Here is a 230,686-nt window from a genome sequence, read left to right on the forward strand (position 1 = left end):
ACCTTCGAAATCCAGTGGTTTTACTGAATCATCAACTGAGCCAAGTGACAGATAGCCAATGGCGTGTCTGTTTCTGGCAATCAGGCTTTTCACCATGCCATTGGTGTTAACCACCAGCGCTTTCGCATTGATATCTGAGACGCTTTTATCACCGATAGTACGTGTCAGACCCATAAAATCTTCGAAAGAAAATCGTGAACCAGAAGCGTTCTCTCTGCTGACAACTGCAATGGGGAGGTCATCGCCACCAACTTGTTTCCAGTTGGTGATAGTCCCCTGATAAATCCCCATAACCTGTTCTTTGGTCAGGGTGTCAATCGGGTTGTTTTTGTTGACGACCAGTGCGATACCATCATGAGCAATTAATGTGGTCGATACATCCGGACGTATTTCATCCTCCTTTAGAAATCGCGAACTCATTCCAAGCTCAGCGGCCTCTTGTTTGACGGCAGAAATACCCGCAGATGACCCAGTCCCTTGCACAGCAATGGAAGCATCGGAATGTTGCTGCTCATATTGTTCAGCTAATACTTCAAGTATATGACTGACAGAAGTCGAACCGGATACGGTAACGGTTTTGGCATTAGCCTGAATGGGGAATAGGGCGATAACGGCTAATAAAGAAGCCAGGCGAAGCAACATTGCGTCTCTCCAAATTTGAACTACAGGGGTAGCCGCTATGGTATGACGAGGATATGACAAAATTGTGAATCTGAATCGAAGTTACTCGACACGACTTTTTTGTTCTTTTTCCTGATACATGGCGGTATCTGCTTTAGCGAGCAGTAAGTCAGGATCGCTGAGGTTACCAGGATGAAACGGAACAAGGCCGACACTGATGCCTAATTTGAACGTATCTCTAAGATCTTGAGTTTGCTCATAGAGCTGGTCAAGCCATTCCTGGCTTTGACATTGGTCTTCGCTGGGCAATAGAACAATGAATTCATCACCCCCTATGCGATATACCTGACTACCGGTAGGCGAATGCCTGAAGATAATGTTGGCTATTTCAATCAGTACCAGATCTCCCTGGCGGTGACCAAGACGGTCATTAACCTGTTTGAAGTTGTCTATATCAATGTAAGCCATAATGCCGCGATTAAGGTTAATCGCCATATGATCAAATCGTCTGAAAAGTGAGCGCCTGTTCTGCAGTCTGGTCAGATCGTCTTGCAAGGCCTGTCGGCTGAGTTCCAGTTCCAGTTGACGGGATTTAGCAATTTGCTGCCTGAGTTTTTGTATTAACTCGCGGCGTTGATGTAAGAGTTTAATGAAACAGAAACACAGTAAAAAAACACCAATATTGCTGAATACATCATCGGTGCGTGTCAGCAACCAATGATTTGCAAGTTCCGGAATATCATCAAGAAGATCTGCAATTACACCAATCCCGTAGGTACAGGCAGACAGAAGTAATAAAAACTTCATTTCTTTACTGGCGACTTCGCGAACCAGCAGGATAATCAGCACCAATGTCAGGCTTGAAGTAACGGCATCCAGGTTACCTTGCATGGGGATAAAGGTGGTTATCAGCACCCCAAAACATACAAAAATTGTCAGCCTGACAGGCAATTGAGAGATCTTTTTCATAATTGACTAAAATATTATCACGATGATTTGTGTTGAGGTAGCGCTATGTAGTAACAAATCGAGACATAGTCCGCATCCCTCAACATGCATCGCAATCCATTACATTCTGTGATCTTGTGCTCATTCTGAGTGCATCAAAAGTGAAATCAATGATTGATCTATGTTGGTTGCCTACCCAGTTTGATATACCCTGTTTGTAACAAAGTATGTATGTTAACATACTTGTAACAATGTGTTTTTTACGGCTATTCTGTGGCTAGAATGAGATTTTTCAGCTCCACCCATTTCATTTCTACATCAGACCTTTTTGCCTCGAGGAAATGACCAATATGCTATCTATGGCGGCCAATAGTCTACCCAATAAAGCGCTGCTTGCTGAGCGGGTAGAAAAACTTATCCAGGCTCTGTCAAACGGGGTCTATGAAAGAGAGCATACCATTCGACTCTGTTTGTTGGCGGCACTGTCTGGTGAGAGTGTCTTCCTGCTTGGCCCTCCCGGAATAGCAAAGAGCCTGATTGCTAAGCGACTGATTGAAGCCTTTGATGGCAGCCGCTTCTTTGACTATCTGATGACACGTTTTTCGACCCCGGAAGAAGTGTTCGGACCTCTATCGATTCAGGAACTGAAAGACCACGGTAAATATGTTCGTTTGGTTGATGGCTACTTACCCACAGCGGAAGTCGTTTTCCTGGATGAAATCTGGAAAGCGGGCCCTGCCATTTTGAATACATTACTGACTGTTGTTAACGAACGGACATTTAAAAATGGTCAGGACACGCTGAACGTACCAATGCGTTTGCTGATTACGGCATCCAACGAATTACCGGATGAAGACAGCGGTCTGGAAGCTTTGTACGACCGTATGCTGGTTCGTGTTTTCGTCAATCGCATACAGGAAAAACAAAATTTCAAAGCCATGTTACTGGGTGAAGGCCCAGAGATGGCGAGTTTGCCTGCCGAGCTCAAAATCAAGGAAGAAGAATATCAGCAATGGCAGACATTGATCGATCATATCCAGCTTGATGAGGCGACATTCGAAACCATTTACCAGCTGAAATCCATGATCGAGGAGAAAGTCGAATCGGGCAGCAGCGAGCTTTACATCTCAGACCGGCGATGGAAGAAATCGGTCAGGCTGCTCAAAGCCAGTGCTTTCTTTAATGGCCGTGACAGTATTAATCCGCTTGATTTGCTGTTGCTGCAGGAGTGTTTGTGGCACAGCCCGGAATCCAGACAGGATATCCGGGAGCTTTTACGCGACTTTGCCGTCAACCAGGTTTTCGGACAGCAAGCAGCAACTCAGCAGGCTGATACGGCGCAGCACCAGATAGAGGAAGTCCACCAGGCTGTTGCCGGCAAGCTTTGTGTGATATTCGGACATGACACGCTGATGGGCAAGGAAAGATACAAGTACGATTTTTCCGGCGCCAAGCGGTACACGGTCAACAACAATCCGCGCATGATCAAGCTGGTGATGCTGCAGCATAATCCTTCCGTTTCTGAACAGGAAACCGGCGATAGCCGCTGGGTGTATGTGGATGGGGATGAGTTCGAGAAAAAGATCAAAGCAGGGCAGTGCGATATCTATGGTTTTGTTAATAAGAATACGCATTTATGCCGGCTGCATTTTGAGATTGATGCCACAGACCGCCTGGTGATCAAAGATATTGCGAACCGGAATGTGCTGGTCGGCATGGCCGGAGATTACGGCGTCAGCCAGGAACAGTTGGTTGGCTGGCAGCAGAAAGTCGAGCAAGCTACGGATGCGATCAGCGAGGCGGCGCATTTACTGAAACTGGCACGGAGCCGTTTTCACGGGGCATTGCCGCACAACTTCGTTGACCCTGAATTTCCGGTGCTGATCGAACAAAGTCTGGCTACTGCAAGTGATGAGATTGCGACAATTCAGCGGCATTTAGACAAAAGTGCCATGCGTTTAACCCGCCTGACTGAATACTTCGCATAACTGGGAGGAGACGATGCCAGTCACCGAAGGTATTAACCTGGCTCTGATGCTGACTGAGTCGGGTATCATTGAAAATGCAGTGAACGAGCTGATGACCCGGCCACAGCTGATGATGGCTGCGGACTCCAGTCCGGGAATTAAGTCGTCTATGAAGTTGCAGGTCGGTAAGTGGCGCAGCTATGTACAGCATCGCATCGCAAAAGTGGATGTGGCCGATCGGTTCAGTCAGGAACTGGCCTTATACCAAAAGGTTCGGCAATGGTCTGCGGACACTTTTATGGACAATGCTGAACAGGTAGTCAGTGAACTTGAAACGACGTCCGGCTTTTATTTTAAAGCGCGCCGATTGCTCGACCATGATCAGAAGAAACATAACCCTATGTTCCACAGCTACTTTTGTCATCAGTGGTATGAACATTTGCAGGTAGCACTCAAGAAAGCGCAGGAATCTGAGTTAGAGCATCATAAAGAAGCACTGTTGAAAGACCTGTATCAGCGCATTGAAACCATGCAGCAAATGGAAAAAGTCGATGAAGCAGGCGACGAAAAACGCGCTGGCCGGCTTTGGGATATGGCGAAAGCCAAACTGACCAAAACGGATGTGGAGCGGTTAAAATCTATCGCAAGATTTCTTCAAAAAAATAATGAAATTCAGGAGATTGCCGACAAGCTAGGCCGGATGGCTAACGAGGTCGATGATCCGAGTCAGGCCAGAGTTCAGACGGAAGAGCTGAAAATGGTCGAAGAGAAGAGTGACAACGTCACCGATGATATTGTCGGCGTGCATCCCAGTGATGATCTGGCGCGCTTACTGCCTAACGAGGCAATGTTTCTAGCCTATCCTGAGCTGGAGGTGGTGTTCTACAAACACCTTGTTGATAAGCGTTTAATGAATTACAGAATGCAGGGTGCCCAGCGCAAACTGCGTAAAGTGAAAGCCTACAGGAAGCAAAGTAAACAAGTCGAACAGGACAAAGGGCCGTTTATTGTTTGCATTGATGCTTCTGGCTCAATGTCCGGCTACCCTGAACAGTGCGCGAAAGCGTTGGCTTACGGATTGATGCAGATTGCACTTGCCGATGACAGAGACTGTTATGTCATGCTGTTTTCTACCCAGCACATCACGTATGAGCTGACCCGGCAGGATGGTTTGAGTGAAGTGTTAAATTTCCTTTCTTATTCTTTTCATGGCGGCACAGATTTAACGCCTGTGTTGGATCAGTCCTTGATGCTGATGAGTGGCGATAAGTATAAAAATGCGGATCTCATTGTGCTGTCCGATTTTATTGCGCCGTCGCAATCGCCGGAGATGCAGGAGCGGGTAGCTAAACTGAAAGAGCATAAGAATCGATTCCATGCCGTTTGTCTGTCACGGTATGGCAACCCGGCTTTGATGGACATGTTTGATACGCACTGGTCTCACCATCCCTCGGCGCTTGGCCGACTATTCTCTCGTCATATTCCCTGAGTCGCCCGCCGCTGTGCAGGGTGTCATGGCTCTGTACAGCGATCAATCCTGCACCGAATTCTGTGCGCTATGCTTAAGGTGGTGGATAACCAACGCCTAAGAGTTCAGGTTTTCCTATCTGGTTCAGTCTGGTACACCTACTGGGAGCATGCGTCATGAAGCTGTTTTCCATTCTGACATTATGGCTGGCTGCGCTTTGGCCAATGTGTTCTCAGGCATCCGATGTATGGTTAATTGATATCAACGGCGGGATCGGACCTGCAGTCAGTGATTTTGTCTCGCGTGAAATTAATCATGCTCAGGAAGAACAGGCTGCGCTTATCGTGCTAAAGATGGACACACCTGGCGGTTTAGATACCTCTATGCGGGAAATCATTCGCGCTATCACAACATCTCCGGTTGCAGTGGCAACCTGGGTTGGCCCATCGGGTGCCAGAGCGGCGAGCGCCGGAACCTATATTCTCTATGCCAGTCATATTGCTGCGATGGCACCGGGCACAAACCTTGGTGCAGCTACCCCAGTATCTCTGACCGGTGGGTCGCCAGGCGGGAAAAAAGACAATCCTTTTGATGACTCTGATGAACAGGAACCGGCTGGAAAAGCTGACGCGGCTAAACAGTCTGAAGAGGGTACACAGTCAGGTAAGGAAGTAAAAGCCGAAACAGCCATGGAGAAGAAAGTCATCAATGATGCGGCTGCGTATATCACCAGCCTGGCTAAATTGCATGGCAGAAATGAAGTCTGGGCAGAGAAAGCCGTTCGGGAAGCGGCAAGTTTAGATGCCGAAGGGGCATTGCAAGAAAATGTCATCGATTTTATGGCAACAGATCTTGATGATCTGGTTAGTCAGATTAATGGCCGTACCGTGCTTATAAACGGGGTACAACAGACTTTATCACTTGAGAATGTTGCATATGTAGAGCGTGAACAGGACTGGCGGTTTAAGTTTCTGGCGGTCATTACCAATCCGAACGTGGCCTACATACTCATGCTGATAGGCATCTATGGCTTATTGTTAGAATTTTACAACCCCGGGGTTGGGTTACCTGGCGTACTCGGCGGTATTTGTCTGATTCTGGCTATGTATTCGCTGCAACTCTTGCCTGTCAGTTATGCGGGGCTGGGATTGATTATCCTGGGGATCATTCTGATGGTGGCAGAAGGCTTTAGCCCCAGCTTTGGCATATTGGGTCTGGGCGGTATCGTTTCTTTTGTTATAGGGTCAGTCATGTTAATGGATACCGAAGAACCAGGGTATCAAATTGCCGTCCCTTTGATCGTGGGTCTGACAGCCACTTCCGCGCTGTTTACCTTTGTCATTCTTACCTTATTGCTAAAAACCCGCCGTAAACCTGTTTCAACCGGGGTAGAAATGCTCCTTGGCGATCACGGTAAAGTGGTCAGTGGCTTTCCCGGAGAGGGGCGGGTGCTGGTAGAAGGCGAAATCTGGCAAGCCCGCAGTGATACGCCGTTGCGGGTGGGTCAGGAAATTGTCGTTAAGCAAGTCGAAGGCTTGTGTTTGCATGTTGCGGCCAAAGAGAAGGAATAAACCATGATTACGTATTCCCTGGCAACCATCGTTGTGCTGGTACTCGTGCTGATTATCAGCATGTTCAGAGTGCTGCGTGAGTATGAGCGTGCCGTCGTCTTTCTGTTGGGGCGCTTTTATGAAGTAAAAGGGCCTGGGTTGATCATCATTATCCCAATCATTCAACAAATGGTTCGGGTTGACCTGAGAACAATTGTGCTTGATGTGCCAACTCAGGATCTGATCACCAAAGACAATGTATCGGTTAAGGTCAATGCTGTGGTTTACTTTCGGGTTATTGACCCCAAAATGGCGATCATCAATGTCGAAAATTATCTTGAAGCCACCAGCCAGCTGTCCCAGACAACATTACGATCAGTACTTGGTCAGCATGAGTTAGATGAATTACTGTCGGCAAGAGATGAACTGAATAAAGATTTGCAGGGCATTCTTGATATGCACACCGATAACTGGGGCATAAAGATAGCCAATGTTGAAATCAAGCATGTTGATCTGGATGACAGCATGGTGCGTGCATTAGCTCGTCAGGCAGAGGCCGAACGTTCACGTCGTGCAAAAGTTATTCATGCTACGGGTGAGCTGGAAGCCTCTAAAAAGTTGATGGAGGCCGCCGAAGTGCTGAATAAAGCCCCGAATGCGATTCAACTTCGTTACCTGCAGACATTGACTGAGATTGCCAATGACAGGACATCAACCATAGTATTCCCTTTACCTATCGACTTAGTCGATAAAGTTAAAAATATTGTTAATAGGAATAATGAGTGAGTTTCTGAACAATAATAACGATATTGCGTTAAGCGACTTCGCCCAGATTGGTTATTTTTAACTCAACTAAAATGGGCGGGTTTTTTAAAAAGTGGATTTTGAGCTAAGAAAATGTAAACAAATAACTTTTTGCCCTGTATAAATTGAAATATAGCTTTAAGTTGTTATGATTTTGGACGCATAAAAATGATGCAAGCAATTTGTGTTAATTAAGTCTAAGGAATAACAATGAAAAAAGTATTTGCAGTGGCAGTTTTCGCGGGCATGATGCCTTTCTCTCAAGCAATGGCTGACCAAGATATCGGTTGTGGTCTGGGCTCTATGGTATTTGCTGGTCAAGAAGGCAAAGTATTTAAAGTACTGGGTGCGACAACGAACGGTACTTCAGGTAACCAAACTTTCGGTATCACTTTCGGCACACTGGGTTGTGACGGCAACGGCGTGATTACTTCTCAAGAAAAACTGGCTATGTTTATCGACGGTAACATGGACAATCTGGCTCGTGATATCGCACGTGGCGAAGGTGAAACGCTGGCAACTCTGACTGACGTTTGGGGCATGAGCGATGAAGCAAAAGCGGAATTTAACGCAACTGCTCGTAACAACTATGCGTCTATCTTCGCTTCTGAAAATGTTACTTCTACAGATGTTCTGGCTAACCTGAACACTATGGTTGCTGATCAGAATACGCTGGCCGCTTACGCACTGTAATTTATTACAGGTGTGAACCGCTCAGATACAGCGCCAAAAGGCGCTGTATCTTTTTCTAATCTGGTGCTTTGTTTATTCAATGTGCTTGACTGAACCTATTTGATCCCATCGATGATTTCATGAAGTTCTGGCTATCTCTGCTTCCTCTCAGCGTTTTCAGCAGCACCGCTTTTGCGTATACCCAGCAAGATCTGGTGCATCTTTCCACCTCTGATTATTGGCATACCCTGGGGCATTATCAGCCCGGACTGACCGGCTCGTTCACAAGCCTGGTCGATTCGCCTTCTTTCTTTGTCAGTCCGCAGGGAAAAGATGATCCTCTGGCCGAGCTTAATGCCACCGTCGAAGGATTTGAACGCGAAGCGAAACAGTCCGATAGCTCACCCAATGACCAGAGTTTGAGCTGCCGGTATCCGGCCCGTTTCCATTGGTTAAAACAAAAATTACATACAGATTGGCCAGTAGCCGTCTGCCCTGAGCAGACTCTCTGGAAGCAGGCGCTGAATCCCAAGGGGCTGACACTGGTCTTCCCGACAGCATTTATGAACAGCCCATCGTCTATGTTCGGGCATACTTTGCTGCGTGTTGATGCTAAAGATCAGAATCGAAACCGCGAATTAGTGGCCTTTGCAATCAATTTTGCCGCCACGCCGGAGAGTAATGACAATGCGTTTCTGTACGCAGCAAAAGGGCTGTTCGGGAATTACCCCGGCACGTTCAGTGTCATGCCGTATTACAGAAAAGTACGTGAGTACAACGATTTAGAATCAAGAGATATTTGGGAGTATGCGTTAAATCTGGATGAGGAAGAAGTTCAGCAGGTGCTGCGCCATCTCTGGGAAATGAACGGTGTTGAATTTGACTACTATTTCATCGATGAGAATTGTTCCTATCAGCTGCTGGCACTGCTTGAAGCGGGCAGGGAAGGGCTGGATCTGACATCCGGTTTTGATTACCGGGCAATTCCATCAGACACAGTCAAAGTGCTCAGAGAGAACGGACTGATTGAGGTTCCCAAATACCGGGCTTCTTTTGGTACACGTTTAATGCACTATGCTGAGCAATTGGATGATCAACAACTGTTGGCCGCGCGGGCTGCCATGACGGGCCAGTATCCGACTGAAGGATCATTGAGCGAACGGGCTGCCATTCTGGAAATGGCCTATGAGTGGCTCAACTTTGAGTTTTATGATCAGGCGCTCGCCCGGGAAGACACTGCGCCTCATCTACAAAAATTGTTGATTGCCAGAAGCAAGCTGAATACCTCATCGCCATTTTCTGAACCCGCAAAACCTGCCATGTCGCCTGATGAAGGCCACAATTCAAGCCGGTTAGGATTGGGATATCGTTACAGCAATCATAACGCCGATCAGGCGTTGCTGGAATGGCGAGTGGCCTATCATGATTTACTGGATAACGCTGGCGGTTACATTCCGGGGGCACAGATCAGCTTTTTCGACCTGCAATTAGGGGTTGATCAAGATGGCGATGTGGATCTTAACCAGCTTTACCTGCTCGATGCCATGTCACTGGCGCCTGATTATCGGGTATTTGACTCCTTATCCTGGAATATCCGTGCCGGCTATGATCGACAGCCAGATACTCGCGGTTTGACTGGCCGATACTTCATGCAGGGCGGGTACGGTAAATCCTGGGGAGATGCTAACCGTTTACACGCTTATGCGTTACTCTCTTCTGAGCTGAATTATTTTGATGCTCAGGGTGAAAACCTGTCGTTGGGTTTGGGGATGGAGTCGGGCTTGGTCTGGCAGGCTAACGAAGAGCACAAACTGGCCTTGTCCGCACAGGGGCTGTACCAGTGGGATGCTATGCGCTGGCGTACGGAATCACAGGCAAGTTGGCACTGGGCGCTTAGCCAGCAGTTGGGATTACGCACCGAAGTTACCTATCAGCAGTGGCAACGTGATGAACTGTCCTCCACATTGCGGTTCTTTGTCTATCTGTGATTGCCTTTCGTGATGATGCCTTGCGGTTGTTTGCCGCAGGGTGTTTTACGGGCAGTCAGATCGTTCTTCTTTGATTGATTCACCGCATGTTTCTGCACTCGGTATGCGGTGAGCCGGACTGTGAGATTTATCAGTGTAATGTGATAATTTTGCTACCATAAAACACGTAAACCCATTATTCTTGGCGCCGCTTGATTCCCGTGTTACTGAATGCGTTCGTATAACCTGTTTTTTACTCATTTTTGAACGTTATTTTCTGTTAAACATTGGGATGTACATACACATGATCACCGCATCAATAGCCATATTGTTGGGCTTTGCTCTTTTAGTCTGGAGTGCAGATAAATTTGTCGACGGGGCTGCTGCCAGTGCCGGCTATCTGGGGATGCCACCACTGTTAATCGGTATGGTTATTGTGGGCTTCGGTACTTCCGCACCAGAAATGGTTGTATCGGCTATGGCATCCATCGACGGTAAACCTGAGCTGGCTTTGGGTAATGCTCTTGGATCCAATATTGTCAATATCGGGCTTATTCTGGGTATTACGGCAATCATTGCGCCTATCGCCGTCCAGTCGAACATCATCAGAAAAGAGCTTCCACTACTTATACTTATCGGTATCCTTGCAGGTATTTTGCTCTGGGATGGCGAGTTAACACGCGTTGAAGCGGTTGTCTTGCTGATTGGATTTTTTGGCTTGATTGGCTGGTCTATTTATTCTGCTCTGAAAGGTAAAGGCGATACGCTGGAGTCAGAGACGGCAAACGAGCTGAAAGCCAACAACATGCCTTTAAAGAAAGCCGTGATGTGGCTGCTTATTGGTCTGGTGCTTTTGGTGGTGAGTTCCCGAATTCTGGTTTGGGGCGCGGTGACCATTGCTCAGTCACTTGGTGTCAGTGATCTTATTATTGGTCTGACTATTGTTGCTCTTGGCACTTCACTGCCAGAACTGGCGGCTTCTGTGGCTGCTGCACGTAAAGGTGAACACGATATCGCTATTGGTAATGTTGTCGGTTCAAATATGTTCAATATACTGGCAGTTATTGGTATCGCTGGTGTTATTTCTCCGATCAGCGGCATTGGCGTTGAAGTGTTTGCTCGCGACTGGGCCGTCATGATGGGACTGACCGTAGCCCTGGTTGTGATGTGCATGGGCTTCCGGGGGCCGGGCCGCATCAACCGCTTTGAAGGTTTGTTGCTACTGATTGCCATCGTCGCCTATAACTTATTTTTATTCAGCACTGTAGCTGGCTGATTATTTTACAGGTAGCAAAAAGAGAGGGGGCGATTAAGCCCCCTTGGTTTTTCTTCTATCGACTTTCCCGTCAAAAGTGATCTTTCTTCGGTCTTTCTGCATTGATTTTGTATGCGCTACTCTGAAAATGAGAGTTCACAGAGGATTGTATTCAATACTCTTTTGTCTTATTTATCATTACTTAAAAAGTCGTCCATGATTGGTTTGGATAATTTTCTATCTGAACCAAGTAAGTATCTCTTTGGGAAAATCTTCATTTGAGAGAATAAGGACGCTAACAATGCGAAAAACCCTCATTCATACAGCAATTGCATTGGTATTGGTGAGCCCAGTATCGGCCTATGCGATTGACTGTACAGCTTTTCCAGTCTGGGCAAGTGGAACTCCGTATAATGGAGGGGCACAAGTACAGCATCTTAATAACGCCTATCAGGCAAATTGGTGGAACCAGAATAAGGATCCTGTTCAGTATTCTGATCCTTACGAAGAATGGTCTTTGCTGGGTGTGTGTGATGCTCCTGGCGGTAATCAGCCCCCGACAGTGACTTTGACGTCACCATTGAATAATGCTCAGTTTGGTGTCAATGAAGCCATTTCTTTGACCGCCAATGCGGCGGACAGTGATGGGCAGTTGGTTGACGTCACGTTTAAAGTGGACGGCAATACTGTGGGTATTGATGATACCGCCCCGTATTCAGTGCCGTGGATTACGGTTGAAGGTAGTCATTCTGTCACTGTAGTGGCGACTGATGATAAAGGGGCGAGCCGAACCGATTCCGTGACTATCACTGTGGTGGCAGAAGGTAACAACCAGCCCCCAAGTGTGGCATTGACGAATCCGACGACTGTATCACAAATCAAAGAAGGTGACGTTGTCACCCTTAGTGCTGATGCAACGGATCAGGACGGTACAGTGGCTTCCGTTGAGTTTTATGTTGATGACCAACTGGTGGGAACTGCAACTTCCTCACCTTTTGAGTCTGTCTGGTCTGCCACCGCGGGCAGCCACGAATTTAAGTCAAAAGCCACAGACGATAATGGTGCGGTAACCTGGAGCTCAGTCGTTACTGTCGCGGTTTCAGGTGCTACTGGTGGCGGATGTGCTGGCGTACCTGTTTATCAGGCTGGCACCAGTTACCAGGTAGGTGATCTGGTCCAAAGTGCAAATTACAAATATAGCTGTGATGTGGCTGGCTGGTGTTCGTCTGAATCGGCCTGGGCATACGAACCGGGAACCGGTCTTTATTGGACCGACGCCTGGACTGAGCAGGGGATATGTGCGGTTGTGCCGACAGTCACCTTTAGCTCTCCGGCCGACAATGCAACAGTGTTAAATAGTGACGTTGTCACGCTGGCGGTGGATGCAACAGATGCTGACGGCTCCGTGTCGCAAGTGGAATTTTTTGCGGCTGGACAAAGCTTAGGCATCGATACCTCAGCGCCCTACAGTGTTACTTGGACTGCGACGGGAACAGGGGCTGTCAGTTTGTCGGCTGTGGCAACAGATAATGAAGGCAATCAGGGCAGTGCGGGCGTTTTGGTCAATGTCAGTGACGAGCCATTGGTTGTCACCCTGACGTCACCGGCATCCGGCACTTCTGTTGGCTTAGGTAAGGCTGTTGTTGTGTCTGCAGATGCGGCATCACTGAACAGCACAGTGAACAGTGTTGATTTCCTGGTTAATGGTGCAGTGATCGCCACGGACTCTACCTCACCATACAGCACCCACTGGACGCCAGGCGCTGTGGGTAATTACACAGTCTCTGCGAGGGCAACAGATGCAACCGGACTGGCCGTTACATCTGCCGCCTCTACCGTCAAGGTGCTTCAGCAGTCTGTAAAAACCCATAAGCTGATTGGTTATTGGCATAACTTTGTCAATGGCGCGGGTTGTCCTATCAACCTTAGCGAGATGTCAGACGCATGGGATATCATCGATATTGCCTTTGCGGAGAACGATCGCAACAGTACGGGCACTGTCCATTTCAATTTGTACAGTGGTGATATTCACAGCAGCTGCCCGGCACTGGATCCCCAGAAATTCAAGCAGGATATGGCCGTACTTCAGGCCCAGGGTAAGAAATTCGTCTTGTCTCTTGGTGGCGCCGAAGGAACCATCACCCTCAATACGGATTCTGATGAACAGCATTTTGTCAGCAGTCTGACTGCGTTGATCAACGAATGGGGATTTGACGGGCTGGACATTGACCTTGAGAGCGGATCCAATCTGGTTCACGGCTCTCAGATTCAGGCCCGTCTGCCTCGCGCGCTGAAGCAGATTGAAGTGAATATGGGCGGTGATATGTACCTGACCATGGCTCCTGAACATCCGTATGTTCAGGGAGGTATGGTGGCGTATTCCGGTATCTGGGGCGCTTACATTCCACTGATTAATGCACTGCGAGATACCTTGGATCTTCTGCATGTGCAGTTATATAACAATGGTGGTTTGCCGAACCCATATCTGCCAGGTGCGGCACCAGAAGGCTCAGTGGACATGATGGTGGCACAGTCCAAAATGCTGATCGAGGGATTCACGTTAGCCAATGGCGAGCAGTTTGCGCCACTGCGTGATGATCAGGTCGCCATCGGTCTGCCGTCCGGTCCCAGCTCTGCTAACTCAGGCCAGGCACCGACTCAGAACATTCTGGATGCGTTAGACTGCCTGACCATCGGTACGCATTGCCAGACTGTGGTTCCGGCGTTTAATTACAGTAATTATGCCGGGGTCATGACCTGGTCAATTAACTGGGATAAACACGACGGTTATAACTTCTCCGGTCCGGTTGGTGCGAAACTGGATGCGATGAACGCGCAGTAAAAAGCTTTTTATAACCATTAAGACATACGGGTTGCCGCTGGCAGCCCGTATTTTTTTGTCATACCTGAATCGTTCTCCATACCGGCAATGCTTGCTTAGTAGGCTTTTACGTCTGTCACAAACCCCTTGGGCTTGAGGGCAAGAATGGAGCATTTAGTATTCTGGATGATGTCTTCGGCAGTATTTCCCATGATAAAACCGGGTATGCCAGATCTGGCAACTGTTCCCATAATCAATAACTCAATGCCTTCGCTTTCAATGATGCCGGGGATGCACTTCTGAGGAAGACCTTTGGGGTGGAATTCTTTCACTGGCCCGCCAATGCCAGATAGCGTGATCAGTGCTTTCAGTCCATTAATATGTTTTTGTTCCGCTTCTTTGATGGATTGCTGAAGTTCTTGCTCAGGGACATGAATAAACGGGTTACCGGCAATTTCTTCGTACGGGAAATCCCAGCAGGAAATGATATTCAGACTTCCGTCACAACTGTCTGCCAGTGATCGGGACAACTGAAGCAGCATCAGATCAAGATCTGTCTCTTCCCTGCTATCGTTTTCAGCATCAATCGCAACGGCAACATGGACCTTCTTCTGCGCATGCGTAATGGGACGGCATAGCCAGACCGGACAGGGGCATTGCCTGAGTAGTTCCATATCAATGGCTTTCAACCCAGTCTCGCTTTGATTGAAATTGGCGGATTTCAGCACCAGATCGTAACTGTCTCTGAGCACATGTTGAATGACGAGTGTGGAGGGCGTTTTGCTGCTTTCCGCCAGAATGACGGGCATAACAGATTGTTCAGACAGAGACAGCGCTGACGTCGTCTGCGCAATCTGCAGTTTGGTACTTTCAATGAGTGCTTGTTCCCAATTGGCCTGGTAACTCCCCAGCGTTTCAGGTAGCTCAGGGTAAATAATCAACACGGTGAGGTTACAGTGGTGATTATTTGACAGGCTCAATGCCTGTTTTAATCCATCTGATTCATCCTGCACACCATCACTGATAAAGAGCAAGTTTTCAAATCGACGCATAAGCATGATCTCCGGTGCTTACAGAGGTGTATTGTTAGCCTAGACCAAAGTGCCGGGGTTGAGTGCATCAGGTTGATAATAACCAGCGGTATAAAAATCGTGCTTTAACTACTTACGGTTATAACGAAACCTGCTTTCTTAGTGTGATTAGGTATTTTTATCTGCAGTGGTGCTTAAACAATAATGAGCATCAGGAAAGATAAAAGTAGTAATGACTTAGATGGATAAGACAAAGAAATGGGTAGCTCTGGTGTTGCTGCTGACATTAGGCGCAACAATGACGACAGGTGGTTGGAGCGCTTTGCTGAGTCTGATGGCTTTTTCGCTGCTTTTTTATCTGGTTGCCAGAAGAGCCTGGACTGTGAAAAGCCAAAGCAGCGAACAAGAGACGGCACCGCAATGGGATACCGACTAAGCCATTCAGGCCGCCCCGAGCAATATAGCAAGTAATGAACCCAGGCCAATAATTAACCACAGCAACATACCCAGTAACAGCGGTTTAAAGCCTGCCGCACGCAGTTTTTGTACCGTAATTCCCGCCCCAATCATAAATAAACACACCACCAACAGGCGTTTCGAGAGTGCGAAGATCCCCTGATACAGCTCAGAGAATTGGGGGAGCCAGTGTGCCGTCAGCATAGCGACACAATAGAAGATGATGAACATTGGCACGGTTAGCTTTTTCTCTTTCCCCCGAAATATCAGAGCACTGAGAAACGCGAGCGGGATAATCCACAAGGCTCTGGCTAACTTAAGCGTGGTGGCTGTTTTTAACGCTTCGTCGCCATAAGCCCCTGCCGCACCAACCACTGAAGAGGTGTCATGAATGGCAATGGCAGCCCAGACACCAAACTCATGTTGCGTCATATCCAGCAGATGGCCAACAGAGGGAAACAAGAAGAGAGCTGCTGAGTTCAGTATAAAAACCGTCGCCAGTGCCAGCGAGGTCTGATGGCTGTTAGCGCTGATTGCCGGAGAAACAGCCGCGATTGCGCTACCGCCGCAAATGGCTGTTCCGGATGCAATCAGATGACCGGTTTTGCTGTCTATCTTCAGCCATCGGGTGAGTAACCATCCCATGACTAAAGTCACGACAATGGAAGCCACAATGAGCCCTAAACCTGCTTTGCTCGCTGCAATGGCGACATCAAGCTGAATGCCAAATCCCAGACCGATGATCGCCAATGACAGCAATTTCTTTGTGATGGTGGCGACAGGAATATCTGCAGGGACAAACCCTAAGGTAGCGAGCGAGAAACCCAGAATCAGCGCCACAGGGGAGTTAATGAATGGCATCAGGCAAATCAGCGCACCCAGCCAGAATAGAGGATAGCGCGTTAACTGTTGTTTCAGTAAGGCATGTTGGAACAGCATCTTTCTACAGCACACAGAAAATGAGAGCTGAAGTATACCTCTTCTTGGTAGTGAATATGACTGAAAATTTCAGTCGTTAAGACGTGTTATCTCTGGATGGTGACTGAATGGCGAGCAGAAAATATGTTTACTTTTTGACCCACAGGCCACTTGGGCTCTGATAAAAATGGCCGCTTTCGGTTTTTTCTATCGCTTTTTTGTACGCGAGTCGGCTTACTTCGGGCAATGTCAGCCCGTGTGATACGGCGATACGCTGGTAACTTTCTTTTCGTTCACTGTTAACAATTTGAATCAGCTGGCGTACTTCTGCTGAAGGTGACGGTGCCAAAGCGGCTATGTAGCCATTGTTGGCTTCACCGACTAAGCCTTGTGCTTTTGCTTGTTGTAAATCGAGAGCAAAAGCATGTGCACAAAACAGCAACATAGCCAGGTAAGTCAGTATGCGTTTCATAACAGGCGCTCCGCCTTGTCAGAAGACATCATCGTCACTGAAAAGATCATCGATTTCCTTATCCACTTTAATCCTGATTTCATGTTCAATTTTCACGTTCAGATTGACTTCTATAGGCTTGTCAGATGCGGCAACCTGTACAGTAGGTGTACATCCGACCAAACCAGAAGTCATTAATAAGAATATCACTGCTAAACAGCCTGTCATACAGTAATACTTAAACTGAATATCCATGGGCGTCGACCTTTTCAAGTCATTTGCAATAAATTCAGCGCAAAAGTCTAATTTTCAAGACCAAGCTGCTTCACAAAAATCCGCTCAAACTGAGAAGTATTTATCGTGTTGAGCGTTTTGATCAGTGCTGGTATATCGTCTTCAATGTTCAGATTGATGTTGACCGGTCTTCCATTCTGAAAGTGAGGATTCCGGCCTTTGAACCTGGCACTAGCATTTAATTGACCCTCTTTGGAATAGTCTATATCAACCGCAAGAGAGTCGTATTGATAATTTCTGAGAATCCTGGTGATCACTTTGAGGCTGTTTTCGCCTCCGGCTCTGACATTTTCATCGATATTTGCCCCTTCTTTATATCTCAGAACGCCACCCGGACTTCTTGAAAATAAAGCACCTTTTTCAATGACGGGATTTCCATTCACAATGCGGATGGGGAGTAATCCATCCAGTGTTCCTGTTAACTCAACATCTTCAGGGTTAAATAAATCCATTAATTTCTTAAGATTGAGACTCTGGATGCGCAAGGGAATCACGTCAATATTGGTCAAAGAGTGGCTCACTACGTTGCGGGTGCTTAATTGACCACCAAGCACTTTGGCGGTTGCTCTGTGCAGCGTATAGAGAGGCTCATCTGTGTCGAAATGAAAGCTGGCCGTGACGTCCTGAAATAAGGTGCCGAAGTGTAGCCAACTGGCGTGAACCGTCAGCGGCTGACGGCTGCGTATCGTATTGTTAGTTACCAGGCTGGTCAATGACACATTGAGATCGGCAAAGTGGGTGTCTTTAATATTTCCGCTTAAATGGGTTGTGAAGATGTCCAGCGAGCCTGACCAGAGAGCATTCTTAAATTTCAGATCGGCTCGGAGACTCACACTGCCATTATGCAGATCAGCGCTAACAGGTAGTGGCGCGAGATAGTACTTTTGTAAGCTCTGTTTTGCGGAAAAAGAAATGGGTTTCTGTGCTATCTGAATGCGGCTGATCCGGCTTTTCCATTCCTGAGTGAATGAAAAATCTAACCATGGCTGACTTTGCGCGGTACTTAACAAACCCGTTATTGCCAGTGTGTCTGCATTGAGTGTCAGTTTTCCCTGATTGCGGATGACAGGCAGCACCTGATTATTCACACTGAGCGCCAGTTGTGTCGAATAATCGCTGCTAAGCTTCCATGCCTGAGTGTTTTTTACTGCCCTCAAGCTGTTTAACGTGATCGCGAGATTACCCTCAAATTGTTGTGCAGGGAGAGAGCTTTGATTCTTTCTCGATTCAGTGTCTGTAGTCATAGTGCGTAAACTGCTGAATGCCGCATTCAGTGTGGCCGGTGATTCCCCGACATTGACTAACCATACTTGTGGTGACGCTGGCGCTGATGAAAAGAGATTGTCCAGTTGAATGCCAGTGTCGGGTATATCTATGCGTACCTGACTTAAGTTGTTTTGCTTTTGATCAGCATAGTCAGGTAAGGCAACTGTTCGTGCGCTGATCCGGGTGCTGTCCAGATTCAGTTTGAGTACGTTGCCAGTGCTTTGTATGTCGATACGCTGTGACAGCTGCAGATTACTGATTGTCAGTGGGTCGATTTCAAGAACTGCTGCCTGCGCGGTAAGCGAATTAGTACTGCGGCATTGAGACCGGGCCAGTATTGTTAGCGGCACATGGCAAGAGAGAGTGTTTATAACAATTTTTCCCTGCGCAGCAGGGTTTTTAACGCCAATGTCTAACTGTTTCGGAGTGGTTAATCTGAACTGTGCCTGTTGCTGATCAAACGACAGTGCCCATCGCCAGATACCGTCATGGTTTAACGCTACGGCACTATAATCGTCTGGCCCGCTGTGTTGGTGTGAGTGGGGTAATCTGAATTGAATGCTGCCGGGCGCTCTTATCTCAATCGCATAGTGCCATACCGGCGAGAGCGAATCTGGCTCAGAGGCTGAATCAGACTGGTGGTCTTTATTCTTTGGTTGCTTTTTCTCAGATTGCTTTTTTTTGGGTTGATTAGTTTCTGTTAGTTTTGCCACAAAGGTAGCTTGTTGTTGATTCGGATCAGGGAGCGATATGGATTGGATGGCGAAGTAATCCAGCACTTTGGTGACATTGTCACTTTTACAGTTGAGAGATTGCGGCATGTCTGACGTAAATTGCCAGCTGGCATGACAGCTTACTAAATCAACGCCAGAAAGACTTGCCTGATCAGCATCAGTGAGCTGTACAGTAAAAACGGCCGGTTTGTTTTCAGAAGCCAGAAAGTGGCTGGTGACAGGTAATAACGTATTGTTGGCTGTTTGTACCTTTCCCTCTAATTCAAACCGTGTGTTTTCTGTCCCTCGCTGAAATAAAAATCTGGCCTGGGATAAGTAATCGACGATTGCCATCGATGCGATTTCAATGTGTTTAACCGGAGCCTGAAACAACAGGCGGGTGATTTGTCCGAGGTGGGGAAGGTCGGTTGATGTTGAGGTCTGTTCTTGAGACAGGAATGGCGCAGGATCCCAGCGTAACCTGCTGATGCTCAGTTCAAGTGAGCTCAGCGGCGATAATAAATCGACAGACAGAGATAACTGGCGAATCCCATCCTGTTCAGATTGATCTGAAGATGCTGTTACTGGCGCAATGTGATCAACAGAGACCGAAAGGGGCTGCGTGCCATCCTCTGGTGGTAACAATGCAAATGAAAGTGACCTGAACGTGACGGGGTAACTATTTTGGGGGTGATCAGCGTTGCGGAACTTGTCTCCATGCTTGTCATCTTTGATGAAAGCCGCCAACGGCGGCTGAAAATCGCCGCGCCCGACCGTACCACTGAGCTGTAGTTTTGGTGTTGTTGAAACGCCAATACTGATGTCATGTAATGCCTGCTGATAATCTGTTTTCGATGATGGCGTAGCCAGTATTGCTTCGGCAAAAGCAGCGGTAATAATGAACCGTCCTTCGGTCAGTGCTCCCTGCGTCATCAGTTTTACTTTGTTGAAAGTAACGATGTCAGCGCTGAGCCCATTTTCAAATAGAGCCCTGCGAACTACCGGTGGGATCACCACTGTCAGCTTGTCGGCCTTAACTAGCCAGCCGGCAGCAAGAGAGTTTTGAGGGGAGTCTGGCATGTTCGGCTGTTGATCCCCAGCGTAGCGGTGCAACAGCAAAACGTTATTCAGCACAAACTCATTGTCTTTGATCTTGATACTCAGTTTTTTAACTGAGATGCCTTGTTGCGACAGGCTGATGCCAGAGACAGATCCTAATTGAATACCTTCACCGGCTAACCAGAAAGTCACACCTACAGCTAAAGTGGCTAAGGCGCAGGTGACGAATATAAAACCCCATAGCAGTCCCCGCCGAATCCGGCGAAGGATACCTGATGAAGAGGAAGCTTGCGCGCTGTCATTGTGTTTAGCTGTTGGCATAAAGGCTCAAGCGAGTATGAAAAACCTATGGTGCTTTCTTTACAAGCATAAGCCTAAGCGAGTGGGAGTGTGGAATATTTGGGGTAAATCATGATTTTATAGGGAGTAGGCATATTCTCAGTGCCGTCAAGGAATGGTGTACAGGAGTTATGAAATAGGCATATTTTTTTATCGTTTTTTTAACATGATTCCTAATATTTACTGATGAAAATAATATCAGGAGTAGAGACATGTGCTTGGTATCGCCACTTTATAGTGTTTCACTCTGAATTCAGTCTGACCAGGGGATTGCACAACTGATTTAAACCTGAGACAAAGAAGCTCATTACTATAAAAAACTACATAGGACGTATTGAATGTCAGACACAGTATCTATCCCGCCGAAATCTAGACAGGGAAGTGGCATCAAGCAATTAATCAAATCGTTAGGTCCCGGGATCATGATGGCGTCGGCCGCGGTTGGCGGGTCACACTTGGTTGCATCAACCAAAGCCGGGGCCATATACGGCTGGCAACTGGCCGCGATCATTTTGCTGGTAAACCTTTTTAAATACCCATTTTTCAGGGCTGGTATTCAATACACTATGGGAACAGGCAAAAGCCTGGTCGAAGGCTACGACCAATTAGGACGTGGCTATCTTTGGGTATTTTCAGGGCTTAACCTGTTATCCGGTATTGTGAACACAGCAGCGCTGTTGCTGTTCAGTGCAAGCCTGCTGGGTTATTTTATGCCGGGCAATTTACCTCTGCCGGTTCTCTCTGCCATTGTGCTTGTAGCTTGTCTGGCTATACTGATGGCTGGTCACTATAAAGCGCTGGATGGATTGTCAAAAGTTATTATGTCAGTGTTGGTTATCGCGACCATTTCTGCGGTTGTGATAGCCGCAAGTAATGGCAGTGCCGCGCCCGCCGACTATCAGGGGCCTTCTGCCTGGACTCTGGCGTCTTTCGGGTTCATTGTCGTGATGATGGGTTGGATGCCAGCTCCGATTGAAATTTCTTGCCTGACATCACTCTGGCTGAAAAGTCAGCGTAAAGAGCAAACAGTGACAACACGTTCGGCACTGTTTGATTTCAATGTAGGCTATATTGGCACGGCAATTCTGGCGGTTGTGTTTCTTTCACTGGGTGCCTTGGTGCTGTATGGAACGGGTACCGAACTGAAAGCGTCAGGAATCGGGTTCTCTCATCAGTTAGTCAGCATGTATGCGTCTACCATAGGTGAGTGGTCTCGTTACCTGATCGCAGTGATCGCTTTCTTCTGTATTTTTGGCAGTACGATTACCGTTATTGATGGTTACTCGCGCGCGCTTGCTGAAGCACAACTGGTTATTCAGAAAAAACCACTGGAGCAAAACCGCTATATTAATGCGTGGATGATTGTTGTCAGTGTGTTTGCGATGGCGATCATTTTGTTCTTTACCTCAGCGCTAATGCCAATGATGGACTTTGCCATGATACTGGCCTTCATGACGACACCTGTTTTTGCCTATTTGAACTATCGCCTGGTGTCCACGGCATCATTGCCAGAAGATTTGAAACTGACCAAATCAATGAAACTTCTGTCATGGGCGGGTTTAACTTATCTTTACGGTTTTCTCGCCATCTTTATCTGGTGGAAATGGTTGATGTAAGCCACATTCTTAGAATCAAGTATCAAAGCCCTCAACCGAGGGCTTTTTCTTTTGTTATGCTTTTAAAACAATATCTTGTGATCTACATGTAAATAAATATTTCTTTGAAGCTTGTCAAATAGAGTATTTGCTCTAACATGGGCAATCATTCTTGAGGTCATTAAGGATATATGATGAATGTAAGGCCGACTCTGGCTAAACCCATCTCCCTGGCACTACTGATAAGTTCCGTGTGTTTTCCTGTGAAAGCGGCGACAGTCAGTTTTGACGATGCGTGGCGAATTGTCCGAAACAATAGCGATGAACTGGCGGCAGAAAAAAGCAACGTAGAAAAGGCCGCATACCTGCAAGAGGCGTCGAAAGCACTGTCGTTACCCAGAGTGACAGTATCAGCCAATTATACCTATCTGGACGGTCCTATTGAGATTGCGCCTTCGGATTTGATTGCGAGTACCCCAGCCGGGCGCAGTCAGGCAAACAGTTTAGGTGGTCTGGCCCAGCTCATGGGAATGACACCGGGGCAATTCGACAAAATGTTTACCTCGCAACTTACCGACAGAGATATTCTGACCAGTTCAGTTCGTGCTATCTGGCCGGTATTTCTCGGGGGAAGAGTGATGGCGGCTCAGGACATCGCGAAAGGAAAAACCCAGGAAGCCAGATATATGCTTGAGATGAAAGAGCATGCCAAGTTTGAAGATCTGTCGACCTATTATTTTGGTGTGGTGTTAGCGCAGCAAGTGCTGGACACACGTCAGGAGGCGGAACGTGGGTTGGAAAAGCATTATAAAAATGCCCTGAAGTTAGAATCGCAAGGGCAGATAGCCAAAGTCGAACGTTTGCAGGCACAGTCGTCTTTTGATAAAGCCCGTGTTGAGCGTCTTAAAGCCCAGCGCGATCTGGAAATTGCGCAAGTTGCCCTGACAAGGCTACTTAAATTACAAACCCCCGCATTGCCTTCAACGTCCTTGTTCGTTAATGAAGGGTTACCGGCAATGACCACCTTTATTGATAAAACCCTTAGTGATTACCCCGGTCTTCATATTCTTGATGCCAAGAAAACGCAGGCCAATGGCGTGTTAGATGCAGAAAAGGGCAAATATTACCCTGAGGTTTTTCTTTACGGTAATTACAACCTTTATGAAGAAGACACGCTCGCAGCGAAAACAACGCCAGACTGGGCTGTGGGTGTTGGTGTCAGTATACCGCTACTCGACTCTTCAGGCCGTTCAGACAAGGTAAAAGCGGCTCACAGTGCAATGACACAGGTGAATTACCTGCGCGCACAGGCTGAGCAGGATCTGAGCGTGTTGGTGGAGAAAACATACCGTGAAGCTTCTCAGGCACTGGAAGAATATGACGGGTTGGCTTCCAATATTGCACTGGCCGAGGAAAGTGTGGTGTTACGTGAGAAAGCCTTTAGTCAGGGCCTGTCGACCTCTCTGGATGTGGTCGATGCCGAATTGTATCTGGCGAGTGTAAAAACGCAGCGCCTGGCAGCGGCTTATCACTATGTCACAGCATTGTCGCGATTACTGGCTGTCAGCGGTGATATCAATACCTTCAACCAATATGAAAATTACAAAGGACTTAAGGTTAACTGAAATGAGTAAGCTAAAAACTCTTGCCGTCGCATTACCGGCTGTTGTGCTGGTCGCTTGGTTGGGATACCGGTTCTGGAACGCCTATCAGCCGAATGCTGAGCGATTACAGGGCCAGGTTGAAGCTCAGCAATATAATATCTCCTCAAAAGTCGCCGGTCGTATCGATCAGGTACTGGTGCGAAAAGGGGATAAAATCACCGAAGGGCAATTGATCTTTACCTTACTGAGCCCTGAAATTGATGCCAAGCTCGAGCAGGCAAAAGCCAGTCAACAGGCGGCCGGGGCACTGGCTGACGAAGCACAAAATGGCGCACGTGCTCAGGAAGTTGCGGCGGCCAGCGATCAGTGGCAAAAAGCCAAAGCGGCATCGGCGTTGGGTGAAAAAACCTATCGACGGATAAATAATCTCTATCGCGACGGCGTTGTAGCTGAGCAGAAAAGGGATGAAGCCTATACGCAATGGCAGGCGGCCCGTTATACAGAGCAAGCGGCTTATCAGATGTTTGAAATGGCCAAAGAAGGGGCGCGGGAAGAAACCAAACGCGCTGCGCAGGAAAAAGAGCGTATGGCTGCCGGGGCTGTCGCAGAAGTCGAAGCCTATGCGGCGGATACCAGAATCTCCAGCTGGCATGATGGCGAGGTCAGCCAGATCCTGCTTCATGGTGGCGAATTGGCACCACAGGGGTTTCCAGTTGTCAGCATCATAGATATGGACGATGCCTGGGCGGTGTTTCATGTCCGTGAAGACAGGCTGGCCGATTTTGCCAAAGGCACTCAATTTGAAGCTAAGGTGCCGGCATTGGGAGATCAAACGTTCCCGTTTACTGTGACGCATGTTTCCGTCATGGGAGATTTTGCGACATGGCGGGCAACGGATACCCAGCAAGGATTCGATATGCGCACTTTTGAAGTTGAAGCGCGTCCGTTGCAGCCCGTTGATGGATTGCGTGTCGGTATGAGTGTGTTGGTAGAGCGCTGATATGTGGTTAAACACAATGCAGCGAGAGTGGCGGCTCATACGTCAGGAACCCTGGCTGAAGGCGATGCTGTTCTTTTTGCCTTTAAGTCTGTTTCTCCTGTTGTGGTGGATATTCTCGCAAGGGATCGCCCGCGATCTGCCCGTCGGTGTAGTCGATCTGGATCACAGCCGCCTGTCCCGCGGATTGATCCGATACTACGATGCCAGCCCGACCCTGTCGGTTGCCCGACAATTGAGCGAGGTGGAAGAAGGCACAGCGTTAATGCGGAGCGGTGAGATTTATGCGCTGGTGGTGATTCCTGATTCTCTGGAAAAAGACACATTGCTCGGGCGATCTCCGTCTGTGACAGTGTTTTATAACGCCCAGTTTATTTTGATTGCCAAGCTGATAAACAGTGCTTTCGTGTCGGCGCAGACTACCTATGCCGCCAGTATAGATACGGTAAGTAATATGGTGTCTGGCACGCCAGTACCGCTACAGGCGCTGGGGCAGGCCTTGCCAGTCCGCAATCAGATAACCCCGTTATTTAACAGTAACTCGCACTATGGGCAGTTTCTGGTCTCGGCGGCTATTCCTGCCATGTGGCAGATATTTATCATTGCCACGACTGTCATGGCACTGGCGGCAGAGCAGCGGCGGCAAGGATTACTGGCCTGGCTGGGGCAACACCCGGTGAAGCAACTCGTCAGCAAGCTTATACCTTATGCGGCGGTTTTTATTCTGCAAGGTGTGTTGTTTCTGTGGGGCATGTATTCGCTGCTGGGCTGGCCTATGCACGGTAGCTGGAGCATTTTGCTGGTGGCACAATGTTTAATGGTGATTGCTTGCCAGAGTGTGGCTGTGCTGTTCTTTTTCCTTGCAATGGATGTTACCCGGGCAATGAGCTTCGTGGCCGGGTTTTCAGCGCCGGCGTTTGCTTTTATGGGGATAACCTTTCCTGCGACAGATATGCCAGCCATTGCGACAGGCTGGCGGGCGCTGTTGCCTGTCAGTCATTACATTGAAATTCAGGTTCAGCAGGTTAACTATGGGACGGGTTTACAGCAAGCTATGCCTCAGATGATGGCGCTTGCGGTGTTTCTGCTGGCAATGGCACTGGCTATGCTGAAAATGCTGGTCTGGCGCAAACGCCAGCTGGAGGGCGGTGTATGAGCTGGCGTCAATTGTTTCTGAGTGAATTGAAAGCGGTGTTCACCAACCCTGCGATTATCTTCACCGTGTTTGGCGGCGTTTTAATGTATTCGCTTATTTACCCGCTGCCTTATTCAAACCAGCTTCCTCGCGAACAGCAGATTGCAGTTGTTAATCTGGATAACAGTGCAGTTAGTAGGGCACTGATACGCATGGTTGATGCGACACCTCAGGTGGCCGTGACGAAAACAGCCGCAAGTATTGAAGAAGCAAAAAACTGGATTCAGGCACAAGAGGTGAAAGGGATACTAGTGATCCCTGAGCACTTTTACCGGGATCTCCTGCTTGGTACCAGCCCGACAGTCTCTTTCGCCGGTGATGCGGCGCTGTTTCTTGTTTACGGTACTGTTGTTGAAGGGCTGGCGACAGCCACAGGAACGCTCAGCGCTGAAGCAAAAGTGGCCCGTATGATTTTTGAAGGCGAGAACCTGGCGTTAGCTTCCGAACAGTACGCGTCGCTGAAACTGAATATGCGTCCGGTATTCAACCCGACAATGGGTTACATCAATTATGTTGTCCCTGCTGTGTTCGTACTGATACTCCATCAGACACTGTTGATTGGCTCTGCATTAGTAGGGGCGGCTCAGAATGAAATGCATCGTTCCGGCGTGTCGGGTTACTGGCACACCTGCTCACCCTGGCGAATGATTTTCACACGTATCTGCTTGTTTTCCGTGATCTATCTGCCTCTGTCTGCTTACTACTTTGGACTGAGTTTTGAGTATTACGGCATCGGTCGGCAGGCTTTAATCGGCGACATGCTGATGCTGACAGTGCCGTTTCTGATCTCAGTAACTGCGTTAGGTATAGTCATCGGTGAGCTGATCCCCCGTAAGGAACTGGCTACGGTCATCGTGCTGCTCAGTTCACTGCCTTTGGTGTTCTCGGCTGGTTTCGTATGGCCCGTATCCGCACTGCCAGCTCCGGTTTATTGGCTGGCACAATGGGTGCCTTCTACGCCAGCGATTAACGGATTCCTGCGGTTAAATCAGATGGGAGCGAGTTTTAGCCAGATTAGCGCCTGGTGGTTTCAGCTTTGGGGGCTGGCTGTTCTGTATTCACTGGTCGCTTTAGGCTTGGTATACAGAAATCGCCGTCGTCGAGGACAGCTTTCGCAGGCCTCGGCAACAGTTTGAACCTGATGCATTGAGCGTTATTGTACAGATAGGCATTTTAAGATGAATGTGTTAAAACAGCCTCATAATAAATGGCTGTATTGGCACAGGGATTGAAAGTGAACCGGTTATTATCCTTTGAAGCATTGATGGTTTTAGATGCTATTGAGCGTCGCGGCAGTTTTGCTGCAGCCTCAGAAGAACTCGGCCGAGCGCCATCTTCCCTGAGTTACCAGGTTCAGAAACTGGAACAAGATCTGGATCTGGTTATCTTCGACCGTTCCGGTCATAAAGCCGCGTTTACCAAAGCTGGCCGGCTGTTGCTGGACAGGGGGCGGTTATTATTATCCGCGGCGGATGAAATGGTCTCGGATGCAACAGCGCTGGCACACGGCTGGGAATTAGATCTCACGATTGCCTACGACGGTTTGATTAAGCTCGATCTGATGTTTCCGCTTGTTGATGCATTGGCAAAGAAAAGTAAGACCCGTCTGAAGTTTCGTGAAGAAATTCTGGCCGGATGCTGGGAAGCGCTCGCACAGGACAGAGCCGATATTCTGATTGCTCCTCCGCCCAGTGTCGCGCCACCGGAAGTGAAAATTCAGCCTCTCGGCAAAATGGATATCGTTTGGGTTGCTCACCCGGATCACCCGATTCATAAACATGATAACCCGCTCGATCCTGTCATTCGTCAGCAATACCGAGGCATAGCAGTTGCAGATACCGCACGAAATCTGCCGCCGATAACGCACAATATTCTTGAAGAGCAGCCGTTACTTACAGTTTCCAGCATGAATGACAAGTTGAATGCCTTACGTGCCGGCCTTGGTGTTGCGACAATCCCCAGTTTTTTCATTCAGGATGATTTAGCAACAGGCAAGCTGGCCATGGTGGGGGATAATCCTGTCAGAGAGTTTGAACTGGTCCTGGCCTGGAATCGCAGCCGCATGGGCAAGGCAAAAGCCTGGGCGATCAAACACCTTGAGCAGTTATGGAAAAAGCATCTGAACTGACGTATGTTTGTGTCGATATTTTTCGACCCGCTTGGTCACTCAGTATGCCATGAAAAAGCAGGCTGACCTTTGGCATATGGTCAGCCTTTTTATTGTCACTTCTAAACCACCGACTATGGCAGTGGTGATTATTTAACCGTGGTCAGACTGGCTGTCTTCTTGTAACGCCAACAGAAGCTCCGCCGTTTTGTCTTCAAAATGAATCTCTACCTGAAAGCCACTCTTTCTGGCAAGTGACAGCATTCCCTGGTTATTGGGCATGGTTATCCCGGTCAACCGCTGTAAACCCCGCTGCTTACAATATTGAATTATGGTATTGAGCAAGATGCTCCCCAGCCCTTGCCCTTTGAGATCAGAGCGAACCAACACCGCAAACTCCGCTTCTTCGTTGGTAGGATCGGAGACCGCACGACTGACACCAATAATGTCGGTTTCGGTGTGTGAATCAGGCGCAAGCCGCACCGCAATAAAGGCCATTTCACGGTCGTAATCAATCTGAGTGAGATTCGCCAATGCTTCATGATTGAATTCACCGACTTCAGAGAAAAAACGGCTGTACAGGTCATCATGTGAAACCTGCGCAATGAAAGCTTTGTGGCCGGGTTCATCTTCCGGGCGAATCGGGCGAAGTAATATCGGCGAACCGTCTTTCAGTGAAGTGTAAATTTCCAGCTCTTTTGGATAAGGCCGAATAGCCAGCCTTTGTTGTGTGTCACCATTAAAGGGGTGAATGGTCATGGAAGCATCGATCACTGTCATGTCTTCACCCGCCGCCAGTAAGGGGTGTATATCCAGTTCAATGATTTCCGGGCAATCAATGATCAGCTGTGAAAGCTTAACCAGTAGTTTGCAGAGTGCAGGGATGTCCAATCGATCCGGCAAACTGCGCTGTTTAATTTTTCCTGTTTTCAGGGCATTGATGACAAGGTATCGCGCCAGCGCCATATTAAGTGGTGGAATAGCAACGGCGGCATCACGATGGATATCCCACTCTGCAGCTTCATCACCAATAAGAATAACAGGCCCGAACACGGGATCGGTGTGAACAGCAATGCGTAATTCCTGTGCACCGGAACGGTTGGCCATGCGCTGCACCAGCAAGCCGTCAATACGGGCTTTCGGGAAGTTGTAGGAAACACGATCCAGAATCGCCTGAGAGGCATTGGCAACCTCTGCTGCCGTTCGCAGATGCAGCATGACACCATGTACTTCTGATTTATGGCGAATATCAGGAGAGCGCAATTTGACGGCAACCGGATAGCCAATCTGCTCGGCAATATGTGCGGCTTCAGCGGGCTCTGACGCAATCCAGGTCGGCAGAGTATGAAAACCATAACTTTCCAGCACAGGGCGTACTTCGTGCGTTTCCAGATGATAGATTTTCTGATCGAGTAACTGATCCAATAATTGATGAACCAACCCCGGGTTGCTCTGGGTCTCACCGAATGAGGACGGGGTTTCCATCAGCTGTTTCTGGTTGCGCCGGTACTCCACCAGGTGCATGAAGGCGGTGACAGCACTTTCCGGTGTTCGGTACGCTGGAAAGCCGGACTGTGTGAAAACCTGCCTGGCTTTCAACGCCTGATTTTCTCCGGCCCAGTTACTGAGGATGTTGAAATGCAGGGTACGGGGGTGCTGTTGCAATACTTTGACCATGTGCTCAGCGGTCTCTTTGCTCGGTGCAATGGCAGAAGGAGAGTGCATAATGAGCAGGGCATCGAAATCGTCGCTGTCTAACAGAATCTTGGTTGCCGCCTCATAACGAGCGATATCGGCATCCCCGACGATATCAATCGGGTTAGATTGAGACCAGCAGGCCGGCAATACAGCAGAAAGTTTAGCGATAGTCTCCTGGCTTAGTGTCGCGAGCTTTCCGCCACGTTCACTGAGGGCATCAACGGCCATAATCGCAGGCCCGCCACCATTGGTTAGTATTGCTAAACGTTCGCCTCGCAAAGGCACAGCGTGAGCCAGTGTTTCTACTGCCGCAAACAGATCGTGGGTATTATGCACCCGCAGCATCCCCGAGCGTTTGATGGCGGCATCATAGACAGCATCCAGACCGATTTCTCCTCCGGTGTGAAGATGGGCAGCAGCACTGCCAATTTTTGTCCGGCCACTTTTCAGCACCAGTATTCGCCGGGTCCGAGCCGCTGCTCGTGCAGCTGACATGAAGCGTCTGGCATCACGTATTGAGTCGATATACAGCAAGATAGCCTGTGTTTTGCTGTCACGGCACAAGGTATCTAACAGTTCATCAAAACCAATATCGCAGGTATCTCCCAACGATATAAAGGTCGAAAAGCCAATATTCTTGTTCTTGGCCCAGTCCAGAATCGTGGTACAGACTGCCGCAGACTGTGAAATGAAAGCAATATTGCCTTTGTTGGCGGAAACCGGTGAGAAAGACGCATTGAGATTATGCCAGGGTAAGATCATCCCCATGCTGTTTGGCCCGATAAGTCGCATTCCGTATTGTCTGGCGGTTTCATACATGCGCACATCTTCTGTGACACCGTCACTGTCGGGCTCTGCGTTCATTCCTGCCGCTAATACTACGGCCAGTTTGACGCCTTTGCGGCCTAATTGATCGATAATACTGACGTTTCTGACACTATTGGTACATAAAACAGCCAGATCTGGAACACGAGGCAGACTCTCGATGTCTGGATAGGCTAATACCCCTGCAACTGCGTCATATTTGGGGGTCACTGGCATGATGGGCCCATGAAAGTTAGCGGACAGCAGGTTTTTGATAACCACATAACCGGCACGCTTGGGGTTATCCGATGCGCCGATAATGGCGACAGAACGTGGCTTCAGTAGTGACTCGAGTCCTTTCATGGCATTTTCTCTCAGTATTTCGTAAAGAATTAACACTCAACGACAGACAATCATTTTTCTTAGCTTGGTTGTATGATTGAGCTGCTGATTATTCACTGCTGTGAGTGTAATGGAACCCATTCGACATTGTTTGAAAAAGAAGAAGGTGCTGCGCTTCATTCTTTGTATTTTTATATTGCACAATTTTATTTAAAACTGGAATTCACATAAAAAATCAATCTATTATTGATATAACGTTGAACCTGTGACATAACGCCAATTCTATCGCATACAGAGTGATGCAGGCTTGATTGGCATCAGGTCGGGGTGCAAAATCTTTTTAAAGACAAATTTGATCAGGCACGATGATAATGAAAAAAATTGCCTTAATGGTTGCAATTACATCAGCTTTAACAGGCTGTGCGCTAGATAATGAGCGTCAGACAATGAATGGCACTGTGGTTCCAACATTGGATGAACAGGAACAAGCGGCAATGGCCGTAGAACAGGGAGCAACGGCTGAACCGATGGCGGTTGAGCAGTTAAATGAACCGATTCCACCTCTGAACCCTGTTGATATAGCAATCACAGATGAAGTTGTCCCACTTGATCAGGAGATTGCCCCCGTAGACGCACCAGCAGCGGCTGAGGGAACATCCGTGGCTCTAATCGCAGAGCCTGAGCCAATGGCTGACTCTGTCGCGGCAGCTTCGAAGAACAATGAGTCACAAACGGCGAAAGCCAGCTATGAATATGTGACGGAACCTGTATCGGGATTCACTGTTCAGGTGCTGGGTGTAAGTAAAAATAGTGGTTTTGCCTCATACATTGCTAAGTTGCCAGGACAGCAACCGGTGTGGGTGAATCAGAAAACTTTCCACGAAAAGCCTTGGTACACTTTACTTTACGGACACTTTGATACTGTTCAGGAAGCCCAGGCTGCCATCAAAGATTTGCCTGCAGAGATCCGTTCGTTCGGCCCCTTTGTTCGTAGTCTGGCCAAGATTCATCAGTCACCTGAGCCTAAGCTGACCAAGATACATTAATCCTCCCGATAAGCTCTTCCCTGGAAGAGCTTATTTTTTGCATCGTTGACCGCTTTCACTGCAGGGAATCAGGCCAATAGCTTGATGCCTGGTAGATAAGATGCAATAGTTGATGCCCTGAAGGCTGCCGGGGGTACTTCGTAATATCATCCTTCAGAACAGATGAAACCCGGTGGTACAAACAAATTTTGGCCTGCCATGATCGGCAGGTTACGTTTTACAAGGGATCAAGATGAATCCAATTCACGTTTTACTTCTTTGTGGCGGTGGCAGCGCAGAACACGAAGTGTCTTTGGTTTCTGCCAATTTCATAGAACAAAACCTACAAGCGATTGATGGCATTCGCTATATCCGCATAGAAATGCAAAAAGACGGCTGGTTTGACAGAGAAGGTCAGCGCTGGCAGTTGAACCTGGATCGCAGTATCCAGTCTGAGTCTGGTGAGAAGCTCCCCGTTGATTACGTCATTCCGTGTGTCCACGGCTACCCCGGAGAAACAGGCGATTTGCAATCTTTACTTGAAATAGCCGCTGTGCCTTACTTCGGTTGTGGCCCTCAGGCCAGCACAAATTGTTTCAACAAGATCACGACCAAACTGTGGTTTGATGCGCTGGGTATTCCTAACACACCTTATGTGTTTCTCAGCGAGCAAGACGAAGAATCGTTACGTACTGCCCAAGATGCATTAGCCCGTTGGGGATGTGTTTTTGTTAAAGCGGCCTGCCAAGGGTCATCAGTGGGCTGTTATAAAGCGACAGATCAGGAAAGCCTGATCGAATCGCTGAACAAGGCGTTTACCTTTTCAGAACAGGTTTTGGTTGAAAAAGCCATCAAGCCCAGAGAGTTAGAAGTCGCTGCTTATCAGTATGGCGATGAGTTGATTGTCACCAAGCCAGGGGAAGTGACCTGTCCGGATGGTAAATTCTACACCTACGAAGAAAAATACAGCACAGAAAGCCATTCGACCACCTCTGTTGAAGCGTCTGGTATTACAGACGAACAGATTGAAGCCATTCGCAGTTATGCCAGAAAAGCGTTTGTCCATATGAAGTTAAAAGATCTGTCACGGATTGATTTCTTCCTGAGTGAAGAGGGTGACATTCTTCTTAATGAAATCAATACTTTCCCTGGCATGACACCGATATCTATGTTTCCTCAGATGCTGGCTCATCATGGACACACGTTTACGGCTTATCTTGAGAAAGCTATCAAAAGTGCTGTTCATCCATTCAACCAGTGATTTTACAGTTTTAAAAACGCCAGCCTGACTGGCGTTTTTTTCATTGGCTGCAATACTGACGATGAGACTGAAAAAGAACCCTATGCTGACGAACAAACAGAAAGCTGCGCGTTTTAAAGCTATGCAGAACAAGAACTACAGAGCCAGTTTAAAGCTGGAGGGCTTTGAATTAGATGGGGCGCCAGGTACAGAGTCGCCACATGAACCACCCGTGTCCGAATATGAACAAATCGCTCGGTTAAAGAAGCATTATGCGAGATAAATATGGTGTTCAGCAGGATCCTGATTGCTACCCCGGTTCGGCTGTTCTTATCAACTTACTGAATATCAACGATGAAGAAGAGCTCGCTCTGGCTGAGCGGGATTTCACACGGGTCCGGGCAGAGCACTTTGTACCTGAGTTTGACCGATTTGATTTAGCCTATCTGAGACAAATACATTTCACTCTGTTTCAGGATTTATATCCCTGGGCCGGTGACATACGAGGTGTTGACATCACCAAAGGCCAGAGTCGTTTTTGTCATGCCAGGAATATTGAAAGAGAGGCGACTCGTCTTTTTGCTTCACTGGCTGATGAGTCACATCTTTGTGGGCTGGACTTTGATCATTTTATTCGCCGCATTGCCCATTATTACTGTGAATTGAATGTCATACACCCGTTCAGGGAAGGGAATGGGCGCGTCCAACGTATTTTCTTTGAAATTCTGGCCCTCAATGCCGGATTCGAAATCTGTTGGGAAGGCATTAACCTTAAAGAGTGGGTCGAAGCGAATCAGGCGGGTTACTTTGGCATTATGGCTCCTTTGGAAGGCTTGTTCGAACGAATCACTCAACCTGTCCATGCTGTCGTTCAACCTCAGTGGGCATCCGGTCCGGGCGCTTAAATCGACACTACTTTTCCCAATCTTTTTTCTTCACGTATTTCGCAATTTCCGTATCGTGTTTATCTTTATGGCCTACATACTGTGCCGGCATTGCAGGGCTCTTCCAGCGGCCCTGGGATTGGATGTCCGGAATGGATACGCCAGCATCGGATAAATCTTTGGCGGCGCCTACTCTGGGCGACTGGCCTGAAAAAATATTGTCCTGACTGAGCCCGAGCTCTTCACCGGCACGGCGAAACACCCGGTAGATGGATGAGTGGTCAAGCGGTTGCTCGCCAATATTGCCATGTCGATCAATTCTTCGAAAGACAACACCTGATTCAATCATGCCTACCGTTAGCCAACGCTGCATACTACGAGATGCAATGGTACTCAATGCAATTGTGTGATCCTGGATATGCAGACTGATAAGTCCAGACGCGTCAATCGAGATATTTTCAATGGTCAGTGCTGCCAGTTCACTTCGCTTGAGCATTGCTTCAAACATGACAGCCCAAATCGCCAGATCGCGAATGTCTTTGGGTTTGGTAGAGAGTGAGAAAACATCAACCAGCTGTTGCAAGTGATCATCTCTGAAGGCGTTCGCGTTTTTATAGTCGTCTTTTTTTTCTACACAATATTTATTCAGTACCAGCCTGACTTCAGTATGACGGCAAGGATCGGGGAGGGCATGACAGCGGTGAACCAGCCCGATTGTGACAATGTAACGCTTAAGACTTGCCAGCTTGCGTTTCTTGGCCATCGTATCAATAAAGTTATGTACCGTTTTCACCGTTGCCGGCAAAGGAATGGCCTGTTTGTCCAGGCAGTATTGAAGGAAGTTATTCCAGTCATTTTTGAAAGCAAGCAATGTGTTTGGTGAATACTGCTTATGCGTTAAAACTTCCCAGATTTCAATATCTTCTATAGGGAGTGTGAAGACCTTGATACTGTCTTTTTTCTTATTTTCATCAGCAATGGGAGGAATTTTCTTCATTTAATGCACTATAACTTATTTATTGATAAAAAATACTATATACTAAGCCGCCTCATAAACAAGACGGCATGTAACAAACATTAAATAGCTAACTAATACAGAAGGTTAATCGTCTTCATCTGATTTTTCTACATCAACCAAATAGTCGCCCATCAGCCAGTTTCTGCCGAGCAACAGTTTGTATTCCAGCTTACTACGGTTTCGCAAGTTTACTGTGACTTGTTTATGCTCACCGTTCCAGCTTAAATCCATTTTTACTGCATAACGGCGTTCAACACCTTGAGCATTACGGATTTTACTGACTTTAACTATTTTGGCTTTGTGGGTGGTTGTTTCACCTTTTTCATTTTTTGTCTTGAATTCCACCATATTGCCTAGATTTTCACGCATATCCTCGCTTTTATCACCTAATATACGGATATCGTAAGCATTGATCGAAGACGTGTTCGCGCCAGTATCAATTCGGGCTTTATATTCAAGTTCTAAATCCTGGACGTTGATAGTTTCAACCTGACCAACAATGGATTTTTTTTCGAGAGGTCGACTGTCAGCCAAGGAAGAGGGGCTGTTAAATGCAAATACAACTAACATTAACGGAATCAATGCTTTTTTCACGGAACCTCCAAAAAAGTGCCAATCGTAAATATGATCACTATAAACATAAGTTACGTATGTTTGTTCAGCTTAAAGTTAAAGGTCTGATGAGGTAAGCTTAGGTTCAGCTAATCAACCTTTAGTCTCAATGCTGAGCGAATCTGTTGATAACAAGCAGGTGTGGGTGAAAAACGAATGGCTGTTATGCCCAACTTTCTGGCCGCAAGCACATTGTCTTCATTGTCATCGATAAAATACGTATCTTCTGGACTAAACGCGTATTTTAACATAAGTGATTGGAATATTTCAGGTTCTGGCTTCATCAATAGCTCTTTAGCAGAAACCAGACCACCATTGAACAATGAAATGAAATCATGCTTATCGTTGAGCGTGTCAAAAAAGGCGCTACTCATGTTCGTGAGATAGTACAGGTTAAAATCTTGTTCCAGTAAGTCTTCAAGTAAGTTTTTCGACGCATCGATCACAGTCAGACTGTTTTGAATGTGATCGATGAAATCTTCCATTCTTGCCTCTGGAAAACCGGTACGAGCAGCAAATTTAGGGATAACCTCGGCCATCAACATTGTACCGCGATCCAAAGCCAACCAGTCAGGGTGCTGAAGTACATGTGTCAGTAGTATGTCTTGTTCGTAAGTTGACTGAGTGAAAGTAGAGACGATTTTGTGCGGGTTCCAATCAAACAGCACAGCACCAAAGTCAAAAACTATATTATGAATCATATGCGTTTCCGTTAGAGGCCTATTTATTGATAATATTCGGGCTTAGCCTGGTCGCAAGCTTCTATATTCAACCTGATGGCCAGGTCACACTTTTAAAGCAGTTATTGGGGTCAATTTCATGAGTGATAACAGCCGATTAGTCTATTCAACAGATGCAGGCAGAATTAAAGAAGAGAAAACAGTCCCGGAACGTCTGAAAGGCGATGGCGTGGTACGAATTCAGCGCCAGACAAAAGGCCGTAAAGGAAAGGGAGTCTGTATTGTCACAGGGTTGGATATGAATGATGCTGAGCTCAAGCTTTTGGCCGCTGAGTTAAAAAAAGTCTGTGGCTGCGGCGGTTCTGTAAAAGATGGAACCATAGAAATTCAGGGTGATAAACGCGATCTCATCAAAACCACCCTTGAGAAAAAGGGACACACGGTAAAATTAGCCGGTGGCTGAGAGACTTACATCAGTCTGGCAATCCTGGTTTCAGCAGCCAACCAGGATCTAATCAGCGCAACCTGAATTCACAACGTATACACGCCGACAAGATTGCCTGCGCACTTTAAGAGATCCCGACGAACTCATTGGCGTTCGTTGGTCTTAGGTAATTCCGCCTGACATTGAAGAGCCAGGCAAACTGACAATTTGCAGCAGGACTTAAATACAAGTGTGAATTACCTATTTTATGGTAAATCACCGTTATGGTTAAATTGCGTGAACCTGTCTGGTGAGGCCGTCATATAGAAGGGAGCAGAGAGCCCAATGAGTTAGACTCTCACACCTTTAATTTAACATAATCTATGTTATGCGCACTAATGTTGGTGTCGCAAAGCTAAAGTGTCTATTTTCTGCAAAGTATAAATGTCGAGTTAACTTATCACTGCCCGTGATATTTCTATTGCCTCTGTCATGGCCTATGACGTTGATTAAGCAAGGTTATACCAGCACTACAAATGATGCTTAACACTTTGCCATTGGTATTTCGTCCAGCATAGTTGTCCATCGGTTGGATCGGAAGGCTTGCCGCATGTGCCAATTGCTGGTTGCGATAACGGATGCCGGTTTAAGGCCATTCTTATAGCGCGTATTGAGCCTGTCGGTGATGAGCATGAGATCGCGGCGTTTGCTTTCTTGCAGCGCATCTCCGCTAAACATGTCTAGCTGAAGTTTGTTCTGACTCACAGGGCTAAGCTCATTCAGCATGACGCCAATTTTTTGATATGAATAACCAGGACGATACATTTTAGCCAGCTGCGCTTGTGCAGAAATGATCAGTTTTTGTGTATCCTGAGTCGGACAAACCAAGGATTCCATACTGCTTTTATTGTGTTGAGGTAACTGTTTATAGCGATTTGTTCGTATATAAACCCCAACAGAGGACGCTTGACTCCCCTGTTTTCTCAGTTTTTCACCTGCACGATGGCAATGGAAAGCAAGAGCTGATTGTAATTCTTGTTGATCCGTAATGCCTACACCAAAGCTCCGGCTCGAGAGAATTTGTTTTTTCGTTACATCAATATCTCCTGGATCAATGCAACTGATTCCCTGGAGCTCTAATACTGTACGAGTTAGGCCTACATTCCAGAGTTGACGCATAAACGCAACATCCTGATTTGCTAATTGCCACGCTGTTGTTATACCACTGGTTTTCAGTCGGGTGGCCAATCGTGTTCCAATCCCCCACACTTCCTGAACATCCATTCTTTCCAGCAACCACTGTCTTTGCCGTTCTGTTTGAATATGAAGCACGCCATGCACTCTGTTTTCGTAGCGTTTGGCTGCATTGTTTGCAAGTTTCGCCAATGTCGGTGAAGTACCAATGCCAACACGAACAGCTAAACCAAGCCTGTTACTGATTACTTCTACAATACTTTTTCCATAACTTGTCAGTGTTTCAGTTGCTAAACCGTCTAAGCGTATAAACGCTTCATCAATGGAGTATTGCTCAACCTGAGGAGAAAACTGCCTCAACTCGTCGATAAAACGCTGGCTCATATCAGCATACAGACTGTAATTTGAACTGCGTACCTCAACACCTGCGTGTTTAGCTTCTCGCTCAATTTTGTACCATACTGCCCCACGTTTTATCCCTGCCGCTTTTGCTTGTGCATTAATAGCAACACAGCAGCCATCGTTATTTGAAAGCACCACAACAGGCTTGTTTGCTAGTTTGGGGTCAAATAATTGCTCGCAGGCTGTATAAAAACTCTGAACATCAACCAGCGCCCAAACCTGATCCTTGTTTCCTGATACTGTTTGAGTCATTAGCGCTCCAGCAAGTTATGAATATTACGTGTAACCACGCCAAAAATTTCAGAGTCCTCCGGCATAGGAAATGGCTTCATCGCCGGGTTTTCAGCTTTTAACCACCAGGTATTGTTATGTCGAATGAGACGCTTACATGTGAACTCATCGAAGATACGGGCAATGACAATCCGGCCCGGCAGCACAGCTTCAGCACGGTCCACAACTAATAAATCGCCATCGTAAATGCCGGCCCCCGTCATAGACTCACCAGACGCTTTCAGTACAAAAGTGGCATTGGGATGGCGAATGAGATAATCCATCAGTTCCAGTGATTCTTCATGCCCTTCAGCTGGTGAGGGAAAGCCGCACCGAACAGATTCAATAAACAAAGGTAATACAGCCATTGTTACCCTCTCAACTCATACTGTATATAAAAACAGTATAAAAGGTTATTGGCGTACTGAACAGAGAAAAAATGCGGCATGGCTCTGAAAAGTTCAGAGTGTTTCTAATGCACTGAAATACCGAAATAAAATGTATAAATCTTTGTCTTACACTGAAGCGATGTTGATGGTACTGTTTTTATATACAGTACCATGGTATTCTTGCACTCATAGCACTCATGCTGCTACATATTTGCAAAAAAACGGGCAAGTCTGCTTTAAAAAACAACAAACTCAACGCTAATTTAGGGATTTATCCGATCACCAGTTTATCTTATTGCTAAACTGGCCGCCTGTTGGTGACAGGGATTGGAATTGGAGAATGAAAATGCGAAAAATCATCATGATTTTAGCACTGGTCGTGCTCAGTGGCTGTGCTTTACAGCCTGACCAGCAGTATCACACTGGGCAGTGCGTCGGAAAAATGACAACAGAAGAAGCGTATGGGCATTTAGACCCTAATCGTTACACTATTCAGGTGCTGGCTCTGAGTGAAGAAAGAGATATTCGCGGTTATCTGCGGGAAATCCCAGGGCAGGATCCAATTTGGGTTAACTGGAAACATAGTTTAGGTAAGAGCTGGTACGCTGTTATTTATGGCGATTTTGCCACTAAACAAGAAGCGAAGCAGCGTATTCAAACATTGTCGCCTCGTATATTGGCACAAGGTCCGTTCGTCCGCAGTTTTGCGGAAGTGCAAAGTGATAAGCAAACTGACGTTTTTCGTATGCGTTAAAGAAATGCGCTCAGACTGTCTGGGCGCACTTCTGACCCTTCACATTAAAGCTTTTCGATGAGTTCAGGTAAGATCTCAAACAAGTCACCGACTAACCCATAGTCAGCTATATCAAAGATTGGAGCATCAGGATCTTTGTTGATGGCGACAATCACTTTCGCATCTTTCATCCCAGCCAAGTGCTGTATTGCTCCTGAAATACCAACAGCAATATACAGCTCTGGCGCAACAATTTTACCGGTCTGCCCAACTTGTAGATCGTTTGACACAAAGCCCGCATCGACAGCCGCTCGGGAAGCCCCCACAGCGCCGCCAAGTTTATCCGCCAGCGTTTCTATCATTGCGAAATGTGCTTTATCTCCAAGCCCCCGGCCACCGGAAACCACCACACGCGCAGCTGGCAATTCTGGGCGGCTACTTTGCGTAATTTCACTGGACACATATTCAGAGTTCGGTGATTCGATCACTTTTTCTAGTTCGACAATTGGGGCCGCTGCCCCGCTTGTTGCTGAAGAGGTAAATGCTGAAGCACGCACAGTAATCAGCTTTTTACTATCTAGCGACTTCACTTTGGCTAGTGCATTCCCTGCATATATCGGTCGGATTACGGTATCGGCAGACTCGATGCTGACGACATCGGCCAGTAATCCAACATCCAGAAGACCGGCAACACGCGGTAATATGTTTTTTCCGGTTGTCGTTGCTGCCATCAGTAAGTGAGAATAATCGGCTGATAGTTCGGCGATAACCGCTGACATATTTTCAGCCAGCCAATGCGTGTACACAGGATGATCGGCCAGAAGTACTTTACTCACACCCGCAATGCCAGCGGCTTGCTCTGCAACAGCCTGGCATTGATAACCCGCTACCAATACCTGACAGTCGCTCTCCAGTGACTGACTTGCAGTTATCACCTTGGATGTTTCAGGTGACAACGTATGATTGTCGTGTTCTGCAATGATAAGTACACTCATGAGATCACCTTGGCTTCATTTTTTAGTTTATCAACCAATTCAGAGACTGAACTTACTTTTGTGCCCCCCTGGCGAGCAGGTGGTGATGAAACTGCCAGTAATTCCTGGTTTTGTGACAGCGTCACACCAAGGCCATCCAAGCTGATAACATCTAACGGTTTTTGCTTCGCTTTCATGATATTGGGTAATGAGGCATATCTGGGCTCATTCAACCGGAGATCTGTACTGACTACCGCAGGCAGCCGTAACTTGACGGTTTCCAAGCCGCCATCAATTTCTCGTGTTACTTTGATGAAACCGTTATCTACTTCAATCTTTGAGGCAAAAGTCCCCTGAGGAAAGCCAGACATGGCTGCTAACATTTGAGCGACTTGATTATTATCTGAATCAATTGACTGCTTGCCCATAATCACCAGATCAGGCGATTCACTTTTTACAAGGGCGTGAAGAATGCGTGCAATATTCAGAGGCTCAGCTTGTGCGGCACTATCAATGTGAATTGCTCTGTCTGCGCCAAGTGCCAAAGCAGTACGGAGCTGTTCCTGGCAGCTCGTTTCACCCACGCTGACTACAACCACCTCACTGGCCGAGCCGGATTCTTTCATGCGAACCGCTTCTTCTATGGCAATTTCGCAAAAAGGATTAATGGCCATTTTAACATTATGCTGTTCAACGCCTGAGCCGTCGGATTTAACACGAATCTTCACATACGGGTCTATCACCCTTTTGATTGCGACTAACACTTTCACTGGCGGCTCCTTTGCAAATCAATATGTTAATGAAGAAGTACGGCAAGATACCTGATTGAAAAGTTCCCAATCGGGCATTCAAAAGCCGAGAGATGTCTTTTGCATTGAGTGTGGTTCGGGTTTACGTTTACGTCAACTGGACTACAGTTACTCATAGTCTTAATACAAAGGGACATGGGGCATGGAAAGAGAAAGCATGGCGTTTGATGTGATCATTGTCGGAGCCGGTCCAGCGGGGTTGTCAGCGGCATGTCGGCTGATGCAACTGGCTAAGGAGAGTGGAAAGGAGTTATCGGTTTGTGTGATCGAAAAAGGGGCGGAAGTTGGCTCGCACATCATATCCGGTGCCTTGTTTGAACCCAGACCATTAAATGAGTTGTTTCCTGATTGGCAAAGCCGCGAGGCACCACTTTATACCCGGGTTCAGGATGATAAGGTGTATTGGCTCTCCAATCAGTACAATCAGTTCTGTATCCCTTCAGTACTTGTTCCTTCCCCCCTTCAGAATGATGGGAACTTCATTATCAGTCTGGGCGAATTATGTCGCTGGCTGGCTCAACAGGCAGAAGCGCTGGGAGTATCCATTTTTCCGGGATTTGCTGCAGCTGAATTATTTTTTAACGACTCTGGTGCCGTGGCTGGGATCATGACGACTGATATGGGACGCGACAAGCAAGGTAATGAAAAACCAGGTTTTCAGCCAGGTATCTTACTTGAAGCAAAATATACGCTTATTGCTGAAGGTTCTCGCGGGCACTTAGGAAAAGCCGTCATAGATCGTTTCGAACTGGATAAAGATAAAGCGCCCCAGCATTACGCAATTGGCTTTAAAGAACTGTGGGAAATTCCGGCAGAACAACACCGGGCTGGGCTTGTCGTACATACTTCCGGTTGGCCACTCAGCCAGACCCAAACCTCAGGTGGGGGCTTTATGTACCATATTGGCGATAACCTTGTGTCTGTCGGATTAGTGATCGACCTGAATTATCAGCACCCTTATCTCAGCCCTTTTGATGAGTTTCAGCAAATGAAACACCATCCGGTTTTCGCCTCTGTGTTAAACGGCGGGGAGCGTATTTCTTACGGGGCACGTGCTATTACAAAGGGCGGACTGCATGCCCTGCCAGAGCAAAGCTTTCCTGGCGGATTACTGATTGGGTGTGATGCTGGGACGCTAAACAGTGCAAAAATCAAAGGCTCTCATACTGCAATGAAATCTGGCATGCTCGCTGCTGAGGCGGTTTTTTCGGAGCTAGCCGTTAACCACTCGCACACATCACCCGATTATTCTTCGCTGTTCGAGGACTCATGGCTGAAAGAGGAGCTCTTTGAAGCCAGAAACTTCACCTCTCAGGTGCATCGCTTAGGCACATTAGTTGGTGGAGCCATCGCAACGTTAGAATTTAATATTCTGAAAAAAAGCCTGTTTTCATTTCGGGATGATAAACAAGACTATCAAACCCTGAAAATGACCAATCAGACTGAACCGCTTTTATACCCTAAACCGGACGGAAAACTCAGTTTTGACCGAACTTCATCTGTTTTTCTATCAACTGTTAAACATGATGAAAACCAGCCATGCCACTTGATACTGCAAGATAAAGAGTTGCCGATAAAAATGCACCTGGACAAGTATGCCGAGCCTAGCCAGCGATACTGTCCGGCGGGCGTGTATGAAATTGTAGAAAATAACGGACAGAAACGATTTCAAATCAATGCCGGAAACTGCATTCATTGTAAAACATGCGATATAAAAGATCCGTCCCAGAACATTATCTGGACTCCACCAGAAGGCGGTAGCGGGCCCAATTATCGCTCGATGTGAATGTGATCAGCTCAAGGGTGCGTCTCTACGCGCACCCAATCGAGATAGGCCTGATAACCGGCTTCAATGGGTAGGCAAATGATTTCCGGCGTTTCATAGTTATGATTCGCCAGGATATCGGCTTCGACTTCTGAATACCTGTCTTGAGTTGTTTTAATGACAACCAGTTTTTCTTTGTCAGACTGGATTTTGCCTTTCCAGTGGTAATAACTGTCAATACTCTGCACCTGAACGCAGGCAGCCAGATGTTTGTTCAGCAGAGAATGGATAATTGCCTCACCCACCTTATCATCTGAAAAAGTGGTCAGAACGACACAGTATCCTTTCTTTAACATCTTCCCACCTTAATATTCAGGATTGATCAACGCTGCGTCAGTGCCACTTTGGCACTTAAGGCAACCAGTAAACCACCAGAAACACCCTCAATCGCTTTCGCATAACCTGACATTTTAGGGTTACCAAAAACAAAACTACCCAACATGGCGTAAAGTAAGTTAATACAAGTGGCTAAAACACTGAACAGTAAGCCAAGGGTCAAAAGTTGTATTGTGACCTGGCCAGCGCTGACATCAATAAATTGAGGCAGAAAAGACAGAAAAAACAAGGCAACTTTAGGATTCAGAACGCTAACAATCACGCCTTGCATAAACACATTCGATGTTGATTTTACTGGTGCGGAAGCTGTCAGTTGACTCTTACCACGGATACTGTTTCGAATCGACGAAATACCCAAATAGAGTAAATACGCTGCCCCTAAGTATTTTATTACGCTAAATAAGAAAGCTGAGCTGAGTATAATCGTTGAAAGCCCAAGCACAGCAGCCAGCGTATGTCCCAAGTACCCTATTCCTAGTCCCAGAGCCGCTTGAATGCCCAATTGCATCTTTCCACGCATAGCGTTCGACACAATATAGATAACATCTGGCCCCGGTACTAAGTTAAGGCTGATTGAGGCCAGAGCAAAAAGTAAAAGTGTTTGAAACTCCATTTTTATCTTCACCTTAAAGTTGTGAGCACTTGATTTTTTACAAGAAGACCATAACAAAACAAAGGTTAATCAGGGGTAATTTTATCTGATTAACGACTGAAATCACACCGAGCGTAAGAGAATATAAAGCATCAAATTTCATAAAAAATCAAGAATTTCGCATCTCGTGCTGAAATTAGCGACGGGAATGAATATTGACACTCAGGTTAATTATTCCTTTTAAGAACAAAAGCGATGAAATTCAAATCGCCTAATAACAAATAAGTATACCTTTATGGCAACTTTGTGTTTCCTGTGAATAGATTGTGTAACATCTGTGTGTTAGTGTTTTCTGGTACTGCAATAAAAACACGAAAAAATAGTTAGCTTGCTCAAACCTTGTAGAGGGGACCAGATATGGATGTCAATACACAGGAAGTAAGTAGCTTTGATACTGATGTTATTCATTTGTATTTGCAGGAAATCTCGCATAAATCACTACTCAGTAAAGAAGAAGAAGTTCAATACAGTCGTAAAAGTCTGGCTGGCGACCCACACGCAAAATCTGTCATGATTGAGAGTAATTTGCGTTTGGTGGTCAGTATCGCTAAGAAATATCGCGGCAGCACGATGCAGCTTAGCGACTTAATTGATGAAGGCAATATTGGTTTAATTACTGCTGTTGAAAAATTTGATCCTGAACGTGGGTTCCGTTTTTCGACGTACGCTACTTGGTGGATTAAGCAAACCATTGAACGTGCGATCCACAACCAGGGAAGAACCATCCGCTTGCCTGTTCACGTATCAAAGGAAATCAATACCATACTTCGTACGCACAAACAGCTGATGAAAAACAGTAATCAGGAACCTACTCACGAGCAGGTTGCTGAAAAAATGCAAAAATCTGTAGATGAAATTTCAGAAGTCCTGTCCTACGACACCCCTGTGGTTTCTATCGATCAATCTTTGTCGGACGACAGCAACTCAAATTCCATCGCTGCTTTCATCGCTGATACCAACATGACCGCTCCGGATGCCTCGATGGATCAATCAGACATCCATGCTCTCGCTCTGACTATGCTGAAGAGCCTGAATGAACGAGACAGAGAAATACTGTGTCGTCGCTTCGGGTTACTTGGCTATGAAGCGCAGACTCTTCAGGAGGTGGCAGAGGAAGTGGGTCTTACCCGTGAACGTATCCGACAGCTGCAGGTAAGCTCGTTGAATAAGTTGAAAAATGCCCTTCAGCGTGAGAATTACAGCCTGGAGATGTTATTTTCCGAAATAGCGTAATTGACTGTTTTTACACCAATAAAGCCTGGTAATACACCAGGCTTTTCTCATTTCACGGCATTTGACAAAACTCTGACACCTTATCCTAACCATAAAGCAAAAATCCTTACTGCCAAATTGCTTGGCAGACATTTGTATTTTACTCATAATTTGGGTTAACCCATTCAGTTAGCAGTGTAGAGATCATGATATTCAGAAAACTGTGTTTCCTCGCTTCTGTCGTTTTACTGACTTCTTGTGCCAGTTATAGTATTACGGAACAAGAAGTACAGAATTACCTTGATAAACAAGCACGTGTAGAGCAAAAGGTAGGGTTTGGCGGCTTCGTTCAGGCTCATGTTCTGTTTAACGACATCAAAGTAGGCATCGGTCGTTCGGCATCGGATCGTATTAATCTCGAAGCAAAATCTAAAGCAGATATCAGTATCAAGGGTCAACCGCAGCAAAAAGTGGCTATCAATGTCAACTTCAGTGCGATCCCCTATTACGACAAAAGTGAAGGGGCTGTTTACCTGAATAATTTGAAAGTAGAATCTCTGGATATTACCCCAAATACGCTAGGTCCCTTTGCCAGTAGCCAGGTACTTTCTCCTCTCATTGAGATCGTGGGACAATATCTATTGAAGATACCTGTCTACAAACTCCAGGAAGACGACTTTAAGCAATCGCTTCTGAAAACTGCCAGACCAGAACTCAAAATCAAGAATCATTCTCTGGTGATTCAAATTTGATAAGCCGGTCTTTAGGTAATAAAAGCACTGTGCAATGTGTGTTGTATCAGTGCTTTTATTTTAATGCACACAGATAAGTTATAGTGCACTAAAGGATCATAATGAAATCCACAGCGACTTCAGAAAAAATGTTAAATAACAAAACTATAGCCAATAAATATCATCGCCAGACACCATACTGGTAGCTGTCTTTTCAGTAAACCGAAACCGATAACAATCACCAATATGTCCCAGCCGCTCGTTATTGAAGATGTAATAACCGGGTCGACCCAAGCCGCCGCTAACAACCCGACGACAGAAGCTGTAATTGTTTTAACTGAAAGACGTAAACGGGGATGTTGCAATAATGATTGCCACGCCGGTAAAAAGGCAAAAAGAAGCAAACTGCCCGGTAAAAAAATCGCCAGCGTTGCCAGAACACTTCCCCAAACAGGAGTTTCAGGTAAAGTCGCTACGCCCAGATAACTCGCCATGGTAAACATTGGGCCTGGAACAAGCTGAGCAGATGCATAAGCGCTCAGAAATGTATTTGCATCAATCCATTGCTGGACTAAAGGCTCCAGTAAGGGAAGAACGACGTGCCCTCCTCCGAAGACAAAACTGCCCGCCTGATAGAAATTGTTAAACACTGCCCACTCTTTTGAGAGAACAGCCAGATATGGCAGCCCCAGCAAAAGTACCAGGAAAACAGCAAGAATGACGAAATTTGGCTTTCCCGGGGAAGATCGAGGCATCGTTTTGTCCGTCGGTTCTTTTTGCATGAGGGACAGGAGGAACCCCGTGGCTGCAGCCAGCAGTATCGGTAACAACTGGCCGCTTAATCCATTAGTAAAAAAGACACTGATTGCTGCTAATACTGCAATACAAACGGTCAGTTTATCTGTCAGGCTTTTCTTAATCATGCTGAACAAAGCATCAGCGACAACCACAACCGCAAGCAGTTTCGCCGCCTGAATAACCTGATATACCCATTCTGGTTGGTAGTCTCTGTTCTCCAGAACGGCGAGCACTGTTAACAAAGCTGCAGAGGGCAAAGTAAAACCGATAAATGCCGCCAGCGCGCCCACATAACCGGCCTTACGATACCCAATAAACATGCCTAGCTGGCTGCTTGCAGGTCCAGGTAAGAACTGGCATAGCGCCGTAGCCTGGGAAAATTCAGAATCTGATAGCCACTGTTTCTTCTGTACAAATGATCGCTGGAAATAGCCGATATGAGCAACTGGCCCACCAAAACTGCCTAACCCTAAAATAAGAAATGAACAGAACACCTGCAATACGGGTTCAAGTGAAGAAACTAATCTTCTTTTAAATGAATCTTGGATCATAACTACCGAATCAAATTGTGATTGTTTACACTAGCAAACAGTGAGACTAAATATGACAATTTTATCTCTTCTTTATGTATGAAATATTACAGGTAAACCCTTGATGTTAGAAAATTTGCAACAAATGGTGATCCTGGCCACTGTCAGTCACGAACAGAACTTCACACGTGCCGCTGAACGCCTTGGCATTTCTAAATCACAAGTCAGCAAGCAAATTCGATTCCTTGAGGAACGCCTGGGTTGTCAATTAGTTCAGCGCAGCACACGCACTGTTGCCCTTACGGATATTGGCTTGCAATATGCTGAATTTGGACAGCAACTGCTTGATACCGTAAAAGAAGCAGAGGCTTTGGTTGCCGGGTACAGAAATGAAATAAAAGGCGTACTCAGAATAGGTGTCGCCCAGTCATTTGGGAACACCAATATCACCCCCGCAATGGTCGCTTTTCAGCGAGCTCATCCTGAACTTGAGCTGGAAATCAGTCTTTTTGATCATCGTCCTAACCTGCTGGAAGAAGGCTTTGATTGCTGGCTGGCTATTCACGAGCACCCGCCTGAAGGCATGGTTGCGAAAAAACTTGTCGATTGCGAATTCATCGTTGTCGCTTCTCCGGACTATATCGCCCTGCACAGCGAACCCAAAACTCCTGCTGATTTACGCAAGCACAATTGCATCACCTATGAAAGCCGGGATCGAAAATATGTCCAGTGGGACTTTTCAAAAGAAGGCGTAAAAGAGTCAGTCAGGGTCACTGGCAGCTACCGAATCAATAATGCGCCCGCTGTTTTAGAAGCAACAAAAGCAGGAGCAGGTATCGCCTATCTGGCCACCTACCTGATCCACGATGAATTAGAAACTCAGCTGTTAACCCAGCTGTTAGCAGACTGGAAGCCAGAATTAGCGCTTCCCATGTACGCTGTCTATCCGCGTCACAAGTACCTGGCCCCAAAAGTAAGAGCCTTTATCGACTTTATGGCAGAATGGATGACCAGCCATCCTTTCCAACCTCGCCAGTAGTCTCTGTGCTGCCACGTCTTAGAACTGCAGTTGAGGAACCTGACTTACTGTTCTACACCTATAGGTAGTTCTTACAGGTGAGCAGCCATGTTAACTCTTTCAGCCTACATTCGAGAAAAACCTCTTCACATCATACTTTTATCAGGGGTACTGATCATGGCTGGCTGTGCCACTCAGGAAGAAACTGAACCGTCTCCGGCAGTAACCAGTACGCCGGCAACGGTTGAAGAGGTTGCAGAACCGCCGCCACCACCAAAAGCAATCCTTACAGAAATTCCTGAAGTCAGTGACACCGTCTTTTTTGACAAAGGCAGCTTTGAAATTCCGCAACGCGAACAGCTGAAAATCGATCCCATTGCAGTCAGACTCAGGCAGCATCCTGACAGTAACGTAATCATCATTGGTCACAGTTCAGAGAGTGAGAACGAAGAAGATAATATGGCGTTATCGTATGAACGGGCGTTCAGTGTAGCCATTTATATTGCATCTGTATTTGGGATTGAAGAAGAACGCATACAGGTTGTTGCCCAAGGCAACGGCGATCCGGCAACATCCGGGTCGAACAGCCGGGTTGAAGTCATTTCGCCAGAGACTGTGGTCAGAACATTAAATGCCTCTAATGAGGACGGCAAGTTCTGAACCACAGCTCCATACAGAAAAAAAGGTGAATTTATCCCTGTTTTTTCAACGCCGGGAATGCATACATTTTCTTGATGATGTCTGCCACGCCTTCCGGTTGAGAAACCAGCTTGCTGTTAAACTTCGCTTCTTCACTTTCGGTGACTGAGTCGTCTTTAATACCGGCAGCAATATAATTTGCAGGGAACAAGTGGTAAATACCCGTTATCTGACGGTCGATTTCATCAGCCAGTTGCTCTGGGGTTTCAAACGGTTGCTCTATCACATCGCCAAAGCTCACATGAACACGTCGTTTTTCTCCGACTATGCCCTGTACAATGCTTTCGATATCTTCAAACTCGCCTTTCTCATAGCTACCCGTTGTCTGCTTGGCATTCAGTTCGTTTGCCTTAGCTAAATCGCAGGGATCATTCTCATAAGAAATGGCCACAGGCACAATATTAAGCTGAGTCATGAATTCGGCAAAAGACAGTTTCCGTTTGCGTCCTTCCATGTAAAACATTTTCAGCAACGCTGGATCAGTCTTATCGTTTCCGTCTTTTGCTCGCCCTTCTTTCTGAGCAATCCAGATCGAGTGACCAGTTTCGATAGAATTGGCAATATAATCTGACAGCAGACCCAGTGCTTTCATCATTTCACGCGGCGCTTTCACTGAACGTTTCACAATAAAGCTTTTGTTTAAACGCATCAGTTCTGTCGCACAGGGCTTCTTCAGAAGATTGTCGCCAATAGCGATACGGACTGTGTTCAGGTTATTGTGGTAAAGACACCAGTTCACCATTGCCGGATCCATGGCGATATCTCTGTGATTGGAGATGAACAGATACGCTTTATTAGGATCCAGTTTGTCTAACCCAGAATGGGTGACGCCGTCACAAGAGTGTTCAATCGTCGCAGCCATGTACTTGGCCACTTGCAGCTGAACGTCTTCTACTGTCTTAACACTTGACCATTTACGGACAAGAAAGCGTTTAATCAATGGGCGCAACAGCCAGCCAAACACACCAGATAGCTGTGCAAACCGGTAGTTGAGGATAGCGTTGATGAATTCGTCATCATTGATTAAGCGTTGAATCGCCCCACTGACTTCATCGTCATTGTAGGGGCGTATATCTTTATAAATATCGTTATTTGTTTGCACTATGTTGCTTCATCTAATTTTAAAATCGCGCCATTCTACGCAGATTTGATTGATTACCCAATGATCGGCCCCAAACAGTTTAATGGTTGGAGGTCTGACCAACAAACTTTCTTCCTACTGAGCCCGACTCAGACCATCTTGACCCCGAAGGTAAAACCGAACACTATGTGCGGGCTTTGACTCAGAGGAACAACATGAACCAGGCAATTGAATATACAAAGGCTGAACAGTCCCTGCTGGCCGTGGGCGCTCGCAGAAAAAATGTTACCGCATACCTGATTACCGTCAATGCAGGCGTCGCTCTGTTACGGCTGGGCAAACATGAATTCGCATTAACCGCGGGTAGCGGATTTTGGGTACCCTTTGAGTGTCTTCATGCTTTAACCGTATTACCGGGCTGTCGCTATAGCATGATTCATTTCTCTGCCCGCCTCCAGCAACCGCTGTGTCAGCAAGCAGGCTTTGTGACTGTAACACCACTTCTGGACGCTTTACTGCAAGAGCTGAGCCAAACTAAAGAGCAGTCTCAAACCAATCATAGCCCTATAGGACGGATACTCGCAGTCATAGTTGATCAAACGGCGAAGTTTTCACCTGTTACGCAGCAACTTTGCCCTACTCTTACTGACAAACAGCAATCTGTACTGAGAAACTTGCTTCAAAGGCGCTCACCCGCTTCTGATGAAGACCTATCATCAATCGAAGCCATTCTGGGGATGAGCGTACGTGAACTTGAAGCCTGTCTTGTCGTCCGTGAAGCTATCAGACTCTCCCGTTCCGGAAGAAATGCAGAGCAAATAGCCAGCGAACTTGAGTGCCAATTAGACCATTTACAAGCACTTGGTCAAACTCTTGCTAACTACCCATTCTAAAGCTTCGGCTTAGCTTCACAAAAAACACCCAGCTACCTGGTACAGGTAGCTGGTTACAGATAACCGGGCGAGTATAAAAAGCGATTGTTACTTAAGCGGTATATCTACCTGCAGCATGACGCCATCCCGCTCATCTTCATGCCACATGTAATCGATTCGGTATTTAGTGGATTGGCCGTCTTCTGAACCCAGTCCAAAACTCATCATGACACCGTGTTTCATGACCCATTCTTTGGCATCTTGCAGCGTCATGATATCCAGACCTTCATATTTTTTGGGAAGCCACAAGCCCAGACCATAGAAAGCGGACGATGAGTTATCTTTCAGCATTGGACCACTGGAGCCAGATTGCCAGTCATCCCAAAAAGATGCGTCGTTCTCATGGTGATTTTCAGCTTCATCCCAGCGCATATTGTCCCCGGCTGAGGGCAGAGCCTGAGTGGAATAAGCTCCCCCTTTCCCTACCGTTAAGGGTTGAAAACAGGTCAGCAAGTAGGCCCCTCTGTCGTCTTCAGACAAACTTTTAAGCTGTTTCTGACTATAAAAGTGGCAAGGTAAAGCGAATGCAGAATACGAAAAAGACAACAGCCCGATCTGCAATAGAGCAACATGCAATTTTCGAATAACCCGATTCACGAAACACCCTTAATAAATTTTTCGGACTTTAAACGTATAGGCGACAGAAATACTGACTGGTTTATTTTTAACCATCACTGGCAACATAAAAATGCTCTGACGTTATTATTCTAACCACACCCGGAGTTGTTAAATGTGAAATTGGCCTGTTTTTGACAATATTATCACGAATGTCAGTACTCCGAATGGGAAGCGTTTCAGGACAGCTGAGAATCTGCCAATGACTTAAGATGTCTTTAGCCCGATAAAAGTTTGAAAAATTTAAAAAATTATCTGGTCCGACAATAAAAGTCAGCTCTGCGCTCTGATGTTCATTTTGCAGGGAACGCATAACATCATAGGTCGTCACTGGTTTATCATTTTGTGAGATTGCTTCCTCTATTCGACAAAGAGATAAATTGGCAAAATTTAAATCTGCGATAAAAGCGGCAACCATAGTGCAACGAGAGTCATAGTTAAGCATGACTTTTCCCCAGGCATGAGAATAACTGGGAACCAGTAAAACTTGATCAAAATGGGATAGCCGTTCCAGCACAGATTTATGCCCTAAGCTGGGGGGATTAAATGCGCTGCCAAATACTGCAATCTTTTTTGTCATACTTCTGTTGCCTCATTCCCCTCTGAACAAAATAAAAATACCAATTTCTTTCTCAATCAGCATTGATCCTACTTAAGAGTTATCGCATGATTTCGTAAAAGGTTTAATACATTTTACCGCTTTCACCAGTATTCGGCATCGAATGTCCAGAAATTGGTCTAAGCACAGAGGATCCATGTCATGGAACAGCTTATCCGTGCAGAAATGCAGGTACTCCCAGTGATAGACGCTGAGTTTGAAGTTCAGCGTCGCGTTGCTTTCATTCAACACAAGCTTAAACAAGCGCATTGCCGGTCTTTAGTGCTGGGCATCAGTGGTGGGGTTGATTCCACTACCTGCGGCCGGTTGGCTCAACTGGCGGTAGATGGTCTTAATGCTGAGTCCGCATCTCAAAACTATCAGTTCATCGCTGTTCGTTTACCTTATGGGCAGCAACAGGATGAAGATGAAGCCCAGCAGGCCTTACAATTCATCCGCCCTACTCATTCAGTGTCGGTCAATATTAAGCCTGGCGTCGATGGAACGCATGCCGCCACACTGGATGCGCTGAGCGGTACCGGCGTGATTCCACAAGATGATGCCAAAGTCGATTTTGTTAAAGGGAATGTTAAAGCGCGTACCCGTATGGTGGCACAGTATGAGATCGCCGGCCTGGTTGGCGGACTTGTCCTGGGGACCGACCACTCGGCTGAGAATATTACTGGCTTTTATACCAAATGGGGCGACGGCGCTTGCGATTTAGCACCACTGTTTGGTCTGAGCAAACGGCAGGTACGTCAAATTGCAGATTTCCTTGGTGCGCCGCAAGCACTTGTTCACAAAGTGCCAACTGCCGATCTTGAATGCCTGACACCCCAAAAGACGGACGAAGAGGCGCTACAGCTGACTTACGATGAAATCGATGATTTTCTTGAAGGAAAAACAGTCAGTAATTCAGTGAAGGAGAAGCTGATCAGCATTTATAACGCCACTCAGCATAAACGACAACCAATCCCGACTATCTACGACCAGGATTAAGCGAACCGTCGCTGAAAAGCAAAAGGGCTTTGCGTTATTGCAAAGCCCTTTTTGTGAGTCTGACTGTAATGGTTACTGACTCTTATCCGCACTTTTACTCTGGCGAATCTGTTCAGCAACAATTTGAATCGCCTCTCCACTGCTGATACCTTGCGCCATCAGCTCATGAATTCGCTCTGCCGCTTCTTGCTGTTCTTCGTGAGTTAAAGAAATTGACGAATCACCAAACATAACGAATCCTGTACACTTCTTGAAAGGGAAGCCATTCTAACGACTCTTCATCAGCCTGTCATTGATAATTCAAAAGCCCTAGCCCGGATGCCCGTCAGCACGAGCCTGAGTGAGTATCGGCCAGAACACAATACAAAATAGCCCAAAGGCCACCGCCCACAGTAATGCGGATAGTATGTAGGCGTGTTGCGTCAGCCCCGGAAACATCACTATCAGTAACGTTCTGACTAACACAGCCATCAGCAAAGTGACAAAAGCAGCAAAAATCAGCTTCCCTGTCTGCAGTGCCCTTCCGGTATGACCTAATGAGACCCTGACAACCATCGCCAGTATCATGCCCCCTATACCACCGACTGTTATGACATGCAGTGAGATACTGTAGGCTAATTGCTGAGGAAACACCTGACTGACACCTAACAAAAACACACCCACAACAGTAAAGTAATAGGCTAAATGAAGCATCCACAATAATGGAATTCTAAACGTGCTGCCTGTTCGCCAACGCGCCAGACGCGGAATTTGTGCCAATGCTGCAAACATACACAAGACACCAAACCACATTGAGGGGTGCTCTGGCGGGAGCAGTAATAATGACAGGAAAACAGCCCACATGGGCCACAAGGCTAAGTATTCACGCCAGGGTATACGTGTGATGGGTTCAGTTTGTGTGCCACGCGCCGTAAAAAATGGGATAACACGGCCCCCCATGACAGTCATCAGCACAGCAATTAACAAGGTAGTTTGCAATGCCACAGTGCTCAGCGGAACATGGCTCCAACCCAGTACGATTCCATGCATACGAGTATTCAGAAACAACAACAGAAACAACACTGGCAGAAAAAGGACATTTCGCCACTGGCGATTTCTGATTATAGGTATCGCCAGAAAAAGGAGTGCCATAGCCAGCCAAAGCAGATCAAGTATCATCCAGACTGCATGGGGAGCCATAACAAGCAGCGCAACTCTCGCAATCAACCATATTGCAAACACCAGCCCCAGCTTCCAGCCGCTGATACCAGGAACACCCGTCCAGTTTTGTACTGCAGTCAGCAGAAATCCAACAATCACAGCACCGGTAAATCCAAACAGCATTTCGTGGCTGTGCCACCACACTGGATTTCCGTACATAGGGAACAGCATGAAGCCGGACCAAAAGCCCGCCCAGATCAACATTGTGATCACGGAGAACAGACCAGCAGCCAGAAAAAAGGGCCGAAACGCCAAACGTAAAAACGGGGGGATCCTCAGCGCGGAAGCTTTATCAACAATTTGCATGTGCTTTTCACTATTTACAGTAAAAAAGACATAATAGACAATTATGGAAGAGACAGGTTGATGTAAAACAATAAACCAAGACACTGTGGTCTTGGTTGCAGGTGGTCAAACCTGCGCTACCGTTTCAGAATCATCCAGCGGGTTTTTACTCTGCTTTCGCTGTTAAAAATCAGGATAATCAACAGGCCGGGTTATTCGTTGAATATCCAAAATAGAGATGTCTCCCTGCCAGCGGCTTTCAACCAGTCCGACACTCAGCCAGTAGCGGCCATCAGGTACATCAATCGCCGGCAAACTTGTCGGTAGTTTTCCATCAACATCCTGAGTCCAGATCGGGCTCCAGTTTGTGTCGTTCAAGTCAAACAAATTCATCGACAATACAGGCGATGGACACGTTGAATTGGGTAAGACTTCACGCTCAATACGCCAGTTTTTACTGTCTTTCCAGCCAATTTTCTGTTTAGGATCCGGCTTGGTCAGTATTACCCAGGAATTCCAGCTACGCTCCTTGCCTGCCGTAATTTTCAACTGATAAAGGCCTGCAGCTAAGGGCTCATCTAAACGGCGAGATTCCGTGACAAACTGACCATTCTCAGAAATTAAGGCCGCAGGCATGCTGAATTGAGTGTCTGGCCAACGGGAAAATGTGACCTCAAGCTGCTTAGCCTGAGTAATTCCCGTAACAGACAACCTCAGTAATACCTGGTTCAGGTTCTGGATCACTTCACGTCGAACAGCCACTTTAGACAGCCACTCAGGCAGACTTCGCTGTTTCAAACTGAAACCGCAATCTTCTGTAATGGCAAGCTCAAGTAAATCATTCAGGTTAGCCTGCTGCTCCTCTGAAGGAAGCTGCTGCCAGGCCTGAACCATAGTCTCGAAACTGGCTGCTGTGTTCCCTTCCAGTAATCGCTGGTGCGCAACAGTGTAGAGATCCTTACCCACAAACCATTTAGCCGACGCCTGAGGGATCATGAACAGACATGTCATGATCCCAAAGGCAGGTGTTACCCACAGCGATTTCATTCTTGCGGTGCTTTCATCCGATAGCCAACACCGCGCAGAGTTTCGATCTCAATACCAGGCAGCTTTTGACGTAACTGCAGGATATGGGTATCGACAGTACGTGTTGTCGGATAATGGTTATAGCCCCACACCTGATCAAGCAGCTCATCCCGGGTGAAAACTCGGCCTGAATGTTTTGCAAGGAAAACAAGCAGCTCAAATTCCGTACGAGTGAGAGTGACAGAGTCCCCTTTTTGCTTCACTTCACGACTTTCCAGATTAATCAGTGTTTCACCGATAGCAATCAGGTTTGCATTTTGCGATTCAGACTCACCATTTCTCAAGTGAACACGAATACGCGCCAGCAGTTCTTCTTCAGCAAAAGGTTTAGTCAGGTAATCTTTGGCGCCTGAGTCAAGGCCAATCACCTTGTCATTCACAGACACCATTGCTGTAAGCAGAATCACGGGAACCGATTTAAGCTTTAACCAACCTTCAAGGTAAGTCAGCGAGTCTCCTTCGGGTAGCTGGCGGTCAAGAACAACCAGATCGGCTTGCGCCCACAGATTTTCAACATTGGTTGCACAGTCAGCATACAGGCACTCATAGCCTGCTTCTTTCAAACATTCGAGCAAACCATCAGCAAGGTTGCGGTCATCTTCAACCAGTAGCAGAGTTTGATTCACACGGTATCTCCAAAATAAAAGTGGTTGGCGGACCTATTAATTTCATCCGCCCACCCATTCGACGGATCATCGATTCAACGATTGTCAGTCCCAACCCTAAGCCCTTTTCACTCACAAAGGGTTTTCTCAGTCGGGTCCAATCCTTACTACCTAAATTTCCCTGGTCTTTTACTTTGACAATCAATTTTCCATCTTTGAACGATGATGTTAATTCAATCGGTGCCTGGCCATATTTGTGAGCATTGGACAGCAAGTTATCAATACAGGTTCCAAGCCAGTACATATTGACCTTGACGCTACGGTCCTCAGCAAGTGACAATGTCACATCATAGGGTTCTGCAATAAATTCAATCCATTCATTAAAGGACTCCAGATTCTGAACACTCAATTCTTGATGATTCGCCTGCAGGTAATCCTTGCTGGCCTCAGCCAACTGCCTTAATCGGCGTGAATCTTCGGTCAATCGTCTGAACTCATCATATAGGGTTTCAGGCAAAGCATCAAAGTGACGACGAAAACCTTCCACCGTCATGCTCAAACTTGCGATTGGTGTACGTAGCTCGTGAGTCAAGATTTGCAGGACTAACATTCTTTCCTGCATCGCGCGTCGGCGAATTCGCCAGCGATACATCACCCAACCCATGAGTAAGCCAATATTGACAACCAGCAATCCTGCAAGCAAATATGTCGTCAGGTACGACTTGTCTTCTTCTTGCCAGCAAATGTTGCCACTTTTGACTAAGCAGAAGTCAGTGGCAACCAAACGCGTGAAGTGCAGATCATGCTTTGCCAGTGCCTGCGCCCATGTAGGCTGATCATAGACATGGTATTCATTCCCATTCCGGATCCAAAGTTCGCCATTGGATATAAAAGCTTCCGCACCGGCAATAAACACTCGGATTTCTTCACTGCTCATCCGCTGTAATCGTCCCAGCACAGTGCCTGTCGCAGCTAAATCACGCTCCTGAATGTGTAAGTAGTTTTCCAGTTCTTTATTGCGATTTGGAAACTTTTCCAGATAACGTGCAGCATAGCTCCCACCGCCTGGATGAATATAGCCAGAACGTACAAACCAGCCTCTTGGTAACACAACGCTGTTACACATCGCGCGAGTAAAAACCACAGGATGTGTTACCAAAGGGCTGACTGGCCATGGGCCCTTACAAGTTTCCGCATTTTGATAAAGGTGCCGCAGCGCCGATAGCGGGTACTTGGCTGACTGCGGCAACAAACTGGATGGCAGCAGTAACGGTGTCGGGTAACGACTTTGTAACTGTCGAAAATCGTATGTAGCCAGAGGTTTACTGGAAAGCAATTCAGCACGAGCCGCTGACATACGATCAGGTAAACTTTCCGTCTCCGCTTTAAGGGAGCCTGTAAACAGAATAGAAATAATTAGCACATACTTTTTCATAGCGCGGAAGTTTAACATTCACCGGTTCAGTATTGTCAGAAAATTGTCATTAGATCAGATAACTATAAAGGGATTAGGCATTCTCGCCACCCTAACAGGTCAATCAGGCCCAGATAACAGACTACTCATTCATTTTTCTGTTGAAGCTTTGCATCAGGCATCAAAAATAGGAAAAGAAAAACGCCGCTCAATAAGCGGCGTTTAATTAGTGGTTTACTGTATTACTTACAAAAAACGGGCAATGTTCTCAACACTCTCTTTGGCATCGCCAAACAGCATCTGGGTGTTTTCTTTGAAGAACAATGGGTTTTGCACACCTGCATAACCGGTATTCATTGAGCGCTTAAATACGATAACGTGTTTCGCGTTCCACACTTCCAGAACTGGCATACCGGCAATCGGGCTACCTGGGTCTTCCATTGCCGCCGGGTTAACCGTATCGTTAGCACCGATCACCAGTACAACGTCTGTCTCTGAGAAGTCCTCATTAATCTCGTCCATTTCCAGGACAATATCGTAGGGCACTCTCGCTTCAGCCAGCAGTACATTCATGTGGCCAGGCAAACGACCGGCAACCGGGTGAATACCAAATCTGACATCCACCCCTTTTGCCCGTAGTTTCTCTGTTATTTCGTGTACCGGATACTGCGCTTGCGCAACCGCCATTCCGTATCCTGGTGTGATGATCACAGAGCGAGCATCTTTCAGCATCTCTGCCACTTCTTCCGCAGAGGATTCGTGGTACTCGCCCACTTCTTCATCACCGGTAGAAACTGAGCCATCTGTACCAAAACCACCTGCAATGACACTGACAAATGAACGATTCATTGCCTTACACATGATGTAAGACAGTATCGCACCTGAAGAGCCAACCAAAGCACCAGTCACAATCAGCAGATCATTGGCCAGCATAAAGCCAGCCGCTGCGGCGGCCCATCCTGAATATGAGTTCAGCATTGACACGACAACCGGCATATCCGCACCACCGATCGATGCGACCAAATGATAACCGAATGCTAAAGCGATAATTGTCACAACAATGAGTGGGAATATCGAAGGATCCGGATCCACAAACACTGTCAGTAAAACAAGAGAAACCAGCACAGCCAGCAAGTTCAGTTTATGGCGATGAGGCAGCATCAAAGGCTTGGATGACATTGAACCGCGAAGTTTACCAAAAGCCACCACGGAGCCTGTAAAGGTTACAGCACCGATGAAGACACCGATAAAAATTTCAACCAAATGAATGGTTAACATCGCACCAGTCAGTGCTTCACCATGGTCAAGGAAAGTATTGAAACCGACCAGCACGGCAGCCATACCCACAAAACTGTGAAGAATAGCAACCAGCTCTGGCATCTGAGTCATTTCAACTTTCTTGGCATAGTAAATACCAATCGCACCACCCACAATCATGGCCAGAATAATCCAGCCAGTTCCTGCTGATTCCGGGCCAAAAATAGTAGCAATCAGTGCTATGGCCATTCCTGCCATACCAAAGTAGTTACCTGACTTTGCGGATTCCTGTTTAGAGAGTCCTGCCAGCGACATTATAAAAAGGACAGCAGCAATAATGTAGGCCGCTTGAACAATTCCTGCAGACATTGATAACAACTCCCTTACTTATCTTTACGGAACATTTCAAGCATCCGCTTAGTGACGGTAAAGCCACCAAAAATATTGATACTTGCGATCAAAACAGCAATAAAGGCAAAGAAGGACACAACGCCAACCCCCTGACCAATCTGCAATAAGGCACCGACAATAATGATACCGGATATAGCATTGGTCACTGACATCAGAGGTGTGTGCAATGCATGCGTAACGTTCCATACGACGTAGTAGCCCACCACACAGGCCAGAACAAAAACCGTGAAGTGAGAAAGGAATTCAGCAGGAGCATAATTCGCGACCCAGCCAAACAATAACGCCCCTGCTGCCATCAGACCATACTTTCTCGCTGGCGGCATTGGCTCTTTGACTGCTTTAGTAACAGGTGCGGCAACTGCTTTTTCTTGCTGCGGAGCAGCGGATACTTTAATGGGTGGTGCTGGCCAGGTGAGTTCACCTTCTTTAACCACAGTTAAACCGCGCAGTACTTCATCATCAAAGTTGATATCTATGTTGCCGTCTTTTTCTTTACACAGCAGCTTCATCAAATTGACCAGGTTGGTGGCATAAAGCTGGGACGACTGATTCGGCAGACGGCTGACCATATCGGTGTAACCGATAATTTTCACACCGTTAGGTGTAGTGATAACTTTATCGGCTTCGGTATAGGCACAGTTTCCGCCATTGGCAGCAGCAAGGTCGACAATAACGCTGCCGGGCTTCATAGAATCAACCATTTCCTGGGTAATCAGGCGAGGAGCCGGGCGGCCGGGAATCAGCGCAGTAGTAATAATGATGTCAACGTCTTTCGCCTGCTCTGCGTACAAACGCTCAGCAGCCTTGTTAAATTCGTCTGACATTTCTTTCGCGTAGCCATCACCTGTGCTGGTATCTTCCTTGAAATCGACTTCAAGGAACTCAGCACCCATAGACTGCACTTGCTCTTTGACTTCAGGACGCACATCGAAGGCGCGAACAATGGCACCCAGGCTGCCCGCAGCACCGATAGCGGCCAATCCAGCAACCCCCGCACCTGCAACCAGCACTTTTGCTGGCGGTACTTTACCAGCAGCAGTAATCTGCCCGGTAAAGAAACGTCCAAATTCGTGGGCAGCTTCAACGACAGCACGATAACCGGCAATGTTTGCCATAGAACTCAATGCATCCAGGGCTTGTGCTCGTGAGATACGCGGCACCGAATCCATAGCCATTACGTTGATATTTTTACTGGACAGTTTCTTCAGCAATTCTGGATTCTGCGCCGGCCAGATAAAGCTGACCAAGCTTGCCCCCTCTTTCAGGAGAGCAATCTCATCATCACTGGGGGCATTCACTTTAAAAATCAGGTCTGACTGCCACACTTCTTCCGTAGACACGACACTAGCGCCTGCAGCTTCAAAAGCAGCGTCATCAAAACTTGCGTGAATACCAGCGTCATGTTCAACAGCAACACTGAACCCCATTTTTAATAACTGCTCGACCGTTTTCGGCGTCGCAGCCACTCGCGTTTCATTCGCGAGTATTTCTTTAGGCACACCTATCTGCATCGTTATTCCCTGAACAGTAGCAAAATGTACACATTTAGTATCCAGTTCCCAGTATCGCAACGGCTGAGAATGGAACCAATACAACACTCTTTACTTGAGATTAAACAACGGATGTTTTTGACTTACTTGAAGTTAATAACACCAACAATGTAGGGCAAACTCAGGCTCTGTAGTCCGTTTCACTGATCAGCCAAAAAACTGAAAGAGAATGAACTACACACCCACGATTTGCCGTTTTCTCCCAACAACATTCAGGGTTTCCCACCAGCTATGCAAAAAATAGAATGTGCAATAACCGGGGTCCGGTTCCCTGATAAAAAGCACCGGCCTCTAAGCATTCATGTCAGCGCAGCGTCTTTACTCCCTCAGACAATGCACTGAATTTACCGGAACATGGCTTCGCCGGTCTGATCGATGAACATCTTGGCTTTATTCACCATAAATGTTGTCGCATCCGCTTTGCTTGCCAGCAAATCTGACCGTATGAAAGTGTGTGTTTTCAACTCACCTTCACATTCTTTGCAAATCCTGCCAGCAATCCGAAACTGCCCGCCTTCGGAAATAGGTTCAGGGTAAATGAGATACCCTTTATATTCCTCAGGTGTCACTTCAAGCGTTTTCGAATCTGCCGTTTCTCTTCCAAAGAGCTTTGACCAGAAACCCACGAAAGCACTCCTTTCCGATATATTTAATGACACTATCATGCCATATGCTTATGTAAAATAAACCCAAACAGATTAAAAACTGATAATTATGATGAAAATGTTCTAACTCCGTTTTATCCACCATTGTCTTACACTATATTCACATAAGAAAAATTAACAAAAAAACGCCGGCTTCAGGGCCGGCGCTTATGTTGTCTTGCAAGTGATATGCTTACCGAATCAGACCAATGTCTTTCTGCAAGTGAACTGGCAGATGAGAAACCTGATAAGTCTTAACGGATACCTGCTGACGGGGTAACAAAATATCCAGTGCGTGTGCAATCAATCCTTTGATGTTCAGCGAATAGGCTTTCTTCTCCATGACGTCCTGATTTGTGATGGTGTCGAAGTGCATTGCCTGTGCCATGATTGCCTCATTTTTGGTGGGTTTAATGTTGTTCTACAGGACAAATACTAACCGGTTGATTTTTGAACTAAAAATGACATTTTTTTCCAATGACCCATAAAAAAATCTAATCTGTTACGTAAAGGTTTCAATTTGAGTGACAGCAAAAAATATATACGCTGAAGAGATGAATAATCTGTCACGAAATGGTATCAATTAATGCCTAAATAGCGTGTTATCAGATTAGGCTCAACCAAAGTTCACAACCAATTAACAATCACACAGGATTAAAGATGTTATCCCTGCTTGCGAGACACTCTTCAATACTTTTATTACTTGCAGCTGTCATTGGATTTTCCTTTCCAGCGATATCTACTGCAGTTTTCCCTTATTTGCCTTACATTCTGTTCTTTTTAATGTTGTTTACTTTGATTGGGATGAAACAAAACGCCTTAATCAGCCTTTTATTTCAGCCTAAAATCTGGGTATACGCCTTTTATCATGCCGCATTGCTGTCAATACTCTCAACCTTCATTGCCTCTGTGTTGGGGGCTTCCGCGTCACTGATCCTGGCTATTTCAGCGGTTGCGGCAACCGGATCATTATTTGCCACACCAGCCATAGCACGCTCAGTTGGGCTGGATGTGATGACCGCGATGGCGATGACTATTGCCACCACGCTGCTGATGCCCGTTGTGCTTTGTATCAATCTCTACCTTTTCCAGCATGACAGCTTCGGTCTTGATCTGATGACATATTTCCAGCGACTGGTTATTTTCATTTTTGGTCCTATGCTGCTATCAGACCTGTGTCACCGCTACGTTCCTTCCCACATTCTTCAGCGGACGCACAGTAAAATTGCACAAGTAACTATTTTGCTGGTTCCGGCATTTCCGCTGGGGCTGATGGCTGACTTTCGTACATTTGTCGATCAGTCATGGCAGCAAGGATTACTTTACTTTGGTTACGGTATCGCAATATGCCTGCTCTTCTTTATTACTGGCTTTCTGCTGTTTATGCGGAAAAATGTTCAGAATGGTCTTCTTGCAGGCATCACTTCCGCCAATCGGAATGTCTTGCTGACTTATACCGTCGCCGGAACCGCATTAGGCCCAGACTATCTCATTCTTGTTGGTGCACTTCAGCTTCCAATCTATGCCATGCCGTTAGTGGTAAAATGGATGAGCAACTTACTCAACAGCAAGAACCCAACGCAAACGCCCTCTGTGAACTGATTCCGTGAGCAGAAAACAAGCAGTTGTGCTGATTGAACAGATAAATATCCTTTAACGTGATGACAGTCTTGCTCTTCGCGCAGTGATTTCATTATTATCGACTGGAATTCTCAGGGCGGGGTGAAATTCCCCACCGGCGGTAACTGACAGAAACAGGCTGATAAAGTCATGCCTTTTTCGACAGAAGCCCGCGAGCGCTTCATCGTAATCACACTCAGTGTGGATGAAGGTCAGCAGATCTGGTGAAACTGTATTCTCTACTGAATGCAGCGAGTCCAGAGCCGACGGTTATAGTCCGGATGGAAGAGAATCAGCGGATTTGTTTCTTGCTTTTACATTATGTTCAGCGAGCCTGTGGCTTGCCTGCTAACACCTACCTGTAAAGCTATTTCAGCCTGGCTGAAACGCTGTTTTTTTGCGCCCTGATTCTGGTAACGTTAATGTTAATAATGGAGTACATACCATGAATCAGTCTCTGCTTTCCCCTTTTGGTACCGCTTTCGAGCGCGTTGAAACCGGCATCCGCGCTATTCGTGAAGGTCGTGGTGTTTTGGTGGTTGACGACGAAGATCGTGAAAACGAAGGTGATATCATTTATGCCGCCGATTCGCTCACGACTGAGCAAATGGCACTGATGATTCGCGAGTGCTCAGGCATTGTCTGCTTGTGCTTACCCCAAGATCGGGTAGAGCAACTCGCGTTACCCATGATGGTCGACAATAATACCAGCGTAAATCAAACCGGTTTTACGGTAACCATCGAGGCTGCAAAGGGAGTTACTACAGGCGTTTCTGCCGCTGATCGTGTCACCACCATCAAAGCAGCAACTGCCGATGACGCACAGCCCGGAGATTTGCACAGGCCTGGCCATGTTTTTCCGCTCAAAGCAAATTCTGAAGGTGTGCTGGGTCGTCGTGGTCATACAGAGGCAACCATAGATCTCATGCGCTTAGCTGGCAAAAAGCCGTTCGGCGTGCTTTGTGAACTGACCAACCCCGATGGCACCATGGCCCGTTTGCCTGAAGTAATATCATTCGGCAAGCGTCATGATATGCCGGTTTTAACCATTGAAGATCTTGCTGCCTACCGATTAGCGCACCTGTCATCGCAGACAGGTGAAGGCAACACGGCTTCCGAAGCCGCATTCGCTTAAACGCTTCTGACGCGTAAAGAGGTATTCTGCTGAATACCTCTTCCTTATTTCAGTTAATCAGATGCCTGACACTGGTACCCAGTATGTCAGTGCACTCCAGGCCACAATCCAAACACTGATTAAAATTGCATCCAGCCAATCCCGATTCATACCCGACTCTTGCTTAATCACCTTATCAGTAATCAGTCGACCGAAGGGCTAGCATCATTAAATGGAAAATACAGATAAAAAAGCCTGACGTATTGCCAGGCCTGACGGTGAGTTGCCAACAACTGATGCTGAGCTTTACGCCGCACCATGTTCGTGATCAACATGCTCGCACTCACAGGGAATGTAAGTGATCAGATCATCTTTCGGTGCAGAAAGCTGTTGCTGATAACGCGCATAATTTTCAAACGCTTCAGCCATTGTACAATCGAGTGATAAAGGCGCCATTTCACAGTCCAGCAGCGCCTGATAGCCTTCTTTGCCTGTCGCCGTATAACCGGACGACACTGAGGTATAAACAGCGTCGTCTTCCAGAGGCAACCAGTCCCCTTCTTTGAAATAAGCCAGTTTTTCTATCCGCTGACCTTTCGGCAGGCAACAGCGATAAGTAAAACGCAGATGGGCCGTATAAGGGAAACTGCCGGTACCCGTGCCTTCAACTCCGTTATCAACAGCATTATCTATCGCACCTTCCAGCGCTTCACGCACTTTGGCGCCTCTGACTTTATAGACCATCAGCCCAATGGCGAAAGGTAATAAGCGCCCGGCAATATCTGCAGAACTGATAGGCCCTGGGTTCAGCGAGGTTCTGACACCACCAGCATTGTGAATGCCAAAATCAACCTCAAAGCCCATCTGTCTGCCATGATGAACAAAACTTTCAACCACCAGAGGGGCAATAGCACTCGCACCATGGCTATCAGGCACTCTGACATGACGGAGTGATTCAGTAACCTCCGCCACTTTATTGGTCTGTCGCTCTCGAACCGCAGGACGATAATCCAGATTCAGAATATTCTCTACAACCGGATCCTTAGCGCACATAGTGATATTGGGTTGCTGCTGAAGATAGTGTTTTACCACTTCATGGCAATCCGGGTCTAAATGCTCATTGCGAGTGGCATCCAGAGTAAATTGACGGCCAAGCAGCAACTGATTACCGCCTGACACCTGTTCAACACTACCATCAGCCGCGAAATCGATCGAAACCTGTCCCAGCGCCAGTGCATTACAACCGGCCTGCACCACACAAGTACCGTTAATATTGACGGCATACTGGTCTTTTTTGCCGTATCCGACATTGGTGAAATCCCCTTGCATGGTATGGGTATGGCCGCCAATGATAACGGCGATCCCTTCCACTTTTTCAGCCAGTTCAAGATCACGTTCATAGCCAAGATGACTGAGAAGCACGATTTTGTTCACGCCGTGACGGTGTAACTCAGCAATGGTCTTTTCAGCAACGGAAACTACCGACCGGAAAGAGGTATCCGGGTCCGGGTTGGCAATTTTATCCATATTTTCAATGGTCAGGCCAAAGAGCGCGACAGGTTCTCCCTGCACGTCTTTCAGCATATAACGTGCGCAACCCGTCTCATTGTTATAGGCCAGCAGGTTTGACTTGGGTCTCAGCGGGTTACGCTTGGATTGATCTTCCTGACTCAGATCCCAGTTACCGGCCAGCATTGGAAAATCGACCTGATCCAGAAAATCGGCAACCAGGGTGTTACCCATATCCAGTTCATGATTGCCCAGCGCCATAGCTTCTACGCCAATCGCATTAAGCAGTCTGGCATTAGCCTCACCTTTGAACAGAGAAAAATACAATGTGCCCTGAAAGCAGTCGCCGGCATGCACAAACATAAACTCACGGCCATTTAAATACGCTTGCTTTCTTGCCTCTTTCACCGCCGTCAATACCCGTGCAAACCCGCCACAACTGGCATACACAGTCGTCTCATGCTCATTCCCGGTAACAGACTGGCCTGGTGTTTGAATTAACACATGTTCGGGCAAAGTCAGTTTGATTGCAGAGGGTTCAAAGTGAGAGTGCGTATCGTTGATATGGGCGATGGTGATTCGGGCTTGAGTGTGTCGGGTCATAAAGGCTTTCTGTTCTCCGTGAAATATTTCAATCAGATATGATTTTTATCACATTGTGCATATCATCATACAGGAAAGGCCCGTATCCAGGGATGAATATCTCATCTGTCACAAAAATATCACCATAAACAGGCAACTGAAAGTCAGAAAAGGCAGCGTTAATGCTGCCTTCTGATACATTCACAGGTTCATACGTAAAACGTATTACTGATAGTGTCCATGCCGCTGCAGGACTTCAATTTTATAGCCATCCGGGTCTAAAACAAAAAAGAAGCGTGCCAGTAACTGACCATCGCGAGAAAACTCTTTAATATCCAGTGGCGCATACCCCAGAGAGTGCAGCTTCTCGTGTTCAGCATCCAAGTCATCCACAGCCACGGCAATGTGACCGTAGCCGCTGCCGTGAGTATAGGGCTCAGCACCTTTATTCCAGGTCAGCTCCAGCTCCATATCATTCTCATCATTGCGCAGATAGACCAGGCTGAAGTCATCAAAATCCAAGCGGTGAGCAACATCTAATTCCAGCGCCTGTTTATAAAAGACGAGGGACTTCTCCAGATCATGCACTCGCACCATGGTATGAATAATTTTTGCCATCAGCCAACTCCTGAAAATTTGGGTTCGTTTTACCCAATAGGTGTTTGATCATCCTGAGCCATTGCCCGGATTGTTGTCTGGTCTGGACTATAACAACCCCATCCCTTCATCACAAGCAGCCGTCCGGGCTCAATTTCAATCACGATGAAAATCAACAGCTTCTGCCAATTTTGTGAGCATATACATGAACACACTGTCTGTTAATGCTATAGGCTTACAGTAAGCAAACACTGTGGGCAGGTGAAGAATGCATTTAAGCAGAATCGAAATTGCCGGTTTCAGAGGTATCAAGCGCTTGTCTCTGACACTGAATGAACTGACGGTACTCATAGGTGAAAACACCTGGGGTAAATCTTCCCTACTGGATGCACTCAGTATCGCACTCTCACCGGACGCCAAATTCCATAACTTTCATTTTTCTGACTTTCATGTTGACTACTCACTGGGCCATACTCAGGTCTCTCAGCTGCAAATCGTCCTGAACTGGGTTGAAGATTATCCGGGCGAGCACAAAGCGCGACGCTACCGCTCCTTCAAGCCCGTGTGGGTCAGGAACGGCAAAGATGGTAAGCAGTTTTACTATCAGATAAGCAGCGAACGTGAAGACGACAAAGTGATCACAGAACGCCATTTTCTTGATGCCGGTGGCAATATCATTGACTGCCCGGATAGCAACAAGCTGGCTAGGCAACTGATGGTTTTACATCCCATAGTGCGGATCCGCGATGCGAGGCAACTGCGGCTTGACGCAGAGCAGCAGGAAGAGCTCGATCAGGAACAACGCAATGCCCTCAACACCCGAATAGAGCGCCGGCTGGATAACACTTGCCGCCGCCTGCTGACCCGTCCCGGCCATGTCAGCAGCGATGAAATCAAAAGTAGTATCCGGGCATTGCGGACGCTGGTTGATCATTATTTTGCGTTTACACCGCACCATAAAACGCCCCACAGGGGCCACCGGCATTTCCCTGAACGCAGTCACTATTCCCCTAACCCTCTGGAAATGCTGGCCCGCCCGGAAATGACCAAGCAAAACAAACTGGTACTGATGGGGCTCATCAATGCCTACATCCGCGCACGGGGGCCGGTAGAACTGAAGCGTATATCACGCCCCATCATGATCCTTGAAGACCCGGAAGGCAGACTTCACCCCATCATTCTTCATCAGGCCTGGGCTTTTGTCGTTAATATGCCGATGCAGAAAATTCTTACCACCAACAGCCCGGAACTGGCCTCTGTTGTCCCGTTGAACAGTATAAAGAAACTCAACAGAGAACCCGATAAAACCCGAGTCTACAGCCTTGACAGCCACAGCCTGAGCCGGGATGAACTGCGCAGAGTCGGCTTTCATGTGCGGTTACATCGCCCCGGCGCACTGTATGCCCGGGCCTGGTTGCTCGTGGAAGGGGAAACAGAAGTCTGGCTGTTAAATGAATTTGGTTACCGGTGCGGCTACAACTTTGCTTCAGAAGGCGTGCAGGTGATTGAATTTGCACAAAGTGGCCTGAGGCCTATCATCAAAATTGCGAAATTGATGGGAATAGAATGGCATGTCGTGACAGATGGTGATGCCGCAGGTAAGAAGTACGCAGAAACGGTGCGGCACATGCTTGGCAGCGAATCAGACAAACACAGGTTAACTGTCTTACCCGATCTCGATATCGAACATTTCCTGTTTCACCACGGCTATGAACCCCTGTTTCGTAAGCTGGCACGAGTGTCGGATGACCACCCTGCGCCACCCAAAAAGATCATACAAAAAGCGCTCAAACATCATGCGAAACCGGATGTCGCTCTGGCCATGGTGGAGTTTACAGACAGTGAGGAAATTGACCACATACCGACCTTGCTGCGCTGGCTGCTCAAACGTATAGTCGCACTGGCTCGCGCTTCAACCACTTGAATCAGAACCTCACATAACATGTGACAACGTCACTTACCCGGTTTTTCAAAAAAGAGCATCACAGTGCCAGGGTGAACGCGCCATTTACTCATAACAAGTTCGCGACCTTGATCTTTCATGATGTGGCTTTTGCCTGTTTAAATGCCTCAATGGCATGTAACCTCGCCAACTTGTGATCCACCATAGGCGTGGGATACTCAAGGCTGGCTGCGCCTGACCATTCATGGGGGGTGTGAATATACTTGTCAGGCACGTTTTCGAGCTCTTTTACCCATATACGTATGAACTCACCATTTGGATCAAACTTTTTTCCCTGCGTAGTCGGATTGAATACCCGAAAATAGGGCTGAGCATCGGTGCCGGTAGATGCCGCCCATTGCCAGCCACCGTTATTCGATGCCAAATCCCCGTCGATCAGATGAGACATGAACCACTGCTCGCCCGCCTGCCAGTGGATCAGCAAATCTTTGGTTAAGAAGCTGGCGGTAATCATCCGCAGTCGGTTGTGCATCCAGCCGGTGGCTTTCAGCTGGCGCATGGCGGCATCGACGATGGGAAAACCGGTTTCTCCCTGTTGCCAACGTGCCAGTGCTGCTTTGTCGGAATGCCAGGTCACTTGTCTTGTCCAGCCGACAAATGGCTGGGCTCGGCTGACTTTCGGGTAAGCCTCAATGAGATGACGGTAAAACTCACGCCAGATAATTTCATTGAGCCAGACAAAAGGCCCTGCGTCCTGCTTCTCAATTGCGTGCGGGTACTCATGTAAAATCGCAGAGACGCATTGCCGGGCCGACAAGGCACCAATAGCCAGATACGGTGATAATTTGCTGGTGCCCTCTACGGCAGGAAAATCCCGCTGCTCGCCGTAGTCCGCAATATGCTCGATACAAAAGCGCATCAGCGCATCGCGGATAGAGTTTTCTTCCACTGGCCAGCGACTGCTGTCTGCCATCGGATAGTTCATCCATGACGGTTCGAAGTTGGTCTCAATCACGGAGCCAAAACGGTCGGCACAGTCATAGGGTGATACAGGTTGCGGCACAGGTTGCGCCAGCGCCGGGCTTTGCTGGAACAGACGTAACCATTCGCGGCGAAAAGGCGTATATACTCTGAAAGACTCGCCCTGACGAGTCAGAACACTGCCGGCAGGCAGCACACAGGTATCTTCCAGAGCGCTGAATTTGATCCCCGCCTCTGCCAGCGCATGACCCGCAGCCATGTCACGTTGGCGCTCATTCCATTCATACTGCTTGTTACAGAACACATGCTCTGCCTGCCAGTCGTGAGCCAATGTTGTCAGGCAGTCAGGGACAGCGTTAAAGTCAGCAACTGCCTCTATGCGCAGTGGAATATTAAGTTCAGCCAGCTGAGACTGGAGCACAGCTAACCGACGGCGCATAAAATCGATCTGGATGGGAGCCACATCGTGACTCGCCCACTGCTCAGGCGTGGCAATGAACACCGCCAGCACAGAATGGTACTTCTGGCATGCCTGAATCAGGGCCGTGTTATCGACCGTTCTCAAATCTGCCCGAAACCACATCAGGCATCGATTGCTGCTATTGGTCGCGGTCATGGCATCAGGCTCCTTTTAACTGCTGCACCCAGTCAGCATGGATAGCGGCGATACTGCCTTTCAGCGAGACCGGACACTGACACTCGCTGTCTACACGCGCAAGTTGCTTTAAAATCGCCGGAGGAAGCTTGCTTTCCCCAATCACAACCACAGATTCAAATGCCTGTTGTGAGACTGCCGCTTCCAGACCGTGTAATTTGCTGTTAAACGGCAGATTACCCAGCAGAGTGACACTGTAACCTTCATTGCTCAGTGACAGAGCGGTGAGCCAGATGTAATGCGTAATGCCATCCTGGGCCGGTTCAAAGCTCAGCAGCATGGCTTTGCGGCTGCTCCGTTTACGTGTTTTGGCTACCAGGCTGGCGCATTGCTCTATCAGAGTGGATTGCCACAGTGCTTGCTGAATCGCCCGCAGCGGATTAGCCGGATCGTTTACCTGGGTGTCTACAGGCACTACCACTTTTTCGACAAACATTGGCAGCGGGTATTCTTTCATCAGCTGGCTCAGTAACTGTTCGAGTTTTTCGCGCCGGCAATCTGATAAAGCGCCCAGTATCGGTGCTATCCCATCACTGCCTTTTTCCTGACCGCTGGCGTCACTCACCTGGCCTTCGAGTAACGGCCTTACCTTGCTGATAGCGACGCCTTTCTCAAGCCAGGACAGGATCAAACGGATCTTTTCAATATCCGCCTGTGTATATAAACGGTGCCCTTTTTCTGTGCGCTGTGGCTTGAGCAGCCCGTACCGGCGTTGCCATGCGCGTAAAGTGACGGAATTCACCCCCGTCATTTCAGACACTTCTCTAATAGCGAATAACATAACTTCAGAGGCCATAACGTAATTTCAACTCCTCCGGATACGGATTAAGAAAGGTCTGCAACTGCAGATACGGATCCGGGTATTCTTTCAGGTAATGTTTGATCAAGACCAGAGGGGCCAGAATAGGCTGATGACCCAGGCGGTAGCTTTCAATCAGGTCCAGCAATTCCTGCTTTTGTTCGCCGGTCAGGTTGCGTTTGAAATAACCCTGTAAATGCATTAGCACATTGGTGTTGTTGCTTCGGCGAGCATGTTTGCTCAGGGCATCCATGAACTGCTGACGGTATTCAACGAAAAATTCCGCCAGATCCCAGTCTTTGATGCCGGCCACTAGCCGCCCCAACTCTCTGTACGCTGTCGGGCTGTGTGCCATCAGGACGTATTTATAGCGTGAATGAAATTTAACGAACGCATCCATGCTCAAGCCACTGCCCATGTTTTGATAAAAATCATGTAAGGCATAAATACGAAACACAAAGTTTTCACGCAGCGCTGGGTCATGCAACCGCCCGTCCTCTTCGACGGGTAACCAGGGCATAGCTGCCATCAATTTTCGGGTAAACACCCCCACTGTGCCCCCCGGTACTGTGTTACCGTTCGGGATATACAGCTTCACCCTTTCCATGCCACAAGTGGGTGATTTGGCACATACTACAAAGCCACACAGAGATTGAATGCCGCTGATGTGCTTATCAGCAAACGCCTTCATTTTTTCGGTGACATCCAGCTCACCGCCTTTGCTATCGACCAGGCGCTCACCATTTTCCTGCTGTACCAGCCGTATTGTTGGGCGTGGAACAGGCAGGCCGATTGCCATTTCAGGGCAAACCGGGCGAAACTGTACAAATTTTGCCAGTTCGTCCGTCACAAAGCGGTTTCTTTTGTGTCCGCCATCAAAGCGCACTTTCTCGCCAAGTACACATGCACTAATACCTACCGGGATACTCATCTCACACCTGTACAAAAAATCATCTTGTACAATGATGCTAGTTAAGCTTAACGAGTTGTACAAGAAAATAAAATGTATAACTTTGTAACTACCACTGTCTCAGACACAAAAAAGCTGCCTGATATCCACTGGCAGCTTTTTTGACTTTGAAATAAAAGGAAATTATTCGTTTTTAACGTCTGGCTGTTCTGTACCTGTCGAGGCATTTCCTGCTCGCCAGGCTTCATAATCATCCAGATCCTGTTGTACAAGCTTGAGACAGACGGCCAGAATCAGCGCGTCATCCGTCAGCCCCAGGAAGGGAATCACATCCGGCAGAACATCCAATGGGTTAAACACATAAAGTAAGGCCGTAACGATGGCAGCAACAGTAAACCAGGGAATTTCCCGGTACTCGCCTTTCCAGTAAGCCTTAACCAGGCCATACATGGATTTCACTACGTTGAAATACTTACGCAGCGTGCCACTTTTCTGCACTTTGTCTTCAATGACTTGCTCTTTTTCTAACACACGCTGAATGTCTTTATCCGTGACTTTTCTAGACGAGCTTTCCAGCTTTTCTTTGGCTTCCTGTTCATTCATTGACTGACTCATCCTCTCGCCTTAGTGGGCCATTTCTTCTTAAGTTAACTATGGCTTTTCGCCTCTCATTTGTCATTAAGGGAAAAAGCCCGCATCTCCGTAGTGAGGTTTTCAAAGTACCCTCGCGATCCGACGCTGAATATCGTTGGCAGTTGTTCTAGCTCGATATTTATAACCATTACTTTGCTGTTTTTTAGCCCCGCAAACCGAGTGTAAAGCCTTCAAGGATTAATAAACTGAGAATATCGTTAAATCTTCAGTCTCAGATTTGCTCCGACTTCTTGGATCAGACTTTCAGGGACACCGTTATCTTGAGCTCTCGATCGCCAGGTAGAGACATGCTCTATGGTTGAGTCCAGAATGCTATCAACTTTCTCCCTGGTGAATAACGGGCTCAGTTTACGGAACTGATGGAAATCCTCACGGGTGAAATTGTCCCGCTTTCCGTTGAGACTCATCCAGTGGCTGTTTACCCACTTACTTCCTTTCTTGTAGGAGTAGGCAAGGTCATAGGCAGGCGCCAATGTCCACTCCCCCTTCTCTGACATCATAAAACTCCAGTTCTTGGAATGATCGTCGTGGTTTCTGGCCACAACGTTAAACACCATTCGGCGAAATAGTTGTTCAGCGTCAAAAGCCTTGAGTTTAAGCCTCCGGGCAATGGCAAAAAGCTCTTCATAGGAATACTCACCGACCCGCTTAAAGTTCACATGAGCAATACCGTTGAGTGTCTGCGTGTGGACACGCTTATTCTGGACCCGGTCAAACCGCTGTGTCACAAAATGACGGCGATCACCTTCTTGCAGTAAACGAGTGGGCATCATCTCAATACCACATAACTCACTGGCAATCTGGTAATAGGTGAATTCTCCAGCACCGTAACCAAGTGGATCACCAAACGTTTCTCTGTCTTTATTGTGCTCACTGACTCCGTCGAATTTCAGTAACCAATGAGTGAAACCTTCCGGGGCATCTGTCTGGCCGGAACGAGCCTCTGTGAATTCCTTGTTGAATGCCAGCACAGCTTTAGGCCGTGCCCCGCCCGCGCTCATGCCTACTGACATCAGGGCCAGCATGGCCTCTTTGTCCTCATCACCATGGCCGTTTAGATCAACGCCAAACTGAGTACGCTCATCAAGAATTTCCTGAGCAATGGACACCAATTCCTGAACTTCGACAGGATTGGAGCTGTTGAGTTTGTTCATTCTCTTTGCCGGTGAATAGGTCAATGCCCCCATTCCCCGCTCTCCAGTGTACTGGAGGCGTTGCAGAGGCGTGATATCACCCGGTTGTTTACCGTTACGGGCAACCCAACTGTTTAACACCGCATTCCCGAAGTCATCAGGGAGCGAGTCCGCCAACAGGCCGGACATACCGCGGAAGGTGTCCCAGTCAAGATTGGGAAACTGATATATCTGAGTGCCCAGAGGCATCATCAGGGGGGATAGCTCCAGACCTGAATCAATAAATGAGCGGTCGTATTCGAAGGAACTGCGCTTTGTCTGCGTGTCAAAGGTGGCAGCACCGACATCCCGGCCCTGATATTTCACCACAACATATTCTTTTACCATCCCAAGTCTTCCTTATTGCCATCATCTGCTTTGTCTTCCGGGGACTTTGTCTTGTTGCTTGGTTTCCGTCTGTTGGAGGCCCGAACCCGCTGGTAACCTTTCATCTTTGCCAGTTGGATTGGGGATAAATCTATAGGCGGGAGGAAGCTGTCGAGATGATCTACGATTCCCAGCGCCAACATCGTCGCCATGAGTGTTTCCACTTTGCAGCGTCCGCTTTCTACGTTTTTAATCGTGGTGCGATTGAGACCCGTGATCTCGGCGATCTCTTGCTGGGTCATGTTCGCGTTTAAACGATAGGTTTGAATGCGCTCGCCGATGAGCTCTGCGAGCGCCATTGGCGTCAAATCATGGTAATTCATGCAAAACCTCATAGCCAATAGTGATAGCTAAACTCATCATAAAATACATCTATACCTCATTATGGCGAGTTTAATCATCATTAACACATACTTCAAGTAATGATGTATATAGCGATCACTAAATCAATATAAGGCCTTTAATGATGGCTATAGGCATCATTAGCAATCATAGCCAAAAAGAGAGCCTTGGTGTGATGCGATTCGTGTCCGTTATTGGTGGTCTGCTAACGAAAACTCACCCGTTCGAAATGGGGGTTCGGACGGGCCGCTTCCATTGTGGTCAACTGGTCAAGCACAACAATCTGTAACCCGAAGGAAGTTTTCAGTGACATACACTCTTGTTTTTCTTCATTGCGAAGTGTGTCCTGGGCTATACCCTCAATCTCACTTCCGTCTGTCAGACACAGTTTTACCGGCAACTTATACAAGCAGGCAATTTCGATATAGTCATATTGCTGACATGAAATCATCTTCAAACCTCCTTCGCGGTACGTCATGTTCGCGATACGTCACGATTGTCGTTTACTACTTTTTCACCCAGTACATGCCTTCCGAGTTTGGCCGGGACAATTTAAAACCAAACTTTTCATACAATTCAGGAACGTCTGCCATCAGCGACACATAAGAGCGGGGAAAGGCAGCGTTGTCGAGATAAGCCATGATATATTCCATGATTTGACGCCCGAGGCCCTTTCCTTGATGGTCGGGATCAACAGCAACATCCACAATATCAAAATTAATGGCTCCGTCGCCCACCACTCTCCCCATGGCAACAGGTATACCGTCATAAAGAATATGTACGCCGTAAAGGCTGTTTGGCAAGCCTTTCACTGCCGCTTCATAAGAACGGGACGATAATCCAGAGATTTCGCGTAAACGTAAAAAATCTTCAGGGCCAACCACTTGCTCAATAACCTGGTACATCAATATTCCTTTCTATCATCAATACATTTGCAGTAAATCCGAATCGCGTAAGCCAGCAAAAACGCTATCTTAGTGATTCGCGTCGGATCTTACTTTGATATTCAATTTATTTGATATGTCATTAGAAGAATCGTGATCGTCTTCAATGGAAATAAAGGCTGGTGGTTTGGATGTAAGGATAGACGAATAAAAAACCCGCAATATATGCGGGTTGGGTGACGATCAGGCCTGTTCTTCCTGTAATGGCTGTGAAGAAGCTTGTTCACGGGTGATCCACCAGCACAGTACAGAAGCAACACTCACCATCACAACACCTTGCCAGAAGGTTGCCGTTAACGTCAGTCCCAGCAACTGCGCAGACAAAAAGGTTGAAAACACAGGTACGAAATAAGACAAGGTTGCCAGCAGTACCATGTTGCCGCGCAGGATCCCGATATTCCATAATGCATAGCCGCCACCCATGGCAAGACCAGCCAATAGCAAATCCCTGATCACCGGGAGATCAAACTGCATTGGCGGTTCATTGGTGAACATAAACTTCAGCCAAAGCGCGACTGCTGTTGCTGCAAAAAACCAGGTAATGGCGTTTTTACCACTGGCCATGATCCGGGTAACATTGCAATAAATTGCCCAGATGAACGCCCCACTCAGCGCGAGCGTGTAACTGAGCGGGTTACTTTGTACATTGTCGGTTAACCGGGACACAGACAGTCCGCTATCACCCGCTACTGTCCAGGCAACACCAAAGAAAGACAGTAATAAGCAAGGATACAACATCCAACTGACTGACCGTCGTGAGAAAATCACCGCAAACAGTACCGTCAGACACGGCCAGAGGTAGTTTATCAATCCCATTTCAACCGCTTGCAGTCGATCATTTGCCATCCCCAGAGACAACGCCAGACACATTTCATAGCTGACAAACAGCAGACCGCCGATCAAAAGGTATTTCCGGGAAAATGAAGACAGCTTAGGCAAGCCAACGGTCAGAATGAGAATGAAAGCGCTGACGCTGTAAATCATGGCAGCACCGCCTACAGGGCCAAGCTGCTCGGTCACATTCCGAATAAGCGCAACCACACTGCTGAAAAGACAGATTGCGCCGCACCCGGCCAGAGTAAATTGATGACTGCGTACCACGGTTAACCCTTGTATATAAACATCTGAGAATCCACAACACTGCCTGAGAATTACCGCGAAAACAACCTGAAACCCCCTTGTTTATGGCCCAGATGCATATCTCAACAGCATGACATCCCGATTCAGCCTTTTGGCATCCAGCAACATCAATCTTTGCCATACCTTGGCACCATCAAAAGCTTGCTTGCCACTGGTACTGACAAAAGGCTCCAGTAAGAACTGATACTCATTAATTAAACTTGCATCAGCCAGTGAGGCAGCCAAAGCAGGACTGCCAAACAGAACAACATTGCCGCTTATTTCAGACAAGAATTGCCGGGTATTCTCAATATCTGGTCCTTTCAGAGCCTCAGTATTTTGCCAGGGAAACTCAAGAGGCCGTGTTGTGACCACACGCTTGGGAATGGACTGCAACTCCATCGCCAGATACTGCATAAATTTAGGTAAATCCTTCCTCGTTGCTGCTTCAGGCCAGAAAGCCGCAAAAAGATCATACGTATGGCGTCCCAGAATTAATGCTTCTGAGCCATGAAGTAATTCAAGGGCGTATTCATGATGCTCCTGATCCACTACGGCATCTTCATGATGGCAGTGGCCATTCAATGTCATGTTTAACGAGTAAATCAGGTATGCCATAACAAATCCTCTTTTACGTAAAGCGCACGCAGAGCCCCTCTGCAATACTGGTTTCATGAGTATTTGCAGAGAGGCCGGGATTTGCCAGTTTTAGTATCAGAAAAGAGGTGTCAATGCGCTTGTTTATTGTTGATAAATCAATAACTACTGCTCAGCACATGCTATTAACCCCCCATTGAGATAAACAGAGAGCCAAAAACCCGATTTAACGCATCCATGGTCGACGGGCTGATCAGATAAAGCTTCGCGACACTAAATACAATACGGGCGACAAAAAAGTAAGCCCAAGAGAAAGTGCCATACTGAGTCCTTCAAACGACAAAATGAATACAGAATCATACGAATAACGCCTCTTCATCTTGCGGGCAAGGACTGTTATTAACATAAAACATTGCTGTAATCAGATTGGACAAGTTACCTATCTTCAGCGAGTGAGTTTGAGAGAAATATCGTTGCAAACTAAACTCAGTAGCGTAGCTGCAACCTTTGAGCACTGAAGGCAAGCAATTTTGCGTTCTGAGTGCTTGATTCTCAGTCTTGAAAAGTGCCTCAGCCACTCATCTTGTTGATCCGGATGAACGTTAGATTGGTCACATATGTTGAACCAGAGGCGCCTGTTAGTTGACTTGATAAGGTGCGAATTATGGCTAAAGACAAGAAAAATACACCTCAAGGTATCTTCGAGTTCTACGAGAAAAACCCGGATTCAGCGGACAAAAACGTCTTTGGCCGAGTCAGCTTTCCGGACAGACGTGGTTTCTTGAAAGGCGCAGGCTTAGCAACAATGGCTGCTGTGCTTGGCGGTGCGATTCCTTTTCACCGTAACATGCCCGCAGGCTTGATCCCCGCCGCTTTCGCGGAAGGCCTGGATGATGTGGTGATAGAAGGTAAAGATGGTCTGACGGTACTGAACGACAGGCCAATGAACGCAGAAACTCCGCCCCACCTTCTCAATGACGACATCACACCCACCTCGCGGCATTTTATTCGAAATAACGGTATCCCGCCGACTGATGTTAACCCGGACGCCTGGAAATTAACGATTGACGGCCTGGTCGACAACCCCATGACATTAACCATTGAAGAGCTGAAGAAAAACTTCGATGTCGTAGAACAGCAACTGGTGTTGGAGTGCGGTGGGAATGGCCGCGCATTCTTCGAACCCAAAGCCACCGGGAATCAGTGGACCTACGGCGCCGTGGGTTGTTCAGCCTGGACAGGCGTGCGACTCGCCGATGTGCTGAAAGCCGCCGGTGTGAAAGATAACGCCGTTTATACCGCGCATTACGGTGCGGATAAAGACCTGTCCGGCAAGGAAGGAAAAATACCCATTTCCCGCGGTGTACCCATAATCAAAGCCATGAGCAGCGAAAACCTGATTGCCTTTGCTCAGAACGGCGAAGCACTGCACCCAATGAATGGTGCCCCGATACGGCTGATCATTCCCGGCTGGCCCGGCTCCTGCTCGCAAAAATGGCTGACACGTATTCAAATCCGGGATCAAATTCATGACGGCCCCAAAATGACCGGTACGTCTTACCGCGTGCCCAACCGCCCTGTTGCACCAGGAGAGAAAGTGGATGAAAAAGATTTTGAGATCATCGAACGAATGCCGGTGAAATCTCTGATTACCTCACCACAAACCAACACCACAGTGTCTGGCAGTGAAACTTCGGTCCGGGGACATGCCTGGTCTGGCGATCGCAAGATAGAGAAAGTACAGGTTTCCATCGACTTTGGTGCAACCTGGATGGATGCTGATCTTTCCGCCCCAGCCAATGAAGGTGCCTGGCAAACCTTCACCACTAAGGTGAAATTCCCTCAGCCCGGATATTATGAAATCTGGGCCAAAGCCACAGACGACAAAGGCATCAGCCAGCCTTTTGCCATTGCGTGGAATCCCAAAGGCTATCTTAACAACACCTTCCACCGTGTCGCGCTGGTCGTTAACGGATAACCTCATGAGTAGGATAACTTTTATCGAGCGGGTATTCCCGCTCTCATTTTCTCTGCTTCTGTTTGTCAGCCTGCCGCTTTCGGCCAATGAAACCCTGATTGCCGCAGGCGAACAACAAGCTTTAGTGTGCAAAGCCTGTCATCAGATGGAACCAAATGGGGTGGCAGCCATCGGGCCGCCGCTCTGGGGCTTAGCCGAGCGTCACATCGCCAGTTTCAAAGGCTTCAATTACAGCGATGCCTTAAAGCAGCAGCAGGGACAATGGGATGCCGCAAAACTTGATGCGTTTTTAGCCTCCCCCTCAGACTTTGCCCCCGGCACCAAGATGGTTTTTCCCGGCGTGAAAGACCCGGGGACACGGGCAGCCATTATTGCCTGGCTGGCAACCAAAAACCCGACACCGCCGGATTGGATCACTGAATCGGCTGGCGAACCGGTAAAATCACCCGGTGAAGGTATCCTGGCACCGGGAAAAAACATGGCGCTGGTGGCTTCTGCTTGTTCCGCCTGCCATTCGCTTTATCTCGTTACACAGCAAGGACTCAGCAAAGAAAGATGGGATGAGTTATTAACATGGATGGTTGATGAGCAAGGGATGGATGAATTGGATCTGGATGATCGCGAAGCGATCCTTGTTTATCTTTCGACGTATTACGGAATGTAGTGGCATCAGAATAACCAACACAAAAAGAAATTCCGGAGTTATCTTTATATTATCCGCACCAATAATGTGAACCAACTCAATTGTAGGGCCCATTCCCAACCGCATAATCAGTTCGGCTTCAATCAAAATAGCCGTGTACCCTACAATTCAGATGGAACCGAATATGAAAAAAGTCATTCACAGACCAATCCTAGCGACACTGGTAGCAACGCTCCTGGGCACATCCTCCTATGCGATTGCCGAAGTGCACCATGTCACGCTGTTGCACACCAATGACATTGAAAGTGTCTATGAACCCGTTGATGCATTCTGGAACCCGGATATCACCCGTATCGGTGGCATCCCTTATCTTGCAACACTCATCAAAGAAACAAGAGCAAAAGAAGAGACCAGCTTCCTCCTTGATGCTGGCGACATTTTCACCGGCTCACTCGCAAAAAAATCCAAAGGTAAACTCTCTTTCGATTTATATAGCGCCATGGGTTATGACGTAATCACGCTAGGCAACCACGAGTTTGAATACGGTTGGGAAACGCTCAAGCAAACAATGCCCAGAGCCGCTTACCCGGTACTGAATGCGAACATCAAGTTTGAGCAAAATGACGCACCTTTCGCTCAGCCTTATACCATTCTTGAGCAAGATGGAGTTCGAGTGGGTGTCATTGGCGTGATGGGGATTGATGCCTTCTATAACACGATGTGGAAAGGCAACAGAAAAGGCTTAACCATTGATGACCCCATTGCAGTCACTCAATACTGGGTGGACAAAATTCGTGATGACGTTGATATGATTGTGGTTCTGACTCACCAAAATAAAACCGCCCCAATGCAAACCGATAAAGAAGCCGATCCGGAAGTCCAACGTGGATTCGATGAAGACTATGACATGGCAGGTAAACTGACAGGCGTTGATGTTATTTTTGGTGGCCACTCAGATCATGGTTTGTGGAAACCTGTTGTTCATCCTAAAACAGGCACAGTCATTGGTTTAACTTTCGGGCAAGGCAAATACCTGGGCTACACAAAATTTGCAGTCGATACCGATAAACACAGTGTAAAACTGCTTGAAGGTAAACTGATTCCGGTTGAGTCAGACAAACTGAAACGAGATGAGAAAACCAGTCAGTTAATTGAAACCGCGCGCAGCAAACATCCGGAACTGACTCAAACATTAGCCACGCTGGACAAAACCGCTTACCGCAGCTATTACCGAGAATCGAATGTGGGTAATTTGGTTGCCGACATAATGCGAACGGCGGCGAACGCAGACATCAGTATGATCAGCTCTGGCAGTATACGTGTCGACCTGAACAAAGGCCCGGTGACCATGGAAAATATCATGGATCTATTCCCTTTCACCGATAAGCTCTCTTTGGTTGAGCTGACAGGAAAACAAGTAAAAGAGCTACTTGAATACAGCTACACTCTCCCTTATGGATTAGCACAATTCTCGGGTATCGAGGCGCAATACGACAGTCAGAAACCAGAAGGAAACCGTTTACTGACGCTAAAAGTCAATGGCAGCGCGGTAGAAAACGACCAGGTTTACAAGGTCGCTACCTATTCTTATGCCGCAAGTGGTGGTGACGGATATAAAGTGTTTTCTGAGGGTGAAATACTGACAGAAACCGGTTCAATCACTCAGGTGCTCATTGAGCAGCTTAAAGCACAGAAAAACATTCAGGTACCAGCTTTAGGCCGTCAAATCGACGTATCCAAACAATAATACCCTGTGGAGGGTAAGCAGCAGTGCCTTTCAGAGAAAATTACAATGGCTGCAAGACTTATGGTTGCCCAAATTGCGGCAACCCCGAACAGTCACTCTACTCGCGCTCAGACAGGCTCGGTTACGATGCTTGGTATTGCTCTGAATGCGGTGCTTACCCACCCGTATTATTGAATCAGCCTATCCTTGCACTGGCGGAGCAAATTCGCACCCGCCAGTGTGATAACTCCCTCTTTCGTCACTGCGCGTGTCGGCAGCCAACATTTCAGCGTTATGGTTTTACCGCAAGCGGCAGTCAACGCGTACAATGCACGCAATGTCACCAAGTGGTGACCTTACTCAATGCCAGAAAGCTGGCGAACAGACTTCAGCCAATTATGGATGCCCTGACCCACCGGGTCCGTCCCGGAGCAATCCAAAAAGCATGCCATCTGAGCGGAAAAGAGTTCGCAACACGTCTGCCTCTCCTCGCCCAGCTACTCACACAAGTAAGCCGTGGCTGGGAAAAAGAAATCGACTTCGCTTTGATCCAAACCCGCACGACGCGACAAGTCTGTCGCTCTGGTTTACAGCACGGTAATAACAAACAATATGAAACCCGTCTTTGGACACTTTCGAGTGCAGATTCCCAATCCGGCTATCTGTTGTTATTCAATGACAACGCTTTATATGACGACGTTTCGCTCACCTCAGCAGTGCTGGCACAGAGTCTCTATCACCTTGATCACGTCGAGCCTGATTTAGATAGTAATATCGATGTGCTGAATAAAGCCGAGCACACTTACAGCAAGATTTTAGCCCGCAGCCAGTTCGATAAACTAGCGTACAGCCTCCAGCGTCATGCTAAATCAAAAGAAGCACAGTTATTGCGTCCTGTCTACGCCGCCCATGCTCACTTCCAAAACCTGTACAGGATGACACATTGCGTACCGCCATCCGCGATTATTCTTGAGCATGAAAGCTTCTTGCGCGGTGCTTCTATTACGGCTTTTAGCCACGAAATAGGCAAAGGCCACACCGATCTCTATTATTGCCATTTAACCCAGAAAATTGACACATTGATGCCACCAGTAATCAGCAAGAATATGAGCTGGTGGAATGAGAAATGGTATCGCCTGTCAATTGAAAACAAGCATGGTAACTGGCAGGCTGGTATCGGCGTACTAACCAATGAACACAGCAAAATTCGCCAAATATTGCCTTCACATCCTGACTGGAATCAGTATTTCTGGCATGGGTTTAACCACTGGCTCACCCCTGAATACGCCAGACGTATTAGCCTGAAGCGCCTCCACCAGTGGCAAGCCGTCTATCGGTATTTGTACAACCTTGTCTTTACCGACCGGTTAAACATTAAAGCAACGCATGGCATTGAACCAACACAGATAAGCGCAATCGCAGATTTCATAAACCAAGAAAAGCTCAACTCGCGCAAACTGTGAATGCAGCGATTGCTTAAGGCTTCTGAGTGAGAGTCCATGTCGCCTGCAATATGGAGTGCCCGCCTGTCTTCAGAACGAGTGAAATCGGGCATGAACGCCGTGCCCGATCGTCTGGAAGTTATGCTCTGCCACAGCAGGACGCTAGGAGATTACCCCGCGGCCAGCGCATCAATCATAATATCAAGCTTAACCGTCCCAAGGCGGCGCTCAATGCTCAATCTGTCATGAAAGGCGATATGACCAGAGTTAAGACCCTGAGTCATTTCAATAAACCCGGCGATGGCTGCTGATGAAAATCCTTGGCCAGCTATTGACTGTGCCCAGTCTGATTCCGGTATTGAGAAAGGCTGTATCGCTTCTCCAAGTTTAAGGGATACGAGCTCCGCGACATCATTCGGGGAATACCTATCGGGACCTTCCAGATCAATGATTCGTACGCCGCGCCAGTCTTCACAAAGAACTTCAGCCGCGATGCGGCCAATATCTGGTGTTGCGATCATCGGGAACTTTTGATTCAACGGCGAAAGAAAACTGGGTAATTGGCGCTGGAGTATAGCCATCTTAACAAGCGGCCTCCAGTTTTCCATAAAGTAAGCTGCGCGAAGGAATACTACAGGCAATCCTGTGTCGATGATACAAGCCTCAAGCATACGATTCATGGCTATCCAGCCGGTTCCCTCGGCTTGTTCAGCACCGATTGATGAGAGAGCAACAATCTTGGCTAACTTCGCCTCTTTTGCTGCCGCTGCAATGGTGTGAGCCATCTCTCTAGCCTGTGAAAATAGATCCTCGGACGAATACTGAGGAGGGCTGACGATGTACGCACCGTCCGCACCAGAAAAGGCCCTGCAAAGGGCAAAGCCATCTGAGAAATCAGCCACAGCGACTTCCGCCCCAAGTGTCGTCCACACATCCCCCGCTGGCTCATCTCGCACCACAACCCGCACACGTTTACCGGCATCGAGTAATGTTTTTGCGACAGCAGATCCTGTGCGGCCTGTAGCGCCTGTTACAACATACAATTCGTTAGTGCTCATCAATCATCTCCTCGTTCAGAACCATAATGGATTCGATGTGAGGAATGCTATACTGCCCACCAACATATGAAAAATGCATGAAGGCTATATCGAGAATGCAAAAAGTGGATATCGGTGGGGTCGATCTCAATCTTCTCAAGTTGTTTGACGCCTTACTGAAAGAAGGCAGTGTGACAGGTGCGGGCGCACGGTTAGGGCTGAGCCAGCCTGCGGCAAGTCGAGGTTTAGCACGCTTACGCCGATTATTGAACGACCGGATTCTGGTACGAACAACCAACGGATGGGAGTTTACACAAAGAGCACTCGCATTATCGGCACCGGTGACCAAATTATTGGATGATGCTCGCGCAATCGTCGCACCGTCGGAGTTTCATCCAAGCACCGCATCAGGGCAATTTACTGTTGCCACCGCAGATCATTTAGCCCTCTTATTAATGCCTGAGCTGGTCGCTAAATTTGCCTCGTTGGCACCCGGGATTGATCTCGTTATGCCAGCAACAGCCGGCGACAACGTTGATTTGATTGCTCAGGGTAGCGCCGATCTGGCAATTGGCTCTTTCGAAGGGCTTCCTGCAAGGTTTTACAGCAGGCGACTCTATGATGAAGATTTTGTCTGTGTGGTACGCCAAGATCATCCGATCATCGACGAAGAGTTGACGCTCGAAAAATTTGTCTCGTTATCGCATCTTTCGGTGATTATCACCGGCCAGGGAAGGAGTACCGTGGATGAAGCGCTAGCGCAACACGGGCTCACCAGAAGAATTGCGGTACGAACCCCTCACTTCTTGGTTGCTCCCATGATAGTGGCCGAAAGTGACTTGATTCTGTGCATTCCGCGAAGATTGGCCCATCGACTTGCCAAGTCGGTTGCTATAGAAGTACTTGAACTCCCGGTAGAAATACCGTCATTCACCCCATCAATTATCTGGCATGAAAGGCAACATGATGATCCTGCCCACATATGGCTTCGCAACCTGATTGTAGAAATCGCCCGGAAACTGTGAACAAAAGCTGTCGTTGTGTTTAGCTTGGTTGACTAGCATCAATCTTGTTGATTGTTCCAAGAGAAACCGCAACCAGTTTTTCTTCGTTATCTGTTTTGGCGTATACCTTGCACTCACAGGTAGCTTGACGCTTTCCAGAGTATAAAACTGTTGACCTGGCAATCAATCTGTCTCCGATCGCTGGCCTGACGTAGTTCACTTTATATTCTGAAGTGACACAGCTTCCCAGTACTGATGCTCCAGCAAAGGTAATACAGTTATCAGCCAAATAGCTAACGACACCACCATGTGCAAAACCATTGTTTTGCTTGAGATCATCTCTCATCTCAAGGCTCAATTCAGCAGTGCCGGCCTCAAAAACGTCCAGCTTTGTCCCCAAAAGCAAACTGAAAGACTGCTGTGCCAGGATCTCTTTCCCTTTCTCTAACATATTGCTCAATTTTCATCTCCTTACCGATATTCCGAAAATCTCATGCTCAACCCGCCGCGCATGCGTTTGTTAGGCGTCTACCTCTACTTTCCACCATTTAGGTCTTTTGGATATATAGGAATGCCCTTCTGGAGCAAAAGCATTAAGGTTAGGATATCGTCTGGTGACACACTCAATAGAAGCCTGTGGAACCTCTCATGATTAGGCCAGGAACTGGCTAAGCTTTTTCTATAATCATGCGCTTCGGGCTTGTCCCCCCCGGATAAAGTGTCGGCTGGGAGACATTTATCCTGACCTGTCATGTGTAATTTTTTATATATCTTTCAACTAACTGAGTCGGTTTGAACCTTGAGCTAACAGGAAGGACAAGATTAAGTTTTTCAACTTCTGTCGCCTCCGGACCATTGATGGACTCGAATTCATCCCAGCATATTTCGGTCACCTTTTGAACAATAGTATGACTCAATAAAAGTTGAGAAAATGCCTTTGGGCTAAATCCTTTGGGCTCAGCAATAAAGTGCTGTTTCTGGAAGAATCCCTCTTGCACCAATAACAAATAGTATCTCGCAATGTCAACAACATGAATATATTGGTTAAAACCTACAGAGGGTACTGCCACATTTATTGTGTGATCAGACAGAGACTCAACAATTCGTTTCAGCTGACAGTTTTCCCCGCCATAAACCAAGCTAGGGCAATAAACAATATTCCAGTTTTTCCTCAACGCTAGCTGTATTGTGTATACATCGGGCTTAACTGCTTCCAAGGGCTTTAGAATGAAGTTTTGCAAATCTTCAGGTGACGACTTACCAAAGAGCCAAACACCTGATGTATGGATTTTTATCGCACCCTCAGTAGCAAATTTATCGAGATGTTCTAGTAGTCCTTGTTCAATAACAGCGATTTCGTCAGGTGAATATTCAGACCAATGCGGGCGAGCACAATTAATAACCACATCAAAGGAACCTGTAAAATCAGAACTATCGGGGCCGATTATTCCTGTCTTGGGAACACCTGCCTTGTCTCTGCTATATACGAATACTTCAAAACGATGTTCACGAAATAGATTCGTTACGTGATGACCAATGTAACCATTAGCCCCAGCAATGAGTACCTTCATTCTTCCTCTGAATTCAATATTACACATAACACGTGACATGCATTCTGTAGCCACATTCAGGGGTGGATACCGCTGAAACCAAAATTCCGCAGACCACTTTCATCACAAAAGTCACCGCATACCAAAATACGACGAGGCATGAATCCCTCTTGACGCTTTAATATGCCTGTGCCAACGTTTTCAATGAACTCGGGACAATCAGCTTGTGAATTGGAGCAACAAAAAACATGTACACTTTGCCAAAAAAATTATGTACATGTACTACCGTTGTTGCGTGAACCCTGACTTTGTCACCTTCTACGTCCAATAGAAACGACACTCTTACATCAAGGTGTCTATCACTGTCCTCTAAGACTATTTCGGTATCACTGTTACTCTGTAATGTAAAAATGCCAATTCGCTCACCAACTTTGATGCTTGCCATGTTTTTCTCAGAACCCGCATCCTGAAGTCGGCCTAAATGTTTTAACCCAAACATTGATACAATGCGATTTCTCATTGCCATTAAGAAAGAAACCCACGCTGGCGTTTGTTTCGCTATTTCAAGATAAACATCAAGTGCGGTCTGATTATTGTTGGGAATTTCGCGTGAAAAGCTATCAGAGAAATAAGCCCCTTTCGCATAATCAAACAACTTAGAATGTTTTGGAATTGTCATGTATTTCTCCCAAAGGCATAACGAATGCCATGAAGTTCCGCTCATCAGGCCCAGCCACACTTGGAAAGACTAAACACAACATCACTAGACACCACCATTACACTATCTGTCTATGGCATTGATTATGCCAAACCAGTTGCAGTATCCACGCAGAAGATCACCGATGCAAGGTGTTGATCCACGAACCACTTTAAAAGAACATCAATTCTTGCTGATCATATGTCGCACTTGAGTTCGGTGTTTTTCTCAGCACCGCTGGATGCACGCCAGTTACTCTTTGCTGGCGCAAAGCGTAACCAGAAATGCCTTTAGGTTATCTATAACACGTCTCAATTTATGCGCCTAAAAATTAATTGGCATCTTTTGGGTGGTGGATACCATCGTAGATCTTTACTGGCTCTAACTCATACGGGTTAACACCCTCTAGGCACGCAACATTAATTGCATATTGGTGCGGGTTAGAACGCCTTTGGTGGTGAGTGTATATACCACAAGTTTTACAAAAAAAGTGTTTTGCTGTCATGGTGTTAAATTGATAGAGAGTTAAATTATCTTCACCTTTAACAATTTTTAGGTTTTCTAGTAGAACTGAAGCTGCAATTGCCCCACGCTTTCTGCACATAGAACATGAACAGCGACGGGGATCTTCTAAACCGTTTGGTAATGTAAGCTCAAGCTCAACTGTACCACAGTGACATTTTGCTTTATGTACCTTGTTAATTTTCATATTAGTGCTTCCTTGCTAGCTCAGGGGCTTATTCAACATCTGGATAAAGTGTCGACAGCGCAACACTTATCCTTATTTATTATGCGGTTTCCTAATACGGTAACTCATCAGCTTCAATACCAACATGATCGGGAGCTAAATATTGAGGGAATCTTACTGCTCGGATTGTATCGTGACCAAGTAACATAGCTTTACACACTCTGTGCATACCATCCATTACCCTACCTTTATTACACAGGATAATTGGGTATGATAAATCAGCTTTTTGGATGAGTTTCGTGTGCTCTATAATGTTTCTACACGTTGGTTTTGTACCACCTAGCTCGAACCAGAATTCTTCATCTAACTCTCTGATGTCAGCTAGCGAGATTTCGATAATTGGCAAACCTTTAGCTAGTTCAATTAGCCGGAAAACATCCCACGATAGCAGCCCTTCATCAGAGCTTCGAAAATGATACTGTTGTCTCATAATTCTCCTTGCTGCATAACGAATGACATGAACTCCCCCTCATTAGGCTCTGCCACAGTAGGTAAGTCTGATGACCTAATCAAAATAGACCACCATGTCAGATTCTATTTATGGCATTGATTTTGCCAAACATGGTTTAAGTATCCACGGTGAAGATCATCAAGGCAAGGTGTTGATTCAAAAATAATATCAAGTTCAAAAGCTCTCTCGACATTTGCCAATATCCCAACAGCCATTATCGTGACTATCAACGACTTCTGGCTAAAAGAAAACCGAAAAAAGTAGCCATCATTGCATGCGTCAGGAAGATGGTTTGTAGTGGTCAATGAAAATTGGCCACAGTTTTGGATTCTTGCCTGTTCAACGGCTTTGCAGAGCGTTAGCACAGCCACAGCTCACCCTGATTAAATTTAATGCCGATGGTCCCACATACTGGCTTTGTAACCCTACTCGTAATGTCATGATTTTCCGTATTCACATAACGCCCACTTAAGTAATGGGCAACGCTACCACTCTACCTAAACAATTGTGCCGTAAACACTAAATATTATTCCAACCGAAAATGCCAAGCGTTGCGAATCTGCTTAAATTGATTGTTGAACCAAGCCGCTGCGCGGCAGAGCTACAGCAGCCCACATACTGATCTCTGAACCCTGCCATCCGGGCAGCGGACTGGAGACCGTATCATGAATACTCAACAGCAGCGCCATTTCGACGCGCTATACCAGCAACACCTTGATAATCTTATCCTACAAGGCAAGCGACCGGCGACCGTTGATGCCTACAGCCGTGCGGTACGTCGTGTTTCTGCCTTTTTCGACTGCCCGCCTGACACCCTGACAACCGAGCAGCTACGTGCCTACTTCCGCCAACTCATCCACACCCACTCATGGAGCACCGTCAAACTCGACCGCAACAGCCTGCAGTTCTTCTACCGCTATACCCTCAACAAACAGTGGACATGGCTCAATATAGTCAACTGCCGTGCGGTCGGACGGGGGTTGCCGGCATTGTAATACCTGTCGCGCTACCTCTACCGGGGCGTCTTGCCCGACCAGGATATTCTCCGGATCAATGACCATCAGGTGACCTTCCGTTATACCGACAGCCAGACCCGGCAACCGGCAACACGTACCCTGCCGGTCGTGCAGTTCCTGTGGCTGATCTTGCAGCATGTGCTGCCAAAAGGGTTGCAACGGGTGCGGGACTACGGCTTGCTGCATGGCAGCGCACGAACACTGCGGCTCACCATCCAACAGATGTTGTTCAGCTTGCCAACATGGCAGCAGCCTGTGAAAACCGAGCCACTGAAAGCAACACGGGACTGCCCATGCTGCCAGCATGCAATGCACTGCGTCGGCATCACCCGACCGGGATAGCCGGAAGGCAAACACAATAAGGAGAATGGCGTAGCATCATCAACGAGGAGAAAGCCAACGCAAGACCGAATTCAGGTAACCCATTGAAGTGAAACACACCGTGGTCACTTCCCGGCTGCGCTCGTCTTGACGAAACCCGCGGGCGCCCCCCCACCAAATGCCAACCGAGCAATTTGCTTAATAAGGCTGTCCGGGCTTGTTCAACACCCGGATAGAAATATCGGCTGCGCGACACGTATCCTTATTTGTTAAGTGACTTTAATCTGCTTCAAGAGCTAAAGAATTACGATACTCACTCTCTAACTTATCGTAATGTGGCATAAAGTTTAACTCGAAGAAACCGACCATCTCAGAGAGCATTTTGTATGCCGACTCAGGGTACTCTGGTTTAACGCTACCGGTGATTGTTATAGGAAACAATTTCTCTGGTTGAAAGTTACTGATCAGATTAATATTTATGAGCCTTTCCATTGCTAATAGAAAATCGCTAGTAGATCCTGCCATATCTTTAGAAAGTAGTGCCGAATTCGACTTAATAACTCTCATTGTTTCTTGGTGCTTAACCATATAGTCTTTAAACATCAAAGGTGTCACGGAATTTGCCGCGAACCCTTCGAGAAGCCGTCCATCGTCTAGCTCATTATAAATACTTTTTTCCAGGTCATATTTAATGAAGTTATGTAGATTTGACAATGCAACCATGTTTTCTTTTGTTGCTTCAACGCGCGCTTGCCAAACAACACTAGCCTTGGAGTTTTGTAACTCTACTTTCTTCAAGTCCCTTTCAACATTCCAAGTAATTGAAACAACTAAAGCTGCAGCAACGATACCAGCCACTAAGTTTGATATTAAAGGTAACCAAAATGTGTTTTTTACACTCTGTTTATCCGATTCCTTCAAATACGCCAACAGTGCTAGATTCTCATCCGTAGCTTTGATTTTATATTTCATTACTTTCTTTCCAACATAGTCAGTCACTTAACATTTTATTCAACGACATGGTTTCACATAATTCTGTCGTGTAACCCTTTCAGACAAAACTAACCTAACCACTTGATTTCATTCAATTAAGTGCACATATCATATAAACCCATCAGTTAAACATACGACACCATGTCGTGTATCCTACTCAATCTACTTCTGCTAACCAACTGATATTCCATACTTTTCTTGTATTTTATGACTTACCCCAAAAATCAGCGACGCATACGCTTGTGAGAAAAGCGACATCGGTCACTTACCCAGTACAGAGAAGCCATAGAATTGCACTTGCCGCATGGATTCCCGCCTGCGCGGGAATGACAGTAAGACATTGAATTACAATTAGTTTAAATAGATTTTGGCGTGTGTTATAAAAGCAGAAATGAGAAGTTCGAGGCTGCCTCTCCCCCAGGGAAAAATTCAGGACGAATTTTTAGGTTGTCGGCGCCGGGAGCGCCTACAACCGCCCCGAACAGCACCAAAGAATAAAAAGGCATTTCTGGGTACTCTTTTTGCCTTAAAAGAGTACCTGGCGCGCATCAAGCAATGTCAAATGAGACACAAAACCAAATGCGCGACATACCAGCTAAACTTCAGAAATTGCACTCGCCACATGGATTCCCGCCTGCGCGGGAATGACAGTAAGGCGTTGAATTATAACTAATTTAAATAGACTTTGGCGTGCGCTATAAAGCAGAAATGAGAAGATCGAAGCTTGCCTCTCCCTCAGGGGAAAATTCAGGACGAATTTTTAGGTTGTCGGCACCGGGAGCGCCTACAACCGCCCCGGCCAACACCAGAGAACAAAAAGGCATTTCTGGGTACTCTTTTTGCCTTAAAAGAGTACCTGGCGCGCATCAACCAATGTCAAATAAGCCACAGAACCCAATGCGCGACATACCAGCTAAACTTCAGAAATTGCACTCGCCACATGGATTCCCGCCTACGCGGGAATGAAAGTAAGATATTGAATCATAGTCAATTTCAATGGATTTTGGCATGTACTTTAAAAGCAGAAATGAGAAGTTCGAGGCCTGCCTCTCCCCCAGGGAAAAATTCAGGACGAATTTTTAGGTTGTCGGCGCCGGGAGCGACTACAACCGACCCGGACCACACCAAAGAACAACAAGGCATTTCTGGGTACTCTTTTTGCCTTAAAAGAGTACCTGGCGCGCATCAAACAATGTCAAATGAGACACATAACCCAATGCGCGACATACTCACCCAGCCACCAAAAACTAACTCGCTTTATGGATTCCCGCCTGTCGCGGGAATGACAGCTTGATAATGTACATTGATGGTACAAAATCAGGGAAAAAATTCAGGACGAATTTTTAGGTTGTCGGTGCCGGGAGCGCCTACAACCGCCCCGGCCAACACCAGAGAACAAAAAGGCATTTCTGGGTACTCTTTTTGCCTTAAAAGAGTACCTGGCGCGCATCAAACAATGTCAAATGAGACACAGAACCAAATGCGCGACATACCAGCTAAACTTCAGAAATTGCAATCGCCACATGGATTCCCACCTGCGCGGGAATGACGGTAAGGCATTGAATCATAGTCAATTTCAATGGATTTTGGCGTGTACTTTAAAAGCAGAAATAGGAAGTACGATGCAAACCTCTGCCCAGGGAAAAATTCAGGACGAATTTTTAGGTTGTCGGCGCCGGGAGCGACTACAACCGACCCGGACCACACCAAAGAACAACAAGGCATTTCTGGGTACTCTTTTTGCCTTAAAAGAGTACCTGGCGCGCTGAGTGGGATATTAAGGGATACTTCAGACTCAAGCGCGACAAACAAACTCCCTCAAAAGAAGTCATAAAAACTCAAGTACGATACAGCACCTTAATCACATGATACCCAAACTTGGTCTTCACCGGGCCGATAGGCTCAAGCACTTTACCGGTGAATACGGCTTTATCGAATGCCGGTACCATCATGCCCTTGCGAAATTCGCCCAGATCGCCACCGCGCTTGCCGGATGGACAGGTTGAATATTTCTTTGCCAGGGTCTGAAATTTTGCGCCTTTTTTCAGCTGCTGCAAAATATCGTCAGCTTGTTCTTTATGCTTCACCAGAATGTGCAGTGCCGCTGCGGTAGAGGCCATAATACCCGCCTTTATTGTCAGAATCTTGATGGGCGGCAAGTGTGCGACAAATCACATCAACTGGCAAGTTTTCGCTTAATTCTGTGCTCTCAGCAGCACCACGATTATGGCCAGAAAATCAGGTTTACCATTCTGAGCACAATAGCCAATATCACGGCAGCCACACCTGAACGGTAAAACTTGAACTCGATGGTTGTCATGCTGACGCGCTTGTAGAACATCGTCATTACCCCGCCCCAGTTGCGGGTGCGGCGTCCGTATTGCACCATACTGGTCAAGATCAGGATCACGCCGCTGAGCAGCAATAGCCATTCGGCCGACTTTGATGCCATTTCCAACATACTGACTCCTTGAATAGCGTGGAAAGTGTCTTTTCTCATCACAGTGACGAAAACCCGGTACGCTAACAATTAGACTAAGGTTTGAATGCCTGATAAGCGGGAGCTGGATCACCGAATAACATGCACATAACTGTGCTTTGGTGTACACTCCTGCCCCCAATGTTTATTGCCAGTGATATCGAGTGACCATGGACTTACTAGAAGCCAGACTCAAAAAAATTGACCGTCGTAATTATCGCAGCTATTCCAGCCTGCGTGGTCAGTATAACTTTGTTGATTACGATTTCTTTATCGATATCCCTCAGTCGGATCCTTTCGCGCCTGCGACACGCGTTCGCGCACGGCGCCAGTGGTCACTCACGGATCTGGCCTGGCTGAAAAACCAGTCGGCAGACTATCAGCGCGCAGCGCGTGATTTTATCGCCCGTCAGTTTGCGGATCTGGCCAGAGAAGTGAACGAGATTCAGATTGATCGTCCGGGTCAGGCCGTTTTGGACCGCACTGCTGTCGTTTTCGATGACGATGCCATTGAACTGCGTTTCCGTGTCGATCTGCCTGCTGATGGCCGTACCATCATTGCCAAGAAAGCGCTCAACCTGCTGACCTTCACGCTGCCGAAAATCATTCGTCGTGCGACGATTGCGCGTGAACTGCCAATGGACGATCTGCGCCGCCATTGTGAAGCGGTCGAAGATCAGGTGGCACTGCGTTCGCAGCTCAAAGAGAAGAAGCTGATTGCCTTCGTGGCCGATCACAGTGTGTTACCACGCCTTGCCGGTAACAGCGAGCAGCCAATGCCTGACGCTGTGCCATTCATCAGCCCGGACAGCCTGGCTGTTGAATTAGACGCACCTCACGCGGGTAAACTGCGCGGTATGGGTATCCCTACCGGCATTACCATGATTGTCGGTGGTGGTTTTCACGGCAAATCGACCCTGCTGAATGCGGTCGAGAATGCTGTGTATGATCATGTCCCGGGTGATGGCCGCGAATATGTGGTTGCCGATGAAACTGCCAGCAAAATTCGTGCAGAAGATGGCCGCTGTGTCCACAGCGTCGATTTGTCGCCTTACATCAATAATCTGCCTATGGGTAAAGACACCACCTGCTTTAGCACACAAAATGCCTCAGGCTCGACGTCGCAGGCAGCCTGGTTGCAAGAGTCGCTGGAAGCCGGTGCCCAAACCCTGTTGATCGATGAAGATACCTCAGCGTCGAACTTTATGATCCGTGACGAGCGCATGCAGGCACTGATTGCGAAAGAAGATGAACCTATCACCCCATTGGTCGATCGTATTGCTTTGCTGCGCAATCACCTGAACGTCTCTGTCATGCTGGTGATGGGCGGTTCCGGTGACTATCTGGATGTTGCTGATACAGTGATTCAGATGCACAACTATGAAGCTGTTGATGTCACCGCTAAAGCAAAAACTGTCGTGCAGTCGCATCCAACTCAGCGCCAGCCGGAAGGCAGCGATACCATTGAGCAACCGCGTGTTCGCCAACTGAACCGCTCCGGGCTTCAGGCACAACTGGAAGAAGGTAAATTCCGTATCCAGGTCAAAAACAAACAAAGTCTGCGTTTTGGTCGTGAGTTCGTGGATCTGCAGGCCTTAGAGCAAATTGCCGATGCCAGCCAGCTTCATACTATTGGTTGGTTATGGTGTCAGCTGGCGCAGCTCAAAGGCTGGGAAAAGCAACCCGTCACCGCCTTCCAGAAAATGCTGCAGGATGAATGGTTCCGCACCATGCCAAACTATGGTGATTTAGCTAAACCTCGTGTTGTCGATGTCATGGCCGTCTTGAACCGGATGCGCAAATCCGAGTTTAAATAAATCACGCTTGTTCAACCGCAACACACTGTTTTCATAAGGCATACTCAGGTATGCCTGTTTTTTTATTCAACGCTGACAACCCTTTCAGTCCATTCTGGTGAGCTGTTCTTGCTCCCCTTTTTATTCAATGATTCTGAGAAAGATTTCTGTGAGCCTATAAAAGGCGGCTTTTAGGAGAAAGCATATTCTTACCCTGTGCGTGTTCATAGCACTGAACCAATAAGTCAGAATGAACCGCTTTCCATTCAATTATCAGGAAGGGTAAATCATGAATAACCAAAATTTAGCTTATATGATTCTCAATGATTCAGCACGAATCACAGAAGCCATTACAACCGGTGCTGCCTGGGAAATATGGATGCAAGTCGAACTGATTCTTCTTTTCCGTCAGGCAGGGATACAAGCCACTCGTGAAGTGCCTTATCCGCCGCCGAATGGAAACTGGCGCTTAGATGCACTGGCTCAGGATAATGATGGGAGGTATGCGATTGAACTTAAAGTTGAAAGTGCAACGAACGCAGGTGCCGTCCTCCTTGCCTCGGCTCAGCAGGACATGAATAAAATCGTACATTATCCGGCGCCGAACCCCGGCTCAAGATGGGTTGTCGCGATCGGATATAGCGCGACGGCAAGACATGCCCTTCAGGACTATGCTAATGACCCGGCTCACCACTCGATTTATCACGAACAAAACGCCATTGGTGTATTGGTGACCGCAGTCTAACGTATTCAGCCATGTGTCTGAATCATCAAAAATAAACAATGGAATACGACAGATTCAATTTAAAAAATAAAGGGCATCACATCGTATGCCCTTTTATTTTTTGTGCAGCTGGCATCCATGAAACCAGTACTGAACCTCGTTTTTAAACCAAGGCTGCCAGTGCTTTTTTCACTTTCTCGATGCCTTCGGCAAGGATCTCATCTTCAATCGTCAGGGCAGGCAGGAAACGGATAACGTTCCCTTTCACACCACAAGACAACAGAATAACACCTTCTTCCCGCGCCTGAGCCACCAGCGATTTGGTCAGATCAGCCATTGGGGCACCGGACTGAGGATCGACAAACTCGACGGCGATCATCGCGCCCAGATTACGTACCTCGCCAATCACAGGGAAATCAGACTGAAGCGCACGGAAATGGCTGGTCATCACTTCGCCAATTTTCAGGGCTTTCTCACACAGCTGCTCTTCATCAATGATCTTCAGCACTTCCAAACCTGCGGCACAACCCAGAGGTGAACCGGCATAAGTCCCGCCCAAACCACCGGGGCCAGCAGCGTCCATGATATTGGCTTTACCCACCAGGGCTGAGATTGGGAAACCACCGGCAATCCCTTTCGCCATGGTCATCATGTCCGGTTCAATACCTAAGTACTCAGTAGCGAACATTTTGCCGGTACGGGCAAAACCGGTTTGAATTTCATCGGCAATCAGCAGGATACCGTGTTTGTCACACAGTTCACGCAGCGCCTGAGCAAACGCAGGCGGCGCCTGATAAAAACCCCCTTCACCCTGAACCGGCTCAAAAATAATGGCGGCAACACGTGACGGTTCAATGTCACAGGCGAACAGATCGTCAATCGCCTGCAGACTGTCTTCAATGCTGATGCCGTGGAACGCATTCGGATAAGGGGCATGATAGATTTCGCCCGGGAAGGGACCGAAACCCGCTTTGTAAGGTGCCACTTTACCGGTCAGCCCCATGGTCATATTGGTCCGACCGTGGAAACCGCCTTTAAACGCAATCACGCCACTGCGTTTGGTGTGCGCACGGGCAACTTTGATGGCGTTTTCGACCGCTTCTGCACCTGTGGTCAGAAAGACGGCTTTTTTCGCTGTGTTACCAGGGGCGCGTGCTGTCAGTTGTTCCGCCAGTTCCACGAAGGACGTATACGGCGTCACCATGGCACAGGTATGGGAAAAATTATCCAGCTGCGCTTTCACCGCTTCGACAATACGCGGGTGCGAATGGCCTGTGTTGTTCACCGCGATACCCGAACCAAAATCAATATAGCGATTACCTTCGATATCCCAGATTTCGGCATTCTTTGCAGTTTCTACATACAGCGGATTCAGGTTGCCCATTCCCTGTGCGATAACTTGTTGCTTACGTGCTTGCCATACTTGATTGCTCATCACTTCCCTTCCTTATGCTTGAATGCCGCCAAAACAGAGGTATTTAATGTCCATGTATTCGTCGATGCCTTGCTTGGCACCTTCACGTCCGATACCGGATTGTTTCACCCCGCCAAACGGGGCCACTTCGGTTGAAATCATGCCTTCGTTGATCCCCACCATGCCGTATTCCAGCGCTTCCGCCACTTTCCAGATCCGGTTGATGTTCTGGCTGTAGAAGTAAGAAGCGAGGCCATAAATCGTGTCGTTGGCCATGTCGATCAGCTCGTCATCAGTGCTGAACCGGATGACAGGTGCAATCGGGCCAAAGATTTCCTCCTGCACGATATCCATGTCGTGCGTGACATCCGCCAGAATCGTCGGCTGGACAAACAGGCCGTCAAGCTGCTGTCCACCCGTCACCAGTCTTGCGCCCTGAGCAACGGTGTGATCCGTTAAGTGCATGATCTTCTCTTTGGCCGACGCATCGATCACAGGACCGATAGTCACGCCTTCATCCAGCCCGTTGCCCACTTTCAGCTTTTCAACTTCCGCTTTGAATTTGGCAACGAAGTCATCGTAAACACCGTCTTGCACGTAGAAGCGGTTGGCACACACGCAGGTTTGGCCGGCATTACGGAATTTAGAGGCCAGCGCGCCTTTCACTGCCAGATCGATATCGGCATCATCAAACACGATGAATGGCGCGTTGCCGCCCAGCTCCATCGAAGTCCGCTTAATGCTGTCGGCGCATTGCGCCATCAGCAGCCGTCCTACACCGGTAGAACCGGTAAAAGACAACTTACGGATCAGCGAACTGCCGGTGAACACCTTGCCCACCATGCTGGACGAGGCATTCACGACCAATTGAAGCGCGTCGCGCGGGATACCGGCCTGATAGCCTAATTCAGCCACCGCATAGGCTGACAAAGGCGTCTGATTGGCGGGTTTGCAGATAAAGGTACAGCCCGCCGCCAGTGCAGGCGCAGCTTTACGGGTGATCATCGCAATCGGGAAGTTCCAGGGAGTGATGGCACAGGCCACACCGATGGGCTGCTTGATCGTCACGATGCGTTTATCTGTCGTCGGGCCAGGAATGGAATCGCCATAGGTACGTTTCGCTTCTTCCGAGAACCACTCAATAAAGCTGGCACCGTAGGCCACTTCGCCTTTGGCTTCGGCCAGCGGCTTGCCCTGTTCCAGGGTCATCAGACGGCCGAGATCGTCCTGGTTTTGCATAATCAGATCAAACCAGCGACGCAGGATCACCGCACGCTCTTTGGCACTGGTTTTCGCCCAGGCTTTTTGCGCGGTATTGGCGCGTTCAATGGCAGAAGCAATTTCCGCTTCATTCTGAGTCGGAATATGACACAACACTTCACCGTCAGCCGGATTGGTCACAGCCAGAGAGGTGTCGGATGGCTCGCACACAAAGGCGAGCAAAGTGCGGTTCTTAATTTGCTGCATAATAAAACCTTTTCATTTGACCAGACCTGTCAGCCCTGTTTGCAGGCAAGTGCGTCAGGGATCTGCTGAGTAATACAATGGATATTGCCGCCGCCAAGCAGCACTTCCCGGGTCGGTATACCGATAATCTGATAGTCCGGCAGCGCCGCTTGCAGAATATCCATGGCTTGCTGATCACTGGCTGAGTCCAGCAAGGGTAAAAACACGTTTTTGTTACACATCAGGAAGTTGGCATATGAGCCGCCCAAACGTTCGCCCGCTTCGCGTTTCATTCCACCTGATGGCTCAATACCGGCCGCTTCCTCTTGTGTTAAATATAGCGGACCGGGGATCGGCAGCTTGTGCACCCTGATACGCCGGCCTTTCGCATCGGTGCTGTTCTCCAGCACATCCAGTGCCCGGCGGGAAATCGCATACTGCGGATCGTCAGGATCATCACACCAGCTTAAGATCACTTCACCTGGCGCAATCACGTGCAGCAGATTATCGACATGACCATTGGTCTCATCATTAAACAAGCCATCCGGCAGCCAGATCACCTTGCTTATTGACAGGTAATCGGCCAGATACGCTTCGATCTCTGCTTTGCTGAGATGCGGATTACGCCCGGCAGACAGCAGGCATTCTTCCGTGGTATACAGGGTGCCTTCACCGTCAGTGTGAATCGCTCCCCCTTCCAGTACAAAAGGTGCGCGATAGTAATCCAGCCCGAGGTGTTCGCAAATTGTCGCCGCCACCTGATCGTCGTCATTCCAGGGGGCATACAAGCCATCAACTTCTCCGCCCCATGCATTGAACTGCCAGCTGATGCCACGACGATCACCGCTATCGTTCACCACGACTGTCGGGCCGATGTCTCTCATCCAGGCGTCATTGAGCGGCATTTCAACGATCTCAATCTCTTCTGGCAACATGAGCGTTGCCGTCAGGTACTGATTGGGGCTGACAGCCACACAGACCTTAATATGTTGGCTGATGGCCGTCGCAACCTGAGTAAAAGCGTGCTGCGCTGGCTTCGCAGTCTCACGCCAGTTATCAGGCCGCTCCGGCCATGCCAGCCAAACCTGTTCCTGCGGAGCAAACTCCGCAGGGAAATAATAGCCGTGCTCTGAAGGGGTGCCCTGTCGTTCCATGGCAGTCTTCCTTTCTATGTTCCGAGTGTATTACTTACCCGTCAGGGAGTTGATGCGTGTGTACAAATCAGGACGTCGGTCACGGAACAGACCCCAGCTGTAACGCGCTTTGGCTGTTGCTTCCAAATCTATAGCAGCATAAATGATGGTTTCTTCATCACGGCCCGCTTCAGCCAGTTTCTTGCCGGTATGATCGGTAATAAACGACGAGCCATAGAAGGTGGTTTCAATGCCATCGTCGGTTTCTACACCGGTGCGGTTGGCGGCGATCACAGGGATCAGGTTGGCAGCAGAATGCCCCTGCATAGTGCGCTGCCAGTGATCGCGTGAGTCCAGCGTTGGATCCTGAGGCTCAGAGCCAATGGCAGTCGGATAGAAAATCGCTTCTGCGCCCGCCAGCGCCAGACAGCGTGCCAGCTCCGGGAACCACTGATCCCAGCAGATCCCAACCCCAAACTTGCCAAACCGGGTTTGCCAGACTTTGAAGCCGGTATCACCAGGGCTGAAGTAGAATTTCTCGCTATAACCCGGACCATCAGGAATGTGTGACTTACGGTAGTTGTCCATCACAGTGCCGTCAGCGTCGATCATCACCAGAGAGTTAAAAAAGCTGTTGCCTGAACGCTCAAAGTAACTCACCGGTATCACAACATTGAATTCACGCGCCAGCTGGCTCATGTGATCAATCAACGGGCTGTTGTCGGTTTCTTCAGCCAGATCGAAATACTTGGCTACCTGTTCTTTACAGAAGTAAGGAGCAGCAAAGAGTTCTTGCAGCACCACAACGTTCGCGCCATTGTCAGCGGCTTCTTTCACCGCCTGGCTGATCTTTTTCAGGTTATTATCGATATCCCACGACATCGAAAGCTGCACTGAAGCAAAAGTCACTGTCTTTGACATTGTTCTCTTCCTTTTCCGATCCTTAGATAGCGAGCTTGTCGCGTAAGTTGTAGTAAGCGGCCCCAAGCGCCGTAAACGGCACCTGGAAATGGCGCCCGCCCGGGAAGGCGTAATGACGCAGAGACGCAAATGCATCAAAACGCTCAGCATGTCCGGTCAGCGCTTCAGCCAGCAGTTTGCCGGCAAGATGCGTACAGGTAATGCCATGGCCGCTGTATCCTTGCAGGTAGTAAATGTTGTCAGCAAAACTGCCAAATTGCGGCATACGTGAATAGGTCAGCAAGAAGTTACCGGTCCAGGCAAAGTCCAGCTTCACGCCTTTTAGCTGAGGGAAGACTTTCTCCATCTTCGGACGGATCAGTTTCTCTACGTTGGCCGGATCACGTGCGCCGTATACCACTCCGCCGCCAAACAGCATCCGGTTGTCGCCGGTAATACGGAAGTAATCCAGCAGGTAATTGCAGTCTTCTACGCAGTAACGTTGCGGCAGCAGCTCATCGCACAGTGCATCTGACAATTGTTCTGTCGTCACCACCTGTGTGCCGCATGGAATGGCTTTATTGCTGATATTCGGCGCCAGACCACCCAGATAAGCATTGCCGGCCAGTACCATATATTGCGCTTTGACTGAGCCCTGGCTGGTATGAGCAACAGGTTTGGCGCCTTTTTCAATCCGGGTAACGGCTGACTGTTCAAAAATCTGTCCGCCCATCTGAATAATGGCTTCGGCTTCGCCCAGCGCCAGGTTCAGTGAATGAATATGGCCGCCACGCATGTCCAGCAAACCGCCTTCGTAGACGTCAGTGCCCACCATAGTTTGCAGCTCAGCTTTATCGAGCAGTGTCATCTCTTTATTGCCGTAGCGCTCCCAGTTGGCTTTATGGTGTTTCAGCCCTTCTAACTGCTTGTTGTTCACCGCAGTAAACAGGCCGCCCTGACGATGATCACAGTCAATGTTAAATTCTTCTATCAGGCCGCGAATAATATCGCCACCTTCAAAAATCATGCTGCACAGCGCATCTGAGGTCTTTTTATCGTAACGTTTCTCGATGACATCGACATCGCGGCTGTAGCTGTTGACAATTTGTCCGCCGTTACGGCCCGTCGCGCCAAAGCCCACTTTGGCACTTTCGAGGACCACAACCTTAAAGCCTTTTTTCGCCAGGTGCAGCGCCGATGACAGACCGCTGAAACCCGCACCCACGATACATACATCGCACTCGATGTTATCGGTCAGGGTGCGAAACTCTCGCGTATAGTTCGCCGTAGCGGCGTAGAAAGAACCGGTATGATTAATCACAGTAAACTCCTTTTAGTACGACTCAAGACGAAGCCAAGTGGTTTTCACCTCTGTGAACTTCTCCAGGGCATGCAGTGATTTATCCCGACCATTGCCGCTTTGTTTAAAGCCGCCAAACGGAACTGTCATGTCACCTTCGTTGTAGTTATTAATCCAGACCGAACCCGCCTGAAGCTGACGGGCAACCCGGTGTGCACGGTCCAGATCGGACGTCCATAACGCGGCACCCAGCCCATAGGGGGAATCGTTGGCGATCGCAATCGCTTCTTCTTCTGTGCTGAACGGGATCACGCACAACACAGGACCAAAAATTTCTTCACGGGCAACAGCCATGTCATTGCTGACATCACCTAACACCACCGGGGCAACAAAGGCACCTTGCCCTACGACATCACCGCCGCACAGCACTTTGGCACCGGCCGCTTCCCCTTTGGCGACATAATCCAGCACTTTGGCTTTGTGATCCTGATCGATCAGTGCGCCCATTGACGAAGCAGGATCGAGCGGATCTTTCGGGGTAAAGGCATTTGATGCCGCAATGACTTTGGCGACAAACGCATCTTTGATGCTTTCGTGTACCAGCAAGCGGGTGGCTGCCACGCACACTTCGCCCTGGTTATAGAAACAGCCCGCTGCGGTTTCCGCCGCTGCCTTGTCCAGATTCTTGTAATCCGCGAACACGATATTGGCATTTTTACCGCCCGCTTCGGCCCAGACACGTTTCATATTGGATTCGCCCGAACACACCATCAGTTGACGGGCTACCCGGGTTGAACCGGTGAAGGTGATGCAATCCACATCATCATGACGCGCGAGCGCATCCCCCACTTCATGCCCGAATCCAGGCAATACCTGAAACACACCGTCTGGGATACCGGCCTGTTTGGCCAGTTTGCCAAGATGGATCGCGGTTAACGGTGACTTTTCAGAGGGTTTGAGAATCACACTGTTTCCGGCCGCCAGCGCTGGTCCTAATTTCCAGCATGCGAGCCATAGCGGAAAGTTCCAGGGCACTATGGCCGCAACGACACCAATGGGCTGATGCGTGATATAGGCATGCACATTGACTTCAGTGGGCGCTACTTCGCCATAGGTTTTATCAATCGCTTCGGCGTACCAGCGAATGGCCGCGGCAGCGCCGGGAATATCAGTACTGAAACTGTGACTGATAGGTTTACCGGTATCCAGGGTTTCCAGCAGGGCCAGGGTTTCCCGCTCCTGATCGATCAGGTCGGCAAACGCCAGTAACACTGCTTTTCTCTGTGCCGGGCTCTGATCCTGCCAGTCTCCGCGATTAAAGGCACTTCTGGCCATCTCAACAGCAATTGCTGCATCCTTTGCGTCACAGCGGGCAACATCAACAAGATGCTCGTCTGTCGCAGGGTTGATCACAGCAAAGGTGTTACCACTCTGGGCATGCTGGTATTCACCGTGAATGAATGCCCTGGCTTCAATTTCTATCTGCTGTTTTAGTGCTGTCCATTGCTGTTGAGTGTTCATACGCCTTCCTTTTGGGTGTGGACGTCAGAAACTAGCCGGGGTATGTGCGCTGACAATCCGGCAAAGTTTGTCCGTTCTGTTGGTAAACTTGTGAGGAATACTGGTATCAAACAGGTAACTTTCCCCTTCGCCGATAACATAGGTTTTGTCACCCAGCGCCAGTTCTATTTCACCTTCCAGTACCGTTCCGCTTTCCTCACCTTCGTGTTTAATGCTTATCAGTCCTGTGCTTGAATGAGGCTGGTATACCTCAATCAAAAAGCCCATTTGTCTGTCTTTACGGCCGTCGCAGACCAGTTTCATTGAAACTTGTTCGTTGCCCATTTCAATGAGCTGATCAGGCTTAATCACCACCGGACGCTCATCAAATGCCTGATCTTGTGTAAAAAACTCAGACAAGGACATATCGAACACTTTCACTATCTTGTGTAATGAACTGACCGACGGACTCACCTTGCTGTTCTCGATTGATGAGATAGCGCTGTGGGTGATATCGGCTTTTTCTGCCAGTTCACGCTGAGACAATTTGTATTCTTTTCTAAGCTGTGCGATTTTTTTACCAATTGAGTCAGTTTCCATCATGGAGGCTCCTTCGTTTTGAAGCCGATATCATAAACTGATCAAACAAAATTCGTGAAAAATGGTTTTCAGTCGCTTGCCATTCTGGGTGCCACTGCACACCAATAAAGAATGGATGCGCCTGTAAACTAAAGGCTTCAATCAAACCATCCGGTGCAACGGCTTCCACGGTAAGACCTGGTGCTAATTGATTAACACCCTGGCCGTGCAGAGAATTCACTTCAATGTTGTCCAGCGGCGCCAGCCAGTCGGCAAAGATGCCGTTGTCAGAAATATTTACCGGATGAGCCGGTGAATACTTGAGGACCATGTCATTAAGCGGGCTTTCCCTGTGATCGTTAAAGCCTTCAACTTCATGCACTTTCGGGTGCAGTGATCCACCAAGCGCAACATTCATTTCCTGAAATCCGCGGCAGATACCGAGAATAGGCACGTTCTCTTTGATACAGGTATCTATCAGTGCAAATGACAGAGCATCACGGCCTTCATCTTTTTTCGGTTCATCATGTTCTGCACCGTAACGGGCAGGCGCAACATTCGAATGGCTGCCGGTCAGCAGCACGCCGTCGACCAATCCAATCAGTTGCTTAATTTCTTCAGCCGTAGAGCCCGACGGGAACAGAACCGGGTTGGCACCAAACTGCTTTATCGCATGGAGATAGAACTCATTAACACTTTGAATGCCATAGCCTTCCAGTGATTTTTTACAGCATACAACGCCAATTACCGGTCCAGCTTTTGTTGAGTTCATCATGGTCTCTCCTGCCATCAGTGTTCGATTTATTGAACAAACCTAGCTTAGAGCACTAAGGGAAATCAACCTGCAATTTACAATAATGTTACTAAAATTTGATCAACGTTCGATATTTCGAACATTTTGAACACAATTATTGCCATTTGGCGTTCTTCTGTTAAATATAAGTTACAGGATGTATCCACACGAGGTGTTTCGTGAATGAACGGATTTAAAGAAGAAGTTAAAAATTTTAAACAAAAGTGGCCAGAGATCAGGTTCGTTGATTTGCTCTTTACCGACATCAACGCAACCCCGAGAGGCAAACGTATTCCAGTCGAAGCGGTTGAAAAAATAGAGAAAGGCGTTTACTTACCTCTCTCTACTATCTCGCTGAGCATTGAAGGGAATGTGGTTGAAGAAGCGGGACTCGGCGAGGCACTGGGTGAACCAGATCATATCTGTTACCCGGTTCCAGGCACATTGACCACCACCTTTAATCCTGAAGTCGGCCAGGTCATGCTGACCATGATGGATGAGTCAGGCAGCCAGCCGACAGACCTTTGTATCCGCTCTGTTCTGGTGAGCCTGCTTGAGCAGCTTCACCAACGCGAGCAGTTTCCGGTTGTCGCGATTGAGCTTGAGTTTTATCTGCTGGATAAAAACCGCGGGGTTAAGGGCGCTATCCAACCGCCTCTCAATCCCATCCACCATGACAGAGAGTACCGTTCAGATGTGTACAACGTAGAGAATCTTGATGATTATTCCGCGTTTTTACGCGATCTGAATGACGCTGCCGTTGCTCAGGAACTGAATACGTCAGGCGCACTGTCTGAATCGGCGCCTGGTCAGTTCGAGATCAACTTTAACCACCAGCAAGATGTTGTTAATGCTTGTGATCAGGTCATTCTGGCTAAGCGGTTAATTCGCCAGGTTGCTCAGGCCCATGATTTCGATGTCACTTTCATGGCTAAACCCTATGCTGACGAAGCCGGTAACGGCAAACACATGCATCTGAGCGTGGTAGATAAAGACGGCAAGAACCTGTTTTCCGATAAGGAAGGCGAAGCCAGCCCCTTCTATTACCAGACGCTGGCTGCCATGCTGGCCATGATGCCGGATTCCATGGCACTGCTTTGCCCTAACGTGAATTCATACCGCCGCTTCTCGGCTTCTATGTACACGCCCACCCATGCCAACTGGGGAGAAAACCACCGCGGGGTTGCACTCAGAATACCAATGAGTGACAGCCATAACCGCCGTATTGAACATCGTATCGCTGGAGCAGATGTCAACCCGTATGTGCTTGCTTCAGTGCTCTTGGCTGGCTTGCTTGCCAGCGAACGTTTTACTTTTGAGCAATGCCCACCACAACTGGCCGACAAGGCGGTAGAGTTACCTCTTCGCATGCCGGACGCACTAATAAAGCTTGCATCAAGCGAGCTAATGTCGATGTACCTACCGCAATCATTTATCTCGCTTTATCTAGCATGCAAGCAACGTGAACTGGCGGACTTTGAAAAAGCCGTCACGCCACTGGAAATTGAGTGGATGCTTCATTCAGCGTAACTGAAAGATAGGAAAGGAATTCTTGTATGACAGTGAAAACACCTGCATTAGATGCGCCGCAGAAGCCAAATGCGAAGAGCATGTCGGTTATTCTGGCAATTGCCGGGATCATCGGGACTTTTGCCATTATTGGTAACACCCATGAATCAGGAACGCCCTATGGCTGGTACAGTTTGTTACCGACCATTTTCGTTCTGGCCGTGGCGTTGTTAACTCACCGAACCGTCGAGGCCCTGTTCAGTGGCGCTATCGTCGGCCTGATTATGATAGATCCTCAGCAGATCGTCGGGAATGTCGTCGATGTGTCGATGACAGTCATGATGGATGAAACCATTGCCTGGCTGATTCTGGTCTGCGGCTTAATGGGCGGATTGATCACCATACTGGAAAAAGGCGGCAGTATCCTGAGTTTCAGTGAAGCTTTGGTCACTAAAGTCAAAAGCAAACGCCAGTCAATGGTACTGACTTTCGTGCTGGGTATTCTGGTCTTCATTGATGACTACCTGAATGCGATTGCGATTTCGTCATCGATGAAGCGCATTACAGACAGCTACAAAATCTCTCGTGAGAAACTGGCTTATCTGGTCGATTCCACCGCCGCACCGGTTTGTATCCTGCTGCCTATTTCCACCTGGGCTATATTCTTCAGCTCACTGCTGGAAGATAACGACATTGCCGCATCCGGCAAAGGGATCAGTGCCTATATTGATGCGATTCCCTATATGGCATACGGCTGGGTAACACTGCTGGTTGTGTTCCTGGTAGCCACTGGAAAAATCCCTGACCTGGGTGCGATGAAAGCGGCAGAGAAACGTGCACAGAATGGTCAGGTGCAGCCTGACGGTGGCGTTGACATTGCACTGGGTGAAGATGTGAAAGCGCATCCAAACTCAACCATTGGTGTACTGAACTTTGCCCTGCCTATGATAGTGCTGGTTGCCGCAAGCTGGTATTTCGATATTGATTTGCTGGCTGGTGTCTTCGTTGCCATGATTTTCACCATGTTCCTTTACGGCGTACAGCGTCTGATGCCGGTGAACACCATGTTTGAGGCTGTCTATGACGGTATCAAAATCATGATGTTACCTCTGGCAACTGTCATCGCCGGTTTCATGCTGAAAAACGTCAATGATCAGTTGGGTCTGACACAGTATGTTATTGAAACTGTTTCGCCTTACCTGTCGGCACAAATGTTCCCTGCAATCATCTTCCTTGTGATGGCCGCGCTGGTCTTTGCGACCGCCTCATCCTGGGGATTGTTTGCGGTAGCCATGCCGATTGTATTCCCGCTGGGTGCGCACCTGGGTGTACCAGTCTCTATCACTATCGGTGCGCTGTTGTCAGCGTCTGCGGCCGGCAGTCACTCATGCTTCTTCAGTGACTCCACGGTACTGTCTGCACAAGGCAGTGGCTGTACCGCTATGCAGCACGCCCTGACCCAAATCCCTTATGCACTGATTGGTATTGTTGCAACCGCAGTGTTCTTTCTGGTTATCGCCTGATAACCATGCAACACCCTAGCCCAAGAAAAACCGCCACCTTGAAAAAGGTGGCGGTTCTTTTTATGGTTCAGAACGGTACAGAACAGTTCAGATCGTTAACTGACTTTTTCCAGCGATTTCACCTCTTCATCATCAAGCATTGCTTCATCGATCAGATGCGGTGAATGCGTGCTTTTTGCTTTCTGTTTCTTACGCTGCTGACGATGCACGCCCAGCGCCAGCATACAAGGGGTTATCACCAGCGTCAGAACCGTTGCAAAGGCCAGCCCACCCGCCACGGCTGTGGCAAGTTGTGCCCACATTTGCGTAGACGGGGCGCCAAATTCCACTTTGCGCTGTATCAGATCCACATTCACCATCAGTACCATTGGCATCAAGCCTAAAATGGTGGTGACTGTGGTCATCATTACAGGACGTAAGCGCTGGGCGCCGGTGCGAAGAATCGCCTCAATCGGCTCCATGCCCTGGTTTCTGAGCACGTTATAGGTATCAATCAGAACGATATTGTTATTCACGACTATCCCGGCCAGCGAGATGATACCAATCCCTGACATCACTATGCCAAACGGCTGATTGAACACCAGCATCCCAAGCAGTACGCCGACCGTTGAGAACAGAACAGCTGTTAGGATCAGAAAAGCCTGATAGAAAGAATTAAACTGGGTGACCAGAATAATCGCCATCACAGCCATCGCAACCAGGAAGGCTTTACTCAGGAAAGCCGACGCTTTCTCCTGCTCTTCGTTTTCCCCTCGGAGCGTAATCTGGACCCTGGGATCCAGCCCCAGTTCGGGTAAACGCGCCATGACTTCAGGAATGACTTTACTCAGATTATAACCGGGCGCCATGTCAGCCGTTACCGACAGCGCCTGACGTCCATCCACTTTCTTGATGGTATCCAGCTTGTTGGCGGCTTCTAAAGTACTGAAGTTACTTAGCGGAATCTGCCCCTGCGCCGTTTTCAGCCGTAGCTCTTCAAGGCGGGTAATATGCCGGTACTGTTCCGGGAACCGCACACGGATATCCATTTCATCATCAACGTCATCAGCCCGGTATTCGCCGAGCGTTAACCCTGTTGTGACAAACTGGACATTATTTCCGACCAAAGTGGCATCTGCGCCAAACCGAGCGGCATCGGCCCGATCAACTTTTATCTGCCATTCGATACCCGGTTTAGGGCCGGTATCATCAATGTTGGTGAAGGCAGGGTTAGATTCCAGTTCCTTACGGACTTTCGCAACTGAGTCTTTCAGCAGTGCAGGAAAGCGTGAGCTTATTTGCAGGTTGACATCTTTATCGCCCGTTGGTGGCCCAGCCTGATCCTGCCGCACTTCAATTTCCAGCCCGGCAAGCCCGGCGGTGCGCTGCTTGATCTCTTCAATCGTTTCCGCCGCCGGACGTCTGTCTTGCCAGTCAATCAAGTTAACCCTAAGCATACCAATTCGGTCATCGCCTCCCGAGCGCGCATACAGGGTTTCTACCTCAGGTAGGTTCAATAGTTGGCGTTCCACCTCTTTGATCAGACGATCTTTCTCTTCAATAGATAAATCGCCCTGAGATCGAACAACGATATTAAACCCTTCCGGCTCCACCTCAGGGAAAAATTCCGTTCCGTTACCGGCTTTGCCATACAGCAGGATAACCGCCAGCGAAAACAACAACGCGCCGAATAATACCTTCCATGGCCGTTTGACCGCCGCTTTCAGTACCCGGACATAATGACCGGTGAAACCTGGCAGGTGCTCAATATCGCCCTCTTCGGCTTCAATCAGTTGCTGACGTTTTTCAGCAGAGATGGGCCGCGGCTTACCAAACAAGCCACCTAATGTCGGCACAAAAATCAATGCCATCGCCAAAGAGGCAACTAAGGTCATGATCAGCGTCAATGGCAGGAATTTCATGAACTCGCCCATGATACCCGGCCAGAAGAGTAAAGGGCCAAAAGCTGCCAGCGTCGTTGCTGTGGAGGCAATAATCGGCCAGGCCATACGCTTTGAGGCTTTTTTGTAGGCTTCATAGCGCGGCGTGCCTTCACTCATTTCGCGGTCGGCGTATTCAGTGACCACAATGGCACCGTCTACCAGCATACCAACGGCCATGATCAGAGCAAATAGCACTACCATGTTGACCGTATAACCCAGCACGGCCAATGCCAGAATCCCGGTGAGAAACGAGCCAGGGATGGCAATTCCCACCAGCAATGCCGTACGCGCACCAAGAATAGCGATAATCACAATGACCACCAGCAAAATGGCAGACAGCACGTTATTTTGCAGGTCGTTCAACATGGTTTTGACATGTTTTGACTGATCACCGGTGTAATCCACCGCGATGGTTGGCGGCCAGAATTCGCGCTCTTTTTCAATCAGTGCTTTCACACCTTCGACCGTCTGGATGATATTTTCACCAGGCCGCTTTTTGACTTCCAGCGATACCGCAGGCTTACCATTCACGCGCGCATAAGACTCAGCATCCTGAAACGTCCTGCGGACAGTAGCGACATCACCAAAGGTAATCACTTTATCGCCAGACACCTTAACCGGCATTTCCATGACATCTTTAATATTGTCGAAGACAGAAGGCAGCTTGATCGGAAAACGCCCCTGCCCGCTGTCGAGTGTACCTGCCGCCACAAGCCGGTTATTACGGGATATCAGGTTATAAATATCTTGCTGATCCAGGTCGTAGCTTTCCATCAGCAGCGGATCAACCAGAATCTCAATCATGTCTTCCCGATCCCCACCGATATCCACTTCCAGCACTTCCCGCATGCTTTCCAGCTTATCTTTAAGATCACGAGCGATGGTAATCAGTGCTCTTTCTGGCGCAGTGCCCGACAACATAACTGTGATGGCCGGGTTTTCAGAGGCCATAGTGACTTCATTAACCGTCGGCTCGTCTGTGCCGTCCGGCAATTTCGCCTTTGCCAGACTCACTTTCTCGCGCACATCCGCTAAGGCACTGTTGGTATCGGCCCCTGCCACAAATTCCAGTAACACCGAACCATGCCCTTCACTGGCGGTTGAGGTCATTTCTTTCACGCCATCTAAGCCGCGCAATTCCTTCTCCATGGGTCGCAGCAACAAGCGTTCAGCATCTTCCGGTGAAATACCGCTATGGGAAATCGAGACGTAAATAAAGGGAATGGTAATATCCGGTTCCGCTTCTTTAGGAATACTCTGGTAACTCATATACCCGGCAACCAAAAGAAGCAGCAGAATAAGGACAACGGTACGGGTACGATGCAATGCGGCATCTATCATCCCAAGCATTCTCAGTTCTCCATCCTGATAGCTTCAACACGATCACCCGGCCGGACGAAACCCTGACCAACGGTGATCACATCCACCACGCCTGAAAATCCGCCCAGCCAGGTACCGTCACCATCACTTTTCACGACACGCACCGGAGTAAAGACCACATGATCTTTCTCTACTGTTTTAACACCAAGATTCCCGGCCTCATCCAGAGCCAGTACGGCAGGCGTGACTTTAATGGCTTCCGTTTCTTCAATCGGTACCACCAGCTCAGCACTGGTCCCTGCCAGCAAGTGCAGCTCATCATTGTCGAAAGCGACCTCAATACGGAAAGTATTTGTGGTTTCATTTGCCACTTTCGAAAGGTAGCGAACCTTGCCTGTAGCAGCATGGTTTCCTGTCAATCTTGCCTCCGCTTCCTGGCCCAAACGAATATGCTGAATATCCGTTTCGGTGACATCAGCCCGGACAACCAGCGGATTGATATCCGCAATATTGCCGACCGGATCGCCCACCTGAACATAATCGCCTACTTCGACCATCCGCTCATTCAAGATACCGCTCAATGGTGCCCGGATGGTGGTTTTTTCCAGCTTCAGCGTCAAGGTTGCTATGGTCGTTTGCGCATCAACAAGGTCAGCTTCGGTTTGAGCTAACAGAACACGCCCCTGAAAGCCTTTTTCATTCAGTCGCTTCGCACCGTCGTATTCAATCTGCCGCTGTTTGAGCACGGCTTTCGCCCGCTTTAACTGCTCCGGCCAGTCATCCTGAGCCAGACGGGCAATGATTTGTCCTTCCTTCACTAACGAGCCACGCTGCGCAATCACATCAACGACTCGTCCAGCCACTTCGGCTTTGATTGTCGCCTGCCGGCTGGGTTCTGTTTTACCGTATAAGGTCAGACTACGAAATACCGGCTCGGCGGCGAAGGTGGTGATTCTGACTTTAGGTACCGGCGCCTTATCCTGAGACTGAACAGGCACACTGTTTTCATTACCCGGCGCCTGCATTGCTGTGCTGTCTTCCTGAGACTGACCACCAGATAGCATCCAGCCAAGAATCAGAACGGTAATACCAATGGCATATATATAAGGCCTGGCCGCCAACCACCGTAACACGGTGTGTAGTCCTCTCATCATATTCTCCTTTTTTATGACGAAACGTCACTAAACGCTACCACTCAAGTCTAATGCAATTTTTCTGGATTCATTTTGTTATTGGCCCATAAAATGAAACTGCAACTGTGAGCTTTAACATTTAAAAGTAACGAATAAATCAAGCTGAATTCTACTTATGTGTCTGTGAGATAAAAAGCAGAGCTTACTTGTTTCAACTGTATTGTTCTGAATATGTTAACTCTGATGAAAAACGGGATTTTTAACGTGTCTGCACTTAATGAATTAACCCATTTGCAATATACCTTATTCATAGTCGGTACACGCCTGTAGCAAGTCACATACCAAAAAATATTTATACTATAATTCAATAAGCTACAGAAAACCCAAACTCAGAGCATGGCGAGAACAACCAAAATCTGGCGAATTGTTTACTTTTTTATTCATGCTGTTATGCAATTCACCACATCAGCTGGGGTTAATTTATCTGTTGTTAACTCTATATATAAGCAGACTTTTCTCTGATACACTCCGCCGAAAATACAGGTGGTGCTTTAAGGAATAAAGCGATGATCGAATGGAGTAAAGATCGAATCTGGTATCAGGATATGCCGTGGAAACGTTATGGCGTGCCTGTTGGCTGCCGCATGACAGTGATACGGCTCAAAAATGATAATCTTCTTGTCCATTCCCCGGTTCAGCTCACTACTGATATTCAGCTCCGGTTAGCTAAACTTGGCCGTGTCACAGCCATAGTGACGCCTAACCTGAATCATCATCTCTTTTTGTCCGAGTGGTGGCTCGCCTACTCTCAGGCGACCTTTTTTGCCCCTCCGGGGCTTCAGTTCAAGCGCACAGATCTGGTTTTTGATGATGCACTGGGTGCTGAAACGCCTGCGCTGTGGCGAGGACAATTATTGCAGACGCTGTTAAGAGGCAGCGATCATGTTGAAGAAGTGGTGTTCTGCGATCCCGAATCACAAACACTGATCCTTGGCGATGCCATGGCCTGGCTGCGAAACAGCCACAACCCGGCCACCGTGGCCTTAGCCTTAGCCAATGGCTGCTATTTTCATCCGGCAATGCCACTCTACTGGCGTCATAGCTTCCACAACAAAACCCGGTTACGCCAGTCTTTACAGGAAATTCTGACCTGGCCATTTGACAGAATCCTGTTTGCCCATGGGCAAGTGATACCCGAGAACGGCAAACATATCTTTTCTCAGGCTTTTCGCTGGGCACTGGCCTAGAAAAATAACGCGCTCAGTTGCAATAAAGCTGTCAGCTTTTCACTCCACTATGAACCATGATAAGTGTATACCTAAACTACTTGATGATGCAGGTAGGCGGCAAGTGAATGAATGTAGCCAACACCGCTGCAGCTTCAAGTAGGACAGGTATAGTGATGATGAAAACAGGGATTCAATGTGACTATTACCGAGCGTTTGCCTGAACTGATACAACTTGAAGCACTGATTGAAAGCGAAGCGAAAATCAAGAACCGGATTAGCCTGCAAGCCAGTGAGTTAATCCGGTTACCTTTCCATGAGCAGCATCTCCCCATTTATGAGTGCCGTTTAGGCAATCCCGCCCCCGGCTTGCCCTGCCTGTTTCTGGTTGGCGGAGTGCATGGCCTTGAGCGCATTGGGACTCAGGTTTTGCTCTCTCTGCTGACCAGCCTGTGTCAGCGTCTGGCTTGGGATAATAACCTGCAACGCACGCTTGAGAACATGCAGATAGTGGCGATTCCGCTGCTTAATCCGGTGGGTATGGCCATGCAGCGCCGCTCGAACGCCAGACATGTTGATCTGATGCGCAATGCCCCTGTCGAAAGCCAGGAGCGTACAGCATGGCTGGTCGGTGGCCACAGAATCAGCCCTTGTCTGCCGTGGTACCGCGGTCCGGCAGGGCGTCCAATGGAAGCGGAAGCACAGCTGCTGGTTGATCAGGTGCTAAAGCAGACCCGGCAAAGCCCGTTTACCATGGCGCTGGATTGCCATTCTGGCTTCGGGCTCAGAGACAGAATCTGGTTCCCTTATGCCAAAAGTACCCGGCAGCCAGTCTCACGACTCGGCAGTCTGTTTCGGGTGCGGGAAATGTTTTTTCAGGCTTACCCTCATCAAAACTATGTGTTCGAGCCACAGACAAAACACTACACCTGCCACGGCGACTTGTGGGACTTTTTGTATGATGAAGCTGAAGCTCAGGGAAATCCGCTGCTACCGCTCACGCTGGAAATGGGCTCCTGGCTTTGGGTGAGAAAAAACCCGTTACAACTCTGGCATCCACTGGGGTTATTCCATCCCATTAAAAAGCACAGAGTACAACGGACACTCCGCAAGCATCTCGTTCTGTTAGACTTTCTGATAAATGCAACCGAAGCTTATACCAACTGGTTCAGTCACAACCAAGAGATGGCCGACTGGCACCAGGCAATGTTGCTCTGGTATTCATCAAACCTTCAGGATAACTGCTCATGACTCACTGCCAACGACCTATTATCCTTTTGCGGGGATTACTTCGCGAGCAAAGGCACTGGGGCAATTTCACCCAACAGCTAAGGTCGCATTTTCCTTTCCGAAAGGTGATCGCTTTGGATCTGGCCGGTAACGGTCAACGGTTTCTGGAGACATCACCCTCCACCGTCAGTGCCATGGTTGATGACCTCCATCAGCAGTTACATTTTTTGCATGCCCGCGAACTCGACACGGAAAATAAAATAGAAGCAGGTACCTATGATCTGCTGGCGATTTCTATGGGAGGGATGATTGCGCTTGAGTGGGCAAGATTGTACCCGGAGGAAGTGAAGTCGCTGGTACTGCTCAATACCAGTGATGGCAAACAATCCCCCTTTTATAAACGATTACGGTGGCGGCAGTACCCCAATATCATCAGGTTGCTGATGAGCAAACCCAAAGAGCAGGAAAAACACATTCTTCATATGACCTCAAACATGTACCCCGGAGATCCTGACATACTGAAAACATGGATTCGATGGCGCAAAGAGTGTCCTATCCAAAGGAGTAATCTGTTCCGGCAACTGAACGCCGCAATGACTTTCAGATATAAAGATGTTCCGGATAAACCCGTATTACTGCTTGCTTCGCAACATGACGAGCTGGTCGATGTTTCTTGCAGCCGAACGCTTGCCCACCACTGGCAGTGCCCTATACACATTCACCCCAGTGCCGGCCATGACTTACCACTTGATGACCCCGACTGGGTGTGCCGTTACTCACTGGCATTCTGGCAGAATGCAAAATGAAACCAGATTGCATAAAGCCAGCTTGATTGCGAAGTTTACTCAGCAGCCAGTTTGTTCAGCTCATTGTAAAGCCACACACTTCTTGGTTGTAACAAGAAGAAGTCCGTGACGTCTCAGTGTTGATACGTCACAAAAGAAGCGTTACCGATATTCTCAAAGATGACATTGCATACGTTGAGATTTATGCAGGTGCATAATCATCGTAGGAGAATTTTCATGTCTTACAATCGCAGTATTTTCATCACATCTGTTACCGCTCTGAGCCTGGTATTACTGCAGGGCTGCAGTTCCGGTGACGACGAAACCAGCACACAAGCCCCCACCGCCTCGCCCATCGATAAAACGATGAACATCTATTTACCGGCAAGAACGGATAAAAAACCCAACACTAAAAATCCGGTTTTCCAGTTCACCAATGTGGCCTATTTCCGCGAAAATTTAGAGTATGACAACCCGGCTCAGTTTACGATTTTTGATGATGGCACTTGGGAATATTATGCCGAGCGTATTATCAACAACAAAGTGACAGGCGGCGAAGACAATTCTGGTGGCGCATGGATCCAGACTTTTTATGTGAAATACTACAGTGACTGGGATCAGTATAAAAAAACCTGTGCCGGTTCTATTCTTCATTCCAACAACTATGATTTAGCCACAGCCAAATACAATGTTGAGCTAAGAAATTATAAACAAAGCGGCTTGGATAATGTGCTAAAACAAAAACTTCCTCAGATTCGCTGTATTGATGCTTATCAGCAATGGCATCAATAACATCCTCTGATAGCGCTAAACTTTGCCCGGCAACCACCAGGCAAAGTTTGGCTTAAGCTCTGAGCTTACTTAGGCGAGGCAAACACCTGGGTCCAGTAAATGCCGTAGGTACTGCCTGAGTTGGTATCAGAAGCTGCGCCCATCTGCGTGAAACTGCCGTTCATGATATTTCTGCAATGCCCAGGACTTTCTAACCAGCCTTGCATCACAGCAGATACCGTCTTCTGGCCTGCCGCAATATTCTCACCTACGGTTTTCCAGCTGTAACCCTGTGCTGTTACACGCTGACTCGGTGATGAGCCATCCAAACCGGTATGACTGAAATAGTCATAATTGGCCATATCGCTCGAGTGCAGGAATGCCGTTTGTTCTAAAGTGGAATCCCATGTCAGAGGAGCAACTGCCGGCATCCAGGTTCCGCCACAGTCCTGGCCCTGTGCCCGTGCAGCATTCACCGCTGCCAGCATTTCATCAGCCATAGATTGATTTGAGCTGCCAGAGCCGGTTTGATCTGAGCCGCCTGTATTTGAGCCAGTGCCGGTTCCGTCGGAGCCAGAGCCTGTGCTTCCGCCTGTCGTTTGATCACCACCGCCGGTCGTTGGTCGCTCAGAAGAGCCACCATTAGATACTGAAGAGCCGTTATGAGAAGTAGAGCTGTCACCTGAACCGCCGTCTGAACCGCCACACCCGACAAGGGCAAACATAGATAAAATCAATACTGTAAGAATTCGCATGGGTACATCCACTTAATAATAATAAGATCCTGATTTATAACGCAGAGGCCAGAACAATCAGTAGCCAGGGATAAGTCTCTGCAATGTGCAACCTTTACAGCTGCAAAGATAAAATCAGCCAACAACGGGAGAGGAATATACTGACTGCAAACATCTGCTAGCAATAGCTGACGTTTAAAAAATGCGCATCCTGACAATCATTTGACACAAAAATTTGCCAGTTTTTGAGCACAAGGCAGAACTTAATCTCAACGAAACAAGCAGATAAACCACCCGTACATTGTTCAAAATTCACACAGAAGGATTAGGTTGTTTTTTGTTCGATTTTAACAAAAATCACACACAGTGACATTGATGCAAGCAAGATATCAACAAGGAGAATGAGAAGAAGGTTAGGACACCAAGGATCTGGCCACTCAGGCCAAATCCTGCTGGCTGAGGCTTACGCCTTTGATTTGCGCATACAGGTTATCGCCGACATGGAGGTGCAGTTCATCTGCTGCCCAGGGCGTGATATTGGCCGTCAGGATTGACGTGCCAACAGCTAAACGGAGCACCACGATATCAGAGTGATATTTATGCTGCTCTATGCCTTCGACGGTCGCGGGCAACACATTCCGTATACTGGTCTGCGCGGGTTTGATTCGGGTGACGGAAATGTCATTCGCGTGAATTCTCACCCTGACCATTTCCCCGACTGGCCGGCGCACTCTGCTGACCCACAACGGCAGATCTGGCCCGATACAAAGCTGGGTCAACGGATAGGAAGGATGGTGTTCAGTTACTTTTAGCTGCAACACTGAGCTTTGTTCTCTGGCGCTGAGCCAGGGACGCATCACAGAGGAGGCCCACACATCTGTCAGTGCGCCATTTCCAATCACTTTCCCCTGATCCAGCACCACCATGTGATCTGCCAGGCGAAGTATCTCATCCAGGCTGTGACTGACATAAAGCACAGGAATACTGACACTTTTAGCTAACGATTCCAGATAAGGCATCAGCTCTTGCTTGCGCGGTAAATCCAGCGAGGCTAAGGGCTCATCCATCAACAACATATCGGGTTTACTCAGTAACGCGCGGCCAATGGCAACACGCTGCTTCTCTCCGCCAGATAAACTGGCAGGATAACGACCTAATAAATGCGATATATCCAGAAGTTGAACGACTTCACTGAACAGTTCCGGGTCTGGTTTGCTGTGGTTTCCGTAAAGCAGATTACCTCTCACCTTATAATGCGGAAACAATCTGGCATCCTGAAAAACATACCCAATACGGCGCTTTTCCGGTGGTAAATCAATGCCCTGCCAAGTATCACAAAGCACATGCTTGCCAAATGCGATGTGGCCTTCATCCGGCTTACTTAACCCGCTGACGATATTAATAAAAGAGGTTTTTCCTGCACCAGAACGGCCAAAAATGGCAATGATACCCGATTCGGGTAAGCGCAAGTCGACATCCAGTCGCATTTGTCCAAGTTGCTTGACAAAGTTCAACTCTAACATCAGTTACCCAGCCTGTTTCGCGCTATACGAGCCAGCCACTCTGCGATTACCAGAGACAGCAAAGCAATAATAATGGCAATCACGCACAAGCGGGCAGCTTCCACTTCGGCCCCCGGTGTCTCTATGAATGAAAACATAGCCAGAGGGATAGTTTGCGTTTCGCCCGGTATATTCGAGACAAAGGTGATGGTTGCGCCGAATTCGCCCAACGCCCGGGCGAAGGCAAGTACGGTACCGGTAAGTATACCGGGTAACATAAGCGGTAATGTGATGGTAAAAAAGACTTTAACCGGACTGGCCCCGAGCGTGCGGGCCGCCTGCTCCAGTTTAGGATCAACATTTTCCAGCGCAAGCCGTATTGCTCTTACCATTAACGGAAAAGCCACCACAGCGACAGCCAGAACAGCACCACGCCAGCTAAACCCAAACGTGATGCCAAACCAATCGTACAGATAAGCGCCAATCATACCCTGGCGCCCCATCATGACTAACAGCAAGTAGCCGACCACGACAGGAGGAAGAACCAGCGGCAAATGTACCAGGCCATCTAACAGGGATTTGCCCCAAAACTGCCCTCTTGCCAGCAACCAGGCACAGCCAATTCCTGCCGGCAGACTGACAATCACAGCAGTGAATGCGACTTTCAAACTCAGCTGCAGTGCGGTGACTTCGTAGTCGGTTAAGGTAAAGGTATCCATGGGAAAATTCAGAATGACACACTTCCCGTTGGTTAATTGACTGAAAAGCCGTAGCGTTCGAACACTTCGGTTGCATCAGACGACTGCAGGTAATCATAAAATCCCTGTGCCGCTTTCGATGGGGCCTGCCGGGTTAGCGCAACCGGATAGGTGATGGGCTGATGGCTTCGCTCAGGGAACTGGGCAACAATTTTGACGTCTTGTGCTACCTGAGCATCTGTCTGGTAAACAATACCAAACTTCGCTTCCTGTCTTTCCACCAACAAAAGCGCAGCACGAACATTGTTTGCTCTCGCCAGCAAAGGTTCTGCCCGCTGCCAGAGCCCCAGAGACTCCAGGGCCTCTTTGGCATAAATGCCTGCCGGTACATGATTCGGATCGCCAACAACCAGTCGGCTGCCATTCAATGTCTTCGTGATGTCCCACGAGGCATTTAGCGGTACTGAATTCACCGATTCAGATTTATGCGTAACCAAGACTAATCGATTATGTAGTAAATCTTTGCGTGATTCGCTATTGATCACTTTCTGCTCTGCCGCATAATCCATCCATTTTGTATTTGCTGATAAATACAAATCTGCTGGTGCACCTTGAGCTAACTGGCGGGCAAGCGTTGACGACGAGGCAAACGAGAGTACAACCTCATTGCCACTGGCATGCTCATAACTTTCCGCCAATTCATTCAACGCATTGGTGAGCGAAGACGCAGCAAAAACCAGCACTTTTTCCTGTGCAGTAGCCTGAGGCAGGTTAAACAGACACAGAGAAAATAACACGAACCAAAGCTTTTTCATTACCAGACTCCATTCCAATCAATGAGTCAGAGATAGTAAATTGCAAGACTATACCTGACAATTATTTTCTGACCTTTAAGTCAGAAAATAAAAAATTACCAAAAAAAGAGCCCTGGGCAATCATGCTTACACTAAGCAGCGATTGGCCAGGACTCTCGCCCGCCGTGTTTTGCTTTGCGCTGAAAACTGCCTTTGCCTTTTCGGGCTTTTTCAACTCTGCTGCGGAAAACTTTACTGGTGACGACGGCTTTAAGGGCATTGTCCATGATTGTTCCGCGACCATGATCAGTTTCAAAACCAGTATTTGTGGCCTGCTCTGTGTGCTGGCAGCACTTTTTCTTTGCCATTATATGCTCCTTGGTTAATCAGTAATTACCGGCAAATTTCAAGCGAAGTGTACGCCTGACAGTTAAAAATACAAGAGATTGCCAAGATAAATTTTAGTCATCAGATTTCAAAAAAGCGCTTTAATTTCCTGACGTTGCTACTTCACCGCCAGAAACACCGGGGTCAATATACTGTTTATACAAATCCAGGAATTCTAATACGACTTCTCTTGCCACGTCTGTTTCGCAATTGGTCAAAAAAACCATGCCTGTCTGAGTGATCGGGTTAAAAACCATTTCTGTTCTTATCCCTTTGACCCAGCCACCGTGATGAACAAAGCCGGTAATCCCCTGATAGTCAAATGTTCGCCACCCTAAACCGTAATACACATTACTCAGCTTCGCCCGGTACCGATACTGATTAGCCCTTATCAATGGCTTATGTAACAAAGTTAGGTTGTCTTCACTGAGGACTTCAGGATATTGGCCAAACTGAGCCAGCATCCACTGCGCAAGATCCTGTGCGCTGGCATTGACACCAGCCGCCGCTGGTACGCCATAATAGTAAGGAGCAGGTTTAACTGCCGCATAGCCTGACTTGGTTCTGACATGCGGGACAACCCTGTCATCGGCATTCAGAAAGCGCTCCAGGCCAAAGGTTGCACTGTGCATATGAAGCGGAATAAAAATATGCTCTGTCACAAACTGGCTGTATTCCATGCCAGATGCCAGTGAAATCATGTCAGCACTCAGGTTATAAACAATGTTCTGGTAGCCGTAACATTCACCGGGATCGCAAACAAACTTTACCCGGTTTAATATCGAAAGAATCCGCTGATAACTCACATCATTTTCAAGCAGATCAGAGTACGCCTGAGGCACCAGACCTGTGGTATGCGACAAGACATTTCGCAACGTGACGACTTTACCTAAATCCGGATCGCTGAATTTAACATCTTCAAGATACGGGATAACATGTGTATCCCATTCAATCAAACCACGGTCAACCAGCAGCGCCGTTGCGGCTGAAGCAAAAGTTTTAGAAATGGATGCCAGAGGAAACACAGTGGCAGAATCTATTTTTTTAGCGCCCCCCACCTTCGTGACACCGTAACCACGTAATAAGCGGATCTCACCATTGACGAGTACAGCCAGTGACGCGCCAGGGATTGAGCTTGTCACGGCTTGATTCACAAATTTATCCAGCGCAAAAACAATTTCATCACCAGGGGCTGCACATGCACCCCGAATGCCTAAGACGAAAATACAGCACCACAACCAGGTTCGACAGCACACAATCCCACCTGACACCCTCTCCCCTGCACAAGCAGGTAATAGGGTAGGTATAATCTAAGAAGTTAAAAACAGGTATCAATCGCACACTATTCACTTCTTTTTCCTGCGACAATCTATAATCACAGGTATGACGAAAGGGCTGTTACCATCAGCCAGATTAACTGTCACTGAGCAATCGACACCAGAAGCTGTAGCCATGAAGTTAGCTGTACTCAAGACGTATCTTCACATCGCAACAAGGTGACCAATATCACACTTTGATGGTAAAGTATGATTTGACGCACACTTTACAGTGACGGCATCAATTTGATTTATAATAATGAGCACTCATCCGATGAGTTATTTGGGATCAAGGGCACATTTTAATCCTGCTGCTGCTAAGCCAGGATTCAATATGCCGCCTCAATCATACTAAGAAAAAACGATAAAGGTTGGTAAGCATGAAAGTGGTCGACTTTCTCAAACAGAAAAGTGAAATCTTGGCCAAGCACCCATTTGAGCTGAAAGACTGGCTGTCGCCGTCAATTCGTGACTATTGGATTGAATTCCTGAACAAGGCACATGTCACAGGTTGGGCTAAAGCTGAGAATATTGCCTCAAATGGCGAATCTGTACAGAAAACGGCAGCTATCGAGATCCATCCTGAAGCCGCCAAACTAATGGAAGAACTGCTCGCATCGCTGGGTGAAGAGATTCACGTGGGTAACTGGCTGATTGTCGATCAGGATCGTATTAACCGATTTGCCGATGTCACGGATGATCATCAGTGGATCCACACGGATCCGGAACGCGCTGAGCTTGAGTCACCTTTTAAAACAACAATTGCGCACGGATTTCTTACGCTGTCGCTGCTCTCTGTGCTGACAGATAGCGTCGATCCCAACAACCAGAAATTTCCTACCGCAAAAATGACCGTTAACTACGGTTTAAATCAGGTACGTTTCCCCTACCCGGTTAAAGAAGGTAGCCGGGTGCGAGCCCGTACAAAAATCCAGTCTGTCACGCCTGTAAAACGTGGATTGGAAATTGTGCAGGAAATTTCCGTAGAAATCGAAGGATGCCGCCGCCCTGGCTGCGTAGCAGAATCAGTCGTTCGGCTGTATTTCTGATCGATATCTCATGCCTTAACGCTCAAACTTTCACTCAGTTTGAGCGGTAAGGCACAAGACCGCCGTTTTTCCTTTCAGAAGCCAACGCCAGACAGTGACAAGGCCGCAATGCGGACAGTACCCCCTGCTTACATTGACACATGCCTATTTCGTATATTCCCTTAATATCAGGGGCTTTTTGTTGTCCAAGATCCCAACCTTAAACTCTATCAGTTTAATTCACGTGCTATTTCCAGTTTGATGTTCGTCAGTTTGTTTGGCTATTCACGTATGAATGGCATCCCATATTGGGACTGATTTTTAGGGAGAGTCACTATGATTAAATCCAACCCGTTTACTGACACTGACAGGGATCGCGCTGCTATCTGGGATATGCTTGTCACGCGTGACATCAAAGCTTACTGCGAGGCAGACTGGTCACAAGTGGCCGAAGACTTCATTGAAGATGAGTTTTATGCCATCAATGCCAACAAGTCAGATAACCCGGCAGCGTGGACTTTCGCTTTTTCCTCTCTGGCAGACTACCAGGAAGAGTGGCTGCGTCAGGCAATGCTCGCGCAGGAAACTGTGTACAGCGAACCGTTAGAGCTGGCGGTTCATGCTGCAACCAGCTTGAATGAAATTACCATAGAGAATGGACGAGCGATTGCCCGTAAACAATTTTGCGGCAGTATCCAGCGTGCTGATGGCGGTGCTGATGAACTGCTATGGCAGTCACTCTACTACCTTAAACGCACAAATACAGGCTGGAAAATCTGTGGCTTTACCGGTTACCTGCCGTATTCCGCATAATTTATCCCCCAGCGCTTTAGCTGCCCGCTGCGAAGCGGGTAGCTTCTCAGTTAAATACCGATAATAAAATGCAGGCAAATAAAGGAAATAGTCCCGATAAAAAGAAGGTAAAGCCAAAATGGTAGTTTGCTTTAATGTCTCTTTGCTTACCTGCTTCTATCTCATGATCCGACAACATTGATGCCGCTTTGATAGCAGCTCGATCACCATCAAAAGATTGGCTCTCTTTGCCACCATTCCAGACAATGCCAGCCAGTGCCCATTGAAGTGCGAACATATAAAACAGAACATCACCACTAACACTGAATGGCTGCTCGAAAAATTTATGGCCAACCCATACCGCACCAGCTGCCAGTAAATTACTCAGCAATACGTATTTCAGAAAATTCAGCATCTTCTCATTAAATTATGCGACATAAAAAACGGTTTATTTCGTGCGAGCCCACTTTAATGACTTTGTATTAATATGCAAGTACACACATTTGAGTTGGACTGAATTTCAGATGCTCAGCAACAAAAAACGACGCAATGCGCCGTTTCATCTCTGCGGTCATTGCTTGAACTTAACTTTCCATATCACGCAATTGATTCAGATACTTAATCCAGCTTTGTGAAGCCTTTGACGATTGTAAATTATCTGCTTTCTTCGCATGCACAATCGCCTGTTCAAGGTTTTGTAATTTGTAATAGGCGCGCACTTTAGCCAGCTCAATATCCGCTTGCTTACCTTTGATCTGTAATTTATCCAGTTCATTGAGCGCAAGTTGATAGTGGCCTTCCTGTAATAAAAGCGTCGAAAGCTGCCAGCGATACTGCGCATCTAACTCAACGACTTTTCGCCACGTTTCTATCGCCTGCTCCCACTCTTTCGCCATTTGCCAGTAGGTTGCCTGAGAAATCAATAAATCAAGATTACTGTCGCTGTTTTCCAATGAAGCAAAAATGCGAGCAGCTTTCTCAGGAATCCCCTCCTGGGCGTAAAGCTGGCCCAGAGTTTTCAGATCCTGCTGAGATAAGGCGACTCCCTGGCGTTTTGCCAACGCTAACGTTTCAATCGCCTGTTTTCTTCTCTCCAACCGCATTTCAATGCCCGCCAGTTGTCGCCACCACACGACTTTTTGCGGCTCCAGTGTAATAAGGCTATTTAAGGTTGGGAGCGCTGACTTATACTGCTGGAGCTGTAACTGAGCACCCAACTTTAGTGATAAGGGTTGCACTTCTTTTTGTTTATGAACACGCTCATACTGCTGAATAGCTGACAGCACCGAACGCCATTCTTCAAGCTGATAATTGGCCTGGGCGATTCTCAGCCAGAGCTCATCGGCTTTTTCAGTTGCGGGAATCGACTTACTGAGTTGATAGTAATAGTTGAGTGCTTTTTGATATTGCGCCTGGGATAACAATATATCGGCCAGCATACGTTGTGTGGATCTCAGATACTCGTCATCAAGCTGCCCGCTTTCAATGGCCTGAGCCAACCGCTGAATAGATAAAGCCGGCTTGCCGTCCTGCCAGTAATACACACCCAGCATACGGTTAACAAACGCTTTATCATAGGCACGGGAAATATCCATCTCCCTGAGCAAGACAATGGCTGCACTGACCTTGTCTTCCAATTGAAGCTTCTGTGCCTGCTGCACTTTGCCGGCGGTATACTGAGACAGTTGTGCCGACAGCGCGACAGGCGCAAACAAGATCGCCACTATAAAAGCTAATGTTTTCATCACTTACTCAGATTAAATTCCACTTTTACTTGCTGACCATGCTGGGATAGCGCTTTACCACCTTCAATCTTTGGTTGGTATTTCCAATTCTTTAAAGCACGTATCGCTTCACGGTCAAATACACGATTAGGCTGCGCGTCAACAATCTTGATATCTGTTGGCCTGCCTTGCGGGTCAATCGTAAACGACAGCACCACATACCCTTCAATGCTTCTTTTTAAAGCCCGGGCAGGATATTTGGGCTCAACGCGATAGAGCGGCATGGCCTGCTGATCCCGTCCCACATCTGAAACGGCCGGCAAGCTGATTGCCAGGCCTTTCACGGAAGCATCCATAGCAATTGATGGCATAGTAGGTGAAACCAAAGGCGTCACGGCGCTTGCCTGGGCACTTTTCGGTATGGCCTGCGGTGGCGGCTCAGGTGTTTCCGGTTTCTCAGGTACTGTGCGTTGCCGACGCTGCGCTTCACGCTCCTGCTCAACCATCACCATGTTAAACGCCAGCGATTCTTTTGCTTCCGGCAACTGACTGTTACCGTCATCAACCATCCAGGCCATAAAAGTAAACAAGCCACCCGTAATCAGCAGTGCTAACGGAGCAGCTACTATGAGCCTGAACATCAGCGCTTCTCCGCCGCCAAGGCAATATTTTTGACTCCGGCGCCTTTGGCTGCATCCATGACTTTTACCACAGTACCACTGTAGGCGTGCTCATCAGCCTGAATAACCAGAGAGGCATCAGGCTGATCGAGCAGCAAGGTTTCCAGTGTTGCCTGTACGCGTTCAACATCCACAACACGCTTATCGATATACACATCGTTTGCCGAAGTAATCGCCACAAAGATGCCTGCATCTTTCTGACTGACCACATTGCTGGCTTGGGGACGATTCACTTCAACGCCGGACTCACGAACAAAAGAGCTGGTCACGATGAAAAAAATCAACATGATAAACACGATATCCAGCATAGAAGTCAGATCAATCTGGGCTTCTTCCCGAGCGACGGATGGGCGACTTAACCTCATCGTTGACTCCTCATCAATTTTTCTAGTTTTTGCTCTCGCATCTTGCACGCTTTTGCAAGACGGGCATGAATAAACATGCCTGCCAGTGCGGCAACCATACCCGCCATTGTTGGCAATGTAGCGAGCGAGATACCCGAAGCCATCAGTTTTGGCTGGCTGCTGCCCTGGTTGGCCATGACATCAAATACTGAGATCATTCCGGTCACTGTTCCCAGCAGTCCCAGCATCGGACAAATAGCCACCAGGACTTTAATCACATTCAGATTCTGAGATAAGGCAAGATGCGCTTCACTGAGCCAGCCGGATCGTATGGCATGAGCATACCAGGAGGTTTGATCTTCTCTGGCGTACCACATTGCCAGCCACCGCTGCTTTTGCTTGGGATAAGTGAACACCAGATACAGCAGACGCTCAGCGACCAGCAACCAGGAGAACAACACCACAACGGCAAGCCACCACAGTATTTGTCCTCCCTGTTGCATGAACTGCTGCAGGGAGATCCACCAGGTTTCGGCAAATTCGCTACTGAACAGTGTCACATCCATTACGCAGTGCTTCCTGTTTTCTCAGCTTCTGCTGCGACAAGACTGATCCCCTGCTTCTCAAGAATGCTTCGGATCGCATCTGCCTGCGCACTCAGCAGATTATGTGCAAGCAGTAAAGGCATTGCTGATACCAGGCCCAATACGGTTGTCACCAGTGCCATGGATATCCCTCCCGCCATCACTTTAGGATCGCCATTACCAAACTGAGTAATCACCTGGAAGGTTTCAATCATACCGGTGACTGTTCCTAGCAGGCCCAGCATAGGTGCCAGCGCCGCGAGAAGTTTCAGCATGGATAAACCACGTTCCAGCCCCTGCTGTTCATCGACAATGGTTTCCAGTAGTCGCAATTCCAAGGCTTCAACAGAGCGTTTTTGATCGGTGTCGTAAACACTCAGAACACGACCAAGTGGATTGTTGCCCGGGTTTTCTGGTTTCTTCAGCTGGGCATTAATTTGCTGGCGGATCCAGATCAACTTGCAGCCACGGTACAGAGCGATGATGATGCCGATCGCCAACAGTCCAAGAATAATTTTACCCACCACCCCGCCCTGGGAGAGGCGTTCTGTCAGGGAGGGGGCATGCGCCAACTGCTCCAGCATTTTGCCGCGAGACGGGTCAACAACAGCCATTTGCAAACCTGCTTGCTGTAACGACGCTATCTGACTGGCTACCGGGCCATTTTCTGGCTGCTTCAAATACGGTGTCGCCACTTGGCGAATGCCATTCCAGGCCAGATAACCCTGTTCACCAATCAAACCAATGCTGCCAAGACGGTAAGCATCCACAGTGGATTGATACCCTTCTCCATTGATATAAGAGACAGAGACTTTGCGCATTTCCGAGCTGGCCAAGATTTGCTCGTTCATTCCCTGCCACAGCCCGTTCAGCTGCTTAAGCGAAGGCAGTGCCTTAGCGTCAACGATATCGTTTACAACAGCGGTATACTGATGACGATCAGCGCTGGTGACTGACGTTTCCAGCTCCGCTTGCAAGTCTTTGGCCGTCTGGCGAACCACGCCAAACAATTCGCCCAAACTGCCAGACTCAAGCCTTAACTCTTCTTCCAGTTGAGCCAGCGATTTTTCATTTGTACTAAAAGTGCTGCTCAGGTTATCAATCTCTGTATTCAGCGATTCACGCGTTGCCAACAGCGCATCTTTTTGTGCACGTATTTCTGCTTCTGTTTGCTTAAACCCAGCTTCGCGGGTTTGATTGTGGGCTTGCTCGGATTTTTGTTCCTGCCGGGTCTTTTCCACCAGGCCATCAACAGCCAGTACGGAAGTCGACACTGAAAACAGGGTAAGCGCGAGTGCTAACGTTTTAAGTTTCATATCAGTTAGCCTCCAGATTGACAGATACAGGAAGAGAGATCAGACCGGGAGCGATTTGTTTCGACGCCATTGCAAAGGCTTTATCCAACTCAGTACCAGCCTGAGGCTCTAATGATTGCCATTGATGAGCACCGTCATTCCAGGCCCAGTAGCGCTGACCGTCGAGGCTACGCGCCACAAAAGCCACACGCCCGAGATACAGCAGATCGGCTTCAATATTTTCCGTGGTACTCAGGGCCAATTTACCCTGATAGACACCGAGCTTAGTACCGTAGTCCATTTCAATCTGGTAAGCCTCCAAAATACGACGATACTTTTCGGCATCACTGATATCGGCCTGAGCCATCATGAACTCCAGTTTGGCAATCCGTGCCAACCGTTGATCACGTTTGATAGGTTTGTCATCTTCAACCACAGATTTCAGACCATCTATCATCTTATACATCAATGGCACTACACCCTGGCGAGTTTCTTTAATGCCTGAAATCTGTTCACTTAAGCTGCTTTTTTCTGATTCCTGACTATCAACCAAGCGAGCCAGATGATCCCGATAGACAAGGAGGTTTTTCACTTCTTCCTGAAGGGCTTCAATTTCAGCCTTCATTGAAAGCGTTGCATCTGCACTTTTATCAATCTTATTCTGGCTTTGTTCGGCAGACTGATTGATTTTGCTCTCAATATTGCGGGCCGCATCGAGTGTACTGGCCCCCGCATTTATGCTCAGGCCGAGTGCAATCACGGCCAGACTGGATTTCATCATGTTCATCTTGGAGCAGTTACCTTAAGTATCTGTTCAAAAAGCAAGCCATTGAGCCAACTTCCCATAACTAGTCAATTACGCATTAAGCTGAGTGACTGGTCACACATCTTAGTTGAAAACAAATCTCATTTAAACTATAAAATCCGGAAATTTTGCTTCCGCTAAGCCCATAGCAGCACGGATCAGATCAAGCCGAATCATGCATTAAAGACAATCCGAATCGAAGACAGTGACCTGAAGAAACGAGGAAGATATAATGCGCCGGATTATCAGTTATTCGGAAAGTAAAGTGTCCAATCTCTCCATTGAATCGATTCAACAACAACTGTCTGACTTAGGCTTCCGCCCGGAAGGGATCAGAATCGTGACGGTTTCAGCAATGACCTCAGAGTTATTAGAAACTTGCACAACCCAAGAAAACGAATGTTTTTATAACTCTTACATGAATGTCATTTATGGTAAGGGAGAGCGCTACGTGCTTGGATTTCGCTGTGAAGATCCAATCGTTGATCATGCGATCATTCGCTCAGGGGATCTGTATTTCGACCCAACGTTACAGGCAAACGGCAACTTCACTTCCTATCAGTTTGCGATACTCACTGAGTTCACTGTCTTCGACATGATGAACCATGCAAAGTCTAATAAAGACTTTCCGCCAGATGTTGACTATCTCTTCAGTAAAGCAAGCAAGTTCAAAAACGTTATCGCTGCCAAATAGTATAACGGGTTGGCCTGCTCTGGTGCCTTTCCCTCTTCAGTGAATATTCAGTAAAACTTTGAGCTAATGCTCAAAGTTTTATTATTCACCTGACTTTTTAACGTTAATCCATGAGATTTTGTGCGTTGTGTGGCATAAATGTGCTTTGTGGCTCAGTTTATCTGCATCTGCGTATAGGCTAGTTTTTAGATATTTATCAACTGTTAACGATTAATAGGAAGGAATAAAGCATGAAGCCTTTGGTTTACAGTCTGATCGGTTTGTCCCTGGCTGGATGTAGCAAGGGCGTACTGGTATCTATTCCTGAAAACTTACAATCTAGCGAATTGCCGGATACCGGTTTCTTAATGGGTAGCATTGGCGCATCAACTATCTGGCCGTCTACAGGTGAAAACTTAAAAACAACACTGTATTTTAGTCGAGCCGACACAGAGCAAGATATCACTGTTTCTAACAACAATGATTCCAGTGATTTTCGCAGCCCCACGACGACAAGCTCTTTATTTTCTATCCCCCTGCCGTCAGGAAACTATCTGCTACATACAATTACCTTTATTGGCACTGACGGCCGAAAAACTATCCATACCCAAACCGATAAACGACTGGACTTAACGTTTTCTATCCAGCCAGGTGAAGTCACTTACCTGGGTGAGTTTATTGCCAGCAGTAAAGTGTCCAGAAGTTCACTCTGGAACACTGATTATCCCAACGGAAGGGGTTATCTTACGCATAGCTATGCAATAGAAAGAGACCGTCACTTTTTCTACGAGCGTCACCCTGAACTCTCCGGAAAGCATTTCAACACTGTGACTTTAAAAGTAAGCCATTCTCAACTCTTAAAATTTCAGCCGCAGTCCGGGCCAGAAAGCTAAACCTTACTTGTAACCTCTTTCCTTTTTAAACAATTATTACCTTTAAATACAATAGGTTACTTGCAGCCCTTTACTCATATTCAGGACAAAAAATTACCACAAAAAAACCACATTGAATGCTTGACATTGTCCAAGACGATACAGGTTCTGGGGTCCGGCCATTTCCCACAGAGTTATGCACAGCTTTTGTGGATAACGATTCGAGATTTAAACATCAAGCGTTTACAGTGTGTACTTTCAAAGCAAACTGGTACAAAAAGGCCAGACGTCGTGTCTGGCCTTCGTGTTCATTATCCGCAATTGGGTTTATTCAATTGCTGAGCATTCTGCATCTTCAATGCTCAAATTCGAGTTCAGACCAAATTGATCAAGATACTGCACTGCTGTTGGGTAGAAACCGGCATTGATTGCATCTTCAATACTGCTTAAATCAATTTTATATGTTTTCAGGCCAATCTCTGTAAGCTCAGTGGGAAGGCAACTGGATGTATCGCCTTCTTTAAAGCAAACTCCCGATGTTTCCGGAATTTTTGCGCAGCCTGAATCAGTCACAGATCCAACAGCATTGACCAGATCATCACGAGTGCCAAAAGGTGCATTCGCAGGTAAATCTACATTGAGATCTTGCAGTTCTGCCCATGTGTGGTAACCATCAGGTACACCGGTCAGGTTGGTCGTGCTGGCACTATGAATCGTAAAGACTTCGACCTTGCCCTCTACCAAATTTTCAATTGTTTCTTCATCACAGCCAGCCAGGGCCAGTAATGAGCATAAAAGTACTGCTGCTCTTGTCATTTTATTATCCTTTGTCGTATCAGGTTGTTGCCGGGAGAGTATCTTCTACAGATGAGCGGAAATCCACTTCTAATCGCGAAACTGATAGCTGGCTGCCATTTTTACAAGGCGATTGATTTGTTACCTGAATGGATTTAAATGTTACCTGTAAGTTGTCGCTTTTATTAACCGCATCTTGCTAGTACCATAGTGAAACCATAGTGAAATGGCTGTCTAATACATTTCGCCAAACGTCAGAGTCGTTATATATCTCCGAATATCATGATGATTTTGCCGAAAGTTTGTACCATTTTATGTGCCAGCATGATTACTCTGTTGAATGAATCTCTTATCAGTTTGATACAAGCGAGTAATATTTTATGGCGCGCAATAACCACTCATCACACTGATATTTCAACTGCCAGAAATGCCCTGCCGAAACAGTCAATAGCTCCCGCTCCGCTTGAAATAAAATCTCCATCACGAATGGCTGTTTAATTTATGTACAAAAAGTATGCTTTATTAGGCATTGCTGCCAGTTTTACTATCTTTTTTTGAATTAACCACTATTGATATTTTTATCTGTCAGATCTTATGGTTAGGCTAGAAATTGTTTATTTCGCTCATCAAAAAAAGGAACCTAAGATGATAAAAACGTCAGTATTAGCACTTGCATTGTCAGCTGTATTTGCTGCACCTGCGATGGCTATTCCTGCTGCAGACCTGGACCAGCTTGGCCAGGGATTGGATGTGACTTACACCGTTTTGGATAACACTCAGGATGACTGGGTCACTTTCCGCGCTAAAATCGATTTCACAAACCAGAGCAGTAAAACATTACCAGCGACAGGTTGGTCAATTTACTTCAGCCATATCCGTATGGTTGAAAGTGTCTTAACCGACCAGGTGAAAATCAGCCATGTCAATGGTGATATGTTTAAGATCGAGCCAACCGCAAACTTTGTGCCTCTGGCGCCTGGACAATCGCTTGCCATTGAGTTTGACGCTGCAAACTGGCAGGTAGCAAAAACTGACGTTATGCCGAACTGGTATTTTGTGTCTGAAGATCAGGGACAGAACATCACATCACTGATCACCAGCACCAGTAACCGTGTTAATGGTCTGGTACCCACCAAGCCATCAGAAGAACTCCCATTCGTGGCTGATTTTTCAACGCCACAGCAATGGAAACGTTATGGAAGTGCTGCCATAACCGACTTTTACGATCCTTTTACCGCACAAGACAGATACCAGCGTAATGCTGATCTCAATGTCATCAACAATGCCAGCGGCGTTATTCCTACTCCAGCCGAACTGACGCTTGGCATCGGTGATGTCACACTGGATTCGACCTGGGTTATCGTCTACGGCAATGGATATGAAGATCAGGCCATGTTCCTGGCCAGTCAGTTAGGTGTAACTGCAGTACCCTGGTCGCCCACGACGCAAAAACGTATCAATATGGGCTGGAGCCAGATCAACATCAATGGCGTGCAAAAATGGGAAGAGGCTTACAGCCTTAACGTCGACGCCGCGAACGAGATCATCACCATAGGGGCGGCGGATACAGCAGGTGCATTGTATGCTTCCCAGTCTTTATTGCAGTTAGTCGACGGTAATAAAGTCCCTGAGGTGCAGATTACTGATGCGCCTCGTTTTGCTTACCGTGGTTTTTCCGTTGATGCCGTCCGAAATTTCCGTACTAAAGATGCGATTATCCAGTTGCTCGATCAAATGGCCGCATTCAAACTGAACAAACTCCATCTGCGTCTGGCTGACGACGAAGGCTGGCGCATAGAAATTGCTGGCCTGCCTGAACTGACAGATGTTGGCGCAACACGCTGCCATGATCCGGAAGAGAAAGCCTGTATTTTACCTTTCCTGGGTGCCGGTCCGGATGGTTCACCTGAATCCAACGGCTATTACACTGCCACGGACTATCAGGACATTCTTAGTCATGCCGCAGCCCTGAATATTGAAGTCGTGCCTGAGATCGACATTCCCGGCCATGCACACGCCGCAATCAAGGCGATGGAAGCCCGCTATGATCACTACGCGGCTCAGGGGAACATGGCAGAAGCGAACAAATACCTCCTGACCGACTTTAACGATACCACTCAGTATCTGTCGGTTCAGATGTTCACAGACAACGCCATCAATGTGTGTATGGAATCGTCTTATAACTTTGTTGATGCAGTGGTTAGCGGCCTCGTCAGCCTGCATCAGGGAGTTCAGCCACTCAAAACGTTCCACTTCGGCGGTGACGAGATTGCAGGAGCATGGATTAACTCCCCGGCCTGTCAGGATTTCATTGCCAATAATACTGATGGAGTCAACAGCGTATCGGATCTGAGCCGTTACTTTGTCGAACGTATTTCTGTGATAACTGCCAACTATGGTCTGGATATGGCTGGCTGGGAAGACGGGCTGATGCACGATGGTCAGGTTTACCCTCGCTCACAAATGGCAAACAACCAGCTTTGGGGTAACGCATGGCAGAATATCTGGGAATGGGGTGTCGCGGATCGCGCATATAATCTGGCCAATAACGACTATAAGGTCGTCTATAACCATGCAACACACCTGTACTTTGACCACCCGTATGAGCCCGATCCAAACGAGCGCGGCTACTACTGGGCACCACGTTTTACCGACACTCGTAAAACCTTTGGTTTCATGCCTGACGACGTCTTCGCCAATGCTGACTTCACTCGCGCCGGTGCACCAATCACCAAAGCAGAAGTGGTTGCTTCTGCGGGTGTGAAAAAGCTGCTCAAGCCTGAGAATGTTCTGGGCCTTCAGGGATCGCTCTGGGCCGAAACAGTCCGTACCGAAGACCAGTTTGAAGGAATGATCTTCCCTCGCGTGCTGGGTTTGGCTGAACGCGCATGGCACACTGCGACATGGGAAGCTAATGACAACGCAGGCATTGCACTGGATGAAACCGGACGCAACGCCGATTACAACCATTTCGCCAACCTGCTGGGTCAGAAAGTACTGCCTAAACTGGAGCAAGCTGGTATCGCGTTTAACCTGCCGGTTCCAGGCGGTGTTATTGAGAATGGTGTACTTCAAGCTAATTCGACTTTCCCGGGTCTGACTATTGAGTACTCTACAGATCAAGGCACGAGCTGGCAGTCGTACGACCATCTCAACCCACCCGCTGTCGCGGCAGGTGTCCAGCTGAGAACCGTTTCAGGTCAGCGAACCAGCCGGGTAACAACGGTTAACTAAGGCCATACAACCGACACACAGAGCTCCTTCGGGAGCTCTGTTTCATTTTAATGCTGACGATCTGGCTCTAATCTTATTCTGACCATACCGCCAGTTCATTACCGCTTGGTTCAGTGAAGTGAAAACGCCTGCCGCCCGGAAAAGAAAAAACAGGTTTCACAATCACCCCACCCGCAGCGATCACAGCCTGTTCGGTGGCTTCTAAATTATCGCTGTAAATAACAATCAGCGCGGCACCTTTCTCAACCTGAGAAGACAATGGCGCGGCATAAAATCCCCCATCCAGCCCCTGTTCTGAAAATGCGGCGTATTCATCACCATAATCCATGAATGACCAGCCAAAAACGCGCTCAAAAAATGCCTTTGTATTGGGTATATGACTGGCTGGAAATTCAACATAGTTGATTTGATGGTGCTTTTTCACTGGCTTTGCTCCTTTATAGCTGATTTCAATATACATAATCTACAACGAAATCTTAGCTGAGTTTGCATCGGTCAACTCGCTTGTCATCAAATTGGTGTAATTCTTTTGCTTTCTGAGAAACAACAAGGTTAGAATGACCAGCGCGAAAAAGTGCTTAAATGTATAGCTTCAGCACATCGCATCAGATTTAGAGATACGTTAGTCGGGGAGCCGTAAGGCTGAGACCACACTGTGGGACCCGTTGAACCTGATCCAGTTAATACTGGCGTAGGGAACTAGCAGAATTGCCTGTCACCTTCTCATCCTGACCAGGATGCTCGCGAAGTGAAATCCGGCGACTGTTCGTCACCCCTGCGTAATCAAGCGAAGATTTTGATAGCAAGGGATGCCGATGAACACGTCCACAATAACCAAACTTTCTCAGTCAGATAATCCTGCACGTACCCCAATTACACTGACCATTGCCGGTTCAGACAGCGGTGGCGGAGCGGGCATTCAGGCAGACATTAAAGCGATTTCAGCAACAGGTGGCTATGCCTGTTCCGTCATTACTGCGCTGACGGCGCAAAATACACTGGGTGTATCCGGCATCTTTCCTGTCAGTCCAGCGTTCGTTGAACAGCAATTAGATGCCGTTTTCAGTGATCTCGACATCCGGGCCGTCAAAATAGGTATGCTGAGCGATGCTGGCATCATTCGGGCAGTCGCAAACAAACTTCGCCAGTACCAGCCTGAATTTATCGTGCTGGATCCTGTCATGGTGGCCACCAGCGGGGATCTTTTACTGGAAGAAGACGCTATCAGCACACTGAAAAATGAACTGATACCTTTAGCCACTCTGATAACCCCCAACCTCCCAGAAGCCGTCACACTCACCCGCTCAACAGGCCAGCATATCAACACATCAGCCCTGCAGCATACCGATAAAGAACTGCTTATCGAGCAGCTCAAAACCATCAGCAGCAATGCTGTATTGCTGAAAGGCGGACACTGGGAACAGGACTCATTCAGTACCGATTATTTGATCACAACCAGTGACACCGTCACTATCTCAGCCAAGCGCATCGCGACCCGAAACACCCATGGAACAGGGTGCACTTTATCCGCCGCTATCGCCTCCTACCTCGCACAAGGCTGCCCCCTCTCTGAAGCCGTCCATAAAGGTAAAGAGTACCTAACCCAAGCACTGTGCCATGCCGATCAGCTCAGCATTGGTCAGGGACATGGGCCAGTCCATCACTTCTACGCACTTCATCCGTCAAGGAATAAATGATGAATACAGCGAAGCCCTCACCTGACACTCAGCCTCATTGCCTGGGTGTCAGGGTAAAACAGCTGACATTGTCTTTTTCAGGTCAAACTGCCCCTTTATTCAGTCAGCTGGATTTAACACTTCAGGCCGGAGAATGGCATTGTATTCTTGGGCGGAGTGGCTGCGGTAAAACCACACTACTGCGGCTTCTCGCCGATCTGTTACCTCAAGATGTGGCATGGCAGGGCGAACTCTTCACATCAGATGCCCGGAGTATGAGTGATCGCGTCGCCTATATGGCGCAACAGGATCTGCTGCTGCCCTGGTTAAATGTACTCGATAATGTCTGTTTCAGTTTCAGGCTCAAACAAGGTAAAGCCAGTGAAGCCGTGCAGGAGCGTGCAATCCAGCTTCTCCAGCAGGTCGGGTTAGGTGAAAAGCTGCACGCCCGTCCATCACAACTGTCAGGGGGAATGCGACAACGCGTCGCGCTTGTACGCACCTTAATTCAGGACAAGCCACTGGTTCTAATGGATGAGCCGTTTTCCGCCCTGGACGCCGTGACAAGATATAAACTCCAGGATCTCGCCGCTGAGTTGCTGGCTCAGCGTACTGTGCTGCTTATTACCCATGACCCTCAGGAAGCACTAAGGCTGGGTCATCACCTCTTTTTAATGCAAGGTAAACCGGGCCGGTTAACGCGCTTGTCCGTTCCCGAAGGCACACCGCCGAGAGCAATCAATGCAGAGTTGGCTGTAAAACAACAGGCCATTATCGAGCAACTTTCCGGTCTGGGTGAGCGCTATGTCTAAAGAACTCGCAGAGAAACCTGCTGTAGCAAGGATGAATATCCGCCCCTTTTTTCATCATTCCCTGAGCCGTCTGGCAATCAGCTCTGTGTTTCTGATCGGTTTCTGGCAAGGTATTGTCAGCCTGTTTCAGCTTCCCGGCTTTATTCTTCCTGAACCGCTCGCCGTATTTCGCAAATTAATTCAGCGCCATGATGTTCTGCTCAGCCATGCCAGTGTCACTATCAGCGAAATTATCCTGGGGTTAGCTTTCGGGCTTGGCATTGGTCTTGTCTGCGCGCTATTGATGCTTCTTTTTAATCCGGTTAAACGCTGGCTGTTACCTCTGCTGATCGCCAGTCAGGCCATTCCCGTTTTTGCTATCGCCCCTATTCTTATGCTCTGGCTGGGCTATGGCATTGCATCCAAAGTGGTGATGGCAGCCATTATTATTTTCTTTCCGGTTACAACTTGTTGTTACGACGGCTTGCGACACACACCTCAGGGCTACTTAGATCTCGCGAAAACAATGAATGCCACAACATGGCAAATGTTGTGGCATATCAGGCTGCCGGCGGCTCTGCCTGCCCTGGCATCGGGTATACGGGTTGCCGTGGTGGTTGCCCCCATTGGCGCTGTTGTCGGTGAATGGGTTGGCGCCAGCGAAGGACTCGGCTACCTGATGCTGCAAGCCAACGCCCGCATGATGATTGATGAAATGTTTGCCGCCTTGCTGATTTTAGCCGGGCTCTCTGTGTCGCTGTATTTTGCGACAGATTACCTGCTTAAACGCGCTATCCCCTGGCTGCCAGAGAATGGCCAGTCACAATAAATTTCGCATTAGATAAGGAAAAAATTAATGACCAACTTACCTGCCCGAAGTGCAATTGCGCTCGCCATTGCCAGTTTTGCCAGCCAGGCTCAGGCAAAAGAAATGACCTTAATGCTGGACTGGTTTGTCAACCCGAATCACGGCCCTATCATTATTGCGCAAAAAAACGGTTTGTTTGAAGAGCAAGGTTTAAACATTAAGATTCAGGAACCCGCAGACCCTTCCATGCCGGCCAAACTGGTCGCAGCAGGAAAAGTGGATTTGGCGATATCTTACCAAACCAGCCTGACGATTGATGTGGCTGCAGGGCTGCCGCTAATCAGAGCGTCAACGTTAATCGCAACGCCGCTGAACACTTTGATGGTACTTGATAATAACAAGATCAATACCATGGCTGATTTGAAAGGGAAAACGATTGGTATCGCCATTGCCGGTAATGAAGAGGCAACCGTCGGCACTATGCTGAAAACAGCAGGCGTCAACTTCACTGACGTTAAAATCGTTAACGTCGGATGGGCACTTTCCTCATCGCTCGCCTCCGGTAAAGTTGACGCTATATGGGGCGGATTACGCAATTTTGAATCTAACCAGCTGGCACTGGAAGGATATAAAGCCAAATCTTTCTTCCCGGAAGAACATGGTGTACCTCCCTACGACGAACTGGTGGTGGTTGCCAATAAAAACCAGTACAACGCAGAAGATCTGAAAAAGTTTAATCTCGCCATAGAGAAAGCCACACAATATCTCATCAACCACCCTGATAAAGCCTGGAAAACTTTCATTTCCTATTCTCCTGACACACTGAATAACGAGTTAAACAAACTGGCCTGGCGCGATACGTTACCTCGCTTTGCTCTCCGCCCTGCTGCCGTGGATCAGGAGCGCTACAACCAGTTCTCCGCGTTTATGTATAAACACAAAATTATCGACAATGCACCGGCAGCAAAAGACTTTGTGCCCGCCTTTTGATTCAGCCTTTACCCGGACTTATTGACAGGGATGGAATAACAGATGAAATATCAAGATTTAATTCAAGCCTGCCAGGATGACTGGCAAGCATACACTCACCACCACTTCGTGGCACAACTGGCACAAGGGTCGTTAGATTCGGTGGCCTATTTACATTATTTGAAACAGGACTTCCTGTTCCTGAAACATTATGCCCGTGCTTATGCCCTTGCCATTTATAAAGCAACGACACTGGAAGAAATGCGCCGTCCTCTGCCCAGTTTACAGGCGCTTATCGGCAGTGAAATGCATCACCATGTGACCTATTGCCAGCAGTGGGGGTTAACTGAGTCTGACATGGAAGCCGAAGCTGAAGATGTAGGAACAGTGGCCTACACACGGTATGTATTAGACACAGGTATGGCCGGTGATCTTACAGATTTATTTACTGCGCTGGCCCCGTGCGCGATCGGCTATGCCATGATTGGCGAAAGGCTGATACAAGATCCAGACACCCGTATTCAGGACAACCCATACGCCAGCTGGATTCAGTTATATGGTGGCGATAGCTTCCAGCAAGATGTGCAAACCAGTATCCGGCACCTGAACAACCTGCTTGAGCCAGTACCACTGTCAAGTCCTCGAGGCCAGCAACTCATCAACATTTTCCGAACGGCCACCCGGATGGAAATTGCTTTCTGGCAACAAGGTCTGGACGCCGTCTAACTCAGTTTGTGGAAGGGATTGGTATCGATCCCTTTTTCATGCACTCGTGTGAAGGATATTCGGTTTCACAACAATTTCTCTTTTAAATTCAGATTACAAGACGGCTGGATTCACAGATCTGGCCTATCTTGTATACATGCTTTGTTTCCGTGAACACACTATTTGCAGGGCAGCAGCATGGCAGCAGAAAGTAAGCAAGTCGCAGTCATCGGACTAGGCCGGTTTGGTATGGCGCTTTGCTATGAACTCAATCAGCAAGGTGCTGAAGTTCTGGCTATCGACATTAATGAAGATCTCGTGCGTAAAGCCGCTGATCATGTCACTCAAGCTATCGTCGCCGATTGCTCTAATGAAGATACAGTTTCTGAGCTCAAACTGGATGATTACGATATCGCTATGGTGGCGATTGGAGATAACGTTAACGCCAGTATTCTGACGACTCTGATTTTGAAAGAATCTGGCGTTAAGCTGGTTTGGGTCAAAGCGAAAGACAGGTATCACGCAAAAATTCTGCATAAGATTGGCGCAGACCGTGTCGTTATGCCGGAAACAGAAATGGGGCAACGCATTGCCCGTATAATGCTTGATACCCGTATTTTCCATTACCTCGAACTGGGCAGCGGACTGGCCATTGCCGAAGTTGTGGTGCTAACCACTATGATGGGACATCCGCTTTCTTCCCACCCCTGCTGCCAGGGACAACACACTCACCTTTTGGCATTAAAACGAGGACCAGAACTTCGCCCTCAGCCTGAGAAAGACACCAGAATGGAAATCGGCGATATTCTGATCATCGCTGGTCCTGAATCAGAACTCAGCGAATTGTTTAAACGCATATGAAGGGCTTTGCTGGCAAAGGCGGGATATTTCACCTTAAAACACCGCATAAGCAATCACCCTGGTCTGAACCTAGAATAATTATTGTCAGCTTTCTTTCTATCCTGCTGCCTGCCTCGGTATTGCTGACATTACCCCTCTTTTCTCAGACAGGATTAAGTTTTGTCGATGCGCTGTTTACCGCAACGTCAGCCATCAGTGTCACAGGGTTAGGCGTTGTCGATACCGGTACGCATTTCACGCACAGTGGAAAAGTGCTGCTGATGATTCTGATGCAGATCGGGGGACTGGGACAAATGACCTTGTCAGCCGTGTTGCTTTACCTGTTCGGCGCGCGACTCAGTCTCAAACAGCAAGCTGTCACTAAAGGCGCTTTAGGACAAGAAAGCTCGATCAATATTCGTCGTCTGGTCATCCTCATCATACTTTTTACGTTAGTTGCTGAAACGGTAGGAACCCTCATTCTGGCTATCAGATGGGTGCCTGAATTTGGTTGGTCCGAAGGGCTTTTTACTGCTGTATTTCATGCCATTTCTGCGTTTAACAATGCCGGCTTTTCACTGTTTCCTGACAGCATGACAAGGTATCAGAACGATACCCTGCTTCTGATGACTGTCTCTCTGCTGTTTATCTGTGGTGGCCTGGGTTTCACTGTGGTTGCTGACTTGTTCAGGTGGTCAAAAACACGACATCACAAACTGCGTTTGCATTCTAAACTCATGCTGGTTGCGACCCCGACTCTGCTTTTGTCCGGTACAATGTTGTTCTGGCTACTTGAAAAGAATAATCCCGCCACACTGGGTCACTTACCAACCGGTTTGCAGTGGATGAATGCATTCTTCCAGTCAGCGACTGCCAGGACAGCCGGCTTTAACTCTGTGGACATCTCGCACTTTTCGCAACCAGCACTTTTGGTCATGATGGCCTTGATGTTGATTGGCGCCGGGTCGACATCAACAGGCGGGGGGATCAAAGTATCCACTTTCGTCGTGGCTATAGTGGCAACGATCACCTTTCTGCGTCAGCAGAACAATGTTGTACTGTTTAAACGAACAATTGCCTGGAGCACAGTACTCAAATGCCTGGCGATCATTGTTGTCAGCGGCTTAATACTCATACTTGCCATGTTTTTACTAATGCTGACTGAGAAGGCTTCCTTTGATCGGGTAATGTTTGAAACAATTTCTGCTTTCTCAACCGCGGGGTTAAGCGCAGGATTAAGCGGATCACTGTCGGAACCGGGAAAGGTCATTATGGTTGTTGTGATGATAACTGGCCGTATCGGTCCGCTTACGCTGGCTTATCTGCTTGCAAGACCGACGACAACACAACTGAAATACCCGGAAGATAACGTCTATGCGGGTTAATGGTATTTGTTACCTGCCTGATTCTGCAATGTCAGCAGACCAAGCAGCACACTGACGCCGTTATCAACCAGCTCATACTGACGGGCTTTCCCCAATACACGGATACCCTGCATTTGCATCACCAGAAAATGGCTGAATTGCTTCGCATCTGTGTTCATGCTCCATTCGCCCTGTTCCTGCGCGTTTTGAATGGCAGTCTGAAACCGCCCGGCTAGTGTGTTAAACAAGACTCCGCCCGTTGCCAGTACAGTCTCATCGCAGTGCGCGCGTTCCAGTAAAGCATTTTGCAGAAAGCAACCGCAAGTCTGCTCGCGCTGCAATGACGCAAATCGCTTCAGATAAGCCACAATGTCCTCATACCCTGCATTTTCATGCAGCAGTTTTTGAAGTGGAGGAAATGACACTTTCTTCAGGTAATATTCTAATGCTTCACTGAATAAACTCGCTTTATCTGTATAAGTGTTGTAGAGACTGAACCGGTTAATTCCCAGACACTCAACCAGATCCGATACGGATGTATCCGCATAGCCTTTCAGCCAAAAAAGCTCCATGGCCTGAATAAGCTTCTCTTCTCTATCAAAATTTTTGGTCCTAGCCATCTTCTTATCTCTCAGGGTGCTATTTTTGTACTGTCACACTTGACGTAAAGCACTTCAATAACTTAGATTCTATTCTAACTGATCATTCCGTTAAAGGAAAAACCATGAAAATCTATGAACTAGCCCCATCGCCAAGTGCTCGCCGTGTCAGTATTTTCCTTGCGGAAATGGGCATTGACGTTGAACGGATTTCAATTGATATTCGCGGCGGTGAAAACTTATCGGACGCTTTTCATGCTAAGAGTCAGAATGGACTGATACCTGTTCTTGAACTCGATGACGGCACCACGATTAGCGAGTCTGTCGCCATTTGCCGGTACTTCGATGAAACTCATCCCAGCGAAAATTCCTTGTTTGGCAATACCCCGCTGGAAAAAGCGCAAGTGGAAATGTGGCAAAGAATCGTGGAATTGAAGGGCTTGTTTGTTGCCCTGCAAGCTTTCAGAAATATTACCGGCGTCTACAAGGACAGAGAGACCTGTGTGGAATCATGGGGAGAGGTATCACGTCAGCGGTTAATCGCATTTCTGCCTGTACTGGATAAACGGCTGTCTGAGTCGGCGTTTGTTGCCGGAGAGAGATTTTCCATTGCTGACATTACGGCATTCGTTATGTGTCACTTCATGGAAAAATTACATATAACCGTGGATGGTTCCCTACCGCACATTCAGGCCTGGTTGCAGGCAGTGAGCCAGCGGCCTTCTGTGAGCCAGCAATAAGAGACGGATATCATTGGGCTTTCTGCCGCCAGCACAACTAACGTACAAGTCAGCATCACTTGGAAAGAGTTGAAATCGACGTGTGAGAACGTACCTGTTCTTATGCCAAGCAATGAGTGGCGAAGTGCCACTCATTGCTCGTCAGCAGGTTCATTCTCCGCGCTGCCACCACTGCGGTACTATTGTACAGTTGGCTGTTTCACTCGACAGCCAGCAGTGCTCACCTTCGATGGTTAGCTGGAGCTGCATGGTTCGTTCTACCATGCCTTCCAGGCATTCGAGTACATCATCTTCAATGAAAACCACGGATACATTTTTTAATTGGGCCGCCTTGGATTTCATCGACTGCCACCAGACAGGGGCAGCGTTATCACCATAAGCGTAAATCACAACTTGATCTGCTTTCTGCGAGGCACGGCGAAGCCTTTTTTCATCAGGCAACCCGAGTTCGAGCCAAAGCTCAATGCCGTCATGCAGGTTTTTTACCCATAGATCGGGTTCATCTGTTTCACATAAGCCTTTTGTAAAAACCAACGCCTCATCGGCATGTAAACCCCACGCCACTAAACGCAGCATTAAGCGTTGCAACGTTTCTGAAGGATGGCAGGCCAGCGTATGCGAACCGTCGAGATAACGACCCCGATCGAGATCGGCGACATTGATATGTGCTTTGTAAATGGTGGCTTTCAGAGCCATATTTGGGCTTCTCAGTAAAAATCAAAATGAAATATTCAGTATCGCAATGCTGCAAAGCGTTGATTCATCGCTTCAAGCGCATTGGCAACCTGTTGACATTCCAATGTTACACGTTCATCAGAGAATTCACTAAACCCATTTACATAATATTCTTGCGAATTGGCCAGTTTCGATTGCCAGGCAATCAAATCGACTTTAGGTAGTTGCTTTTTCACTACTAATCGCCCGGCCTGAATATATTCTAAGGCAAGGCGGGAATATTCAATGTATTGATGATTAACCTGCGTTCGCGTTTGTTCCATGCTCCGAGTGCATGCTTGCAACACTGCGTCTTTTAACATAAAAGTCGTGTACAAATTGATTAAACGTTGTGCATTTTCGCTCAGTGGCTGGCCAGGTACCGGATGTGCGGTAATGCCCGCCGCATAGGAAGGAACAGTAATGGTTGCCGTCAGCAGGCTGACGCCCAGCAATCTATGATAAATCCATGATGATTTCACGAAAATCCCCTACTTCTACGCAATGACAATAATCTCGGCACGCTCTTTTAATCAGAGCGCACCAACAAAGTAGTCGGGGAATAGCTCAGCAATGGCGATTTTTTCAGCAGCCAGCGCCTCTTTCGTCGATTTAGGCAATTGCTTTATTTTATATTCAAGCTGCATCGCATTGCGTTTATCCCCAACCCGTGAGTACCAGGCAAGTGTCAAGGGGCCTTTTCCTTTAAGGAAACGCGCCCCTTTCTTACCGGATTGGTGTTCGGAGTAACGACGGAAAACATCCGTCGTTACTCCACAATATAGGCGATTATAGCGTGTACGTATTAAATAGACAGACCAGATTGGTGCAGGATCACGCTTATTCACATAACTCTCTGATTTTATCTTTCAGTGCTGATACTTCTTCTCTCAATGCGACAACTTCGCTCTCCAGCAGCGCTAGCCTGTCTTCTACAACATCACTGCATGAACTGTCCGACACATGATCAACGCTGTCTGCGACATCGGAAGAGACACCCACAAAGTCATCACCACTAAACAGGTGCATGTAGCGGCTATCGCGCTTCCCGGCTTCACGTGGCAACCTGTGTACAAAAGGCCCTTTACCACCTTCAGCCAGCGCAGTAAGCACATTCTCAGCTTCCTTCACATCAGCAAAGTGGCATAAGCGATTAGTGCGGGTGCGAATTTCTCCTGCCGTCTGCGTACCTCTCAACAGCAACACACAGATAATGCCCTTTTCTTGTTCAGAGAACTGCAGTGTGCTGAATTCAGTATTGCAAAATCGGTGCTGGTATTTAGCCACACGGCTGCCAAACCCTGTTATTTCCTGAATTAAACGCTTTGATTTCAGACTCTCAAGCGTGTCCATGACCACTGCTTCATCAAGCGACATGACAGGGTCACGATTGCTTTTTTGATTGCAGGCAGTCGTAAGCGCATTCAGGGTTAATGGATACTGATCCGGTGTTGTGACTTCTTTTTCCAGCAGACAGCCAATCACTCGGGTTTCAATGTGGGTAAGAGACATATCCATACTTTTTATCCTTTCTTCTTATCAATATCTGGCAACTATGCCGACAGGCATGATGTGAAGAGAGATTAGCATGGTCAAATAATCCGACAAGCGGAAACGTCGCCATCAGGTCAGATGGTGACCAGAGTCAATGTGTTAGCCGTTGCATGATCAGGTAAATTCAGCGGCAATGTAACAATTTCGGCCTTGCTCTTTTGCCTGATAAAGCACTTTATCAACAATTTGATAAACATATTCAGGTGACTCCAGCCCGGTTGGCGTCCAGGAAGCCATACCCTGGCTGACTGTGATTATCTTTGCTGTCGGGGAATACTGATGCGGAATTTCCAAACTTTCTATACATTGTTTCAGCCGTTCGCATTCTTTCACTGCCCGAGACTGCTCACAATGACTCAATAAAACAACAAACTCTTCACCGCCATAACGGGCAACCAGCTCACCTGCCCGGCTAAAGTTGTCTTTAAGCTCTTTCGCAACTAACTGCAGACAGCGATCACCTTCTAAATGCCCATAGTGGTCGTTATAAGATTTGAAGTGATCGACATCGATCATAATCATGGTCAGCGCTTGATTATTTCGGCCATGCAGCGCAATAAATTCGGCCAGTTTCTGATCGAGGTACCGGCGATTAGCAATCTTAGTCAGCCCGTCTTCATTAACTTGTTCAGACAGTTTTTCATTTGCCAGCCTGAGTTGTTCAGACGCTGATTTCAACTGATGCCGCATATTCGCAATACGTTGCATCGCTTTGAGTTTCGAGACCAGTACGGTTTTATCGACTGGCTTCACCAAGTAATCATCCCCCCCCATGTCAATGGCTTTTGCAATCATTTCAGGTTCTTCATGACCACTCAAAAAAATAATCGGCACCCATTCGGTATGCTGAATACGAAGCTGCCTGACAACCTCCACCCCATCCATATCGGGCATGCTGATATCCATCAGTACCAGATCAGGTTCAAAAGCTGGATAGCGCGCAATCGCTTCGACACCAGACCCAACGGCTTCCACGCTATGGCCAAGTCGTTGCAAACGTATTGCCAATTGCAGGCGCTCAACCTGAACATCATCCACCAGCAATATCCGCATTGCGTCCATCAGGTTATCCTATTGAATTTATTTAGCATTGGCTTTATCCATTTATAGCACACAGAGTTGGCTGCGTGATTTATCATTACTCAACACCGGTCACAACCTCTCAATTTACTTCCGCATCTGTGCTTGCCAGTTTTGGCCTGAACATCACATTGTAAATACCTTGGTCAGTATCTCTACATCCAACAGGAAAAAGTCATCTATATTGACTTTTGGTGCCATGTCATTAGGATTCGCTTCCTTTACTTTTTACATGCTTAGGAATTTGTATGTCTGAGATTGAAAAACAAGACCTGGATCAGGTTGAAAACACAGAATATACACTGGACGATTGTTCACCTGAACTGCGCCAGGTTGTTGAATTCGAAAAAGTGCCTGACGAACTGCTCAACATGCTGATCAATGTGTATAAAGTCTCAGAGACGACATCACGTGAAGCGTGGGATGAGCTGCCTGGCAGCGCGCAAAATATTTTAGACAACTTTGAACAATTTCATGCGCTTGTTGCATTAAGCCAAAGCTATGCCGGTGTTGATTTTCTGACCGAAATGCAAGAAACACAGTTGCCGGATCACATGAGCGAAGAAGAGCAAAGTGAATACAAAGCAGTGCTTCTTGATAAAGTGCTGCGCAATTGTGTTAAAGACCTGTGCAAGCAATTAAAACAGGCTCGCCGTCATCCGCCAATGAAGAAAGAGTTCCAAGCTATTTTCAATCAGTAACATTCAGGGAGCATCATGCTCCCTGCCCTTTCCTGTTCTCCCAGAAAGTGCAAAACTGACGGCCATCAACAGCCTTATCAATCGAACGTTGTTTATATGAGTTCTTGAGATAACCGACTCTTTGCTTATACTTATTGCTTTTATGGCAGATATTTATCTCATATGACTGTTCATTTATCCAAACTGACTCGACGTCCGTTGTTACTTCTCCTGGGGTTGATCGTATCCGGTTGTGCAACCTATGCCGGGTTTAATCTCGACCAGATGTACGGCAAGCCTGCGCCTCAGAAAAGAATTCTGCCTGCTGAAACAAGCCTGGCTCAACGGTATCTCAATGAAGTCAAACCTTTGGTGGAGAATCGCTGCGTAGTTTGCCATGCCTGCTACGATGCGCCCTGCCAGTTAAAAATGTCCTCCGCCGAAGGCATAGACAGAGGGGCAAACAAAGAAAAAGTCTATCAGGGCACCCGTCTGATTGCTGCTAACACAACCCGTATGTTCGTGGACGCCCACAGCACTGAAGAATGGCGCAGGAAAGGATTTACAGCAGTACTTAACGAAAGAGTGCAAAGCTCAGAGGCCAATACGCAGCTCAGTGTAATCTCCAGAATGTTAATGCTGAAACAAACCCATCCCCTGCCTGATGAGCAGGTACTGTCTGGCAACTGGGATTTCTCCCTGGACAGAAATGAGCAATGTCCGACCATTGAAGAAATGTCAGCTTACGAGCAGAGTTATCCTCTATGGGGCATGCCGTACGGGCTGCCTAAGCTAGCAGATGATGAAAACCAGATTCTTATGGACTGGATTGCTGCCGGTGCGCCGATGGCAACGCAATATGAGACGCCTCAGGCAGTAAAACCTCAAATAACGGAGTGGGAAGCTTTTCTCAATGCAGATGATTTAAAACATCAGCTTACCGCGCGCTATCTGTATGAGCACTGGTTTGTTTCGCATCTCTATTTTCCCGATGCTGAGCAATCAGCTGAGCACCCCCCATTTTTCAGGATTGTACGTTCACGCACAGCACCAGGAAAACCGGTAGATATCATTGCCACCCGTCGTCCCTTTGATGATCCTGGCGTTAAGCGCGTTTATTATCGAATCCTGCCGGTTCGGGAAACCATTATAGACAAAACCCATATGCCATTTGCCCTTACCGGCGAACGTATGGCTCGCCTGAAAGCACACTTCATTAAACCAGACTATACAGTGAGCGCCTTGCCCGGTTATACCCCGGAGCTTGCTGCTAACCCCTTGCTCGCCTTTGAGCAGTTGCCTGTTGGTGCCCGTTACCGGTATATGATCGACAATGCTCAGCACACTATCATGGGGTTTATCAAAGGTCCTGTCTGTCGGGGTCAATTAGCACTGAATGTCATCAATGACAGGTTCTGGGTTGTCTTCGTCGATCCAGATATCGCTGACTCACCGCAAGTGGCAGCCTTTTATGCCACTCAGGCCGATAATCTTCGCTTGCCGGCAGAGAAAAACAGCACCACCCTGCCACTGCATAATTGGGTGACATACTCAAAGCAACAAGGACGGTTTCTTAAGGCAAAAAATGCCTATCTCAATGATGCTTTGAAAAATGGCCAGCATCTGACGACCGATTTGATCTGGGATGGAGATGGCACCAACGACAACGCTGCCCTTACTATTTTCCGCCATTTTGACAGCGCAACCGTAGTTAAAGGCTTGGTGGGTGAACAACCCAAAACCGCTTGGGTGCTTGACTATTCACTGATTGAGCGTATCCATTATCTTCTCGTTGCCGGGTTTGATGTGTACGGCAATTTTGGCCACCAGTTACTGACCAGGATGTATATGGATTTCCTGCGTATGGAAGGTGAGTCAAACTTCCTGTCGCTCCTCCCTCCTACAACGCGTCGTGCGGAACTTGCCACCTGGTATCAGGATTCGAACCAGAGCCTGTTGCATTATCTTGAAGGTGATATCAACGACTTCTCACAGCCGTCGGGTATTGAGTATAAAACGTCAAATCCCAAAGCCGAGCTGTTGGGAATGCTGCAGACCAAGCTCAAAGATGTCGATCAGAATAACACCCGTTATTCACTGGACAATGTGCAACTCAGTAAAGCGAGTCTCAATCAGTTACGTGCTTTAGCCCGGATACAAGGTCGCCAGGCCACGCTGTTTCCTGAACTGACCTTTATCATGATTGAGCCAGCAGAGCCAAATACACCACCGCAGTTGCTGACCCTTGTGCGTAACAGCGCGCACAAAAACATTTCAAGTCTGTTCGACGAGGAGAAAAACCGATTACCGTCTAACGATAATCTGACACTGGTTAACGGTTTGCTTGGCAGTTATCCAAGCGCTTTCTGGCATATCAGAGAAACTGATCTGCCGGATATTGTTTCGCAAGCGAAGAGAATCTACAGTGAGCAGGATTACCGGGCACTGTTGAATAACGTCGCCGTACGTCGAACTAATCCTGCCTTCTGGGCATTCAGCGATAAGTTAAATCAAATCAATCGCCAGTACAGGCCAATTGAAAGTGGCTTGCTGGACTATAACCGCCTGGAAAACCGTTAATTCAATACGGTTTCTGAAACGGCCCAAGTGAAGCGCCCTAACGTTGATCCACAACGCTGCAGGCTCACTTCACCTGGGCCGGTTTTTCTTGTTGAAGCCTGAAATGGTACACTCACCCTACAGGGGCAAAGATCCCATATTAAGCAATGTAAGCAGAGAATTATCATGCAAGGTACATTAAGTAAAATGCGTTCATCGCTTGGCGATGTCGTCAGTTATCAACTGCTGGTTGGAGACCAAACCCTCGATCTGAACCCGTTGATTGGTCAACACCTGCAACTCACGTTCAGCGGCAATATTTTCTGTGATGCCTGCGGAAGAAAAACGAAAAAGAGCTATTCGCAAGGCCATTGCTTTCCGTGTATGAAAAAACTGGCTCGCTGTGACATGTGTGTAATGAAGCCTGAAACCTGCCACTATGCGCAAGGTACATGCCGGGAGCCTGAATGGGGTGATTCACACTGTATGGTGCCTCACTATGTTTACCTGTCCAATACTTCAGGCCTTAAAGTTGGGATCACCCGTCATAGCCAAATTCCGACCCGTTGGATTGATCAGGGGGCCACACAGGCTTTACCTATACTAAAAGTGAAAAACCGTCATCTTTCCGGGTTAGCTGAAGTTGCCTTAGCTGAATTTATTGCCGATAAAACCAACTGGCGAGCAATGCTGAAAGGAGATGCAGCGTCGATCGATTTGACCGCGGAAGCAGAAAAACTGCTGCCAGCGATTGAGGAAAAGCTACAGGATTTGTTACTGCATTTTGGAGCAGATTCCATTGAACGTCTTAATCAGGACATAGTCGAGATTGCTTACCCGGTGAGCTTGTATCCAAAGAAAATACAGTCGCACAATTTCGACAAAGAACCTGTTGTTGAAGGGATTTTACTTGGTATCAAAGGGCAATATCTGATATTCGACACTGGTGTTATCAATGTGCGTAAATTCACCAGCTATGAAGTCTCAGTTCAGACAAGATCTGCGTAATCGCACTGAGCCAGGCAGTTTATGGTATGGCTGCCTGGCTCACTGTCATCAAGACTGTGTCTTGCCGCGCATCTTCATTTCTTCTTTTTAGGCTGAACAAAGTCACGGGTTGAATCGACAATCGCCACGTCTTTTGTGAAATTCTCACCAAGCACAACATCTTTGCCTTCCACTAATGCAAAATCGGTTAGTGCGTTAAGATCACCCAGAATGGTTCTTACCTGGACAATGGCTGATTTAGTGTCCTCTTTTCCCGACCACCGGGTCACGGGTAATTCGAAGTCCATACCGCGAGCAGTAAATTTGACCCATTCATTACCATCACGCTCGAAAGGAACCAGTGAGGTCACACCAAGAGTCGATGCTTTTTGTTCCTGGTTAATCCGTACTTTCACGAACTGCTTTGCCGGACTCAGCCACACCCACTCGTGCTGACCCAGGATCAACTTGCCATCGCGCGTTTTCACTTTCTTTGGCTGCGCCTTAACGGCAGGGGGCTGAGTGTTAGCTGTTTGAGGCGTGGTTTCCGCAGGCGTGACAACAACCGGTGCGGACGGAACCACCTTAGCTGATTCAGATTGCTTCTCCGGCACTGACGTTATGGATTTATCAGTTTGAGCCACGTCCACACTCTGATCTGAGGTCTGAGTCGAAGGAGAAGACACACAACCCGACAGAAGAGATATTACAAACAAAAAGAGCAATTTTTTCATACGGCTGCCACTAAAGGTCGAGAATACGCGCATATTGTAAACAATTTGGCGACATCTCTCAAAATATCCTGCCAGTCCTTTTAGATAAGACATGGTATTCCTGCAGTTTATACATGAAGCTTTGCTCATCATACCAGCCGATATTTGATGCATGTTTTGCATCGTCCCAGAGGCTTAAATACCAGCGCCGCATTTCATAACCTTCGGCAAGGGGATATTTCGCCACATAACGAGCAATGAGATCCAATTCAGGACGAATATCATTTAAATGGAACACATCAAACTCCCGATGCTTTATGCCGGCATCGGCAGGATCAAGAATTGCCGCCACTTTAAACGTCTTTGCATCAAAAAGGACATTCGCTAAATGACAATCATCATGCACAAAAGATGGCTTTTCATTCATGGGTTCCAATACATGCTGACGGTCATCCCAGAGTTTTTCGAAATGATTTTTCAGCTCCGCTGAGAAAGGGGATTCTCTGTCTAATACGTACTGAAATACCGGGTCCATCCATATTTCAAATGCAGGTATTATCTGGGAATCATACTTATTCTCTGCTATTTCAAACCCCTCATCATGGGGTTGATTGTGCATATTAATAAGAATGTCTGTAAAATGTTCAGAAAATACCTTCAGTGCATGTGCTTCATTCGGTAGTTCATTTGCCGGGACACCCTCCACCCACTCCATAACAATAAATTCATGCCCTTCTTCACAGCCAAAAAATAAAATTTCAGGCACTTTACAATCGACCATTGATCTTAAGCGATTAAGAGAATTAATTTCCTGACTCAGCCGGCCAGCCTGCCGGCAAAATTTGATAACCACTCGTCGTTTCTCTGTAGCAAGAAATGCAACCCAACCATAAAAAGTAGATTGCAGGTTACAAAAATCAGGGCAACTGCTAAACAGAGCACGAAAAGCGTTAACCGCAATTCTGTTAAGTTGAGGTTCTTGCATAGATATCCTTTCTTATAGCCACATCAATAAATAGCTAATCTGCAAGCTCTAAATACATCGAAAAATCAAATGTAATCATTCGATTTTGTAGAAAAATGATCAGATATAAAAGCCATTAAGCTTAACTTCGCGATATATCCCCCAAAAAAGGTAAAAGTATGGCTAATAATTATAAAAAGGAAATAATCTCTAATTACGATGAGAATCAATGGCAATACCCATACAATCTGACAGGGCTTTAAGTTGTGCATCATCATCCAAATGTATTGACCATTGCACGCCACTCCCTGTTGCTGTAATGATATTTGGTTGTCTTAGCAACCGGATATCATCGGCCCTTGCCTGCAAAGTCACTTTACCCGTCCCTTCAAGACGAATAACCAACTCATGCTGATTAGCTACAATCCTACCCTGGCTGAATGTCAGAATCATGCTTCGTCCTTCTTTTTATGTTTTAGTACCGCCATAGTTAACCGGCTTGTACACACAAGATTATCCCGCTCATCGGTGATAGTAATTTGCCAGACTTGAGTCGTTGCCCCTAGGTGTACAGGGCTGGCCGTTCCTTTAACAAAGCCAGTACGAACAACACGTACATGATTGGCATTGATATCAAGACCCACACAGTACTTATTGTCACTGACACACATGTTAGCAGCAATCGACCCCAGAGTTTCAGCCAGAACGACCGATGCTCCACCATGCAACATACCAAAAGGCTGGTGAGTTCTTGAATCTACTGGCATTATTGCCGTCAAGCTATTGTCATCAAAGGCACTGTATTCGATGCCGAGGTGTTGAACCAGGGTGTTCACTGAGGTTTGATTTAAGTCGTTAAGATCAAATTTCTTTTGCCAAATCGACATTGCGATTCCTTATAACAAGCTAGACTGCGCCAGCATAACATCTATATAAATGGCTGATAAGCGATGTACAGGATGGCATATACTAAAAAGCGAGGAGTGAGAACTATGATTGCATTTCGCCATTTACCCGTTACCAGTTTGCTGGCAAGTGCGTTACTGCTGGCTGCTTGCAGTAATTCACCCACTGGCCGGCAACAGGTACTGCTATTCTCTGAACAGGACATGTCGCAACTGGGCGCACAGTCATTTGAAGAGATGAAAACAAAGGAAAAGATCAATACTGATCCTCAGGTTAACACCTATGTTCAGTGTGTCACTCGCGCTTTAACTGCATCGCTTGGCCGCCAGCCAGAAGCACCAAGCTGGGAAGTGGTGGTATTCGACAGTGATCAGGTGAACGCCTTCGCGCTGCCCGGCGGAAAAATCGGCGTGTATACCGGCCTGCTGAAAGTCGCAAAGAATCAGGATCAACTCGCAACAGTTATCGGCCATGAGATTGGTCACGTCCTTGCCAAACACAGCAATGAGCGCTTGTCCCGCTCACAGTTAGCCAACCTTGGTTTGCAAATTTCCAGTGTCGCCCTCGGTGGCACTGAGTATCAGGAAATGGCCATGGCCGGGCTCGGGCTTGGTGTACAGTACGGCATTCTGATGCCTTATGGCCGTGCGCAGGAATCGGAGTCCGATATCATTGGGCTGCGAATGATGTCACAAGCCGGTTTCGATCCGAATCAGAGCGTGGCGCTTTGGCAAAACATGAGCAAAGCCAGCGGCGGCGGGCAACCTCCGGAAATACTGTCAACCCACCCTTCCCATGCATCACGTATTGATGATTTACGGCGTGAAATCGGCCGTTTGCCCGTTTCAACAGCAACACATCCCAACTGTAAAGCACCAGGCTAACTATCAAGGCATCGCAAATAGCGATGCCTTTCTGTACTGACGGCTTACAGATATCAACAATCAGCAATTATTTTCTTAAAGTGCGTTCCATGCATCGCCTGCTGCCCAACCCGTGCCAGGAGCATACGGTCCCCCTGAATTACACCAGTTGCTGTTCGGGTAGGGCCGGCACTGATATCTCATCCCATCGGTCCCCAAAACAATAGTGCCTGCACCATATTGGCCCAGCCCCTCAGGATAAGCGTAATCGTAACTGCCTCCGTTCTGGCTGCCATCAGCGCTGAGTACAGATGCCTGGACCACCGCCTCAATTGCGGATTGAGAGTGATGAGCAATAAGAGACAACGTCACTTTCGCATTTCCGGGTGTACCCGCCCCGAATTCTACCAGCACACTACAGCTTTGGTGCTGATTCAAAGAAGCCGAGGAACAAGTATCACTGACAATAACAGCTTGCTCAGCAACCCCCGCCTCCAATATATTCACACGTGTAATGTTTGCTTGGGCCAAGCCTGTATTTTTAAATGTAAAAGCATGGCTTACCCGCTCGCCTACAGTGAAATCAGCCAAGTTTGTAATTGCATCATAAGCCAGTGAAGGGGTATCAACCTGACCGCCAATCACACTGTCAACCCACTCTCTTAGCGCAGCAATATCAGTATAAACACCATACTGACCTGGTCTCGCACATCCAATCCCCCAACTAACAATTCCCAATTGAATTATTTGATTATTGTGTTTCACAATAATGGGACCGCCACTGTCGCCCTGGCATGAATCTTTTTGGCCTTGCGGATAGCCGGCACAAAAGTTGTCGATGCCGACATTCTGATAACTGCCCCCACTTTGTTGGCAAACGTGATCACTGACGAGAGGCACTGTCACTTCTTGCAAGATTGTCGGGCTGATGCCGCCTTCCGAGAGCCGTCCGACGCCAGCAACTCTCAAATCATCACCTTCAATCACATATTGATGCAAACTGCCCGTAGCAATATCAACCGCAGGCGCATTCACATCATTATCCAGCTTAAGCACTGCGATATCATAGCTTAATGTACTGCGAACGTACTGAGGATGAATATGAATCTGGCTGACATTAGCACGAAGTCCATCCGTGCCATTATATTGATGTGCCCCAACTTTTACCGCTAAATCCCCCGGCAAATCGCCATCAACGCAATGCGCCGCCGTTAATACGTATCCGCCACCTAAATAACTTGCCCCGCAAAATGATCTGTTACTAAAGCGACTAGTTATCTGCGTAAAGAAGCGCCAGTCCTGGCTGATTGCATCAACGCCCCCTACAATTCTCGGTTCATATACTCGCTCAGAACCAGGATCGACAGCGGCAGAATATGCAGGAAACACCGTAAAAGCGTATAACGCTGTTAGTGTGAAAGTGACTTTCCATTTGTTCATAAGTAATCCTCAATTTACGTTTTTCACCAAAAAGCGTACCAAGTTGCATACAGTGATGACGTTGATGGATTACAGCATTTAATGCTTGTGCCTTATTGCACTTCTGGAATTGATGTTCAAGCTAAAATGTAATTGAGCGATAATGCACTAATTTATTTCCTTCATTAATCACATTACTTTTCCCATTTAAAGAAAAAGCCTTCGGCTAGCGAAGGCTTTCAATGGAAATAATTTATTTAACTATTTGGCACTACTGGCTGACATACCAGGCATATAAGCTTCTACCCGCCGGTTTTGCGCTCGTCCTTCTTCAGTGTTGTTCGTTGCAATAGGATCCCGCTCGCCAAATCCTTTAATCTCAATTCTGTCCATACCAATACTGAAGTAGCCCGCCAGATAGCCAGCGACTGCTGCTGCCCGTTCTTCAGACAGTTTCTGATTATAAGCCGGTGTACCTGAAGCATCTGTGTGGCCAATTACCTGAAGTTTACTGTCAGGATAATTCACTAAACGATCGGCAATGGGTTGCAGGCGCGTGATATCTTCTTGCGTTAACTGACTACTGTCAAAGTTAAACGGCAATGCCACCCGAAGTGGCTGGATAGTCGCAGCAGGTAAAGGCGCGGGCTCTGGCAGCGGAGCCGCCTCTTCAACAACTGCCGCGGCCGCTGGTGCTCCCCAGTGATAAACCAGGCTCAAACCGTAGAAATGAATATCTGCCTTACCAGGCTCACTGCGCCCAACCTGATTGTAATATTGATATTCTAAGCGTGTTGATACGTTGGGATTCATATAAAACTCAGCCCCAACCCCTGCAGTGCCCGATGTACCACTATCATCTGCACCATTTACCGTGTTATCGACATTAAAGAAAAAACCGCCCGCTTTAGCATACAGATCAACAACATCTGTTACAGGCCATGTCAGCTTGGCAACTAAATCCAAACCATAAGCTTCAAAGCCACCACTGCCTAAATCATAATCGGCTTCACCAAGGTAGGTGTAACCACCCTCTAAACCAACCGAAGGAGAGAACTGATATCCCAGAAAAACGCCTCCACCCCAGTCATCTTGCCCGTAATCACTTTTCTGGCCATCAATAGCACCATCAAAATTGTTGAAATGTGTGCCACCCACTCGGGCGCCGAAATACCACGGATTCTCTGTCGCGGCGACAACTGAACCAGACAAAAAAATCGCCAACGGAACAAATTTGATTATTCGAATCATAAAATTTTCCTTGTTATTAGTTCACCACTACCTCTAAGGGTTTAGTCAGGAATATCAATTTTGGCAAGGTTATAAGCAGGTTATAGCGCGCCGATATCTTTATTAAGACATTCAGCTGAAGCGATTTTTAAGCATAATCTGTGACAAAAACCCTAAAATGGGTCTTTCTTGGTCATTCAAGTCAAAAAAATACCACTGACAGCAGGTAAATCCGCAAGGTGTCGGGTCAGGCTTTTATCAATCATGCAGATTGGCAACTTAACCCTGAATGTGCACCTACACGCACAATGTTTACATTGTAAATTCACACTGACAGAAAAATGAACAATCAATGAGTTTGTTTATGTTCACTGTTTCAAACGGAGCGCCAGACAAGTAAAATGTCCGGCATGAGAACTAATTACAAAAATGTTGAATTTACCGCTGATGACAACTGAAACTGGCACAAACAAACCTTTTAGCCATCTGAAAATTGGGGTTATTGGCGGCGGAATGGCAGGTTCTACCATTGCACTTCGGCTTGCCGAGCAAGGTTTCTCTGTCAATCTTTTCGAGGAAGGGCCAAGCCTGGTTAATGGTCCTCCTATCTGCCACTTACACGCAGGTGGCAATCTGTATCGTGACATTTCAGATGAGCAGTGTCTCCAACTGCTGACACAGTCTGTCGATACGTTAAGAGTCTATAAACACAGCGCTAATATTCGCCCCACAGTCATCGCGGTTCCGAAACAGGATCCCGGCCATCCCGACTTATTGCTTCCCCGGCTGACTTTGCTTGAACAACACTATAAAGCCTTGGTTCAGATTGATGCAGCAAATGCGGTATTGGGCGAGCCGGATGATTATTTCCGTCTCTATTATCGCGAAGATCTGGAAAGACTGGCTCAACGTGAAATGCCCGACCGTGCGACAGCGCCTGACGATTGGATGGTTCCGGTCGCAAAACACCTTGACCTGGATAATTTCAAATTCCCCATCGTACTTGTTCAGGAGTACGGCGTAAGTGTTTTTCGTTTAGCCGCCACTGTCACTCTGGGACTGGATGCGCTTCCCAGCAGCCAGGTCAGAACACATACCAAAGTCACCCATATAGAGCAGGATAGTCAGACCCATAAATGGCAAATTACTTACCGTTCTCTGGGTGAAGACAGTAGCGTTTACAACAGCCACAAAGAGGAAGTGGACTATCTGATCAATGCGTGCGGTTACCGAACCGGTACCTTAGACGATATGGCGCATTATAAACGTAAACGTTTAGTCGAATTTAAAGCGGCCTATGTTACCCGGTGGGAAGACAGCAAAGCAGAATGGCCTGAAATTATTTTCCATGGTCAGCGTGGCACCCCGCTGGGAATGGCTCAGCTTACTCCCTACCCGGACGGCTACTTCCAATTACACGGCATGACAGAAGACATCACGCTCTTCAAAGACGGCCTGGTCAGCAGCACTGAACACAGTGCTCAACCTGTTTTAAATCCGCTATACAAAAATATGCTGAGAAACGGCTGGCAGCCCAGTGATATAGAGCAACGAACGCACAGGGCCATCGCGCATATTGCCAAACATCTGCCAGCGTATAAAACAGCCAGTGTCGGCGGCCCGCCACTGTTTGGGGCGCAACAGATTCCGGGAGACGATCCCTCTCTTCGCGCTGCCGATGTCTCGTTTGATGGATACCGCTATGCCCGCACCGAGATCGTTAAAGCGTCCTCTGCATTAACCGCCGCAGAGATCATCATTAAAAAGCTGGTAGAAGACGGATTGATTACCGCTGAACAAAGCGGCCTGACATTGCCTCTGGAAGCTCGCTTTACAGTGACGCAGCAGCTTAGCGCTGCCACTATCACCAAAAAAGCCGAGGTATTAGCGAGCGCTCGTCAGTTTCCAGTTGCTCTAGCTTTGCCGGTTGGCTAAACCTTATCTGGCGGCACAGTGAAAACCAGACAACAACAGCTCCGGTGTCTTCTTGATGCCGGTTTTATTCAGGCAGAATTGACAGGTCATTGTAGTCAGGCGGAAAAAATACGGCCAGCCAAATGGTATTCGCGCCGGGAGCCGTCCAGCTGACCCGGTGACGGCAGTGTGCAGGAAGGTAGATACTCTGGCCTTCACGTAACCGAACGGGCAAACGGCCATCATCGAATGCCAGCTCGGCGGCACCCTGAATGACCATCACCCATTCATCTTCATTTTGATCGTACCACTCGTCAGGTGGTGTTTGGTGGCCATGGGAGATGATTCGCTCAATACGTACATCAGACGTATTAATCAGAGTCTGAAACAGCTCTTCCGGCAGGTTATCTGGTATGTCTGAAAACACATCCTGAATGCTCAGGTTGCCAGGTTGACACTTGTTGATCGTCATGAACATCACTCATCTTTTGGCAATGTAACATTGATTTTCTCATTCAGTTCATCAAGTTCGTTCTGAAGTGCCGTTCGTTCCACTTCAGCTTCAGCCACTTTAGATAATTTTGCTTCATAGCGATCACAATCAGCCTGAGAAACCCAGTTCCAGCTTTTGCCGGATTTAAACTCGTCGCACGGCTTTTTGAACTCCTCGGCAACACGCCGCGCTTGTTTGACATTAGCCTCCACCTGGCTGAGCTGTTTTTGCAGCCCTAGCTGCTGCTGGTACAACGCTTTAGAGTTGGACAGTACAGTCTGCTGTTTTTGGGTTGCTTCAGTCAGCGTCTCTACTTTGGTGTCTAATTGTTTTTTTGTCACAACCAGCTGCTTTTTCTGTTGCTTAAGGGCCGCCATTTGTTTTGCGTGCTCTTCACGTACTGAAGATAGTTCCAGCGTTCTTTGCTCAAGTTGCTGCTGTAACTCTTCAAATTCAATCGCTTTTTGAGTTTCCATTGACGCCATCGCTTCTAACCGCGTGCTCAGGCTTTGTATTTGCTCCGCCTGCTCAGTGTTTATCTCACGAAGGTTGTCCATTTCCGCAACCGTTGGCTGATGCTGAATGTGCCCTATTGCCGATGCCAGTAGCATTCCTGCGATTAAACCGGCAACCAGAGTCACTTTCCAGTTCGACATCAACTCCATTCCTTTCTCCTAACAAACTACCCAGTTCAATACATGATTACGCATCGATAACCAGCCCAATATACCCAAATGACGGCAAGAGCCCTGGGTAGCTAAGTGGCATAGACACAAATTACCACAATCGATGCGAACCGATGTCAGAACTATATCAAGCTTCATTGAGGCTTCATTGAGGCTTCATTCGCAAAGTCTATGATAGCGATAGAAAATTAGCTATTCAGAATCACATTCCTGCCGCACTCTGTCGCTTTTCCCCTCGGAATAAAATCTGGATATGACAGTGTCCGGTTACTTTTTACCCTTGTAGCCCCCGGAGGAAACTAACATGAAGCAATCTGAGTTGGCGATGATCATCACCTTAATGCTGAGCCCAATCAGTTATGCCAAAGAAACAGTAACAATGAGAGCAACTTCGGCTGTCTGGCAGGATGACTCGTTTCTGCTCCCTTTGGGTACAAGAATCACCGATTATTGGGTCAGCGAGAAATTAGATGGCATACGCGCTCACTGGAATGGCCAGCAGCTACAAACCCGGACAGGGCACGTTATTCATGCACCACAGTGGTTCACGGCTGGTTTGCCTGATGATGTGTTAGAAGGTGAATTATGGGCCGGAAGAGGCGCTTTTCATCTGGTGTCACAAACAGTGCTGGACGCATCGCCAAACCGTGAGCAATGGGAAAAGATCCGATTCATGGTCTTTGATGCCCCCGCATATCCTGGTTCATTTGATGAACGCTGGCGCCATGTAACCACACTGGTCAATGCATCCAATCATCCATACATCAACATCATAGAGCAGCGAAAACTGGCCTCAATAGCCATGGTGAAGAACTGGCTAGCAGAGATAGAAGCCGATGGCGGTGAAGGAATAATGTTACACCATGCTTCTCAACCCTATGTCGCAGGCCGGTCAGACAGCTTAGTAAAAATAAAACGCTTCGAAGATGCGGAAGCCATCGTTGTTGGCTACGAGCCAGGGAAAGGGAAATATCAGGGGTTAATGGGGGCACTTTGGGTAAAGATGGATACTTTGCCGCCCTTTAAAATCGGTACGGGTTTTTCAGATGCAGATCGTGCCGTTCCCCCTGAAATCGGAAGTATAGTCACCATCAGATATAACGGATTTACACATAACCAGATCCCTCGTTTTGCCCGATATCTGCGTACAAGACCGTCATCGACTCTGTGATACACAAATGTAAAAAGGGCTTACTCAGTGGTAAGCCCTTGGCGGTATTACTGCATCTTGAAAATCTGGTTAGCTTCAAGATTGGTCATGCGCCGGATAGAGCGCCAGACATAATAAAAGATACCGAACATCATCAGCATGGACGGAATCGCGATCATCGGATAACTCAGCAGCGTCATTTCACCCAGCTCCTCATTAAAGGCTTCTGACCCTGCCGGGCTGGTTACTATGGTGGTGGCCAGTACGTAATTCATTATAGAGGAAAACACAAACGTACTGGCAAACAAATAATTAGACTGTGCCAGACACTTATTGAATTCGGTTAGTTTGCCATTTTGTGTCAATTTCTCTTTAATCAGCGAGAGATTCAGGACGGCATCGTTGAAAATCATTTTGGTTACAACAGGGTACTTAGTGAATGTAGAGACAAACACCACAAGCCCAATTAAACCAGGAATCAACGCTTCTTTAATTGCAAGCCATTGATTATCAAGTTCAAGTAAACCTATTCCACCGGTCAGTAGTACACTGACAAAGCCCAATAACGAAATGAAGTTAAACTTCTTGTGCTTGATCAGTTCATAGCCACCCAGCACAATCGGGAAAGCCAGTGCCAGTATCAATGCATTAACAGGGCCCAGTTGTTCCTGGCCACTCAGCTTCATCAGTACCACAGACGGTACGATGACATTGAAGATAAGATCAGTAAGAGGATTCGATTTTTTTTCAGTCATGGTTTTTCAGGTACGTTTCAATATCGGGTCATTGTTCCGTCATTTACCCGCAATGTAAAGATGAAACAAGTTACAAGGCTTTTCGCTTTGGTCGGCTTCACCAAACTATTTTAGCTTAAGGGGCAGACAAAATACCAAACCGACTTGACTTTATGGTCAGATAGAACCATGTTCTGCCCTATAACCACAGAGCAATCACCGCTAAACTTTTCATGTAAAAGCACATAACGGTGAATTTAAGATAAGGACATTCCTATGCTGGATCGCAATAAAACCGCGCTGGTGATCGTTGATGTTCAGGGAAAGCTGGCCAGCCTGATGTCAGACAGTGATACCCTCTATCAAAACCTGTCAGTCATGACTCAAGGGGCAAAAGCCCTTCAATTACCTGTCATCTGGTTAGAGCAGTTACCCGATAAGCTTGGGCCCACTATTCCGCAGATTGCTGAGCACCTCACTGATCAGACGCCCATTGCCAAAAATTGTTTCAGCGGTTGCCAGTCGATCGACTTTATGGACGCTTTAGTTTCCACTGGTTGCAAGAACGTGCTGCTGGTCGGGATAGAAGCGCACATTTGTGTCTATCAAACCGCCATGGATTTACTTCGAAAAGGCTACCACGTAGAAGTCATTTCTGATGCTGTCTCTTCACGGAATGCGGCGAACAAAACAGTCGCCCTGAATCGTATGCAACAAGCAGGTGCCTCAATCTCGTGCACAGAAATGGTACTTTTTGAGTTACAAGGCGTCGCTGAAGGCGAAAGCTTCAGGCAGATCTTAAACCTCATCAAATAATTAAGTCACAAAGTTGACATTAATTGCACGGATAAATTGATCCCGGATTCAATGCAGGCTATCTTATTTTCATAAAAAAAATAAGATAGCCATAGGTTAATCTCCTCCTCTGCATTCTCGGAGTCCGGCCCATGTACGCCATAACCCACATCAGCGTGTTTGATGGCAGCACGATTGCTGAAGATCAAGCCATTTTTATTGACAGAGATACCATCTCTGCCGTCATGCCCATGTCGCAAGCCAAGTCCCGGCAATTACTCCCGACCGACTGTCTGGACGGGACTGGTTTACTGGCCACCGCAGGCTTCATAGACATTCAGCTAAACGGTTGTGGCGGCGTCTTGCTAAACACAGACATTGCCAAATCCACCCTGGATACCATGAATGCCACTAACCTTCGCTACGGTACCACCCAATATCTTCCCACTTTTATTACCAGTGAAGCCGAACCGCTTAACGCAGTCATTCAGTTGATTGAAAGCATTGATACCCCGGAATCTGAAGGAGTGCTGGGGCTGCATTTAGAAGGCCCTTTCATCAACCGCCAAAAGAAAGGGGCCCATCAGGAACAATGCATCAGGGATCTTGATGAAGAAACTGCTGAGTATCTCATTCGCCATGCCCACTGCATAAAAGTGATCACACTGGCGCCTGAGTCTTGTGATCAATCAGTGATTAACCAGCTGACAGAGGCGAACATTATAGTGTCTATGGGCCATACCAATGGCCGGTACACCGACTACACAGCCAAACACGGCATCAGTATGGCCACACATCTGTTTAATGCGATGAGTCCACTGGATTCTCGTGAGCCAGGTGCTGTCGGCTATATCTTTGATCGCAAACCCCATGCCGGCATTATTGTTGATGGCATTCATGTGAATTACGCCTCAATCAGAATCGCCCACCAGCTTCTGGGAGAGAAACTTTTTATGGTTACCGATGCTGTGACACCAGCGGGTACTGACCTCAAAGAGTACGATATGGCTGGCACCAAGGCCTATGTCACTGACGGTAAATGCCATTATGCCGATGGCACCATTGCCGGCGCGGCCATTACCATGATTGAAGGTGTGCATAATCTGATTAATCATGTGGGTGTCAGCAAAGAAGAGGCATTGCGGATGGCAAGCCTGTACCCGGCCAAAGCTCTGGGACTGGATGCACACTATGGAAGAGTCAGAACAGGATATAAAGCCAATCTGGCATTACTGACTGCGGATCTGCAAGTAAAAGGCACGGTTCAGATGGGGTTACGGCATCACGTTTAAAGCGATGGCATGTAATGTTCGCGGAGTGACAAGACAAAGGGCCACTTGTCTGTGGCCCTTTCTGCATTATGCGTTGGCAAATTTGAGCGTTTCAAGCCGGGTAAGTTGATATTCACGCAACTTGAAGTAGCCGTAAGTCGCCACAATAGAAAAGAAAAGGTATGACAGAGCAAATACCAGAGGTGAATTAATCACCTGATTTTCCAGTCCCCACATTACCCCAGCGACAGTAACACCCATTTTCGCCATTAACCCGGTTAGCAGCAGCATGAATGCCAATTGAGGATAACGTGTTGCCCGGAATGCCAGCCAGTAGGTCGCACCTACCGCCAGAGACGCTATACCAAAGCCGGCCATAAATGAATGAAGATGCTCCCCTGAGAAAACACCGGCAACAACCGATATAGCCAGAATGATCAAGAACTTCATAAGAACCTCACTCATAAACCCGACGTTAATGACAATGGGCGCCAATTCTTTCACCGGATCGCCCTTTTGCGGCTATTGTTTCAGGTTTCACAGAGGTTTAACAGTGGTCGTTCCTCTAAGCATTGTTACTAAAATGTTTCATCTTCAGCCGGTTACATTCTGAAACATTATAAACACCTAACAGAAAACAACTTCCCGCCAAAAGTTACAAAATAGTTAACAACTCAAGCAGCAGCAGGATATCGCTGCAAAGGCCATATCTTAAAAATAAAATTCAGAATTTGAGTAATACTGCCATGAAAGATCAATATCATACCGCCGTCTTTCACATGAAAAGCAGCATCTAATACTGAATTTTCACTTCAGAGCCCAACAAAGTGAAAAGTGTGACAAACCTTAAGTACGAACAGCCAGCAACGGTAAAAAACAAGATTGATGCGCTTTTCTTTTGACGCATTCACTATGAAACTGGGATGTTGCTCTTACCTTTGTAACCTTCGTTAGGAATATTGGCTTCCTCTCTCTATAATTTGCTGAAATTCAGAACAAAAACCACATTTACGGGCATTTTATGACGACCATTCTTGATGCAGTCGATCTTCGTACACAGCTTGTTGGAGAGAACCGCCTTGAATTGCTGATTTTCCGGCTTCATTCTGCTCAATTATTTGCGATTAACGTGTTCAAAGTGCGTGAAATCGTCAAACAACCTCACCTGCACTCGCTGCCAGGCAGCCATTCCAGTGTCTGTGGCGTCGCCAACATTCGCGGACAATCGATTCCAATCATTGATTTACGAAAAGCTATTGGTGTAAGAGCAACGGAAGAGAGCACTGAAACCAACCTTATCATTACTGAATACAATCGAAGCGTTCAGGGCTTTCTCGTCGGACAGGTCATGAACATTGCCAATATGACCTGGCAGGACATTCAGCCGCCACCCAGCCAAGTCGGTAAAAACAATTATCTTACCGCCATTACAAGAATTAAAAGAGAAGGTGTTGAGAGGCTGGTCAGCATCGTCGATGTCGAAAAGGTGCTGGCTCAGATCGTGTCATACAACACAGACATTTCTGACGATATTCTCGATCAGCATTTAGTCAGTCAGTTTCATGGACGCAAGATTCTGATTGTTGACGATTCCTCAACCGCGAGAGCACAAATCAGGGACACCCTTTCGCAACTTGGTCTGGAAATCATTGAAGCCATTAATGGGCAAAAAGCATTGGATATTCTCAAAGGCTGGTGTGATGAAGGAAAAGAGGTAAGCCACGAGATCCTGATGATGTTCACCGATGCCGAAATGCCGGAAATGGATGGTTATCGCCTGACTCACGAAATCCGCAGTGATGAGAGGATGAAAGACCTGTTCATTGCACTAAACACTTCGCTCAGCGGAAGCTTTAATCAGGCAATGGTCGATAAAGTTGGCTGCGACCGTTTCATTTCTAAATTCCAGCCGGATCTTTTGGTTGAAGTCGTCCAGGACAGACTGAGAGCAGCTTTAAAGCAGCCCGTGTAATTCGCCACGGGCTTACTCACGACGTTTGGCAGACAAAGGTTAAAAGGCGCGTAGTCTTATCAGCAATACACCAGACTAAAATGCAGTAATGTCAGCTTCAGCAGTGCTCTCGGCCAGGAGCCAGGGGTCAGTTCAACCCGACTCCCCTGACACTCAGCCAAATTACTGATTAGGTGAAAGACTATCCATATCTTGCCAGATACCATCACTGAAACCCTTCGCCTCGATCTGATGACTGACTGACAATGTGCGATCATCGCTTTTCATTGCCAGCTGCATAGTAAATAACACCAGAACCGCTATCGGTATTAAGCAACTGCTGAGCGTAAACTGAGCTGTCGATGCCATACATCCCCCTTAATGCGACTGCGCTGTCTGAACCGGTCCCTGCTGGCTACGCAAAGTGACGCGGCGGTCAAAAAAGTCGTACTCCCAGCTTTCATCCATTTTAAGCGGCTCTTCTTCGCCATAAGCAATGGTGACAATTTGCAATGGGTTCGCGCCCCGAGATTCCAGGTAATCCCTAACGGCAGTCGCACGCTCTTCAGAAAGAACCTGGTTACGCTCCGACCCGCCACGGCGGTCTGCATAGCCTGATAATTCCCAATTGATTTCTGGCGATTGCTTCATCAGTTCTGCAATTTCATCCAGCTGAGCCTGAAAATGGGGCTCAATCACTGCCGAACCGGTCCGAAAATGTACGTTCATTGCCAATGCCATATCATGCTTCTGCTGTGTCTCGCGCAAGCTGGCCATTTCATGCTGCATTTCCTGGTAGCTGTCCAGAACAGGCTCCAGCTCGGCATTACGCTCATTCAAAGCAAAAATGGTTTTCTGCTGCTCACTCAAACGCGCTGTCTGGCTGGCGATATAACCTTCCTGGCCAACGGCTGTCCCCATAATCCCGCCGACCATTGCACCAATAACAGCACCGACCGGACCACCAACCAGACCGCCGACAGCGGCACCGGAACCCATACCAATCCATTGTTCTTGCTGGGCAACCGGCTCAGTGTTTGCCGTGCTCTGCTGGCCCGCATGGACCTGAGTGCTGACACCCATCACAGCTGTAGCAACCAAAAGGGAAAGAGCCTGTTTTTTCATCATGTTGTTCATCTGATTTTCCTCATCATTTCTGTGTTATCCGAACAAGCATCTGAGGCCGTTAATGCAGCTCTCGTTTGCCGATGAGAGAATTAAAACAAAGTGTTCAGGCAATAAGAGGGAGAGAAAAAGGCAATGTGCTGATCAAATGTGGCAACATTATGGCAATTGGCTTTGAAGGCGGATTTGCACTTTTTTAGCCTGCCAGTTCAGGTATAGTCAGTTTTCTCCAAGGTGAATGATGAAGCAATCAATGAAACATATAGCCATTGTTGAAGACGAAGCGGCAATTCGGGAAAACTACATGGATGTGCTGAGAAAGCACGGTTACAAAGTGCAGGGTTACGCAGACCGCCAGCAAGCCCAGCAGGCGTTCGAACTCAAACTGCCCGATCTGGCCATCATTGATATCGGCTTAGGCCATGAAATCGATGGTGGATTCGCACTTTGTCAGTCGTTACGCGCCCTGTCTCCCACTGTACCCATCATTTTTCTGACTGCACGTGACAGCGACTTCGATACGGTGTGCGGACTGCGGATGGGGGCAGATGACTATCTCACTAAAGACATCAGCCTGCCCCATTTAATGGCAAGAATTGCCGCGCTATTCCGGCGAAGTGAGCTGATGTCTGCCCCCGCCACAGAAGAGACACTGCTGCACAGGGGAGCTTTGACCATTGACCAGAACAAAATGCAGATCTTCTGGCAGGAGCAACACATTGATTTGACTGTGACAGAGTTCTGGATGGTGTACGCGCTGGCGAAACGTCCGGGCCATGTCAGAAGTCGTCAGGATTTGATGGAGGATGCCCACGTCGTGGTCGATGACAGTACCATCACGTCTCATATCAAGCGGATACGCAAAAAGTTTGCCCAGCATGATGCCGACTTTGATCATATTCATACTGTCTACGGAATGGGATACCGATGGGGAGCCTGACCGCACGACTCACCGCAGGTCTTCGCGTAAAGATAGTTATCATCGCCAGCCTGTTGCTCACCCTGCCCTGGTTCGGGTATCGGTTTGTTCTCGAAATGGAAAAACTGCTCCGTCAGGGGCAAGAGCAAACTCTGATTGGCACAGCCAGAGCCATTGCCACCGCGCTGAACGAACGGCCTGCGCTGTTCAGCCAGCAAGCCAGTTTTCTGCCTCGTGTTCAGCATGGCCGCGATTTATACGTCTATGATTTGCCCGGTTCAATTACCATTGACGGAAGCCTGGCAGACTGGCCAGAGGATCTTGATGCCAAGATGCATTACTACGGACGTCAGTATGTCCGATTCAGCCAGCGCCCTTACCAGCAGGGGCAAACCGATTTCTATCTGATTGCCGGGCGACACAGCCAGCAATTTTATGCCGCCATGAAAGTGAAGGACAGGCACACCGTTTTGCGCCGTGCCAACAGTCATCAGGTCGACAGGAACGATCATCTGATATTGGCACTGACAACCCCACAGGGTGAGTTCGAACGTTATCTGATTGCACTTGAACAAGATGGCCAGACTTCTGCCTGGATGATCACCGATGAGCTTGACGAACCAAACCTGATCTCTGCCACGAACCTGATTACAGCGCAGTGGCAACCAAGGCAGGATGGCTACTCACTGGAAATCAGCATGCCCTTGTCACAGCTCGGCCAACGGCTGTCGGTGTCTGTTTATGATGTTAACCACGATACCCACCGTGATGTTGAGACCATCATAGGCACAGCCAACAGCAAAACGGCGGCAAATTTGGGTACAGTGCTGCTGCCCTCACCGGAAATTGAGCGCATAGTCAAAGGCATGGGGCACAGCAGTTCGCGTATCTGGGTATTGGACAGACATCAGCGTGTGTTAGCGCAATCTGGCGACATTCAGCATTCAGACGGGGTGTGGGCAACATCTGTTCGTTATGATGAAGAGGAATATGGTTTAGGCTCCTGGCTGGATCAACACCTACTGCGCCCGCTTTATTACACCTTTCTCTTATCAGAGCCCGCCCCGTTCGACGACAAGCCCGCCGATCCCGCACTGATCACAGGCGTCAATGTTGATCAAGCCTTGCAGGGACGCGGTTACGCCCACTGGCGGCCATCAAGTGACGGCAAAGCAATGATTCTGTCCGCCGCCTACCCCATCTGGCTGGATGACAAAGTGATGGGAGCCGTGGTCGCCGAAGAGTCAACCCAGGGAGTTCAGACCCTGAAAAACCGGGCTCTGGAACAACTCTTCAACGTGTTACTGGCGATCATCATCATCGCTGCCATTATTCTTTTCCTGTTTGCCTCAAGCCTCTCAGGCCGTATCCGGCGGTTACGCGATCAGGCAGAGCAATCGATAGATGCTCAGGGCCGGATTCGCGAAGCAATCACTGCGTCATCGTCAAAAGATGAAGTTGGTGATTTATCCCGCAGCCTGGCAAGCATGGTTAACCGGCTCGGACAATACAATCATTACCTGGAAAACCTGTCTTCGCGGCTGTCACACGAGCTGCGCACACCCGTTGCCGTCGTCCGCTCTTCACTGGATAACCTTTCTATGTCCAGCCTCAATCATAATGAACAGCGCTATATCGAACGGGCGCAGGAAGGTATCAGAAGACTGAGCACGATTTTATCGAGCATGACAGAAGCAACCCGTATCGAACAGAGCCTGCAGGGTGCAGACATGGAAGAGTTTACGCTAAATGACTTGATCAGCGGCTGTATGCAAGGTTATCAGTTCGCCTTTGCTGAGCAAGACTTCCAGGTGCAGGTGCCGGACACCCCGGTCCGTATCACAGGTGCCCCCGACTTTCTGGCTCAGCTGCTGGATAAACTGATAGCTAACGCTGTTGAATTCAGCCAACCGAACAGCCAGATTGACGTCACGCTGTCACAAACTGACAAGCACGCCACACTGACTGTCAGCAACCAGGGGCCGCTATTACCGGATGATATGGCCGACCAACTGTTACATTCAATGGTCTCGGTACGCAGTCAGGCACATCAGGACAAACCACATCTCGGTCTGGGTCTGTATATTGCACGGTTGATCGTGGATTATCACGCAGGGCAAATCGCAATCAAAAACCGCCATGATTGTTTGGGTGTCACTGTCGCCGTTACTCTGCCATTGAATGCGGCAACGAATACCTGAGTTTATTCCGGCTACTCGGTATCAGTCTCAGGTACAGATGATTGTGGTTCTGAAGAATCTGAAGAGGGAGCAGTGCCCGGCACTTGTGTCTCAGCTTGCGCTGTGACCTCTTCATCTTTGGCATACATAGTCAGATACTGATTTTCGCAGACACTGATGGTTATCCTGTCGGAGCCATATGTTTCGGTGCACCGCTCCATATATTCGTCATAAGACATCAGTAAACTCTCCGACTGAACATTCGCGACGAATACTCCAGAAACCACCAGCGCCGATAACATCACACTGTTCCATTTCATCTTGCTCACCTTTGTTCAAATATGAACCGCACAGGCCCATACTTTAGAGTTAAGCAAATTAGCAGCAAATAATGATCGAATCTTGAGACAATTTACCAATTGCTGGCAGTGACAGACTTCAGGCAGGCTCATCAGCCGTTACATTTTCCGCTTGAACTCAACAAAGTGCTCATACCGTTTTGACACTAAGTCGGTATAATGCCTTCACTTTCATAACAACTATACCTGAATCAAATGAGTAACGTTTTTACATTTCTTAAGGGATTAGCGATGGGCGCAGCAGACGTCGTTCCCGGCGTTTCCGGCGGTACAATCGCTTTTATAACCGGTATTTACGATACACTGCTGGAAAGCATCAGACGCATCAACCCCAGCCTGATCCCGCTGTGGCGCAAACAGGGAATCCGCGCAGTTCTCACCCACATTAACGCGGGTTTTCTGATTGTGCTTCTCACTGGTATTCTCACCAGTATTCTCACCCTGGCTCGTGTAATCACCTGGATGCTGCATACGTATCCGATCCCGCTGTGGTCCTTTTTCTTTGGCCTGATCCTGATTTCTGCTGTTCATATGTTTAAACAAGTTCAGCACTGGAGAGCGACTCGGATTCTGTGCATTATTGCCGGTACAGCATTTGCGTACGGTATTACGGTTGTTCACCCTATTGATATGGCACCGACCAGTATCAACATAGTATTAGCAGGATCCATTGCTATTTGCGCGATGATTCTGCCGGGCATCTCTGGCAGCTTTATTTTGCTGCTGCTGGGTATGTACGGCCCTATCCTCGCGGCGGCTAAATCGCTGCAGCTGGGTACTCTGGGACTGTTTGCGACGGGTTGTGTGATCGGCCTGCTGTGCTTTTCTCATGTTCTGTCTTGGCTACTTCGTCATTACCGCGATTTAACGCTGACCTTCCTGACAGGCCTGATGCTCGGCACACTGAACAAAGTCTGGCCCTGGAAAGAAACCATCAGCTGGCGCACCAATTCCAGCGGTGAACAAGTCCCCCTGCTGGAGCACAACCTGTCACCCTTTAGCTTTGAGCAGGTTACCGGCCAGCCAGCGCTCCTTAGCTATGCAGTGATTGCCATGCTACTCGGGATAGTGCTGGTGTGGGGACTGGAGAAATTTGCAGCAGACTAGCCGCTGAGTGAATGCTGAGGCTGCCATCTGGCAGCCTTTCTTTATCGCAACTGCGACCGCCACAAAAAGCGTGATACCATAGCGCAGTTAACTGATAACAAAATATTTACGCGAGAAACCGATGTCCCATAAGCTTTTCTCAATGCATTGGTCAATGCCAGTAAAGCTCATTCTGGCATTCTGCCTGGGCTTTGCCGCCATTGAGTGGCTGCCGGCATTCATCCGCTCAGAACCCATCTATGACAGCGCACAGGCCTGTGAGTTGAGTCAGGCAAGCTGCCTTCAGAACAATGTCAGCATCATGCTGAGCGACAATATTGTCCACCCGCTGCAACCTACCACAATGACCATTCGCTGGCCTGAGCTGCCGAAAGAGACAGCAACCCTCCTTCTTACCCTGGAAGGTCATGAAATGATGATGGGACAATATCAGCTACAATTAACCCGGCAACCGGATGACAGCTTTTCTGGTGAACTCATGCTGCCTTTCTGTACACAGGACGCTATGACCTGGCAAGGCAAGATCACCTCAGATTCCGGCTCCCTTACACCTCTCTACGTTTCCTTAAGGATGACACAGTGAAATTTCAATGGATAATTCTGGCCGTAGCCTTGATTGCTGGCCTGGCCACCCGTTACCTCGTAGACAGCCATGACGACAGCGTCGCAGAAGCTCAGCAGTCAAGCGGCCAGCTCGAGAGTGGCAAAGAGTCTGTCGACTTGTTCAATACCAATGATAACCGCCTGCGCGTTGTCTACTTTGGTTTCACGCATTGCCCGGATGTCTGTCCTACATCACTGGCTATTCTGGGGGCCGCTTTGAAAGCCATCTCCCAGGATGAATTAAATAAAGTCTGGCCTGTCTTTATTACTTTGGATCCAGAAAGGGATACACCTGAAAAAAGTGCTCAATACGCGCAATATTTCCATAAAGATATTACAGGCATGACGGGGACTATGGAACAAACCCAATTACTGGCGAAGAAGTATGGCGTCCTCTTTATGAAAACCAAGCAGGAAGATTCAGCATTAGAATATTCCGTCGATCACAGTTCGTACTTTTATCTTTTAAAACCCGACGGCACCCTGTTAGAAAAGGTGCCTCACACTTTAAATCCCAATATCCTGGTAGACGCTATTGACAGGAATGAACGTCTCCTGATTGAGAAATAATGAAGAAGATTTGACATATCATTCACATAGCGTGCATTGACTCAAACGGCGAAAGGCCGCATTCTTGCTGTCGTTCACGGGCTTTTTCTCGTCTTTGAGAGAATTTTTTTTGGGAAAAAAGCTTCTTGGATGAGCAATTTGAATAACATATGCCATACTAATTCTGCCGACTGATAAATTTTTACACTCGGTCTGTAGTGGCAAAACAAAGGAGAAGAAAGAAAAATGAACCGTTCATTATCTATCCTTACTGGTATCATTCTGAGTGCAACTTTGATTGGCTGTTCCAGCTCAGATGAAGTAGATCAGATGCAACAACTAACCAATAAAGTAGACATGCTTTCTGACCAAGTGGGTGCACTGCAAAGTCAGCAAGATCAGATGGCCGGCGCCGTTAACGACGCTCGTGCTTCTGCAGATGCTGCTTACCAGGAAGCAATGCGTGCTAACCAGCGTATTGACAACATGGCTAGTTCGTATCGTAAGTAATACAAACGACAAAAAGAGTGGAGCTATTAGCTCCACTCTTTTTTTATGTCTGAATTTTGGTTTCAGTAAAACAGGTACAGTATCGAGATATATCACACAAGCTGCCCGGCAGCCCGTGTGACCATGTTATTAATCAATCGCGATAGGTACGCCTTCTTGCGATTGTAAAGCCTGAGACAGACGCGAAATAGCTTGTTTATCACTTTCGACAGCATTAACAAGCGCACGACTTGGTTTCACAACTTTAGCCTGACCCGCCTCAGATTCCGATTTCGACAATGGCTGATGTACCTCAACATACAAGCTACCATCCGGTTCACGGGTTTCTTTCAATGGTTGATTGATTACCCGCACTTTGGTGCCTTTAGGAATCTGCGGGAACAGCCACTCAATATCCCACGGGTTCATACGAATACAACCTGAGCTGACACGCATACCAATACCAAAGTCTTTATTGGTACCGTGTATCAGATATTCACCGCGGCTGTGAGCAAGTCGCATAGCGTACTCACCTAATGGGTTATCCGGGCCAGCCGGAATAACTGCCGGCAGTTCGATACCGCGCTCTTCACGGTATTCTTTACGAATATTCGCCGTAGGTGTCCAGGTCGGGCCGACAATTTTCTGACTGATCGACGTTGTCATCACAGGTGTTTCCCGGCCGATACGGCCGATACCGATTGGGAACACATAGACAGAATCTTTACCCGGCGGGAAATAGTATAAACGTAATTCAGCAAGGTTGATCACTATGCCTTCATGTGCAACATCAGGCAATATCAGCCTGGTCGGTATGGTCAGCATTGTACCGGGTTCAGGCAGAAAAGGGTCAACCCCCTTGTTCGCTTCCATCACGGCTAAAAAACCCACGTCAAAGTGGTTAGCGATATCAGCGATACTCTCTTTTTCATTCTCGGGAACCTGGTAATACTCCACAGCTCCGACGAGCTTACTGCCGTCAGAAGGGAGTTGGTATTCAATAGCATTCGCACCCATTGAAGCCAGGCCAATCAGAGTACAAAGTAATGAGCGATACACGAAAGCCTCCAGATCGATGAAGTCTGTTGACATAAGCAACTGAGAGTCAGTTGATATTCCACCCAAAAAATTTGGCAACAGAACCTTAATTATTATGGCAAAGTTTGATCTTTACTCAGTAAGTGACTGTGATTTTCTTATATATGACACAAAATGTAGCTTTGATCACTTTCTGAGTTTGACTGTCAGTGTACCCAGCTCCTGCAACTACCAGGTCAGGTTCACGTCAATAAAGTGGCGGTGGGTTGTAAGCAATGGGACTCATGTAGAATTATGCATACAAAAAAAGCGGGCATTGCCCGCTTTTCTGCTCACTCAATCCAGGCTCAGGCATATTGCGCTGTTAGTAATTTCCAGTCACGGCGCTGTTGTTCCAGCCGGGCCTTTATTTCCTGATATTGCTTCACAATATCCAGATTGTCGTACTGTTCGCGAAGCGCCTGCCTTTTCACCTCAAGCAATTGTTTTCGGGTTGCATAGTACTCTGAAATTTTCTGTATCAGCACGTCATACTCGGCTTCCACTTTTTGCAGCACAACCCTGCTATCCGGCCCGGTGCTCAGGCGGGACTGAATGCGTTTAAGCACCATAGTCGCCTTCGCCTTTTCAATTTTATCTTCCGGGCAAGTACGCAGGTTGCTGGCAAGACCTAACCAGGACAGACTTCTTATAAGCCACTTAGTCGGGTCAAACTGCCACCAGCGAATCCCGTTCCGGTAGTCATTTTCAAAGATGTGATGGTAGTTATGATACCCCTCACCAAAGGTCAGGAAAGCCAGAAAGCCATTGTCCCGCGCCGTATTTTTATCCGTATAAGGTTGCGAACCCCAGATGTGAGCCAGAGAATTGATAAAGAAGGTGGTGTGGTGACTGAGCACCAGACGAACAACCCCGACCAGCAGCAACGCTCCCCAGATGTCGCCGTGTAAAAAGCCAAACAGCAGTGGTATGCCTACATTCGTCGCCACAGCCAGCGGTACGTAATACTTGTGCTGCCACATAACGATCTTATCTTTTTGTAAATCGCGGCAATTTGAGTAATCCGTGTAGCGATGCGCCTGATACTCACGAAGCATCCAGCCGATATGGCTGTAGAAAAAACCACGTTTGGCGGAATACGGATCGACATCGTTATTATCCACATGGCGATGGTGAATCCGGTGATCAGATGACCAGTGCAGAATGCTGTTTTGCAGCGCGAATGCGCCGCCAACCGCATAGATAAAACGCACAGCGGCATTTGCTTCATACGCCTTATGCGACCAGAGGCGGTGATAACCCGCCGTAATAGACAGCCCGCAATAACTGAACGCTGCCAGCAGCATCAGCCCTTGCTGCCAGTCAAACCCGATAAAATAAGCATAAAGGGGTGCACCAATCGCAGCGATGGAAAAGGTAACGGTAAAGATAATCAAATTTAGCCAGATGATTGGCGGCTTAGGATGTGACATGTCATTCTCTGTCTTTCGGCGTACAAGTGTTCGCTAGAATAGCAAGCATCCCGCTCAGGTCAATCGTAAAAGTCTGAGATTTACTGCTTTACATCACAGCTTGACATCTTGAATGCAAAAATATGCATTTAAAAATACTGCCAGTCGCCGTCAGCCGTCAGGATACGAGATACGCTCAGCAAGCTTTCCGGCTGCAGTGAATTAACTACACTATAGGAAGCAGCCTAAAGCTTACACATGGAGACGCAACCATGAGGCCCAGCTCCGAGGCTCCCTTTGAGCCGATTAACATGAAGCGTGATAAACGAGTGGTGATCAATACCCAGGCACAGCACTGGATGGCATCCCCGGCAGCAGGCGTGTGGCGTATTCCACTGGAACGGGAGGCGAAAGAGTCGGGTGAAGTCACCAGCCTTGTCCGTTATGAACCCAACACGCACTTTTCAGCCCACTACCATCCAAACGGCGAAGAAATCTTTGTCGTCAGCGGTATCTTTCAGGACGAGTTTGGCCACTACCCGGCTGGTACCTATATCCGTAACCCGGCAAAAACCCGCCATGCGCCAGCCAGCGACAGCGGCTGTACCTTGTATGTCAAACTGAACATGTTTCCGGAAGGCGATAGGGAACCGCTCAGGATTGATACCCACAACGCCAGATGGCAGCCCGGCCATTATCCCGGCCAGTCAGTGCTCCCGCTGCATGGCTTTGGTTCAGATCGCACTGTCATCATGCAATGGCACGCGGGGTCAACGCTACCGCCACAAAGTTACGACGGCGGCCTGGAAGTCTATATCCTTGCTGGCAGTTTTTATGATGAATGGGGAGAGTATGGTGAAGGCTTCTGGCTGCGAACTCCGCCGGGCAGCTCTCATCAGCCAGCAACCAAAGATGGCTGTCTGCTGCTAGTAAAAACTGGCCATATCACTCAATAACAGTCCGGCGGTTCTTGCAAACACCGGCAACCTGGCTTTCTAACTATTAACATCCGTGCGGATGAAATTTTTCAGATTGATTCAGGTCTCTTGTAACACGTCAGTATATTTATACCGCTCAAAGGGATGCACATGCGTATTAAATCAACCCCGCCCTGGCAACTGAAGGAAAGTGATGTCACACCAGAGTCGGTTTATCACCAACGCCGCGACATTCTCAAAAAGCTGGGGATTACCCTGGCAACACTGCCATTAGCCACGCAAGCCCAGGCCAACATCTTTGATATTTTTGGTGATGACGAAAAAACACCGGATCGCCGACGGGCGCTCAACGCCCCCGACTCCACACGTTTTCACCCGGACCTGTCTTTAACACCTGAAGACAAAATACTGAAATATAATAATTTTTATGAGTTCGGTACCGATAAGTCCGATCCTGCCCGCCGGGCAGCCAATTTTGTGACCGACCCATGGAAAGTGGATGTCAGCGGCATGGTTGCCCGTCCTTTCACACTGGATTATGACGACATATTTAAACGCTTCCCGATTGAAGAGCGCATCTATCGGCTACGTTGTGTCGAAGCCTGGTCGATGAACGTGCCTTGGATCGGCTTCCCGCTGGCGTCACTGCTGAGATATGCGCAGCCAACCAGTAACGCAAAATATGTCGCTTTCGAGACATTGTATGACCCGAAACAGATGCCGGGACAGGCATCTCGCCGGCTGGGTGGCGGGATAGATTACCCGTATGTTGAAGGCCTGCGAATGGACGAGGCGATGCACCCATTGACCCTGATTGCTGTCGGCTTATACGGAAAAACGCTGGCACCGCAGAACGGTGCACCGCTGCGCTTGGTGGTGCCATGGAAATACGGCTTCAAAAGCATCAAGTCTATCGTCAAAATTACCCTGACGGATAAGCAACCGCCAACTACCTGGAACCTGCTCGCTTCTAATGAGTACGGTTTCTACGCCAACGTGAATCCACAAGTGGATCACCCAAGATGGAGCCAGGCAAGTGAACGCTTTATTGGCGAGGGCAACCTGTTCAGCAGCCGTCGGCAACCGACCCTGCCATTCAATGGTTATGGCTCTGAAGTCGCGGGGCTTTATAAAGGAATGGATTTGAGGAAATTCTTTTAATGCAGAAACTGGCGCGCACCTTGCAAAGTATCCGGCTTAAGCCCGCTCACATTACTGCGTTAAAAACGCTGATTCATCTGGTGTCGATGGGCTTTCTGGCGATGCTGACTTTTCAGCTTCTGAACGGCCGGCTCGGAGCAGACCCTGTTCAGGGCCTGAGTCACTTTACGGGTAAAGCGGCGCTCAATACACTCTTTATCACTCTGCTGGTCTCCCCGCTTGCAAAACTATTGAAGCAAGGCGCGTTAGTCAAAGTGCGTCGGGTGCTCGGCCTTTACTGCTTTTCCTGGGCAGCCTTGCATCTTTTAGTCTACGTGCTGCTGGATCTGAATCTGGACTGGTCCTTGCTGGCCAGCGAAATAGTCGAGCGCCCCTATCTGACCATAGGCGCAATATGCTGGTTAATTCTCTTTGCCCTTGCCATTACTTCCACCCAGAGGATGCAGAAAAAACTAGGCAAACGCTGGCAACAATTGCACTACTGGGTGTATCTGGTCGCCGTGCTTGCACCAGTTCATTACTACTGGTCGGTGAAATCCGGTATTGTGGAACCGGCACTCTATATTGCCGGGGCTTTGATGCTATTGAGTTTCAGGCGAAAAACCTTAAAACGGTGGTTGCCTAAGTTTCCTCAGCATACGCCTTCTGAAGAGAGATAACATCGTTCTGGCCGCTGACTGGCAGCCAGATCTGCGACCTTTACTCAACATTTAGTCACCACACGCTTGTCTGTTTCGACGCGGTGAGCACAGTAGAACACAGGATCACTCCCACAACTCTTCCTGCTTCAGGCTATTCAATGCCGAAAAACGGATATAATTTCAAACTAAACGCATAAGTTTGATACAGGTTCAGATTATTCAGGCACATAACCCTTTTCTGCTATGCGCTCTGGCAATATCATAGAGCGGTATACCCATTATCAATGTCGAGTCCGATCACGTGAGGTTAAGCTGTTTTTGATCAGTGAGTTAGTTGCCGTCAGTATCGAACAGTTTCAGGCTGACTGTTTACAGCTGTGTACCCAACATTACCCCACGGTGCATAACCGAGGCATGCGCGATCGCCATTTAGGCAGGCTGATGTGTCGGCGTATTCTGGCGACACTGGAAAAGGAGGGCATGACAGCCACGCTTGAACAAGTGGAATGCGATGATGTGATTATGCCTCCTGTCTTTCGGATACGGACCCGAGAAACAACCCTGTGGGTTATCGCGCACCGCCTTCAAAGCGCTAATCTGGCGCGGCGTTCAACGCTTTTCCAGGCTATCGGCCTGACGCTGGGGCAACTGACGCCAACCGGTGATCATCACTTACTGTTATTGTCTGATCATTGGTTTGACCGAAGCAAAGCCAGTAAACAACTTCCGTCCTGGTGGCTTGGTCAGATGCCGGCTAATATTCAGGGCTATCTGCAGGACGGCATCAAGCTGCTGCCCAGCGAATTGTCTTTAACAGGACAACTGCAGACTCAGTTTGATCTTTCTCAAGGTATTACTCAACTTCACCACCCACTCAAACGACTGCACACGAATACACCCTTGCATCGCTACGCGGTAATGACAGCCTACTACCCCAACATCCATACAATGAAAACTGGCTGATCAAATATTCGCCTCAACCGCAGATGTGTCAGACAAAAACGCCAGCTCACTGAGCTGGCGTTTTTTGATTAGGGTGACCGAATTAAATCAGGCCCAGCTCTTTCAGACGCTCCATCAGGTAGCTGTCGGCGGTATGGCGCTCTGATAAGACAACGTCAGGTTTCGGGTGCAAGAAAAGTGGCAGAGAAATACGCGATTTCGTTTTATCTGCTCCTTCAGGATTGATCACACGGTGAGTCGTTGACGGGAAGTAACCGCCCGACGCTTCCTGAAGCATGTCACCAATGTTAATGATCAGGTTACCGAATTCACACGGCACATCCAGCCACTCGCCTGTTTTCGCTTTTACCTGAAGACCGGGCTCGTTGGCAGCGGGAAGCACAGTCAGCAAATTAATGTCTTCATGAGCACCGGCACGGATAGCGCCCAGCTCTTCCTCCCCTTTCAGAGGCGGGTAATGCAGAACACGGAGCAAAGTTTTGTCGCTGTTTTCAATCATGCTGGATAGCGACTGCGAATACAGTGCAGATACGTCAGCCGGTGAGTGCTTTTCCACCCAGGACAGCAAGGTCGCCGCCAGCGCATTGGCCTGGGCATAATAATTCTGCAATTCGTCTTTCAGCGTGTCAGGGCACTGGCCCCAAGGGTAATAATGAAAGAATTCTTTGATATCTCTTTGATTATGGCCTTTCGCGGTTTCAGAGACCTCCGACGGAAAGAATCCATCTTGCGTTTCAGCGTTGAAGCGAAAATCGTATTTATCTTCAGAGTCAAAAAATGCTTGCCAATTATGATAGATGGCGCTGACCAGCTCTTGCTGTAAGGGGTGATTTTTCAGGACACCAAAACCCGTTTCGCGCAGTGATTCAACGAAACGCTCTTGAGCATCGTCAGCAGTAAAGTCAATGGCTTCTAATTTCATTATGTTCTTCTTTTACGGTAGGGCGTAGATTTATGCGTTATTCGCATCTTGTGACAAGGATTTTAGACCTTCAATACCGCCTGAACAACCCACAAGCCAAAGCCCGTAAGAAACAGAGTGTTGACTGAAAGAAACGATTGCCCAACCGATTGCGTTTAACTCAACGCTTTCATGAGCCGCAGAACGAAAAACCCTGCCGAAGCAGGGCTTGTTTCGCAGAATTCGATGCTGATAATTCGTCATAGATCACGCATTAGCAACTCAAACTCATCCTCAGCAAGTTCGATCAGTTTAGCTAGCTCCCGGGCATCATCACTCGCTAAATCCACTTGCCAGCGTACACATTCACCACCGACATGATCTCGACAAACTAACTCCGTTTTTTTGCCATTTGACAGAAACGAAAGTTCTTCAAACTCAGCCAAAAACTTATCGTGCTCTTCCATGATTTCAACTTCAAGAAAACCAGTAGGTATAACCTTCACATCCAAATGGTATCCTTTACCGCCTGGTAACAGGTACTGCCGGTGTTCAGCTAACATCCTCCTTTCCTCCACTCAGTTGACTCGCAACTAAAAGTGTAGTCAAAAATTCTGTTACGCGAGTAAATTCTTCCCAAATCAGTTCTAACCTAAACTTAGGAAAAGTAATACTTTTTTCTTATACAGCCAGAAAAGGATCAATCATTATAATCACGATAATCGGCTGAATCTGCCATTCGTTTTAAGTCATCATCTGCTCACTCAATACTTTGTCATCAGGCATCAGTTACTTATTCAAAATCATTATCAGCGGTACATCCGCCATCTTATTGTTGTACACGTTTCGATGATCGACTGTCATCGTTTCTTCATATGAGTGAAGCTTGCCTTTCATAAAACAGCTGTCTCAATGTTTGGACTAATTGGTGATGTGTTGAATAATGGTAATATCCAATATGGTTATGCCGTGAATAGATAAGCGACTGAATCAGTACACCCATAACTGCCAGGTACCTGACTTTGAACAAAATCAGGAAAATGACACGCACAGCAGATTCCTGTTTCTTTCCCATGCTATAGTCATTTCTCTGGAAAAATCGCTTTCTGAGCGCACAATTAATGGAAGAAAATAAATGACCGAGAGCCTTTCCAACCCATCTGAACAATACCTTGATTTTCGTTCTGATACCGTCACCCGTCCTTCAGCAGCGATGCGTCAGGCAATGGCCAATGCTGCCGTTGGTGATGATGTTTACGGGGATGATCCGACAGTCAATGAACTGGAACTCTGGGCTGCAGAGCGACATGGTTTTGAAGCCGCCCTTTTTTGCAGCTCCGGCACCCAGGCTAACTTACTGGGATTGATGGCTCACTGCGAACGCGGGGATGAATACCTGTGCGGACAGCAGGCGCACAACTACAAGTTTGAAGGCGGCGGTGCAGCGGTGCTGGGCTCAATTCAGCCGCAACCGGTCGAGAACCTGCCAGACGGAACACTGCCTTTTGATAAGCTGGCTGCTGCGATCAAGCCGGACGACAACCACTTCGCACGTACCAGGCTGCTCAGTCTGGAAAATACGATTAACGGCAAGGTGCTTCCGCTGTCCTATCTGGCTGAAGCCAGATCTTTTGTGGATCAACACGGCCTCTCGCTGCACTTGGATGGTGCCCGGGTTTACAACGCTGTGGCAGCGCTGGATGTTGATATCACCGAAATAGTCAAATACTTCGATTCGTTCACGATTTGCCTGTCGAAAGGACTGGGCGCACCTGTAGGTTCGCTGTTACTTGGCAATAAAGAGTTCATCAAAAAAGCCAGACGCTGGCGCAAAGTGCTGGGTGGCGGCATGCGCCAGGCAGGTATTCTGGCCGCAGCGGGTAAAATCGCACTTCAGGAAAATGCGGCCCGCCTGAAAGAAGACCATGACAATGCCCGTTATTTAGCGGAGCAGTTGAACACTGTGAAAGGATTCAGCACTAAGCCAGAATGGGTACAAACCAATATTCTGTTCGCTAAAGTGGACGATGGCATTAATCAGACGCAATTACTTTCAACACTGAAAGAAAAAGGGATTCTCCTGAGTAAGGGAAATCCAATGCGTTTGGTTACCCATTTAGATGTCAGCCGTGATGATATTGATCGCTTGATTGCAGAGCTTAAATCCGCATTGTAAACCTCTGCCTGCCACCGCATTGTTGTTGGGGGGCAGGCACAATATCTTCAATCAGGTCGTCGCCGTATCGGTTATTGACCTGTCACCGACGTATGATCGGAATCGAGATTTTCACCCGAGTGCCCTATCGTTCTCAGTACCCTGTTGGCCTAACCAAACTCAGCTGTATTGAGTATCAGATGCACCACAATACTCAATACATACCCCAGTGCAATAACCGGTGCCCATTTGAGATGACCAAAGAAGGTGTACTTACCGTGAGCTGCGCCCATCAGGGCAACACCGGCGGCAGAACCAATCGACAGCAAACTGCCACCAACGCCAGCGGTTAACGTTACCAGCAACCAGTTGCCAATCGACATATCCGGGTTCATTGTCAGCACTGCAAACATGACCGGAATATTATCAATCACAGCAGAAAGGACACCAACAATAATGTTGGCCCACATTGGATCCCATTGTGTATACATAAGGTGCGAGGCCACACTCAGATATCCCAGCAGGCTCAGACCCCCGACACACATCACCACGCCATAGAAAAACAACAGGGTATCCCACTCCGCCATTGATACCCGTCTGAATACATCAAAGGGTACCACTGAGCCAAGACGCTCCAACGCAGCATTATCGTTATTGGCCATGGCTATTGCCCGCTTTTTCTCCAGTGAACGCGGCAAGGTTTTTTGCAGATAGAAACCAAACAAAGAAAGATAAGCCAGCCCCATCATCATCCCCATTACCGGCGGGAAGTGCAGATAAGCATGAAAGCCAACCGCCGTCAGTATCGTCAGCAAGAACAGAATCACGATACGCCGCGCACCTCGTTTCAATTCCACATACTCGCTGATCGTTTCAGGTTTGGTGCGGGGAACAAAGAAAGACATAATGAGTGCAGGGACCAGATAATTCACCAGCGAAGGAACAAATAGCTCAAAAAACTGGGTGAACCGAACCAGACCAGCCTGCCAGACCATCAGGGTTGTGATATCACCAAACGGACTGAACGCACCGCCGGCATTGGCAGCCACGACAATATTGATACAGGCAAGATTGATAAAACGGGTATTCTCCCCGCCCACTTTCATCACCACGGCACACATCAGTAACGCTGTGGTCAGGTTGTCGGCAACCGGAGAGATAAAAAATGCCAGAAACCCCGTCAGCCAGAACAGCGCTCTAAAGTTAAACCCTTTACTGACCATCCAGCTTTGTAGGGCATCAAACAAGCGTCGCTCTTCCATGGCGCTGATGTACGTCATTGCCACCAGCAAAAACAGCATCAGTTCAGCGTATTCCAGTAAGTTATGCTCAAGCGCCATCTGTGCTGTCTCAATCGCGCCCTGCTCTTTATAAGCAAAACCAATCATGATCCAGATAACACCTGCCGCCAGCAGCATAGGTTTTGACTTGCGAAGCTGCAGATACTCTTCCGCCATTACCAACCCATAAGCCACAACAAATATCAGAATGGCGATATAGCCAATAGCTGTCCGGGTCAAATCCAAGCTCATACCATCGGCACTGGCACTGGCTAAAAAGGGGCATCCAAGCAAGATCAGAAAAAGAACAAAGTAAGACACTTTTTTACGCATTCTCTACTCCATGAGACAACACACTCAACAAACAATACACTGTTGCATTGTTTATATTGTGGTTCAGCACAGCAATAATGCGATGAAATGACTCAAAAATTTGTGGTGCTTCACTTTCGCAGAGACAACCGGTCAATGAGAAAAAAGAAAGGGACCCAAACGGGTCCCTGACTGAGAGGTGCTTACTGGCCCCATATTTCTGTCACAAATTCCGGATAATCGACAAACGGGTTGCGGTTGCCCTGGAATTTGTAAGCGTCTTCGTTGCGTTCTAATTCTTTCTGGCTGACCGGATCTTCCTGATGCCATTGCAGTAACATTGTCAGAAACCACTCTTCAAACACCTGATCATGAGTTCCGTTCAACACTGCGTCGCCGTATGTGTTATTCGATTCCCAGCCGGAAATCACGTTTTGATAGCGGGTGGCCATATAAAAATAAGCCCGGGCAATGTCACCTTTAAAGGCATCTACAGGCTCAAACACTGTCCCCGAATAACTCAGGCCTGATGCAGTCGATCCCAACTTTGAACCATTATCAGAAATGTAAGTCGCACTGCCAACTTCACCGTAGGGATAACTGCTTCGTCTGCCATTCACATAACCATCTGTCGGGAACACATGATGCACATCGGTATTCATCGGTGCGACGGCCCCGCCGAACCAGCTCCGAGGGAAAGAATGCTCGCGGTTGTAACAATCGCCTTCACCACTGTAGGAGCCACATTGATCGTTGCCTGGAGTAAAGGTATAGCTATCGGTTCCCGAGGAATTTTCTGAATAAATGTCCAGAATGGAACCGTCATTTTCATAGCTTTCATCCAGTTCATACTCGCTATAAAACGTCCACAGATCGCTATAGCTCTGAGCACTGTGATCCTTGATGATATTGTACAATGCTGTTTTCAGTGTATATCCGGTCAATCCTTCAGCCGTTTGGTAGTAACTCGACAAATCACTCAGTCCGCCACCTGAGCCTGTTCCTCCTGAACTGCCGCCTTCGCTGCCGGTGGGTTCAAACCGATCCACATAAACGACTTCAGAGCCATCAAAGCCCGGCTGATCATAGAAACGTAGCCCTACCTCAATACTGGTGGTACTCCCAGCTGTATAGCTATACCTGAGCTGCTGCCACTGACCGGTAGTGGCAGGAGTGGAATATTCCAGATAACCATCAACATACAAGCGTGCGGCCACCCCTCCCTCAGTGTGGTAAATCCAGACACTGAACTCATAAGTTTCGCCATCAATCACACTGACAGTCTGACGAAAATCCGTTGAACTTTGCGTTCCAGTATTAACAGTTATTGCCGCAGCACTGCTCCCTGAGTAAACCTGACTACTGGTTACATCTACACTGATCCCTGAATCAATGGTTGTCCAATGTTCCGGACTCCCATTACTCCAGCTTTCAAAGTCGCCGTTACTGACCTGAGCGACTGCCACGCCCTGCACTCCGAATGTTAAAAGTCCCAGCAGAGTTAATGCTCGTTTCATGTAAATTCCCGCGATATTTGTTAACTAAGTGTTAAGAGTTCAAAGTTGCACACAAATCTCGATTTATGAACAAAATTATGAATGAGCTATCACCTTTTTGATAACTACATCAAATTAACAACATAATATGAAACAAACATGAAGAGGTTCGTTGACAGCGTCATTGGCAAACAATACAGCCAGGCGGTAAAAAATATCCTCACGAACAGAGTTTTTACTAAGCTGGAAGTAGTACCAATCAGAAACTGTGTATGGTCAGATTTTTCATGAAGAATAGCAGCCAGTGATAAAGCGAAAACTAACCTAACTCGTGACAATAAATACAAAAACTCCATCTCAATCACGGGTTGTCGGACCGGAAAATAAGCAGACCTGTATTCTGGTTGGTATCACTCGGCGTCATCTGAATAGGGGCACTGGACTATGATAAAAACACTGTTTAGACCCGCGTTGTTATGCTTTACAACCGGCCTGTACCTTTCTTTGATTCCCCCTGTATCAGCAGAGGATCCGCTGATACCCAGCCCTCCTGAGATAGCCGCCGACGCTTGGGTTCTGATGAGCTATCAGTCAGGGCAAGTGATCGCAGGCAGTAATGAGCACAAAGCGCATGCCCCCGCCAGCCTGGTCAAAATTATGACAAGTTATGTGGTCGGAACTGAGCTGAAAGCCGGTCATATTCACGATGACGACAAAGTGGTGATCAGCGAAAATGCCTGGAGTCAAAAATTTCCGGGTTCTTCGGTTATGTTTATCAAAGTGGGCGATGAAGTCTCCGTTGATGACCTCAATCATGGCGTAATCATTTCTTCCGGTAACGATGCCACTGTTGCTCTTGCCGAGCATGTTGCCGGGCATACTTCAGCATTTATCGAAATGATGAACCGCCAGGCTGAAAACCTAGGCATGAATAATACCTATTTTGCCAACCCGCATGGTTTAGACAATGATCAGCAAGCGACAACGGCTTATGATATGGCGCTGCTGACGCGAGCCTTTATTCGTGACCTGCCTGAAATGTATGAACTGTTCAAAATCAAATCATTCACTTTCAACAACATTAAACAAGGCAACCGTAATCCACTTCTCTGGGACACCAGCCTTAATGCCGATGGCGTGAAAACAGGATATACCAAAGATGCAGGCTATAGCCTGGTTTCATCCGCTTCCCAAGGGGATTTCAGGCTGATAGCCGTGGTACTGGGAACAGAAAACGTCAATGCCCGCCGTAACGAAAGCAAAAAATTACTAACCTGGGGCTTTCGTTTTTATCAGGATCTCAAACCTGATTTTGACAATAACACACTGAAAAAAGCCAAAGTCTGGTATGGCTCTCCGTCAAATGTTCAGGTTGAAGTGGGCGATGGCGGCGTTCTTACCGTACCGCGCCGTCAGCGGAAAAGTCTGGAGCACAAGGTATTCTACAACTCCAATCTGGAAGCCCCTGTTACCAAAGGCCAGCAGGTTGGCAAAGTCGAATGGTATCTCGACAAGCATTTACTGACAGTTCAACCGATTCTTGCGGCGGAAACTTCAGAAAAAGCGCCGTGGTACAAATCCATGATAGATACCGTCTGGCGGCCTATTGGGCGCTGGTTCAGTGATCAGGATTGGGATCCGAGAACAGATAAAGCAATCGCCGAAACCACGCAATAAACAGCATACGCTACCGGGTCTACTCCAGACCCGGTTTCAGCCAGACGGATTTAAAATCAAACCATCCCATAGAATTGGGTTCCATACCTTGTACCGGACCGGCGCTGTACACCCCTAACCAGGCATGAAATAAAGGGATCACTTGTCCTGATTTGACCAGATTCGCACCTATGTCATGACTGGGGCACGTACGGCCGCTCTCTGAACGCCATGCCATAACACGCTGATTCAGTGAATCAAATTCATTTTCAGGCATAGCCCGTGAAATATGGTCGAAACTGTAAAACCAGGTCAGAAGAGCATCATCTCTGTGATTACTCAGGCTCATACCATTTAGCCAGATATCGATCTTATCCGCGTACTTCCCCATCAATACGTCTGTGTTGCTCAGCTCCATCACTTTGAGTCTCAGTCCATCTTCAGCCAGAACACTGTCGATCGCCCGGGCAAGCTCATGGTAAACCGGATGATGTTGCGGGAACGCCAGCGTCACCATGCGTTTAGCAGGCAGAGCAGCTTTTATCGGTAGCGGATTAAGATCTGTCCAGCCAGGTAACAATCCAAAGGCATTGATCAGACGGATATCGCCTATCTCTGCCGGGTTCATCCTCGACAGCAATTGCATTGGCCCAAGCCGGCTCTGAAAATACGCCTGCCACTCAGGATCGCTGGCAAGCCCATTGACTCTGTTTAGCAACAGATAGCTGCATCCTTCATCCAGGGTTAACTGATCGTTCACGTCCTTAATCTGCTCAACAACCCTATCCGTTCCGGGTTGCAAATAGCAGGCGGTGACACCGGTTAAAATCCAGATCTCGACCACATCTATCAGAGCCCGGAATCCAAAATAGTGATCGAACGCTTCCAGTGTCAAACGCTGTCTGTCATTTTGCGTGACTTTATAAGGCCCGGTGCCCACAGGAAACAAATCCGCCTCCTTTTCACTGTCCAGCTCGGCAGGCTGAATCACCGCCATGATGTTGGCCAGCAAATCAGGCAAACGATAATCATCATGGCTAAGACGAATATCAACGGTATTAGGGAAGGGTGAAGAAATATGGCTGAGGTGACAGAATAATTTATGTTCTTTCAGCCGCTCGAGACTCTTCACTACATCCTGGCTGTCCAGCAGACTGCCGTCGTGAAACCGAACAGCAGGACGCAGATAGAACCGCCAGTGACGAGCAGAAAAGGCCTCCCAATGATGAGCCAGATCGCCTTCGGTTTCCTCTTTTTCCTCATTAATCCGCGTCAGTCCGTTGAAAATCTGCCGAACGAGGTGCTGCTCAGAACGCCGGAGCGGACGAAGCGGATTGAGATTGGTAAACGCGCGGTAATACGGGACGCGAACGATCTGACGTCCTTTTTGCGTAGTCAGCCCAAGCTGTTCCTGTATTAACTGTGCCAGCTTGTTGGCATCGTGCCCCAGCGCTTCCAGAGCGGGTTCCAGTTTGCCATCGGCGACCAGCTTGCGGGCGTGATTGTACTGCAGCTCAGTATCCGTACTATGAAAGACTAACCGTGACTGTTTGCCACGACCGATAGCCGGTTCCCAGTCTATCCATCCCTTCTCGACCATCTTATTGATGACCATACGTACATTGCGGCGCGTACAAAACAGCACATCAGACATGTCTTGCAAGTTTGTATCGCTGTCCTGACCGGAAAAATGGCTATAAAGACGCTGGAATTGCGTTTTCAGACGCTGACCACTCATAGAAAAGGGGAACCTTTTAAATTGGGATTTTCAATTTTTTGTTTCCCTATTTTAGTCTACATTGCTGTTACATGAAACCGCAGCATTCAGCTTCTGCCCTTTATTCTTATACAGAATGAAGCACTTAGCTGGCTGGTTTCATTTTATGGCAGCCGGACAAAACGAAGACCTCCCCCAGTCTTCGGCGCCTGAGTGTTTGTCCGGTTGCCTTTTCCCTGTCCGATCAAAAAAGCGCCTTTCGGCGCTTGATGTACACGGCATTCGGTTGACCCGTTTTTCAGGACACGTCTGATGATTTGGTTTGTGATGCTTTAGTTTGTGACATCTGCTGGGATTGCAATTCTTTTAGTTGCTTTTTCAGCGCATCATTCTCATTTTGCAGCGTTTTCTGCCCGGCAAGCAATTCTGTTTGCTCTTTATTAGCCAGCTTGTTTGCTGCAGCCAGTTCCGCTTTTACCGAACGGAGTTCCTCATTCAGCGATGCCACTTTCGCCGCGCTGGCGTCAAGCTCGGTTTTCACTTTACGCTGGTTACGCTGTGCCGTTTGCTTGGCTTTCTGCGCTTTTTCACACTCTGCCGTCATAAGCGCTAACGCTTGTTCCAGCTCAGCCATTTGTTGTGAATTGTCTGCAGCAGCGCTTTCCTGACCTGTCATCGCCAACCAACCCGATAGCATATTCTCACTGGCCAACTGCATCATATCGAACGGAAACACCAGTCCTTGCTCTTTGGTTTGCTGCACTTTTTCATTCAATACCTTGTCGGCTTGTTCGAACTGCCGGATGGTATTGTCATAGCTGTCGTGTGTTGCCCAGGTAAACTGCTTCGCCGCAATCGCTTCCCATGCACGGTGAACCTGCATCCAGGTTTCAACGTGAGAAAAGTACAGGCTAGGGTCAAACACCGGTGAAGACCATTGTTGTTGCAAAGCCTTTTGTAAACCATTTTCCATCAGTCATTCTCCTAAAGTTGGCTTCAATTTAGCAATTGTCCTTGTGATTCCCTTTCGGGATATGCCCTAAACAACATGGCACACTGTGCGCACAATGCCAGATGCGCATAGTTTACCTACCCAAAATGACAGCATAAAGAACAAAAAACAAGCAGCGCTATGCTTTGATCATTGAATTAGTGAATGTTAAGAGAAACTTGAGATAAACGTTACACCAAAATGTAACTGTCATATTGTCATGAATTTGCGATGTTAACCCGCTAGCCTCAGGGGAGTCATCACACACAGAAGCACCAATTTGCCGACTGTATGAAGAAACTTAAACGCTATCAGTACGAACGCTACGCCATTTTATGCCGACAGGCTTATCCGGCTGACTTTGACCATACCCAGTATGGCTTTGACCCGGCAGGCCGGCGAGATATTACCGACAGATGGGGGCGAACCATTATCCGGGTACTCTGGGGAGAGCAGAATGAAGCCATAGTCGTGTTCAAAGGATCGCAAAACCTGTGGGACTGGCTTCTCAACTTTGCGTGTTTTCCGCAAAAGCTGCCAGGAAGACATAAGCCTTATCATGTCCACTGGGGCTATCACTCTCTTCTGGAACAGAAAAGTAAAATAGACACAAATCGGTACGCAGAGGCGTTCTCCTCCATGTCGGCTTCACAAGAAATTGATTATCTGCAAGCCGCCGATGCTGAGCATTTCCAGGATGAATCGCTCTACCAGCAGATTCGCTCAACCCTGTTACCCTTAATCAGCAACGGAAAAAGAGTGTCTTTCACTGGCCATTCCTCTGGTGGCGCCATGGCGGTACTGACAGTGGAAAGGCTGGGCAAAGAGTTTCCTGATGCTATCAAACGGGTTGTGACTTTCGGGCAACCGGCGGCCGGTTTCTGGAGCTTCAAAAAAGCCTACAGTTACCATCACTGCACCTACCGGATTTGCTGCGATCTGGACATTGTCACCTTTCTGCCAGCCATCCCTCTGATGCACTGGCATGTAGGGAAAATGCTCTGGCTGCATAACGAGAAGATCTACGACAACATCTCTACACCAGTCAGACTCTACAAATCACTGGTGAGCTGGATATTACGCCCTATTACCTACCACTATATGCACAAATACATCAGGAATAAGGACTACTTTGATAAGCACTGATTCCTGACTCACGCTGAATCAGCGGAATTGTAAAAATTTAACATACCTTCTTTTGCCTGTTTCATGTATCGTTGAGGCTGAATCCAGCAGAAATCGACGATATGCATTCTCAAATCACACAGTTGCTCGCACAAAAAAATGTCTGGATGGCCAGTCATATTACGGACGCTGAGTTTCCCACAGCACTCAGCAAACAGGGTCTCGCCCTTTACAACACCGCGCATAACGAACTGACAGCCAATTCGGTTCAAGCCTCTGATTTCGCTTCGCCTTCAGATCTGTTGAGTGTCTACCCTGTCGATTGCCACCCTCTCACTATCCGATTTTCTTTGGTTCATGCCAGCCAATGGCAAGATGAAGAGTCTGAAGCTGTCATAGAGTTTCTGACGCAAATCATGCTGGAAACCGACGGGCCGGCTCAACTGTTCGTGGGTTTCTATCAAGGTAAACCTGCAGCCTGCGGTATGCTGTTTACTAACCCGGACACCCCGAACGACACCTTAATCAGCGATATCTGTGCGCTTCCGCTGCCAAATCATGATGAACTTGTCGCTGCCATGACAAGTTGGCTCATTCAGCAAGCGTCTGATAAGTCGGAAAGTTTGTGGTTATGTTAAGCCCGTCAGTCTGTGCTTTCCTTGCCGGTACAGACTGATCCACCGCGCCATTGCTGTTTACCCTTCTACACCTGGTGCCAACCAGATTTCAGCCCAGTAATTACTGCTGGCTAAATTTCATTTTTTCGAGTTATTTCTCAAATATTCTTATTTTTCTGCTGGTTAGCGTTAACTTTCATCTTAAAGCAACAACTCCTTAACATAACTGTACCTATTATTTCATCGGGAGAATGATTCTCTTTAATTAATCAACAAGGACACTTTCGATGAAAAAAACGATAGGAACAACTTTATTATTGTTGTCATCCTTCACTCAGGCAGAATCGTTAAACGTCATGGCGTACAACACGCTGCTACTGTCTTTCGGCGATTGGGATCAGACCAATCGCGCCCAGCGGATACCCGCTGCGATTTCTGCCCTGGAGAACATTCCCGATGTGCTGATCATCAATGAAGCTTTCAACCCAGATTCCGAAGTCATGCTTAATGAACTGGCGTCGCTTTATCCATATCAAACACCGGTTGTGGGCTTAGATTGCAGCGGTCGGGGATGGGATGCATTAACAGGCGATTGTTCCAACTCTATTGTGGTTGTGCGTGGCGGCGTCTCTATTTTGTCCCGCTACCCCATTGTGAGCCAGAAAGCACATGTTTATCACGCCAGCGACAACAGCACCTGGGATTATTATTCCAACAAAGGTTTTGCCTACGTCGAAATTGACAAGAATGGTCAGCGCTTCCATCTGCTTGGTACACATCTGCAATCCAGTACTGACAACCCGGATAAAGAACACCCGGTGCGTATGGCCCAACTGACTGAAATGCAGAATTTCATTTCAGCACAAGCTATTCCGACCTCAGAGCCCGTTATTATTGCAGGCGATCTGAATGTGGAATGGAGCCGCCAGGATCAGATTGCAGACATGCTGGCAACGACACAAAGCCATCTGTTCTTTCCCGAACCGAGCACCGGCAGCTTCTCTGCCAAATACAATTGGGTCACAAAATCAGGTGCGTACAGGGACGGTTACTCACTCAACTACAACGATACTCTGGATTATGTACTCTGGCACCAACACTATCTGCAACCTACAGTACCGGCGGCGATGAAAGTGGTGAAGCTGCAAGCTGATGAACAATGGTACTGGCATTACCTGAAAGGTAAATGGCCACTGCCGGAAGGTGAATATTGGCATAATGGCTATTACAGCGATCTGTCAGATCATTACCCAGTCCAGGCTGAGTTTGTGTTTCCTGATCAATAAAAAACCTGTCTTTGAAACCCTGCCGTTGAAACTATGCTGTTGAAACCATCGCTATCGCGGCTGGCACTGGTTCAGAGGAGACATCAAAAAGGAGCACCTGAGTGCTCCTTCTGCCTGTCTGCCTGAGTTAAGTTTTGACGAGCCGATCAGCGGCTGACACTCAGTAACGCTTTTGCCAGGTAATCCAGTTTCTGCTCCTGCAAACCCGCAATGTTAATCCGGCCGTCACCAACAGCATATATACCGAATTCATTACGTAACTGAATAATTTGCTCCTGACTTAAACCTGTGACGGAAAACATCCCTTTATGCTTTTCAATGAAATCAAACGCATCGGAGCCATTGTCCCGCACCGCCTGAGTTAAACCCGCACGCAGACGCCGCAGACGCTGGTTCATGTCCGTCAGCTCGCTTTTCCAGGTGGCGGTCAGAGAATCATCATTGAGGACAGTCGCCACCAGAGCTGCACCATGATCAGGTGGCATAGTATAAGAAGCACGCGCCAGCTGCAGAATTCTGCCCTTGGCCTTCTGAGCTTCTTTCAGGGAATCACTGATGATAATCGCCGCGCCTGTACGTTCACGGTACAAACCAAAATTCTTTGAGCAGGAAGTGGCAACAATCATTTCTTCCACATTGTCAGCCAGATGGCGTAAACCGGCAGCATCCTGCTCCAGCCCGTCACCAAATCCCTGATAAGCGATATCAACAAAAGGCAGGAAACCATTTTTATTTGCCAGCTCAGTGATTGCCTTCCAGTCATCAAATGAAATGTCCGCACCGGTCGGGTTATGGCAGCAACCATGCAGCAATACCACATCTTTAGGGCCGGCTTTCGCCAGCTCTGCCAGCATAGCTTCGCTGTTAACTTGTTTGGTTGCGGTATCGAAGTACGGATAGAACTTCACTTTCAGGCCAGCCGCTTCCATTACCGGTTTGTGGTTGACATAACTGGGGTTTGAAATCCACACGGTTGTGTCTGGTTGAGCCAGATACATCAGATCGGCCAGCATACGCAGTGCGCCACTGGCGCCCGGGGTCTGTACCGCAGCAGCACGCTGATAAGCAGAGGTATCTTTAATGAGTAAATCCATCATTGCCTGATTGAAGACTTCATCGCCCGCTAACCCAACATACGCTTTGGTTTTCTGTGTTTCCAACAGACGCTGCTCAGCCTGAAATACCGCCTGCATAATTGGCGTTTCACCTTGGCTGTTGCGGTATACACCGATGCCCAAATCCATCTTCTCAGAACGGGCATCCTCGCGGAACATTTGTGTCAGGGATAAAATTGGATCGAGTTGTGCTTCAGTAAGCTGCTTGAACATCTGTGAAATTCCGTTTTGTTATTGCGACTTTCCTCAAATTATCATGCACCTTATCGAAGGTCACTACCCCAGCTCAGAAATAGTCCTGCCAGTGTTTATCCAGATTAACAGCACCATGTAATGAAATTGTTACAACCTGAATTGATCTGGATTAATCAAACACCAATAAAGCTTGCAAGGGTTGACCAAGCACCTAAATTTAAAGCATGAGGGGTACATCCAACCGGAGGCCATCATGAAAAACAGCGTTGATGTTCGCGCCTTACTAACCGCCTATGAAAAGATAAAAACGCTGGGAACACCCGTCGAAAACGGCAAACAACTCGATGATATTACCTGTACAGAGAGTTACGACGGTTACAGCGTCAGCCTGTCAGACGGTAATGTCAGTGTTGATGTTAACTTTCACAACACTTATCACTTCCATACCCTGAATGAAGATCCAGACACAGTCATTAACCAGACAACGACAGATTTTCACCACAACAACGAAACCCAGATTCAGGCATTTTTGAATAAGTTGCACGATTTAAATACACGTTATTAATGTGTTACCTAAAGTCGCTCTGCCGGCTTTAGGTTTTACCTTTTCCTGACATTATCCCGCCACAGCTTGATTAAGCTGGAAACATAGACACAGTTGAAAGGTCTAGTTAACCGGAAAAGCTGTAACGAACTTTGTGCCCCATCCAGTAACAAAGTGCATCCACAGCGTTTTCTGTCAATGACTCACTAACCACATGTGGCGAACCAGTCATCACTCAAAACAAAAAAAAGAAAGAGAGAAAAGAATGAACGCTGAAATATTGAATAAGCAAGAACAGGAACGTGTGATTGCTGCTTTGAATGAATGTTACCGTCGATTGGAAGCTGCTGAACTGACCCCGCAGGAAATTTCGCAAGAGGGCTTCAGCCTGATGTTTACCTCAGCCTACAAAATGATTGATGGCTGAGATTGAGCGCTAAACGTCCTCAGTTCCCCCTGCTGATGTTTACGAAATGAAAAAAGGAGCGCATTGCGCTCCTTTTTTCATTTTTATCAACAGGCTTCACTGCTGACAGCAACCATTAACCACGGTAATAACGCTGTGGTACGAACGGCATTTTCTCCACTGTCATTGGCAGTTTCTTCCCGCGAACTTCAGCGAAAATCTCAGTACCAATCGTGGCGAGCTCAGTTTTTACATAAGCCATAGCAACCGGGGCTTCTTTCGTTGGCCCAAACGTACCGCTGGTCACAATGCCAATTTCGTTATCGTCAGCATCAAACAGCTTGCTGCCTTCACGTACTGGCGCTTTCGACTGACCAATCAAACCAACACGTTTGCGGGCTACATCTTTAGTCGCAATCTGATTCAGAATCAGTTCTGCGCCGGGGAATCCCCCCGCACGTTCACCATCAGCACGGCGAGGCTTACTGATACCCCATAACAAGCTGGCTTCTACCGGCGTAGTAGTGGTATCAATGTCATGGCCATACAGGCACAGGCCACACTCAAGGCGCAGTGAATCTCGTGCACCCAGACCAATCCACTCAACTTCTCCGTAGGCAAGCAATGTACGCGCCAGCTCTTCCGCCTTATCTGACGGCACGGAAATTTCGTAACCGTCTTCACCTGTGTATCCAGAACGGCTGATATAGCATTCTGCGCCCAGCAGTTCCAGTTTAGTGGCGTCCATAAACAGCATATCGCTGACGGCAGGATTCAGACGCGCCAGCACCTCGGCCGCTTTCGGACCTTGCAGAGCAAGCAACGCACGATCGTCAATAATTTCCAGCGTCACATCAGCAGGAAGGTGCGCCTGAATGTGTGTAATGTCTTGATCTTTACACGCCGCATTGACCACAACAAACAAATGATCACCGAAATTGGTCACCATCAGATCATCTAAAATGCCACCGTTTTCGTTAGTAAAGAAAGCATAACGCTGCTTGCCATCCGGCAGATCGATGATGTCGACAGGGACCAGTGTTTCCAGGGCTTTCGCCGCATTTTCGCCATGTAAACGCAGCTGACCCATGTGGGAAACATCAAACAAACCGGCTGATTCACGGCAATGGATATGCTCTTTACGCACGCCCAGCGCGTATTGCACTGGCATGTCGTAACCTGCAAACGGAACCATTTTGGCACCCATCTCAATGTGAAGGGCATGCAAAGGTGTAACAAGAAGATCCTGAGACATTGATATTTACTCCATTCACCGCACAGCGGCTGTTGCATCAATTTCTGTGGCAGATTGACTTAACCTGTCACGTGTAGATGTTGCTAGCAGGCAGATAAACTGTATCTCTGTTTCCAATAGTAGATAAAGTTTCTTATCTCTCAACCTAGCCGTTCTCAAAGTGCGACAGAGGCTGTGTTTCATCCCTCTGTCATTGTGTCTGTTACCGCGATAACGCGACGGTTATGACGCTGTCACCCAAAGAATAAGTGCGTCTTCATCACTGACCGAAACCAGCATGTGCCCCATGGTGGCATCGTAGTACACTGAATCACCTTCACTCAGGCGTACCGGTTCATAGAACTCAGAAAAAAAAGTAATTTTGCCGGACAGCACAAGTAAAAACTCTTCGCCGTCATGCCGGATCCAGTCGGAATAATCGTCAAAATGACGAGCACGAACCCGCGACTTAAAGGGCATCATTTTCTTATTGCGTAACTGGGTCGCCAGCAATTCATGCTCATAGGTCGTAGTGGGATGTGGCTTGCCTTCGCCCTGTCGAGTAATATCTCTCCGCCCGGTTGCAACCAGCTGCTTGGGCGGCGCAAACAATTGCGGAATATCTATCTGTAATCCGGTGGCCAATTTCTGCATCGCCTGGAAGGTCGGCGAGATTTGTTCATTCTCAATCTTAGACAAGGTTGAACGCGCCAAACCGGTACGCTTGCTGGCCTCTTCCAATGTCAGACCATGAGCCATACGTATGTCTTTCAACCGCTTGCCTAACTGCAACGGTTCAATATTCTCTGACTCCCGTTCCCTGGCGACAGTCAGTGATGGGTACGGATCCACTTGCTGTTCATCACTACTCATTTTGCCCTCCGAGGCACGTCTTTCAGTCATTCTTACACAAGCCGTTAACAAGTGGGAAGCCAGTCAAAGACAAAACCATGACCTATACAACATATTTGAAATAAAGTTTCCAATAGGAAACACAAGGTAAAGTCTGACGCTTTTCCTAATAACAGACACTCAGATTTTCCACCGCTGATATCATTACAATGACAACGTAAAAAGCAGCACAATCGGCCACTAGAGTGCATTACCACTGGTGTCAGCCACTAAAAAGAATTAGAGCTGACACACATTTCTGCCAGATAAATACCGAAAAGATGGTCCCTATCATAGAAATTTACATGACAAGAAGCAAACGTTTGCGTAAGATTGCGACCACTAAAATGAACAATAATCCACTATTGGAAATTCTGGTTTGATCCGTTATCAATAGAAACGTATGTAACGCACTTGTTAGGCAAATGCACTTCTGTGCTTCGCTTAAGCCAGGGAAGCGATAACAACGAGACATAACGACATATACCGCTCTGCGTACCGATATACCGAACAGCACGAACCGGTTCAGAGCGCGAATTGAGGATAACGTGAAATGAAAGCTTCATACCAAAACCACGACTTGGAAATGTTCTTCTCAACCAACCTTGCCGAGGTTGATGGCGCAGTGAATGCCGGTATTGCCGCAGAGCTGAACCGCCAGAATCAGCAAATTGAGCTGATTGCCTCTGAGAACATCGTCTCCAAAGCCGTCATGCAAGCTCAGGGCACCTGCCTGACCAACAAATACGCCGAAGGCTACGCAGGACGCCGTTACTACGGTGGCTGTGAGCATGTTGATGAAGTTGAGCGTATTGCCATTGCGCGCGCCAGACAGCTTTTCCAGTGTGAATACGTCAACGTTCAACCGCACTCGGGCGCACAGGCAAACGGCGCTGTCATGTTGGCACTGCTGCAGCCGGGCGATACCATTCTGGGGATGTCTCTGGATGCCGGCGGTCACCTGACTCACGGTGCGCGCCCTGCCCTGTCGGGCAAATGGTTCAACGCCGTTCAGTACGGCGTACGTCAGGGCAGTTGCGATATTGATTACGATCAGGTGCGCGAGCTGGCACTTGAGCACAAACCCAAAATGATCATTGCCGGCGGTTCTGCAATTCCGCGTCAGGTGGATTTCGAGAAATTCCGCGCCATTGCCGATGAAGTCGGAGCCTATCTGATGGTAGATATGGCGCACATCGCAGGCTTGATTGCAGCCGGTGAACACCCGTCACCCCTGCCGCACGCGCATGTTGTCACCACAACAACGCACAAAACACTGCGTGGCCCTCGTGGCGGTATGATTCTGACCAACCACGAAGACATTAATAAGAAGATCAATTCTGCCGTGTTCCCAGGCCTTCAGGGCGGCCCGCTGATGCATGTCATTGCCGGTAAAGCTGTTGCTCTGGGTGAAGCGCTGGAACCCGAATTCAAGCTGTACATCAAAAATGTGATCAACAATGCCAAGGTGCTGGCAGAGACGCTGCAGACACACGGTTGTGACATTGTCACCGGTGGTACTGATACCCATCTGATGCTGGTTGACCTGCGTCCGAAAGGTCTGAAGGGCAATCAGGTGGAAGAAGCACTGGAACGCGCCGGTATCACCTGTAATAAGAACGGTATCCCGTTTGATCCTGAAAAGCCGATGGTGACATCAGGTATCCGCCTCGGTACACCGGCTGGAACCAGCCGTGGCTTTGGCGAAGCCGAATTCAAGCAAATCGGTGAGTGGATCGGCGATGTGCTGGATGGCCTGGCAGCCAGTCCGGACAATAACAACGAAACAGAACAACGCGTGAAGCAGCAGGTACAGAAACTGTGCAGCCGCTTCCCGCTGTACCAGTAACTTCATTTTAATATGAAAGAAAATGGTCGGCAGGCAGTTTCGATTCCCGCCTGCCCTCACAAATAACAAAGATGCAGAAACATTGCGCGAGGAGATTTAAATGAGCAACCTAAAGTTTACTAAAAGCCACGAGTGGGTACGCGACAACGGCGACGGTACTATCACCATGGGTATCACTGACCACGCTCAGGGCCTGCTGGGTGACGTGGTTTTCGTAGACCTGCCAGACGTTGGCGACAGCACCGAAGCCGGTGAGTCTTTCTCTCTGGTTGAATCTGTGAAAGCGGCCTCTGACATCTATGCCCCGGTAACAGGCGAAATCGTTGAGATCAACGAAGAACTGAGTGACAGCCCGGAACTGATCAATGAAGCACCGTTCGAAGGCGGCTGGATTGCTAAAATCAAGATTGCTGACGTTGAAGAACTGAGCAAACTGATCGATGCTGACCAATATCAGGCGGCTATCGAAGAGTAATGGAACACCGCGGCTTTCAACACGAAAGCCGTTTTTCCACCCAAGAGAATTCTCGCCATTGCCCAGATATTCACTGGCAATGTGTAGTAACTGTTCAGGAAAGAACCATGACCGACATGAACCTTTTACATGCACTCAGTGACGACAAAGCTTTCGCTGCCCGTCACAACGGCCCAAATGACGCACAGCAGACAAAAATGCTGCAGACCATTGGCGCCGACAGCATCGACAAGTTGATTGAAGAAACTGTACCGGCTTCCATCCGTCTGAAAGAGGCGATGAAGCTGGATCAGCCGCAAAGCGAAGCAGACATGCTGTCTGCGCTGAAGACTGTTGCCCGTAAGAACGTCATCAACCGCAGTTTCATCGGTCAGGGTTACTACAACACCTTAACGCCGAATGTCATTCTGCGTAACGTGCTGGAAAATCCGGGCTGGTATACGGCTTACACACCGTATCAGCCAGAAATTTCTCAGGGCCGCCTGGAATCACTGCTGAACTACCAGCAGATGATCATGGATCTGACCGGCATGGAACTGGCGAATGCCTCCCTGCTGGACGAAGCCACTGCAGCCGCAGAAGCCATGACCCTGTGTCAGCGTGCCAGCAAGAGCAAGAGCAAAGCCTTCTTCATCTCTACCGACCTGCACCCGCAAACCATCGACGTGGTCGTGACCCGTGCAGAATACATAGGTATTGAGATCATCCGTGGCAAAGCTGAAGAGCTGGACAACCACGACGTATTCGGTGCGCTGGTTCAATACCCGGGCACAACAGGTGCTATTACCGATCTGACTGACATCATTGAAAAAGCACACGCCAAGAAAACACTGGTTGCGGTTGCTTCCGATCTGCTGGCGCTGACTATCCTGAAAGCGCCGGGCGAAATGGGTGCTGACGTTGTTATCGGTAGTGCACAACGCTTCGGCGTACCAATGGGCTTTGGTGGTCCGCATGCCGGTTTCATGGCAACCAAAGATCAGCACAAACGTACCATGCCAGGCCGTGTCATCGGTGTTTCAAAAGATGCCAAAGGCAATCAGGCGCTGCGGATGGCAATGCAGACACGTGAGCAGCATATCCGCCGCGAAAAAGCGACTTCTAACATCTGTACCGCTCAGGCGCTGCTGGCCAATATGGCAGCCTTCTATGCGCTGTACCATGGCCCGGAAGGTCTGCGTAAAATCGGTCGCCGCGTTCATCACCTGACGGCAATTCTGGCTGCTGGTCTGCGTAACGCTGGTCTGGAACTGGTTAACGATACCTTCTTCGATACTGTGACCATCAACTCAGGCAAACAAACCGACGCTATCTACAAGAAAGCACTGGCTGCCGGTATCAATCTGCGCCAATACAACGACAAACTGGGTGTCAGTCTGGATGAAACCACCAAAGTCACTGACGTCGAAGAACTGCTGGAGGTCTTCACCGGTCAGGCACTGAAAGCCACTGCTTTCACAGACGATATTGCCGCTGACGAATTTGCCGCTATTCCGCAAAGCTGTCGCCGCACCACAGAGTTCCTGACTCACCCTGTGTTTAACCAGTACCACAGTGAAACGCAAATGATGCGTTACATGAAGAAACTGGAAAACAAAGACTATTCTCTGACCCACGGTATGATCCCGCTGGGCAGCTGCACCATGAAGCTCAATGCCGCAGCAGAAATGATCCCTGTTACCTGGCCTGAATTTGGCGGCTTGCACCCGTTTGCACCGGCCGATCAGACTCAGGGTTATCAGGAACTGGCGAGCAAGCTGTCTGAAATGCTGTGTGAAATCACCGGCTACGATGCCTTCTCCCTGCAGCCTAACTCTGGCGCACAGGGTGAATACGCCGGTCTTATTGCCATTCAACGCTACCATGCTGCCAATGGCGACAGCCACCGTAACGTGTGTCTGATTCCAAGTTCGGCGCACGGTACTAACCCGGCTTCTGCTGCCATGGTGTCGATGAAAGTTGTGGTGGTTGGCTGTGATGCCAACGGCAACATCGATGTCGAAGATCTGAAAGCGAAAATTGAAAAACACCGCGACAATCTGTCGTGCATCATGATTACTTACCCGTCGACGCACGGTGTGTATGAAGAAGCGGTGCGCGAAGTGTGCGAACTGGTTCACGCCGCAGGCGGTCAGGTGTATCTGGACGGTGCCAATATGAACGCACAGGTTGGCCTGACCAACCCTGGCTTTATCGGTTCGGACGTTTCTCACCTGAACCTGCACAAAACCTTCTGTATCCCGCATGGCGGCGGTGGTCCGGGCATGGGACCTATCGGTGTGAAATCACACCTGGCACCATTCCTGCCAGGCCACGTTGAATCAGTGAAAGCAACCGAAGGTGCTCAGTACGCCGTTTCTGCTGCCGAGCTGGGTTCAGCGTCTATCCTGCCTATCTCATATGCCTACATCGCGATGATGGGATCGGAAGGACTGACTCAGGCTACTAAGCTGGCCATTCTGAACGCTAACTACGTGATGGAACGCCTGCGTGATCACTACCCTGTGCTGTACCGCGGTACTCAAGGCCGTATTGCACACGAATGCATTATCGACATCCGTCCGCTGAAAGAAGCCTCTGGTATCTCGGAAGAAGACGTCGCGAAGCGTTTGATGGACTATGGTTTCCACGCGCCGACCATGTCTTTCCCAGTCGCCGGCACCCTGATGATTGAACCGACCGAGTCGGAAGATCTGACCGAGCTGGATCGCTTCTGTGACGCCATGATTGCCATCCGTCAGGAAATCGCCCGTGTTCAGGCTGGTGAGTGGACGCTGGAAGACAACCCGCTGGTCAATGCACCGCATACTCAGGTTGATCTGATGGATGCCGAATGGATCCACGCTTACAGCCGCGAGCTGGCTTGCTACCCATCCGCGCACAGTAAAGGCGCCAAATACTGGCCAACCGTCAACCGTGTCGATAACGTCTTCGGTGACCGTAACCTGATCTGTTCTTGCCCTGGCATTGAGAACTACATCGAGGATTGATCAATCCTGATGACGAAGTAAAACGAAGCGAGGCTTATGGCCTCGCTTTTTTGTTTATAACCCTCAGAAAGATTCTTCACGCTTCTCTGCTTCATACCGGTTAGCTTTGTGAAGTGAGCAACAACCTGATCCCAAACACACCAAATAAGCTAGCGGTGACTCTGGACAGCCACTTCTTAGTCGTGATGCTAACGGACAATTTATTGCTGAGTGAAGACGATGCCCAGGCAATCAGATGGCACCATAACATGCCGTTCACGTTAAAAATTAGTCCCAGCACAATGAATGCCAATGCCTTATTATCGCTGGATGCAGAGATGAACTGCGGCATAAATGCCAGAAAGAAAACAGCAATTTTGGGGTTAAACAGGTTGGTGATGAATCCCTGATAGTAAATGCGCTTTAGCGATGCCTGTGGCTTTTGCATTACCTCAGTGTTGCCGGCCGCACTGCTGCTTCTGAACATACTGATTGCCATATAAATAAGGTATGCCCCACCCAGCACCTTAACCACAGTAAACGCGGTCGCAGAGGTGGCCAGCACAGCCGACAAACCCAGGGCGGCGGCGATAATGTGGATCAGCGTCCCGGAACCAATCCCGAGCGCAGCTGCAGAGCCCGCTTTAAATCCCTGTGTCGCGGCGCGCCCTGCAATAAGCAACGAATCAGGTCCGGGAATCAGATTCAGTAACAAGCCGGAGACAACAAACAGCCATACATTTTCAATACCCAACACTTTCTCTTCTCTCCTTGCTTTGCGCCAGGGAAGCTCACCTCAGTGACCTGGCTTAATCGCTGCAAATCACTGACCCAATTGAAAAACATCTTGCATCACTGACAAAAGCAGCAAACTGGTTAGTTGACGCACAATATACGTAAATCAAAACATAGAAAAAAGCAGAATAAACAGAAGCGCGCATTTAAAAAAGGTGTGGTTCGCGGTGTTATCGCTTTAGCATTAAGAAAAACGGCATTCTGACGATGATCGTGACATAAAAATACTGTCATTATAGGAAACAGATCGCATAATTATTCATTCACACCGTCTACAATCTCTCCAGCCATATGAATGGAGAAGATTATGCCTGGTGCATTTGCTCATATATCAGCAGTCAATAAAGCCTCTGAGAATACTGCGCTCAGAAAGCTGAACGTTCCGAAACACGTGAAGAAAACGCTGTCTCAATACAAAGCGTTTTTAGAATTTGGGTGTGTCAGCCCAGATTACCCCTACCTTGCAGTCGGAAATCATGCTCAAAATAAATGGGCAGATGAGATGCACTACAACAAGGTAGGTAAATTCATTGCTACCCTGATTGATCTCACCAAAAGACTGGACGAGCGCAACCAAGAAAAAGCATTTGCTTGGTTATGTGGATTTATTGCTCATGTCGCTGCGGATATCACCATCCACCCGGTTGTTGAGCTGAAGGTTGGCCCTTACAGTGAGAACGCCAAAGATCACCGGATATGCGAAATGCATCAGGATACTTATATTTGGTATAAGGTCATGAATTTAGGGAACATTGGCCTCGCAGACCGAGTGAAAGAAAATATTGGTAGCTGCGTGGATGATAGCAATGAAGATTCCATCGATCTGATCATTCATGATGTCTGGCAGACTGCCCTGGTCGCGGTTTACCCTCACTACGCTCAAGAGTGTCCACCAGACATTAACCGCTGGCATCACGGTTTTCAATTCGTGGTTAATAACGCAGAAGAATCCCACAAACTTTTTGCCTGGGCTCGACATGTTGCCTCTTCGCAAGGCCTGACTTACCCGCTTTCAGAAGAAGTAAATCGTGAATTCATCGCAGAATTACAAACCCCGCATGGCATCCAACACTATGACGAGGTATTTGAGCGGGCCGTGTCGACCATCCAATTGTTTTGGGAGAAAACGGCTGAGGCTGTCTTTAAAAATGGGCCCACAGACTTCTTTAAGGACTGGAACCTTGATACTGGCCAATGTGAAAACGGTGTATTAACCGCATGGGAAAAATTATGAAACTGTTAATCAAGCTCGCTTTGTTGATGGCAATAACGTCATGCTCCGCTCAGGCAGAGTATTCCGACGAAGCAATGTACGACCTGGCGTCAATCCTAAAAGATGTCGCGCAAGCAGTAGATGGAGAAATTAAGTTTGGCGAAATAAACAATCTGGCGGATGAACAAATCATCGCAAACGCCATGTCTTCAGCACCCGACAAACTGGCTAAACTCAACGAGTATCAGATGATATTAGACATTCAGGGCGATCATGCCGTGATGTTGTTGTGCGACGGTGATGTGGCATTGATGGAAGATGCCGGCTGCAACGCTGCTTTTGACAATCGTTACTGGCATCAGCCTCAGCACAACACATGTAAAGTTTCACTCAATGCCAGTTCTGTCTGCACAGAGTAGATGCCCCTGAACGTGTCTCTCCGGCGCACGACCGGAAGTGAATACCATCAGAAACCGCCCAACGGTGAGCGGTTCTGATGTGGCTTCTTTTATAACACCACTGACTTCCGTGCTTATTTTACTTGAATCGTTACAGCATCAGACTCCGGCCATTCAATCTCGGTATCATTCAGATAACGGTCAAAGAAAGTCCCCACACTTTGTTTCACAATCGCGTGCATCAGATCGCCCTCAATTCCTGATCGATAGCCAACCACCCAGCGGTTTTGATCCATAAAATCCCGGTGATTCGTATTGGCGACAGTCAGCAGGTATGTCTCATGTCCATTGTCTTCAAACGCCTGAGCAAGCACTTGTTTTGGGGTTTGCAACAGCAATAAAGGTTTATTGAGTGGCTGTGTACGAACATCCCCCAGCAGCAGACCATCCATGTTGACACTGGCCACACAGTCCGGCATTTCGGCGCAGCTGTTCATGGCAGCCGATCCGCCCAGACTGTAACCCAGAGTCCCGATACGGCTTTCATCCAACTGATCATCAAACCGTTCAGTATGTCTGGACAACCACTGATAGACAGAGATAACGTCATGTGTAATCTGCGGTGCAACAACCTGATCAAAATACGCAAAGCCTTTATCCGTTCCCACGTCTTTAGCATCAGAGGGCAAATAAGTGCCCTCTGAGCTGCCATCCTGAAAACTGGCGACTCCCGAAATGTAGGTATGATTAATGGATACAACAACATAACCACGACTGGCGAGATCTTCCAAAAGCTCAGTGTTATCAACCTCAAATAAAAACGCGCCATGAGAATAGAAGAGTATCGGCCAGCCACTTCCCGATGCCGCCGGTGCAATCGCAACATTAGCTTGCGACCAGGAAGCGAGTTCGTCCAATTTAAATTGGTTGGGATGAACAGGCACGTCTTTCGGCCGTACCCGGTCAAGGTAGCCGACCTGATGGCCCCATCTATCGAAGTAAGATTGATATGTTCCGTTTTCTTGTTTCGTTGGGTAATACACTTTGATGGGCAGGCGACGCGTTTGATTCGGGATCGGGCTCATACTGTCCAATCCGGCATCCAACACATCACAGGCTGCCACCCCGACCCGATAAGGACCATCTGGCGCAGGATAAACATGAGTATACGCCGTATTTTTACTGTCATTATCGTCTGAATTACAACCCGTCAGCCCCGCTAACACAGTAATAAAGCCTGTCTTGCAAAGTAGTTTTAACATCATGACTTTCTCCTTTTTCTGGACCTCCAGAATAAGAAGATTGGAGAATAAAGCGTCCGGATACGGGAATCAGACGTCCGAATTGGCTAATTCGCACCTTTAAGCCGAGTCCTGTACTGCGATGGCGTACACTGCTGATATTTTCTAAATGCCGCGTTAAATGTAGATTTCGAGTTAAAACCAGATTCAAATGCCAGTTCCAGCACTGCGCTTGAAGGGCGTTTTTCCATCAGTGCACAAACATGTGTAATACGTCGCTGGTTGACCAGATCATAAAACTTGATCCCCATTGTCTGATTCAACACCTGTGTCAGCAAATAAGGTTTCACACCCATTTCCCCGGCCAACGACGACAGGCTTATCTCCGGCTTCAGATAGTAGTGTTTTTCATCCATCAGCATCAGGACCGTCTGACTCAGGGCCGCCATTACACCATCAGGTTGGCTATCCGCTTCCTCGTCAGGCAATTCCACCATCACGTCAAAATTCATCAGCTTTGGTTGGATAAGCAGGCAACAGGTAATGACGAACAGAAGCAAAGACACTGTCAGATAAGGTAAAGGCAAATGCGTATCCAATATAACCTGTGGTATCACCATGACCAGAGCCAAAATCAGACTGGCGCATATCCCCCACAACACAAGCAAATTTGCGTTGGATAGCTTAGCCTGAAACAGTGGTTGCCGTGACTGATAACGCCACACAAACCGGATACTTGCCAGGCAATAGCCCAGGTAGAAAACAATCAGCAGGATGCCAGAGAAATGATGCCTAGCCGTGAGCACAGTCTCACCTGGCGCAAAAAGCAAGTCCGCACATAACAAGCTAAGCGCAGCTAGCGGTAACAAATGCACCGTATCCCGGCGAGTGAGCGGTCTTTGGGTTAAACACAGACGAATAAAAAGGAAAAACAGCACTGGATAGAGCAGCGGCCACATCATATTCATGCGGGATGTCAGCCAGATTTGATGCCAGGCAAGGTTTAGAGAAAGATCCAGCGCAAAGCAAAAATGGATGCCCGCCAGCAACCAAAACACATGCTGCTCTTTACTTTTCATTGCTAAATAAACGCCGAGCACAATACTCTGAATAATTCCTGCCAGCAGAATCGATGCTACCATGACACTCTCACTTCACTTTATCCATTCTCTATTTTGTTATGAATAAAATATCATGAATCATCAATGACCTACACGTAGAAAATCAGTAGTGGCACATATACCTATGATTAATGGTAATCACTCTGTCAACCCACTTTTACATTGGCCTTAACAGCAATTATTTGCTCTCTCACACTGTAACCTGTGAGTCCAGGGAGTAAATAACCCCACCATTGAGAAAGAGCAAAATCATCAGTTCAGAGACACCAATCCACCAATAAACACGGTCAACCTTTCATGTAAGCTGATCATGATCACACGGTTGCATATATAAGTACCGCAGTGATTCCATTTCAGCGTTGAATGAGCAAGTATCCCTGCTGAGCATACAGATTGATGAACCACAGAAATATTATTTATTGGTTATTGAATCTATTTGATTGCTATAAATGAAAACAATTAAATCAACAAACAGGTGATGCAACAGAGGATTGTTATGTCGGCTCTCATTTTATCCAGTAAAAAATTTATATTGTCTATTCAGCGCCGCATCCGGGAAACGTATTTTCAGGGTGACAGCATCTTAATCACAGAACAGTTATCTGCAGAAAACAGAAGTGAACTGACATCTCAATTTGGTGTGATCATCGAATTGGATCACTATTTTTCCCATCCAGCGACTGCGCTTTTACAGCAATTAACCGATAATGGGGTGCTGCCTGTTATTGAAACTGTCATCGCCTTATCCGAAGGAGACATACTCAGAGCAGCACACATCCGCGAAATTCTTGATATTCCCGGACAGCGTTTTGACCAAGCCATACTGTTCAGAGATAAAATCCTGATGAAACAGCACGCCGCCCGTTATGGCGTGGTCACCGCAATGCCACAGGATGCCAATCAGGTTGCCAATTGGCAGTCGTTACCTTACCCGGTCGTGATAAAGCCGAAATCTGGCCGCGGCTCCCAGCAAACGCTCAAAGTCACCTCTTGCGAACATTGGGCTGAAATCGGTACTGAAATTGACCCTACGGATATGATCATTGAACCCTTCATTGAAGGGGAAGTCTTTCACGTCGACGGTCTGGTAGTAAACGGAAAAATGTCTGTATGCAGCCCTGCCAAATATGTGGGGAACTGTATGGATTTCGTTGGTGGACAAAGCCTCGGCTCGTACACTCTGTCTGAATCAAACCCTCTTTATCGCCCTTTGACTGAATTCAGCAGATATTTACTCGAACATGTCTTCCCAACTCCTGAGCACTCCCTATTCCATATTGAATGCTTCGTGGGAAACAATCAGCAAATCACCCTGTGTGAGATTGCCTGCCGGTTAGGAGGTAACGATCTTGTCACTGAAGTTGAACTGGCTTACGGCGTGAATGTCGTTGAAGCCTATTTGCATGCCGAATTCCACTCAGAGTCACTTTGCCCACAAGCCATGGTTCCGGGGCAGCTCGGAGGCCGATTCCAGCTTCCGCCACAGACAGGCCGTTTGATCTGTTCCGGACATCCCCCCTTCAGACATGAGGGTATCGTCAGATTTCAATCCAGAGCAGTTTCCGGACTGCACTACAATGCCATGACTATGTCAAACGATGCTCTGATTCACGTAATTGTCAAAGCTGATAGCGAAGCACGTATGGAAAAGATTTTCCGCGACATTGCGCAATGGGCTGCCAGCGAATTCATCTGGTCTACAGAGACTGAGGAGGTGACATCATGCATGCAGAGTTAATTGCTGTGGCAAGAAATCCGAAGTACCGCCATTTCTGGCTGGCGAACATCATGAGTAACGGCGCAATTTGGATTCAGAATACAACGTCTTCAATCGCTTTAACGCATTTGTCGACCTCCCCTGCCGTCAACTCGCTGGTACAGGTCGCAGCAACCTTACCCTTCTTGTTGTTTGGCATTCTGGCGGGTCAGATTGGCGACAGATTCAGCAAACCTCTGGTTCTGACTGTCGCTCAGCTCAGCCTTGGACTGGTTTCGTTAACCCTAGCAGCCGCAACCTGGCAGGGGCTGCTTTCCCCGGCATTGCTGGTTGGGGTTACAGCTGCATTCTCTGTCGCAACCGTCTTCCGCATGCCCGTTGCACAGGCAGGCATTGCGCTGACCGTGCCCGGCGACCAGATCAGACATGCGGCTGTCCTCAACAATCTGGGTTTCAATATTGCCCGTGCTGTCGGCCCTGCCGTTGCAGGAACATTGCTGCTTGTACTGGCTTACTATCAGGTTTACTTAGTCACGGCGGCTATGCTGCTTGCCGTTTCAGCCTATTTTTTCCGGGGGTTTTACAACGAACGGACAACCAGTACCGACCAGCCAGCTTTTGTATCCATACGTAATGCGTGGCAACAAATTTCTGCCTCCGGACTGTTTCGCCGCTGCACATTCGATGCCTGCGTTTTGTTCTTTGCTGGCAGTGTGATCTGGTCAATGATGCCTTATATCGCCAAGTATCACTTAAACCAGAGCACGGCCGGACAAGGCACCTTAATGGGAGCCACAGGTCTGGGTGCACTGTTAACGGTTATTGTATTACCGGCTGTGCTGAAACTTCGCCACAATCACCAGGGTTACTGGTTGTGTTATAGCCTGATGATCTCGTCGATTGCCACCATCTGGCTAAGCAGTAATCTGACTGTCATTTTCGCTGCTCTCATGGTTTTTGGGCTGAGTTGGAGCATGGCAGTCACCTTGCTCAATGGTGAGATTCAATCTTCTTTTCCACGGCAAATCCTCTCGCGTGTTATCGCGATATACCTGATTGTCATGTATCTGGCTCAGGCAACCGGTTCGTTCTGGGCTGGCCTTATCAGTCAGTTCTTTGATACCGATACGGCCTTGCTTTTCTCGGTTGCTGTTTTAGTGCTGGGGCTGGGGTTACGAAGCTTACTTTTTACTTCCACTGATGCATGTGAGGAATAGAATGATGAAACGAATCACCTTAACCCTTGTCGGCGGCGGAGCGTCATCACTGGCCTTTCTTGATGCTTTTACTCGTCACTGGAACTGTCAACCCAATCAGGATGTTGTGATTTTTGTCGTTGAGAAAAAAAGTGTCTGGGGTGTGGGTAATGCTTATACAGAGGATAGTCATTCCAACCTTCTTAATACACAGGCAGGTGTGATTTCCGGACTGCCCGATCTACCCGGTGACTTCATGCACTGGCTCAAAGCGCACGAGTCAAAATGGCAACCGGATTATCCAGATTTCACCATTGAATCATCCAGCTATGCTCCCAGAGCGTTATTTGGCCGCTATATGCAAGATCGGTTTTACCGGGTTATCCGGCAAGCGGCCGAAAAAAACATCTTCATTTTGACGGTTGCAGCAGCCGTTTCCTCCATTGAGGTTTGTTCCGACTCTACCGGATATAGCATTTCCACAGAGTGCGGACATCAATTAAACAGTGATGCTGTGATTCTTGCTTGCGGCACACATAATAAAATCATGGAGCATAAACAGCACTCAGCGAAAGTCTTTACAAGCCCGTATCCCGTGCGTTCAGTGACCCGTGCCATTGACCTTAATGATGATGTTGTCATCGTCGGCGCCCGGCTCAGCGCTATCGACGTCGCCATTGGACTACTTGAACGCGGCCATAAAGGAAAGATCCAGTTCCGATCACGAGGTGGTTTTTTCCCAAGTGTTCGGGGAACGCAAGGGACACATCGAAATCGATTTTTATCCCCGGGATATATTGAGCAGAACTTCGGAACATTAACGCTTGCTGATTTAGCTCGGTTATTCCAGCAAGAACTCAACCACTACCGAAAACATAATGAAGATACACTGGAATCGCTGCAGTTCCCTACACCACCAGTGGCCAATTTTCACCACTTTCTCAGCACAGAAATTGAACTCGCCAACGGGCCAAGAGGCTGGCAAGCGATTCTTTACAGCGCCAATGCTGCATTAGATATTATCTGGCGCAAACTGATCGAGGAAGATAAACAGCGTTTCTTCACTGATAGCTGGTCTAATGCCATGGCACTACGGGTATCTATTCCGAAAGAGAATGCAATAAAATTGTTGAACGCTGTTAAGTCCGGGCAATTAAGCTATCAGGTTGGCGTCGCGACTAATCCACAGACTGATGCCATTGTGTATGCAACCGGGAACGCACGGGATCTGACTCAGGCAGACTCCCCGCTATTACATCACCTTTTTAACTCTGGACTTGCCGCCAGCCATCCCCATGGCGGGTTACAAATACTCAATAAAACCTATCAGGTTCTTGATAACAGAGGATTCGCACATGCCAACATTTTTGCCTTGGGTGAAATCACTAACGGCAACTTCTTATTTACCAGCGCTCTGGATCTAATTGTTGAACATGGATCACGATGCGCCACTTCTGTGATTGCTTCACTAACGCAACCTGAACCGCCTGTAGAAGAACTCCCCAGGAAACAGGAAATCAGCAATAAAGTATGCTGAAACCGTTTATTCAGCGATAGAACACACATGAACACTGTCTTTGACTTCCAAAGCTGGATGAGTGGCCTTCGCGACAAATCCTTTCATTGAAAAAACAGGCGGCTTGAAAAAAGCCGCCTGTGAATCACAATTTTCAATACTCAAATGTTAATACCACTCAATGTGGCATTAACATTCACGACTCAACAGTTATTGAAATAAGAGAAATTCTTCTGCAAAACTGATTTATATTTATTAACCCACCTTGCCAAGATAGTTAATTTACATCCTTTCCAAAAAAGCCATTAAAAATAAAATATTACCATTACTTAATCTTGCTCCTAAAAAGTTTAATAAATAACTGAGCTTATACTCCGGAAACTGATATATGAAAAACGGCCCAAAAACTGTAACAACACCAATAAAAAAACCGAAAATAACAATGCTTTAACGTGTTATTTATTATCGACCGATTGACTTGCTTTCAAAGAGTATAAAACCCAAACTGTAATAACTGATAATACGATATAGCCTTCAAGTGGAGAGATAAAACTGAAGATAAACCCAGCCCCTACAGTGAGATAGGATGCTGACGTTTATAATATTAAAATGATAACACAGCACTGAATTATGATGAGTATTGGAACATCAAGGCGCGAAGCGATGTTAACAACCTTGCCCCCTGCATTATTGAACGACTAATCAGTAAAATTAAACCCATCGATTACCTTTGACACACTAATCCACCAAATCCCTTTTTTCTTAAAGCTTTAACCTTGAGTAAATATTTTAATGACATTAATGTCATTTAAAAATCATTCAGAAACAGCTAAAAGCTTAACCAAATAAGTTTGAAGAACACTAAAGTCTGAACTAATGTCGAAATACCAAAAAGTAACTTTTTGTTTACATCACATTAACAGGGAGAGGGCTGTACCCTTTGTCAACAAGGATAAGTCATGTCTGACATGCCACCGCGCGTCATGCGCGATTATTTATACGATGCGCTCAATCAACTCAACATTCGCCAAATTTTTGGCGTTCCTGGCACCAATGAAATCCCCATTATCGACGGCACCTCCTACGCCGAAAATAATGTCGAATATGTCGAATGTTTACACGAAAACATTGCTATGGGTGCAGCTATGGGCGCTGCACGCATGACAGGTGAACCCGGGGTACTGGTGGTTCACATCACCCCGGGTATCGCCCACGGTATTGGCAACCTGTTCAACGCTTATCGCTCTCATACACCACTGGTTATTCTTTGCTGCCAGCAACAAAACGAGCTGGTCACACAAGAACCCCTGCTTTCATCCAATATCAAAGAGCTAGCCAGTCAGTATTGTAAGTGGTCGCACGAACTGCGCACACCTTACGAATTCCCGCTGGTGCTGCAAAGGGCCTTCAAAGAAGCCAAAGCCCCTGCTTGTGGCCCGGTCTTCATATCTATTCCCTGGGAATTCATGATGGCAAAACCCTTACCAAGCCTGCCTGAAAAGCTGTCGGGTATTACTCGTATTCCGACCAATTTCGCCGGTGATCCGGATGAAATCAGTCGTTTGGCTGAGCGCTTTGCACAGGCCAAAAACCCTATCATCATTGCCGGTGATGGTGTCGGGTACGACAACGCCTCGGAACAGTTGCAGGTATTAGCGCAAACCGTTGGTGCACCTGTGGCGTTGCAAACCTTCAGTAGTTTGGCGAACTTCCCGAACGATGATTATCACTGGCAAGGAGAGCTGCCGGGTAATCAGGCCATGCTGCAAGCCATCTATCAGCAACATGATGTGGCTTTTCTGGTGGGCTACAGTAATCAGGCTCAGGTTACTGTGTTTAATTATGCTGATGGCCCCTTAATCCCGGAATCCGTAGATATTTTATACCTGTCGAATAACACCTGGGACATAGGTAAAAACTACTATGGCAGCCATGCCGTGCTGGGTGGGATCAGAGCCAGTCTGGAAAAACTGAACCAAGTCATGGCCGAATTGCCGGTTTCCGATGACATTCAGCGCGAAAGAGACGCTCGCAATCAGTTATTAAGCAAACTCAGCGAGCAACGCCGCGGTGACTGGGATGCGTATTTACTCCAGGCCGAGCAAGACGCTTCAGGCACCATTAACCCGGCACTGATCCCGCACTATTTATCTCAGGCCATTACACAACAAGGGCTGGCGAACGAGTTTGTCTATGTGCATGAGGCCGTGTCTGACAGTCCAAGCTTTCAGTACCTGATGCCGCTTAATCAGGAAATGAGCAAGCCGGTAAGCTACTACTGCGTATCCGGCGGCTCACTCGGCTGGTCAATGCCCGCTTCGCTGGGAATTAAAATTCAGCCCACCGCAATTCAGGGGGTCACACCCAAACTGGTGATCAATGCGGTCGGTGATGGTTCGTCCCTGTTCTACCCGCAAGTGTGGTGGAGTGCCGCCAAATATCAGCTCGCCGTGTTGTACATCATCACCAATAACCGGGAATACCATACCTTGCAAAATGGCCTCGAAGAAGTGATTGGCTCTTATGGCTGGGAGCCAAAGAAAAAGCCGGTAGAACCCGACCCTACCGACCCAACCAGTTACCACAACTACGACGTTGATTATCTGTCGCTGCAGCATCCTCAGCTCAATTTCCATCAGATTGCCAATGCAATGGGTGCGGACATTCAGGGGCAAGTGGTAGAAAAATCCACTGATCTGAATGCCGCTTTACAACAAGCGATTCACTACGTGCTGAATGAAAACAAACCTTACGTGCTGGACATCCGAACTGAACGCGATCCAGCCGCAGTGCAACAAAGCGGAGGTGCGATAAAAACGTCACCAGCGTATCGACGTCCACCCCTGAATTATTTCCACAAGCAGCTTCTTGATGAAATCAACCCGGATCATGTCAACACATTAGCCTGATCCACCACATTCTATCTACAAGGAAAAGTAATATGAGTGAACATTATGATGTTGCCATTATTGGTGCTGGCGTATCGGGCGTTTACAGCGCCTGGCAGTTAAAAAAGAATTTCCCCGGTAAGCGCATTGCTGTTTTTGAAGGCAGCGATCGCGTCGGTGGCCGTTTATTATCCGTCAAGGCGCCAGATGTCAATAACATGGTCGCAGAGCTGGGTGGCATGCGTATTCTGGATGCAACACGACAACCACTCGTCCACGCATTACTGGATGAGATCAACCAATTTGCTTCACTGCCAGATCCAATAGAAACCTACCATTTCCCGGTCGATACGCCGGCCAATATCGCCTATTTACGCGATGTACGGCTCCGGCTCAGTGACTATCAAGATAATCCGCATGCTGTGCCATACAACTACAGTCCTGACGCTTTCGGCAAAACACCCGGCGCTTTGGTTATTGAGGCATTCGATAAAATCGTTCCCGGCATTACCGCCATTGATCTCACTGAACAACAGCGCCGTGAAATGGCAATGAACACTGAATTCAATGGCAAAATGCTGTACGAACAGGGCTTTTGGAATGTTCTGCAAGTTGTCATGAGCAGCGAAGACTACAGCTACTGCCGCGATGCCGGTGGCTACAATTCTACCTTGTCGAACTGGAATGCCGCCGATGCCATCCCTTGGTTTCTGACCGATTTCGGTGATGGCGTCGAATACCTCGGATTTAAACAGGGTTTCCAGTCAGTACCATTAGCGCTGGCCAGAGAACTTCAGGCGATTGGTGGCGAGCTGTTACTCGGCCACAAACTGAATAGTTTTGAACAGGTTAACGGTGTATTTAGCCTCAATTTCACCAGTGAATTAGCGATCACGGCGTACAATGATATCCAGTGTACAGCCACGCATATCGTGCTTGCGATGCCACGGCGTTCCATCGATTTGCTGGAGCAAAATTGTCCTGTTTTACAGCAACCAGAAGTGAAAGCTTTAACTGGTACTGTCACACCAAGGCCGTTGTTTAAATTGTTTACCACTTACGCGTCCCCCTGGTGGGTTGATCAATCCGGCATCAGGGAAGGACGCAGCGTGACTGACATGCCTGTCAGGCAAACCTATTACTGGCCAACCAACGAGGGGGGACCTGCGTTACAAGGCCCGGCAATTCTGATGGCCAGTTACGATGACGGTGTCAACGTAGGGTTCTGGGATGGCTACAGACAAAAACGTGGCCTGGCATGGAAACAACAGCTGGAAGTCCTACCCTTACCAGAACACAAGGCATTTACCGGACGTCTGTTGAAACAGCAAAATGTCGATCCGCAATGGGAAGCGCATCAGGCGCCTGAATCTATGATGACGGAAGTCACCCGCCAGGTTAACCTGATGCATGATGTGTCTGCCGCGGAAGTCACTCCAACGCTGCCGCTTCAGGCTGCATTTCGTGACTGGGGTGATGACCCTTTTGGCGGCGGTTGGAACAGCTGGAATATTGGTGTGCAAAGTGATGATGTGGCCAATAACATCGTCCAGCCATTAGCAAATACCCACCTCTATATCTGTGGTGAAGCATACTCCCACAGTCAGGGATGGGTGGAAGGAGCACTGCAGACCGCCCACCTCATGCTGGCGAAACTGGAAGTTCAGCTCAAGGCGTAAGGGAGTTAATCACAGGCCAGGTATTATCTGGCCTGTGATGTGAATGACTGACAAAGCAGTGTCTGCTTATGAGAGAAGTACCGTCCCGAAAAAATTTGAGCTCTCCTGCAAATTCCATTCTCTCTTCCTGTCATTTTGAAGTAACAATATCAAACACTTTGCTTTCACTGGATAGTGGCCCCTCTGGCGAGTAAACTGCAATACAGTGATTATGGAAACACTTAACCGGAGCGTTAGAAATCATGTTAGACACTCGCCACGCATCAGCCATTCAGGAACGCATAGATAACAAAACCAAGCCTTTGGGCGCGTTGGGGCAACTCGAAACCACAGCCCACCAGCTTGCTTTATTGCAAAGTCAGGGACAGAAAGAGGCGGTTTCCCAAATTACCTTAACTCAACCCACCATGCTGCTGTTCGCTGGTGATCATGGTATTGCCAAAGAAGGCGTCAGTATTGCCCCCAGCGAAGTAACCCAGCAAATGGTGCTCAATTTCCTCGCTGGCGGTGCAGCTATCAATCAGTTTTGCCGCATTAACAACATTGACCTGAAAGTCATTGATTGTGGCATTATGCTACCGGTTGAAACCGATAACCCTGATTTCATCGTACAGCGATTGGGTGCCGGAACACATAACCTTGCCCAGAAAGCCGCCATGAGTCAGCAGCAAGTTGCCGAGGGGTTGGAATTAGGCGGTTCAATTGCCAAACAGACTATCGAAGCTGGCTGTAATCTGCTGATGTTCGGAGAAATGGGCATTGCCAATACCAGCAGTTCTTCCGCCCTGCTGTCGGCGCTCAGTATTACTGACGCGGCCTATTGCGTCGGTAAAGGCACAGGGATCAGCGATGCGCAGCTGGGTAACAAGATCAGTCTGATTCGTCAGGGTGTTGCCAGATACAGTGAAAGCGGTAAACCAGGTCCATTACGTGCACTCGCAGAGCTGGGTGGCTTTGAAATCGTTCAAATGGTCGGCGCGTTTCTGGCCGCGAGTGACCAACGCGTGCCTGTTCTGGTGGATGGCTTTATCGTTTCGATCGCGGCTTATATTGCCACATTGCTCAAGCCGGAAGCTCGTGATGTGATGATTTTTGCGCACCGTTCTGAAGAGCAAGGGCATCAAAAAGTGTTAGCTCTTCTCGAAGCTCAGCCTATGCTGGATTTAGGCTTACGCCTGGGCGAAGGAACTGGTGCGGCACTGGCCTACCCCCTGCTTCGTGCCAGTGCTGAATTTTACAACAACATGGCCAGCTTCGCCGATGCCGGGGTCACGGTGTAAATGTTCAACCTTCGTTATCAGTATCAGTTGTTTTGTCTGGCGGTGTCTTTTTTCAGCCGCCTACCCATTCCAGCGTCAACCCCTTATTCCGACGAACGTATGAATCGGGCCGGGCGTTACTTTGCGCTGGTTGGGCTTATACTGGGGGCGTTGTGTGCCATTACTTACAGTATAACAGCAGCCTGGTTGCCACCACAGTTCGCCGTCTTTATCACTATGGTGTTCAGCCTGCTGCTGACCGGGGCATTTCATGAAGATGGCCTGACCGACATGGCTGACGGCATTGGCGGTGGCCTGACGACAGAACGCCGTCTGGTCATAATGAAAGACAGTCGGATCGGCACTTACGGTGCTGCCACCCTGATCATGGCCTTGCTGGGTAAATTTATCATGCTCAGCTATCTGGCTGAGCATACTGAACTGGCCCTGGTTCTGATTGTCGCCTACACACTCAGCCGCACAGTCGCGGCCTCACTGATTTTCGACATGCACTATGTCAGCGACTCCAGTACCAGCAAGAGCAAACCTCTGGCCAATGCCCAGACCGTCCCTGAGTTACTCTTTTTAGTGGCGACCGGCACCCTCGTCTGCCTGTTACTGGTGCCCGATCTGTCACTGGTGCTGATAGTGGCGGCTGTTCTGTTTCGGAGTGGTTTCAAAGCCTGGCTGAATGCGCGGCTTGGCGGATTTACCGGTGATTGTCTGGGCGCGGCTCAGCAACTCATGGAACTTTTGATCTACCTGATCCTTATCGCCTCAGTTCACAACCAGTGAGGATAAAATGACGATTCAAACGACATTGAGCCTGATACTTGGTGGTGCACGATCCGGCAAGTCACGCTTTGCCGAGCAGCAGGCCAAAGAAAACGCCACACAGGGTAAGAGGCTGCATTATATCGCCACTGCTACACCATTTGATGATGAAATGCGCATGCGGATCAAACACCATCAGCAGCAACGTGGGGATAACTGGGCTGAACACGAATGTGCTTTGGAACTGGCAAACCTGTTAACTCAGTTTACCGCGAACGATGTGGTGTTGGTTGAGTGTTTAACTCTCTGGCTGAATAACGTTATTTATTCACTGGGAGAGGCTTGCAGCAATGAAGCGCTGGAAGCACGTATTACCGATCTGGTACAGGCAGCGAAAAACAGCCAGGCCCGATTGATCTTTGTCTCGAACGAAGTTGGCATGGGGGTGGTGCCGCTCGGCGAAGTGAGCCGCTATTTTGTCGACAACGCCGGCCGCATGAATCAGCAGTTCGCCGCCATTGCCGATGAGGTGACTCTGGTGACAGCCGGTTTACCACTCCAATTAAAAGGGATCGCCAGGTGAAAACCTTCACCGTCACATTAGTCCGCCACGGAAAAGTTAATGGCGCCTCCGCTTTGTACGGCTCAACCGATGTAGAGGTCAGCCCCGAGACCAATCAGGCTATCTGTAACTCGCTTGCCAACGCTGATATTCACTATAAAACCGTTATCAGCTCTCCTTTGCGCCGCTGCTTATCGCTAGCTGAATTACTGGCAGGTGAACACCTTCTGGTCTGCGAACCGGCATTAAAAGAAATGTACTTTGGTCAGTTAGACGGTACACCTTTTGAGGAAATAACCAGCGTGAGCGAAGAGTGGCAACAGCTTGAGCAATTCTGGCACAACCCAGCCAGCTCAGGATTACCTGATGCCGAATCACTGGAAAACTTCAGTAGGCGGGTGACGGCCTGTTGGACCAGGATAGTCAGCGAGCTGCAACACGATGTCCTGATAATTACGCATGGCGGCGTGATTCGTGCCATAGTTGCAGATGTACTTGGCCTCGACTGGAAGAATCCTAAATGGTATTCAAATTTAACGATTCGCAATGGCAGCATCACACAAATTCAAGTCACGATGGCAGATAACGAGCCCTATTTTTCCGTGAAACAAATTGGCTCGACACACTGATCAGTTTGGCCTGACTGTTGGCCAGTTCAAGCCTGAAGCACAGTTACTTTCGATTTGAATTCGATCCGAACAAACCGGAAACCCCTTTGTGGTTTCCGGTTCTTTTCATCTAGCTACAGATAGTTACACCCCGGTATCAGCTTTTCTGACAGAGACCTGAACATCTTTCAGGCCAGCATCTTCAAGTTGATCCTGAATGCTTTTCTCCATTGAGGCCGTATTTGAATCACCCTGAGGAAGGGCAATCTCTTCAAAATACAGCTCGCCGGTGAACTGATCTTCTGCGTAAAACTGGCCTTTGACGCGTGCTTTCTTAGGCGCCAGTACTTTGCCCAGCCAATAACGGGTGTCATAAGAACCCGCCGTTTGCGCGATCCAGTTCCAGTCCCAGGTTTTATTCATGCCTGTAATATCACGGTGATCCCACTGGAATTCCAGACTCTTTTCATTGCCGGCGAAGCGGCCGATAGCAAAGTTACTTGTAAAGTCTGGTCTGTCTTTCGGATGCCACAGCAATCCGTTCCCACCCCAGCGCATGAAACCATCAAAACCCAGTTCATACGATACGTCCGCGTCAAAGACGTAAGGATAAGAGATATCAGCCCGGTACACATTCAACAGCACTTTCAGTGCACTATTCGCAGGTACTACCGGTCTTGCCTGAATTGTCACTCTGTTACTTTCTTCACCGCCACTGGTGCTTCCCCATGCCTGAGTGGCACCAAAAGTCACGGATATTGATTTTTCAACACCGCCAGTGACTTCAGGGCTCTTAAAAGTGCTGGAAACCTCAATACTTTCACTGAAGCTGTAATCATTACTTTGTGACCAACTGGTTGACGTGTTGTAACTGATATCAATGACGTATTGCTGCTGAATGCTGGTTTTATTGACCGCCGTCGAGGAGATCGTATTCACCAGCTGACTATTTGAATTCACGATAGAACCGTCAATTTTAAATGAAGCCGGATCCATGGTGTAAGCAAAGTTTTTCGCCTTTATGGTTGTCATATCCTGGCAACGGTATCCGTCACACGGACCGTCATTACCCCGAATATTCCAGGCACTTTCGTTACTGTCCCACCAGACTTTCATGTCATCGCCAACCTGGCTTCCTTTCGGACCACCCACCCAGGCATAGCCCATGTGGTGAGCCAGGTACGCGGCAGGTTTTACAAAATCGTCTTGATCACTGAGCAATGTCCATTCAACACGCTCTTTAGATCCTTCATCAATGGAAATAGCAGGGAAAGATAAAATATTTGTGTCTGCATTCAGAGGATAACAAGCAGTATGGCTGGCGGTTCCCTGTTTAATTTCACCCATGTAACCGGGCCCCATAATGACCCAGCCATCGGCTAAACTAACATAAGACCACTTTCCGATTTTGTTCATTATCGAATCTCGAAAGCGCAATGCTTCAGAACGCGTAACTGGCCGGAAATCAGCGTTACACGTTTCAGGGCCGAGATTGTAATGAATTTCGACTTCCTCTGGATAAAAAGCACTGGTTTCCAGTGCAGACACGGACGCTATATGACCAAAAGGTAATATAATTAACAAAGGCGTTATTTGTTTTTTCATTGAAACCTTCTTATAGAAATGTTGGCTTGCATAAATGCAAAAACATATGTGACTAATAAAAACATCCCTCTCATATGCAACGCCGTTATATCAATGCATTTAATAAAAAGTCAATGAATTATTTTCACACTCCCTTTATTTACCCAATTAAATATCCCGGATGAAAAAAGACAAATAACATATCAGTAAATCGCTATATTATAAGATATAAAGTCTTACCATAATATAATAATTATTATACAAAACAACAAGATGAAAACAAACCATAAAATGTAATCGATAACAATAAGTCAAAATACGCTTTCATCGGCAGGCTGTTATTGATAATAAAGACTTTAACTTTACCTTTTTGTTAAAGCGACGCATCACTTTATATTGATTAAGCAACATAGATAATAATGTAATAAAATTATCTATAACGTTTAGCTGAGCAGTTTCAATGCTCAACTATAGAATATTTACTCTAATTAAAAATACAAAATACTGTTCACAGTGTTTTTTTGCTTTAACTTATAATCTCTTTTTTGATGGATTAACTTCAATGGTCTCCTTGTTTCTTAAGTGTCTGCTGGGTGCGCTAGCTGTACTGCTGATTGCGATACTTTCCAAAAGTAAAAGTTTTTTCATTGCAGGTTTAGTGCCCTTATTTCCAACTTTTGCCTTAATTGCCCACTATATTATTGGCACAGAGCGAACCATGTCGGATTTGAGAGTGACCGCTCTGTTCAGTCTGTATTCATTAGTTCCCTATGCCGCTTATCTGGTGGCCGTATACTACTTCAGTTATCGGTTTAGCTTATTCTGGACACTGGGTCTGGCAACTCTGGTATGGGTCGGTTTCGCGGCTGGCCTGCTGCTCGGCTGGAGCCGCTTGTATACCGGCATCGCCTGACAGCGAATGGCTTACCACTATTCAACATACTGTTGATATGGTTAAATTACGAGCAGCATCAAAGACAAACCCTCAATCTGGGTTAACCATTATCAAGGAAGAAGCATGAAACTAGCGCAACTGAACATCGCCCTTGCCAAATACCCAATGGATGCACCTGAAATTAAAGATTTTGCCGATAATCTGGATCCTGTGAATGCCATTGCTGAAAGCAGTGAAGGCTTCATATGGCGGCTTCAGGATGAATCCGGCGATGCAACCAGTATTCAGGCATTCGACGCCCCCAATATGCTTATCAACATGTCTGTCTGGGAATCGGTAGATACGCTTAAAAACTTTATGTTTCGAACCCATCACCGCGACTTCATGCGCCGTAAGGCTGAATGGTTTCATCGTTCAGCGGAAGATACTTATGTGCTGTGGTGGGTAGAAGATGATCATATCCCGACCATTGCGGAAGCCAAAGAACGTCTTGATTACCTGAGAAATAAAGGTGACAGCCCATTTGCTTTCACGTTTAAGAGCAATTTTACACCCGACGATGCGCTGGCGTATGAGCTTGAAGCCTGATGACGTTCAGGACACATCTCAGGCCACATCATAGATATCTGCTATCTTTTTTGCATGTGTTCCCACCGTTTTGATATCCATGCAAAGAAAGGATTCAACATGACGCGAAAACAGCCGCAACACCTCGCCAGCAGCTCTATCCGGCTGAAAAACGATGCAAGTATTGAGCTTCTTGAGATGAATGACACTTTCTGGCCGCGGTTAATGGCCGGGGAGCTTGGTGATTTTCATCATGAATATCTGGTCAGCTTGCACGATTTTAGCTCTGACTGGTCTGGCAGCGAAGCACATCCCCAAGGCGATGAAATTGTCATACTGCTAGCTGGATCGGCAACATTTCAATTGGAAATGCCGGAAGGGATACACGAGGTCAGGTTGGAGTCCCCAGGATCATACGTGTTTGTACCTAAAGGCGTATGGCACACGGCAAAAATAAAGCACTCGGCACGTATGCTGTTTATCACCGCCGGTGAGGGTACCCAGCACAGACAGCATGACAGCTAAAATCTCGCGAATAAATCAGGGCACTCAATGAGTGCCCTGATTATCTTAGTAACAGTCTCGCGTGTCGCTTAAGGTGTCACTATGTTGAACCAGAAATCGAAATTATCGAGATAAGATAACAACTCAGTCAGCTTCTCTTGATCTCCGGTGATCTTTATATCACCTTTTTCAAGGGCATCTTCCAGTGTCACTTGTTTGAGCATTAAGGCATCAAGCGTAGTGCGAGCCAATGAAACAGATGCATTCGCCTCTTTGTCTTCGGCGCCCAACGTATGATTCAATACGCCATTTTCCATCTCAAGCAGATACTTTTCTTTCTGGTCGGTGAAATCAAAGTTCAGAACGATTTTCTTACCATCTGCTTTTTCACTGTCCAGGCGCATTGCCAGATAATCAAAGAACAGCTCTAAGCTCATCGCTTTCACTGTATCCGGGCTGGCCGTATCAGGAACAGGTAACTTGTTCACCCCTTCTCGCAGTTCTTTTGCCCCCGTCAGGTAAAAGTTACGCCAGGGGCCGCTTTCCGCCTGATAACCCAATTGTTCAAGTGCATCGGCCTGCATGTTTTTCGCTGCCTGATTGGAAGGGTCAGCAAAAACCGCGTGATTCACCACTTCAGCCACCCAACGGTATTCCCCTTTGTCGTAATACTCTTTTGCTTTCTTAAGTAGCGCATCCGTACCGCCCATCATATCTACATAGCGTTTTGCCGCATCAACAGGCGGTAAGGTGTGCAATGTCGCAGGGTTACCAATAAACCAGCCAAGATACAGCACATACGTTGCCTTAACATTGTGATTGATAGAGCCATAGTAGCCACGGTTTGAGAAATACGTATTCAATGCGTCTGGTAACTTAAAGTCTTCGGCAATTTCAACCATGGTTTTACCCTGGTTCGCCATACGCAAAGTTTCGTCATTAATGAAGCGATACAAATCGCGCTGCGATTTAAGGTGTTTGACAATTTCACCTTTCCCCCACACTGGCCAGTGGTGCATGGCAAACATGACGTCAGCATCATCGCCCCACATATGAATGGCTTCATTCAAATACTTAGACCAGGCCAATGGATCACGGATTTTCGCGCCGCGCAGAGAATAGGTATTGTGTAAAGTGTGAGTCGAATCTTCGGCAGTGTTAATGGCTTTTTTCTCTTTAATATAGAAAAGCATTTCCGATGGTGCTTCAGACCCAGGTGCATACATAAACTCGTAGGTAAGTCCGTCAATGACCTTTGTTTCACCCGTTTTGGTAATGATATCAGTTGGTGGGATCAGGGTGACTGTACCTGCAGACGTGGTTGTCCCCAAGCCGGCTCCAACTTGCCCCGTCGCACTTGGCGGCAGCAGGTTACCATACATATAAGATGCACGACGGCTCATTGCTGTACCAGCCATTACGTTCTCAGCAACCGCGGCTTCCATAAAGCCGACTGGCGCATAGATTTTCACTTTACCGGATTTCACATCAGCTTCATCAACAACACCTCGCACACCGCCATAGTGATCAACATGGCTGTGTGTATAAATGACGGCGACAACCGGCTTTTTCGGACGGTGCTGGAAATAAAGATCTAAAGCAACTTTGGCTGTTTCTGTAGAAATGAGCGGATCAAAAATCGTGATCCCCTCTTTACCTTCCACAATTGTCATGTTCGACAAATCCTGATTACGGACCTGATATATGCCATCAGTTACCTGAAACAGACCTGAAATGTTAATAAGCTGAGACTGACGCCATAAGCTTGGGTTAACCGTATCGGGTGCAGCTTGGTCTTCTTTAATGAAACCATACTTCGCAGGATCCCACACCAGGTTCCCTTGCTCGCCTTTTATCTGTTCCTGTGGCAAGGGAGCGATAAAGCCTTTGTGCGCCAGTTCGAACCCGGTTTTATCATCAAAAGGCAACTCTTTCATCAGTGCCTGATTAGCCGATTTGGTTGCATCCGTAGCCGGTTTGGCTTCATCAGCCGCCATTGAAACCGGCGCCAGCAATACACCTGAAATGAACAAGGAAACGACTGACAAAGACTTGCTTTTTGTGCGAATCCTGCCGGAAGAAGACGTTGCATCAGAGCAACTTTCCTGTCTAAAAGAATTAAAACTTCTCATAACGTGTAGCACTCCATGGTTTTTGATCTTCATGTTGTTGTCATACTCGGTGATGAACGTTAAACAAAACAACCTCAGCCTGGGAACACAAATAACCTGCACAAAACGCCATTTCCAGACGATGAATTTTAAGAAACTCAGCCAATTATGACCATAGATTTATATCATTAAGTTGAGTATCAGTGTAGTCGCAACAATCGCTTACATTTCATTGCAAGAAAACGAAAATCGAATCACAAAAAATTCAGTAAATCATAAGGAAACCGAATGCTCCCCCATAAAATCAGCTTGTTAACCAGTGATAGTTCGGCATTAATTAAGAAATTGCATGTTGAATCCTAAGAAAACCTGCCAGTCTGGATAACCAGGGCCGTCATCAGCAACTGAAAATTGCGGTTCGACAAAAAGGTTATACACAGTCTTGCCTTTTTTGATGACCTGACCAGCACCTATGCCTAATGGCACGCTATAACTGTCGTTTTCAAAGTTATAAACCCAGATTGGCGCTGCTCTCAAATAGGTGCCTCCTCCCAATTGATAAAATGCAAAAGGCTGGAAAGCAGCAACATTGACATCCTGACGAGCATCTTCTCCGGCAAAACTTTCCTGCCAGGTAAGTAAATAGCCGTACTGGAACACGGGTGAACTGGCGTTAAACAGCACATTCGCCAAACCGGCAGACCATTTTTCGCTGCCGAGTTCGTCTTCGGTCGCTGTCGGTGCAGTAAGCTGAGGACCAACACCGAAACTCACAGCCGGATTTCCGGTATCAATCAGGTAAGCGGCAAAAATGTTGAAGTCACCAATACCGGTTTCATGACCACCGGTAGGCGATGTGGGGTAGGTGTTCACTGGCAAAGATGCACGCATGATCCAGTTTGTTTCACCGACTGAAACAGGTTTCGCAAATCGTACCCAAAACTGATTAGCGTATTCGTCAGACTCAGTGACCTCTCCAATGTAGTAATTTTGAAAGTTAAGAGCTGTCATGTTTGCCAGAGGGTTATTCGCTTGAGCGGCAGAGTTATCTGCGGCAAGCCCCCCAGCGGCGTGCAGTATACCGCCCAATGCTACCCAACATTTTAACCACTTGAATTTCATACCATTTCCTTTTGGCTGATTGCTAATAAAAGACAAATGATGTCTGACAAACTCCGGGACACCAATGCACTGACATACCGTCTGTCACTATGGCTGCTTTTTCTTACAGCGGTGAGAACAAAAGTAAACAGATAAGAATAAAATTAGCATAGAGATTAAATTCTGCATCTTCCTGTTACCGCACAGGATTTACCTGCGCTTCCAACAATTGTCTGTTATAGGGTTGACGCTTTATCAGCAGATATGCATATTGTTTTGTTTGTTGCGAAACAGAAGAACAGCGTAAACAGTGCTGATAGATATTGAGAGAAAAAGGAAACGTATCAATGGGCTTGCCGAACGAAGATCAAAAACGCTTTATCGCAGTATTAAGCAAAAAAATGGATGCAGGCCGAACACTGAATGTGCTGGGACACCTGAGTGCAGGGCTGTCTCATCTGGTCGATCAGCAAGGAGCTGAATACATTGATTATCATGATGCTGATGGCAACTGCCATCCGAGTCTGTCTCACTTTCCGTTTATTGTTCTGAAAGCAGATAACTCGAACAAAATCCGCAAAGTCAGAGAGGAAGCCATCAGGCATCAAATTCCTTTTACCGATTTCACACACACCATGACTGAAGGTGGCTCCATTGCCCAGCAAGCGTGGACCAAAGAAACCCCGGAAAGTGAATTAGAGTACCTGGGAATCTGTCTGTTCGGCGACACTGAAACTCTGAAATCATTTACCGGTAAATTCAGTTTGTACCGCTGAACCTGGAGCAGGAAAGATGCAATCGTACGTGTTTCTTTTACCCATTTTGGCCTTGCTGACACTGGGCGCAATGACGCCCGGTCCCTCTTTTCTGTTAGTTGCTCAAACGGCTATGTCTCATTCCAGAACACAGGCATTTTCTGTTGCACTGGGAATGGGAACTGGCGCCCTTATCTTTGCCTTACTCGCATCATTTGGCTTAGTGACATTATTCGAAACGGTACCTGAGTTGTACCTGACCTTTAAACTACTTGGTGGCTTATATCTGTGCGTGTTGGCATGTCGAATCTGGAAACAAGGGGAGCAACCACGTGTTCAGGCAGTAGCGGCAGGTAAAACGCAAAGTGTGCATTCATCCTTTTTCTATGGTTTAACAACCCAGCTCAGTAACCCCAAAACAGCCATGGTTTTCAGCAGTGTTTTTGCCGCTTTGCTGCCCGCAGAGGTACCTTCCCTCACTCCGGTATTGTTAAGCCTGGGTGTTTTCCTGACAAATTTTGGCTGGTATGCCATAGTCGCTGTGCTGCTTTCAACAGAACGCGCGCAAAACTTGTATCTAAAGGCCAAAAAAGGATTTTGCCGTGTTGCTGGCACTCTGCTGGGTTTATTCGGCGCTAAGTTGCTGATGTCAACGTCAGCCGATCTATAACGGCATCATCAAGATGCCGTTATGTTTTAATCAGCCTTTGAGTGACGTTAAGGCGTGGTCAGTGAAAGCTGTACATTATCAATATGAACATCTGCCATGCTGCCTGCTTTTTTCACTGCGCGCAGTGTCAGTTTCACCTCCCGGGTCGCCACTGGTAACAACAGGGTTGAGGCATTATTCAGCCACGCTTGTTTCTTACTCTCGGTTTTAACCACAGTTGGCTGACCAATGGCGTTTCCGTTATTGTCTATAGGTTGTAGCGTCACTACGGCATGATCGCCGTCGCCCCAGCCATTGCTGCTAAAACTGAATCGAACGAATGCGGAAGATTGATCAATCACACTGCTGAACGCACTGACATCCAAAGTCTGGCTTAGATCATCATAGGCAGCGTTACCAGCAGCGGAATCATTCGGACGGGCGCTGAAGTAATAATCCCCTTCTGCGGCCGTGATGTTGTCGATCTCTTGCAGCACTCGCCAGTAGCCCTGCCCGACTGTCCAGCCTGAAAGATCCTGCGCTTCCGCGCCGCCATTCTGAACAGGTAACGCGGTTGTCGTCCCGGCATCAATGGCTAATGTCGCCGTGTCACTCCAATCAGACCAGCCCAGATTGTCATTACGCACTCTGGCACGCCAGTACCAGGTATCTCCCGGAAATAATGTCAGTACCGGTGCTGAGCTGCCGTTGAACGGGTCACGGTACGAATCATGGGAATGCTCTGATGATCGTTTCTGCCATTTGTAGATTTCATCATTGCCCATTTTGAGCTGGCCTGAAAAGTCAGCAAGATTGATTGTAGTCAGATCAACCCCCGCCTGCGTATCTGTCGGCATCCCCTGAATACTGCCATCTTGCATCGGCCAGATGTTGTGGGCCCGGGTTTGATTCCCCCAGATATCAAAAATCTCTGAATCAAACTGACTGGCTTTGCTCAGTTGCCATTGCACTTCATAAATGGTGCCAGGATCAGGATGGCTGATAGCCAGATTCAGCTGATTAAAAGCGTGATTACCGTTACCGGCCAGAACTTGTGGCGCCTCTGGCACAACCGGACTGGCATTCATGGTCAGGGTATCGGACACAGTAAAGGTATCATCCAGGCTGGCAAAACCGCCCCCTTTCGAGGCCACAGTGGCAGTGTAGCGGGTCAGCTGCATGGAAGGTGAACTCTGCTGATTGAACGTCAGCAGGTTAAAGCCGAACTCACTCTGACTAATGGCAAAGGTATCGTAATCGCGGGTATCTGTCTGATAGTAGTTATCATCGTTAATTTTTTCACGATAGCCTGCTGCCGTTGCGGCATTGAGCCAAAGGTGCCTGGTATCCATGGATTGTCCGCGGGAATACGCGTGGGTATGCCCAAATAAATGGCCTGTTATCTTGCCGCTTGATCGGGAAAAATCTTCCATCTCAGCCACCATCTCGCAACTGCCGATACTTTCGCCCGATAGCCAGAGTTCAGACAGACACGGATGATGGAACATGCTCAGGACATAATCGACATTATTATCCGCTTGGGTGTTGATCAGCAACTCGCGCAGCCACTGACGCTGTATCCCCAGAATCTCCGCGTTAAATTTACCGTGGTTCTTGGAAATCGGATAACTGTTAAGCCCGACCAAACGTAAGTTGCCGTAATCCAGTGCATACCATTGCTCCTCATAACCCGCCGAACCATTTTCAGGCTGCTGGAAGAAATGACGGTAATTGGTCAGCTCAGCATTGCCGTAAAAATCATGATTACCGGGAACGGCCACCAGCGGAACATAAGGGGTAATGGCTTTCATCTGGTCAAAAAAATCACGACGCCACTGCAACATGCTGTCGCCACTGTTGACTATGTCGCCGGAAATCGTAATCGCCGCGATCTCTGACGCACATTGCTCCGGCTGACTGTGACATACCGTTGGAATAATGCCTTTGGTAATGAGATCGTTCAGCGCCCCCAGGGTGCTGTTATTTTGAGTATCACTGATGGCTACCACATTAAAAGGGGCAGGTGTCATCCCGGCTGCCGGATAGGTTTTGAACACATAGCGTTCAGAAACAGCCGACACGCCAGACGGACTGCCATCGCCGCTGACCACGTAATACTCATAGCGCGTATCTGTACTTAATCCGGTGATCGCTGCGCTGTATAAATACGTGTTGTCCACGGCAACAGGCTCAACAACAGTAAATTCATCTTGCGTTTCTGCCGGCCTGACCCAAACCGTCGGAGACGTGTCATTAGTTTCAAACAACACAGCCATGCTATTGGCTGTAGGTTGCTGCAGATACGGATGAATAGTAAACGTAACCTGCGTTAATGCAGTCGGAGGCGGAATAACCA

216 protein-coding genes, 1 pseudogene and 2 riboswitches (2 of these 219 only partly in view) are annotated in these 230,686 nt (G+C 47.8%); of the genes and pseudogenes, 104 read left to right on the forward strand and 113 right to left on the reverse strand.

The genetic code is table 11. The features are described from left to right. On the reverse strand, positions 1–642 hold the 5' portion of the coding sequence (locus tag IFO68_RS00475; RefSeq protein WP_192013706.1) for a phosphate ABC transporter substrate-binding protein. It extends 177 nt beyond the left edge of the window; 642 of the gene's 819 nt are visible here — the first part of the coding sequence; its start codon is at positions 640–642; its stop codon lies off the left edge, out of view. A gap of 81 nt (positions 643–723) precedes the next feature. Then, on the reverse strand, positions 724–1,590 hold the full coding sequence (locus IFO68_RS00480; protein WP_192013708.1) for a GGDEF domain-containing protein: 867 nt from the start codon (positions 1,588–1,590) through the stop codon (positions 724–726). 329 nt (positions 1,591–1,919) lie between these two features. Here IFO68_RS00480 and IFO68_RS00485 point away from each other — a divergent pair, with 329 nt between their 5' ends. The 8 genes from IFO68_RS00485 to IFO68_RS00520 all read left to right on the forward strand — a co-directional run bounded on the left by IFO68_RS00485 (position 1,920) and on the right by IFO68_RS00520 (position 14,094). Beyond that, positions 1,920–3,557: an ATPase RavA domain-containing protein gene (locus IFO68_RS00485; RefSeq protein ID WP_192013710.1), complete on the forward strand. Its 1,638-nt coding sequence runs from the start codon at positions 1,920–1,922 to the stop codon at positions 3,555–3,557. A gap of 13 nt (positions 3,558–3,570) precedes the next feature. After that, entirely contained in the window at positions 3,571–5,025 is a 1,455-nt protein-coding gene (gene viaA, locus IFO68_RS00490) for an ATPase RavA stimulator ViaA (RefSeq protein WP_192013712.1), read from the forward strand. Positions 5,026–5,180: 155 nt separating this feature from the next. After that, positions 5,181–6,575, forward strand: coding sequence for an NfeD family protein (locus IFO68_RS00495; RefSeq protein WP_192013714.1), 1,395 nt, complete (start codon positions 5,181–5,183; stop codon positions 6,573–6,575). A 3-nt stretch (positions 6,576–6,578) separates the two neighbouring features. Then, the gene (locus IFO68_RS00500) at positions 6,579–7,340 is read left to right on the forward strand and encodes a slipin family protein (protein ID WP_192013716.1); all 762 of its coding nucleotides are present in this window, start codon (positions 6,579–6,581) and stop codon (positions 7,338–7,340) included. A 228-nt stretch (positions 7,341–7,568) separates the two neighbouring features. Beyond that, positions 7,569–8,051, forward strand: a complete 483-nt coding sequence (locus IFO68_RS00505; RefSeq protein ID WP_192013718.1) for a DUF3015 domain-containing protein — start codon at positions 7,569–7,571, stop codon at positions 8,049–8,051. 119 nt (positions 8,052–8,170) lie between these two features. After that, entirely contained in the window at positions 8,171–10,018 is a 1,848-nt protein-coding gene (locus IFO68_RS00510; protein WP_192013719.1) for an Lnb N-terminal periplasmic domain-containing protein, read from the forward strand. A 283-nt stretch (positions 10,019–10,301) separates the two neighbouring features. Beyond that, entirely contained in the window at positions 10,302–11,273 is a 972-nt protein-coding gene (locus tag IFO68_RS00515) for a calcium/sodium antiporter (protein ID WP_192013721.1), read from the forward strand. 280 nt (positions 11,274–11,553) lie between these two features. Continuing rightward, a complete protein-coding gene (locus IFO68_RS00520; protein WP_192013723.1) occupies positions 11,554–14,094 on the forward strand; it encodes an Ig-like domain-containing protein in 2,541 nt (846 codons plus the stop codon). Between the two features lie 95 nt (positions 14,095–14,189). On the opposite strand, the gene IFO68_RS00525 is transcribed toward IFO68_RS00520, so the two are convergent. Beyond that, positions 14,190–15,125, reverse strand: coding sequence for a universal stress protein (locus IFO68_RS00525; RefSeq protein ID WP_192013725.1), 936 nt, complete (start codon positions 15,123–15,125; stop codon positions 14,190–14,192). 220 nt (positions 15,126–15,345) lie between these two features. On the opposite strand from IFO68_RS00525, the gene IFO68_RS00530 reads away from it, so the two are divergent. Then, the gene (locus IFO68_RS00530; RefSeq protein WP_192013727.1) at positions 15,346–15,540 is read left to right on the forward strand and encodes a hypothetical protein; all 195 of its coding nucleotides are present in this window, start codon (positions 15,346–15,348) and stop codon (positions 15,538–15,540) included. A gap of 5 nt (positions 15,541–15,545) precedes the next feature. Here the strand turns inward: IFO68_RS00530 and IFO68_RS00535 are convergent, their stop codons facing one another. The 4 genes from IFO68_RS00535 to IFO68_RS00550 form a co-directional block, all read right to left on the reverse strand. Then, entirely contained in the window at positions 15,546–16,499 is a 954-nt protein-coding gene (locus IFO68_RS00535; protein ID WP_192013729.1) for a YeiH family protein, read from the reverse strand. Positions 16,500–16,626: 127 nt separating this feature from the next. Beyond that, entirely contained in the window at positions 16,627–16,950 is a 324-nt protein-coding gene (locus IFO68_RS00540) for a YdbL family probable chaperone protein (RefSeq protein WP_192013731.1), read from the reverse strand. A gap of 18 nt (positions 16,951–16,968) precedes the next feature. Continuing rightward, positions 16,969–17,184, reverse strand: a complete 216-nt coding sequence (locus IFO68_RS00545) for a YnbE family lipoprotein (protein WP_081669195.1) — start codon at positions 17,182–17,184, stop codon at positions 16,969–16,971. 47 nt (positions 17,185–17,231) lie between these two features. After that, positions 17,232–20,582, reverse strand: coding sequence for an intermembrane phospholipid transport YdbH family protein (locus IFO68_RS00550; protein ID WP_192013732.1), 3,351 nt, complete (start codon positions 20,580–20,582; stop codon positions 17,232–17,234). 356 nt (positions 20,583–20,938) lie between these two features. On the opposite strand from IFO68_RS00550, the gene IFO68_RS00555 reads away from it, so the two are divergent. From IFO68_RS00555 to IFO68_RS00580, 6 genes are all read left to right on the forward strand, one after another. Continuing rightward, positions 20,939–22,216, forward strand: a complete 1,278-nt coding sequence (locus IFO68_RS00555; protein ID WP_192013734.1) for an NRAMP family divalent metal transporter — start codon at positions 20,939–20,941, stop codon at positions 22,214–22,216. A 173-nt stretch (positions 22,217–22,389) separates the two neighbouring features. After that, entirely contained in the window at positions 22,390–23,820 is a 1,431-nt protein-coding gene (locus IFO68_RS00560) for a TolC family protein (protein ID WP_192014520.1), read from the forward strand. A gap of 1 nt (position 23,821) precedes the next feature. Further along, positions 23,822–24,799 (forward strand): HlyD family secretion protein, encoded by a 978-nt coding sequence (locus tag IFO68_RS00565; RefSeq protein WP_192013736.1) that lies wholly within the window; start codon positions 23,822–23,824, stop codon positions 24,797–24,799. A 1-nt stretch (position 24,800) separates the two neighbouring features. Then, positions 24,801–25,952 carry an ABC transporter permease gene (locus IFO68_RS00570; RefSeq protein WP_192013738.1) on the forward strand — a complete coding sequence of 384 codons (1,152 nt, stop codon included), beginning with the start codon at positions 24,801–24,803 and terminating at the stop codon, positions 25,950–25,952. Next, positions 25,949–27,127 (forward strand): ABC transporter permease, encoded by a 1,179-nt coding sequence (locus IFO68_RS00575; RefSeq protein ID WP_192013740.1) that lies wholly within the window; start codon positions 25,949–25,951, stop codon positions 27,125–27,127. The genes IFO68_RS00570 and IFO68_RS00575 overlap by 4 nt, the downstream gene beginning before the upstream one ends. A gap of 71 nt (positions 27,128–27,198) precedes the next feature. Continuing rightward, on the forward strand, positions 27,199–28,119 hold the full coding sequence (locus tag IFO68_RS00580) for a LysR family transcriptional regulator (protein WP_192013742.1): 921 nt from the start codon (positions 27,199–27,201) through the stop codon (positions 28,117–28,119). Between the two features lie 132 nt (positions 28,120–28,251). Here IFO68_RS00580 and IFO68_RS00585 read toward each other — a convergent pair whose 3' ends face one another. After that, entirely contained in the window at positions 28,252–30,963 is a 2,712-nt protein-coding gene (locus tag IFO68_RS00585) for a bifunctional acetate--CoA ligase family protein/GNAT family N-acetyltransferase (RefSeq protein ID WP_192013744.1), read from the reverse strand. Between the two features lie 350 nt (positions 30,964–31,313). Between IFO68_RS00585 and IFO68_RS00590 the strand changes: the two genes are divergently transcribed. The 4 genes from IFO68_RS00590 to IFO68_RS00605 all read left to right on the forward strand — a co-directional run bounded on the left by IFO68_RS00590 (position 31,314) and on the right by IFO68_RS00605 (position 34,112). After that, positions 31,314–31,988 carry an SPOR domain-containing protein gene (locus tag IFO68_RS00590; RefSeq protein ID WP_192013746.1) on the forward strand — a complete coding sequence of 225 codons (675 nt, stop codon included), beginning with the start codon at positions 31,314–31,316 and terminating at the stop codon, positions 31,986–31,988. Between the two features lie 232 nt (positions 31,989–32,220). After that, positions 32,221–33,228 (forward strand): D-alanine--D-alanine ligase, encoded by a 1,008-nt coding sequence (locus tag IFO68_RS00595; RefSeq protein WP_192013748.1) that lies wholly within the window; start codon positions 32,221–32,223, stop codon positions 33,226–33,228. Positions 33,229–33,349: 121 nt separating this feature from the next. Continuing rightward, positions 33,350–33,490, forward strand: a complete 141-nt coding sequence (locus tag IFO68_RS22110; protein WP_368393483.1) for a YhfG family protein — start codon at positions 33,350–33,352, stop codon at positions 33,488–33,490. Next, positions 33,480–34,112, forward strand: a complete 633-nt coding sequence (locus IFO68_RS00605; protein ID WP_192013752.1) for a putative adenosine monophosphate-protein transferase Fic — start codon at positions 33,480–33,482, stop codon at positions 34,110–34,112. The genes IFO68_RS22110 and IFO68_RS00605 overlap by 11 nt, the downstream gene beginning before the upstream one ends. 7 nt (positions 34,113–34,119) lie before the next feature. Here IFO68_RS00605 and IFO68_RS00610 read toward each other — a convergent pair whose 3' ends face one another. The 3 genes from IFO68_RS00610 to IFO68_RS00620 form a co-directional block, all read right to left on the reverse strand. Further along, on the reverse strand, positions 34,120–35,088 hold the full coding sequence (locus IFO68_RS00610; RefSeq protein ID WP_192013754.1) for a tyrosine-type recombinase/integrase: 969 nt from the start codon (positions 35,086–35,088) through the stop codon (positions 34,120–34,122). A 105-nt stretch (positions 35,089–35,193) separates the two neighbouring features. Then, entirely contained in the window at positions 35,194–35,703 is a 510-nt protein-coding gene (locus IFO68_RS00615) for an ATP-dependent zinc protease family protein (RefSeq protein WP_237795535.1), read from the reverse strand. A gap of 107 nt (positions 35,704–35,810) precedes the next feature. Further along, positions 35,811–36,422 (reverse strand): HAD family hydrolase, encoded by a 612-nt coding sequence (locus tag IFO68_RS00620; protein WP_192013756.1) that lies wholly within the window; start codon positions 36,420–36,422, stop codon positions 35,811–35,813. A 118-nt stretch (positions 36,423–36,540) separates the two neighbouring features. Between IFO68_RS00620 and yciH the strand changes: the two genes are divergently transcribed. Next, positions 36,541–36,864, forward strand: a complete 324-nt coding sequence (gene yciH / locus IFO68_RS00625; protein ID WP_192013757.1) for a stress response translation initiation inhibitor YciH — start codon at positions 36,541–36,543, stop codon at positions 36,862–36,864. Between the two features lie 504 nt (positions 36,865–37,368). Here the strand turns inward: yciH and IFO68_RS00630 are convergent. Together IFO68_RS00630 and IFO68_RS00635 are read right to left on the reverse strand one after the other, a co-directional pair. Next, the gene (locus IFO68_RS00630) at positions 37,369–38,673 is read right to left on the reverse strand and encodes a Y-family DNA polymerase (protein ID WP_192013758.1); all 1,305 of its coding nucleotides are present in this window, start codon (positions 38,671–38,673) and stop codon (positions 37,369–37,371) included. After that, complete coding sequence (locus IFO68_RS00635; protein ID WP_027251321.1) at positions 38,673–39,059, reverse strand: LexA family protein; 387 nt, start codon at positions 39,057–39,059, stop codon at positions 38,673–38,675. Before IFO68_RS00635 ends, IFO68_RS00630 begins: the two co-directional genes overlap by 1 nt. A 367-nt stretch (positions 39,060–39,426) precedes the next feature. On the opposite strand from IFO68_RS00635, the gene IFO68_RS00640 reads away from it, so the two are divergent. Then, a complete protein-coding gene (locus IFO68_RS00640; RefSeq protein ID WP_192013759.1) occupies positions 39,427–39,834 on the forward strand; it encodes an SPOR domain-containing protein in 408 nt (135 codons plus the stop codon). Between the two features lie 44 nt (positions 39,835–39,878). Here the strand turns inward: IFO68_RS00640 and IFO68_RS00645 are convergent, their stop codons facing one another. Further along, positions 39,879–40,808 (reverse strand): electron transfer flavoprotein subunit alpha/FixB family protein, encoded by a 930-nt coding sequence (locus IFO68_RS00645; protein WP_192013760.1) that lies wholly within the window; start codon positions 40,806–40,808, stop codon positions 39,879–39,881. Next, positions 40,805–41,557 carry an electron transfer flavoprotein subunit beta/FixA family protein gene (locus IFO68_RS00650; protein ID WP_192013761.1) on the reverse strand — a complete coding sequence of 251 codons (753 nt, stop codon included), beginning with the start codon at positions 41,555–41,557 and terminating at the stop codon, positions 40,805–40,807. The genes IFO68_RS00645 and IFO68_RS00650 overlap by 4 nt, the downstream gene beginning before the upstream one ends. Before the next feature lie 181 nt (positions 41,558–41,738). Between IFO68_RS00650 and IFO68_RS00655 the strand changes: the two genes are divergently transcribed. Beyond that, entirely contained in the window at positions 41,739–43,382 is a 1,644-nt protein-coding gene (locus tag IFO68_RS00655) for an electron transfer flavoprotein-ubiquinone oxidoreductase (protein WP_192013762.1), read from the forward strand. 11 nt (positions 43,383–43,393) lie between these two features. Here IFO68_RS00655 and cutA read toward each other — a convergent pair whose 3' ends face one another. After that, entirely contained in the window at positions 43,394–43,717 is a 324-nt protein-coding gene (gene cutA, locus IFO68_RS00660; protein WP_192013763.1) for a divalent-cation tolerance protein CutA, read from the reverse strand. A gap of 26 nt (positions 43,718–43,743) precedes the next feature. Further along, complete coding sequence (locus IFO68_RS00665) at positions 43,744–44,370, reverse strand: LysE family translocator (RefSeq protein WP_192013765.1); 627 nt, start codon at positions 44,368–44,370, stop codon at positions 43,744–43,746. A gap of 396 nt (positions 44,371–44,766) precedes the next feature. Between IFO68_RS00665 and rpoS the strand changes: the two genes are divergently transcribed. Then, positions 44,767–45,642: an RNA polymerase sigma factor RpoS gene (gene rpoS / locus IFO68_RS00670; protein WP_192013767.1), complete on the forward strand. Its 876-nt coding sequence runs from the start codon at positions 44,767–44,769 to the stop codon at positions 45,640–45,642. Positions 45,643–45,827: 185 nt separating this feature from the next. Then, on the forward strand, positions 45,828–46,373 hold the full coding sequence (locus tag IFO68_RS00675; protein WP_192013768.1) for a YceB family lipoprotein: 546 nt from the start codon (positions 45,828–45,830) through the stop codon (positions 46,371–46,373). 131 nt (positions 46,374–46,504) lie between these two features. Here the strand turns inward: IFO68_RS00675 and chrA are convergent, their stop codons facing one another. Further along, positions 46,505–47,701 (reverse strand): chromate efflux transporter, encoded by a 1,197-nt coding sequence (chrA, locus tag IFO68_RS00680; protein WP_192013770.1) that lies wholly within the window; start codon positions 47,699–47,701, stop codon positions 46,505–46,507. A gap of 103 nt (positions 47,702–47,804) precedes the next feature. Here chrA and IFO68_RS00685 point away from each other — a divergent pair, with 103 nt between their 5' ends. Together IFO68_RS00685 and IFO68_RS00690 are read left to right on the forward strand one after the other, a co-directional pair. Beyond that, positions 47,805–48,719 (forward strand): LysR family transcriptional regulator, encoded by a 915-nt coding sequence (locus IFO68_RS00685; protein ID WP_192013772.1) that lies wholly within the window; start codon positions 47,805–47,807, stop codon positions 48,717–48,719. Positions 48,720–48,806: 87 nt separating this feature from the next. Further along, entirely contained in the window at positions 48,807–49,358 is a 552-nt protein-coding gene (locus tag IFO68_RS00690) for an OmpA family protein (RefSeq protein ID WP_192013774.1), read from the forward strand. 31 nt (positions 49,359–49,389) lie between these two features. Here IFO68_RS00690 and IFO68_RS00695 read toward each other — a convergent pair whose 3' ends face one another. Further along, positions 49,390–50,499 (reverse strand): 1-acyl-sn-glycerol-3-phosphate acyltransferase, encoded by a 1,110-nt coding sequence (locus IFO68_RS00695; RefSeq protein ID WP_192013775.1) that lies wholly within the window; start codon positions 50,497–50,499, stop codon positions 49,390–49,392. Positions 50,500–50,693: 194 nt separating this feature from the next. Between IFO68_RS00695 and IFO68_RS00700 the strand changes: the two genes are divergently transcribed. Then, positions 50,694–51,371, forward strand: a complete 678-nt coding sequence (locus tag IFO68_RS00700; protein WP_192013777.1) for an AraC family ligand binding domain-containing protein — start codon at positions 50,694–50,696, stop codon at positions 51,369–51,371. 87 nt (positions 51,372–51,458) lie between these two features. Here the strand turns inward: IFO68_RS00700 and IFO68_RS00705 are convergent, their stop codons facing one another. Continuing rightward, a complete protein-coding gene (locus IFO68_RS00705) occupies positions 51,459–52,007 on the reverse strand; it encodes a hypothetical protein (RefSeq protein WP_192013778.1) in 549 nt (182 codons plus the stop codon). 67 nt (positions 52,008–52,074) lie between these two features. Next, positions 52,075–52,605, reverse strand: coding sequence for a nicotinate-nicotinamide nucleotide adenylyltransferase (locus tag IFO68_RS00710; protein ID WP_192013780.1), 531 nt, complete (start codon positions 52,603–52,605; stop codon positions 52,075–52,077). Between the two features lie 180 nt (positions 52,606–52,785). On the opposite strand from IFO68_RS00710, the gene nadE reads away from it, so the two are divergent. Further along, entirely contained in the window at positions 52,786–53,622 is an 837-nt protein-coding gene (nadE, locus tag IFO68_RS00715; protein ID WP_192013787.1) for an ammonia-dependent NAD(+) synthetase, read from the forward strand. A 72-nt stretch (positions 53,623–53,694) separates the two neighbouring features. On the opposite strand, the gene IFO68_RS00720 is transcribed toward nadE, so the two are convergent. The 9 genes from IFO68_RS00720 to IFO68_RS00760 all read right to left on the reverse strand — a co-directional run bounded on the left by IFO68_RS00720 (position 53,695) and on the right by IFO68_RS00760 (position 62,462). After that, on the reverse strand, positions 53,695–53,853 hold the full coding sequence (locus IFO68_RS00720) for a YoaH family protein (protein WP_081669192.1): 159 nt from the start codon (positions 53,851–53,853) through the stop codon (positions 53,695–53,697). 78 nt (positions 53,854–53,931) lie between these two features. Continuing rightward, on the reverse strand, positions 53,932–55,128 hold the full coding sequence (locus tag IFO68_RS00725) for an NnrS family protein (RefSeq protein ID WP_192013789.1): 1,197 nt from the start codon (positions 55,126–55,128) through the stop codon (positions 53,932–53,934). A gap of 162 nt (positions 55,129–55,290) precedes the next feature. Then, complete coding sequence (locus IFO68_RS00730; protein ID WP_225444987.1) at positions 55,291–56,154, reverse strand: DUF2861 family protein; 864 nt, start codon at positions 56,152–56,154, stop codon at positions 55,291–55,293. After that, positions 56,151–56,819, reverse strand: a complete 669-nt coding sequence (locus IFO68_RS00735; RefSeq protein ID WP_027251305.1) for a response regulator transcription factor — start codon at positions 56,817–56,819, stop codon at positions 56,151–56,153. The genes IFO68_RS00730 and IFO68_RS00735 overlap by 4 nt, the downstream gene beginning before the upstream one ends. After that, the gene (gene vxrA, locus IFO68_RS00740) at positions 56,794–58,233 is read right to left on the reverse strand and encodes a sensor histidine kinase VxrA (protein WP_192014523.1); all 1,440 of its coding nucleotides are present in this window, start codon (positions 58,231–58,233) and stop codon (positions 56,794–56,796) included. The genes IFO68_RS00735 and vxrA overlap by 26 nt, the downstream gene beginning before the upstream one ends. Positions 58,234–58,458: 225 nt before the next feature. Then, positions 58,459–59,838 carry a Re/Si-specific NAD(P)(+) transhydrogenase subunit beta gene (gene pntB / locus IFO68_RS00745; protein ID WP_192013791.1) on the reverse strand — a complete coding sequence of 460 codons (1,380 nt, stop codon included), beginning with the start codon at positions 59,836–59,838 and terminating at the stop codon, positions 58,459–58,461. Positions 59,839–59,852: 14 nt separating this feature from the next. Further along, entirely contained in the window at positions 59,853–61,391 is a 1,539-nt protein-coding gene (pntA, locus tag IFO68_RS00750) for a Re/Si-specific NAD(P)(+) transhydrogenase subunit alpha (RefSeq protein ID WP_027251302.1), read from the reverse strand. Positions 61,392–61,774: 383 nt separating this feature from the next. Further along, complete coding sequence (locus tag IFO68_RS00755; protein ID WP_192013793.1) at positions 61,775–62,056, reverse strand: HlyU family transcriptional regulator; 282 nt, start codon at positions 62,054–62,056, stop codon at positions 61,775–61,777. A 211-nt stretch (positions 62,057–62,267) separates the two neighbouring features. Continuing rightward, positions 62,268–62,462 (reverse strand): hypothetical protein, encoded by a 195-nt coding sequence (locus IFO68_RS00760; RefSeq protein ID WP_027251300.1) that lies wholly within the window; start codon positions 62,460–62,462, stop codon positions 62,268–62,270. Between the two features lie 416 nt (positions 62,463–62,878). Here IFO68_RS00760 and IFO68_RS00765 point away from each other — a divergent pair, with 416 nt between their 5' ends. Both IFO68_RS00765 and ribB read left to right on the forward strand, forming a co-directional pair. Further along, positions 62,879–63,676 (forward strand): hypothetical protein, encoded by a 798-nt coding sequence (locus IFO68_RS00765; protein ID WP_330872800.1) that lies wholly within the window; start codon positions 62,879–62,881, stop codon positions 63,674–63,676. A gap of 102 nt (positions 63,677–63,778) precedes the next feature. Continuing rightward, positions 63,779–63,991: riboswitch (FMN riboswitch) on the forward strand. A gap of 148 nt (positions 63,992–64,139) precedes the next feature. Further along, entirely contained in the window at positions 64,140–64,829 is a 690-nt protein-coding gene (ribB, locus tag IFO68_RS00770; protein ID WP_192013796.1) for a 3,4-dihydroxy-2-butanone-4-phosphate synthase, read from the forward strand. A gap of 285 nt (positions 64,830–65,114) precedes the next feature. On the opposite strand, the gene IFO68_RS00775 is transcribed toward ribB, so the two are convergent. Further along, complete coding sequence (locus tag IFO68_RS00775; protein WP_192013798.1) at positions 65,115–66,920, reverse strand: bifunctional metallophosphatase/5'-nucleotidase; 1,806 nt, start codon at positions 66,918–66,920, stop codon at positions 65,115–65,117. Between the two features lie 204 nt (positions 66,921–67,124). Beyond that, entirely contained in the window at positions 67,125–67,517 is a 393-nt protein-coding gene (locus tag IFO68_RS00780; protein WP_192013799.1) for a VOC family protein, read from the reverse strand. 247 nt (positions 67,518–67,764) lie between these two features. Between IFO68_RS00780 and IFO68_RS00785 the strand changes: the two genes are divergently transcribed. Beyond that, a complete protein-coding gene (locus IFO68_RS00785) occupies positions 67,765–69,420 on the forward strand; it encodes an ATP-dependent endonuclease (RefSeq protein WP_192013800.1) in 1,656 nt (551 codons plus the stop codon). Positions 69,421–69,535: 115 nt separating this feature from the next. Here IFO68_RS00785 and phrB read toward each other — a convergent pair whose 3' ends face one another. The 10 genes from phrB to IFO68_RS00835 form a co-directional block, all read right to left on the reverse strand. Then, the gene (phrB, locus tag IFO68_RS00790; RefSeq protein WP_192013802.1) at positions 69,536–70,996 is read right to left on the reverse strand and encodes a deoxyribodipyrimidine photo-lyase; all 1,461 of its coding nucleotides are present in this window, start codon (positions 70,994–70,996) and stop codon (positions 69,536–69,538) included. A 4-nt stretch (positions 70,997–71,000) separates the two neighbouring features. Beyond that, a complete protein-coding gene (locus tag IFO68_RS00795) occupies positions 71,001–71,816 on the reverse strand; it encodes a MerR family transcriptional regulator (protein ID WP_192013804.1) in 816 nt (271 codons plus the stop codon). A gap of 4 nt (positions 71,817–71,820) precedes the next feature. After that, complete coding sequence (locus tag IFO68_RS00800; RefSeq protein WP_192013805.1) at positions 71,821–72,765, reverse strand: YbgA family protein; 945 nt, start codon at positions 72,763–72,765, stop codon at positions 71,821–71,823. A gap of 162 nt (positions 72,766–72,927) precedes the next feature. Next, positions 72,928–73,359 (reverse strand): YkvA family protein, encoded by a 432-nt coding sequence (locus IFO68_RS00805; protein WP_225444988.1) that lies wholly within the window; start codon positions 73,357–73,359, stop codon positions 72,928–72,930. Between the two features lie 236 nt (positions 73,360–73,595). Next, positions 73,596–74,918 (reverse strand): type II toxin-antitoxin system HipA family toxin, encoded by a 1,323-nt coding sequence (locus tag IFO68_RS00810; RefSeq protein WP_192013807.1) that lies wholly within the window; start codon positions 74,916–74,918, stop codon positions 73,596–73,598. Next, complete coding sequence (locus IFO68_RS00815) at positions 74,912–75,280, reverse strand: helix-turn-helix domain-containing protein (protein WP_192013809.1); 369 nt, start codon at positions 75,278–75,280, stop codon at positions 74,912–74,914. The genes IFO68_RS00810 and IFO68_RS00815 overlap by 7 nt, the downstream gene beginning before the upstream one ends. A 224-nt stretch (positions 75,281–75,504) precedes the next feature. Then, positions 75,505–75,750, reverse strand: coding sequence for a Rho-binding antiterminator (locus IFO68_RS00820; protein ID WP_192013811.1), 246 nt, complete (start codon positions 75,748–75,750; stop codon positions 75,505–75,507). Positions 75,751–75,805: 55 nt separating this feature from the next. Beyond that, positions 75,806–76,204 carry a GNAT family N-acetyltransferase gene (locus IFO68_RS00825; protein WP_192013813.1) on the reverse strand — a complete coding sequence of 133 codons (399 nt, stop codon included), beginning with the start codon at positions 76,202–76,204 and terminating at the stop codon, positions 75,806–75,808. 222 nt (positions 76,205–76,426) lie between these two features. Then, entirely contained in the window at positions 76,427–77,344 is a 918-nt protein-coding gene (gene yddG / locus IFO68_RS00830) for an aromatic amino acid DMT transporter YddG (protein WP_192013815.1), read from the reverse strand. Positions 77,345–77,425: 81 nt separating this feature from the next. Next, on the reverse strand, positions 77,426–78,037 hold the full coding sequence (locus IFO68_RS00835; RefSeq protein ID WP_336510239.1) for a dihydrofolate reductase family protein: 612 nt from the start codon (positions 78,035–78,037) through the stop codon (positions 77,426–77,428). A 586-nt stretch (positions 78,038–78,623) separates the two neighbouring features. Between IFO68_RS00835 and IFO68_RS00840 the strand changes: the two genes are divergently transcribed. From IFO68_RS00840 to IFO68_RS00855, 4 genes are all read left to right on the forward strand, one after another. Then, positions 78,624–79,937: a molybdopterin-dependent oxidoreductase gene (locus tag IFO68_RS00840; protein WP_192013819.1), complete on the forward strand. Its 1,314-nt coding sequence runs from the start codon at positions 78,624–78,626 to the stop codon at positions 79,935–79,937. Between the two features lie 4 nt (positions 79,938–79,941). Then, positions 79,942–80,601 carry a c-type cytochrome gene (locus IFO68_RS00845; RefSeq protein WP_192013820.1) on the forward strand — a complete coding sequence of 220 codons (660 nt, stop codon included), beginning with the start codon at positions 79,942–79,944 and terminating at the stop codon, positions 80,599–80,601. 163 nt (positions 80,602–80,764) lie between these two features. Next, entirely contained in the window at positions 80,765–82,327 is a 1,563-nt protein-coding gene (locus IFO68_RS00850; protein WP_192013822.1) for a bifunctional metallophosphatase/5'-nucleotidase, read from the forward strand. A gap of 23 nt (positions 82,328–82,350) precedes the next feature. Continuing rightward, positions 82,351–83,769, forward strand: coding sequence for a hypothetical protein (locus tag IFO68_RS00855; RefSeq protein ID WP_192013823.1), 1,419 nt, complete (start codon positions 82,351–82,353; stop codon positions 83,767–83,769). Between the two features lie 149 nt (positions 83,770–83,918). On the opposite strand, the gene IFO68_RS00860 is transcribed toward IFO68_RS00855, so the two are convergent. Beyond that, positions 83,919–84,806: an NmrA family NAD(P)-binding protein gene (locus tag IFO68_RS00860; protein WP_192013825.1), complete on the reverse strand. Its 888-nt coding sequence runs from the start codon at positions 84,804–84,806 to the stop codon at positions 83,919–83,921. A 95-nt stretch (positions 84,807–84,901) separates the two neighbouring features. On the opposite strand from IFO68_RS00860, the gene IFO68_RS00865 reads away from it, so the two are divergent. Then, positions 84,902–85,810, forward strand: a complete 909-nt coding sequence (locus IFO68_RS00865; RefSeq protein ID WP_225444989.1) for a LysR family transcriptional regulator — start codon at positions 84,902–84,904, stop codon at positions 85,808–85,810. Positions 85,811–85,829: 19 nt separating this feature from the next. Here IFO68_RS00865 and IFO68_RS00870 read toward each other — a convergent pair whose 3' ends face one another. The 5 genes from IFO68_RS00870 to IFO68_RS00895 all read right to left on the reverse strand — a co-directional run bounded on the left by IFO68_RS00870 (position 85,830) and on the right by IFO68_RS00895 (position 89,214). Next, positions 85,830–86,240 (reverse strand): PaaI family thioesterase, encoded by a 411-nt coding sequence (locus IFO68_RS00870; RefSeq protein WP_192014525.1) that lies wholly within the window; start codon positions 86,238–86,240, stop codon positions 85,830–85,832. Positions 86,241–86,538: 298 nt separating this feature from the next. Then, entirely contained in the window at positions 86,539–87,360 is an 822-nt protein-coding gene (locus IFO68_RS00875; protein ID WP_192013827.1) for an NAD-dependent epimerase/dehydratase family protein, read from the reverse strand. Between the two features lie 157 nt (positions 87,361–87,517). After that, on the reverse strand, positions 87,518–88,018 hold the full coding sequence (locus IFO68_RS00885; protein WP_192013829.1) for a DUF2867 domain-containing protein: 501 nt from the start codon (positions 88,016–88,018) through the stop codon (positions 87,518–87,520). A gap of 349 nt (positions 88,019–88,367) precedes the next feature. Continuing rightward, the gene (locus IFO68_RS00890) at positions 88,368–88,745 is read right to left on the reverse strand and encodes a GFA family protein (protein ID WP_192013830.1); all 378 of its coding nucleotides are present in this window, start codon (positions 88,743–88,745) and stop codon (positions 88,368–88,370) included. 91 nt (positions 88,746–88,836) lie between these two features. After that, on the reverse strand, positions 88,837–89,214 hold the full coding sequence (locus IFO68_RS00895; protein WP_192013832.1) for a hypothetical protein: 378 nt from the start codon (positions 89,212–89,214) through the stop codon (positions 88,837–88,839). Between the two features lie 686 nt (positions 89,215–89,900). On the opposite strand from IFO68_RS00895, the pseudogene IFO68_RS21835 reads away from it, so the two are divergent. After that, positions 89,901–90,446, forward strand: a pseudogene (locus tag IFO68_RS21835) (transposase); the annotation flags it as partial. Between the two features lie 405 nt (positions 90,447–90,851). Here the strand turns inward: IFO68_RS21835 and IFO68_RS00910 are convergent. Continuing rightward, complete coding sequence (locus IFO68_RS00910) at positions 90,852–91,544, reverse strand: hypothetical protein (protein WP_192013834.1); 693 nt, start codon at positions 91,542–91,544, stop codon at positions 90,852–90,854. A gap of 1,643 nt (positions 91,545–93,187) precedes the next feature. Between IFO68_RS00910 and IFO68_RS00915 the strand changes: the two genes are divergently transcribed. Further along, on the forward strand, positions 93,188–93,334 hold the full coding sequence (locus IFO68_RS00915) for a hypothetical protein (protein WP_192013835.1): 147 nt from the start codon (positions 93,188–93,190) through the stop codon (positions 93,332–93,334). Positions 93,335–93,403: 69 nt separating this feature from the next. On the opposite strand, the gene ppiC is transcribed toward IFO68_RS00915, so the two are convergent. Both ppiC and IFO68_RS00925 read right to left on the reverse strand, forming a co-directional pair. Next, positions 93,404–93,685, reverse strand: coding sequence for a peptidylprolyl isomerase PpiC (ppiC, locus tag IFO68_RS00920; RefSeq protein ID WP_027251162.1), 282 nt, complete (start codon positions 93,683–93,685; stop codon positions 93,404–93,406). Between the two features lie 104 nt (positions 93,686–93,789). Next, positions 93,790–94,026, reverse strand: a complete 237-nt coding sequence (locus IFO68_RS00925; protein WP_225444990.1) for a hypothetical protein — start codon at positions 94,024–94,026, stop codon at positions 93,790–93,792. A 188-nt stretch (positions 94,027–94,214) separates the two neighbouring features. Between IFO68_RS00925 and IFO68_RS00930 the strand changes: the two genes are divergently transcribed. Next, positions 94,215–95,861, forward strand: coding sequence for an ABC-ATPase domain-containing protein (locus IFO68_RS00930; RefSeq protein WP_192013837.1), 1,647 nt, complete (start codon positions 94,215–94,217; stop codon positions 95,859–95,861). A gap of 268 nt (positions 95,862–96,129) precedes the next feature. Next, the gene (locus tag IFO68_RS00935; RefSeq protein WP_192013839.1) at positions 96,130–96,585 is read left to right on the forward strand and encodes a hypothetical protein; all 456 of its coding nucleotides are present in this window, start codon (positions 96,130–96,132) and stop codon (positions 96,583–96,585) included. 142 nt (positions 96,586–96,727) lie between these two features. Here IFO68_RS00935 and gabT read toward each other — a convergent pair whose 3' ends face one another. From gabT to IFO68_RS00975, 8 genes are read right to left on the reverse strand one after another with little or no spacing between them, the layout of a single operon-like run. Continuing rightward, on the reverse strand, positions 96,728–97,999 hold the full coding sequence (gabT, locus tag IFO68_RS00940) for a 4-aminobutyrate--2-oxoglutarate transaminase (protein WP_192013841.1): 1,272 nt from the start codon (positions 97,997–97,999) through the stop codon (positions 96,728–96,730). Positions 98,000–98,011: 12 nt separating this feature from the next. Next, positions 98,012–99,445, reverse strand: a complete 1,434-nt coding sequence (locus IFO68_RS00945) for an NAD-dependent succinate-semialdehyde dehydrogenase (protein WP_192013843.1) — start codon at positions 99,443–99,445, stop codon at positions 98,012–98,014. A gap of 29 nt (positions 99,446–99,474) precedes the next feature. Further along, entirely contained in the window at positions 99,475–100,578 is a 1,104-nt protein-coding gene (aguA, locus tag IFO68_RS00950; protein ID WP_192013845.1) for an agmatine deiminase, read from the reverse strand. 30 nt (positions 100,579–100,608) lie between these two features. After that, the gene (gene aguB, locus IFO68_RS00955; RefSeq protein WP_192013847.1) at positions 100,609–101,478 is read right to left on the reverse strand and encodes an N-carbamoylputrescine amidase; all 870 of its coding nucleotides are present in this window, start codon (positions 101,476–101,478) and stop codon (positions 100,609–100,611) included. A 22-nt stretch (positions 101,479–101,500) separates the two neighbouring features. Next, positions 101,501–102,778 (reverse strand): NAD(P)/FAD-dependent oxidoreductase, encoded by a 1,278-nt coding sequence (locus tag IFO68_RS00960; RefSeq protein ID WP_192013849.1) that lies wholly within the window; start codon positions 102,776–102,778, stop codon positions 101,501–101,503. A 12-nt stretch (positions 102,779–102,790) separates the two neighbouring features. Beyond that, positions 102,791–104,278: an aldehyde dehydrogenase gene (locus IFO68_RS00965; RefSeq protein WP_192013851.1), complete on the reverse strand. Its 1,488-nt coding sequence runs from the start codon at positions 104,276–104,278 to the stop codon at positions 102,791–102,793. 24 nt (positions 104,279–104,302) lie between these two features. After that, entirely contained in the window at positions 104,303–104,857 is a 555-nt protein-coding gene (puuR, locus tag IFO68_RS00970; protein ID WP_027251152.1) for an HTH-type transcriptional regulator PuuR, read from the reverse strand. Then, positions 104,847–105,611: a gamma-glutamyl-gamma-aminobutyrate hydrolase family protein gene (locus IFO68_RS00975; RefSeq protein WP_192013853.1), complete on the reverse strand. Its 765-nt coding sequence runs from the start codon at positions 105,609–105,611 to the stop codon at positions 104,847–104,849. Before IFO68_RS00975 ends, puuR begins: the two co-directional genes overlap by 11 nt. Positions 105,612–105,812: 201 nt before the next feature. Between IFO68_RS00975 and IFO68_RS00980 the strand changes: the two genes are divergently transcribed. Next, positions 105,813–107,159, forward strand: a complete 1,347-nt coding sequence (locus IFO68_RS00980; RefSeq protein ID WP_192013855.1) for a glutamine synthetase family protein — start codon at positions 105,813–105,815, stop codon at positions 107,157–107,159. A 26-nt stretch (positions 107,160–107,185) separates the two neighbouring features. Further along, entirely contained in the window at positions 107,186–108,661 is a 1,476-nt protein-coding gene (locus IFO68_RS00985) for a Na+/H+ antiporter NhaC family protein (protein WP_192013856.1), read from the forward strand. Positions 108,662–108,756: 95 nt separating this feature from the next. Here IFO68_RS00985 and IFO68_RS00990 read toward each other — a convergent pair whose 3' ends face one another. Then, entirely contained in the window at positions 108,757–111,933 is a 3,177-nt protein-coding gene (locus IFO68_RS00990) for an efflux RND transporter permease subunit (protein ID WP_192013858.1), read from the reverse strand. Between the two features lie 2 nt (positions 111,934–111,935). After that, positions 111,936–113,057, reverse strand: a complete 1,122-nt coding sequence (locus tag IFO68_RS00995; RefSeq protein WP_192013860.1) for an efflux RND transporter periplasmic adaptor subunit — start codon at positions 113,055–113,057, stop codon at positions 111,936–111,938. A gap of 545 nt (positions 113,058–113,602) precedes the next feature. On the opposite strand from IFO68_RS00995, the gene IFO68_RS01000 reads away from it, so the two are divergent. The 4 genes from IFO68_RS01000 (at position 113,603) to IFO68_RS01015 (ending at position 117,069) form a co-directional block, all read left to right on the forward strand. After that, positions 113,603–114,283: a DUF4336 domain-containing protein gene (locus IFO68_RS01000; protein WP_192013862.1), complete on the forward strand. Its 681-nt coding sequence runs from the start codon at positions 113,603–113,605 to the stop codon at positions 114,281–114,283. Between the two features lie 177 nt (positions 114,284–114,460). After that, positions 114,461–115,513: a M14 family zinc carboxypeptidase gene (locus IFO68_RS01005; protein WP_336510240.1), complete on the forward strand. Its 1,053-nt coding sequence runs from the start codon at positions 114,461–114,463 to the stop codon at positions 115,511–115,513. Beyond that, on the forward strand, positions 115,510–116,298 hold the full coding sequence (locus IFO68_RS01010) for an alpha/beta fold hydrolase (protein ID WP_192013864.1): 789 nt from the start codon (positions 115,510–115,512) through the stop codon (positions 116,296–116,298). Before IFO68_RS01005 ends, IFO68_RS01010 begins: the two co-directional genes overlap by 4 nt. A gap of 216 nt (positions 116,299–116,514) precedes the next feature. Continuing rightward, on the forward strand, positions 116,515–117,069 hold the full coding sequence (locus IFO68_RS01015; RefSeq protein WP_192013866.1) for a hypothetical protein: 555 nt from the start codon (positions 116,515–116,517) through the stop codon (positions 117,067–117,069). Between the two features lie 65 nt (positions 117,070–117,134). Here the strand turns inward: IFO68_RS01015 and IFO68_RS01020 are convergent, their stop codons facing one another. The 6 genes from IFO68_RS01020 to IFO68_RS01045 all read right to left on the reverse strand — a co-directional run bounded on the left by IFO68_RS01020 (position 117,135) and on the right by IFO68_RS01045 (position 122,317). Then, the gene (locus tag IFO68_RS01020; RefSeq protein WP_192013868.1) at positions 117,135–117,803 is read right to left on the reverse strand and encodes a CAP domain-containing protein; all 669 of its coding nucleotides are present in this window, start codon (positions 117,801–117,803) and stop codon (positions 117,135–117,137) included. 416 nt (positions 117,804–118,219) lie between these two features. Continuing rightward, a complete protein-coding gene (modC, locus tag IFO68_RS01025; protein WP_192013870.1) occupies positions 118,220–119,305 on the reverse strand; it encodes a molybdenum ABC transporter ATP-binding protein ModC in 1,086 nt (361 codons plus the stop codon). Next, a complete protein-coding gene (gene modB / locus IFO68_RS01030; RefSeq protein ID WP_192013872.1) occupies positions 119,305–120,003 on the reverse strand; it encodes a molybdate ABC transporter permease subunit in 699 nt (232 codons plus the stop codon). The genes modC and modB overlap by 1 nt, the downstream gene beginning before the upstream one ends. A 32-nt stretch (positions 120,004–120,035) precedes the next feature. Beyond that, positions 120,036–120,797: a molybdate ABC transporter substrate-binding protein gene (modA, locus tag IFO68_RS01035; RefSeq protein ID WP_192013874.1), complete on the reverse strand. Its 762-nt coding sequence runs from the start codon at positions 120,795–120,797 to the stop codon at positions 120,036–120,038. Positions 120,798–120,928: 131 nt separating this feature from the next. Next, the gene (locus IFO68_RS01040; protein WP_192013876.1) at positions 120,929–121,144 is read right to left on the reverse strand and encodes an alternative ribosome-rescue factor A; all 216 of its coding nucleotides are present in this window, start codon (positions 121,142–121,144) and stop codon (positions 120,929–120,931) included. A 120-nt stretch (positions 121,145–121,264) separates the two neighbouring features. Then, positions 121,265–122,317 (reverse strand): serine hydrolase domain-containing protein, encoded by a 1,053-nt coding sequence (locus IFO68_RS01045; protein ID WP_237795923.1) that lies wholly within the window; start codon positions 122,315–122,317, stop codon positions 121,265–121,267. A gap of 542 nt (positions 122,318–122,859) precedes the next feature. Between IFO68_RS01045 and IFO68_RS01050 the strand changes: the two genes are divergently transcribed. Next, positions 122,860–123,528 (forward strand): MaoC family dehydratase, encoded by a 669-nt coding sequence (locus IFO68_RS01050; RefSeq protein ID WP_192013879.1) that lies wholly within the window; start codon positions 122,860–122,862, stop codon positions 123,526–123,528. A 315-nt stretch (positions 123,529–123,843) separates the two neighbouring features. Beyond that, entirely contained in the window at positions 123,844–124,320 is a 477-nt protein-coding gene (locus tag IFO68_RS01055; RefSeq protein ID WP_192013881.1) for a hypothetical protein, read from the forward strand. A 46-nt stretch (positions 124,321–124,366) separates the two neighbouring features. Here the strand turns inward: IFO68_RS01055 and IFO68_RS01060 are convergent, their stop codons facing one another. The 7 genes from IFO68_RS01060 to IFO68_RS01090 form a co-directional block, all read right to left on the reverse strand. Continuing rightward, complete coding sequence (locus IFO68_RS01060) at positions 124,367–124,714, reverse strand: hypothetical protein (RefSeq protein ID WP_192013883.1); 348 nt, start codon at positions 124,712–124,714, stop codon at positions 124,367–124,369. A gap of 169 nt (positions 124,715–124,883) precedes the next feature. After that, positions 124,884–126,044 (reverse strand): tetratricopeptide repeat protein, encoded by a 1,161-nt coding sequence (locus tag IFO68_RS01065; RefSeq protein WP_192013885.1) that lies wholly within the window; start codon positions 126,042–126,044, stop codon positions 124,884–124,886. Then, a complete protein-coding gene (locus IFO68_RS01070; protein ID WP_192013887.1) occupies positions 126,044–126,664 on the reverse strand; it encodes an energy transducer TonB in 621 nt (206 codons plus the stop codon). Before IFO68_RS01070 ends, IFO68_RS01065 begins: the two co-directional genes overlap by 1 nt. Continuing rightward, positions 126,664–127,068 carry an ExbD/TolR family protein gene (locus IFO68_RS01075; RefSeq protein WP_027251132.1) on the reverse strand — a complete coding sequence of 135 codons (405 nt, stop codon included), beginning with the start codon at positions 127,066–127,068 and terminating at the stop codon, positions 126,664–126,666. The genes IFO68_RS01070 and IFO68_RS01075 overlap by 1 nt, the downstream gene beginning before the upstream one ends. Further along, on the reverse strand, positions 127,065–127,613 hold the full coding sequence (locus IFO68_RS01080; protein ID WP_192013889.1) for a MotA/TolQ/ExbB proton channel family protein: 549 nt from the start codon (positions 127,611–127,613) through the stop codon (positions 127,065–127,067). The genes IFO68_RS01075 and IFO68_RS01080 overlap by 4 nt, the downstream gene beginning before the upstream one ends. Beyond that, positions 127,613–128,947, reverse strand: a complete 1,335-nt coding sequence (locus tag IFO68_RS01085; RefSeq protein ID WP_192013891.1) for a MotA/TolQ/ExbB proton channel family protein — start codon at positions 128,945–128,947, stop codon at positions 127,613–127,615. Before IFO68_RS01085 ends, IFO68_RS01080 begins: the two co-directional genes overlap by 1 nt. 1 nt (position 128,948) lies before the next feature. Beyond that, positions 128,949–129,713, reverse strand: a complete 765-nt coding sequence (locus IFO68_RS01090; protein WP_192013893.1) for a DUF3450 domain-containing protein — start codon at positions 129,711–129,713, stop codon at positions 128,949–128,951. A gap of 250 nt (positions 129,714–129,963) precedes the next feature. Here IFO68_RS01090 and IFO68_RS01095 point away from each other — a divergent pair, with 250 nt between their 5' ends. After that, a complete protein-coding gene (locus tag IFO68_RS01095) occupies positions 129,964–130,425 on the forward strand; it encodes a hypothetical protein (protein ID WP_225444991.1) in 462 nt (153 codons plus the stop codon). A 230-nt stretch (positions 130,426–130,655) separates the two neighbouring features. Next, entirely contained in the window at positions 130,656–131,297 is a 642-nt protein-coding gene (locus tag IFO68_RS01100; RefSeq protein WP_192013895.1) for a hypothetical protein, read from the forward strand. A 306-nt stretch (positions 131,298–131,603) separates the two neighbouring features. Here the strand turns inward: IFO68_RS01100 and IFO68_RS01105 are convergent, their stop codons facing one another. Next, entirely contained in the window at positions 131,604–132,092 is a 489-nt protein-coding gene (locus tag IFO68_RS01105; protein WP_192013897.1) for a hypothetical protein, read from the reverse strand. 624 nt (positions 132,093–132,716) lie between these two features. Here IFO68_RS01105 and IFO68_RS01110 point away from each other — a divergent pair. Next, the gene (locus IFO68_RS01110; protein ID WP_192013899.1) at positions 132,717–135,305 is read left to right on the forward strand and encodes a family 20 glycosylhydrolase; all 2,589 of its coding nucleotides are present in this window, start codon (positions 132,717–132,719) and stop codon (positions 135,303–135,305) included. Positions 135,306–135,378: 73 nt separating this feature from the next. On the opposite strand, the gene IFO68_RS01115 is transcribed toward IFO68_RS01110, so the two are convergent. Beyond that, a complete protein-coding gene (locus IFO68_RS01115) occupies positions 135,379–135,729 on the reverse strand; it encodes a VOC family protein (RefSeq protein ID WP_192013901.1) in 351 nt (116 codons plus the stop codon). 193 nt (positions 135,730–135,922) lie between these two features. After that, positions 135,923–136,020: riboswitch (TPP riboswitch) on the forward strand. 100 nt (positions 136,021–136,120) lie between these two features. Here IFO68_RS01115 and thiD point away from each other — a divergent pair. The 7 genes from thiD to IFO68_RS01150 all read left to right on the forward strand — a co-directional run bounded on the left by thiD (position 136,121) and on the right by IFO68_RS01150 (position 142,479). After that, a complete protein-coding gene (thiD, locus tag IFO68_RS01120; RefSeq protein WP_192013903.1) occupies positions 136,121–137,002 on the forward strand; it encodes a bifunctional hydroxymethylpyrimidine kinase/phosphomethylpyrimidine kinase in 882 nt (293 codons plus the stop codon). Continuing rightward, positions 137,002–137,793, forward strand: coding sequence for an ABC transporter ATP-binding protein (locus tag IFO68_RS01125; RefSeq protein WP_192014530.1), 792 nt, complete (start codon positions 137,002–137,004; stop codon positions 137,791–137,793). The genes thiD and IFO68_RS01125 overlap by 1 nt, the downstream gene beginning before the upstream one ends. 31 nt (positions 137,794–137,824) lie before the next feature. Further along, positions 137,825–138,601, forward strand: a complete 777-nt coding sequence (locus IFO68_RS01130; RefSeq protein WP_225445014.1) for an ABC transporter permease — start codon at positions 137,825–137,827, stop codon at positions 138,599–138,601. A gap of 27 nt (positions 138,602–138,628) precedes the next feature. Continuing rightward, the gene (locus tag IFO68_RS01135; protein ID WP_192013907.1) at positions 138,629–139,570 is read left to right on the forward strand and encodes an ABC transporter substrate-binding protein; all 942 of its coding nucleotides are present in this window, start codon (positions 138,629–138,631) and stop codon (positions 139,568–139,570) included. Between the two features lie 42 nt (positions 139,571–139,612). Beyond that, the gene (gene tenA, locus IFO68_RS01140) at positions 139,613–140,275 is read left to right on the forward strand and encodes a thiaminase II (RefSeq protein ID WP_192013909.1); all 663 of its coding nucleotides are present in this window, start codon (positions 139,613–139,615) and stop codon (positions 140,273–140,275) included. 177 nt (positions 140,276–140,452) lie between these two features. Further along, the gene (locus tag IFO68_RS01145; protein ID WP_192013911.1) at positions 140,453–141,115 is read left to right on the forward strand and encodes a potassium channel family protein; all 663 of its coding nucleotides are present in this window, start codon (positions 140,453–140,455) and stop codon (positions 141,113–141,115) included. Further along, entirely contained in the window at positions 141,112–142,479 is a 1,368-nt protein-coding gene (locus tag IFO68_RS01150; protein ID WP_192013913.1) for a TrkH family potassium uptake protein, read from the forward strand. Before IFO68_RS01145 ends, IFO68_RS01150 begins: the two co-directional genes overlap by 4 nt. Here IFO68_RS01150 and IFO68_RS01155 read toward each other — a convergent pair. Then, a complete protein-coding gene (locus IFO68_RS01155; RefSeq protein ID WP_192013915.1) occupies positions 142,476–143,078 on the reverse strand; it encodes a TetR/AcrR family transcriptional regulator in 603 nt (200 codons plus the stop codon). The genes IFO68_RS01150 and IFO68_RS01155 overlap by 4 nt on opposite strands. 104 nt (positions 143,079–143,182) lie before the next feature. Between IFO68_RS01155 and IFO68_RS01160 the strand changes: the two genes are divergently transcribed. Next, complete coding sequence (locus tag IFO68_RS01160; protein WP_192013919.1) at positions 143,183–143,797, forward strand: glutathione S-transferase family protein; 615 nt, start codon at positions 143,183–143,185, stop codon at positions 143,795–143,797. 150 nt (positions 143,798–143,947) lie between these two features. Here the strand turns inward: IFO68_RS01160 and IFO68_RS01165 are convergent, their stop codons facing one another. The 5 genes from IFO68_RS01165 to IFO68_RS01185 all read right to left on the reverse strand — a co-directional run bounded on the left by IFO68_RS01165 (position 143,948) and on the right by IFO68_RS01185 (position 147,127). Then, on the reverse strand, positions 143,948–144,493 hold the full coding sequence (locus IFO68_RS01165) for a YaeQ family protein (protein WP_192013921.1): 546 nt from the start codon (positions 144,491–144,493) through the stop codon (positions 143,948–143,950). A gap of 35 nt (positions 144,494–144,528) precedes the next feature. Continuing rightward, a complete protein-coding gene (locus IFO68_RS01170) occupies positions 144,529–144,993 on the reverse strand; it encodes a hypothetical protein (RefSeq protein WP_192013923.1) in 465 nt (154 codons plus the stop codon). A gap of 51 nt (positions 144,994–145,044) precedes the next feature. Continuing rightward, a complete protein-coding gene (locus tag IFO68_RS01175) occupies positions 145,045–145,359 on the reverse strand; it encodes a GIY-YIG nuclease family protein (RefSeq protein WP_336510242.1) in 315 nt (104 codons plus the stop codon). Further along, complete coding sequence (locus IFO68_RS01180; protein ID WP_192013925.1) at positions 145,352–146,029, reverse strand: YceH family protein; 678 nt, start codon at positions 146,027–146,029, stop codon at positions 145,352–145,354. The genes IFO68_RS01175 and IFO68_RS01180 overlap by 8 nt, the downstream gene beginning before the upstream one ends. Before the next feature lie 150 nt (positions 146,030–146,179). After that, a complete protein-coding gene (locus tag IFO68_RS01185; protein WP_192013927.1) occupies positions 146,180–147,127 on the reverse strand; it encodes a GGDEF domain-containing response regulator in 948 nt (315 codons plus the stop codon). A 266-nt stretch (positions 147,128–147,393) separates the two neighbouring features. On the opposite strand from IFO68_RS01185, the gene IFO68_RS01190 reads away from it, so the two are divergent. From IFO68_RS01190 to IFO68_RS01200, 3 genes are all read left to right on the forward strand, one after another. Beyond that, positions 147,394–147,846, forward strand: coding sequence for a DUF3069 domain-containing protein (locus IFO68_RS01190; RefSeq protein WP_192013929.1), 453 nt, complete (start codon positions 147,394–147,396; stop codon positions 147,844–147,846). Between the two features lie 162 nt (positions 147,847–148,008). Next, positions 148,009–150,405, forward strand: coding sequence for a fatty acid cis/trans isomerase (locus IFO68_RS01195; protein WP_192013930.1), 2,397 nt, complete (start codon positions 148,009–148,011; stop codon positions 150,403–150,405). Positions 150,406–150,570: 165 nt separating this feature from the next. Next, positions 150,571–151,392 (forward strand): DUF2797 domain-containing protein, encoded by an 822-nt coding sequence (locus IFO68_RS01200; protein WP_192013931.1) that lies wholly within the window; start codon positions 150,571–150,573, stop codon positions 151,390–151,392. Positions 151,393–151,466: 74 nt separating this feature from the next. Here IFO68_RS01200 and IFO68_RS01205 read toward each other — a convergent pair whose 3' ends face one another. The 4 genes from IFO68_RS01205 to IFO68_RS01220 all read right to left on the reverse strand — a co-directional run bounded on the left by IFO68_RS01205 (position 151,467) and on the right by IFO68_RS01220 (position 153,935). Continuing rightward, the gene (locus tag IFO68_RS01205; protein ID WP_192013932.1) at positions 151,467–152,105 is read right to left on the reverse strand and encodes a putative ATP-dependent zinc protease; all 639 of its coding nucleotides are present in this window, start codon (positions 152,103–152,105) and stop codon (positions 151,467–151,469) included. Between the two features lie 58 nt (positions 152,106–152,163). Continuing rightward, complete coding sequence (locus IFO68_RS01210; RefSeq protein WP_192013933.1) at positions 152,164–153,069, reverse strand: phosphotransferase; 906 nt, start codon at positions 153,067–153,069, stop codon at positions 152,164–152,166. A 189-nt stretch (positions 153,070–153,258) separates the two neighbouring features. Then, positions 153,259–153,501, reverse strand: a complete 243-nt coding sequence (locus IFO68_RS01215; RefSeq protein WP_192013934.1) for a DUF3389 domain-containing protein — start codon at positions 153,499–153,501, stop codon at positions 153,259–153,261. Continuing rightward, entirely contained in the window at positions 153,498–153,935 is a 438-nt protein-coding gene (locus IFO68_RS01220) for a hotdog fold thioesterase (RefSeq protein WP_192013935.1), read from the reverse strand. The genes IFO68_RS01215 and IFO68_RS01220 overlap by 4 nt, the downstream gene beginning before the upstream one ends. 105 nt (positions 153,936–154,040) lie before the next feature. On the opposite strand from IFO68_RS01220, the gene IFO68_RS01225 reads away from it, so the two are divergent. Beyond that, positions 154,041–154,838 (forward strand): M48 family metallopeptidase, encoded by a 798-nt coding sequence (locus tag IFO68_RS01225; RefSeq protein ID WP_192013937.1) that lies wholly within the window; start codon positions 154,041–154,043, stop codon positions 154,836–154,838. A 75-nt stretch (positions 154,839–154,913) separates the two neighbouring features. On the opposite strand, the gene IFO68_RS21965 is transcribed toward IFO68_RS01225, so the two are convergent. Then, on the reverse strand, positions 154,914–156,257 hold the full coding sequence (locus IFO68_RS21965; RefSeq protein WP_192013939.1) for a trypsin-like serine protease: 1,344 nt from the start codon (positions 156,255–156,257) through the stop codon (positions 154,914–154,916). A 240-nt stretch (positions 156,258–156,497) separates the two neighbouring features. Next, on the reverse strand, positions 156,498–157,487 hold the full coding sequence (locus IFO68_RS01235) for an OmpA family protein (protein ID WP_192013941.1): 990 nt from the start codon (positions 157,485–157,487) through the stop codon (positions 156,498–156,500). 426 nt (positions 157,488–157,913) lie between these two features. On the opposite strand from IFO68_RS01235, the gene IFO68_RS01240 reads away from it, so the two are divergent. Beyond that, a complete protein-coding gene (locus IFO68_RS01240; RefSeq protein ID WP_192013943.1) occupies positions 157,914–159,401 on the forward strand; it encodes an FAD-dependent oxidoreductase in 1,488 nt (495 codons plus the stop codon). Between the two features lie 64 nt (positions 159,402–159,465). Here IFO68_RS01240 and IFO68_RS01245 read toward each other — a convergent pair whose 3' ends face one another. Continuing rightward, positions 159,466–159,852, reverse strand: a complete 387-nt coding sequence (locus IFO68_RS01245; RefSeq protein WP_192013944.1) for a cupin domain-containing protein — start codon at positions 159,850–159,852, stop codon at positions 159,466–159,468. 5 nt (positions 159,853–159,857) lie between these two features. After that, positions 159,858–160,529, reverse strand: a complete 672-nt coding sequence (locus IFO68_RS01250) for a chromosome segregation ATPase (protein WP_225444993.1) — start codon at positions 160,527–160,529, stop codon at positions 159,858–159,860. 334 nt (positions 160,530–160,863) lie between these two features. On the opposite strand from IFO68_RS01250, the gene IFO68_RS01255 reads away from it, so the two are divergent. Next, entirely contained in the window at positions 160,864–161,730 is an 867-nt protein-coding gene (locus IFO68_RS01255) for a DNA ligase (protein ID WP_192013945.1), read from the forward strand. Positions 161,731–161,777: 47 nt separating this feature from the next. Here the strand turns inward: IFO68_RS01255 and IFO68_RS01260 are convergent, their stop codons facing one another. Beyond that, entirely contained in the window at positions 161,778–162,464 is a 687-nt protein-coding gene (locus tag IFO68_RS01260) for a VC0807 family protein (RefSeq protein ID WP_027251102.1), read from the reverse strand. A gap of 255 nt (positions 162,465–162,719) precedes the next feature. Between IFO68_RS01260 and IFO68_RS01265 the strand changes: the two genes are divergently transcribed. Together IFO68_RS01265 and nagA are read left to right on the forward strand one after the other, a co-directional pair. After that, positions 162,720–163,259, forward strand: a complete 540-nt coding sequence (locus tag IFO68_RS01265) for a hydrolase (protein ID WP_192013947.1) — start codon at positions 162,720–162,722, stop codon at positions 163,257–163,259. 131 nt (positions 163,260–163,390) lie between these two features. Continuing rightward, a complete protein-coding gene (nagA, locus tag IFO68_RS01270; protein WP_192013949.1) occupies positions 163,391–164,530 on the forward strand; it encodes an N-acetylglucosamine-6-phosphate deacetylase in 1,140 nt (379 codons plus the stop codon). Between the two features lie 66 nt (positions 164,531–164,596). Here the strand turns inward: nagA and IFO68_RS01275 are convergent, their stop codons facing one another. After that, entirely contained in the window at positions 164,597–164,959 is a 363-nt protein-coding gene (locus IFO68_RS01275; protein ID WP_192013951.1) for an NADH:ubiquinone oxidoreductase, read from the reverse strand. 571 nt (positions 164,960–165,530) lie between these two features. On the opposite strand from IFO68_RS01275, the gene IFO68_RS01280 reads away from it, so the two are divergent. Beyond that, the gene (locus tag IFO68_RS01280; RefSeq protein WP_192013953.1) at positions 165,531–166,481 is read left to right on the forward strand and encodes a chemotaxis protein CheV; all 951 of its coding nucleotides are present in this window, start codon (positions 165,531–165,533) and stop codon (positions 166,479–166,481) included. Between the two features lie 162 nt (positions 166,482–166,643). On the opposite strand, the gene IFO68_RS01285 is transcribed toward IFO68_RS01280, so the two are convergent. Beyond that, positions 166,644–166,829: a hypothetical protein gene (locus tag IFO68_RS01285; protein WP_192013955.1), complete on the reverse strand. Its 186-nt coding sequence runs from the start codon at positions 166,827–166,829 to the stop codon at positions 166,644–166,646. A 9-nt stretch (positions 166,830–166,838) separates the two neighbouring features. Then, positions 166,839–167,597: a sortase-associated OmpA-like protein PdsO gene (gene pdsO / locus IFO68_RS01290; RefSeq protein ID WP_225444994.1), complete on the reverse strand. Its 759-nt coding sequence runs from the start codon at positions 167,595–167,597 to the stop codon at positions 166,839–166,841. 241 nt (positions 167,598–167,838) lie between these two features. On the opposite strand from pdsO, the gene pdsR reads away from it, so the two are divergent. Next, positions 167,839–168,525 carry a proteobacterial dedicated sortase system response regulator gene (gene pdsR, locus IFO68_RS01295; protein WP_192013957.1) on the forward strand — a complete coding sequence of 229 codons (687 nt, stop codon included), beginning with the start codon at positions 167,839–167,841 and terminating at the stop codon, positions 168,523–168,525. Continuing rightward, positions 168,513–170,705 (forward strand): proteobacterial dedicated sortase system histidine kinase, encoded by a 2,193-nt coding sequence (gene pdsS, locus IFO68_RS01300; protein ID WP_192013959.1) that lies wholly within the window; start codon positions 168,513–168,515, stop codon positions 170,703–170,705. The genes pdsR and pdsS overlap by 13 nt, the downstream gene beginning before the upstream one ends. Positions 170,706–170,716: 11 nt before the next feature. Here pdsS and IFO68_RS01305 read toward each other — a convergent pair whose 3' ends face one another. After that, on the reverse strand, positions 170,717–171,004 hold the full coding sequence (locus IFO68_RS01305) for a hypothetical protein (protein ID WP_192013961.1): 288 nt from the start codon (positions 171,002–171,004) through the stop codon (positions 170,717–170,719). Positions 171,005–171,238: 234 nt separating this feature from the next. Here IFO68_RS01305 and IFO68_RS01310 point away from each other — a divergent pair, with 234 nt between their 5' ends. The 4 genes from IFO68_RS01310 to IFO68_RS01325 all read left to right on the forward strand — a co-directional run bounded on the left by IFO68_RS01310 (position 171,239) and on the right by IFO68_RS01325 (position 173,812). Next, positions 171,239–172,150 (forward strand): polyprenyl-phosphate transporter, encoded by a 912-nt coding sequence (locus tag IFO68_RS01310; RefSeq protein ID WP_192013963.1) that lies wholly within the window; start codon positions 171,239–171,241, stop codon positions 172,148–172,150. A 154-nt stretch (positions 172,151–172,304) separates the two neighbouring features. Beyond that, complete coding sequence (locus IFO68_RS01315) at positions 172,305–172,733, forward strand: hypothetical protein (RefSeq protein WP_225444995.1); 429 nt, start codon at positions 172,305–172,307, stop codon at positions 172,731–172,733. Then, positions 172,730–173,323: an SCO family protein gene (locus IFO68_RS01320; RefSeq protein ID WP_192013967.1), complete on the forward strand. Its 594-nt coding sequence runs from the start codon at positions 172,730–172,732 to the stop codon at positions 173,321–173,323. Before IFO68_RS01315 ends, IFO68_RS01320 begins: the two co-directional genes overlap by 4 nt. A gap of 225 nt (positions 173,324–173,548) precedes the next feature. After that, positions 173,549–173,812 (forward strand): Lpp/OprI family alanine-zipper lipoprotein, encoded by a 264-nt coding sequence (locus tag IFO68_RS01325; RefSeq protein WP_027251090.1) that lies wholly within the window; start codon positions 173,549–173,551, stop codon positions 173,810–173,812. Positions 173,813–173,941: 129 nt separating this feature from the next. Here IFO68_RS01325 and IFO68_RS01330 read toward each other — a convergent pair whose 3' ends face one another. Both IFO68_RS01330 and IFO68_RS01335 read right to left on the reverse strand, forming a co-directional pair. Continuing rightward, positions 173,942–174,883: a L,D-transpeptidase family protein gene (locus IFO68_RS01330; protein WP_192013969.1), complete on the reverse strand. Its 942-nt coding sequence runs from the start codon at positions 174,881–174,883 to the stop codon at positions 173,942–173,944. Positions 174,884–175,176: 293 nt separating this feature from the next. Further along, complete coding sequence (locus tag IFO68_RS01335; RefSeq protein ID WP_192013971.1) at positions 175,177–176,301, reverse strand: fatty acid desaturase; 1,125 nt, start codon at positions 176,299–176,301, stop codon at positions 175,177–175,179. Positions 176,302–176,552: 251 nt separating this feature from the next. Here IFO68_RS01335 and IFO68_RS01340 point away from each other — a divergent pair, with 251 nt between their 5' ends. From IFO68_RS01340 to IFO68_RS01355, 4 genes are all read left to right on the forward strand, one after another. Further along, entirely contained in the window at positions 176,553–177,236 is a 684-nt protein-coding gene (locus tag IFO68_RS01340; RefSeq protein WP_192013973.1) for a cupin domain-containing protein, read from the forward strand. Between the two features lie 132 nt (positions 177,237–177,368). After that, entirely contained in the window at positions 177,369–178,379 is a 1,011-nt protein-coding gene (gene msrP / locus IFO68_RS01345) for a protein-methionine-sulfoxide reductase catalytic subunit MsrP (protein WP_192013975.1), read from the forward strand. After that, positions 178,379–179,038, forward strand: coding sequence for a protein-methionine-sulfoxide reductase heme-binding subunit MsrQ (gene msrQ / locus IFO68_RS01350; protein WP_192013976.1), 660 nt, complete (start codon positions 178,379–178,381; stop codon positions 179,036–179,038). Before msrP ends, msrQ begins: the two co-directional genes overlap by 1 nt. Positions 179,039–179,338: 300 nt before the next feature. Then, positions 179,339–179,983: a hypothetical protein gene (locus IFO68_RS01355; protein WP_192013978.1), complete on the forward strand. Its 645-nt coding sequence runs from the start codon at positions 179,339–179,341 to the stop codon at positions 179,981–179,983. Positions 179,984–180,065: 82 nt separating this feature from the next. Here IFO68_RS01355 and IFO68_RS01360 read toward each other — a convergent pair whose 3' ends face one another. Together IFO68_RS01360 and IFO68_RS01365 are read right to left on the reverse strand one after the other, a co-directional pair. Further along, positions 180,066–180,905, reverse strand: a complete 840-nt coding sequence (locus IFO68_RS01360; protein ID WP_192013980.1) for an isopenicillin N synthase family oxygenase — start codon at positions 180,903–180,905, stop codon at positions 180,066–180,068. 239 nt (positions 180,906–181,144) lie between these two features. Continuing rightward, complete coding sequence (locus IFO68_RS01365) at positions 181,145–181,447, reverse strand: hypothetical protein (RefSeq protein ID WP_192013981.1); 303 nt, start codon at positions 181,445–181,447, stop codon at positions 181,145–181,147. Positions 181,448–182,019: 572 nt separating this feature from the next. Between IFO68_RS01365 and ltaE the strand changes: the two genes are divergently transcribed. Next, positions 182,020–183,060, forward strand: coding sequence for a low-specificity L-threonine aldolase (gene ltaE, locus IFO68_RS01370; protein ID WP_192013982.1), 1,041 nt, complete (start codon positions 182,020–182,022; stop codon positions 183,058–183,060). A 149-nt stretch (positions 183,061–183,209) separates the two neighbouring features. On the opposite strand, the gene nhaD is transcribed toward ltaE, so the two are convergent. Further along, positions 183,210–184,652, reverse strand: coding sequence for a sodium:proton antiporter NhaD (gene nhaD, locus IFO68_RS01375; RefSeq protein WP_192013984.1), 1,443 nt, complete (start codon positions 184,650–184,652; stop codon positions 183,210–183,212). A gap of 182 nt (positions 184,653–184,834) precedes the next feature. Further along, positions 184,835–186,148, reverse strand: a complete 1,314-nt coding sequence (locus tag IFO68_RS01380; protein WP_192013985.1) for an endonuclease — start codon at positions 186,146–186,148, stop codon at positions 184,835–184,837. 423 nt (positions 186,149–186,571) lie between these two features. On the opposite strand from IFO68_RS01380, the gene IFO68_RS01385 reads away from it, so the two are divergent. Continuing rightward, positions 186,572–187,804 carry a D-alanyl-D-alanine carboxypeptidase family protein gene (locus tag IFO68_RS01385; RefSeq protein ID WP_192013986.1) on the forward strand — a complete coding sequence of 411 codons (1,233 nt, stop codon included), beginning with the start codon at positions 186,572–186,574 and terminating at the stop codon, positions 187,802–187,804. A 19-nt stretch (positions 187,805–187,823) separates the two neighbouring features. Here IFO68_RS01385 and IFO68_RS01390 read toward each other — a convergent pair whose 3' ends face one another. After that, positions 187,824–189,521 carry an SgrR family transcriptional regulator gene (locus tag IFO68_RS01390; RefSeq protein WP_192013987.1) on the reverse strand — a complete coding sequence of 566 codons (1,698 nt, stop codon included), beginning with the start codon at positions 189,519–189,521 and terminating at the stop codon, positions 187,824–187,826. Between the two features lie 277 nt (positions 189,522–189,798). Beyond that, positions 189,799–190,473 carry a hypothetical protein gene (locus IFO68_RS01395; RefSeq protein WP_192013988.1) on the reverse strand — a complete coding sequence of 225 codons (675 nt, stop codon included), beginning with the start codon at positions 190,471–190,473 and terminating at the stop codon, positions 189,799–189,801. Between the two features lie 309 nt (positions 190,474–190,782). Here IFO68_RS01395 and IFO68_RS01400 point away from each other — a divergent pair, with 309 nt between their 5' ends. From IFO68_RS01400 to IFO68_RS01410, 3 genes are all read left to right on the forward strand, one after another. Continuing rightward, on the forward strand, positions 190,783–191,637 hold the full coding sequence (locus tag IFO68_RS01400; RefSeq protein ID WP_192013989.1) for a lipase family protein: 855 nt from the start codon (positions 190,783–190,785) through the stop codon (positions 191,635–191,637). Between the two features lie 101 nt (positions 191,638–191,738). Beyond that, positions 191,739–192,254: a hypothetical protein gene (locus tag IFO68_RS01405; protein WP_192013990.1), complete on the forward strand. Its 516-nt coding sequence runs from the start codon at positions 191,739–191,741 to the stop codon at positions 192,252–192,254. Between the two features lie 266 nt (positions 192,255–192,520). Next, complete coding sequence (locus IFO68_RS01410; protein ID WP_192013991.1) at positions 192,521–193,519, forward strand: sphingomyelin phosphodiesterase; 999 nt, start codon at positions 192,521–192,523, stop codon at positions 193,517–193,519. A 146-nt stretch (positions 193,520–193,665) separates the two neighbouring features. Here IFO68_RS01410 and IFO68_RS01415 read toward each other — a convergent pair whose 3' ends face one another. Next, complete coding sequence (locus IFO68_RS01415; protein ID WP_192013992.1) at positions 193,666–194,847, reverse strand: amino acid aminotransferase; 1,182 nt, start codon at positions 194,845–194,847, stop codon at positions 193,666–193,668. A gap of 235 nt (positions 194,848–195,082) precedes the next feature. Between IFO68_RS01415 and IFO68_RS01420 the strand changes: the two genes are divergently transcribed. Together IFO68_RS01420 and IFO68_RS01425 are read left to right on the forward strand one after the other, a co-directional pair. Beyond that, a complete protein-coding gene (locus tag IFO68_RS01420; RefSeq protein WP_027251070.1) occupies positions 195,083–195,394 on the forward strand; it encodes a DUF3081 family protein in 312 nt (103 codons plus the stop codon). A gap of 193 nt (positions 195,395–195,587) precedes the next feature. Further along, positions 195,588–195,800: a hypothetical protein gene (locus IFO68_RS01425; protein ID WP_192014560.1), complete on the forward strand. Its 213-nt coding sequence runs from the start codon at positions 195,588–195,590 to the stop codon at positions 195,798–195,800. A 115-nt stretch (positions 195,801–195,915) separates the two neighbouring features. Here IFO68_RS01425 and gcvT read toward each other — a convergent pair whose 3' ends face one another. Both gcvT and IFO68_RS01435 read right to left on the reverse strand, forming a co-directional pair. Next, positions 195,916–197,034, reverse strand: coding sequence for a glycine cleavage system aminomethyltransferase GcvT (gene gcvT / locus IFO68_RS01430; protein WP_192013993.1), 1,119 nt, complete (start codon positions 197,032–197,034; stop codon positions 195,916–195,918). Positions 197,035–197,256: 222 nt separating this feature from the next. Beyond that, positions 197,257–197,886, reverse strand: coding sequence for a helix-turn-helix domain-containing protein (locus IFO68_RS01435; RefSeq protein ID WP_192013995.1), 630 nt, complete (start codon positions 197,884–197,886; stop codon positions 197,257–197,259). Between the two features lie 571 nt (positions 197,887–198,457). On the opposite strand from IFO68_RS01435, the gene IFO68_RS01440 reads away from it, so the two are divergent. The 3 genes from IFO68_RS01440 to gcvP all read left to right on the forward strand — a co-directional run bounded on the left by IFO68_RS01440 (position 198,458) and on the right by gcvP (position 203,218). Continuing rightward, entirely contained in the window at positions 198,458–199,753 is a 1,296-nt protein-coding gene (locus IFO68_RS01440) for a serine hydroxymethyltransferase (protein WP_192013997.1), read from the forward strand. Between the two features lie 100 nt (positions 199,754–199,853). Beyond that, positions 199,854–200,228: a glycine cleavage system protein GcvH gene (gene gcvH, locus IFO68_RS01445; protein WP_192013999.1), complete on the forward strand. Its 375-nt coding sequence runs from the start codon at positions 199,854–199,856 to the stop codon at positions 200,226–200,228. A gap of 107 nt (positions 200,229–200,335) precedes the next feature. After that, positions 200,336–203,218: an aminomethyl-transferring glycine dehydrogenase gene (gene gcvP, locus IFO68_RS01450; RefSeq protein WP_192014001.1), complete on the forward strand. Its 2,883-nt coding sequence runs from the start codon at positions 200,336–200,338 to the stop codon at positions 203,216–203,218. Between the two features lie 100 nt (positions 203,219–203,318). On the opposite strand, the gene IFO68_RS01455 is transcribed toward gcvP, so the two are convergent. Then, positions 203,319–203,954 (reverse strand): LysE family translocator, encoded by a 636-nt coding sequence (locus IFO68_RS01455; RefSeq protein ID WP_192014003.1) that lies wholly within the window; start codon positions 203,952–203,954, stop codon positions 203,319–203,321. Between the two features lie 345 nt (positions 203,955–204,299). On the opposite strand from IFO68_RS01455, the gene IFO68_RS01460 reads away from it, so the two are divergent. After that, a complete protein-coding gene (locus IFO68_RS01460; protein ID WP_192014005.1) occupies positions 204,300–205,226 on the forward strand; it encodes a zinc dependent phospholipase C family protein in 927 nt (308 codons plus the stop codon). Beyond that, a complete protein-coding gene (locus IFO68_RS01465) occupies positions 205,223–205,624 on the forward strand; it encodes a hypothetical protein (RefSeq protein WP_192014007.1) in 402 nt (133 codons plus the stop codon). Before IFO68_RS01460 ends, IFO68_RS01465 begins: the two co-directional genes overlap by 4 nt. A 113-nt stretch (positions 205,625–205,737) precedes the next feature. On the opposite strand, the gene IFO68_RS01470 is transcribed toward IFO68_RS01465, so the two are convergent. Together IFO68_RS01470 and IFO68_RS01475 are read right to left on the reverse strand one after the other, a co-directional pair. Continuing rightward, on the reverse strand, positions 205,738–206,868 hold the full coding sequence (locus tag IFO68_RS01470) for an alpha/beta hydrolase (protein ID WP_192014009.1): 1,131 nt from the start codon (positions 206,866–206,868) through the stop codon (positions 205,738–205,740). Between the two features lie 83 nt (positions 206,869–206,951). After that, the gene (locus tag IFO68_RS01475; RefSeq protein ID WP_192014011.1) at positions 206,952–207,986 is read right to left on the reverse strand and encodes a helix-turn-helix transcriptional regulator; all 1,035 of its coding nucleotides are present in this window, start codon (positions 207,984–207,986) and stop codon (positions 206,952–206,954) included. 475 nt (positions 207,987–208,461) lie between these two features. Between IFO68_RS01475 and IFO68_RS01480 the strand changes: the two genes are divergently transcribed. The 9 genes from IFO68_RS01480 to IFO68_RS01520 all read left to right on the forward strand — a co-directional run bounded on the left by IFO68_RS01480 (position 208,462) and on the right by IFO68_RS01520 (position 220,185). Continuing rightward, positions 208,462–209,703 carry an ATP-grasp domain-containing protein gene (locus IFO68_RS01480; RefSeq protein ID WP_192014013.1) on the forward strand — a complete coding sequence of 414 codons (1,242 nt, stop codon included), beginning with the start codon at positions 208,462–208,464 and terminating at the stop codon, positions 209,701–209,703. After that, positions 209,688–210,899, forward strand: coding sequence for an MFS transporter (locus tag IFO68_RS01485; protein WP_192014014.1), 1,212 nt, complete (start codon positions 209,688–209,690; stop codon positions 210,897–210,899). The genes IFO68_RS01480 and IFO68_RS01485 overlap by 16 nt, the downstream gene beginning before the upstream one ends. 1 nt (position 210,900) lies before the next feature. Further along, positions 210,901–212,415: an FAD/NAD(P)-binding protein gene (locus IFO68_RS01490; protein WP_192014016.1), complete on the forward strand. Its 1,515-nt coding sequence runs from the start codon at positions 210,901–210,903 to the stop codon at positions 212,413–212,415. Positions 212,416–213,353: 938 nt separating this feature from the next. After that, positions 213,354–215,303, forward strand: coding sequence for a thiamine pyrophosphate-binding protein (locus IFO68_RS01495; protein ID WP_192014018.1), 1,950 nt, complete (start codon positions 213,354–213,356; stop codon positions 215,301–215,303). 32 nt (positions 215,304–215,335) lie between these two features. Then, the gene (locus tag IFO68_RS01500) at positions 215,336–216,961 is read left to right on the forward strand and encodes a flavin monoamine oxidase family protein (protein WP_192014020.1); all 1,626 of its coding nucleotides are present in this window, start codon (positions 215,336–215,338) and stop codon (positions 216,959–216,961) included. A gap of 242 nt (positions 216,962–217,203) precedes the next feature. After that, entirely contained in the window at positions 217,204–218,241 is a 1,038-nt protein-coding gene (gene cobT / locus IFO68_RS01505) for a nicotinate-nucleotide--dimethylbenzimidazole phosphoribosyltransferase (RefSeq protein WP_192014022.1), read from the forward strand. Next, positions 218,242–219,015 (forward strand): adenosylcobinamide-GDP ribazoletransferase, encoded by a 774-nt coding sequence (locus IFO68_RS01510; protein ID WP_192014024.1) that lies wholly within the window; start codon positions 218,242–218,244, stop codon positions 219,013–219,015. It begins immediately after the preceding gene. 7 nt (positions 219,016–219,022) lie between these two features. Then, entirely contained in the window at positions 219,023–219,577 is a 555-nt protein-coding gene (gene cobU / locus IFO68_RS01515; protein WP_192014026.1) for a bifunctional adenosylcobinamide kinase/adenosylcobinamide-phosphate guanylyltransferase, read from the forward strand. Next, entirely contained in the window at positions 219,574–220,185 is a 612-nt protein-coding gene (locus IFO68_RS01520) for a histidine phosphatase family protein (RefSeq protein ID WP_192014028.1), read from the forward strand. The genes cobU and IFO68_RS01520 overlap by 4 nt, the downstream gene beginning before the upstream one ends. Positions 220,186–220,308: 123 nt before the next feature. Here IFO68_RS01520 and IFO68_RS01525 read toward each other — a convergent pair whose 3' ends face one another. Continuing rightward, positions 220,309–221,769 carry an aerolysin family beta-barrel pore-forming toxin gene (locus IFO68_RS01525; RefSeq protein ID WP_192014030.1) on the reverse strand — a complete coding sequence of 487 codons (1,461 nt, stop codon included), beginning with the start codon at positions 221,767–221,769 and terminating at the stop codon, positions 220,309–220,311. A gap of 541 nt (positions 221,770–222,310) precedes the next feature. Here IFO68_RS01525 and IFO68_RS01530 point away from each other — a divergent pair. The 3 genes from IFO68_RS01530 to IFO68_RS01540 all read left to right on the forward strand — a co-directional run bounded on the left by IFO68_RS01530 (position 222,311) and on the right by IFO68_RS01540 (position 223,735). After that, positions 222,311–222,661, forward strand: coding sequence for a GlpM family protein (locus IFO68_RS01530; protein ID WP_192014032.1), 351 nt, complete (start codon positions 222,311–222,313; stop codon positions 222,659–222,661). Positions 222,662–222,766: 105 nt separating this feature from the next. Beyond that, the gene (locus tag IFO68_RS01535; RefSeq protein WP_192014034.1) at positions 222,767–223,231 is read left to right on the forward strand and encodes a DUF3291 domain-containing protein; all 465 of its coding nucleotides are present in this window, start codon (positions 222,767–222,769) and stop codon (positions 223,229–223,231) included. 99 nt (positions 223,232–223,330) lie between these two features. After that, positions 223,331–223,735, forward strand: coding sequence for a cupin domain-containing protein (locus IFO68_RS01540; RefSeq protein ID WP_192014036.1), 405 nt, complete (start codon positions 223,331–223,333; stop codon positions 223,733–223,735). Positions 223,736–223,803: 68 nt separating this feature from the next. On the opposite strand, the gene IFO68_RS01545 is transcribed toward IFO68_RS01540, so the two are convergent. Both IFO68_RS01545 and IFO68_RS01550 read right to left on the reverse strand, forming a co-directional pair. Beyond that, the gene (locus IFO68_RS01545) at positions 223,804–225,711 is read right to left on the reverse strand and encodes an alkyl/aryl-sulfatase (RefSeq protein ID WP_225445019.1); all 1,908 of its coding nucleotides are present in this window, start codon (positions 225,709–225,711) and stop codon (positions 223,804–223,806) included. Positions 225,712–226,158: 447 nt separating this feature from the next. After that, positions 226,159–226,947, reverse strand: coding sequence for a hypothetical protein (locus tag IFO68_RS01550; protein ID WP_225444996.1), 789 nt, complete (start codon positions 226,945–226,947; stop codon positions 226,159–226,161). Positions 226,948–227,273: 326 nt separating this feature from the next. On the opposite strand from IFO68_RS01550, the gene IFO68_RS01555 reads away from it, so the two are divergent. Both IFO68_RS01555 and IFO68_RS01560 read left to right on the forward strand, forming a co-directional pair. Continuing rightward, positions 227,274–227,702, forward strand: a complete 429-nt coding sequence (locus tag IFO68_RS01555; RefSeq protein WP_192014040.1) for a DUF2000 domain-containing protein — start codon at positions 227,274–227,276, stop codon at positions 227,700–227,702. Between the two features lie 16 nt (positions 227,703–227,718). Further along, on the forward strand, positions 227,719–228,351 hold the full coding sequence (locus IFO68_RS01560; RefSeq protein ID WP_192014041.1) for a LysE family translocator: 633 nt from the start codon (positions 227,719–227,721) through the stop codon (positions 228,349–228,351). A 47-nt stretch (positions 228,352–228,398) separates the two neighbouring features. On the opposite strand, the gene IFO68_RS01565 is transcribed toward IFO68_RS01560, so the two are convergent. Further along, positions 228,399–230,686, reverse strand: partial view of a purple acid phosphatase family protein gene (locus IFO68_RS01565; RefSeq protein WP_192014043.1) — the 3' portion only. 142 nt of this gene lie beyond the right edge of the window; only the last 2,288 of its 2,430 coding nucleotides appear in the window; its start codon lies off the right edge, out of view; it ends in the stop codon at positions 228,399–228,401.

Origin of the sequence: Photobacterium arenosum (assembly GCF_014841115.1) — a bacterium.
Classification (GTDB): domain Bacteria; phylum Pseudomonadota; class Gammaproteobacteria; order Enterobacterales; family Vibrionaceae; genus Photobacterium; species Photobacterium arenosum.

What these genes read in the sequence shown, in the direction of transcription:
- IFO68_RS00480 (WP_192013708.1), bottom strand. Translation starts at nt 1,590, where the DNA reads ATGAAAAAGATCTCTCAATTGCCTGTCAGGCTGACAATTTTTGTATGT.
- IFO68_RS00485 (WP_192013710.1), top strand. Translation starts at nt 1,920, where the DNA reads ATGCTATCTATGGCGGCCAATAGTCTACCCAATAAAGCGCTGCTTGCT.
- viaA (WP_192013712.1), top strand. Translation starts at nt 3,571, where the DNA reads ATGCCAGTCACCGAAGGTATTAACCTGGCTCTGATGCTGACTGAGTCG.
- IFO68_RS00495 (WP_192013714.1), top strand. Translation starts at nt 5,181, where the DNA reads ATGAAGCTGTTTTCCATTCTGACATTATGGCTGGCTGCGCTTTGGCCA.
- IFO68_RS00500 (WP_192013716.1), top strand. Translation starts at nt 6,579, where the DNA reads ATGATTACGTATTCCCTGGCAACCATCGTTGTGCTGGTACTCGTGCTG.
- IFO68_RS00505 (WP_192013718.1), top strand. Translation starts at nt 7,569, where the DNA reads ATGAAAAAAGTATTTGCAGTGGCAGTTTTCGCGGGCATGATGCCTTTC.
- IFO68_RS00510 (WP_192013719.1), top strand. Translation starts at nt 8,171, where the DNA reads ATGAAGTTCTGGCTATCTCTGCTTCCTCTCAGCGTTTTCAGCAGCACC.
- IFO68_RS00515 (WP_192013721.1), top strand. Translation starts at nt 10,302, where the DNA reads ATGATCACCGCATCAATAGCCATATTGTTGGGCTTTGCTCTTTTAGTC.
- IFO68_RS00520 (WP_192013723.1), top strand. Translation starts at nt 11,554, where the DNA reads ATGCGAAAAACCCTCATTCATACAGCAATTGCATTGGTATTGGTGAGC.
- IFO68_RS00525 (WP_192013725.1), bottom strand. Translation starts at nt 15,125, where the DNA reads ATGCGTCGATTTGAAAACTTGCTCTTTATCAGTGATGGTGTGCAGGAT.
- IFO68_RS00530 (WP_192013727.1), top strand. Translation starts at nt 15,346, where the DNA reads ATGGATAAGACAAAGAAATGGGTAGCTCTGGTGTTGCTGCTGACATTA.
- IFO68_RS00535 (WP_192013729.1), bottom strand. Translation starts at nt 16,499, where the DNA reads ATGCTGTTCCAACATGCCTTACTGAAACAACAGTTAACGCGCTATCCT.
- IFO68_RS00540 (WP_192013731.1), bottom strand. Translation starts at nt 16,950, where the DNA reads ATGAAACGCATACTGACTTACCTGGCTATGTTGCTGTTTTGTGCACAT.
- IFO68_RS00545 (WP_081669195.1), bottom strand. Translation starts at nt 17,184, where the DNA reads ATGGATATTCAGTTTAAGTATTACTGTATGACAGGCTGTTTAGCAGTG.
- IFO68_RS00550 (WP_192013732.1), bottom strand. Translation starts at nt 20,582, where the DNA reads ATGCCAACAGCTAAACACAATGACAGCGCGCAAGCTTCCTCTTCATCA.
- IFO68_RS00555 (WP_192013734.1), top strand. Translation starts at nt 20,939, where the DNA reads ATGTCAGACACAGTATCTATCCCGCCGAAATCTAGACAGGGAAGTGGC.
- IFO68_RS00560 (WP_192014520.1), top strand. Translation starts at nt 22,390, where the DNA reads ATGAATGTAAGGCCGACTCTGGCTAAACCCATCTCCCTGGCACTACTG.
- IFO68_RS00565 (WP_192013736.1), top strand. Translation starts at nt 23,822, where the DNA reads ATGAGTAAGCTAAAAACTCTTGCCGTCGCATTACCGGCTGTTGTGCTG.
- IFO68_RS00570 (WP_192013738.1), top strand. Translation starts at nt 24,801, where the DNA reads ATGTGGTTAAACACAATGCAGCGAGAGTGGCGGCTCATACGTCAGGAA.
- IFO68_RS00575 (WP_192013740.1), top strand. Translation starts at nt 25,949, where the DNA reads ATGAGCTGGCGTCAATTGTTTCTGAGTGAATTGAAAGCGGTGTTCACC.
- IFO68_RS00580 (WP_192013742.1), top strand. Translation starts at nt 27,199, where the DNA reads ATGGCTGTATTGGCACAGGGATTGAAAGTGAACCGGTTATTATCCTTT.
- IFO68_RS00585 (WP_192013744.1), bottom strand. Translation starts at nt 30,963, where the DNA reads ATGAAAGGACTCGAGTCACTACTGAAGCCACGTTCTGTCGCCATTATC.
- IFO68_RS00590 (WP_192013746.1), top strand. Translation starts at nt 31,314, where the DNA reads ATGAAAAAAATTGCCTTAATGGTTGCAATTACATCAGCTTTAACAGGC.
- IFO68_RS00595 (WP_192013748.1), top strand. Translation starts at nt 32,221, where the DNA reads ATGAATCCAATTCACGTTTTACTTCTTTGTGGCGGTGGCAGCGCAGAA.
- IFO68_RS22110 (WP_368393483.1), top strand. Translation starts at nt 33,350, where the DNA reads ATGCAGAACAAGAACTACAGAGCCAGTTTAAAGCTGGAGGGCTTTGAA.
- IFO68_RS00605 (WP_192013752.1), top strand. Translation starts at nt 33,480, where the DNA reads ATGCGAGATAAATATGGTGTTCAGCAGGATCCTGATTGCTACCCCGGT.
- IFO68_RS00610 (WP_192013754.1), bottom strand. Translation starts at nt 35,088, where the DNA reads ATGAAGAAAATTCCTCCCATTGCTGATGAAAATAAGAAAAAAGACAGT.
- IFO68_RS00620 (WP_192013756.1), bottom strand. Translation starts at nt 36,422, where the DNA reads ATGATTCATAATATAGTTTTTGACTTTGGTGCTGTGCTGTTTGATTGG.
- yciH (WP_192013757.1), top strand. Translation starts at nt 36,541, where the DNA reads ATGAGTGATAACAGCCGATTAGTCTATTCAACAGATGCAGGCAGAATT.
- IFO68_RS00630 (WP_192013758.1), bottom strand. Translation starts at nt 38,673, where the DNA reads ATGACTCAAACAGTATCAGGAAACAAGGATCAGGTTTGGGCGCTGGTT.
- IFO68_RS00635 (WP_027251321.1), bottom strand. Translation starts at nt 39,059, where the DNA reads ATGGCTGTATTACCTTTGTTTATTGAATCTGTTCGGTGCGGCTTTCCC.
- IFO68_RS00640 (WP_192013759.1), top strand. Translation starts at nt 39,427, where the DNA reads ATGCGAAAAATCATCATGATTTTAGCACTGGTCGTGCTCAGTGGCTGT.
- IFO68_RS00645 (WP_192013760.1), bottom strand. Translation starts at nt 40,808, where the DNA reads ATGAGTGTACTTATCATTGCAGAACACGACAATCATACGTTGTCACCT.
- IFO68_RS00655 (WP_192013762.1), top strand. Translation starts at nt 41,739, where the DNA reads ATGGAAAGAGAAAGCATGGCGTTTGATGTGATCATTGTCGGAGCCGGT.
- cutA (WP_192013763.1), bottom strand. Translation starts at nt 43,717, where the DNA reads ATGTTAAAGAAAGGATACTGTGTCGTTCTGACCACTTTTTCAGATGAT.
- IFO68_RS00665 (WP_192013765.1), bottom strand. Translation starts at nt 44,370, where the DNA reads ATGGAGTTTCAAACACTTTTACTTTTTGCTCTGGCCTCAATCAGCCTT.
- rpoS (WP_192013767.1), top strand. Translation starts at nt 44,767, where the DNA reads ATGGATGTCAATACACAGGAAGTAAGTAGCTTTGATACTGATGTTATT.
- IFO68_RS00675 (WP_192013768.1), top strand. Translation starts at nt 45,828, where the DNA reads ATGATATTCAGAAAACTGTGTTTCCTCGCTTCTGTCGTTTTACTGACT.
- chrA (WP_192013770.1), bottom strand. Translation starts at nt 47,701, where the DNA reads ATGATCCAAGATTCATTTAAAAGAAGATTAGTTTCTTCACTTGAACCC.
- IFO68_RS00685 (WP_192013772.1), top strand. Translation starts at nt 47,805, where the DNA reads ATGTTAGAAAATTTGCAACAAATGGTGATCCTGGCCACTGTCAGTCAC.
- IFO68_RS00690 (WP_192013774.1), top strand. Translation starts at nt 48,807, where the DNA reads ATGTTAACTCTTTCAGCCTACATTCGAGAAAAACCTCTTCACATCATA.
- IFO68_RS00700 (WP_192013777.1), top strand. Translation starts at nt 50,694, where the DNA reads ATGAACCAGGCAATTGAATATACAAAGGCTGAACAGTCCCTGCTGGCC.
- IFO68_RS00710 (WP_192013780.1), bottom strand. Translation starts at nt 52,605, where the DNA reads ATGACAAAAAAGATTGCAGTATTTGGCAGCGCATTTAATCCCCCCAGC.
- nadE (WP_192013787.1), top strand. Translation starts at nt 52,786, where the DNA reads ATGGAACAGCTTATCCGTGCAGAAATGCAGGTACTCCCAGTGATAGAC.
- IFO68_RS00720 (WP_081669192.1), bottom strand. Translation starts at nt 53,853, where the DNA reads ATGTTTGGTGATTCGTCAATTTCTTTAACTCACGAAGAACAGCAAGAA.
- IFO68_RS00725 (WP_192013789.1), bottom strand. Translation starts at nt 55,128, where the DNA reads ATGCAAATTGTTGATAAAGCTTCCGCGCTGAGGATCCCCCCGTTTTTA.
- IFO68_RS00730 (WP_225444987.1), bottom strand. Translation starts at nt 56,154, where the DNA reads ATGAAATCGCTGTGGGTAACACCTGCCTTTGGGATCATGACATGTCTG.
- vxrA (WP_192014523.1), bottom strand. Translation starts at nt 58,233, where the DNA reads ATGAAAAAGTATGTGCTAATTATTTCTATTCTGTTTACAGGCTCCCTT.
- pntB (WP_192013791.1), bottom strand. Translation starts at nt 59,838, where the DNA reads ATGTCTGCAGGAATTGTTCAAGCGGCCTACATTATTGCTGCTGTCCTT.
- pntA (WP_027251302.1), bottom strand. Translation starts at nt 61,391, where the DNA reads ATGCAGATAGGTGTGCCTAAAGAAATACTCGCGAATGAAACGCGAGTG.
- IFO68_RS00760 (WP_027251300.1), bottom strand. Translation starts at nt 62,462, where the DNA reads ATGGCACAGGCAATGCACTTCGACACCATCACAAATCAGGACGTCATG.
- IFO68_RS00765 (WP_330872800.1), top strand. Translation starts at nt 62,879, where the DNA reads ATGAAACAAAACGCCTTAATCAGCCTTTTATTTCAGCCTAAAATCTGG.
- ribB (WP_192013796.1), top strand. Translation starts at nt 64,140, where the DNA reads ATGAATCAGTCTCTGCTTTCCCCTTTTGGTACCGCTTTCGAGCGCGTT.
- IFO68_RS00775 (WP_192013798.1), bottom strand. Translation starts at nt 66,920, where the DNA reads ATGACCCGACACACTCAAGCCCGAATCACCATCGCCCATATCAACGAT.
- IFO68_RS00780 (WP_192013799.1), bottom strand. Translation starts at nt 67,517, where the DNA reads ATGGCAAAAATTATTCATACCATGGTGCGAGTGCATGATCTGGAGAAG.
- IFO68_RS00785 (WP_192013800.1), top strand. Translation starts at nt 67,765, where the DNA reads ATGCATTTAAGCAGAATCGAAATTGCCGGTTTCAGAGGTATCAAGCGC.
- phrB (WP_192013802.1), bottom strand. Translation starts at nt 70,996, where the DNA reads ATGACCGCGACCAATAGCAGCAATCGATGCCTGATGTGGTTTCGGGCA.
- IFO68_RS00795 (WP_192013804.1), bottom strand. Translation starts at nt 71,816, where the DNA reads ATGTTATTCGCTATTAGAGAAGTGTCTGAAATGACGGGGGTGAATTCC.
- IFO68_RS00800 (WP_192013805.1), bottom strand. Translation starts at nt 72,765, where the DNA reads ATGAGTATCCCGGTAGGTATTAGTGCATGTGTACTTGGCGAGAAAGTG.
- IFO68_RS00805 (WP_225444988.1), bottom strand. Translation starts at nt 73,359, where the DNA reads ATGAGTCAGTCAATGAATGAACAGGAAGCCAAAGAAAAGCTGGAAAGC.
- IFO68_RS00810 (WP_192013807.1), bottom strand. Translation starts at nt 74,918, where the DNA reads ATGGTAAAAGAATATGTTGTGGTGAAATATCAGGGCCGGGATGTCGGT.
- IFO68_RS00815 (WP_192013809.1), bottom strand. Translation starts at nt 75,280, where the DNA reads ATGAATTACCATGATTTGACGCCAATGGCGCTCGCAGAGCTCATCGGC.
- IFO68_RS00820 (WP_192013811.1), bottom strand. Translation starts at nt 75,750, where the DNA reads ATGATTTCATGTCAGCAATATGACTATATCGAAATTGCCTGCTTGTAT.
- IFO68_RS00825 (WP_192013813.1), bottom strand. Translation starts at nt 76,204, where the DNA reads ATGTACCAGGTTATTGAGCAAGTGGTTGGCCCTGAAGATTTTTTACGT.
- IFO68_RS00835 (WP_336510239.1), bottom strand. Translation starts at nt 78,037, where the DNA reads ATGAAACCAGTATTGCAGAGGGGCTCTGCGTGCGCTTTACGTAAAAGA.
- IFO68_RS00840 (WP_192013819.1), top strand. Translation starts at nt 78,624, where the DNA reads ATGGCTAAAGACAAGAAAAATACACCTCAAGGTATCTTCGAGTTCTAC.
- IFO68_RS00845 (WP_192013820.1), top strand. Translation starts at nt 79,942, where the DNA reads ATGAGTAGGATAACTTTTATCGAGCGGGTATTCCCGCTCTCATTTTCT.
- IFO68_RS00850 (WP_192013822.1), top strand. Translation starts at nt 80,765, where the DNA reads ATGAAAAAAGTCATTCACAGACCAATCCTAGCGACACTGGTAGCAACG.
- IFO68_RS00860 (WP_192013825.1), bottom strand. Translation starts at nt 84,806, where the DNA reads ATGAGCACTAACGAATTGTATGTTGTAACAGGCGCTACAGGCCGCACA.
- IFO68_RS00865 (WP_225444989.1), top strand. Translation starts at nt 84,902, where the DNA reads ATGCAAAAAGTGGATATCGGTGGGGTCGATCTCAATCTTCTCAAGTTG.
- IFO68_RS00870 (WP_192014525.1), bottom strand. Translation starts at nt 86,240, where the DNA reads ATGTTAGAGAAAGGGAAAGAGATCCTGGCACAGCAGTCTTTCAGTTTG.
- IFO68_RS00875 (WP_192013827.1), bottom strand. Translation starts at nt 87,360, where the DNA reads ATGAAGGTACTCATTGCTGGGGCTAATGGTTACATTGGTCATCACGTA.
- IFO68_RS00885 (WP_192013829.1), bottom strand. Translation starts at nt 88,018, where the DNA reads ATGACAATTCCAAAACATTCTAAGTTGTTTGATTATGCGAAAGGGGCT.
- IFO68_RS00890 (WP_192013830.1), bottom strand. Translation starts at nt 88,745, where the DNA reads ATGAAAATTAACAAGGTACATAAAGCAAAATGTCACTGTGGTACAGTT.
- IFO68_RS00895 (WP_192013832.1), bottom strand. Translation starts at nt 89,214, where the DNA reads ATGAGACAACAGTATCATTTTCGAAGCTCTGATGAAGGGCTGCTATCG.
- IFO68_RS00910 (WP_192013834.1), bottom strand. Translation starts at nt 91,544, where the DNA reads ATGAAATATAAAATCAAAGCTACGGATGAGAATCTAGCACTGTTGGCG.
- IFO68_RS00915 (WP_192013835.1), top strand. Translation starts at nt 93,188, where the DNA reads ATGCAAACCTCTGCCCAGGGAAAAATTCAGGACGAATTTTTAGGTTGT.
- ppiC (WP_027251162.1), bottom strand. Translation starts at nt 93,685, where the DNA reads ATGGCCTCTACCGCAGCGGCACTGCACATTCTGGTGAAGCATAAAGAA.
- IFO68_RS00925 (WP_225444990.1), bottom strand. Translation starts at nt 94,026, where the DNA reads ATGTTGGAAATGGCATCAAAGTCGGCCGAATGGCTATTGCTGCTCAGC.
- IFO68_RS00930 (WP_192013837.1), top strand. Translation starts at nt 94,215, where the DNA reads ATGGACTTACTAGAAGCCAGACTCAAAAAAATTGACCGTCGTAATTAT.
- IFO68_RS00935 (WP_192013839.1), top strand. Translation starts at nt 96,130, where the DNA reads ATGAATAACCAAAATTTAGCTTATATGATTCTCAATGATTCAGCACGA.
- gabT (WP_192013841.1), bottom strand. Translation starts at nt 97,999, where the DNA reads ATGAGCAATCAAGTATGGCAAGCACGTAAGCAACAAGTTATCGCACAG.
- IFO68_RS00945 (WP_192013843.1), bottom strand. Translation starts at nt 99,445, where the DNA reads ATGCAGCAAATTAAGAACCGCACTTTGCTCGCCTTTGTGTGCGAGCCA.
- aguA (WP_192013845.1), bottom strand. Translation starts at nt 100,578, where the DNA reads ATGGAACGACAGGGCACCCCTTCAGAGCACGGCTATTATTTCCCTGCG.
- aguB (WP_192013847.1), bottom strand. Translation starts at nt 101,478, where the DNA reads ATGTCAAAGACAGTGACTTTTGCTTCAGTGCAGCTTTCGATGTCGTGG.
- IFO68_RS00965 (WP_192013851.1), bottom strand. Translation starts at nt 104,278, where the DNA reads ATGAACACTCAACAGCAATGGACAGCACTAAAACAGCAGATAGAAATT.
- puuR (WP_027251152.1), bottom strand. Translation starts at nt 104,857, where the DNA reads ATGGAAACTGACTCAATTGGTAAAAAAATCGCACAGCTTAGAAAAGAA.
- IFO68_RS00975 (WP_192013853.1), bottom strand. Translation starts at nt 105,611, where the DNA reads ATGATGAACTCAACAAAAGCTGGACCGGTAATTGGCGTTGTATGCTGT.
- IFO68_RS00980 (WP_192013855.1), top strand. Translation starts at nt 105,813, where the DNA reads ATGAACGGATTTAAAGAAGAAGTTAAAAATTTTAAACAAAAGTGGCCA.
- IFO68_RS00985 (WP_192013856.1), top strand. Translation starts at nt 107,186, where the DNA reads ATGACAGTGAAAACACCTGCATTAGATGCGCCGCAGAAGCCAAATGCG.
- IFO68_RS00990 (WP_192013858.1), bottom strand. Translation starts at nt 111,933, where the DNA reads ATGCTTGGGATGATAGATGCCGCATTGCATCGTACCCGTACCGTTGTC.
- IFO68_RS00995 (WP_192013860.1), bottom strand. Translation starts at nt 113,057, where the DNA reads ATGATGAGAGGACTACACACCGTGTTACGGTGGTTGGCGGCCAGGCCT.
- IFO68_RS01000 (WP_192013862.1), top strand. Translation starts at nt 113,603, where the DNA reads ATGATCGAATGGAGTAAAGATCGAATCTGGTATCAGGATATGCCGTGG.
- IFO68_RS01010 (WP_192013864.1), top strand. Translation starts at nt 115,510, where the DNA reads ATGACTCACTGCCAACGACCTATTATCCTTTTGCGGGGATTACTTCGC.
- IFO68_RS01015 (WP_192013866.1), top strand. Translation starts at nt 116,515, where the DNA reads ATGTCTTACAATCGCAGTATTTTCATCACATCTGTTACCGCTCTGAGC.
- IFO68_RS01020 (WP_192013868.1), bottom strand. Translation starts at nt 117,803, where the DNA reads ATGCGAATTCTTACAGTATTGATTTTATCTATGTTTGCCCTTGTCGGG.
- modC (WP_192013870.1), bottom strand. Translation starts at nt 119,305, where the DNA reads ATGTTAGAGTTGAACTTTGTCAAGCAACTTGGACAAATGCGACTGGAT.
- modB (WP_192013872.1), bottom strand. Translation starts at nt 120,003, where the DNA reads ATGGATACCTTTACCTTAACCGACTACGAAGTCACCGCACTGCAGCTG.
- modA (WP_192013874.1), bottom strand. Translation starts at nt 120,797, where the DNA reads ATGAAAAAGCTTTGGTTCGTGTTATTTTCTCTGTGTCTGTTTAACCTG.
- IFO68_RS01040 (WP_192013876.1), bottom strand. Translation starts at nt 121,144, where the DNA reads ATGGCAAAGAAAAAGTGCTGCCAGCACACAGAGCAGGCCACAAATACT.
- IFO68_RS01050 (WP_192013879.1), top strand. Translation starts at nt 122,860, where the DNA reads ATGAAAGTGGTCGACTTTCTCAAACAGAAAAGTGAAATCTTGGCCAAG.
- IFO68_RS01055 (WP_192013881.1), top strand. Translation starts at nt 123,844, where the DNA reads ATGATTAAATCCAACCCGTTTACTGACACTGACAGGGATCGCGCTGCT.
- IFO68_RS01060 (WP_192013883.1), bottom strand. Translation starts at nt 124,714, where the DNA reads ATGCTGAATTTTCTGAAATACGTATTGCTGAGTAATTTACTGGCAGCT.
- IFO68_RS01065 (WP_192013885.1), bottom strand. Translation starts at nt 126,044, where the DNA reads ATGAAAACATTAGCTTTTATAGTGGCGATCTTGTTTGCGCCTGTCGCG.
- IFO68_RS01070 (WP_192013887.1), bottom strand. Translation starts at nt 126,664, where the DNA reads ATGTTCAGGCTCATAGTAGCTGCTCCGTTAGCACTGCTGATTACGGGT.
- IFO68_RS01075 (WP_027251132.1), bottom strand. Translation starts at nt 127,068, where the DNA reads ATGAGGTTAAGTCGCCCATCCGTCGCTCGGGAAGAAGCCCAGATTGAT.
- IFO68_RS01080 (WP_192013889.1), bottom strand. Translation starts at nt 127,613, where the DNA reads ATGGATGTGACACTGTTCAGTAGCGAATTTGCCGAAACCTGGTGGATC.
- IFO68_RS01085 (WP_192013891.1), bottom strand. Translation starts at nt 128,947, where the DNA reads ATGAAACTTAAAACGTTAGCACTCGCGCTTACCCTGTTTTCAGTGTCG.
- IFO68_RS01090 (WP_192013893.1), bottom strand. Translation starts at nt 129,713, where the DNA reads ATGAACATGATGAAATCCAGTCTGGCCGTGATTGCACTCGGCCTGAGC.
- IFO68_RS01095 (WP_225444991.1), top strand. Translation starts at nt 129,964, where the DNA reads ATGCGCCGGATTATCAGTTATTCGGAAAGTAAAGTGTCCAATCTCTCC.
- IFO68_RS01100 (WP_192013895.1), top strand. Translation starts at nt 130,656, where the DNA reads ATGAAGCCTTTGGTTTACAGTCTGATCGGTTTGTCCCTGGCTGGATGT.
- IFO68_RS01105 (WP_192013897.1), bottom strand. Translation starts at nt 132,092, where the DNA reads ATGACAAGAGCAGCAGTACTTTTATGCTCATTACTGGCCCTGGCTGGC.
- IFO68_RS01110 (WP_192013899.1), top strand. Translation starts at nt 132,717, where the DNA reads ATGATAAAAACGTCAGTATTAGCACTTGCATTGTCAGCTGTATTTGCT.
- thiD (WP_192013903.1), top strand. Translation starts at nt 136,121, where the DNA reads ATGAACACGTCCACAATAACCAAACTTTCTCAGTCAGATAATCCTGCA.
- IFO68_RS01125 (WP_192014530.1), top strand. Translation starts at nt 137,002, where the DNA reads ATGAATACAGCGAAGCCCTCACCTGACACTCAGCCTCATTGCCTGGGT.
- IFO68_RS01130 (WP_225445014.1), top strand. Translation starts at nt 137,825, where the DNA reads ATGAATATCCGCCCCTTTTTTCATCATTCCCTGAGCCGTCTGGCAATC.
- IFO68_RS01135 (WP_192013907.1), top strand. Translation starts at nt 138,629, where the DNA reads ATGACCAACTTACCTGCCCGAAGTGCAATTGCGCTCGCCATTGCCAGT.
- tenA (WP_192013909.1), top strand. Translation starts at nt 139,613, where the DNA reads ATGAAATATCAAGATTTAATTCAAGCCTGCCAGGATGACTGGCAAGCA.
- IFO68_RS01145 (WP_192013911.1), top strand. Translation starts at nt 140,453, where the DNA reads ATGGCAGCAGAAAGTAAGCAAGTCGCAGTCATCGGACTAGGCCGGTTT.
- IFO68_RS01150 (WP_192013913.1), top strand. Translation starts at nt 141,112, where the DNA reads ATGAAGGGCTTTGCTGGCAAAGGCGGGATATTTCACCTTAAAACACCG.
- IFO68_RS01155 (WP_192013915.1), bottom strand. Translation starts at nt 143,078, where the DNA reads ATGGCTAGGACCAAAAATTTTGATAGAGAAGAGAAGCTTATTCAGGCC.
- IFO68_RS01160 (WP_192013919.1), top strand. Translation starts at nt 143,183, where the DNA reads ATGAAAATCTATGAACTAGCCCCATCGCCAAGTGCTCGCCGTGTCAGT.
- IFO68_RS01165 (WP_192013921.1), bottom strand. Translation starts at nt 144,493, where the DNA reads ATGGCTCTGAAAGCCACCATTTACAAAGCACATATCAATGTCGCCGAT.
- IFO68_RS01180 (WP_192013925.1), bottom strand. Translation starts at nt 146,029, where the DNA reads ATGGATATGTCTCTTACCCACATTGAAACCCGAGTGATTGGCTGTCTG.
- IFO68_RS01185 (WP_192013927.1), bottom strand. Translation starts at nt 147,127, where the DNA reads ATGGACGCAATGCGGATATTGCTGGTGGATGATGTTCAGGTTGAGCGC.
- IFO68_RS01190 (WP_192013929.1), top strand. Translation starts at nt 147,394, where the DNA reads ATGTCTGAGATTGAAAAACAAGACCTGGATCAGGTTGAAAACACAGAA.
- IFO68_RS01195 (WP_192013930.1), top strand. Translation starts at nt 148,009, where the DNA reads ATGACTGTTCATTTATCCAAACTGACTCGACGTCCGTTGTTACTTCTC.
- IFO68_RS01200 (WP_192013931.1), top strand. Translation starts at nt 150,571, where the DNA reads ATGCAAGGTACATTAAGTAAAATGCGTTCATCGCTTGGCGATGTCGTC.
- IFO68_RS01205 (WP_192013932.1), bottom strand. Translation starts at nt 152,105, where the DNA reads ATGAAAAAATTGCTCTTTTTGTTTGTAATATCTCTTCTGTCGGGTTGT.
- IFO68_RS01210 (WP_192013933.1), bottom strand. Translation starts at nt 153,069, where the DNA reads ATGCAAGAACCTCAACTTAACAGAATTGCGGTTAACGCTTTTCGTGCT.
- IFO68_RS01215 (WP_192013934.1), bottom strand. Translation starts at nt 153,501, where the DNA reads ATGATTCTGACATTCAGCCAGGGTAGGATTGTAGCTAATCAGCATGAG.
- IFO68_RS01220 (WP_192013935.1), bottom strand. Translation starts at nt 153,935, where the DNA reads ATGTCGATTTGGCAAAAGAAATTTGATCTTAACGACTTAAATCAAACC.
- IFO68_RS01225 (WP_192013937.1), top strand. Translation starts at nt 154,041, where the DNA reads ATGATTGCATTTCGCCATTTACCCGTTACCAGTTTGCTGGCAAGTGCG.
- IFO68_RS21965 (WP_192013939.1), bottom strand. Translation starts at nt 156,257, where the DNA reads ATGAACAAATGGAAAGTCACTTTCACACTAACAGCGTTATACGCTTTT.
- IFO68_RS01235 (WP_192013941.1), bottom strand. Translation starts at nt 157,487, where the DNA reads ATGATTCGAATAATCAAATTTGTTCCGTTGGCGATTTTTTTGTCTGGT.
- IFO68_RS01240 (WP_192013943.1), top strand. Translation starts at nt 157,914, where the DNA reads ATGACAACTGAAACTGGCACAAACAAACCTTTTAGCCATCTGAAAATT.
- IFO68_RS01245 (WP_192013944.1), bottom strand. Translation starts at nt 159,852, where the DNA reads ATGACGATCAACAAGTGTCAACCTGGCAACCTGAGCATTCAGGATGTG.
- IFO68_RS01250 (WP_225444993.1), bottom strand. Translation starts at nt 160,529, where the DNA reads ATGTCGAACTGGAAAGTGACTCTGGTTGCCGGTTTAATCGCAGGAATG.
- IFO68_RS01255 (WP_192013945.1), top strand. Translation starts at nt 160,864, where the DNA reads ATGAAGCAATCTGAGTTGGCGATGATCATCACCTTAATGCTGAGCCCA.
- IFO68_RS01260 (WP_027251102.1), bottom strand. Translation starts at nt 162,464, where the DNA reads ATGACTGAAAAAAAATCGAATCCTCTTACTGATCTTATCTTCAATGTC.
- IFO68_RS01265 (WP_192013947.1), top strand. Translation starts at nt 162,720, where the DNA reads ATGCTGGATCGCAATAAAACCGCGCTGGTGATCGTTGATGTTCAGGGA.
- nagA (WP_192013949.1), top strand. Translation starts at nt 163,391, where the DNA reads ATGTACGCCATAACCCACATCAGCGTGTTTGATGGCAGCACGATTGCT.
- IFO68_RS01275 (WP_192013951.1), bottom strand. Translation starts at nt 164,959, where the DNA reads ATGAAGTTCTTGATCATTCTGGCTATATCGGTTGTTGCCGGTGTTTTC.
- IFO68_RS01280 (WP_192013953.1), top strand. Translation starts at nt 165,531, where the DNA reads ATGACGACCATTCTTGATGCAGTCGATCTTCGTACACAGCTTGTTGGA.
- IFO68_RS01285 (WP_192013955.1), bottom strand. Translation starts at nt 166,829, where the DNA reads ATGGCATCGACAGCTCAGTTTACGCTCAGCAGTTGCTTAATACCGATA.
- pdsO (WP_225444994.1), bottom strand. Translation starts at nt 167,597, where the DNA reads ATGAACAACATGATGAAAAAACAGGCTCTTTCCCTTTTGGTTGCTACA.
- pdsR (WP_192013957.1), top strand. Translation starts at nt 167,839, where the DNA reads ATGAAACATATAGCCATTGTTGAAGACGAAGCGGCAATTCGGGAAAAC.
- pdsS (WP_192013959.1), top strand. Translation starts at nt 168,513, where the DNA reads ATGGGGAGCCTGACCGCACGACTCACCGCAGGTCTTCGCGTAAAGATA.
- IFO68_RS01305 (WP_192013961.1), bottom strand. Translation starts at nt 171,004, where the DNA reads ATGAAATGGAACAGTGTGATGTTATCGGCGCTGGTGGTTTCTGGAGTA.
- IFO68_RS01310 (WP_192013963.1), top strand. Translation starts at nt 171,239, where the DNA reads ATGAGTAACGTTTTTACATTTCTTAAGGGATTAGCGATGGGCGCAGCA.
- IFO68_RS01315 (WP_225444995.1), top strand. Translation starts at nt 172,305, where the DNA reads ATGCCAGTAAAGCTCATTCTGGCATTCTGCCTGGGCTTTGCCGCCATT.
- IFO68_RS01325 (WP_027251090.1), top strand. Translation starts at nt 173,549, where the DNA reads ATGAACCGTTCATTATCTATCCTTACTGGTATCATTCTGAGTGCAACT.
- IFO68_RS01330 (WP_192013969.1), bottom strand. Translation starts at nt 174,883, where the DNA reads ATGTCAACAGACTTCATCGATCTGGAGGCTTTCGTGTATCGCTCATTA.
- IFO68_RS01335 (WP_192013971.1), bottom strand. Translation starts at nt 176,301, where the DNA reads ATGTCACATCCTAAGCCGCCAATCATCTGGCTAAATTTGATTATCTTT.
- IFO68_RS01340 (WP_192013973.1), top strand. Translation starts at nt 176,553, where the DNA reads ATGAGGCCCAGCTCCGAGGCTCCCTTTGAGCCGATTAACATGAAGCGT.
- msrP (WP_192013975.1), top strand. Translation starts at nt 177,369, where the DNA reads ATGCGTATTAAATCAACCCCGCCCTGGCAACTGAAGGAAAGTGATGTC.
- msrQ (WP_192013976.1), top strand. Translation starts at nt 178,379, where the DNA reads ATGCAGAAACTGGCGCGCACCTTGCAAAGTATCCGGCTTAAGCCCGCT.
- IFO68_RS01360 (WP_192013980.1), bottom strand. Translation starts at nt 180,905, where the DNA reads ATGAAATTAGAAGCCATTGACTTTACTGCTGACGATGCTCAAGAGCGT.
- IFO68_RS01365 (WP_192013981.1), bottom strand. Translation starts at nt 181,447, where the DNA reads ATGTTAGCTGAACACCGGCAGTACCTGTTACCAGGCGGTAAAGGATAC.
- ltaE (WP_192013982.1), top strand. Translation starts at nt 182,020, where the DNA reads ATGACCGAGAGCCTTTCCAACCCATCTGAACAATACCTTGATTTTCGT.
- nhaD (WP_192013984.1), bottom strand. Translation starts at nt 184,652, where the DNA reads ATGCGTAAAAAAGTGTCTTACTTTGTTCTTTTTCTGATCTTGCTTGGA.
- IFO68_RS01380 (WP_192013985.1), bottom strand. Translation starts at nt 186,148, where the DNA reads ATGAAACGAGCATTAACTCTGCTGGGACTTTTAACATTCGGAGTGCAG.
- IFO68_RS01385 (WP_192013986.1), top strand. Translation starts at nt 186,572, where the DNA reads ATGATAAAAACACTGTTTAGACCCGCGTTGTTATGCTTTACAACCGGC.
- IFO68_RS01390 (WP_192013987.1), bottom strand. Translation starts at nt 189,521, where the DNA reads ATGAGTGGTCAGCGTCTGAAAACGCAATTCCAGCGTCTTTATAGCCAT.
- IFO68_RS01395 (WP_192013988.1), bottom strand. Translation starts at nt 190,473, where the DNA reads ATGGAAAATGGTTTACAAAAGGCTTTGCAACAACAATGGTCTTCACCG.
- IFO68_RS01400 (WP_192013989.1), top strand. Translation starts at nt 190,783, where the DNA reads ATGAAGAAACTTAAACGCTATCAGTACGAACGCTACGCCATTTTATGC.
- IFO68_RS01405 (WP_192013990.1), top strand. Translation starts at nt 191,739, where the DNA reads ATGCATTCTCAAATCACACAGTTGCTCGCACAAAAAAATGTCTGGATG.
- IFO68_RS01410 (WP_192013991.1), top strand. Translation starts at nt 192,521, where the DNA reads ATGAAAAAAACGATAGGAACAACTTTATTATTGTTGTCATCCTTCACT.
- IFO68_RS01415 (WP_192013992.1), bottom strand. Translation starts at nt 194,847, where the DNA reads ATGTTCAAGCAGCTTACTGAAGCACAACTCGATCCAATTTTATCCCTG.
- IFO68_RS01420 (WP_027251070.1), top strand. Translation starts at nt 195,083, where the DNA reads ATGAAAAACAGCGTTGATGTTCGCGCCTTACTAACCGCCTATGAAAAG.
- IFO68_RS01425 (WP_192014560.1), top strand. Translation starts at nt 195,588, where the DNA reads ATGTGGCGAACCAGTCATCACTCAAAACAAAAAAAAGAAAGAGAGAAA.
- gcvT (WP_192013993.1), bottom strand. Translation starts at nt 197,034, where the DNA reads ATGTCTCAGGATCTTCTTGTTACACCTTTGCATGCCCTTCACATTGAG.
- IFO68_RS01435 (WP_192013995.1), bottom strand. Translation starts at nt 197,886, where the DNA reads ATGAGTAGTGATGAACAGCAAGTGGATCCGTACCCATCACTGACTGTC.
- IFO68_RS01440 (WP_192013997.1), top strand. Translation starts at nt 198,458, where the DNA reads ATGAAAGCTTCATACCAAAACCACGACTTGGAAATGTTCTTCTCAACC.
- gcvH (WP_192013999.1), top strand. Translation starts at nt 199,854, where the DNA reads ATGAGCAACCTAAAGTTTACTAAAAGCCACGAGTGGGTACGCGACAAC.
- gcvP (WP_192014001.1), top strand. Translation starts at nt 200,336, where the DNA reads ATGACCGACATGAACCTTTTACATGCACTCAGTGACGACAAAGCTTTC.
- IFO68_RS01460 (WP_192014005.1), top strand. Translation starts at nt 204,300, where the DNA reads ATGCCTGGTGCATTTGCTCATATATCAGCAGTCAATAAAGCCTCTGAG.
- IFO68_RS01465 (WP_192014007.1), top strand. Translation starts at nt 205,223, where the DNA reads ATGAAACTGTTAATCAAGCTCGCTTTGTTGATGGCAATAACGTCATGC.
- IFO68_RS01470 (WP_192014009.1), bottom strand. Translation starts at nt 206,868, where the DNA reads ATGATGTTAAAACTACTTTGCAAGACAGGCTTTATTACTGTGTTAGCG.
- IFO68_RS01475 (WP_192014011.1), bottom strand. Translation starts at nt 207,986, where the DNA reads ATGGTAGCATCGATTCTGCTGGCAGGAATTATTCAGAGTATTGTGCTC.
- IFO68_RS01480 (WP_192014013.1), top strand. Translation starts at nt 208,462, where the DNA reads ATGTCGGCTCTCATTTTATCCAGTAAAAAATTTATATTGTCTATTCAG.
- IFO68_RS01485 (WP_192014014.1), top strand. Translation starts at nt 209,688, where the DNA reads ATGCATGCAGAGTTAATTGCTGTGGCAAGAAATCCGAAGTACCGCCAT.
- IFO68_RS01490 (WP_192014016.1), top strand. Translation starts at nt 210,901, where the DNA reads ATGATGAAACGAATCACCTTAACCCTTGTCGGCGGCGGAGCGTCATCA.
- IFO68_RS01495 (WP_192014018.1), top strand. Translation starts at nt 213,354, where the DNA reads ATGTCTGACATGCCACCGCGCGTCATGCGCGATTATTTATACGATGCG.
- IFO68_RS01500 (WP_192014020.1), top strand. Translation starts at nt 215,336, where the DNA reads ATGAGTGAACATTATGATGTTGCCATTATTGGTGCTGGCGTATCGGGC.
- cobT (WP_192014022.1), top strand. Translation starts at nt 217,204, where the DNA reads ATGTTAGACACTCGCCACGCATCAGCCATTCAGGAACGCATAGATAAC.
- IFO68_RS01510 (WP_192014024.1), top strand. Translation starts at nt 218,242, where the DNA reads ATGTTCAACCTTCGTTATCAGTATCAGTTGTTTTGTCTGGCGGTGTCT.
- cobU (WP_192014026.1), top strand. Translation starts at nt 219,023, where the DNA reads ATGACGATTCAAACGACATTGAGCCTGATACTTGGTGGTGCACGATCC.
- IFO68_RS01525 (WP_192014030.1), bottom strand. Translation starts at nt 221,769, where the DNA reads ATGAAAAAACAAATAACGCCTTTGTTAATTATATTACCTTTTGGTCAT.
- IFO68_RS01530 (WP_192014032.1), top strand. Translation starts at nt 222,311, where the DNA reads ATGGTCTCCTTGTTTCTTAAGTGTCTGCTGGGTGCGCTAGCTGTACTG.
- IFO68_RS01535 (WP_192014034.1), top strand. Translation starts at nt 222,767, where the DNA reads ATGAAACTAGCGCAACTGAACATCGCCCTTGCCAAATACCCAATGGAT.
- IFO68_RS01540 (WP_192014036.1), top strand. Translation starts at nt 223,331, where the DNA reads ATGACGCGAAAACAGCCGCAACACCTCGCCAGCAGCTCTATCCGGCTG.
- IFO68_RS01545 (WP_225445019.1), bottom strand. Translation starts at nt 225,711, where the DNA reads ATGGCGGCTGATGAAGCCAAACCGGCTACGGATGCAACCAAATCGGCT.
- IFO68_RS01550 (WP_225444996.1), bottom strand. Translation starts at nt 226,947, where the DNA reads ATGAAATTCAAGTGGTTAAAATGTTGGGTAGCATTGGGCGGTATACTG.
- IFO68_RS01555 (WP_192014040.1), top strand. Translation starts at nt 227,274, where the DNA reads ATGGGCTTGCCGAACGAAGATCAAAAACGCTTTATCGCAGTATTAAGC.
- IFO68_RS01560 (WP_192014041.1), top strand. Translation starts at nt 227,719, where the DNA reads ATGCAATCGTACGTGTTTCTTTTACCCATTTTGGCCTTGCTGACACTG.